This is a genomic window from Brevibacillus choshinensis, assembly GCF_016811915.1.
GTDB classification, from domain to species: Bacteria; Bacillota; Bacilli; order Brevibacillales; family Brevibacillaceae; genus Brevibacillus; species Brevibacillus choshinensis_A.
Genome location: NZ_CP069127.1, coordinates 5775514 through 6006199 on the forward strand (window position 1 = coordinate 5775514; position 230686 = coordinate 6006199).

191 protein-coding genes, 3 pseudogenes and 3 riboswitches (1 of these 197 cut by a window edge) are annotated in these 230686 nt (G+C 51.8%); of the genes and pseudogenes, 39 read left to right on the forward strand and 155 right to left on the reverse strand.

Annotated features, from left to right (window positions below; translation table 11 throughout):
• The first annotated feature begins 3 nt into the window (after nt 1-3).
• Nucleotides 4-1617: an amidohydrolase gene (locus JNE38_RS28810; protein WP_203354446.1), complete on the forward strand. Its 1614-nt coding sequence runs from the start codon at nt 4-6 to the stop codon at nt 1615-1617.
• A 61-nt stretch (nt 1618-1678) separates the two neighbouring features.
• Here the strand turns inward: JNE38_RS28810 and JNE38_RS28815 are convergent, their stop codons facing one another.
• From JNE38_RS28815 to JNE38_RS28855, 9 genes are all read right to left on the reverse strand, one after another.
• Entirely contained in the window at nt 1679-4834 is a 3156-nt protein-coding gene (locus JNE38_RS28815; protein WP_203354447.1) for a phosphodiester glycosidase family protein, read from the reverse strand.
• A 230-nt stretch (nt 4835-5064) separates the two neighbouring features.
• The gene (gene wecB, locus JNE38_RS28820) at nt 5065-6213 is read right to left on the reverse strand and encodes a non-hydrolyzing UDP-N-acetylglucosamine 2-epimerase (RefSeq protein WP_203354448.1); all 1149 of its coding nucleotides are present in this window, start codon (nt 6211-6213) and stop codon (nt 5065-5067) included.
• 16 nt (nt 6214-6229) lie between these two features.
• On the reverse strand, nt 6230-6859 hold the full coding sequence (upp, locus tag JNE38_RS28825) for a uracil phosphoribosyltransferase (protein WP_203357789.1): 630 nt from the start codon (nt 6857-6859) through the stop codon (nt 6230-6232).
• Nucleotides 6860-7018: 159 nt separating this feature from the next.
• Entirely contained in the window at nt 7019-8269 is a 1251-nt protein-coding gene (gene glyA / locus JNE38_RS28830; RefSeq protein WP_203354449.1) for a serine hydroxymethyltransferase, read from the reverse strand.
• Between the two features lie 45 nt (nt 8270-8314).
• Complete coding sequence (locus JNE38_RS28835) at nt 8315-8884, reverse strand: TIGR01440 family protein (RefSeq protein ID WP_203354450.1); 570 nt, start codon at nt 8882-8884, stop codon at nt 8315-8317.
• Entirely contained in the window at nt 8885-9340 is a 456-nt protein-coding gene (gene rpiB, locus JNE38_RS28840) for a ribose 5-phosphate isomerase B (protein ID WP_203354451.1), read from the reverse strand.
• Between the two features lie 144 nt (nt 9341-9484).
• Complete coding sequence (locus tag JNE38_RS28845) at nt 9485-9949, reverse strand: low molecular weight protein arginine phosphatase (protein ID WP_203354452.1); 465 nt, start codon at nt 9947-9949, stop codon at nt 9485-9487.
• A gap of 32 nt (nt 9950-9981) precedes the next feature.
• Nucleotides 9982-10539, reverse strand: coding sequence for a manganese efflux pump MntP (locus JNE38_RS28850; protein ID WP_203354453.1), 558 nt, complete (start codon nt 10537-10539; stop codon nt 9982-9984).
• 61 nt (nt 10540-10600) lie between these two features.
• Nucleotides 10601-11692: an L-threonylcarbamoyladenylate synthase gene (locus JNE38_RS28855; RefSeq protein ID WP_203354454.1), complete on the reverse strand. Its 1092-nt coding sequence runs from the start codon at nt 11690-11692 to the stop codon at nt 10601-10603.
• Between the two features lie 229 nt (nt 11693-11921).
• Between JNE38_RS28855 and JNE38_RS28860 the strand changes: the two genes are divergently transcribed.
• Nucleotides 11922-12713, forward strand: a complete 792-nt coding sequence (locus JNE38_RS28860) for a DUF3298 and DUF4163 domain-containing protein (RefSeq protein ID WP_203354455.1) — start codon at nt 11922-11924, stop codon at nt 12711-12713.
• 246 nt (nt 12714-12959) lie between these two features.
• On the opposite strand, the gene JNE38_RS28865 is transcribed toward JNE38_RS28860, so the two are convergent.
• The 5 genes from JNE38_RS28865 to JNE38_RS28885 form a co-directional block, all read right to left on the reverse strand.
• Nucleotides 12960-13433, reverse strand: coding sequence for a GNAT family N-acetyltransferase (locus tag JNE38_RS28865; protein ID WP_203354456.1), 474 nt, complete (start codon nt 13431-13433; stop codon nt 12960-12962).
• 101 nt (nt 13434-13534) lie between these two features.
• Nucleotides 13535-14005, reverse strand: a complete 471-nt coding sequence (locus JNE38_RS28870) for a hypothetical protein (protein ID WP_203354457.1) — start codon at nt 14003-14005, stop codon at nt 13535-13537.
• Complete coding sequence (locus JNE38_RS28875; RefSeq protein WP_203354458.1) at nt 13977-16112, reverse strand: site-specific integrase; 2136 nt, start codon at nt 16110-16112, stop codon at nt 13977-13979. Before JNE38_RS28875 ends, JNE38_RS28870 begins: the two co-directional genes overlap by 29 nt.
• A gap of 5 nt (nt 16113-16117) precedes the next feature.
• On the reverse strand, nt 16118-17485 hold the full coding sequence (locus tag JNE38_RS28880) for a tyrosine-type recombinase/integrase (protein ID WP_238933501.1): 1368 nt from the start codon (nt 17483-17485) through the stop codon (nt 16118-16120).
• Between the two features lie 477 nt (nt 17486-17962).
• Complete coding sequence (locus JNE38_RS28885) at nt 17963-18565, reverse strand: TetR/AcrR family transcriptional regulator (protein WP_203354459.1); 603 nt, start codon at nt 18563-18565, stop codon at nt 17963-17965.
• A gap of 164 nt (nt 18566-18729) precedes the next feature.
• On the opposite strand from JNE38_RS28885, the gene JNE38_RS28890 reads away from it, so the two are divergent.
• The gene (locus JNE38_RS28890; protein ID WP_203354460.1) at nt 18730-19755 is read left to right on the forward strand and encodes an aldo/keto reductase; all 1026 of its coding nucleotides are present in this window, start codon (nt 18730-18732) and stop codon (nt 19753-19755) included.
• A gap of 555 nt (nt 19756-20310) precedes the next feature.
• Here JNE38_RS28890 and spoIIR read toward each other — a convergent pair.
• The 14 genes from spoIIR to JNE38_RS28960 all read right to left on the reverse strand — a co-directional run bounded on the left by spoIIR (nt 20311) and on the right by JNE38_RS28960 (nt 33091).
• A complete protein-coding gene (spoIIR, locus tag JNE38_RS28895) occupies nt 20311-21132 on the reverse strand; it encodes a stage II sporulation protein R (RefSeq protein ID WP_203354461.1) in 822 nt (273 codons plus the stop codon).
• Between the two features lie 145 nt (nt 21133-21277).
• Nucleotides 21278-22168 carry a peptide chain release factor N(5)-glutamine methyltransferase gene (prmC, locus tag JNE38_RS28900; protein ID WP_203354462.1) on the reverse strand — a complete coding sequence of 297 codons (891 nt, stop codon included), beginning with the start codon at nt 22166-22168 and terminating at the stop codon, nt 21278-21280.
• Nucleotides 22152-23228 (reverse strand): peptide chain release factor 1, encoded by a 1077-nt coding sequence (gene prfA / locus JNE38_RS28905; RefSeq protein WP_203354463.1) that lies wholly within the window; start codon nt 23226-23228, stop codon nt 22152-22154. Before prfA ends, prmC begins: the two co-directional genes overlap by 17 nt.
• 184 nt (nt 23229-23412) lie before the next feature.
• Nucleotides 23413-23910: a sporulation protein gene (locus JNE38_RS28910; protein WP_203354464.1), complete on the reverse strand. Its 498-nt coding sequence runs from the start codon at nt 23908-23910 to the stop codon at nt 23413-23415.
• 90 nt (nt 23911-24000) lie between these two features.
• Nucleotides 24001-24588, reverse strand: coding sequence for a thymidine kinase (locus tag JNE38_RS28915; protein WP_203354465.1), 588 nt, complete (start codon nt 24586-24588; stop codon nt 24001-24003).
• A gap of 230 nt (nt 24589-24818) precedes the next feature.
• Nucleotides 24819-25019, reverse strand: coding sequence for a 50S ribosomal protein L31 (gene rpmE, locus JNE38_RS28920; RefSeq protein ID WP_055745712.1), 201 nt, complete (start codon nt 25017-25019; stop codon nt 24819-24821).
• Between the two features lie 106 nt (nt 25020-25125).
• Entirely contained in the window at nt 25126-26391 is a 1266-nt protein-coding gene (locus JNE38_RS28925; RefSeq protein ID WP_203354466.1) for a radical SAM family protein, read from the reverse strand.
• A gap of 70 nt (nt 26392-26461) precedes the next feature.
• Nucleotides 26462-27361, reverse strand: a complete 900-nt coding sequence (locus tag JNE38_RS28930; protein WP_203354467.1) for a peptidoglycan DD-metalloendopeptidase family protein — start codon at nt 27359-27361, stop codon at nt 26462-26464.
• Between the two features lie 71 nt (nt 27362-27432).
• Complete coding sequence (gene rho / locus JNE38_RS28935) at nt 27433-28713, reverse strand: transcription termination factor Rho (protein ID WP_203354468.1); 1281 nt, start codon at nt 28711-28713, stop codon at nt 27433-27435.
• A 58-nt stretch (nt 28714-28771) separates the two neighbouring features.
• Nucleotides 28772-29716, reverse strand: coding sequence for a class II fructose-bisphosphatase (gene glpX, locus JNE38_RS28940; RefSeq protein ID WP_203354469.1), 945 nt, complete (start codon nt 29714-29716; stop codon nt 28772-28774).
• A 28-nt stretch (nt 29717-29744) separates the two neighbouring features.
• Nucleotides 29745-31028 (reverse strand): UDP-N-acetylglucosamine 1-carboxyvinyltransferase, encoded by a 1284-nt coding sequence (locus tag JNE38_RS28945; RefSeq protein ID WP_203354470.1) that lies wholly within the window; start codon nt 31026-31028, stop codon nt 29745-29747.
• 78 nt (nt 31029-31106) lie between these two features.
• Complete coding sequence (gene fsa / locus JNE38_RS28950; RefSeq protein ID WP_203354471.1) at nt 31107-31751, reverse strand: fructose-6-phosphate aldolase; 645 nt, start codon at nt 31749-31751, stop codon at nt 31107-31109.
• Between the two features lie 15 nt (nt 31752-31766).
• A complete protein-coding gene (gene fba, locus JNE38_RS28955) occupies nt 31767-32621 on the reverse strand; it encodes a class II fructose-1,6-bisphosphate aldolase (protein WP_203354472.1) in 855 nt (284 codons plus the stop codon).
• A gap of 95 nt (nt 32622-32716) precedes the next feature.
• Complete coding sequence (locus JNE38_RS28960; RefSeq protein ID WP_203354473.1) at nt 32717-33091, reverse strand: response regulator; 375 nt, start codon at nt 33089-33091, stop codon at nt 32717-32719.
• Nucleotides 33092-33249: 158 nt separating this feature from the next.
• Between JNE38_RS28960 and JNE38_RS28965 the strand changes: the two genes are divergently transcribed.
• Nucleotides 33250-34044 carry a lipid II flippase Amj family protein gene (locus JNE38_RS28965; protein ID WP_203357791.1) on the forward strand — a complete coding sequence of 265 codons (795 nt, stop codon included), beginning with the start codon at nt 33250-33252 and terminating at the stop codon, nt 34042-34044.
• Nucleotides 34045-34100: 56 nt separating this feature from the next.
• Here the strand turns inward: JNE38_RS28965 and JNE38_RS28970 are convergent, their stop codons facing one another.
• The 16 genes from JNE38_RS28970 to speE form a co-directional block, all read right to left on the reverse strand.
• Nucleotides 34101-35702, reverse strand: a complete 1602-nt coding sequence (locus tag JNE38_RS28970) for a CTP synthase (RefSeq protein WP_203354474.1) — start codon at nt 35700-35702, stop codon at nt 34101-34103.
• 205 nt (nt 35703-35907) lie between these two features.
• Nucleotides 35908-36471 carry a DNA-directed RNA polymerase subunit delta gene (gene rpoE / locus JNE38_RS28975; RefSeq protein WP_203354475.1) on the reverse strand — a complete coding sequence of 188 codons (564 nt, stop codon included), beginning with the start codon at nt 36469-36471 and terminating at the stop codon, nt 35908-35910.
• Nucleotides 36472-36764: 293 nt separating this feature from the next.
• Nucleotides 36765-40016 (reverse strand): fused isobutyryl-CoA mutase/GTPase IcmF, encoded by a 3252-nt coding sequence (gene icmF / locus JNE38_RS28980; protein WP_203354476.1) that lies wholly within the window; start codon nt 40014-40016, stop codon nt 36765-36767.
• 36 nt (nt 40017-40052) lie between these two features.
• Nucleotides 40053-40685, reverse strand: coding sequence for a TetR/AcrR family transcriptional regulator (locus JNE38_RS28985; RefSeq protein WP_203354477.1), 633 nt, complete (start codon nt 40683-40685; stop codon nt 40053-40055).
• Between the two features lie 245 nt (nt 40686-40930).
• Nucleotides 40931-42073, reverse strand: a complete 1143-nt coding sequence (locus tag JNE38_RS28990; protein ID WP_203354478.1) for an acyl-CoA dehydrogenase — start codon at nt 42071-42073, stop codon at nt 40931-40933.
• 71 nt (nt 42074-42144) lie between these two features.
• Nucleotides 42145-43287 (reverse strand): acyl-CoA dehydrogenase, encoded by a 1143-nt coding sequence (locus JNE38_RS28995; RefSeq protein ID WP_203354479.1) that lies wholly within the window; start codon nt 43285-43287, stop codon nt 42145-42147.
• Nucleotides 43288-43320: 33 nt separating this feature from the next.
• Nucleotides 43321-44172, reverse strand: coding sequence for a 3-hydroxybutyryl-CoA dehydrogenase (locus JNE38_RS29000; protein ID WP_203354480.1), 852 nt, complete (start codon nt 44170-44172; stop codon nt 43321-43323).
• A 12-nt stretch (nt 44173-44184) separates the two neighbouring features.
• Entirely contained in the window at nt 44185-45363 is a 1179-nt protein-coding gene (locus JNE38_RS29005; RefSeq protein WP_203354481.1) for an acetyl-CoA C-acetyltransferase, read from the reverse strand.
• Nucleotides 45364-45529: 166 nt separating this feature from the next.
• The gene (locus JNE38_RS29010; RefSeq protein WP_203354482.1) at nt 45530-47605 is read right to left on the reverse strand and encodes a heterodisulfide reductase-related iron-sulfur binding cluster; all 2076 of its coding nucleotides are present in this window, start codon (nt 47603-47605) and stop codon (nt 45530-45532) included.
• Nucleotides 47606-47896: 291 nt separating this feature from the next.
• Nucleotides 47897-49255 carry a lysine 2,3-aminomutase gene (gene ablA / locus JNE38_RS29015; RefSeq protein WP_203354483.1) on the reverse strand — a complete coding sequence of 453 codons (1359 nt, stop codon included), beginning with the start codon at nt 49253-49255 and terminating at the stop codon, nt 47897-47899.
• A 180-nt stretch (nt 49256-49435) separates the two neighbouring features.
• Nucleotides 49436-50848, reverse strand: a complete 1413-nt coding sequence (locus JNE38_RS29020; protein ID WP_203354484.1) for a sigma-54 interaction domain-containing protein — start codon at nt 50846-50848, stop codon at nt 49436-49438.
• A gap of 81 nt (nt 50849-50929) precedes the next feature.
• Nucleotides 50930-51328: a hypothetical protein gene (locus JNE38_RS29025; RefSeq protein WP_203354485.1), complete on the reverse strand. Its 399-nt coding sequence runs from the start codon at nt 51326-51328 to the stop codon at nt 50930-50932.
• A gap of 113 nt (nt 51329-51441) precedes the next feature.
• Entirely contained in the window at nt 51442-51852 is a 411-nt protein-coding gene (locus tag JNE38_RS29030; RefSeq protein WP_203357792.1) for a YwiB family protein, read from the reverse strand.
• A gap of 63 nt (nt 51853-51915) precedes the next feature.
• Nucleotides 51916-53160: an MFS transporter gene (locus JNE38_RS29035; RefSeq protein WP_203354486.1), complete on the reverse strand. Its 1245-nt coding sequence runs from the start codon at nt 53158-53160 to the stop codon at nt 51916-51918.
• A 151-nt stretch (nt 53161-53311) separates the two neighbouring features.
• Nucleotides 53312-54181, reverse strand: a complete 870-nt coding sequence (gene speB / locus JNE38_RS29040) for an agmatinase (protein WP_203354487.1) — start codon at nt 54179-54181, stop codon at nt 53312-53314.
• Nucleotides 54182-54201: 20 nt separating this feature from the next.
• The gene (gene speE / locus JNE38_RS29045) at nt 54202-55035 is read right to left on the reverse strand and encodes a polyamine aminopropyltransferase (protein ID WP_203357793.1); all 834 of its coding nucleotides are present in this window, start codon (nt 55033-55035) and stop codon (nt 54202-54204) included.
• Between the two features lie 331 nt (nt 55036-55366).
• Here speE and JNE38_RS29050 point away from each other — a divergent pair, with 331 nt between their 5' ends.
• Complete coding sequence (locus JNE38_RS29050; RefSeq protein WP_203354488.1) at nt 55367-57418, forward strand: transglycosylase domain-containing protein; 2052 nt, start codon at nt 55367-55369, stop codon at nt 57416-57418.
• 63 nt (nt 57419-57481) lie between these two features.
• On the opposite strand, the gene JNE38_RS29055 is transcribed toward JNE38_RS29050, so the two are convergent.
• The 9 genes from JNE38_RS29055 to JNE38_RS29095 form a co-directional block, all read right to left on the reverse strand.
• Nucleotides 57482-57763, reverse strand: coding sequence for a hypothetical protein (locus JNE38_RS29055; protein ID WP_203354489.1), 282 nt, complete (start codon nt 57761-57763; stop codon nt 57482-57484).
• Between the two features lie 362 nt (nt 57764-58125).
• The gene (locus JNE38_RS29060) at nt 58126-58623 is read right to left on the reverse strand and encodes a YwhD family protein (RefSeq protein WP_203354490.1); all 498 of its coding nucleotides are present in this window, start codon (nt 58621-58623) and stop codon (nt 58126-58128) included.
• A gap of 81 nt (nt 58624-58704) precedes the next feature.
• Complete coding sequence (locus JNE38_RS29065) at nt 58705-59037, reverse strand: hypothetical protein (RefSeq protein ID WP_203354491.1); 333 nt, start codon at nt 59035-59037, stop codon at nt 58705-58707.
• A 15-nt stretch (nt 59038-59052) separates the two neighbouring features.
• Nucleotides 59053-61821, reverse strand: coding sequence for a lipase/acyltransferase domain-containing protein (locus JNE38_RS29070; RefSeq protein WP_203354492.1), 2769 nt, complete (start codon nt 61819-61821; stop codon nt 59053-59055).
• Nucleotides 61822-61887: 66 nt separating this feature from the next.
• On the reverse strand, nt 61888-65424 hold the full coding sequence (locus tag JNE38_RS29075; protein WP_238933503.1) for an ABC transporter permease: 3537 nt from the start codon (nt 65422-65424) through the stop codon (nt 61888-61890).
• 460 nt (nt 65425-65884) lie between these two features.
• Nucleotides 65885-66796 carry an S-layer homology domain-containing protein gene (locus tag JNE38_RS29080; protein ID WP_238933504.1) on the reverse strand — a complete coding sequence of 304 codons (912 nt, stop codon included), beginning with the start codon at nt 66794-66796 and terminating at the stop codon, nt 65885-65887.
• 32 nt (nt 66797-66828) lie between these two features.
• Nucleotides 66829-67251 (reverse strand): thioredoxin family protein, encoded by a 423-nt coding sequence (locus JNE38_RS29085; RefSeq protein ID WP_238933505.1) that lies wholly within the window; start codon nt 67249-67251, stop codon nt 66829-66831.
• 358 nt (nt 67252-67609) lie between these two features.
• Nucleotides 67610-68137 carry a YwgA family protein gene (locus tag JNE38_RS29090; RefSeq protein ID WP_203354494.1) on the reverse strand — a complete coding sequence of 176 codons (528 nt, stop codon included), beginning with the start codon at nt 68135-68137 and terminating at the stop codon, nt 67610-67612.
• Nucleotides 68130-69425, reverse strand: a complete 1296-nt coding sequence (locus tag JNE38_RS29095) for an HD domain-containing protein (protein ID WP_203354495.1) — start codon at nt 69423-69425, stop codon at nt 68130-68132. Before JNE38_RS29095 ends, JNE38_RS29090 begins: the two co-directional genes overlap by 8 nt.
• 250 nt (nt 69426-69675) lie before the next feature.
• On the opposite strand from JNE38_RS29095, the pseudogene JNE38_RS29100 reads away from it, so the two are divergent.
• Nucleotides 69676-70819: pseudogene (locus JNE38_RS29100) on the forward strand (IS3 family transposase).
• Between the two features lie 87 nt (nt 70820-70906).
• Here JNE38_RS29100 and JNE38_RS29105 read toward each other — a convergent pair.
• The 4 genes from JNE38_RS29105 to JNE38_RS29120 form a co-directional block, all read right to left on the reverse strand.
• Entirely contained in the window at nt 70907-74017 is a 3111-nt protein-coding gene (locus JNE38_RS29105) for an efflux RND transporter permease subunit (protein ID WP_203354496.1), read from the reverse strand.
• Nucleotides 74014-75246, reverse strand: coding sequence for an efflux RND transporter periplasmic adaptor subunit (locus JNE38_RS29110; RefSeq protein WP_203354497.1), 1233 nt, complete (start codon nt 75244-75246; stop codon nt 74014-74016). Before JNE38_RS29110 ends, JNE38_RS29105 begins: the two co-directional genes overlap by 4 nt.
• A 22-nt stretch (nt 75247-75268) precedes the next feature.
• Nucleotides 75269-75904 (reverse strand): TetR/AcrR family transcriptional regulator, encoded by a 636-nt coding sequence (locus JNE38_RS29115; RefSeq protein ID WP_203354498.1) that lies wholly within the window; start codon nt 75902-75904, stop codon nt 75269-75271.
• A 132-nt stretch (nt 75905-76036) separates the two neighbouring features.
• The gene (locus JNE38_RS29120; RefSeq protein ID WP_203354499.1) at nt 76037-77353 is read right to left on the reverse strand and encodes an FAD-dependent oxidoreductase; all 1317 of its coding nucleotides are present in this window, start codon (nt 77351-77353) and stop codon (nt 76037-76039) included.
• 117 nt (nt 77354-77470) lie between these two features.
• Here JNE38_RS29120 and JNE38_RS29125 point away from each other — a divergent pair, with 117 nt between their 5' ends.
• Nucleotides 77471-77944 (forward strand): MarR family winged helix-turn-helix transcriptional regulator, encoded by a 474-nt coding sequence (locus tag JNE38_RS29125; RefSeq protein WP_238933506.1) that lies wholly within the window; start codon nt 77471-77473, stop codon nt 77942-77944.
• Nucleotides 77945-78032: 88 nt separating this feature from the next.
• Here JNE38_RS29125 and JNE38_RS29130 read toward each other — a convergent pair whose 3' ends face one another.
• The 6 genes from JNE38_RS29130 to mnmH form a co-directional block, all read right to left on the reverse strand.
• A complete protein-coding gene (locus JNE38_RS29130) occupies nt 78033-78758 on the reverse strand; it encodes a polymer-forming cytoskeletal protein (RefSeq protein ID WP_203354501.1) in 726 nt (241 codons plus the stop codon).
• A 14-nt stretch (nt 78759-78772) separates the two neighbouring features.
• Nucleotides 78773-79402, reverse strand: coding sequence for a YhbD family protein (locus tag JNE38_RS29135; RefSeq protein WP_203354502.1), 630 nt, complete (start codon nt 79400-79402; stop codon nt 78773-78775).
• Nucleotides 79403-79490: 88 nt separating this feature from the next.
• Nucleotides 79491-80441: an RluA family pseudouridine synthase gene (locus JNE38_RS29140; RefSeq protein WP_203354503.1), complete on the reverse strand. Its 951-nt coding sequence runs from the start codon at nt 80439-80441 to the stop codon at nt 79491-79493.
• 87 nt (nt 80442-80528) lie between these two features.
• Nucleotides 80529-80699, reverse strand: a complete 171-nt coding sequence (locus JNE38_RS29145; RefSeq protein WP_203354504.1) for a hypothetical protein — start codon at nt 80697-80699, stop codon at nt 80529-80531.
• 255 nt (nt 80700-80954) lie between these two features.
• Entirely contained in the window at nt 80955-82067 is a 1113-nt protein-coding gene (locus JNE38_RS29150; RefSeq protein WP_203354505.1) for an aminopeptidase, read from the reverse strand.
• A gap of 94 nt (nt 82068-82161) precedes the next feature.
• Nucleotides 82162-83223, reverse strand: a complete 1062-nt coding sequence (gene mnmH, locus JNE38_RS29155; RefSeq protein ID WP_203354506.1) for a tRNA 2-selenouridine(34) synthase MnmH — start codon at nt 83221-83223, stop codon at nt 82162-82164.
• Between the two features lie 92 nt (nt 83224-83315).
• Between mnmH and selD the strand changes: the two genes are divergently transcribed.
• The 3 genes from selD to JNE38_RS29170 all read left to right on the forward strand — a co-directional run bounded on the left by selD (nt 83316) and on the right by JNE38_RS29170 (nt 86938).
• Nucleotides 83316-84377: a selenide, water dikinase SelD gene (selD, locus tag JNE38_RS29160; protein WP_203354507.1), complete on the forward strand. Its 1062-nt coding sequence runs from the start codon at nt 83316-83318 to the stop codon at nt 84375-84377.
• A gap of 537 nt (nt 84378-84914) precedes the next feature.
• Nucleotides 84915-86165, forward strand: coding sequence for an MDR family MFS transporter (locus JNE38_RS29165; RefSeq protein WP_203354508.1), 1251 nt, complete (start codon nt 84915-84917; stop codon nt 86163-86165).
• A 134-nt stretch (nt 86166-86299) separates the two neighbouring features.
• On the forward strand, nt 86300-86938 hold the full coding sequence (locus tag JNE38_RS29170; protein WP_203354509.1) for a hypothetical protein: 639 nt from the start codon (nt 86300-86302) through the stop codon (nt 86936-86938).
• A gap of 177 nt (nt 86939-87115) precedes the next feature.
• Here the strand turns inward: JNE38_RS29170 and JNE38_RS29175 are convergent, their stop codons facing one another.
• Both JNE38_RS29175 and JNE38_RS29180 read right to left on the reverse strand, forming a co-directional pair.
• Nucleotides 87116-89794, reverse strand: a complete 2679-nt coding sequence (locus JNE38_RS29175) for a DUF4855 domain-containing protein (protein ID WP_203354510.1) — start codon at nt 89792-89794, stop codon at nt 87116-87118.
• Nucleotides 89795-89920: 126 nt separating this feature from the next.
• On the reverse strand, nt 89921-91078 hold the full coding sequence (locus JNE38_RS29180) for a THUMP domain-containing class I SAM-dependent RNA methyltransferase (protein WP_203354511.1): 1158 nt from the start codon (nt 91076-91078) through the stop codon (nt 89921-89923).
• A gap of 179 nt (nt 91079-91257) precedes the next feature.
• Between JNE38_RS29180 and JNE38_RS29185 the strand changes: the two genes are divergently transcribed.
• Nucleotides 91258-92067 carry an Fpg/Nei family DNA glycosylase gene (locus tag JNE38_RS29185; RefSeq protein ID WP_203354512.1) on the forward strand — a complete coding sequence of 270 codons (810 nt, stop codon included), beginning with the start codon at nt 91258-91260 and terminating at the stop codon, nt 92065-92067.
• A gap of 6 nt (nt 92068-92073) precedes the next feature.
• On the opposite strand, the gene JNE38_RS29190 is transcribed toward JNE38_RS29185, so the two are convergent.
• Nucleotides 92074-92982, reverse strand: a complete 909-nt coding sequence (locus JNE38_RS29190) for a GNAT family N-acetyltransferase (protein ID WP_203354513.1) — start codon at nt 92980-92982, stop codon at nt 92074-92076.
• A gap of 202 nt (nt 92983-93184) precedes the next feature.
• Between JNE38_RS29190 and JNE38_RS29195 the strand changes: the two genes are divergently transcribed.
• Both JNE38_RS29195 and JNE38_RS29200 read left to right on the forward strand, forming a co-directional pair.
• Nucleotides 93185-93598, forward strand: a complete 414-nt coding sequence (locus JNE38_RS29195; RefSeq protein WP_203354514.1) for a 2Fe-2S iron-sulfur cluster-binding protein — start codon at nt 93185-93187, stop codon at nt 93596-93598.
• 13 nt (nt 93599-93611) lie between these two features.
• The gene (locus tag JNE38_RS29200; RefSeq protein ID WP_203354515.1) at nt 93612-94253 is read left to right on the forward strand and encodes a thiamine diphosphokinase; all 642 of its coding nucleotides are present in this window, start codon (nt 93612-93614) and stop codon (nt 94251-94253) included.
• Between the two features lie 74 nt (nt 94254-94327).
• Here JNE38_RS29200 and JNE38_RS29205 read toward each other — a convergent pair whose 3' ends face one another.
• Nucleotides 94328-95020, reverse strand: a complete 693-nt coding sequence (locus JNE38_RS29205; protein WP_203354516.1) for a uracil-DNA glycosylase — start codon at nt 95018-95020, stop codon at nt 94328-94330.
• A gap of 222 nt (nt 95021-95242) precedes the next feature.
• Between JNE38_RS29205 and JNE38_RS29210 the strand changes: the two genes are divergently transcribed.
• Nucleotides 95243-95758, forward strand: a complete 516-nt coding sequence (locus JNE38_RS29210) for a stalk domain-containing protein (RefSeq protein WP_203354517.1) — start codon at nt 95243-95245, stop codon at nt 95756-95758.
• Between the two features lie 65 nt (nt 95759-95823).
• On the opposite strand, the gene JNE38_RS29215 is transcribed toward JNE38_RS29210, so the two are convergent.
• From JNE38_RS29215 to JNE38_RS29230, 4 genes are all read right to left on the reverse strand, one after another.
• A complete protein-coding gene (locus tag JNE38_RS29215) occupies nt 95824-97275 on the reverse strand; it encodes a sigma-54 interaction domain-containing protein (protein WP_203354518.1) in 1452 nt (483 codons plus the stop codon).
• Between the two features lie 25 nt (nt 97276-97300).
• Nucleotides 97301-98509, reverse strand: a complete 1209-nt coding sequence (locus JNE38_RS29220) for a trans-sulfuration enzyme family protein (protein ID WP_203354519.1) — start codon at nt 98507-98509, stop codon at nt 97301-97303.
• Nucleotides 98510-98690: 181 nt separating this feature from the next.
• On the reverse strand, nt 98691-100409 hold the full coding sequence (locus JNE38_RS29225) for a GMC family oxidoreductase (protein WP_203354520.1): 1719 nt from the start codon (nt 100407-100409) through the stop codon (nt 98691-98693).
• Between the two features lie 18 nt (nt 100410-100427).
• Nucleotides 100428-101177 carry a gluconate 2-dehydrogenase subunit 3 family protein gene (locus JNE38_RS29230; RefSeq protein WP_203354521.1) on the reverse strand — a complete coding sequence of 250 codons (750 nt, stop codon included), beginning with the start codon at nt 101175-101177 and terminating at the stop codon, nt 100428-100430.
• 149 nt (nt 101178-101326) lie between these two features.
• Here JNE38_RS29230 and JNE38_RS29235 point away from each other — a divergent pair, with 149 nt between their 5' ends.
• Nucleotides 101327-102004: a hypothetical protein gene (locus tag JNE38_RS29235; RefSeq protein WP_203354522.1), complete on the forward strand. Its 678-nt coding sequence runs from the start codon at nt 101327-101329 to the stop codon at nt 102002-102004.
• A 41-nt stretch (nt 102005-102045) separates the two neighbouring features.
• On the opposite strand, the gene JNE38_RS29240 is transcribed toward JNE38_RS29235, so the two are convergent.
• The 11 genes from JNE38_RS29240 to JNE38_RS29290 all read right to left on the reverse strand — a co-directional run bounded on the left by JNE38_RS29240 (nt 102046) and on the right by JNE38_RS29290 (nt 113133).
• The gene (locus JNE38_RS29240) at nt 102046-102897 is read right to left on the reverse strand and encodes an alpha/beta fold hydrolase (protein ID WP_203354523.1); all 852 of its coding nucleotides are present in this window, start codon (nt 102895-102897) and stop codon (nt 102046-102048) included.
• A gap of 16 nt (nt 102898-102913) precedes the next feature.
• Nucleotides 102914-104248, reverse strand: coding sequence for an APC family permease (locus JNE38_RS29245; RefSeq protein WP_238933507.1), 1335 nt, complete (start codon nt 104246-104248; stop codon nt 102914-102916).
• A 140-nt stretch (nt 104249-104388) separates the two neighbouring features.
• A complete protein-coding gene (locus tag JNE38_RS29250; protein WP_428993683.1) occupies nt 104389-106056 on the reverse strand; it encodes a glutamine--tRNA ligase/YqeY domain fusion protein in 1668 nt (555 codons plus the stop codon).
• A gap of 96 nt (nt 106057-106152) precedes the next feature.
• Nucleotides 106153-106752, reverse strand: coding sequence for an SET domain-containing protein (locus JNE38_RS29255; protein ID WP_203354525.1), 600 nt, complete (start codon nt 106750-106752; stop codon nt 106153-106155).
• 159 nt (nt 106753-106911) lie between these two features.
• Nucleotides 106912-107631: a glycerophosphodiester phosphodiesterase gene (locus JNE38_RS29260; protein ID WP_203354526.1), complete on the reverse strand. Its 720-nt coding sequence runs from the start codon at nt 107629-107631 to the stop codon at nt 106912-106914.
• A 22-nt stretch (nt 107632-107653) separates the two neighbouring features.
• Complete coding sequence (locus JNE38_RS29265; protein ID WP_203357797.1) at nt 107654-108961, reverse strand: ABC transporter substrate-binding protein; 1308 nt, start codon at nt 108959-108961, stop codon at nt 107654-107656.
• Between the two features lie 50 nt (nt 108962-109011).
• Entirely contained in the window at nt 109012-109839 is an 828-nt protein-coding gene (locus JNE38_RS29270) for a carbohydrate ABC transporter permease (RefSeq protein ID WP_203354527.1), read from the reverse strand.
• 28 nt (nt 109840-109867) lie between these two features.
• The gene (locus JNE38_RS29275; RefSeq protein ID WP_203354528.1) at nt 109868-110821 is read right to left on the reverse strand and encodes a carbohydrate ABC transporter permease; all 954 of its coding nucleotides are present in this window, start codon (nt 110819-110821) and stop codon (nt 109868-109870) included.
• Nucleotides 110821-111888 (reverse strand): ABC transporter ATP-binding protein, encoded by a 1068-nt coding sequence (locus JNE38_RS29280; protein ID WP_203354529.1) that lies wholly within the window; start codon nt 111886-111888, stop codon nt 110821-110823. Before JNE38_RS29280 ends, JNE38_RS29275 begins: the two co-directional genes overlap by 1 nt.
• Nucleotides 111889-111893: 5 nt before the next feature.
• Entirely contained in the window at nt 111894-112556 is a 663-nt protein-coding gene (locus JNE38_RS29285) for an HAD family hydrolase (protein WP_203354530.1), read from the reverse strand.
• Complete coding sequence (locus JNE38_RS29290) at nt 112534-113133, reverse strand: glycerol-3-phosphate responsive antiterminator (RefSeq protein WP_203354531.1); 600 nt, start codon at nt 113131-113133, stop codon at nt 112534-112536. Before JNE38_RS29290 ends, JNE38_RS29285 begins: the two co-directional genes overlap by 23 nt.
• A gap of 285 nt (nt 113134-113418) precedes the next feature.
• Here JNE38_RS29290 and JNE38_RS29295 point away from each other — a divergent pair, with 285 nt between their 5' ends.
• Nucleotides 113419-115188 carry a SulP family inorganic anion transporter gene (locus JNE38_RS29295; RefSeq protein ID WP_203354532.1) on the forward strand — a complete coding sequence of 590 codons (1770 nt, stop codon included), beginning with the start codon at nt 113419-113421 and terminating at the stop codon, nt 115186-115188.
• 19 nt (nt 115189-115207) lie between these two features.
• Entirely contained in the window at nt 115208-115534 is a 327-nt protein-coding gene (locus JNE38_RS29300; RefSeq protein ID WP_203354533.1) for an ArsR/SmtB family transcription factor, read from the forward strand.
• A gap of 44 nt (nt 115535-115578) precedes the next feature.
• Here the strand turns inward: JNE38_RS29300 and JNE38_RS29305 are convergent, their stop codons facing one another.
• From JNE38_RS29305 to JNE38_RS29335, 7 genes are all read right to left on the reverse strand, one after another.
• Nucleotides 115579-116298, reverse strand: coding sequence for a nucleoside phosphorylase (locus JNE38_RS29305; protein ID WP_203354534.1), 720 nt, complete (start codon nt 116296-116298; stop codon nt 115579-115581).
• Nucleotide 116299: 1 nt separating this feature from the next.
• On the reverse strand, nt 116300-116962 hold the full coding sequence (locus tag JNE38_RS29310; protein ID WP_203354535.1) for a sulfite oxidase-like oxidoreductase: 663 nt from the start codon (nt 116960-116962) through the stop codon (nt 116300-116302).
• 36 nt (nt 116963-116998) lie between these two features.
• Complete coding sequence (locus JNE38_RS29315; RefSeq protein WP_203354536.1) at nt 116999-117910, reverse strand: ABC transporter permease; 912 nt, start codon at nt 117908-117910, stop codon at nt 116999-117001.
• Nucleotides 117897-118967 carry an ABC transporter permease gene (locus JNE38_RS29320; protein ID WP_203354537.1) on the reverse strand — a complete coding sequence of 357 codons (1071 nt, stop codon included), beginning with the start codon at nt 118965-118967 and terminating at the stop codon, nt 117897-117899. The genes JNE38_RS29315 and JNE38_RS29320 overlap by 14 nt, the downstream gene beginning before the upstream one ends.
• The gene (locus tag JNE38_RS29325; RefSeq protein WP_203354538.1) at nt 118942-120471 is read right to left on the reverse strand and encodes an ABC transporter ATP-binding protein; all 1530 of its coding nucleotides are present in this window, start codon (nt 120469-120471) and stop codon (nt 118942-118944) included. The genes JNE38_RS29320 and JNE38_RS29325 overlap by 26 nt, the downstream gene beginning before the upstream one ends.
• 96 nt (nt 120472-120567) lie before the next feature.
• Entirely contained in the window at nt 120568-121632 is a 1065-nt protein-coding gene (locus JNE38_RS29330; RefSeq protein ID WP_203354539.1) for a BMP family lipoprotein, read from the reverse strand.
• 218 nt (nt 121633-121850) lie between these two features.
• Nucleotides 121851-121962, reverse strand: a riboswitch (SAM riboswitch).
• 75 nt (nt 121963-122037) lie between these two features.
• Complete coding sequence (locus tag JNE38_RS29335; RefSeq protein WP_203354540.1) at nt 122038-123516, reverse strand: methyl-accepting chemotaxis protein; 1479 nt, start codon at nt 123514-123516, stop codon at nt 122038-122040.
• Nucleotides 123517-123686: 170 nt separating this feature from the next.
• On the opposite strand from JNE38_RS29335, the gene JNE38_RS29340 reads away from it, so the two are divergent.
• Nucleotides 123687-124304, forward strand: coding sequence for a DUF3298 and DUF4163 domain-containing protein (locus JNE38_RS29340; protein ID WP_203354541.1), 618 nt, complete (start codon nt 123687-123689; stop codon nt 124302-124304).
• Between the two features lie 205 nt (nt 124305-124509).
• Nucleotides 124510-124929 (forward strand): MarR family winged helix-turn-helix transcriptional regulator, encoded by a 420-nt coding sequence (locus tag JNE38_RS29345; RefSeq protein WP_203354542.1) that lies wholly within the window; start codon nt 124510-124512, stop codon nt 124927-124929.
• Between the two features lie 81 nt (nt 124930-125010).
• Here the strand turns inward: JNE38_RS29345 and JNE38_RS29350 are convergent, their stop codons facing one another.
• From JNE38_RS29350 to JNE38_RS29365, 4 genes are all read right to left on the reverse strand, one after another.
• Complete coding sequence (locus tag JNE38_RS29350) at nt 125011-126444, reverse strand: NAD(P)/FAD-dependent oxidoreductase (protein ID WP_203354543.1); 1434 nt, start codon at nt 126442-126444, stop codon at nt 125011-125013.
• Nucleotides 126445-126580: 136 nt separating this feature from the next.
• Nucleotides 126581-126680: riboswitch (purine riboswitch) on the reverse strand.
• 243 nt (nt 126681-126923) lie between these two features.
• Nucleotides 126924-128333 (reverse strand): amino acid permease, encoded by a 1410-nt coding sequence (locus tag JNE38_RS29355; RefSeq protein ID WP_203354544.1) that lies wholly within the window; start codon nt 128331-128333, stop codon nt 126924-126926.
• 67 nt (nt 128334-128400) lie between these two features.
• On the reverse strand, nt 128401-129165 hold the full coding sequence (locus tag JNE38_RS29360) for a dimethylarginine dimethylaminohydrolase family protein (protein WP_203354545.1): 765 nt from the start codon (nt 129163-129165) through the stop codon (nt 128401-128403).
• A gap of 64 nt (nt 129166-129229) precedes the next feature.
• Complete coding sequence (locus JNE38_RS29365; RefSeq protein ID WP_203357798.1) at nt 129230-130084, reverse strand: dimethylarginine dimethylaminohydrolase family protein; 855 nt, start codon at nt 130082-130084, stop codon at nt 129230-129232.
• A gap of 252 nt (nt 130085-130336) precedes the next feature.
• On the opposite strand from JNE38_RS29365, the gene JNE38_RS29370 reads away from it, so the two are divergent.
• Genes JNE38_RS29370 through JNE38_RS29380 form a run of 3 tightly spaced genes read left to right on the forward strand, consistent with a single transcriptional unit; the run spans nt 130337 to nt 133183 of the window.
• Complete coding sequence (locus tag JNE38_RS29370) at nt 130337-131077, forward strand: IclR family transcriptional regulator (RefSeq protein ID WP_203354546.1); 741 nt, start codon at nt 130337-130339, stop codon at nt 131075-131077.
• 59 nt (nt 131078-131136) lie between these two features.
• The gene (locus tag JNE38_RS29375) at nt 131137-132753 is read left to right on the forward strand and encodes a M20/M25/M40 family metallo-hydrolase (RefSeq protein WP_203354547.1); all 1617 of its coding nucleotides are present in this window, start codon (nt 131137-131139) and stop codon (nt 132751-132753) included.
• A gap of 46 nt (nt 132754-132799) precedes the next feature.
• On the forward strand, nt 132800-133183 hold the full coding sequence (locus JNE38_RS29380) for an OsmC family protein (RefSeq protein ID WP_203354548.1): 384 nt from the start codon (nt 132800-132802) through the stop codon (nt 133181-133183).
• A 43-nt stretch (nt 133184-133226) separates the two neighbouring features.
• On the opposite strand, the gene JNE38_RS29385 is transcribed toward JNE38_RS29380, so the two are convergent.
• Entirely contained in the window at nt 133227-134570 is a 1344-nt protein-coding gene (locus JNE38_RS29385; protein WP_203354549.1) for a uracil-xanthine permease family protein, read from the reverse strand.
• Between the two features lie 225 nt (nt 134571-134795).
• Here JNE38_RS29385 and JNE38_RS29390 point away from each other — a divergent pair, with 225 nt between their 5' ends.
• On the forward strand, nt 134796-135773 hold the full coding sequence (locus JNE38_RS29390; RefSeq protein ID WP_203354550.1) for an aromatic ring-hydroxylating dioxygenase subunit alpha: 978 nt from the start codon (nt 134796-134798) through the stop codon (nt 135771-135773).
• Between the two features lie 57 nt (nt 135774-135830).
• Here the strand turns inward: JNE38_RS29390 and cls are convergent, their stop codons facing one another.
• From cls to JNE38_RS30880, 23 genes and pseudogenes are all read right to left on the reverse strand, one after another.
• A complete protein-coding gene (gene cls / locus JNE38_RS29395) occupies nt 135831-137276 on the reverse strand; it encodes a cardiolipin synthase (RefSeq protein ID WP_203357799.1) in 1446 nt (481 codons plus the stop codon).
• Between the two features lie 195 nt (nt 137277-137471).
• Complete coding sequence (locus JNE38_RS29400; protein ID WP_203354551.1) at nt 137472-138416, reverse strand: aminopeptidase; 945 nt, start codon at nt 138414-138416, stop codon at nt 137472-137474.
• A gap of 187 nt (nt 138417-138603) precedes the next feature.
• Nucleotides 138604-139545, reverse strand: a complete 942-nt coding sequence (gene mdh, locus JNE38_RS29405; RefSeq protein ID WP_203354552.1) for a malate dehydrogenase — start codon at nt 139543-139545, stop codon at nt 138604-138606.
• A 33-nt stretch (nt 139546-139578) separates the two neighbouring features.
• Nucleotides 139579-140511, reverse strand: a complete 933-nt coding sequence (eutC, locus tag JNE38_RS29410) for an ethanolamine ammonia-lyase subunit EutC (protein WP_203354553.1) — start codon at nt 140509-140511, stop codon at nt 139579-139581.
• Between the two features lie 19 nt (nt 140512-140530).
• The gene (locus JNE38_RS29415) at nt 140531-141892 is read right to left on the reverse strand and encodes an ethanolamine ammonia-lyase subunit EutB (RefSeq protein WP_203354554.1); all 1362 of its coding nucleotides are present in this window, start codon (nt 141890-141892) and stop codon (nt 140531-140533) included.
• Between the two features lie 5 nt (nt 141893-141897).
• On the reverse strand, nt 141898-143370 hold the full coding sequence (locus JNE38_RS29420; RefSeq protein WP_203354555.1) for an ethanolamine ammonia-lyase reactivating factor EutA: 1473 nt from the start codon (nt 143368-143370) through the stop codon (nt 141898-141900).
• Between the two features lie 149 nt (nt 143371-143519).
• Entirely contained in the window at nt 143520-144116 is a 597-nt protein-coding gene (locus JNE38_RS29425) for an ANTAR domain-containing response regulator (protein ID WP_428993684.1), read from the reverse strand.
• Nucleotides 144079-145542, reverse strand: coding sequence for a sensor histidine kinase (locus JNE38_RS29430; RefSeq protein ID WP_203354557.1), 1464 nt, complete (start codon nt 145540-145542; stop codon nt 144079-144081). The genes JNE38_RS29425 and JNE38_RS29430 overlap by 38 nt, the downstream gene beginning before the upstream one ends.
• 75 nt (nt 145543-145617) lie before the next feature.
• Nucleotides 145618-146061, reverse strand: coding sequence for a EutP/PduV family microcompartment system protein (locus JNE38_RS29435; RefSeq protein ID WP_203354558.1), 444 nt, complete (start codon nt 146059-146061; stop codon nt 145618-145620).
• Nucleotides 146058-146399 (reverse strand): ethanolamine utilization microcompartment protein EutS, encoded by a 342-nt coding sequence (gene eutS, locus JNE38_RS29440; RefSeq protein WP_203354559.1) that lies wholly within the window; start codon nt 146397-146399, stop codon nt 146058-146060. Before eutS ends, JNE38_RS29435 begins: the two co-directional genes overlap by 4 nt.
• A gap of 2 nt (nt 146400-146401) precedes the next feature.
• Nucleotides 146402-146689, reverse strand: a complete 288-nt coding sequence (locus JNE38_RS29445; protein WP_055745817.1) for a EutN/CcmL family microcompartment protein — start codon at nt 146687-146689, stop codon at nt 146402-146404.
• Between the two features lie 16 nt (nt 146690-146705).
• Complete coding sequence (locus tag JNE38_RS29450) at nt 146706-147515, reverse strand: hypothetical protein (protein ID WP_203357800.1); 810 nt, start codon at nt 147513-147515, stop codon at nt 146706-146708.
• Nucleotides 147516-147522: 7 nt separating this feature from the next.
• Nucleotides 147523-148308, reverse strand: a complete 786-nt coding sequence (pduL, locus tag JNE38_RS29455) for a phosphate propanoyltransferase (RefSeq protein WP_203354560.1) — start codon at nt 148306-148308, stop codon at nt 147523-147525.
• A 6-nt stretch (nt 148309-148314) separates the two neighbouring features.
• Entirely contained in the window at nt 148315-148602 is a 288-nt protein-coding gene (locus tag JNE38_RS29460) for a BMC domain-containing protein (protein ID WP_122915147.1), read from the reverse strand.
• Between the two features lie 41 nt (nt 148603-148643).
• A complete protein-coding gene (locus tag JNE38_RS29465; protein WP_203354561.1) occupies nt 148644-150140 on the reverse strand; it encodes an acetaldehyde dehydrogenase (acetylating) in 1497 nt (498 codons plus the stop codon).
• Entirely contained in the window at nt 150137-150631 is a 495-nt protein-coding gene (locus JNE38_RS31025; protein WP_203354562.1) for a BMC domain-containing protein, read from the reverse strand. Before JNE38_RS31025 ends, JNE38_RS29465 begins: the two co-directional genes overlap by 4 nt.
• Nucleotides 150632-150663: 32 nt before the next feature.
• The gene (gene eutL / locus JNE38_RS29475) at nt 150664-151317 is read right to left on the reverse strand and encodes an ethanolamine utilization microcompartment protein EutL (RefSeq protein ID WP_203354563.1); all 654 of its coding nucleotides are present in this window, start codon (nt 151315-151317) and stop codon (nt 150664-150666) included.
• 271 nt (nt 151318-151588) lie between these two features.
• Nucleotides 151589-151810 carry a hypothetical protein gene (locus JNE38_RS29480; protein WP_203354564.1) on the reverse strand — a complete coding sequence of 74 codons (222 nt, stop codon included), beginning with the start codon at nt 151808-151810 and terminating at the stop codon, nt 151589-151591.
• Nucleotides 151800-155354, reverse strand: coding sequence for an Ig-like domain-containing protein (locus JNE38_RS29485; RefSeq protein WP_203354565.1), 3555 nt, complete (start codon nt 155352-155354; stop codon nt 151800-151802). The genes JNE38_RS29480 and JNE38_RS29485 overlap by 11 nt, the downstream gene beginning before the upstream one ends.
• Nucleotides 155355-155556: 202 nt before the next feature.
• Nucleotides 155557-160290, reverse strand: coding sequence for a helix-turn-helix transcriptional regulator (locus tag JNE38_RS29490; RefSeq protein ID WP_203354566.1), 4734 nt, complete (start codon nt 160288-160290; stop codon nt 155557-155559).
• A gap of 173 nt (nt 160291-160463) precedes the next feature.
• On the reverse strand, nt 160464-161345 hold the full coding sequence (locus JNE38_RS29495; RefSeq protein WP_238933509.1) for a GNAT family N-acetyltransferase: 882 nt from the start codon (nt 161343-161345) through the stop codon (nt 160464-160466).
• Between the two features lie 60 nt (nt 161346-161405).
• A complete protein-coding gene (locus JNE38_RS29500; RefSeq protein WP_203354567.1) occupies nt 161406-163775 on the reverse strand; it encodes a toxin Cry1Ac domain D-VI-related protein in 2370 nt (789 codons plus the stop codon).
• A gap of 99 nt (nt 163776-163874) precedes the next feature.
• Nucleotides 163875-164010: pseudogene (locus JNE38_RS30880) on the reverse strand (nitrilase); the annotation flags it as partial.
• A 279-nt stretch (nt 164011-164289) separates the two neighbouring features.
• Between JNE38_RS30880 and JNE38_RS29505 the strand changes: the two are divergent.
• Nucleotides 164290-164784, forward strand: coding sequence for a hypothetical protein (locus JNE38_RS29505; protein ID WP_203354568.1), 495 nt, complete (start codon nt 164290-164292; stop codon nt 164782-164784).
• A 67-nt stretch (nt 164785-164851) separates the two neighbouring features.
• Here the strand turns inward: JNE38_RS29505 and JNE38_RS29510 are convergent, their stop codons facing one another.
• Both JNE38_RS29510 and JNE38_RS29515 read right to left on the reverse strand, forming a co-directional pair.
• On the reverse strand, nt 164852-165607 hold the full coding sequence (locus JNE38_RS29510; protein WP_203354569.1) for an SDR family NAD(P)-dependent oxidoreductase: 756 nt from the start codon (nt 165605-165607) through the stop codon (nt 164852-164854).
• A gap of 7 nt (nt 165608-165614) precedes the next feature.
• Nucleotides 165615-166052: a MarR family winged helix-turn-helix transcriptional regulator gene (locus tag JNE38_RS29515; RefSeq protein WP_203354570.1), complete on the reverse strand. Its 438-nt coding sequence runs from the start codon at nt 166050-166052 to the stop codon at nt 165615-165617.
• A 261-nt stretch (nt 166053-166313) separates the two neighbouring features.
• Between JNE38_RS29515 and JNE38_RS29520 the strand changes: the two genes are divergently transcribed.
• From JNE38_RS29520 to JNE38_RS29540, 5 genes are all read left to right on the forward strand, one after another.
• Entirely contained in the window at nt 166314-166991 is a 678-nt protein-coding gene (locus JNE38_RS29520; protein WP_203354571.1) for a response regulator transcription factor, read from the forward strand.
• Nucleotides 166981-168570: a sensor histidine kinase gene (locus JNE38_RS29525; RefSeq protein ID WP_238933510.1), complete on the forward strand. Its 1590-nt coding sequence runs from the start codon at nt 166981-166983 to the stop codon at nt 168568-168570. Before JNE38_RS29520 ends, JNE38_RS29525 begins: the two co-directional genes overlap by 11 nt.
• 131 nt (nt 168571-168701) lie before the next feature.
• A complete protein-coding gene (locus JNE38_RS29530) occupies nt 168702-169268 on the forward strand; it encodes an RNA polymerase sigma factor (protein WP_203354572.1) in 567 nt (188 codons plus the stop codon).
• A gap of 2 nt (nt 169269-169270) precedes the next feature.
• Complete coding sequence (locus JNE38_RS29535; RefSeq protein ID WP_203354573.1) at nt 169271-170032, forward strand: anti-sigma factor; 762 nt, start codon at nt 169271-169273, stop codon at nt 170030-170032.
• A gap of 90 nt (nt 170033-170122) precedes the next feature.
• Nucleotides 170123-171547 (forward strand): stalk domain-containing protein, encoded by a 1425-nt coding sequence (locus tag JNE38_RS29540; RefSeq protein WP_203354574.1) that lies wholly within the window; start codon nt 170123-170125, stop codon nt 171545-171547.
• 65 nt (nt 171548-171612) lie between these two features.
• Here the strand turns inward: JNE38_RS29540 and JNE38_RS29545 are convergent, their stop codons facing one another.
• Complete coding sequence (locus JNE38_RS29545; protein WP_203354575.1) at nt 171613-172509, reverse strand: LysR family transcriptional regulator; 897 nt, start codon at nt 172507-172509, stop codon at nt 171613-171615.
• 134 nt (nt 172510-172643) lie between these two features.
• On the opposite strand from JNE38_RS29545, the gene JNE38_RS29550 reads away from it, so the two are divergent.
• Both JNE38_RS29550 and JNE38_RS29555 read left to right on the forward strand, forming a co-directional pair.
• Nucleotides 172644-173705: a YeiH family protein gene (locus JNE38_RS29550; RefSeq protein ID WP_203354576.1), complete on the forward strand. Its 1062-nt coding sequence runs from the start codon at nt 172644-172646 to the stop codon at nt 173703-173705.
• Nucleotides 173706-173825: 120 nt separating this feature from the next.
• Entirely contained in the window at nt 173826-175517 is a 1692-nt protein-coding gene (locus JNE38_RS29555; RefSeq protein WP_203354577.1) for a sulfatase family protein, read from the forward strand.
• A gap of 42 nt (nt 175518-175559) precedes the next feature.
• Here JNE38_RS29555 and JNE38_RS29560 read toward each other — a convergent pair whose 3' ends face one another.
• The 21 genes and pseudogenes from JNE38_RS29560 to JNE38_RS29660 form a co-directional block, all read right to left on the reverse strand.
• Nucleotides 175560-175817, reverse strand: a complete 258-nt coding sequence (locus tag JNE38_RS29560; protein WP_203354578.1) for an HPr family phosphocarrier protein — start codon at nt 175815-175817, stop codon at nt 175560-175562.
• Nucleotides 175818-175830: 13 nt separating this feature from the next.
• Nucleotides 175831-177558, reverse strand: coding sequence for a phosphoenolpyruvate--protein phosphotransferase (ptsP, locus tag JNE38_RS29565; RefSeq protein WP_203354579.1), 1728 nt, complete (start codon nt 177556-177558; stop codon nt 175831-175833).
• 17 nt (nt 177559-177575) lie between these two features.
• Nucleotides 177576-178724, reverse strand: a complete 1149-nt coding sequence (locus JNE38_RS29570) for a mannitol-1-phosphate 5-dehydrogenase (protein ID WP_203354580.1) — start codon at nt 178722-178724, stop codon at nt 177576-177578.
• Between the two features lie 6 nt (nt 178725-178730).
• Nucleotides 178731-179165, reverse strand: a complete 435-nt coding sequence (locus JNE38_RS29575; protein WP_203354581.1) for a PTS mannitol transporter subunit IIA — start codon at nt 179163-179165, stop codon at nt 178731-178733.
• Nucleotides 179162-181270 carry a BglG family transcription antiterminator gene (locus JNE38_RS29580; RefSeq protein ID WP_203354582.1) on the reverse strand — a complete coding sequence of 703 codons (2109 nt, stop codon included), beginning with the start codon at nt 181268-181270 and terminating at the stop codon, nt 179162-179164. Before JNE38_RS29580 ends, JNE38_RS29575 begins: the two co-directional genes overlap by 4 nt.
• An 84-nt stretch (nt 181271-181354) precedes the next feature.
• The gene (locus JNE38_RS29585; RefSeq protein ID WP_203354583.1) at nt 181355-182800 is read right to left on the reverse strand and encodes a PTS mannitol transporter subunit IIBC; all 1446 of its coding nucleotides are present in this window, start codon (nt 182798-182800) and stop codon (nt 181355-181357) included.
• A gap of 229 nt (nt 182801-183029) precedes the next feature.
• Complete coding sequence (locus tag JNE38_RS29590) at nt 183030-184529, reverse strand: degradosome RNA helicase CshA (protein ID WP_203354584.1); 1500 nt, start codon at nt 184527-184529, stop codon at nt 183030-183032.
• 350 nt (nt 184530-184879) lie between these two features.
• Nucleotides 184880-185737 carry a transporter substrate-binding domain-containing protein gene (locus tag JNE38_RS29595; RefSeq protein WP_203354585.1) on the reverse strand — a complete coding sequence of 286 codons (858 nt, stop codon included), beginning with the start codon at nt 185735-185737 and terminating at the stop codon, nt 184880-184882.
• A 97-nt stretch (nt 185738-185834) separates the two neighbouring features.
• Entirely contained in the window at nt 185835-187808 is a 1974-nt protein-coding gene (locus JNE38_RS29600; protein ID WP_203354586.1) for a methyl-accepting chemotaxis protein, read from the reverse strand.
• Nucleotides 187809-187880: 72 nt separating this feature from the next.
• A riboswitch (cyclic di-GMP riboswitch) is annotated at nt 187881-187978 on the reverse strand.
• 222 nt (nt 187979-188200) lie between these two features.
• On the reverse strand, nt 188201-188578 hold the full coding sequence (locus JNE38_RS29605) for a PH domain-containing protein (RefSeq protein ID WP_203354587.1): 378 nt from the start codon (nt 188576-188578) through the stop codon (nt 188201-188203).
• 121 nt (nt 188579-188699) lie between these two features.
• On the reverse strand, nt 188700-189470 hold the full coding sequence (locus tag JNE38_RS29610) for a cupin domain-containing protein (RefSeq protein WP_203354588.1): 771 nt from the start codon (nt 189468-189470) through the stop codon (nt 188700-188702).
• 168 nt (nt 189471-189638) lie between these two features.
• Nucleotides 189639-191279 (reverse strand): annotated as a pseudogene (locus JNE38_RS29615) (formate--tetrahydrofolate ligase); the annotation flags it as partial.
• 161 nt (nt 191280-191440) lie between these two features.
• Entirely contained in the window at nt 191441-192805 is a 1365-nt protein-coding gene (locus JNE38_RS29620) for an FAD-binding oxidoreductase (protein WP_203354590.1), read from the reverse strand.
• Between the two features lie 16 nt (nt 192806-192821).
• The gene (locus JNE38_RS29625) at nt 192822-194096 is read right to left on the reverse strand and encodes a TRAP transporter large permease (RefSeq protein WP_203354591.1); all 1275 of its coding nucleotides are present in this window, start codon (nt 194094-194096) and stop codon (nt 192822-192824) included.
• Nucleotides 194097-194103: 7 nt separating this feature from the next.
• Nucleotides 194104-194571, reverse strand: coding sequence for a TRAP transporter small permease (locus JNE38_RS29630; RefSeq protein WP_203354592.1), 468 nt, complete (start codon nt 194569-194571; stop codon nt 194104-194106).
• Nucleotides 194572-194634: 63 nt separating this feature from the next.
• On the reverse strand, nt 194635-195702 hold the full coding sequence (locus JNE38_RS29635; protein WP_203354593.1) for a TRAP transporter substrate-binding protein: 1068 nt from the start codon (nt 195700-195702) through the stop codon (nt 194635-194637).
• Nucleotides 195703-195780: 78 nt separating this feature from the next.
• A complete protein-coding gene (locus JNE38_RS29640; protein ID WP_203354594.1) occupies nt 195781-196551 on the reverse strand; it encodes an SDR family oxidoreductase in 771 nt (256 codons plus the stop codon).
• Nucleotides 196548-197972, reverse strand: a complete 1425-nt coding sequence (locus JNE38_RS29645) for an aldehyde dehydrogenase family protein (protein WP_203354595.1) — start codon at nt 197970-197972, stop codon at nt 196548-196550. The genes JNE38_RS29640 and JNE38_RS29645 overlap by 4 nt, the downstream gene beginning before the upstream one ends.
• A 23-nt stretch (nt 197973-197995) precedes the next feature.
• Nucleotides 197996-199072 carry a tartrate dehydrogenase gene (locus tag JNE38_RS29650; protein WP_203354596.1) on the reverse strand — a complete coding sequence of 359 codons (1077 nt, stop codon included), beginning with the start codon at nt 199070-199072 and terminating at the stop codon, nt 197996-197998.
• Between the two features lie 194 nt (nt 199073-199266).
• Complete coding sequence (locus JNE38_RS29655; RefSeq protein ID WP_203354597.1) at nt 199267-201117, reverse strand: sigma-54 interaction domain-containing protein; 1851 nt, start codon at nt 201115-201117, stop codon at nt 199267-199269.
• Nucleotides 201114-202865: a sigma-54-dependent Fis family transcriptional regulator gene (locus tag JNE38_RS29660; RefSeq protein ID WP_203354598.1), complete on the reverse strand. Its 1752-nt coding sequence runs from the start codon at nt 202863-202865 to the stop codon at nt 201114-201116. Before JNE38_RS29660 ends, JNE38_RS29655 begins: the two co-directional genes overlap by 4 nt.
• 218 nt (nt 202866-203083) lie before the next feature.
• On the opposite strand from JNE38_RS29660, the gene adh reads away from it, so the two are divergent.
• Nucleotides 203084-204604: an aldehyde dehydrogenase gene (gene adh, locus JNE38_RS29665; RefSeq protein WP_203354599.1), complete on the forward strand. Its 1521-nt coding sequence runs from the start codon at nt 203084-203086 to the stop codon at nt 204602-204604.
• Nucleotides 204605-204607: 3 nt separating this feature from the next.
• A complete protein-coding gene (locus tag JNE38_RS29670; RefSeq protein ID WP_203354600.1) occupies nt 204608-204952 on the forward strand; it encodes a DUF779 domain-containing protein in 345 nt (114 codons plus the stop codon).
• Between the two features lie 106 nt (nt 204953-205058).
• Here the strand turns inward: JNE38_RS29670 and JNE38_RS29675 are convergent, their stop codons facing one another.
• From JNE38_RS29675 to JNE38_RS29685, 3 genes are all read right to left on the reverse strand, one after another.
• Complete coding sequence (locus tag JNE38_RS29675; protein WP_203354601.1) at nt 205059-205835, reverse strand: metal-dependent hydrolase; 777 nt, start codon at nt 205833-205835, stop codon at nt 205059-205061.
• Between the two features lie 173 nt (nt 205836-206008).
• Nucleotides 206009-207670 carry a DEAD/DEAH box helicase gene (locus JNE38_RS29680; protein ID WP_203357803.1) on the reverse strand — a complete coding sequence of 554 codons (1662 nt, stop codon included), beginning with the start codon at nt 207668-207670 and terminating at the stop codon, nt 206009-206011.
• Between the two features lie 22 nt (nt 207671-207692).
• Nucleotides 207693-208265, reverse strand: coding sequence for a class I SAM-dependent methyltransferase (locus tag JNE38_RS29685; RefSeq protein WP_203357804.1), 573 nt, complete (start codon nt 208263-208265; stop codon nt 207693-207695).
• Between the two features lie 221 nt (nt 208266-208486).
• Between JNE38_RS29685 and JNE38_RS29690 the strand changes: the two genes are divergently transcribed.
• Together JNE38_RS29690 and JNE38_RS29695 are read left to right on the forward strand one after the other, a co-directional pair.
• Nucleotides 208487-209179: a response regulator transcription factor gene (locus JNE38_RS29690; RefSeq protein WP_203357805.1), complete on the forward strand. Its 693-nt coding sequence runs from the start codon at nt 208487-208489 to the stop codon at nt 209177-209179.
• Complete coding sequence (locus JNE38_RS29695) at nt 209157-211334, forward strand: sensor histidine kinase (protein WP_203354602.1); 2178 nt, start codon at nt 209157-209159, stop codon at nt 211332-211334. The genes JNE38_RS29690 and JNE38_RS29695 overlap by 23 nt, the downstream gene beginning before the upstream one ends.
• 54 nt (nt 211335-211388) lie before the next feature.
• Here JNE38_RS29695 and JNE38_RS29700 read toward each other — a convergent pair whose 3' ends face one another.
• The 8 genes from JNE38_RS29700 to JNE38_RS29735 all read right to left on the reverse strand — a co-directional run bounded on the left by JNE38_RS29700 (nt 211389) and on the right by JNE38_RS29735 (nt 220608).
• Nucleotides 211389-211652: an HPr family phosphocarrier protein gene (locus JNE38_RS29700; RefSeq protein ID WP_203354603.1), complete on the reverse strand. Its 264-nt coding sequence runs from the start codon at nt 211650-211652 to the stop codon at nt 211389-211391.
• Between the two features lie 52 nt (nt 211653-211704).
• Nucleotides 211705-213027, reverse strand: coding sequence for a 6-phospho-beta-glucosidase (locus JNE38_RS29705; protein WP_203354604.1), 1323 nt, complete (start codon nt 213025-213027; stop codon nt 211705-211707).
• Complete coding sequence (locus tag JNE38_RS29710) at nt 213024-213356, reverse strand: PTS sugar transporter subunit IIA (RefSeq protein WP_238933511.1); 333 nt, start codon at nt 213354-213356, stop codon at nt 213024-213026. The genes JNE38_RS29705 and JNE38_RS29710 overlap by 4 nt, the downstream gene beginning before the upstream one ends.
• 6 nt (nt 213357-213362) lie before the next feature.
• The gene (gene chbG, locus JNE38_RS29715; RefSeq protein WP_203354606.1) at nt 213363-214112 is read right to left on the reverse strand and encodes a chitin disaccharide deacetylase; all 750 of its coding nucleotides are present in this window, start codon (nt 214110-214112) and stop codon (nt 213363-213365) included.
• Between the two features lie 24 nt (nt 214113-214136).
• Nucleotides 214137-215483 carry a PTS cellobiose transporter subunit IIC gene (celB, locus tag JNE38_RS29720; protein ID WP_203354607.1) on the reverse strand — a complete coding sequence of 449 codons (1347 nt, stop codon included), beginning with the start codon at nt 215481-215483 and terminating at the stop codon, nt 214137-214139.
• A 12-nt stretch (nt 215484-215495) separates the two neighbouring features.
• The gene (locus JNE38_RS29725) at nt 215496-215798 is read right to left on the reverse strand and encodes a PTS sugar transporter subunit IIB (protein ID WP_203354608.1); all 303 of its coding nucleotides are present in this window, start codon (nt 215796-215798) and stop codon (nt 215496-215498) included.
• A 209-nt stretch (nt 215799-216007) separates the two neighbouring features.
• A complete protein-coding gene (locus JNE38_RS29730; RefSeq protein WP_203354609.1) occupies nt 216008-218686 on the reverse strand; it encodes a sigma-54-dependent transcriptional regulator in 2679 nt (892 codons plus the stop codon).
• A gap of 164 nt (nt 218687-218850) precedes the next feature.
• Nucleotides 218851-220608 carry a methyl-accepting chemotaxis protein gene (locus JNE38_RS29735; RefSeq protein ID WP_203354610.1) on the reverse strand — a complete coding sequence of 586 codons (1758 nt, stop codon included), beginning with the start codon at nt 220606-220608 and terminating at the stop codon, nt 218851-218853.
• A gap of 266 nt (nt 220609-220874) precedes the next feature.
• Between JNE38_RS29735 and JNE38_RS29740 the strand changes: the two genes are divergently transcribed.
• The 4 genes from JNE38_RS29740 (at nt 220875) to lplT (ending at nt 226345) form a co-directional block, all read left to right on the forward strand.
• Nucleotides 220875-222248, forward strand: coding sequence for a sensor histidine kinase (locus JNE38_RS29740; RefSeq protein WP_203354611.1), 1374 nt, complete (start codon nt 220875-220877; stop codon nt 222246-222248).
• Nucleotides 222249-222251: 3 nt separating this feature from the next.
• The gene (locus tag JNE38_RS29745) at nt 222252-222890 is read left to right on the forward strand and encodes a response regulator (protein ID WP_203354612.1); all 639 of its coding nucleotides are present in this window, start codon (nt 222252-222254) and stop codon (nt 222888-222890) included.
• Between the two features lie 153 nt (nt 222891-223043).
• Nucleotides 223044-225152, forward strand: a complete 2109-nt coding sequence (locus JNE38_RS29750; RefSeq protein ID WP_203354613.1) for an AMP-binding protein — start codon at nt 223044-223046, stop codon at nt 225150-225152.
• Between the two features lie 8 nt (nt 225153-225160).
• Nucleotides 225161-226345: a lysophospholipid transporter LplT gene (lplT, locus tag JNE38_RS29755; RefSeq protein WP_238933768.1), complete on the forward strand. Its 1185-nt coding sequence runs from the start codon at nt 225161-225163 to the stop codon at nt 226343-226345.
• 58 nt (nt 226346-226403) lie between these two features.
• On the opposite strand, the gene JNE38_RS29760 is transcribed toward lplT, so the two are convergent.
• From JNE38_RS29760 to JNE38_RS29770, 3 genes are all read right to left on the reverse strand, one after another.
• Nucleotides 226404-228395, reverse strand: a complete 1992-nt coding sequence (locus tag JNE38_RS29760; protein WP_203354615.1) for a bifunctional metallophosphatase/5'-nucleotidase — start codon at nt 228393-228395, stop codon at nt 226404-226406.
• A 115-nt stretch (nt 228396-228510) separates the two neighbouring features.
• On the reverse strand, nt 228511-230295 hold the full coding sequence (gene recQ / locus JNE38_RS29765) for a DNA helicase RecQ (RefSeq protein WP_203354616.1): 1785 nt from the start codon (nt 230293-230295) through the stop codon (nt 228511-228513).
• 113 nt (nt 230296-230408) lie between these two features.
• On the reverse strand, nt 230409-230686 hold the 3' portion of the coding sequence (locus JNE38_RS29770) for a VanZ family protein (protein ID WP_203354617.1). It continues 262 nt past the right edge of the window; only the last 278 of its 540 coding nucleotides appear in the window; its start codon lies off the right edge, out of view; its stop codon occupies nt 230409-230411.

Consider the following 230686-nt stretch of genomic DNA (forward strand, 5'->3'; position numbering starts at 1 on the left):
ATCATGACGGTTGAGCGAAAAGCAGATATCGTTTTGTCTGGAAATGCCGTATTTACCGGAGTAACCGACGAGCCTGCCGCATTATCCATTTCGATTTGTCAGAACCGCATCGCTGCGATCGGCACCCCGGAAGAGATCGAACCGTGGATCGGACCACAGACAGCACAGCACCACTTTGCCGACCAACTCATCATGCCAGGGTTTCACGACTTCCACCTTCATATCATGATGGGCTCCGTTTCATTGGACAGCGTATTCCTCCATGATGCCCGTTCCGAGGAAGAGGCGGTGGAGCTGGTCCGACAATACGCTGAATCTAGACCTGACGAGCCGTGGATCATCGGCTATAGCTGGGATGCAGGTTTCTGGCACAGCAAACGTCTGCCGAACCGCGCTTCTCTAGACAAAATACTGCCCGACAGACCTGTGCTGCTTTTTCACAACGAAGGGCACTACGCCTGGGCAAACAGCAAAGCGCTTGAACTGATGAATGTAGACAGCGCAACGGAAAATCCGCCATTTGGCTTGATCGACAAGGATGAAAACGGAGAGTTGACCGGCATTCTCTATGAGACGGCTATCGGTTTGCTGACGGAAGCCGCTTATTCTTTTTCCAAAGAGAAAAAATCGCTCATGCTGCAAAACTTCCTCGCTCACGCCGCGAAGCTGGGGGTCACTTCCATGAACGATTTGTACGCTACGGAAGCGAATGCGATCCTGGAGGACTTTGAGCTGTTTAAAGAGTTTGAGGATAACGGCAGTTTAACGGCGCGCATCCATCTGCTCCCCGGACTGACTGGAGATCTTGAGCGAGCCAAAAACCTGCGCGACACATACCGCTCAAGCATGCTCCAAGTAGCTGCGTTAAAGCAATTTGTCGATGGAGTCGTGACCGGCTACACCGCCTACATGCTGGAACCGTACGCAGACCGGCCAGAGACCTGCGGGGAAACGGCTTTCCCGCCGGACGTGATCAAAAAGTGGGTAGTGGACGCGGACCGAGAAGGATTCAGCATCCGCTTCCATGCGATAGGTGATGGCGCAATTCGCCTAGCGCTCGATGCATTTGAAGAAGCGCAAGCCGTTAACGGCAAGCGGGATTCCCGCCATGCGATCGAGCACATCGAAGTAATCCATCCCGAAGACATCGCCCGTTTTCGCCAGTTGGGGGTGATTGCCTCCATGCAGCCGGAGCATATGCATGCAGCAGATCGCCAAACCTATGTCTCCTGCATCGGCGAAGAGCGCGGGACCTATGCATGGGCCATCAAATCACTCGAGTCGGCGGGGGCAAAGCTCGCCTTTGGCAGCGATTTTCCCATTGTCGGCTTAAACCCGATGCTGGAGATTTATCGAGCCGTCAGCCGTATCGATAACAGTGAAGAGAACCATTGGAATCCGGGCGAAGCCATTTCGCTTGCCAATGCCCTGAAGGCTTACACCGTGACGCCTGCTTACGGGACATTCCGCGAGCATGAGCTGGGCACGCTTGAAGCGGGGAAGCTGGCTGATATTGTGGTACTGGACCGCAATCTGTTTTCTGTTGCACCCGATGAGATTCTGAATGCCAAAGTGAAGCTTACCATGGTGGATGGAAAGATTGTCTACACCGGGTAGCAAGAAAAAGGACCTTGTCGCTCCATTTGGAGAAACAAGGTCCTTTTTCAGGTGTTTCTATCTATTTCGTTTGCTGCAAAATACGGTACAATGCCACGACGCACACGGCACGAGTGGTTGCTTTGCTCGGCTGGAACTTGTTGCTCACCGGATCCATCAGACCTAGCCCCACCATATTGGTGATGGAAGAGGTTGCCCAGGAAGGCCACGTCCCTTTATCGCCAACGGACTTCGACGCTCCCTTTTTGCCCACGAGGCGGTCGAGAATCACAGCTGCTTCTGCGCGGGTCACAGGCTGATCAGGACGGAACGTATTGTCTCCGTATCCTTTGACCAGACCCTTGGATACCGCTACCTGTACGGCTCCTTGCGCATAAGCCGGCACCTTGTCTTTGAAGCCCAGCTTTGGTGTCGCCGGAAGCTGCCAGTCGAAGGTGCGAGCAATCAGCGTGACAAACTGCGCCCGCGTCAGGGACGCCTCTGGCCCGAATGTGGTTTCCGTCAACCCTTTCACATAGCCTTTGTCTGCCATGTACGTAATTTCCGCTTTCGCCGGATGGTTCGCGATATCGGTAAACGCTGCTCCCGCGTTGTCCAGATAGTATGGAACATACTTGCCGTAGGCGTTGACGTCATAAACCCATTGTCCTTGTGCGTTTCTGGTTCCGAGCAGCGGGTCGAGCGTATTGTTGGTCTCGTTGACGTACAAGAGTCCGATTCCTTTTCCTGCAATCCAGTTCTTCGGTACCAGCGTCAGCTGGATCGGCGAGGTAGAGATGCGATCCTCCGCCCCTGCCTTCAGCTCTCCCGGCTTGATGGTAAAGGAGTAATCGGCCGGCACATAGCCCGGAAGCGGCTGCGTCACGATCGGATCGACTTCAATCAACGCTGTCTCCAGGAAGGAAGCCGTATTTACAAACGAATGCTTCAAATCGAGCTCCGCTCCAAGCGAAATACTGCCCGGCAGCTCCGGCACGACCGCCGTGTCAGTCGGTTGACCGGTCTGGTTCGGCAGCAGGAGGGAAGCCTCGTCGAAGTACAGGTCGCCTTGATCGTGAGTGATGCCGTCATTTGGCTGGTCGACCACGTAAATGCTCTTCAGCTGCAGCGGATAAGCGGCATTGCTCGGGAAGTAGCCCTTGACTTGCTTCCAGCCCGACCAGTCGATTTCTTTTGCCAGATCGACGTAGACGGTTTTGCCGTTTGCATCAATGACTTCTGCACGCAGCCAATGTCTGCTGTTGTCGCCATTGACCCACAGTCCCAGACCAAGAGGCTTGCCAGGGATCGCAACCGGTTTGGCTCCAAGCACGCCATACGCGATTCTGAGGCCATTGGCAGGCGCACCGGAGAAGTTGTAGACGAGTTTTGCTGCCTTTTTCGTACGGAAGACTTGATCACTGACTGCTCCAAAAGAACCTGCAGAGCTGATGCTCGCTGGATTGGCAGCATGGTACATGCCGGCTTGGTTATCAAATGTCAGCCAAGGCTGCTCGAATTGACCGACAGCAAATGGAATCGTTGTAGAGACCCCATCATACGTGATCGTCACTTTGCCATTGCCCGGCTGTTCACCTGCTGTCAGCTGCAGCTTGTCGTTCACAGTCGCGATGGACGAATCGACGTCAGCCTGCACGCTGAGCGGTGTCGCCTGAACCAGCGCGCCCTTCTTCGTCTTGATTTTGACATCCAGCGTCAGGGATTGGCCGGGAGCGACCGTAATCGGATTCGGTGACACGACGATTTGCTGGACTTCGCTTCCAGAGACGACGTGAATTTCTTTGCTTTGCGTCACACTGCCGAGGCGTCCCTGCAGGGTGATTTGTCCCGAACGTGCAGGTGTAAAGTGCGTTCCATTCACCGTACCTGCGTCCGATCCGCTTACGTCCCAGCTGACATTGGCAGAATTGATGGCGTACGGTTGGAAATGCGTGTCGTACCCTTTGGATGCCGTCATGGAGACAGTCTGTCCAATCAGTACGTCCGATGGCACATCGATGGTAAAGCCTCTCAGATCCCCCGGAGGCGCCGTATTGTAAACCGCCAGACCCGTAGGTACTCGGCGCTCCACGCCTCCGCTCGGCACATTGGACAGGTTGGCCTGGGTCTCGCCCAGCATACGTGTAGCCAAGGTGGTGGAGCCCCCGCCGTCAAAGTTTACTGCACGGTAGGATCCCAGCTCTGCCATGATCTTCGCCAACTCGTCGAGGTAAACCCCTTTGCTGGCATCAATCGTCACCATGTACAGCGTTTTGCCATCCTGCGATATCCCTACGGCTGTACGCGAATTGATCGACGTGATGGATTTATCCGCTTGGAAGGAGGTGAGCGCTTTTCCCTGACTGACGAGCAGCACGTTTCCGCCTACCGCTTGCAGCAGATCCAGTGTTTGCGGCGTCGTCTGATATTCTACCTGCGCGGTAGAACCGACTGGGAAGTTTTGCTTCAGGTAAGCAGCTGCTTCACCATGTCCCCAAAGGACGTACCCGTTGTATGGTATGTATACGCCTGGTTGATTGACGCGAACTTCCTTGGCCACATTGTCGACGAACAGCACCTCTACGACATCCTTGTAGCCGGAAATGGCGCCGAGACTTGTCTTGCCGAAAGAAGGCGTGTACAAGTTCAGCTGATTCTGGTGACTTTTGCGTCCATCGCTCGGGTTGTATTCTTCCTTGTTGACCCCTTGAATGGAATAGGTGGCCCCGTTCTGCGCAGTCACCTTCCCGCCAAATCCGAATTTTTCGATGATTGCGGTCTTGTCTCCTGTCAGCCCCAAGCTGTACCAGTAAGATATGAGTCCCATCGAGGAGATCAATTCCCCGTCCTTCTGTACGATCCCGAATGGTGCCCCGCGTTTGGACATGTTAAAGAAGTCCGCGTTGATTGCTGCGATCGCACCTGTTTCGCGAGCCATCTGCGTGACCGTTTGTCTCTCCGTCAGCTTCCCTTTTGTACCGTAGACCGGTTTGACTTCTACGTATTGGTTGTTCAGATCAACCTTGGTTACCATGACCACAACCTGTTGATTGGCAAAGGATTTCGTGTATTTGAGTAAAGTGGTGCCCTCCCCGATCGGGGTCTGCCACATCATTTGCAATGGTCCCGATTCCGCTCTCGCCATCGCGACATTAGTCGCAAGGGGCACAAACGGAACAAAAGCTCCCCAGGCTACTGTTGCAGCCGTGAGCAGCGTCACTGTCTTCCGCGCTCTCATGTTGGTAACTCCTCTCCGTTTTCCTGTCTCTCTGTGTCTTTCATGTATGTAGGTATTCTAACTAAAACTTAGACGCACCAAGGTGGTTGATAGTTTCACCCTGTCTCTATATTCTCTATTAGAAAAATATACCAAATAGTGGGCCATTATCAAACCGAAAGAAAACCCGCCCGGCTGTGACTTGAAACCGGACGGGATTATGCAAACCATGTGTTATGGAAGATGTCTCATTAGTGACCGGATTGAAACGGCTCCGGACGTTCGGCGCGCAAGCCAAAATGATGCAGGATCGCTTCGACAATCCGACGGGAAGCTTCCCCATCCCCGTATGGATTGGCAGCATGAGCCATGGCTTTATAAGCTTCCTCGTTTGTCAGCAGTTCCTTCGTCATTGCGTATACCTGCTCTTCATCCGTTCCCGCCAGCTTCAGCGTGCCGGCTGCGATGCCTTCCGGGCGCTCGGTTGTATCACGCAATACGAGTACGGGAACCCCGAGGGAAGGCGCTTCTTCCTGTACCCCGCCGGAGTCAGTCAGAATCAAGTGGGCGCGACGAGCGAAGTTGTGGAAATCAAAGGCATCCAGCGGCTCAATGAGATGAATTCGCTCATGTCTGCCGAGGAGCTCGTGCGCTACTTCCTGCACAGCCGGGTTGAGATGCACCGGGTACACGACTGCGATCTCTGGATGCTCGTCCACGATTCTTCTCACCGCTCGGAAAATCTGACGCATAGGCTCACCGAGATTCTCGCGACGATGAGCTGTCATCAGCACCATCTTTTGATTGGAAACAAGGTCGAGCACCGGATGCGTATAATCTTCACGCACGGTTGTTTTCAACGCATCAATCGCCGTGTTGCCGGTGATGTAAATGGTCTCCTCCCGCTTGTTTTCCTGACGGAGGTTGCCAGCAGAACCGTCTGTTGGCGCGAAATGCAGGTCGGCCATCACTCCAGTCAGTTGGCGGTTCATCTCTTCCGGGAACGGCGAGTACTTGTCCCAAGTACGCAGGCCTGCTTCCACGTGACCGATCGCCACCTGGTTGTAGAACGCTGCCAAGCTCGCAACAAAAGTCGTGGTCGTATCACCGTGAACCAGTACGATATCCGGTTTCACTTCTTTGATTGCCGCATCCAGACTTTCCAGCGCGCGAGTCGTGACTCCCACCAATGTCTGACGGTCCTTCATGATATTCAAGTCAATGTCCGGTTTGATATCGAAAATCTCCAGCACCTGATCCAGCATTTGACGATGCTGGGCGGTCACACAAACGATCGACTCGATCTGCTCGCCGTGCTTGCCGAGCTCGTGCACGAGCGGAGCCATTTTGATCGCTTCCGGACGCGTGCCGAATACCGTCATCACCCTACAAGTTTTCATCGGTTTCCCTCTCCCGTTACTTCGTGCCGTACAAGCGGTCGCCCGCGTCGCCCAAACCTGGCACGATATATCCATGATCGTTCAAATATTCGTCGATAGCCGCAACGAAGATATCCACATCGGGATGCTCGTCCTGCACCATTTTGATGCCTTCCGGTGCTGCGATCAGACACATCAGCTTCATGTTTTTCGCCCCGCGCTTCTTCAATGCAGCGATCGCTGCAACAGCAGATCCACCCGTCGCCAGCATCGGATCGATCACAATCAGCTCGCGTTCAGCTACGTCAGATGGCAGCTTGACGTAGTACTCGATTGGCTGCAATGTTTCCGGATCGCGATACAGGCCCACGTGGCCCACCTTTGCTGCAGGAATCAGCTTCAAAAGTCCGTCAACCATACCGAGACCAGCGCGCAAAATCGGTACCAGACCTACTTTTTTCCCTGCGATCACATTGGACTTGCAGGTCGCCACCGGCGTATCAATCGTGGTCTCCTCCAAAGGCATGTCGCGGGTGATTTCATACCCCATCAATGTGGCCACTTCGTCCACCAACTCGCGGAATTCCTTTGTCCCCGTATTCTTGTCGCGGATATAAGTTACTTTATGCTGAATCAGCGGATGGTCAAAAACGTATACACGGCTCATCATCGTTCCTCCGTTTCCCTATCAATACATCCTTCTCATCATAGCGAAGGAGTGTCCCGCCGTCAATTTGCCCAATCTTCGTTCTTTTTATGTTCACATTCCTTTAGAAACATAAAAAAACAGACCCTTCATCAGGGTCTGTTTTTCAACGGGGAAACCTTAGATTTCCAATCCTTCGTACATTGGGTAGCGTTGGCACAGAGCTGCTACGCGCCCACGAGCTTCTTCGTGTTTCGCTGCATCTTCCGGATTTTTCAGAGTCAGCGCGATGATCGCCGCTACTTCTTTCATTGCCGCTTCGTCAAAGCCACGGCTGGTAACGGCAGGGGTACCCATGCGAACACCGCTGGTTACAAACGGGCTTTCCGCATCGTAAGGAATGGTGTTTTTGTTGGTCGTGATGTACACCTCGTCCAGCAGATGCTCTGCCACTTTACCAGTCAGGCCGATTTTGCTCACGTCTACCAGCACCAGGTGATTGTCGGTGCCGCCGGATACGAGTGTCAATCCTTCTGCTGTCAACGCTTCAGCAAAAGCCTTGGCATTGCTCACGATACGAGCTGCGTACTCTTTGAAGTCCGCTTGCAGCGCCTCGCCAAAAGCGACTGCTTTCGCTGCGATCACGTGCATCAAAGGTCCGCCTTGTACGCCAGGGAACACGGATTTGTCGATCGCTTTTGCAAACTCTTCTTTGCAGAGGATCAGACCGCCGCGTGGACCACGCAGTGTTTTGTGCGTAGTGGAGGTCACAAAGTGTGCGTGCGGCACTGGGTTCGGATGCAGTCCTGCTGCTACCAGGCCGGCGATGTGCGCCATGTCTACCATGAAGTAAGCGCCCACTTCATCGGCGATTTCACGGAATTTCGCAAAGTCGATAGTGCGTGGGTATGCACTCGCACCTGCTACGATCAGCTTTGGTTTGTGCTCCAGTGCTTTGGCACGAACATCTTCGTAATTGATCGTGTGGGATTCTTGATCTACACCATACTCTACGAAGTTGTACAGGGTACCGGAGAAGTTTACCGGGCTTCCGTGGGTCAAGTGGCCACCATGGGACAGGTTCATACCGAGAACGGTATCGCCTGGCTTCAGAATGGTGAAGTAAACAGCCATGTTCGCTTGTGCACCAGAGTGCGGCTGAACGTTTGCATGTTCAGCGCCGAACAGTTCTTTCACGCGATCACGCGCGATGTTTTCTGCGATGTCCACGTATTCGCATCCACCGTAATAGCGACGGCCAGGGTAGCCTTCTGCGTACTTGTTGGTCAAAACGGTTCCCATTGCTTCCATAACAGCGCGGCTAACGAAGTTTTCGGACGCAATCAGTTCAATCTTGTCGCGCTGTCTGCCCAGCTCCAGCTGGATGGCTTCCAATACTTGTGGGTCTTGTTTACGCAAAAAATCTAGCATGATCTATTCTCTCCTTCGTGAACATGAGCTTGTCTCACGTTCTTTTTAGGTACAGCTCTCATTCGAGGGTGTTGCTTCATACACAGCACGCGCACCGCCAATCAGCTTGGGGCGAGTCCGCGCAGCCGTCACATGCGCTTCCCCTACTGCGCGATGGGAAGGGCGCACAGGTACCGCGACATGCTTCAGGTGCATGCCGATTAGCGTGTCGCCGATATCAACGCCTGCATGGGCACGGATATGCTCGACCACGACGGCATCCTTCATCTGCGTGTACGCGTGGGCAGCCATAGAACCGCCAGCTGTGGGAACAGGGACGACGGTCACTTCATCCAAGCCGTATCGCTCCATGACGTCACGCTCCACGACCAGCGCTCTGTTCAAATGTTCACAACATTGAAAAGCCACGGTAAACCCGTTCTTTTCCTGAACGGTTCGGATGCCGCGATAAAGGGCAGCAGCCACTTCCTTGCTCCCTGCTTTGCCGATGTGTTTGCCCAGCACTTCGCTGGTGCTGCAGCCGATGACCAGGAGCTGTCCAGGTCTTAGCTCAGCCAACTGGGCGACTTCTTCGACAACCTCGCTGACCTGTTTTTCAATTGTGAGCAAATCCACTTACTTCACTCCCGCGTGTTTCGCTTCGATCTGAGTGATCTTGTCCACTCGGCGTTCATGACGTCCACCCTGGAATTCCGTCTCCAGCCAGATCTTCACAATATCCAGTGCGAGTCCTGGCCCGATGACGCGTTCGCCCATGGCCAGCACATTGGTGTTGTTATGCTCGCGAGTAGCCTTTGCCGAAAAGGTATCGTGCACCAGCGCACAACGAATGCCTGGCACTTTGTTCGCTGCAATCGACATGCCGATGCCAGTCCCGCAGACCAGAATCCCGCGATCGAACTCACCTGCCGCTACTTTTTCAGCTACGGGCAGAGCATAATCTGGGTAATCAACCGAATCTTCGCAAGAACAGCCAAAGTCTTCCGTCTGGATATTCAAGGAAGCGAGCAGAGTCTTGATCTCCTCTTTTAGTTTGTATCCACCGTGATCAGCAGCAATCGCTACTTTCATCTCGTCATCCCTCGCTTGTTCATGATCTCACTCATTATACATCATAATCCCACAAGTAAAAAGTGAACATTTAACCTTTTCAACTAGAAATTGTTCGTACTCTCACACGAAACAAGGTACTGGTCTGACACCAGCACCTCATTCTTAAGGCGATTTACGAAAACGCTCCTGAATCAGTCGCATAGACAGCCTGTCCAGTGATTCTTCAAGTTCTTCCGCGCACCTGCGATAGTCTTCTAGGGACCCACCGTACGGATCGGCAATATCGCCATAGCCCTCTACGCCTACGTAGTCCCTCAAGGTATGCACCTTGCCCGCCGCAGACGGAAAATACGTCAGAATGGCTTGCTTGTGACTGGACGTCATGGTCAAAATCACATCCGACCAGTCAATCAGCCCCTCATCCAATCGACTGGACTGGTGCACATGCTCGATCCCCCGCTCTGCCATGACCTCTCTGGCATGCGGTGAAGCAGGCTGTCCGTCAAAAGCGGCCACGCCTGCGGAACGAACCTCATAGCCCTGCCCTGCCGTTTTCACGCGAAACATCGCCTCTGCCATGGGACTGCGACACGTGTTGCCTGTGCAGACAAACAATATCCGTTTCACGCATCTCTCCTCCTTCTGCCTGCGCTATCTTGCTATAAGATAAATTTTAACCCAAAACAAAACAAAATAAGTCCACCTACTAATTCGCTATAATCCCCTAGCCATCCTCCCACACTTCGACCCAGAAGCAACCCGAAGTAAGACATGGCACCGCCCATGATTCCAAAGAGAGTGATAGCAAGCAGTCTGTTGACCTCAATCAATCCGAAGGAAAATCCTACAGTCAGCGCATCCAGACTCACGCTGAATGCAAAAATGATCAGCCCAAAGCCTTTCGTCCTCAGTACCTTTTGATCGCCATTGACGAAGCCGTTCCATAGCATATGCAAACCGATTGCCATGAGGACTCCGCCACCGATAAATACAGCAATATCCCCAACCAAATCGGACAAATACGCCCCGACGAAGATACCCACAATAGGCATTCCTATATGAAAAAGCCCGATCGTGATGCTCACTTTCAGTATTTCCCGCAATCGAATCCCGACCATGCCAACGCCGATTCCTAATGAAAAGGCATCCATGCTTAAGGCAAAGGCGATCATGAGCAAGGTCAGAAATTGCCCCCACTGAAACAAAACTTGATCCAACTGGCCTCCCCCTCCTCGTCTCTTCAACCTATGCGGACAAGAAGGAGTTTAGACAACCATTTTACGCGCGCTCGATCCGCCCTCCGGCGGCTTTTTCCAGGCGATTCATGACTGCCATTCCCAAGCCTTCCCGTGAGAATGTCTCGCCGACGATAAACTGGGCCTTGAGGTTATCAAACTCACGCAGTACAGCGTACAGCTGATGAGCGACCTCTCCCAGATCCGTGCGTGACCCTACCGACAGCACGATATCGGCATCCGGGTTCGCACGCCAATAAGCCGCAGTCTCTTCCGTAGCCAAAACCCCTGTTCTACGCCCGTGCTGTTTTGCCTCGTGCAGCATGTCTGCCATTTTTACACGCACGCGCTCCTCTCCACCCTCGACCAGCCACATTTCGCCCTCTGGAGCGTAATGCGTGTATTTCATGCCAGGAGCGCGAGGAGTCTCTGCTGCTCCTGCCTGAAAGGATGGATCGAGGTCCACCGATCCGATCACCTCTTCCAGCTGTTCGCGGGTAATCCCTCCCGGACGCAGAATGACAGGCGGCTCGACCGTGACATCAATGACGGTCGATTCCAGACCTACTCCTGTCGCTCCTCCATCTACCACGCCAGCCACTCGACCTTCCAGATCGGCTAGCACGTGTGCGGCGGTCGTAGGGCTCGGCCTTCCCGAGCGGTTGGCACTTGGCGCTGCTATCGGGAGATTGGCTGCCGCGATCAAGGCAAGCGCGATCGGATGATCCGGCATCCGCACCCCGACGGAATCGAGCCCGGCCGTGACCAAAGATGCTACCTCATCGGTTCGCGGCAGGATAATAGTCAGCGGTCCAGGCCAGAATGCCTCCATCAACTTCTCGGCCTTGGCTGGAACTTCAGAGGCAATCGTGGATAACTGCTCCTTTTTTGCAATATGCACAATCAGCGGATTATCACTGGGTCTCCCTTTTGCTGCAAATATTTTTTCCACAGCGACGTTGGACAATGCATTGGCTCCCAGTCCATAGACCGTCTCCGTAGGGAATGCCACAGCCTCATCTGCTTTCAGCAAATGAGCTGCATACACAATCTGTGTACAACTCTGCATGTTTTCCACAGTACTTTCCACATCATTATCCACAACCCAAACTTTCGTCACTACTTTTTGCCCCATAGTAAAAAAGTCCTTTCTCTAGCACGTTTCTTATCAATAAGTGCCTTTAGTATAGATGTGTGCATAAAAGTTTTCAACAGCCTGTGGGTAACTTGTGAATAACTTCTCCAAACTTCGTGGAAAAAGTCGTTGTTACCACTTTTTAACCGATAAGCTCTTCGGATGTAGTAGGATAAGGATGTAAACAAAATCCAAGACGTCCCTTTATTGAAAGGATAGTGACATATTCATGAAATCCCTCAAATCGATCACAGCTGGCCTTGTAGGTTCGGCAGTTCTGTTCAGCGCAGTAGCCATGCCGGCGTTCGCCGCCACTTCTGCCCAGCCGCTGCCTGCAGCAAAACCCGCTCCTGTCGCATCGGCCCAAAATCCACAGGCAAAAGGTGTCGTCGTCACATCCAAAATCATTCAACAAAAAACGGCTGAGTACGAAGCAAACATCACAATCCCTGTCATCAGTGGCTTGAAAGATAAAGCATTCGAAGCAAAGCTGAATGCGGACCTGCTCAAATACGCACAGGATCAGCTGAAGGAACGCCAAACCATGAGCAAGCAAGACGCCATCGATTCCAAAAAGTACGGATATCCGATGCGTCCGCATGCTGTGGACATTTCCTACAAAGTGATCTCTGTCGGCAAGCTCGTATCCTTCTCAGTCCAAACCTACTTGTACACAGGCGGAGCTCATGGATTGACAGATATGACTTACTACAACATCGCCAATCTGGACAAGGCAAAAAATCTCCAGCTGTCCGATTTGTTCCAGGCTGGCTATGACTATCGCTATGTATTGAACAACCTGATCAAGCAACAGATTAAAAATAACCCAGAGATCGCTGATGTGTACAACTTTGAAACGATCGCAGAAAATCAGCCGTTCTCCTTTGAAAATGGCAATCTGGTCATTCATTTCACTCAGTATGAGATCGCTCCTTATGCAGCCGGGATGCCGGCGTTCAGTATTCCTGTACACAGCTACCTCAACCTGCTGAAGCCCGAAGTAAAAGCGCTGCTGCAATAACAACTTCATTGTACCTGCAGAAACGACACCTAGCCTGCGTTTTATTAAAAGTAGGAAATAATCCAACATAGCCAATAAAAATTAGTGATTGGATACAATGTTAGACATTTTATTAATGAAAATAAGAATGAGTAGAGACTTCAGAAAACGTCTGAATCTCTACTCATTTCTTTTTGCTTTTTTCAGCGACAGTTTTATTCTGTAAATATTAACTTTTTTATTGCACTTTCGTGATCCATTAATTATTTACGAAATAACTAATTTGAATTTCTGACGAGATCCCCCTTCTGGACCATCGGGAATCATTTCATCCAAAGCTACAAATCCAAACTTTTGATACAACCTTCTTGCAGGTCTTCCGTCTGAAATATCATCTCCAAATGTGGTTACAAATACTTCGGCTGGAACATCAACGAGACTCAAGATGTGCTTTAGTAGGGCCGTAGCTACCCCTTGGTTTCTCGATTGAGATGAAACGGATAACCATCCTATTTTGTAGCTTGGGGCACGTAAAGAAGAAAATAAAACCCCTCCGAGTAATCGTGATCCAGGAAAACCATTATTTTCTCGCACACAGAATGCACTTTGCTCGGTTATATTTCTTTCTAGTGCCTTAATGAAGTTGGTGTCATTTACCATCGGTCCAAATAGGTACTCGACTTCAGAAGCTAATTCCAACCAGCCCTTTAGGTCGTCCATTGTTGCGTTAACAACTATCATAACTGTACTTCCTCTCAGAATGAGCATCATTATTCCGTTTGCACACTAACGTAGCACTCGTTGGAATATTTCCGTTTGTAACTATCTGCTCGTCAGAACCCTTAACTAAACTGCTCAAACATACTAGCAGTCCATTTGGTTTGATTCTCTGCAATGAACTGTTCAGCTTGTATGAGCCTTGCAACAAGTTCTTGTTTCGTTAACTTCATGTACTTTTGACGAAGGTGTACGAGATTACGATTAGGGTTAATACGTCTTAGGTGAGTATCCTGTGGCATATTTAGTGAAGAAGGTGGTTTATTTGTTTGTCGTTGTTTATGCGTATGGCTGTGTTGCTTGTAATAATCGAACAACTCTTCATTCGTTTTTATTGTATTTGGGTGAATTCCTTTCCCTGTAGGATCAAGCTCCTTCGATCTATTGTGAATGTTATTTAGGGTAACAGGCTTTCCTTCTTTGACCAACGAATCGATAGCGGATTTACCTAATTGGACGGAACGAGTTTTCTTCTTTTCATGTACCGCACGTAACCAAGGACGCTCATCATTTGTAAAAGTGGATATTTGGTTCAAATTTTCGTTCCTCCCTGTACTGTTTAATCAGCTCAATTTCTTTTAGTTCAATTCTGGCTTGTTTACGCATTTCTTTTGCTTTGTTCACTTCCACATCAAGCCCCATTTTCGCAAAGCGTTTCTCCATATCTTTCGAAAGTTCAATCACTTCATGTAATTCGGGTTCTTGCTCAGGTTCAGGAATTTTTGCCTTACAGCCTAAACACGCCATTTTCGTAGGACATACATAATCCGTAACACAAGTACCACCTAAAACCTTATTAAAAACACCGACTTTGCTATTATGTTCCTCCAGCTCTTTTTGTAACTCTTCTGGACTGCGTATAATCGCCTCATCGATATCCACGTAACTTGCAATGACTTCATGCAATTCACCAATGGCTTGAGCTACCTGTGTAGGTGTAGGGGCTGAATAGTAGCCCGTAACATTTACATCCCGCTGGTGAAGAATTTTTGCAACGATATCAATTGGCATTTTTTGTCGTTGCACCGCCTCTGTAGCGAATGCATGGCGGAGGAGGTGGCTTTTCACCGTCACAGGTATTCCCTCTTGTGTTTCAAATCGAATTGCGTGCAATAAGAATCGAATGCATGCTGAGACTCCAAATTTATTAAGTGCCATATTATGATACTGAAAGTAATAGGGTTTCGGTTCTGGAAGCAGATGTTTGCGGTCATGCCTATATTCAACACTTGGGATTGTGTCGCTCTGATAATGGTCTTTTAGCATCCGAAGGACAATTTGTATATATTCCATCGTTTGTTTGTTGATGTAGAACTCTTCAAGCTCGTCTCGACCTTTGGGGATTGCACGAAAGGAATAGTGAAGTTTGTCTTTCACCTTTTTTACTTGAATGCACTCTTTGGTGTTGTTGATCTGCAACAATTCGTTAATCCTTGCTCCTGTTATCGTAAACACATCAATCGCTAATAATCCAAAGGTGCAAGCGACATAAAACGGTTCTACGTCAAACAAAACTCCCTTTGCTTTACCCTTATGAACTGTAACAAAAGTGCTTTGAAACAGGACTCCTTTATGTTGAGAACGAAAAGGGATAGGGTTCTTTTCCGATTCTTCTTCACCGTATCCCCAAGAATTTAATACGATACGCTTTCGCTCCAATTCTTCTTCGCTGGCGTTTTGACTCCAATACCCCAATACTCCTTCTTGAATAATCTCTGTGAACCATAGTCCATCAGCTTCTTCATCATTATCGAGCAGCTCAGCCTTAACAAGTTCAACAAAGAAGTGGTTGTTTTCATCTGAGTATGTGCCTTTGCGATTCGTAGCCAATTCGACAACAGACCCATGGAACTGCTCTTCGTGATGTAAAACAAACGATCGCTTGTCCCATAAACGGAAATAAAGACGCTCTCCAATGCGTTCAGGTTCATCGTAGTGAAACTCCAAAGGAAGGCAATTAGGACGTTTCTTTGCCTCGTCTATGGCTTTATAGAAGGCATCCCGAAGGCGTTTCGTTTGACTCCAACGAAAACGTGCTGTCGCCCTGATTTCAGGCAAATAGGGGACAATGGCATCCGTCTCATTTTTGCGGTTATTTTGAGCTTGTTCTACCGCTAACTTGCCAAAAGAAAAATCTCTAGTATCAAATGATGGCATAGGGAATAAAAACTGCTCAAAGTATGCTTGTTGTTCTTGATTCAATTTCTGTGTCAGCCACTTTTTTGTGTGGTATGCTAACGACCTAAATGCTTGCAAAAACACTCTTCGCATGTTACACGAGTGTTCAGGATAGCACTCTCCCTTAAGGTAGCCGTACATGTGAACGTCTACAATGAAATCCCGCATTTCTTGGATAGAGTAGAAATGGAATAAATCTTTCATTCTCGGTTGAAGTGTGTTTAGCTGAACATCAATAGTTTTTGGATCTAAGTTTCGATCTGCTTGGACCAATATGGCAAACAGAAAATGATTGCACCAAGGCATATCTATGACGTTATTCATAATATGTTTGATATTCCGTTCTTCCACTTTATCCAGCAAGAACATGCCTCTGGCATCTTGGAGATGCAGAAGGTTGATGTCTAGTTTTTCAAGCAATTCTGAATAATATTCCGATACAGGATTCACACTTAATAAAGTCAATATAATCACTCCAATCCATCCAATAACTCTTGTAAGTCTTGATCAAATTCTAACTCGCTTGAACTTTTTATGAGCGTTAGCTGTAGCTTTTGCTTTCGTTTTGCTTTCCGATTGGTATTGTACTCTCGCTCACTTTTTTCCATGCTTTCAAGCATTTGATCATGGGCTTGACGATGCTTTTCTTCGTCAAAATAATGCTCATACACTTTTATAGTATCTGCATTTTTCCACTTCATGTATTTAATGAGTTCATCTTTTCGTTGCTGAATTTCGGCTTCTGTTTTTGAAATGTTATAAACTTCTCGCATCCTTGTTGTTACGAACCAATGTCTCGCTTTATGTGGATTTATCTTCAGTTCGCTTCTCTGCATTGCTTTATTCCAGTGGTAATACCAGGCTTCATACGTAAGTGGAGTTCCCCAATTCGTTAGGAATACAGGTGCATCATCAGGCAAATGATCAAATCCAACATGGCTAGGATCAATCTGCTTTCGTTCAGAGTTAATGTAATGCATCAGATGCTTTACAGTATCTTTACTAAATCGTAAAAACTTCACCTTGCGTCCATGACTCCCTTTATTGAAGGTGCTCACCTCTTGGAAGCTCTTCCTTGCACGGTAGTCCCCAATAGTCAGTTCAATTATCTCGGAAGCTCTTGCTCCTGTCTCGAATAGCATACGAGCAATGACCATCTCTCGATCAGACCATTTTGCTTTCTTTCCCGCTTGATACACTTGATAAGGAAGATAAGGATCGTCAATGATTTGGGGTTGCCATTCTTCGTTGATTAACTTAAAAAAAGAGTCTGTTAACCGACGTGTCGGTATTGGGTCTTCCGTTCCACCTATCAATGGCATACGTGGTTTATTTGTCCGCACACCCTCAGAATGACTCCTGTAATCGTTCAAAATGGCTTGTGAATCGATCAGAGGGTTATGATAGGTGTACTGTCCAAGATAAATCATAGACTTATAGAAGGACTTCACAGACGATAGAAATCGATTTACTGTATCAGGGCTTTTTTGTGTCAACCTTACAAAACAAAACGTATCTTTTTCCTTCACCTTGCAAGACATTTCATCCATGAGGTAATCTTCAATGGCGACACGCATCGCTTCTGGTGGATCTCTCCACTGCACACGCCTCCCTTGATAATTACTATGTTGATCTAACCATGTAAAAAAAGGCAGAAGAGTTTGCAGGTAGGAGAGAGCAGAGCTATCACTAATTCTCCCTTTGCAATCGTGGTAAAAGTCGGTCAAAGGAAGAAAGGGTTGGTCTTGATGGTCAAAAACAAGTAACGAATATTTACTTTTCACTCCTTCAGGGCAGTATTCATAAAAATAATTCATTGATGTGGTGAGTGTAGTCATAAGAACACCTCTATATTGTTTAGAAAGCAACTACATAAGAATGTACGTTCGGTTATATGTTGTAAAAAAAAGCCTTCTTTATGGCCTAGCTTAGACTTTGGGTTCATCGATCAGCCTTACATTTCTTGTGTATTGGCACGACATTATTAAGCCAACCTCCCACTAGCAACACGCACCCTCCACAACCATAGAAACGAAAATTACACGAAAAGGTTTCACTAAAGTTTACTGTTCGAAGAAAATAAAGTAATAGACTGAAAAATAAAGTATTAGACCAAGAAAATAAAGTTGTAGACTGACACGCCGGTGACGGCGGAAGCGGTGTGTAGCTGCAGCTCACTCTCCTAGTTCTCTCCGGACGCGCCAGGCACGGCAATCAACAACTACGACAGCCAGCAACTCCTCAATGGAGGTCCCCCTATTACAGCGAAATAGCCATCTCTTAGACGCCGGATCCAATCTGCGTCTTTTGTGCTATCAGCTTTCGCTAAAATGAGGGGACAGGCAGGGAGAATGACGGATAAATCGAGTCAGCATCATGGCAATTTCGTCCGGGGGAAGCGTTCGGCCGGTTATGAACCAATGCTGAATCAACCCGAACTGGCCAGTGCCAAGATAAGCAATGATATAACCGGCTGGTTGATCAGACCAACTCGAATCGGGGTGATCTTTCTTAAGACTTTCGTACAATCGAGTTCCGACAAGGTACTGAAGCCGCTCTCTGAATTCGATGGGAGCGGAGGGATGAAAGACAGCCTTAAAAAAAGAAGCATGATGTTGCAAATATCGAAAGGCTTCGGCGATAGCCGGGAAAGGCGATCTCTCATCCGAGTGCTTAAACAGATCACCCAACTGAATGGGCTCGAATATATCCAGCAAGCCACGCATCCACTCCGTTTGCTCAATCAGATCGTAAATATCTTTGTAATGCAAATAAAAGGTGCCGCGGTTGATACCAGCTTGTTGCGACAGATTCTTAACGGTTAACTCCTTGATCCCCTGATTTTTTAGGATGTCTAACAGTGCATGTTCGATGAGCTTGCGGCTACGAATCGCCCGCAGATCCGTATTTCCCTCCATTATCCATACTCCTTTCTATACCATACGTAATGTACAGTTTTTCTACAGTGTTCCTTATTGAACAGATCGGCTGTAATGTTGATTGTTCCGAACGATTGGGCCTTATTATAATATACCCCATGACGCATATCAACACGTGTTCATTTGAAAGGAGAAGGGTACTTATGCAATATCGAAATTTAGCGCGTACGGGGATTAGCGTGAGTCAATTTGCCCTTGGAGGGGGCGTTTTCGGAGCACTTGCCGGCCAAGAAGAGGGGAGCCGCATTATTGACGAAGCGCTGGACGCCGGCATCAATATGATCGATACTTCCAACCGTTATGGAGACGGAGAATCGGAAAGAATCATCGGCGAAGCGATTAAGGGAAGGCGGGAAAAGGTTATTCTGGCAACGAAATTCGGGGCCGAACCGGATGACGAGCGGAATCAAAGCGGCGTTTCTCGCCGCTGGGTTCGGCAAGCGGTCGAACAAAGTCTGCTACGGCTGCAAACGGATTATATCGATCTTTATCAGTTGCACCGTCCGTTTGGGGACGTTGCTTTCGAAGAAATATTGGGCGTGTTGAGCGATCTTGTCCAAGAAGGCAAGGTCCATTATATCGGCACTTCCAACCATCAAGCTTGGCAGTTGTCAGAATCGCAGGCAGAGAGCGAGCGTCGCCGCTTGCAGCGGTTTGTCAGCGAACAATCTCCATACTCGATTCTTAACCGAAGCATAGAGATGGACATTGTCGAAGTAGCTCGGCGTCACGATTTTGCTTTGTTGACATACAGTCCGCTGGCAGGTGGTCTACTGACGGGCAAGTACGCGTCCGGTAGCGTGGCGGAGAGTGGGTCGCGAGCGGCACTATTAAAGGGAGCGGCCGGCCGCATGCTCGATCCCGAATTGCCTGAAAATGCGCAAAAGTTCGCGATCATCGAAAAGTTGAAGCATGTAGCCGACCAAGCAGGAATGCCGCTGGCCCATATGGCTGTAGCGTTTGCCCGGACCCATCCGGCTGTCACTTCAATTATTGTGGGGCCGCGCACATCAGAGCAATTGAGACAATATATAAACGGAGCGGATCTGACACTTAGCCCCGATCTACTGGACGCCATAGATGAGATTGTGCCCCCCGGGAGCAGAATGGACGGTCAAAATCCTGCTTGGACACCGGAATGGCTGGATACTTCCCGGCGAAGACCTTAAAGATAAGGTCTGATCATCAGCCCAGTCTAACGACTGGTGCTGCATCAGTCCTTATTCTAACAAGAGAGTAATAATACACAATGGCAGTCGGCCATGAAGCAAGGCTGCCGTTTTGTTGATTATTTCGAAAAGTATTGATTAAGCTATCGATGTAGTTGAATGGCAATAGCGACAGTCTAAGACTTTATTTTTCAAGTCTTGGTCTGCCGCTATTTCTTATAATGGATCAGTCTAAAACTTATTTTTAAACAGCTGACGATTCTTCAACTCAAAAACCGCATTAAAACAGCGACTCCAGTCTAATACATTATTTTCACCGAACATTTACCACAATGTAGTATTTTTCTAAAAACTGAATTTTGTTATTATTCCTGATTATCAAACAGTAAAAATAAGAGGCTCACACGACATATAACAACTTGTCGTAATGAACCTCCAGCAATAGAATATCTAACATTGTATTCAATTGCTTATTATTATTGGCTAGGATGGACTTCCTACCCCTTTAATTTTACAGAGTACCGGGTGTCGTTTCGTCTCTATTCCGTTTATGAGTTACGAGAACAGCTTCTCCAATTTCTCCAGCAGATAGAATCGCACCTGAACCTGTGGTGTCGGCGTTTCAGCTACTGGTGCGGCCTCTTGCATCGGCTCAGGAGAAACCGTCTGCTCAACGTCCGCTGTTACGATCTGCGTCTCCACATCTTCCTGTGGCAAAAGCCCTGAATCTGAATCTGCTTCCTCGAGGCGCATTTGTCTTACGTCCTGCCATCTTTCACGTGTTCCTTCCGTCACGGATGCTTGCTCTTCCTCGATCGGTTTCACCGGCTCTTCCGCACGGTCCTCGCTTACTGCCTGCTTCGTCTCAATTGGCGTAGCTTGAACCCCATCACCGTTGGACATATCGATAAAGCAGAGGGGCGGGAACAGGACACACCACCAATTTTGTCCTTTCGCTTCCCCGATTTGTACGCGCAGTGCTTTGTAATCGCCAGCAGGGTAGACATAGGAGCCATACAGCTTCGTCGGAAACGGCACCTGCCCGAAATCTACAACGGCTTTATAAGAGAACCCGCGGTCGCGAATGGTTTGATCCACCACTTTTTGCATCACGGGGAGATTCGCAGAAATCACCTTCTCGGCATCTTCAAATGATCCGATATCTTTTGCCCATGTATCCATTTGCGCGATCAGAGCGTCACGCACTTCCCGCTTCAACCATTGATCCTGAAAAGAATCGCTGTTGGCAATGATGCGCAAGCGAATCGATTCTTGAGGGATCGGCCCGTTGTCCATCACATTGGCCGAGGTAAGCTGACCCTCCCAGCTCATCATTAGCATCAGAATGCAAAAGACCATCCACATTGTCCGTCTCATATTCAACCGTCTCCCTCTATTAACTGTGCTCGTTCTTCTCTCTCTTTTCTCTATAGCATCAGTATGGGCAGAAGGTTCTGAATCTAAACACGGATCAAAAATATTCGGACCTCTTTCGATAGAAAAAAGGCGAGACGATGGGCTCCTATCGTCTGACACCGATAACGACCCGATCAATTCCCGCCAAATCTGAAACAATCTGAACCTCGTCTATCACACCGGAAGCCATCATCAAATCGGCTACATCGCGCGCCTGATGGATACCCACCTCATAGGCAACTAGTGCCCGCGGCTTGAGGACTTGCGGCAATGCCCCGCACAAGCGGCGGTAGCAATCCAAGCCATCCGCGCCGCCATCCAGTGCCAATCGCGGCTCATAGGCAAGCACCTCGGCATCCAGCTCGTCTACATCCGTACTGGGGATATAGGGGGGATTGGAAACGAGGATATCCACTTTCTCGGAAGCCGTGAGCAGCGGTTCCAGCAGATCTCCTTGCAAAAAGCGGACTCTGGCACCGAGCCGTTCCGCGTTTTCCCTGGCGATCGCCGTCGCATCGTGGGAAAGGTCCACCGTGGTGATGTTCCAGCCTGGACGCTCACAAGCAATTGTAATGCAGATCGCTCCGCTCCCGGTTCCGATATCTGCCACATCCAGACTCTCGCTGTCCTGCCACAGCTTTTCTGCATGCATGAGCACCTGCTCCACCAGAATCTCGGTTTCTGGCCGAGGGATCAGCACCCCAGGACGGACCGCAAATGGGCGTCCAAAAAACTCTTGAGAGCCAAACATGTACTGTAACGGCTCGTGCTGCGCCCGCCGCAAAAGCAGCTGATCCAATCGCTCGATCACCGCGGAATCGATTGGATCCTGCATGGAGATCAGGAATTTGGTGCGATCCCAATCGAGGCAGTGCCGAATCAAAAGCTCTGCCTCAAACAGGGGATCCTTGGCCTCGTGTTCCCGTAAAAAGGAAGAAGCCCGTGTCAGGGCTTCTCGGATCGTCGTGACGTTAGACCAATCAAGCTGTGTGCGCATGGCTTTTCAACAGCTCTGTCTGTTCGTGCATGATCAAGTTGTCGATCACTTCGTCCAGCTCGCCTTCGAGGACCGATTCCAAACGATGCAGCGTCAAGCCGATGCGGTGGTCGGTTACGCGGCTTTGTGGATAATTGTACGTACGGATGCGTTCGCTGCGGTCACCTGTACCGACCAAGCTCTTGCGGTTTGCATCCGCTTCCGCATTTTGCTGCTGCATGTAGTAGTCGTACAGACGAGCACGCAATACACGCAGGGCTTTATCCTTGTTGGAGTGCTGGGATTTCTCGTCCTGACAGGATACCATGATGCCTGTCGGAATATGAGTTACCCGCACAGCGGATTTGGTTGTGTTAACGCTCTGTCCACCTGCACCACTGGAGCAGAAGGTGTCGATGCGGATGTCTTTATCGTGCACTTCTACTTCTACTTCTTCTGCTTCCGGGAGTACCAGAACAGTCGCGGTTGAAGTATGAATACGCCCGCCGGACTCTGTAGCCGGGATGCGCTGTACGCGATGTGCGCCGCTCTCAAACTTCATTTTGCTGTAAGCACCGCGTCCGCTGAGAGAGAATACGATTTCCTTGTACCCGCCGATGTCGGTAGGACTGGCTTCCAGGACTTCGATCTTGAAGCCGTTGCGCTCAGCAAAACGAGTGTACATGCGGAACAGCACCGCGGCAAACAATGCTGCCTCGTCGCCGCCTGCAGCACCGCGAACCTCCACGATGACGTTTTTCTCATCGTTAGGATCCTTCGGCAAGAGCAGGATTTTCAGGCGCTCCTCCAGCTTTTCCTTGCGGGAGGCCAATTCGCTGATTTCTAGCTTGACCATCTCACGCATTTCATCGTCCAGCTTTTCCTCCAGCATGGCCTTGGCATCATCCATCTGGGATACAACTGATTTATATTCACGGTAAGTCGTCACGGTTTCTTCCAGGGAAGACTGTTCCTTGGACAATTCACGCAAGCGTTTTGTATCACTGATGACGTCGGGGTCACATAGGAGATTGGTGACTTCTTCAAAACGCTCTTCAACTGCGGATAAGCGTGTAAACAATGTACTTCACCCCAATCGCAAATAGTACGTAAGATACAATCATAACAGATAAATTATAGGAGGAAACCTGAAATAAGTCAAAGCGCATTATTTTACTGGGAAAAGGATTCCAGAGATGCAAAACAGGCCCGGCAATGCCGAGCCTTGCTTGATCCGCATCGCTTTGGATGACTCCCACTTTGCTCTAGCGATGAAAACCTTCGTTTGAGGTTACATGGAAATCGTAACGAGGTATTTTCTGCTTCAGGGCAGTAATAACCTGCTGCTCGATTGTCCGCGCTTGATTCGCCGTGACGTTGTGCACCAGATCAAGAGTAACATATGCGTTGCCGCCGTTCAGTGTGATACGCGCGTTTTCCACTCCTGGCACCGATTTGGCCATCATCTCCATATTGTTCAAATCGACCTGTGACCCGCGCGTTTGCGTATGTCCGATGAACAGGTTCGGATTTTGGTTTCTTCCCATTAGACCGTCTCGATCTTGTGTTGGAGTCGCAGGGTGATGGATGGTATCGCCGCTTCGCTCCCCTTTTATCGTCGTGTTGTGTTGTCGATCCAGATTTTGAGTTCCGTAGCCCTGCTGCTGCGTCATGGTCCGGTTGCAACCAGCAGTGAGCACAGATGCCAGGGCAGCTACACAAAGCACTGCCAACGAGCTTTTCCAAATGGGCAAGCGTCGCATAAAAAAGCCACCTCCTGTTTTGCCTTAGTCTGCGCATCGCGTCGGATGCTCATGCATGGGCGAATCAGGGGTGGCGCTTGCTCTTCATTCTTATTCCTTGCGATCCAGATCAGCCGGAGGATTGTAGTAATGTCGGCGGCACACGCTGCTGTACGTATCGTTTCCAGCAATTTCAATCGTTTCCCCGCTGTAAACAGGCTTTCCGTTCTTGAACTTGAGGATATGTGTCGCCTTTTTATTACAGTACACGCAAACGGTTTTGATTTCCTCCACCTTGTCCGCTTCACACAGCAAGGCTGCACTTCCCGGGAAAAGCTCGTTCTTAAAGTTTTTTAACAGACCGTATACGATGACAGGAATACCCAGCGTGTCCACGACCGCCACCAGCTGGTCGACGTGATGCTTGCCGATAAATTGAGCCTCATCCACCAAAACACAGTGCGGTTTGATTTCTTCTGCTGCAACGATCTCATACAGGTCGGTTTCATCCGTGATCGGGTACGCTTCCCTGCTAATTCCTACTCGAGAGGCCACCTTCCCTACCCCAAAGCGATCATCGACAGCCGGTGTAAACACCATCACTTTTTTCCCCGATTGCTCGTAATTATGAGCGACTGTCAAAAGCTGAATCGATTTGGAAGCATTCATTGCTCCATAGCGAAAATAAAGTTGTGCCACGTTTCTGTCTCCCTTTATCAAGAAGTGATTACTCTGTCTTTATCAGATAACGATCCCTGCGGCATTTCCCACGGTATATGGATCTATTGTAGTGGGACATGCTGCAGCTCGGGAAGATCCTTTTTTACAAAAATCCAAAAATGCTTGCCACTCTATATGAAGTCAGAAAAGACTGGCAGAAAAACAAAACCAGGCAGATTTCTCTACCTGGTTGCTCCAATCCTTTCCGATTAGGAAAGATTGTATTTGCGTTTGAAACGGTCTACACGGCCGCCAGCATCAACGAATTTTTGTTTACCGGTGAAGAAAGGATGGCAGTTGGAGCAGATCTCCACTTTCAGCGCTTGCTTTACAGAACCGGATTCAAATTCGTTACCGCATGCACATGTTACCTTCACAGTGTTGTACTGTGGATGAATACCTTGTTTCATCTCAAATAGCACCTCTTTCCGCCCTGAATCGTTTGCCGAAACAGAGTTGTATAAACACATAAAAAATAGTAGCACGCCGATCGCATAAATGCAACAGGAAGCCGCGTTAGGCCATGTTTTTCCTGCGTCGCAGCTGCTCCGGAGGAATGTGCGTAAAGGATCCGATCACGACATCTGGCAGCTCTTCCTGATAGATCTCGATGGCTTGCTTCATTCCGAACACTTCGCCCTGAGCCTTCGGAATCATCGCCAGGTAGCTCTCCGGATCAATATTTAGGTTGCGCATCTGGATCAATTTGATTCCTGTTCGGCGGATGAAATTGATCATCGCCTCCATCTCTTCCTCCCGGTCAAAGACCCCTGGGAAGCACAGGTAATTGATGGAGGTATACACGCCTTTGGAAGCCGCATATTCAGCCGAGCGCGCGACATTTTCTAATGTGTAGTTGCGTGGACGATAGTAGGCATTGTAATGCTCGTCGATCGCGCTGATGATGCTGACCCGCATGAGGTCGAGGCCTGCGTCCACAATCCCTTTGATGTGGTCAGTCAAACCTGCATTGGTGTTGATGTTAATATAGCCCATATCGGTCTGCTCACGTACGCGGCGCATCGCCGGAACAATGATCGAAGCCATTGTGGAAGGTTCCCCTTCGCAGCCTTGGCCAAAGCTGATGATGCTCTCCGGCGTTTGCAGGTGATGGAGCATGACCTCTACCAGCTCGTCCTCTGTCGGCTTGAAGTTCATTCTTGTCTGCGGTGACGGGAAGCCGCTATCCTCAGGCTGCTCGGAAATGCAGCCGTAGCATCCGGCATTACAGGTATAGGATACCGGCAAGCTTCCTTCCCAACGGTGGAAAAAGTTGTTGGAAGCCGTCAAACATTCATACTCCAGCGCACAATGGGACAAGTGGTTCAAAATGCGGTTTTGCGGGAACTGCTCGAGTGTTTTTTCTACACGCTGACGAAGCTCGTCCATCGGGAAGTTGAGTGGATCCCATTTGTAGATATCATCACTTGCCCGACCCGCTACCCAGAAGCTGCCGTCTTTCCAAACGACTGCGGAATAGCCGAACAATGGCAGTTTGCTGTCCTTGTTCGTCTTCACATATCCGGGAAGCAAGAGCCGCGTGATACCTTGAGGAACAAGTGCTCCCACTGCCGTACAACCGTCCAGCTTGACCATTTCACCCGTATCTGGGTCCATCCCGATCGGTACGGTATCCGGCAGGCTGACCAAAGTCGCTCCTTCCGGCAGCGGAATCAGCTCCTCCTCAAGGATTTCTGTCAATATATCTCCGTTACGCGCCACCGACAGCAAGCCGGGATGGTCGTACACTTTTCCTTTTTCATCTGCGTACACTAAATACATGGGAAAATCGCCTCGCTTCTTTGCTTTGCCCATTGTAACGCATTGAAAAAGCAAAGTAAATTGCAGGAGTTTACCTGCCCAGATATGGCAGAGGGTTGATCGGCACATCATCCTGCCGCACTTCAAAATGCAGGTGGTATCCCGTAGAATCGCCAGTCTGCCCCATGTAGCCGAGCATGTCTCCTGCACTCACGGACTGTCCCGGCACCACGATGATGCTGCGCATATGGGCATAAAAGGTTTGCAGCCCGTCCCCGTGATCAAGCACGACCATTCGTCCATATCCCGATCGGTTGGCACCTGCTTCTACCACAGTCCCTGATTTGGCTGCATAGATGGGTGCTTTGGCTTCACTCTCATTCCACAGGTCCACACCTTTGTGCGCCCTTCCCCAGCGCACCCCGAATCCACTCGTGATCGTCGCCTCTTTGACGGGCCATTCCATTCTCTCTCGAATTCGTCCGATGACTTGCCTGCTGGCAGCCTGAGATGTATTTCGCTTTTGCTGCAATTCCTCAGCGGACAAGGGCCGATCCCCGATGATGGGGACATAGACGACCTGTCCGACATAGAGGTTGTCCGACAGCCACTTGAGCAAAGGATTTCGATCAATCAGCAGCTCCCTGCTGACACCGTATCGTGCTGATATGTAATTCAGCGTTTCTCCGCGTTTGACGATATGCTTCACTTCGTCCCGGCTGATGATGAGCTTCATTCCGACTCCAACCAAGTTTGGATTGTTGATTTTGTTCATCTCGACCAGCTTGCGCAGCGTGAGGCCGTACCGATGAGCAATGTCCGAGAGGGTATCCCCCTGATTCACGGCATACACCAAAACGCCACTTTTCGGTGAGGTGTCGGATGCAGCCAAGCTCGCATACGGGTTGAACGCTTGAAACAACGTTTGCTCCACGACCGCTCTCTTGGCCTCTTCCGGGCTCTTTATCGGAGCGGGTTGCACGTAATCCACAGAAGACTCCTCCTTCGTACAATGTTCTACTCCCTAAGGTATGCCCAAAACGCAAAAAAAATGACGGTGAGTCATGAAGAGCTCACCGTCGTATTTGCTGCTTTTCCGCGCGTCTGCTTGGATTCCAGCGTTTGTAAAAATTCATCATTGGTTTTAGTATCCGCCAGCTTTTTGATAAACGAATCCACAAACTCGTTGGTCTCGTTCATGTTCTTGCGGATCATCCACAACTTGTCCAGCTCTTCCTTCGTGAGGAGCAATTCTTCACGACGCGTACCGGAACGGCGAATGTCGATCGCAGGGAAAATGCGTCGCTCTGCCAGCTTCCGATCCAAATGGAGCTCCATGTTGCCCGTCCCTTTAAACTCCTCGTAAATAACATCGTCCATGCGAGATCCGGTTTCTACCAGGGCTGTCGCCAGGATAGTCAGACTGCCGCCTTCTTCGATATTCCGCGCTGAACCAAAAAAGCGCTTGGGACGATGAAAGGCTGCCGGATCGATACCACCAGACAAAGTCCGGCCGCTTGGAGGAATGACCAGGTTATAGGCACGTGCCAATCGGGTAATGGAATCAAGCAGGATCACTACGTCTTTCTTGTGCTCGACCAGACGCTTGGCTCTCTCCAGCACCAGCTCCGCTACCTTGATATGGTTTTCCGGCAATTCATCAAAGGTAGAAGCGACCACTTCCCCTTTTACGGAACGCTGCATATCCGTTACTTCTTCCGGACGCTCATCGATAAGCAACACGAACAAATGAATATCAGGGCGACTCTCGGTAATGCTGTTGGCAATTTCTTTCAGCAGCATGGTTTTTCCCGCTTTGGGCGGAGCTACAATCAGACCACGCTGCCCCAGGCCAACTGGGGAGAGGAGATCCATCAGGCGGGTGGAAACACGGTCAGGTGATGTTTCCAGAACGAGCTTGGTTTGAGGATACAGCGGTGTCAAAGCGGGGAAATGCAAACGCTCTGAAGCTGTTTCGGGGTCTTCTCCATTCACTGCCTCTACTTGGAGGAGTCCGAAATACCTTTCGTTCTCCTTCGGCGGTCTTGCCTTACCCGATACTACGTCCCCCATTCGCAGATCAAAACGTCTGATCTGCGATTGGGAGATGTAGATGTCCTCGGAGCTAGGAAGATAGTTGATCGGGCGCAGGAAACCGTAACCTTCCGGCAGGATATCCAGTACGCCCTCCATGAACATGAGACCGTCTCTTTCCGCTCTGGCACGAAGAATGGCAAATATCAATTCCTTCTTCTTTAGCTGAGAATAGTACGGAATATGGTATTCTTTTGCCAGCTTGTAGAGATCGGTCAGCTTCTTTTCTTCTAGTTCAGAAATTAACATACATCCACCACTCTTTATTTACTCTTACATCTCATATCTACGCGAATGACAGCGTCCATTACCGCTCCAGGCGATGATTTCCTTCGATGAAACGGACCGTTCCGGTTTTGGCACGCATAACCACGGAATTCGTGGTGGCACGTGAACCTTGGAAACGCACACCTTTCAGCAGCTCGCCATCCGTTACACCTGTCGCAGCAAAGATCGCATCGTCGCCTTTTACCAGATCGTTCATGAAAAGAACTTGATGCGGATTGGTGAGACCCATTTTCATACAGCGTTCGATTTCCTCTTGGTTTTGCGGAAGCAGCTTGCCCTGGATTTCTCCTCCCAGGCATTTCAATGCGACAGCAGCGAGAACACCCTCAGGGGCACCGCCGGAACCGAACATAATATCTACACCTGTATCAGGGAAGGCGGTGTTGATGGCTGCAGCGACATCCCCGTCGGAGATAAGACGGATGCGGGCACCTGCCTCGCGGATTTCATGAATAATTTGTTGGTGACGATCTCGATCGAGTACGATGGCGACCAGGTCACTGATATCCTTCCCTTGCGCCTCGGCGACTGCTTTCAGGTTGTCACGAATCGGTGCGTTAATATCAATTTTGCCTACTGCTTTCGGTCCTACTGCTATTTTCTCCATGTACATGTCCGGAGCATGCAGCAGATTGCCGCGGTCCGCAATGGCGATGACAGAAATAGCTCCCCATGTTCCTTTTGCCAGGATGTTGGTTCCCTCCAGCGGATCTACTGCCACGTCGACAGCAGGAGCTACACCTTGCCCCAGATGCTCCCCGATGTAGAGCATCGGCGCTTCGTCCATTTCCCCTTCACCGATTACGACAATTCCGTCCATCGGCACTTTTTCAAACTCTTTTCTCATAGCAGTAGTTGCGGCATCGTCAGCCTCATCTTTTTTGCCGAGACCCATCCAACTAGCTGAAGCCAGAGCGGCTGCCTCGGTCACACGTACCAGTTCAAGTGTTAAACTGCGTTCCATTCTGGAAGACTCCTCTCCTGGTGATTCTTTATCGTTGGTGACTTTCAGAGCGATGCAAGCCTATCCGTACCACATCGGCTCCTAGTGTTTGCAGCTTGCCCACCAAATTTTCATAACCCCGATCAATATGCTCCAGTCCTTCGAGCTCCGTCATCCCGTTCGTAGCCAGACCCGCGATGAACAGGGCCGCTCCCGCCCGAAGATCAGACGCCACGACTTTGGCACCGTTCAAGCTGCTGCCGCCTTCAATCACAGCAGACCTGCCCTCGACTTTCAGCGTTGCTCCCATGCGCCGCAGCTCATCGACATGGCGGAAGCGCGAGCTGTAAATGTTGTCGGTGACAATGCTTGATCCTTTTGCCAACGTCAGCAAGGTCGTGATCGGTTGCTGCAGATCGGTAGGAAATCCCGGATAAGGACTCGTTTTCACATCAATAGAGCGGTAGACTTCCTGACCGATTACTTGAATGCAATCGTCCATTTCCACCACTTGCACTCCAATTTCACGCAGCTTCGCGGTCACGGATTCCAGGTGCTTGGGGATGACATTCTCCACCAGCACATTGCCGTTCGTCGCTGCTGCTGCAATCATATACGTCCCTGCTTCGATCCGGTCCGGGATAATCGTATGGCGGCAGCCGCGCAAACGCTCCACACCCTGGATGCGAATCATATCTGTGCCCGCTCCCTTGATATTGGCGCCCATGTTATTTAACAAGGTAGCCACATCGACGATCTCCGGTTCCCGGGCAGCGTTTTCAATAATGGTCACACCCTCTGCTTTGGCAGCAGCCAGCATGATGTTAATAGTCGCACCGACACTGACCAGGTCGAGGTAAATCCGCGCGCCTTGCAGTCGGCCATTTTTTGCTTTGATGGTCATGACGCCGTTTTTGTTTTCCACCTGGGCTCCCATCGCTTCAAAGCCCTTGATGTGCAAATCGACCGGACGCGGCCCCAGATCGCAGCCCCCCGGCAATCCTACCTGCGCCTCTCCAAACTTCGCGAGCAATGCGCCCCAAAGATAGTAAGAGGCTCTCAGCTTTTTAATCCGGCCGTTGGGCATCAGCATTAGCTTCATCGAACGCCCATCGACTTCCATCCAGTCATCCTCGAAAAGAACATCTGCACCCATTTCCTGCAGAAGCTCACAATAAATGTCCACGTCCTGAATACGGGGCAAGTTTTCAATGACGACTGGCCCATCCGCCAGTAGCGCTGCCGGAATCAAGGCGACTGCGCTATTTTTTGCTCCGCTGATGGTTACCGTCCCCGCGAGCGGTTTCCCACCATTGATGATCAGCTTATCCATATTCTGCTCTCCTCAGGCGTAATCGGGAAAGAAGCACCTTCCCCAGTGGAAAAGGTGCTTGGACCTAGTAATGCGTTCTTATTTTTGCATGCTTGCCCAGTCAGCGAGGAATTTCTCCAGACCGCTGTCTGTCAAAGGATGGCCAATAATTTGCTTGAACACTTTCGCTGGGATCGTTGCGAAATGAGCACCGCGTTTGGCCGCTTCCGTCACATGGACAGGATGGCGAACTGACGCTGCGATGATTTCCGTCTCAATCCCGTGAACCGAGAAAATTTCAGCGATGTCATCGATCAGCTGCATGCCGTCTTGGCCGATGTCGTCCAGACGTCCCAGGAACGGAGAAACGTAGCTCGCTCCTGCTCGTGCAGCCAGCAGCGCTTGGTTAGCGGAAAATACCAGCGTTACGTTGGTTTTGATTTTCTTTTTCGAGAAGTACTTGGCTGCTTTCAAGCCTTCTGCAGTCATCGGGATTTTAATCACGATGTTCTTGGACAGGGAAGCCAGCTTTTCGCCCTCTTCGATCATGCCTTTCGCGTCGGTGCTGATCACCTCAGCGCTGATCGGACCATCAACAATGTCGATAATTTCTTTCAAGGTATCAACGAAATCTCTGCCTTCCTTGGCAACCAGGGAAGGGTTGGTGGTAACGCCTGCAAGCACGCCCCACTCGTGAATTTCACGGATTTCGTCGACGTTTGCTGTATCAATCAGAAAACGCATGATTATCCTCCTTGATTACGCGCGGTTGCTGCTACCGAACAAGCGCATTTTTCCTTTTACTACTTCCTTGATCGCATCGCGAGCAGGGCCCAAGTATTTGCGCGGGTCAATCTCGTTCGGTTTTGCAGCCAGCACCTTGCGAATCGTTTCGGTGCATGCGACTTGGGATTCTGTATTCACGTTAATTTTACCAACGCCCAGGCTGATGGATTTCACAATCGCTTCGTCCGGAACGCCGGAGCCACCGTGCAATACGATTGGTGCACCGATGTTGCTTGCTACTTTTTCGATGATGTCGTAGCGGATTTTTGGAACGCCTTTGTACATACCGTGTGCGGTACCTACAGCGATCGCTACATAGTCTACTTTGGTTTCTTCCCAGAAGCGGATTGCTTCCTCTGGATTCGCCAGTGTCGCATCTTCTTCGTCTACGGAGAGATCATCCTCTACCCCGCCGATCGTACCGAGCTCGCCTTCTACAGAAACGCCGACAGCGTGCGCAGCCTCTACTACTTGCTTCGTCAGACGAAGGTTGTCTTCAAAAGAGTGATGAGAACCATCAAACATAACAGAAGAGAACCCTGCGCGAATGCACTTCATCACCATGTCGAAGTTGCTGCCATGGTCCAAGTGCAACGCGACTGGAACACCAGCACGTTCCGCTGCCACTTTTGCAATGGCTACGGTATAGTCAATGCCCATGTATTTAAGAGCTCCCTCAGACACACCGAAAATGACAGGCGACTTTTCTTCCATCGCTGCTTCGGTAATTGCTTGAGTGAACTCCAGATTATTCAAGTTGAATTGTCCGACGGCGTATTTATGCTTTTTGACGTCTTCGGTAAAAGCGGTCATAGGTACGAGTGGCATTTTGTAAATCCTCCTCTAGCAGACTTCAAATCTGTGGCTTATTATATCACAGACACCTGCTTGTTAACAGGTACGCATGTCTAATGCCTTTGTGACTAACAAGCTAATTGCTGGTGCACGGCCATACGCAGCTCGTCGATATCAAACGGTTTGGTGAAGTGCGTCAAAGCGCCGAGCTGCGTCGCTTCTTTTATCATGTCCAGCTCACCGTAAGCTGTCATCATGATCACCTTGATATCTTGATTAATTTTTTTGATGTGCTTCAGAATCTCGATTCCGTCCATCCCTGGAATCTTCATATCTAGAATAACCAGATCCGGAGATTCCTTTTCAACGATTTCCAATGCCATCTTTCCGTTAGCCGCTTGAAATGTCTTGTAACCTTCCTTGCCTAGTACTTCGTATAACAAGATGCGGATTCCGTACTGATCGTCTACCACCAACACTTTTTTATCCTGCTTGTCCAACAATTCGATTACCCCCTGACCAGAGCCTTTTCCTTAATGACATAAGGTTCGCCTAAATTCAGGAAACTCCTCCCTCATCGCTTTGAAATTTTCCCACTTCAATGCTTTTGAGTATAATAGGAATACCATTTTTGCGCTGACGAAGGAGCCGACATACCATGATGGACGCCGTCTGGCTGATCTGCTTGTTAACATTCATCATCCATACCACAGAGACACTTTCCTATGCCGTGCGCTTCTCGGGAGTACAGACAGGGAGATTGGCTGTTGCGCTTTCTCTCGTCGGAATCATCCTGCTTTTGTCTCGTACGTCCAATCTGATACAAGGCCCTTTTACTGGAGGCCTGATCGATCAGGCCGCAATACTGCACACCGATCCCAGCCTGAAGCTGCATTTGATTATCGCAGCCGCCTCGCTTGGCACACTGTGCGCCATCCTGCTTTTTCCGACGGCTGCACAGCTCTCGAAACGGCTGATCGCGCATCTGGAGCTGGCTGGTTCGATCCCGCAAATGCTGCGCACAGCAGTCACCATCGACAGCATCCGGAGCGTGCGGCACCACGTCCGCGTGCCTAGTCTGTCGGTCATATCCCGCTTTCGAATCAAAGGCGTCCCCAAGCGCCTTTTGCTGCTAAATTGCATCGGTACGGGTATCTACACAAGCAGTGTCCTGTCCGTTCTCTATGCGACTTTGCTTGCCCCTGATTACAAAGCGACGGTCCTCATGTCATCCGGGATGATCAACGGCTTCGCCACCATCTTCATGACGATCTTAGTAGACCCGCAGGTTGCACTGATGACAGAAAAAGCGATGCAGGGCAAATCCTCCTATGAATCCATCCGCGATATGTACATGTGGCTGATGATCTCCCGCTTCTTCGGGACTTTGCTCGCGCAGATCCTGCTCATTCCCGCCGCCTACTGGGTCGTCTGGATTACTCCCCTTTTTCACTGACAAACAAAATGCACCTGCGACGAGTGGCTCGCAGGTGCATTCTTCATTTGTTGCGATTATTTTTGGTTGGTCAGAGCCGCTTTGACAAAGTCACGGAACAGCGGTTGAGGACGGTTTGGACGAGAAGTGAACTCTGGGTGGAATTGAGTAGCCAGGAACCAAGGATGCTCTGGCACTTCCACGATCTCCACCAAGCGACCATCCGGTGTGGTACCTGCAAAGCGCAAGCCCAGCTCAGCCAGCTGCTCACGGTACTCGTTGTTCACTTCATAACGATGACGATGACGTTCGTACACCAAAGTGCTGCCATATGCTTGATGCGTCAAGCTGCCTTCTTCCACTTTGGTCGGGCCAACACCCAGACGCATGGTACCGCCTTTGTCTTCGATTTCTTTTTGCTCAGGCAGAAGATCGATGACAGGGTATGGCGTGTTCGGATTGATTTCGGAGCTGTTCGCCAGATCCATGCCTGCCACGTGGCGTGCAAATTCAATAACAGCGATTTGCATACCCAGACAGATACCCAGGAATGGGATTTTATTTTCACGGGCGTAGCGCGTCGCGATGATTTTTCCTTCGATACCACGGTCACCGAAACCTCCTGGTACCAGGATGCCATCTACATCACCCAGCAATTCGCTTGCATTTTGCAAAGTGACTTCTTCTGCACTCACCCATTTGATGTCGATTTTAGAGTCAATGGCATATCCGCCGTGATACAGCGCTTCTGCAACGGACAAGTAAGCGTCGTGCAGTTCTACGTATTTACCCACAATCGCAATGCGAGTGGTTTTGGAGAGGTTTTTGATTTTGCCGACGAGCGATTTCCACTCGGTCATGTCTGCTTCCTGGCAAGTCAAGCCCAGATGACGGCAAACATAGTCGTCCAATCCTTGCGCTTGGAGCTGCAAAGGAACATCATACAAAGTCTCAGCATCGATGCACTCAACTACCGCGTTTTTGTCGATGTCACAGAACAATGCCAGCTTGTCTTTCATTTCTTGGGTCATCGGCTGCTCGGTACGTGTAACGATGACTGTAGGCTGGATACCAAGGCTGCGCAATTCTTTGACGCTGTGCTGGGTCGGTTTGGTTTTCATTTCACCGGCAGCTTTGATGTAAGGAACGAGCGTTACATGGATGTACATGACGTTATCGCGGCCGATGTCGCTCTTGATTTGACGGATCGCTTCCAGGAATGGCAAGCTCTCGATATCGCCAACTGTTCCGCCGATCTCCGTGATCACCACGTCTGCTCCGGTCTCGCGGCCAGCACGGAAAACGCGCTCCTTGATTTCGTTCGTGATGTGTGGGATGACCTGTACGGTTCCGCCCAGATAATCGCCGCGACGCTCTTTTGCAATGACAGAGGAGTAAATTTTACCAGTCGTTACATTGGAGTTGGAGCTCAGGTTGATGTCGATAAAACGCTCGTAGTGTCCCAAGTCCAGGTCCGTTTCCGCTCCGTCATCCGTTACGAATACTTCCCCATGCTGATACGGGCTCATCGTTCCCGGGTCAACGTTGATGTATGGGTCAAATTTCTGGATCGTTACCTTAAGACCCCGATTCTTCAGGAGTCGGCCCAGAGACGCCGCTGTAATCCCTTTTCCCAACGAGGATACGACCCCGCCTGTCACAAAAATATACTTCGTCATCGTTAACGTCCCCTCTTTCCCTAATCCTCAAGATGATGATAAATCGAATGAAGACGGCTCCCAAAAAAAGAAAAAACAAAAGCGAGTCCTATCCCGTACAACAATGGGGTAGGGGCACTTTTGTTTTATAGTTTCCCATATTTGATCCTTCTTCATGTGAAGCCCAAGGAGTATTTTATCTGTCCCTCAGGCGGAAGTCAAGGACTTATAATTTGTCATCCTCGTCGTCAAGATCTTCGCTATCTTCATCCGACTCCTCTTCTTCCAGCTCTTCATCTTCAAAGAGTTCCTCTTCTTCATCGATCTCTTCTTCGTCGATCTCACCGTCGATTTCTTCCTCGATCTCCGCCTCTTCGTCGACGAATTCTTCCTCGTCTTCAAAGATGACCACATCATCTTCCTCGTACTCTTCGGTGATTTCGTCTTCGGTATCGTAGTCGTCGAAGTCGTCGTCCAGGATGACCTTTTTCTTTTTGGTTCCGCCGCCTTCTTGTTGTTCTTCAACTGTGTCAGTCGGATACCAGCGTTTCAGACCCCAGACATTGTCACCGAGGCAAACGAAACGGCCATCAATGTTAATTTCTGTGTATACTTGAGCGATAATGGCCATGACCTGTTCTTTCGTCAACTTGCGAACGGCAACCAGTTCATCCACCAGCTCGCGGAAGTTGTACGTACGATTGGTTTGACGCAGAATTTCATACGCGATGTCAACCAATGCCATCTCACTTAATTTCTCGGAATCAACATGAGCAAACAATTGACTCACTCAGGGCACGTCCTTTCCATTGAAAACTATGGGATACCCGCCGCCCTTTCCTTATCAGGTGAGGCGTGGCTTGTATTGGTAAATCTACAATAATGTCGGATTCTTCGATTGTACAACATACGAAGGCTAACATACAGTATTCCTTATTTTAGACGAAAATGCAAGGCTTTCAAACGCGGTTGGGAATATATTATTCGCCATCAATTTCTCCGATGTACTCTACCTCGGACATAAGCAAAAGCGGCCGGTGATTCACACCAGCCGCTTTTTTCCTTGCCAAGGGAAATGCCATCTTACATGTTGCGGCGATATTGTCCGCCTACTTCATACAGAGCCGCGCTGATCTGCCCCAGAGAGGCTACCTTCACCGTTTCCATCAGCTCGGCAAAGATATTGCCCCCAGAAGTGGCAACCTCCTGCAAGCGGCGCAGAGCGGCTGCAGCGCTGTCTCGATTTCTTTCCTGGAAAGCACGCAGATTTTGGATCTGCTGCACCTTCTCCTCTTCCGTCGCACGTGCCAGCTCGATCTCGTAGTCTTCCTCGGACGAATTTGGGTTGATGAAGGTGTTGACGCCGATAATAGGCAGCTCCCCCGTATGCTTTTTCATTTCGTAGTACATCGACTCATCCTGGATCTTACCGCGCTGGTATTGCGTCTCCATCGCGCCTAGAACGCCGCCGCGAGAGCTGATTCGCTCAAACTCCTGCATGACGGCTTCTTCGACCAGATCGGTCAGCTCGTCGATGATGAACGCACCTTGCAGCGGATTTTCGTTTTTCGCCAGTCCGAGCTCTTTATTGATGATCATCTGAATGGCCATGGCGCGTCGAACCGAGTTTTCCGTCGGTGTCGTGATGGCTTCATCATACGCATTGGTGTGCAGGGAATTGCAGTTGTCGTAGATCGCGACCAAAGCCTGCAGGGTGGTCCTGATGTCATTGAAGTCCATCTCTTGCGCATGCAAGGATCTTCCAGAGGTCTGGATATGGTATTTCAGCTTTTGGCTGCGCTCATTGGCGCCATAGCGGTTTTTCATCACGGTAGCCCAGATGCGTCGCGCTACCCGCCCAATTACGGTGTACTCCGGGTCGAGACCGTTGGAGAAGAAGAACGACAAATTCGGTGCAAAGTCGTCAATGTTCATGCCACGGCTCAAATAGTATTCCACATACGTAAAGCCATTGGACAAGGTAAACGCCAGCTGGGTGATCGGGTTCGCCCCTGCCTCCGCGATGTGATAGCCGGAAATGGAGACGGAATAGTAGTTACGCACTTTGTGATCGATGAAATACTGCTGGATATCTCCCATCATCCGCAATGCAAATTCCGTGGAGAAAATGCAGGTGTTTTGTCCCTGGTCTTCCTTGAGAATGTCCGCCTGCACCGTACCGCGGACAGTGGAGAGCGTATACGCCTTGATCTTTTCGCTCTCCTCTGCGGATGGCTGGCGACCTTCCCGCTGTACAAATGCCTCCATCTGCTGCTCAATCGCCGTATTCATGAACATCGCCAAAATCATCGGAGCCGGACCGTTGATCGTCATCGACACAGACGTGCTTGGCGCGCACAGGTCAAAGCCCGCATACAGCTTCTTCATGTCGTCGAGCGTACAAATGCTCACACCACTCGTTCCGATTTTTCCGTAAATATCCGGGCGGTAATCAGGGTCTTCCCCGTACAAGGTGACGGAGTCAAACGCGGTGCTGAGCCTTTTCGCATCGTCATTTTGGGACAGGAAGTGGAAGCGTCTGTTGGTCCGCTCTGGCGTGCCCTCTCCTGCGAACTGGCGCTTAGGATCTTCTCCCTCCCGCTTGAACGGGAACACCCCTGCCGTGTACGGGAACTCACCCGGTACGTTTTCTTTGAGCGACCATTTCAAAATCTCGCCCCAATCCTCGTACTCAGGCACAGCTACTTTCGAAATGCGCGTACCGGACAGCGACTCGCTGAACAGCTTCGTCACGATCTCCTTGTCGCGGATTTTCGTTACGAATTGGTCTTGTTTGTAAGATGCCTTCAGCTTCGGCCACTGTGTGAGGATGCGTTTGCATTCCGGGTGGAGCTTCTCTTCGAACAGCTCGATCTGCTTCATCAGTACGGCTGCTACTTCCTGCGCGGAATCCTCCCCAGAGGCAAGCAGTGTTTCTTTGGCACCGTGCAGCTGGAACAGCTTCCTCGCAATTGCCGATTGTTCGTCTGTAAATTGGCGATATTTGCGAACGGTATTGGCGATGTCTTGCAAATAGTTGATTCTCTCTGTCGGAATCAACGAAGTCTTATGAATTTTGACAGGAGTGGTATCCAGCTGATCGACGGGCCAATCTACTTCGGTCTTTTCCACGATCTTGTGCATCAAGGCAGCAAACAAGACATTGGTCCCGGGATCGTTGAACTGGCTGGCAATCGTACCGTACACAGGGACTTTCTCATCGGGCAGATCAAATTGCTGGTGGTTGCGACGGTACTGCTTCCGAACTTCACGCAGGGCATCCTCGGAGCCTTTGCGCTCAAACTTGTTGATCGCAATCACGTCGGCAAAGTCCAGCATGTCGATTTTCTCCAGCTGAGATGGCGCCCCGAACTCACTGGTCATCACGTACATGGACACGTCGCACACGTCAGTGACCTGCGCATCACCTTGGCCAATCCCGCTCGTTTCCACAATGATCAAATCAAAATGCGCTGCACGTGCGACACGAATCGCGTCCTCCAGCGCAGCAGACAACTCCATTCCGGATTTTCGCGTAGCCAGACTACGCATGTAGACACGCGGCGTGTTGTTGGCATTCATCCGGATGCGGTCGCCAAGCAGCGCTCCGCCGGATTTTTGCTTGGACGGATCGACGGATAAAATGGCGATCGTTTTATCTGAATAGGTGCGAATGAAACGGCGTACCAGCTCATCAGTCAGGGAGCTTTTCCCTGCTCCACCCGTACCGGTAATCCCGAGCACCGGTATCGTAGCTTGAGGCTCCGGCACGCTGTTTTTTATCGGTTCTACCCACTGTGGCTGATCGACGGCATACTCGGCTACGGAAATCAACCGAGCGACCGCCTGATGGTTTTGTTCCCGGAGTGCCTGCACTTCATCACCCAGCTGCTTGACCGTCGGAAAATCGGATTGTCGGATCATGTCATTGATCATGCCCTGCAACCCGAAATGACGACCGTCATCTGGCGAGTAAATTTTACAGACCCCATATTCCTCCAGCTCTCGAATCTCGCGTGGAACGATGACTCCGCCCCCGCCCCCAAAAACGCGGATATGCTCTGCTCCCCGCTCTTTCAACAGATCAATCATGTACTTGAAATATTCCACATGACCGCCTTGGTAGGAGCTGATGGCAATCCCCTGCACATCCTCCTGAATCGCAGCGGTAACAATATCGTCAACAGAACGGTTGTGGCCCAGATGGATCACTTCCACTCCTGAAGATTGCAAAATACGACGCATGATATTGATCGAGGCATCGTGACCATCGTACAGGCTTGCAGCGGTCACAAAGCGAACTTTGTTTTGCGGACGATACACTTCTGTTTCCATCGTTCCACTCTCCCCGAGATTCATATGAAATGAAGGTTAGTCGGAGACACTGATTTCGCGCAGCAGCAACGCTATCTGCTTCTCGGTGAACTCCTCCAACGTATAGTGCTTGTGCAAAGCCCAACGACGGAATACCCACATCTCGCCGAGCACCATGATGTTGTCAGCCATGAGCTTGACGTGCTTTTCGTCCAGGCGGAGGGAGCCGTCGGCGATTCCTTTGCGAATGATTTCCACGAAAACCTGCGCAATTTCCTCCTCGCGCCCCAGAACAAAGCGAAGCGTTTCTTTCGGAAGCGACTTCGACTCTTGATAAATGAGCAATACGCGATCGCTCATTTGGTCCATCACGCGAATGAAGCTCTTGAGCGCCAGCTTTAAAATTTTGAGACCCGTCCCGTTAAAATTGATAGCCTCGCGCAGACGGCTCTCCATTTCCGCATGGATCGCGTCGCAGACGAGGTACAATACGTCTTCCTTCGATTCGATATACTCATACAACGTACCGATGCTAAAGCCAGAGGCACGGGCGATCTCCCTGGTCGTTGTTTTATGAAAGCCCTTGTTAATAAACAGATTCACTGCCGCTTCAATAATCTGCTCCCGTCGCTTTTCGATGAGCTTGGGGTCCTTCACCAGGGAAGGAATGCTTTTTCTTTTCTCGGACACTGCAAAATCCACCTTTCCGACCGACTGAGCGTTTGGTCAGACGTTTCTGAAAAAGTCAAGTAAAAAAACGCTCGTCTCTGTATCTTTTCGCAATTATTATACGCGAGTAAACGACAGAAGCCAAATCTTTCTTTTCCCATTTTATAGCGGGCCTTTTCTATGGAAGAAATGGCCGGGAGCAGGTTGTCCTGCTCCCCGGTCGGTGGTTGGTGGTTGGTGCGAGTGCTCAGATGTCCTCGATTCGACTATTCTTTCAGCAGGAAGTTGCTGATGACTACGCGCTGAATTTCATTGGTGCCTTCATAGATCTGCGTGATTTTCGCATCGCGCATGAATCGCTCTACCGGATACTCACGCGTGTAACCGTATCCGCCGAATACTTGCACGGCTTCGATCGTGACTTCCATCGCGGTATCACCCGCAAATACTTTGGACATCGCAGATGCTTTTCCGTACGGCAGGCCTTGATCCTCCAGCCATGCAGCCTGATACGTGAGCAAACGGGAAGCTTCGATTTTGGTCGCCATGTCTGCGAGCTTGAATTGAATCGCTTGCAAGGAAGCAATCGGCTTACCGAATTGGCTGCGCTCCTTTGCATAGTTACGCGCGTGCTCGTAAGCGCCCTGAGCGATCCCCAGAGCTTGTGCCGCGATCCCGTTGCGTCCGCCATCCAGCGTCATCATCGCAATTTTGAAGCCCTCGCCCTCCTGGCCCAGCATGTTTTCAACCGGTACACGGACATCCTCAAAGTTGACGGCGAGAGTAGGCGAGGAACGAATACCCAGCTTCTTCTCCTTTTTCCCCATCGTAAAGCCGTCCATGCCTTTTTCTACGATAAAGGCGGTGATGCCCTTGTGCCCCCGCTCTGGATTCGTCACGGCGAAAACGATGTAAATCTCCGCTTCACCCGCATTCGTGATGAAGATTTTGCTTCCATTCAAAATGTAATGGTCGCCGTCGCGGACAGCCGTGGTGCGCATGCCTGCCGAATCAGAGCCCGAACCCGGTTCTGTGAGGCAGTAAGCTCCCATTTTCTTGCCTTCCGCCAGAGGACGCAAAAACTTTTGCTTCTGCTCCTCCGTACCAAACTTGTAGAGCGGCCAGCTCGCCAGAGAAACATGTGCGGACAAGGTCACGCCGATAGATGCATCTACGCGGGAAAGCTCTTCAACCGCGATCACATAGCTCAAGTAATCGGCTCCTGCCCCTCCGTACTTTTCCGACCACGGGATTCCTGTCAAACCGAGCTCTGCCATCTGTTCAAAAATAGAACGGTCAAAGCGTTCCTCTTCATCGCGTTCCGCTGCCGTCGGAGCCACTTGGTTCTCAGCAAAGTCACGGATCATTTTTCGCAGCATCTCATGTTCTTCAGTCAGTTGGAAATTCATTTCTACCACTCCCCCGTGTGCTTTTTCGGTCAGTCCGGAACCAGAACGCCTCGCCGGACAACGACACTTTGTTAGTCAGCAAGCAAATGCTTGGCGATCACGATACGTTGAATTTCATTGGTGCCTTCATAGATTTGCGTGACCTTGGCATCGCGGAACAGCCGCTCTACCGGATATTCACGCGTGTAACCATAGCCGCCGAATACTTGGACGGCTTCAGTCGCGAGCTGCATCGCTGCATCAGAGGCAAACCGTTTGGCCATGGATGCTTCCATCCCGCACGCTTTCCCCTGGTTGCGCAAGGATGCTGCCTGGTACACCAGCAATCTCGCTGCTTCCGCTGCAGTCGCCATGTCAGCAAGCTTGAAAGCCACTGCCTGTTGTCCTGCGATTGCTTTTCCGAATTGCTTGCGCTCCTTGGCGTAGTCCGTGGCATATTGCACGGCAGCTTCAGCAATCCCCAAAGCTTGCGCGGCAATTCCAATCCGACCGGTATCCAGGTTCGCCATGGCGATCGTGAAGCCCTCTCCTTCTTGCCCGAGCAAATTCTCGGCAGGGACGTGTGCGTTGTCAAACACCAGCTCAGTCGTATAGGAGCCGTGCAGCCCCATTTTCTTTTCCTTTTTCCCAACGGTGAATCCTGGGGTATCCTTTTCCACGATAAAGGCGGAAATTCCTCTCGTCCCTTTGGAGGGATCCGTCACCGCAAACGTGATGTACGTATCCGCTTCCCCCCCGTTGGTAATAAACACTTTGTTTCCATTTAAAATGTACGCGTCACCTTGGCGAACGGCGGAAGTACGAATGCTGCTGGCATCTGATCCCGCATGCGGCTCAGTCAACGCAAACGCTCCCAAGTACTCGCCGGCTGCCAGCTTCGTGACGTACTTTTTCTTTTGCTCATCGGTTCCGAAGTACAGAATCGGATTCGTGCCGACCGAGGTATGGACGGATAGGATGACACCTACTGTCGCGCTCACCTTGGAGATCTCATGAATCGCGATAATATAAGAGAGGAAGTCGGCACCCGCACCGCCCCACTCTTCTGCCACAGGAATCCCCATCAGCCCCATCTCGCCCATCTTTTTCAAAATATGGCGCGGAAACTGATCCGTCTCTTCCATGACAGGAACAAACGGTGCAATCTCCTTTTGGGCAAAATCACGAACCATGCGGCGCATCATTTCGTGCTCTTCGTTCAGTCGAAGATCCATGTCAAAGTCCTACCTTTCTGCCGAAATCATCTGTCAGTTGTAAACGTAGAAACCACGACCGGATTTCTTGCCGAGCCAGCCTGCTTTTACATATTTGCGAAGCAGCGGGCAAGGACGGTATTTGGAATCGCCGAACCCTTCATGCAGGACTTCCATAATGTACAGGCATGTATCCAGTCCGATAAAATCAGCGAGAGTCAGCGGCCCCATCGGATGATTCATCCCCAGCTTCATCACTTCGTCGATCGCCTCTGGAGTCGCTACTCCTTCGTATACGCAATAGATGGCTTCGTTGATCATCGGCATCAGCACGCGATTGGAGACAAAGCCCGGGAAGTCATTGACGCTGACCGGCACTTTTTTCATTTGCTTGGCCAGATCCTCTGTCAACTGGTACACCTCATCGGAGGTCTGCAGTCCGCGAATGATCTCCACCAGCTTCATGACCGGCACGGGATTCATGAAGTGCATCCCGATGACTTTCTCCGGACGCTTGGTGACAGCGGCAATTTCGGTGATCGGCAGGGAGGAGGTGTTGCTCGCCAAGACTGTATGAGGCGGGCAAACTTCATCGAGCTTGGTGAAAATTTGTGTTTTGACAGCCATATTTTCCGTTACGGCTTCGACGACAAAGTCTGCGTCCTTTGCGTCCGCCAAATCCGTCGATAATACCAGACGAGACAGCACCGCTTGCTTTTCCTCTTCCGTGATTGTGCCTTTTTCCACGCTGCGGTTCAGGTTTTTCGTAATCGTCGCCAGACCGCGCTCTACAAATTCTTGCTTGATATCGTTCAGATAGACGCGAAAACCTGCCGCGGCCGCTACTTGCGCGATCCCGCTTCCCATTTGTCCCGCGCCAATCACCATCATCGTTTGTACGTTCATGTAAAAGGCCTCCTACTCCACTTTAATCAATACGGCGTCACCTTGTGCGGCACCGCTGCAGATCGCCGCGATTCCAAGTCCACCGCCCCGGCGTTTCAGCTCGTAGGCCAGATGCATGATGATCCGTGCACCGCTGGCTCCGATCGGATGACCGAGTGCGATCGCTCCGCCGTTGACATTCACTTTTTCCTCGTCCCAGCCCACGATTCTTCCGCTCGTCAGCGTAACAGCTGCGAACGCTTCGTTCACTTCAAACAGGTCGATGTCTTCCAGAGCTACGCCTGTCTTCTTCAGCAGCTTTTGGATCGCAAGCCCCGGCGTGGTTGCAATGTAGGGAGCCTCTGCTCCCACTTCAGCGTGACCCAGAATAGTCGCCAGCGGCTCTATCCCCAGCTCCGCAGCTTTGGCATCCGACATCAGCACCATGGCAGCAGCACCATCGTTGATTCCCGGAGCATTGCCCGCAGTGATTGTCCCGTCCTTTTTATACACTGGCGGAAGCTTCGCCAAGCCTTCCAGGGTGGTATCCGGCCTGGGCCCCTCGTCCTGGCTGATCAGGAGAGGCTCTCCTTTTTTCTGGGGAATGGACACGGGCACGATCTCATCCGCATAAAGACCCTTTTCGATGGCCTGCGACGCACGCTGCTGGCTGCGCAGCGCCCACTGATCCTGCGCCTCCCGATCGATTCCGTACTCGTCCGCTACGTTGCTGCCGTGAACAGCCATCGGCACCTGGTCAAACGGACAAGTAAGACCGTCGTACATCATCAGGTCACGGACCGTCGCATCTCCCATGCGCATGCCATAACGAGCATCAGGCAAGGCATAAGGAACGTTGCTCATGCTCTCCATCCCGCCTGCTACGATGATCTCTGCATCCCCTGCACGGATGATCTGATCGCCCATCGTCACGGCACGCATTCCCGAAGCGCACACCTTATTGATCGTTTCGCTCGCCACATCCCACGGCAATCCTGCTTTGCGTGCTGCCTGACGCGATGGAACCTGGCCAGCTCCGGCCTGAACGACCATGCCCATAATGACCTCATCCACCTGCTCACCGGAGATCCCGGACCGATGTAATGCCTCTTTTATGACTACTGCCCCGAGGTCGACCGCAGACAACGCTTTCAAAGCTCCGCCAAATTTGCCGAAAGGGGTACGCGCTGCCCCTACAATCACTGTCTTCATGGAACGATCCCTCCTCTTGAATGTTTCCTTCCAAAGGACTCATGTGACCGAGCGTTCGCTCATTTTTATTCTACTCTCATTTTGCCGTTTGCTGCCATAATAGTCAATGAATTTAGGGAAGAAAAAAGCTGCCCTGCCTCGAGCAGCTTTTCCTCCCACGTGCGCGTTAGATCGCGTCTGCCAGGATCTCCGCTACGTCACGTGTTTTGACTTCGTCTTCTTTTTCTTTCGTTTTCACACCGTCGTTCATCATCGTCAGGCAGTAAGGGCATGCGCTGGCGATCGCCGTCGGATTCACTTCCAAAGCTTGCTCGGTACGAGCCACATTGACACGGGAGCCCTCGTGCTCCTCCATCCACATCAAGCCGCCACCCGCACCACAGCACATGCTGTCGCAGCCGCTGCGCTTCATTTCCAGCACTTCCACGCCTGGAATGGCTTCCAGAATGACGCGTGGTTTGTCGTAAATCTCGTTGTAGCGTCCCAAATAGCAGGAATCGTGGTACGTGATGCGTTCTTTCACTTCCTTGGTCGGTTTCAGGCGTCCTTCTTTCACCCACTGTGCCAGCAGCTCAGAGTGATGGTAGACTTCTGCCTGCAGCCCGAACTCCGGATACTCATTTTTAAACGTATTGAACGCGTGCGGGTCACACGTTACGATTTTCTTCACTTCGTACCCTTCAAATAGGGCGATGTTTTCCTGCGCTAGCTGCTGGAACAAGAACTCGTTCCCGATGCGTCGCGCCGTGTCGCCGGAGTTTTTCTCCTCGTTGCCGAGAACCGCGAATTTCACTCCCGCCTCGTGCATCAGCTTGACAAAGGCTTGGGAGATTTTTTGGCTGCGCAGGTCAAAGGATCCCATGGAACCAACCCAGAACAGGTACTCGAATTCCTCGACCTGTTTGACTGTCGGAACCTCGTATTCGCCATTCAAGCCCTCGATCCACTTCATGCGGTCTTTGCGGTTGATCCCCCATGGGTTGCCTTGGCGCTCAATATTGTTCAGGGCGCGCTGGGCTTCCGCTGGCATGCTGCCTTCTGTCATGACGAGATAACGGCGCATATCGATAATTTTTTCCACGTGTTCGTTCATGACCGGGCACTGGTCTTCGCAGTTGCGGCAGGTGGTGCAAGCCCACAGCTCTTGCTCCGTGATGACATCGCCAATCAGATTCTTCTCATATACGGCAGTAGCACCCTCAGAGGTCGCTGCCACTTCGGAAGCCTGCATGGCAATTTGATTCGCTTTCGTGTCAGCAAACGCGAAGCTCGGCATCCACGGCGTGCGGGATGTCACGGCTGCCCCTTTTTCCGTCAGGTGGTCACGCATTTTGGTGATTAGCTCCATCGGTGACAGCATTTTGCCGGTACCAGAGGCTGGACACATATTCGTGCAGCGACCGCACTCCACACAGGCGTACAGGTCGATCAATTGCGTTTGCGTAAAATCCTCGATCTTGCCGACCCCGAAAACCTCCTGGGTCTCGTCTTCAAAGTTGATGCTCGCAAGCTTGCCAGGCGGGTCCAGCTTTTTGAACCAGACATTCACCGGCGCAAACAGCAAGTGAGCATGCTTGGACTGCGGCACGTAGACCGCAAAGCCGAGCAGGATGATCAGGTGCGCCCACCAGAAAATGTAGAAGAGCACAGCTCCCCCCGTCTGGCCCACTCCAATGGCAGATAAGATCATCGCGATCACGGATGAAATCGGAGCGAATCCGGACGGCTCATGACCCAGCCAGAGCTGCTCAGATGCGAGAGAGAGTAGAACCGAAGCCATCAGCGAGGAAATCAGCAGCAGAACGATCCCTGATTTAAAGCCGCGCTTCAGACGCTTCAGCTTTTCGATATACCGGCGATAAAACGCGTAGCCTACCGCTGCCAGAATGAGGAACGTGGTAATCTCTTGCATCAAGCTGAAGTATTTGTGAGCGCTGCCAAAAGGAAGCTCAAAGCCTTTTGACAGTCCTTTGATCACCAACTCGATCGCACCGAACTGCAAAATAATGAAGCCGTAAAACATAACGACGTGCATGATGCCGCTCTTTTTGTCCTTCAAGAGCTTCTTGTGAAAAATGACGTTGTCCAGCAGCAGATTGATTCGTGCGCCAAAGTCATCTTTCACATCCGGCTTTTTGCCGAGCTTGATGAACAAATACCTGCTGTAGACGACATGTCCGGCCAAGTACAGTCCGTAGGCGAGCACCAGGAAAAAGGCGATCAGGTTAATGAGTGCCAGCATGATTCTACTCCCCCTCAATTGATCGAGTATTCTTTTGTTTCTAGTTTATCAGAACCCACCGGAAAAATGAATGACTATTCAGTCTCTAGCTCTTCTTTTTCCGAAAAATGAAACAAAACTGAGCGGTCGCTCAATAATGACTATGCCATGATCTTATCATACTTATTCCGGGTCAACCATCCTTAAAACACCGCTGGAAAAAATCTAATAAATCTCACTTTACTAACTATTTCCTTTGAAAGAAAAAAGTCGCCTGGAATCCCCAGACGACTGCCTTCTCTCGTATTCCTCTTACTTGCCAGATGCTTCTTTTGCCGAGGAATCCCCATGTTCTTTTTTCGCTTTTTGCTCACTGCGCACGTCTGCCAGCGACTTGACCTTGGTCGCCTTGATGCGCTTGTTGCGCGGCAGGTCTGTAGGCTCGAGGTTGTCTGCCTCATCCTGCATGAGCGCAGCGATCCCCACTGCTTTGCCTTTGGCTGCCTTGCAGTACTCGCAGTTTTCTTCATCGTGCTCGTGGTAATTCTTCGGTTCCGGATAAGAGGTGATGACACCCTCGAAGTTGCGCAGCACCACTTTGTCAGATGCCTGCGAGATGATGTAGTTCGGGCTCACCGGAATCTTACCGCCGCCGTGCGGAGCATCCACCACAAAGGTCGGTACCGCATAGCCGGAGGTATGGCCGCGCAGGTGCTCGATGATCTCGATCCCTTTGCTGACAGGAGCGCGGAAGTGTCCGATCCCTTCGGAAAGGTCGCATTGGTAGATATAGTATGGGCGGACGCGGATTTTGACCAGGTCCTGCACCAGTTTTTTCATGGTGTTGGCGCAATCGTTGATGCCAGCCAGGATAACGGCTTGGTTGCCCAGCGGCACCCCGGCGTTTGCGAGCATTTCACAGGCTTTTTTCGCTTCCGGTGTAATTTCTTTCGGATGGTTGAAGTGGGTGTTGAGCCATACTGGATGGTATTTTTTCAAGATGTTGCACAGATTCTCGGTAATGCGCTGCGGGAATACAACAGGCGCTCGCGTACCGATGCGGATGATTTCCACGTGCTCGATTTCGCGCAGGCTGCTCAAGATGTACTCCAGCACGCGGTCGTTGATCAAGAGACCGTCTCCGCCGGACAAGAGTACGTCGCGAACTTCAGGCGTGCGGCGGATGTAGTCGATACAAGCATCCAGCTGCTTTTTCGGTACGCCCATGCCGATCTGACCGGAGAAACGGCGGCGTGTGCAATAGCGGCAGTACATCGAGCACTGATTGGTCACCAGGAACAGGACGCGGTCCGGATAACGGTGAGTCAGCCCCGGTACAGGAGAATCCGTATCTTCATGGAGCGGGTCTTCCATGTCGTACTTGGTGCGAATCATCTCGGAAGAAAGAGGTACAGACTGCATGCGCACCGGATCTGTCGGATCATCTACATCCATCAGGCTGGCGTAATAAGGGGTAATATTCAATGGGATCGTCTGCGTGGAAATGCGCACGCCTTCTTCTTCCTCAGGCGTCAAATTGATCACCTGTTTGAGATCATCTACGGTTTTAATGGTGTGGGTCAGCTGCCACATCCAGTCATTCCATTGTTCGTCCGTAACTTCTTTCCAAAGCTCTATTTGGCGCCAGTCGCGCTGCGTTGCTACCGTCATCGTAATACCTCTCCTCTCGTCAGTGGTGAAGCTGGTATCATTCACTCACGCAACAAGAGATGCAAGGGTCGTGCCAACCAAATCAAAAAATTTAGAAAATAAGGAATAGAGCGCTTTTCTCGGTTCTTCGCGTTCAGCCTTCCCTACGCGTTGCCGTTTTGAGTGCCGAATTTTCGGCAGTCAATTTAAGGGATTGGCCCGCTGATTCAGCTTGTATTGCAGCGTTTGACGCGGAATGCCCAGGAGCTTTGCTGCCCGAAGCACATTTCCATCCGTCGATTTCATCGCGTCTTGAATGACTCGCTCCTCCATTTCCCGCATCAGCTCAGGCAATGAGCGTCCTTCCCCGGGCTTTGGCATCCACGATTCCACAGACGCGTGCCCGACAGGCCGCTCGAGGGAGTGCGGGGGCAAATGCTCCACTTCAATGGTATCGGAATCGACCATATTCATCGCGGCCTCTACCACATGCTCCAGTTCTCGCACATTTCCCGGCCACGCATAGGAAGCAAACATTGCCTTCACTTCCGGGCTGATCCCTTTTACATTCATGCCAAACTGCTGGTTAAACTTTTCGAGAAAATGCCCCACCAAAAGGTCGATATCCTCCCTGCGGCGGCGCAATGGAGGCAATTCAAAGGACACGACATTGATCCGGTAATACAAATCGGTACGCATCTGGCCTTGAGAGACGAGTGATTTCGGCGGTTCATTGACTGCCGCGATCACGCGCACATCGACCTTGATTTGCCGGCTGCCCCCTATTCGGCGTATTTGGCCGTCCTGCAAGACGCGCAGCAGCTTTGCCTGCAAATCAAGCGGCATGCTGTTCAGCTCATCCAAAAACAGCGTTCCACCGTCTGCCAGCTCGAATAGTCCCGGCCTGTCATCCGCTCCCGTAAAGCTCCCTTTTGTCGTACCGAATAGCAAGCTTTCCAGCAGAGAAGAAGGGAGCGCCGCACAGTTTTGAGCGATAAAAGGCTTGCCACTGCGTGCGGATGCCTGGTGAATGGACTGGACGAACAGCTCTTTTCCCGTACCCGTCTCCCCGTAAATCAGCACAGGCGACGAGGTGCGGGCGGCCCGGCGAGCACGCTCTTTTACTTGGTTCATCTCTTCGTTGCTGGTCAAGATATCATCGAAATGGAAGGAGAGTCCGTCAACGGAACGCTTTGTCCGCTTGGGCTTGCTGATTTGCGCCTGCAAATCCACCAGACGCTCCGACAGCTCCTTCAGCTTTCCGATGTCCTTGGCTACCTCGACGGCCCCTACCAGTCTCTTTCCCACCCGTACCGGCAGCGTCGTATTGATGGTCTCTACTCGCACGCCCTTCCAGTTTTTATAGACCTGAGGCTGATTGTAGATCGACTCTCCGCTTTCGATAACCCGCAGCAGTGTACTGGACTCGCGATCGAGGGACGGAAACACCTCGAGCAGCGGTTTTCCCAGCACTTCCTCCGAGGTGAGACCATCCAGCTTCGAGGCGACATGATTGTAAAAAATCGTAATCCCGTTTGCGTCCACGACGTGAATCCCTTCGTCAATGGCCCCGAGTATCGCTTGCAGCATCTCCACTGTATCAGACATTGGCATCCTGGCATTTCACTCCCTTCATCCATGCTGCCAAAAAATCATCACTATGCCGAATATTCGGCACTTTCCATTTATGATCACTTACTCACGATAGCTTTTCCTTTGCACCACGAGCACAGCAGTAAACACCAGGTGCCCCAGTACCCAAATAACAAGTGCAGTCCACGACATCGCATTTCCGCTGAGCAGACTAAACGGCAAAAATGCGATGGCAAATGCAAGCATCCAGTACATGACGTATTTGACGGCATCCACGGCTCGGCTCTCCGGATAAAATCGCCGCCACAAATACGCGATGACCACGCTGATGAACAGGTGGATCAACAGCTCGACAACAGAGGGCAGGCTTTCCATTCCCGGCACATAGCTGACATCAATCAGCACGGCAAACGTGCCGGTGCCAAACAAAGCATCGCCCAGAGCCAAAAACGCTGCCAGAGCGAGGCCGGCAAGCAGTCCGTTTACAAGGCCAAACTTCATGCTCACTCCCCCTTCTCCCTCCCGCCGTGTACCCCTATTGTACGTGTAAAAAACCGCCCTTGCCAAGGGCGGCCCGCAAAAGAAGGCTTTACCCATGACTCGGTACGGCCACACTACCGGATCTGGATAGTCAGTTCATGTTCTCCTGCATACTGCTCGTTCATCCAAAGCTGATAAGCGAGCTCCACACGGGCAGGCATCTGCTCTTCATAGCGAATCCGCAGCTTATTCGTATGGGTCTCCATAGCAAAAGGGCCATAAGGGCTCTGATAGCTGGAATGGGTGCTTGCTCCCTTTTCAAATTGCTGGCGTGTCGATACCCCGCCTTGGCGCACGAGGGTGATCGACTGGTCCGTCAGCTTGAGGGTCGTGCTGACTTCACCCGCACCTTCCACCTGTTCCTTGTAAGTCAAATACCAGGCTCCAACCTTTTGCACGCATTTTCCTTGATAGGCATGGGTCGATTCTTCCCATTCTCCATCAACCCGATGCTTGGCTGTCAATTCAATTTGCACATCTTGCATGATCGCTTCCACTCTCCACAATTTCGTCCCATTCACATCTTTTCCATCCGTTCATTTTACTCTTCAACGATCTTCTGTTGCAACTGCGGCGCGGTTCGTAGCCTCCGCCAGCATGGAGCGCATCGTGACGGCGATTCCCACAGCCGCAAGCAGCAGGAGTCCCGCCAAAACCAAATACCCTGCGCTGGCCCCTGTATAATCGATCATCATGGTAAAGAAGCCGATCAAAACAAGCCGCATCATCATGCCGATCGAATTGAAAAAGCTCATGACCCTTCCCATAAAGTGTTTGGGCACGATCGTCATATAGAGGGATTGCCGTATCAGCCGGACAGAGGCATTGCACCAGCCGTAGACCATGTAGGATGCGACCAACGCCCAGCCGTGCGGTAAAGAAACCATTGCGACAATCACAATGGCAAACAGCAGCGTGTTGCCCACAATCGCCGAGAATTGCCCCATTTTTGCAACCATGATGGAGACGAGAACGCCTGCAGCCACCGCTCCGATCGCGTAGGCCATTTCTCCGAGCGAAAAGATCGATACATCTGCCTTCAGCGTCTGGCTCACATAAACCGGCTTCAGCAGATTGCTCGCCATGATCGCGATGAACGGCATCATGGCAGACATCCCAAAGATCAGAAAGCCCCTCTTTTCCTGTATGTAGCGCCAGCTTTGCCCCAGCTGTCCCAGCCAGTTGACCCTCTGATTCGCTTTGGCTTCCCCTTCCAGCGTAAAGGTGTACCTCATGGTGGACAGCAATCCGAATGCAAACAGATACGTCAGAGCATTGAACAGGATAACGATGTGCAAGCCGTACGAGTTCAACAAAAATCCGGCTACACCGCCAGCGAGAACGGAAGCGGTCTGCCCCTCGATCTCAAGCAGACTGTTGATGCTATTGTAATGCCTCGGTTCGAAGCCTTCTTGCACCAAAGCAGACTGAGCCGGGTAGTGAATCTGATACATGAACGTCGTCACCAGGTAAATGGCGATCAGCATCCACTCCATGTACGAGCCGAAAAATCCCCATACGGCCAGAACGCCAAGCACGCTTGCGCCAATCAAATTTTCCACCAACAGCATTTTTTTGCGGGAAAAGCGATCGATCAACGTGCCAATGTAAGGACCGATAAAAAACATCAGGACAGCGGAAGTAAACATCGTCGATCCCAAAAGCTGCGCTGAACCCGTCTTCTCAACCAGATACCAAGCAATCCCGATCATCGTCATCCCTTGACCAAATCCGGAAAATAAATTGGAGAAAAACAATTTGCGGAAATCGATGTTCGCAAAAACCTCTTTCATCGGATACATCTCCCCCGTCACAGCTTCTTGTGAACATCGTACCTTTATTAGTATATTTTGTAAACTAAAATGTTTAAAAATAATACGACATAAGAACAAGAAGCAAAAACGCCACCGGAGATTGTATCCGGTGGCGTTTGGCTGTTGTCTGTTATTTTACAAAGCTGAGCAGAAGCTCGCGCACGATTTTGGATGCAACGATTTGCGTCATTTCGCTGTGATCGTATACAGGTGCTACCTCTACCAGATCGCAACCGATGACGTTCGCCCCGTTGTTTGCCATGAAATGAATGGTGTCCAACAGTTCACGAGACGTGATGCCGCCTGCTTCAGTCGTACCGGTACCCGGCGCGTGGGCTGGATCGAGCACATCGATGTCGATCGACAAGTAAATCGGGCGGTTGCCGATGGTTGGCAGCACCTTTTTCACTGGTTCCAGCACGTCGTATTTGTACAGGTGCATGTTTTCTTTCGCCCACTCGAACTCTTCGCGCATTCCGCTGCGAATTCCGAACGAGTACACGTTCTTGCCGCCGATCAGGTTGCACACCTTTTTGATCGGGGTGGAATGGGAATACTGGTAGCCCTCGTAGTTGTCGCGCAGATCGGTATGCGCGTCAAAGTGGAAAACCACCATATCCTTGTATTTTTCATAAACCGCTTGGAAAACAGGCCAGGAAACCAAGTGCTCTCCGCCCAGTCCGAGCGGGAACTTGCCGTCTTCCAGCACTTTCGCTACGAAATTGCGGATCATGTCCAGGCTGCCTTCCACATTCCCGAAAGGAAGAGGAATGTCGCCTGCATCAAAGTACTTGATTTCTTCCAGCAGTCGGTCGAGGTACGGGCTGTACTCTTCCAGGCCGATGGATACTTCACGGATCCGGGCAGGACCAAAACGGGAGCCCGGACGGAAGCTTACCGTCCAGTCCATCGGCATGCCGTAGATGACTGCCTGGCTCTCTTCGTAATTCCCGTGGCTGCGAATGAAGACATTGCCGGAGTATGCTTCGTCAAAACGCATTCTTCTTCGTCCTCCTCCGATTAGTCGCGGGTCAGCTCAGCCACGAAGTTAGGCAGTTTGAAGACAGCGTGGTGCAGGTCCGCATTGTAGTATTTTGTATCGAGATTTTTGATTTTGGTCGGATCTACTTCCAATGGATCGTGCTGTTTGGAAGCAATGGTGAAGCTCCACAGACCGGATGGATAGGTCGGGATGCTGCAAGTATAGAGACGGGTTACCGGGAAGATCGATTTCAGATCTTTGAATACGCGCTTGATCAGCTCGCGGTTGAACCATGGAGACTCTGTTTGCGCAACCATGATGCCGTCTGGTTTCAGCGCATCATAGATACCTTGGTAGAAGCCTTTTTCGAACAGGCCCACTGCCGGTCCTACTGGTTCCGTGGAGTCAACCATGATCACATCGTATTCGCCTTTGTGGTCATGAATGTGTTTGATGCCATCGATCACTTGCACGTCAACGCGGGAATTGCCAGTCAGCGCGCTTGCGATCTCTGGGAAGTATTTTTTGCAGGACTCAATTACGCCACCGTCGATTTCAGCCAAAACCGCTTTTTCCACGGATGGATGCTTCACGATTTCACGGATTGCTCCGCCGTCGCCGCCGCCTACTACCAGGACCTTTTTCGGGTTCGGGTGAGTATTCAGAGCTACGTGAGTAATCATCTCATGGTAAACAAACTCATCGACATCAGTGGTCATAACCATGCCGTCGAGCACTAACATGCGTCCAAATTGCTTGGTAGTAATCACGTCGATTTGTTGAAACTCGGTTTTTTCACTGTATAGGGTGTCGGTAATTTTCGTTGTAATCCCGTGATTTTCCGTTTGTTTCTCGGTGTACCACAATTCCATGTTCATGGTTATGTAACCTCCTTCAAGTAACCGCATGTATTAGAAGACTTGACATTGCCAAGTCTTTTAGGGCAACCTTAGCATTCCTTTGTTTAAAGGTCCCTGCTATTGCTGCGCTCCGACTATCACATTGGACTATCATATCAATACTTTCAGATAGTACAAGAAAATTATAGTGGCTGTCCTTCAAAATGCAAGGTTTTTTTGGACATGCTTCCTTTGATTGGCTAAGGGAAGTTTATCCAGTGATTGGCTGACCCATACTAGGATTATCTTGTGTCTTAGTATGTCCCGATTCGGACAATCCATCGGGAGAAAGGAGGATTTGCACATGGAAGTAATTCGGGAAGCCCCCCTGATCCGATATTTTCGGTGGGCCAAGAAATTCGTAAAATTTGTCATTCTCAGCCTATTATGCGTATCGTTTGCTGCCCTGCTCTTGATCTTGTATTTGCGCTCGCAGCCGATGCCAGAGACCTTCGTCAAACAAACCACGACGATTTACGCTGCGACAGGCGATGTATTGGATACGATGCATCGCGGTGAAAACAGGATCGTCGTGCCGATCGGCGATATTTCTCCTGCTCTCGTCGATGCGACCATTGCCATTGAGGACCGGACGTTTCGAGAGCATTACGGCTTTGACTGGAGGCGCTTGGCGAAAGCCGCTTATGTGGATGTCATCCATATGGACATGCGTCAAGGCGCCAGTACAATCACCCAGCAGCTGGCGCGCAACCTATACTTGAGCCTGGACAAAACGTGGGAACGGAAAATCAAAGAAGCCCTGCTCGCGATCCAATTGGAGCTGAACTATAGCAAGGACGAGATTCTGGAGATGTACATGAACCAGATCTACTACGGGCATTCCGCCTATGGGGCACAAGCTGCCGCCCAAACGTATTTCGGAAAAGATGCCAAAAATTTGACCATCGCCGAAAGCGCCATGCTGGCCGGCATTCCGAAGGGACCTTCGTACTACTCCCCTTTTGTTGATTTTGAGAAAGCCAAATCACGTCAAAAGCTGATTCTGGATGCCATGGAGCGCGACGGAATGATCACCCAAAAGCAAGCTGAGCAAGCTTTGGCTGAAACCATCAAGCTAAAGGATCGATCCACGGAGAGCGTGGCGGAGCAAGCTCCTTACTTCCGGGACTATATCGCGAATTTGGTGAAAAACAAGTATGGCATTGACGAGGAGATGTTTATTCACGGGGGCTTGAAGATCCATACGACATTGGACCCGGTCATGCAAAAAAAGGCGGAGGATATCGTCGCATCCGTATTGCCAAAGGATAATCCAAGCCTTCAGGTAGCATTGGTAGCGATGGACCCCTCCACCGGATACATCAAAGCAATGGTCGGAGGCCGTGATTACAAGCAAAGCCAATACAACCGGGCCCTAGGAAAACGGCAACCTGGCTCGTCATTTAAGCCCATCATGTACCTGGCGGCGCTGCAAAACGGATATACCCCGCTGACCATGATGAAAAGCGAGCCGACGGTCTTTACCTACGACAATAACAAGCAATACATTCCAAACAACTTTGGAGGAAGATATGCCAACGCGATGATCAACATGCGGGAGGCAATCAAGACCTCGGATAATATTTACGCAGTAAAAACCATCGACTTTTTAGGTCCGCAAAAGGTCGTGGACGAAGCGGTCAAGCTGGGTATTACCAGTCCCTTGCAGGCAGTGCCTTCCCTGGCTCTGGGCACCTCGCCCGTCTCTCCGCTGGAGCTCAATACGGCTTATTCGGCTATCGCCAACAAGGGGGAAGCTGTCAAAGCGATAGCAATCACCTCCATCGAAGACAATCAGGGAAACATTTTGGTCGAAGAAAAAACGGAAAAAACACCTGCTGCAGACCCGGTAGCCTCCTCCTTGCTGACGAATTTGATGCAAAGTGTGTTTGAACGCGGCGGCACCGGCTACCGTGTGGTCAATGAACTGAATCGGCCCGTTGCCGGGAAGACCGGATCCACTGACTATGATGCCTGGTTGAGCGGATTTACGCCGCAGCTCGTGTCCACCGTATGGATCGGATACGATAAAAACCAAAAAGTGGATGACGTAAAAGAAGGGTATTTATCCAAAAAAATATGGGCGCAGTTTATGGAGAGTGCCTTGAAGGACCAGCCTCCTGCTTTGTTTGATATGCCTGCAGGGGTGGTATCCGTCTACATCGATCCTCATTCAGGAAAACTGGCCACTGAGCACTGCCCTTCCCCTCAGTTATTTTACTTTAAGAGTGGGACGGAGCCACAGGATTATTGCACGGACCATTTACCTGCCAATGTCGCACCGACTCCGTTAAAACCACCCGATACCTCCTCGTTCTGGCAGCGAATGGGCAGTTGGTGGAAACCAAATGAATAGCAGCACACAGAAAAGGGACGTGGTTGTGGCCACATCCCTTTTTTGCGCAAGAACGACCGTCCACTAGAAAAAGGTCGTTCCTCTATTTTCATCGCTCGCCGACTGCTGCTCGCCGCCAGCAATCACTCCGTTACCATCCGTAAAGACATGGTCGTTGATCACGGTGATGAGGCCGGCTTGATCGAGCTGATCCAAAACCTCAAACAAGCTTTCCCTTTTTCCAGCAGGCAGCTTGCGTATAAAGTTGTTGATTTCCTGAGGAGACACGTGCGTGCGGAAATGGACGCCGCCGTGCTTCACATAGTGATCATCGTTCGTTCCTTGTACACGGGGTTCTTCGCTCATGGGTAACGCCCCTTCCGGTCAGACTTAAGTTGTCATGCCTTTGTAGTGTTCCGCTCCATGACAAAAGCATGACCTGAAAAAAAAACCTCTGTCACAACGCGAAAGGCTTCTGAGCGTAAGACAAACAGGGAAAGAGTGACGGCTCTTTCCCTGTTTGATGACCTAGTGTACATGTACACAGATATGAAAATAAGTTTACCTTACTCCCAAACTGGTAACAATTGATTTCACCATTTGTTCACAGACCGTTCACGATTTGGCAGAAAGCGTGGTTCCGCCTAACTTTTACAACTAGTGGGGACTAGTCTGGCTTTGGCTGCCCTTGCACTGAGTCAACTATCCAAATTCCTAATTGTGCAAGTTCAAGACAAAGCTTCCTTCAATTCCTCTTTGGAATTGTCAAACATTTCCTCGCTATTCTCAATCAATAGCTTTTTCAAAGCGGCTTTTTCTTTATCTCCCAAATCGGACAGCATGATGCGGCGCTTCATGGAATAATCCATGCGGTTTACATGGTCTGCCAGGATTTTATAGCCGCGGCGCGCTTCCCGATCGACCTCCATATAGCATGCAGTCGCTCCCGCATAGTAAGGTCCCGCTTCGTTTCGGTCTACCGTAACCCATACCAGCCAGTAAGGCTTTCCGTTTGGTACTTCTTCTTTGTTCGTGGTCCATTTAATTCCTTTTTCTACAGCACTTTTGGCATGCAATGCTCCCATATCGATGTAAGCTTCATCTCCATCGATAATGACAGAGGAGACAGCATTCAGGTCCAGTACCCCTTGACCAAAACCGCCGTGTACATCGGTCTTGCCGCTCATGATGGTAAAGCCGCCTTTTTTATTATCAAAAATATCCACGTTAACAACCTCCAGATCATCATTCTCCTTCCTTTATTCTACTCGGAATCGCATATTGAAGCAATTTGACCGTGTGCCCGGTTATGTGCCTGCAGGTTTTTCGTCCTGGTCGGCTTTTTCAGAGCGCCTCTTCCACTTATGGTAAATCCATAGCATAAAGGTGGCGAACAATGACGTATGAATGGCCATCAACAGCTGGATGATCCACATACCCGATCCCAAATAGCCTCCCGCAGAAAGAACGACAACGTAATACAGAAAGCTGGAGATAAACGCCGTCACCAGCGTCCGCCAAATCCGAAAGCCAAAAACAACACGTATGTAACCTGCAATGAATAGCGCGATGATAGGACCTGCCAATTGCCACGCGAACACAAAAGGGCCTAGAAATATCCAGACGAGTATGCTTTCCATACTTGGCTTCCTCGCTTATCGGCCTAGATCCACAGCTTCCTGTAAACCTCGTTGACCTAGCCGGTACCATTTCCCTGTCTCTTGTTCTTCATCCGAATCTTCCGAAGAAAAACGCTGAATTTGCAAGGTAGAGCCTTGCTCTGCATTTGGGTCTTCAAATTCCAGCTCTTCTCCATCTTTTACATGCATGACGACGAGATTGCCGTGATACTCAACGGAGAGGTCTTCCCACCCTTCCTTTTCCTGCTGCTTTAGAGCCAGCCTTTTGCCGGATTTGACAACCGTAACATCAGGAAAGGTCCCATCCGCCCTGGAAAGGATGTACGTGAGATAGGTCTGCTGTTTGCGGGATGAATGACGAAGACCGGGCTGCGTGTCTTCCATGCCTTTCAGCAGGTGAGCCACCTGAGCGATGACCTCGGGCAGCTTCGGCAGTTGGGCGTGCTCTCCCATCACATAGTACTTTTTCTTCATATCTTTTTGCGCGTAGCTGGCACTGAGATACGGTACGGTCCCATCTCCCATCCCTTTGTCATAATAAGGGGTCCATGCCTGGTGATTATGATCGTAGAAATAACCGAGCAGCGTAGGCTGGCCTTGCCCAATAATGGAGTACTGGGGAACGCCGATCGTTTTTGCATCCCATTTTTCATGCAGCTTGCCCGCTTGCTTGACAAGAGGCGTGTAAGAAAGCCGAATCGCTTTGTCTTGCATAAATTCATCGTAGCTATACGGTTCATCCTTGTCCTTTTTCAAGAAGCCCACCGTTTGGAAGTACTTTTTGGATGGCAGCAGTTCGTAAACGGCAGGTGCGTATTCCGATATGACTTTTCCTGTCTCCTCATCCATCCATGGAATGGAGAAATTGTAGCCGTAGCGGATCGCTTGATATGCTCGCGGAGCCCCTATAAACGGTGTCCCCAAGTAGACGATTCGATTTACCTTGGATTGATAGGACACATTGGACAATAGCGTTTCCCTGACCAGCAGCCCGCCCATGCTGTGGGCAACCAGCTGAACCTGACTTGCTCCAGACCGTTCCAAGGCAAGATCGATTTTTTGCTTGAGCGCGACCGCATTTTTCGTGCTGCTGTATCGCCAGTCATACGGCATGGCAAAGAGCGATCGATGCTTTTTATACCCCATCTTTTCCAGCTGCTTCACCATACTGTAGTACTGCTCTGTCGTGTTGCGAATCGGATCCAACGGTGAGTAGGAAAGATATTCGATGGCACGGAAGCCTTCGTCGGCACGCTCCGGAAAAATACGGACACCTTTTTCGCGAGATTGAACATCCGTACTGTTTGGACGTATCGGCTCCAGCCCGAGAAGCCTGCGGTGTCTTGGATCGTTGATGCCGATCAGGCTATCCCCAAGCCCCAACCAAATTTCCGTGATCTTGCCATCCTCTTCGGCTTCCAGTCGAGAGCCGCCGATGCCTGGAATCAGGATGACAGGAATCGTCTTTGTGGCTACTTCGAGCTTGTAGGTATTGGGTGCAAATCCGGAGCGTTGGCTGGCGACCACTTTGACCAGGTAAGTGCCGGGATTGGCCGCAAACGCAATTTGCTCATTGGCGTTTTTCGGCTTTTCCGACTTGGAAAGCACTTTTCCCTCCTGATCCAGCAAATAGAGATCGATATCCATCCCTTCTGAGATCTCCTTTAAATCCAGCCTGATCGTTGATGCCAGCGTAATTCCAAACTGATAGATGTCGATATCGGACAAACCGTGAAGATTTGCTTGCAGCGTCACATCGAAGTCGGTGCCTAAAGAATGGGCTTCATCGAGCGAATCATTGGGCTCGAACTCGTCCAGCTTGGCATCCCCTTGAACATCGACGAAGTCAGCACGCAATCGGTAGTAATAGTCTTTGTGAAAGGAATCACTGTTACCTTGTACTTTGACGTAGTACCATTCCCCTTGTTCGAGGGTGATTCCGTCCACGGCTTCGTCCGCCTGTCCTTCCTTTTCAGCGCGGCCCAGCTCCTGGTTATCCCCAGAAAAAACGTAAAAGTTGTAGTCCTGACCCCTGGGGATATCACGAAGACTGACATTCATCGTTCCATTTTTGGTCGCTTTGATTTTCCACATATCCACATCGCCTGATTTCCCGATCTTGCCATAGGCGTCCTTTGCATCGAACAGCCAATCGGCTTTTCTCACAGTATCGTTGGGCTCCAGCTCAAATGTGGCAGGCCTGCTGCGCAGAGCCGTCTCTCTCGGCTTTTTGTCTGGGGAATACTCTCGGTAAAAGTCTTTTGCCCATCTCTCTACCTGAACCTGCTGCTTGTTTTGAGCACCCTCCTCGCTTGTTCGAGACCCCAAAGGCTCGTCGGATGTAAGGGGTACCAGATGCAGCTGTTCTTCTTTTTGACCCGGATTCAGATCCCACGGGACTTCCTTCAATTCGATCCCATCCGCGCTGAGCTGTACAGATTCCGGTATCCTGATCTGCAAACGAGTCGCAGGCTCATCCTCGTCTGTTCTCCATCCGACCGTCAAAGGGCTTTTCCCGACCGGCTTGACGGCCACTGAAAAACGGGCTCCCTCTTGAATGGAATGGGTGAGCTCCTGATCGTCCTGATTGACGACAAACTCAGGCTCATCTTTTGACCTCTGCAAGGATGCCTGGATGCGCAGCTCCCCTCCCTCTACCCATGCCCATGCCTCTTTTAGTAAGGATTGACGCTCCTCTTTGGCCCAAGCCGATGTAACAAAATCACATCCCAGTAATGTGAGTATCAGTATGAGCAACGCAAGACGCTTGACCGATTTCCCCACAAAAATACCCCCTCGTCTCTTTCTTTCTTCACAGTAGAAAAAGACAGCGCGGGGGCGCAAATATATTTAGTGGGTGGTATGATTTCGTAATCCTTGGCGTTCCCAGGAATTCGCAATGATACGGAACGGGACCCGATAACCATCGAGCTGATGCCCTTGCCCTCCGCTTTTTACCGGGTAGGCAAACCCTTTTCTGGCATCAAATCGGAACTGCACAAAATAGTAAACGGCATACGAGGAGTCCTTTTGGAATCCTCGTTGCTTGTCTCCCATCAACGGAATGTCAACACCCACCTCACGAGACCCAAGCTTGGAAGCGGAATACGCAGTGCCCCTCCACAAAAGCGAGCTGTTTGTCACCAGTGGAAGCACCGATTGCAAAGGGGTTTGCCTCATTCCGGTTTCCGAAATCCATGCTTGTGCAGACACGATGACGGGATATCGGCCACTGACCGGATGTCGATGCCGATCCTGAAGTGCCACCTGAGACAAAATGCGCTCCCCGGCGTAGAAGTCATTGGCCACGCTGTTTGGATAACGGTCTCTCGCGTGGTACTCAGCCCATTCCGCTGTATGATGGATTGACCCCGCAGCATTGGGCTCGAACACCTCAAAGTACCTCTCTCCGCCTTTCACCGTAATGGTGTACCGCCCGTTCATGGTTTTCGCCTCGCTCTTTGCCTCGCATATCTCCTCGTCGTTTTCGTCTGTCGTGCAGCTGTCATAAGTCAGGGCAAAGTGGATGCTGTAATCCATGACGATGACAAATCCGTTAATCTCCGCCTTGTACTTCAGGGATTGCAGCTCTTGGCGCCACGTCGTTTGTGTCGGGACAATCGTTCCTGTGTACAGGTAGTCCCCGCCTGTCGATGCACTGCTCACTTGCCATTGCTGCGCTGTTCCCGGTCCGCTGACTTTCAAGTCTAGCCTGTTCGGGTTGTAAACCGCCATGCTTTTGGCATCAGTAATCCATCCGGGCACCGCTGTAACCGTGACATTTTGAATTCCTTCCCCGCTCACGGATTGCTCGAGCTGCGCCTTGTAGTCCGTGATTTTCGCATTGATTTCCTGCTGGGTCCTTTGAAACCCTTCGTTGATTTTCGTCTGGTCGATCACAACTCGAATCGTCGCAGGCTCGCGTTCCCATACTCCGTCCGTCTGTACGGTCAGCTTTTGCAGCTGGCGACTGTCACTATCGTATATCTCCAAGCCGATTTCCCCACCGTCAAAATTTCCTCCTCCTCCAGGTGGACTCGGGATTTCCGACCCTCCAGTGACAGTCACAGGCCAGAGCGCACGATTGTCGGACCAGTTCACTTCATTGTCCGGCTTGTTTTTGGAAGGATTGATGTTTGCAATGAAGTTTTCCGCTTTCTGTGGATATTTTGTGGGTACCGTAATCGTCCTGACTTCCCCCGGCTTGAACTTATCCACATCCAGCAGTGTTTCTTGTGGAGAGCTCTCCCATCGGACCGCCAGTTTGGTGTCGTGCTCCAGCAGTCCTGCATTTTTTATCTTGAAAGTAATCGTGCTTGCTGTCCCTGATGCTTGCGGCTGTTTGGGCGTGATGGCAAAACTGCTTTTCACGATCAACAGATTCTCACCAGCTGGTGCACTCTCTCCGACCTGGATAAAGAAGTAACCATCGCACAGATTCGACGAAGAGTCCTCGTCATAGAAATTCAGCAGGTAGAGCCCTTCCAGCACCTTGCCTGTACTCTCGTCCTTGGGGAGACGCAGCCAATGATCTTCACTCGGATTTGTTCCATTCGGCAAAGAATGATCTCCCCGATTGAACCTCCATGTCCCCGTATCCGGATCAAACCATTGAACGACGAATTTCGTATCCTCGCTCGTGAACAGCTTGAGATTGTAGCCGGCATGGTCAAAATCGGCCGAATCCAGCTCGACGATTTCCCCGCGTTCCACGTTGCGCGTCCATTTCTTGTCTCCGGACGTGCTTTCCATGCTGATCACCAGGTCATAGCATCGCTTATACGAAAGAACCGTAAAGGCAAATTCCCTGACGCACCCCGTTTCTGAAAGGAACACAAGCTTCATTTTCTCTCCCACCTCGATGTCATCCGGAAGCACGATATCCAGCTTTTCATCGGCGGCCAGCTTCTGACTGAGCGCTACCTTTTTCCCGGCATACTCCAAAAACCACGTACCCGCAGCGCTTGCAGAGACTTTCATATGCGTGTCGTATCCTTCAGACGTTTGGGTAAAGAGCTCCTTGTAGATCGGGTCCGATTCCAAATCGGTGAAAGCTACCCCTCCAGGGGGATATTCGGAAGGCGGTTCCCCGTACTTTTTAAACTTGATTTTGGCCTGCTCGGTAATCGTACAGCTCGAATCTCTCACTTTGATCACAAGCTCCCAGTCGCATTCTGGTCTCCCCAGCCATAGGGCACTTTCGAAATTCAGCTTTACCCGATAGGTCTTCCCCCTCTCCAAAAGAACGTCATGCCGGTCATTCCCTGTGCCAAAGGGCAGGCTGAGCTTTGCAGAGTTCCGCGTCCCCCACCTTTGCCGCCCTCCCACTTCATCGTAGGAGCCCGGCAAAGTCTCCACAGTGCCATCCGGTCTAGTCACATCCCACTTGATTTCTGCCGGACCCTGTTCTCCATTGGCATTCGTGTACTTGGCCTGTAGGCGAACCTCCTCGCCAGGGGCCACTTCGATCGTCGAGCCTTTGCCCATGCTGCTGCCATTTACGGAAATGATCGGGCAACGATCAGTCCCGTCCTCCCCGTCTGCCACCTCAAAGGTCTTTTGCCAGCAATCCGTTCCATCATCGCTTTCATAGGCAATCGTAAAGGTACCTGCCGCAGGAGCGTCCGTGATTCCCACTTTCCGGTTGTTTCCTGAGCCGCTCTGCATCACTGCACCGCTGTGAGTAAACGTCCCTGCTTTTTTGGCAGTAGCGATGATTCTGGTACCCTCTTTCACGGTGATCCTCTCACCGCCGCTTGACACACCCGCAAGCTCCTTGTCGCTGTTTTCCTGCTCCAATCGCAAGTCCATGGTGATTCGTGTGCAAGCTCCCGGCGGCTCGGGGTCAGGATCAGGATCCGTCGGTACCTCGCCTACGGTGAACTGATAGGTATACGGAATCGACACACTCATGCTTGGCGAGCCTTGTCTCGCCCGATGATGCCTGTCCGTGATCGTGAGGGAAACCTCGTACAGACCTGCTTCAGTGGGCTTGTACTGATAGGATTGGCTCCAGGGAAAAGGCTTGGGGCTGCTCGACTCGTTCACCAGTGGCAGGTAACCGCTCTGGTCGGGAACCTCCCTGTTTGTTTCAAATTGGTAGTAGCCCTTCCCAGTTGTCTTGTTGATGACGGACAAATTCCAAATAAGAATGCCACGGTCATAGTAAGAATAGTCCGTGGCATTCGCCGTAATGGTCACTTGTTCGTTGACCGCGTATTTGGTTTTGTTGGTCGATACTTGCCCGGTGGGTAGTGAGGTGGTACGGAAGTGGCCTACCGAAATATATCCATTTCCGTTTGGCTCGAGGTTGTCCCCAATGGTGTAGCCGGCACCACCGGAGGCTGTAGCGAGTTCTGCGAGGTTGTAGGCTTGGTAGGGTTGCATAGAGGGATTTGTTATGTTTGAAATTGTTCTACTATAAACATTTGCATTTCCTCCAAGGATATAATTAGAGTTTCCATTAAACCTTTGTATCCAATACAAAGCCTCATCAAAATCTTTACGAGCATCCTGAGCTGAAGGAGAGTAGACATAGTACCAGCCACGGTCAGCTTTTTCATGTAGATCTGCAAATCCAATTGTATGACGTGCGTCTTGATTACCATTAATCTCAATTATTGAATCCGTTGCTCCTAAGTTTGCAGTAATTCCTTGAATAAGAATTTCATCAAAACCATTGGGTGGGCCAATTTTTTTATCTAGATTTATTATCCCCAGTTCAATCCCTCTATTTACTGGCATAACAGCTAAAACATTTAATGGCGCTATTATAAATAGCAAAGAATAAAATAAACTAAACACAAAAAGCAGATACTTCCTGTGCCTCAAACTTTTACACCCCTCATTATTTTGTTAGAGAAAATTGCTTACTTTTTATATCTCTTTTTAAAGTTTGGGTTTGATAATGAAATATTCCTGCGTCAGATGAATCAAAGTTACTTCTAATTGAGAGAACCATTGTTGCATTTACCTTTTGCAGATTAACTTTAAACGACTCCCCATTTAAATACCCCAATCTACCATTCTCCATAGTGACAAAACTAACCCGAATCGTAAAATTTTTATCTCCTTTTGGCACAATACCACTGATTTGACCATTGGATATATTTAAACTCCTCTCAAACTCCTCCGCCCACTTCTCCCCCAACTCCAACTGCTCCTTATCCTTCCAAAGATACCCCAGCATCTTCGCCGCATCCCCCCGCGTTACCGGCAAATCTTCCCGGAATCTTGGCTGGCCGGCCGGGGCTGGGTCCATCCATCCCCATGTGATCAGCGCGCCGGTGTGCGTGTAGCCGTTCATTTTGACGCCGCGATACGGTTTCCATGCGTTGAAGACGAGCTGAGCCGCTTCTTCCTTGGTCAACAGTTTATTGGGATCGATCTTGATATTGGTCAGAATTCCAGCCTTTTGAGCTCTCTCATAGGTTCCCTTGGCCCAATGCCCGGCAGGCAGCTCTGGCACGGGCGCAGTCTCTTTGATCCCGCGGATCGCTACGAGACTCGCTACGAATTGAGATTGAACGATCTGTTTGTCCGGGTAAAATCGTCCGTCGGGATATTTCCAGATGAAGCCCTTCTGCAAGCCTAGGAGAATTGCATCCTTGGCGGGATGAGTGGCATAATCGGTCATGGTTTGCAAAGGCTGGGCTGCCGCAGCCGGATAGACCGACCAGGTACCTCCCCATAACGATTGTCCAATTGTGATTCCCACCATCATGAAGCTTGTCCCCAAACCTTTCCAAAGCATCTTCATCACCGATCCCCCTCATGTACTCCCTCCATATTTTACCTATTTGTTCCATTTCCAGAAAGAGGATAATCAAGATTTTTTTGAAAAAAGCTTCGAAGTACAGCCTCAGGCACGTCTCCTTCCAGCTTGTCCATCACGGTTCCATCCCTCACTACGAAAATAGTCGGTGTCGCTTCCGCTCCCAATCGCAGTGCCTCCTTCAAATCCCGTTCCTCTCTGATATCCAGACGCTCCACACTGGTCTGTGGATATTCCTGCAGAACAGTCTCCAAGGTCGGCCGAAACGTCTGGCAATATCCACAGGAATCACTAAATACATACACAATCTTCGAGTCTTGAGAGCTGGCTGCCGCCCACCCCCACGCCGTTAACACCGTTATCAACAGACTACCCACAGCTGTCATCCACAGCCATTTTGCTCGCATCCCAAACACGCCCAACCATCCTCCCTTTTCCATGTACCACACACCACCTATCCAATTATCAAGGAGCCCTTGTCATCATTATGAACCGCTGCACTGAGACAAAAAAAACAGACCCGCTTAAAGGTCTGTTGATCGAAGATAGCTCTGAGGCCACATACCGTACGATTCGTAAGGCAAAGGCTGCCGTTGGATGGTTCACCCAATTCCAAGTTGCCGATTAGAAAACTTGGCTACGCCAAGCCTTTTCACCCAAAGGGCACAAGTCTCGCTTTCTCCCTTCGTTCAAAGTCTCGCTATGAATCTGCGTATAAAAAAAGACGCATCCCAAACTTTTGCAAGTTCAGCTCATACGTCCTGCGATCCTGTGTACGCTTTCCTTTTCCTGTCTTCCCTAAATCAACGGGCCGTCGTGTTCCGCATTCATCATTTCCCGCAATTCTTCCACAAACGCTTGCCCCTTTTGGATTTCCTCCTCGGTGTAACGCTGTTTGCTCTTGAAGGTAAAGATCTTGGCCTTCATCTCTTCGTACGGCAGATCACTGAAATACAAAATCGTGGAGACCAGCTCCAGAAAGCGGGAGTTCTCTTCGTTCATGCGGCGTATCACGTGCTCGCCGCTGCCGAAGTCCACCTCATGAAAACGCAAAAAATCCCTGCCCGTCTCATTCAAGGAATAACGGTACATATGGATGGCGCCCTTGCTCTCCATTTGCTCGTCAAGAAGACCCATGTTGCACAGCTCATCCACCCGCAGTGTCAGCTCCTCCGAGTATGGACCATACATATGAAACTCATAGCGTTCATCGAAATCCATTTGCAAATGTTTTCCTATGTACACCATCTTTTGCAGCTTTTTCCGCCCACTCACTTCGCCTACGATTTCGATCAAGCGTATGATTTTGGCGTGACGATTAAGCATCTTCCATCACTCCCAGACGTTCTCGAATCTTCCGGGATACATCACCCGGCAATGCCATGACTGTATCTAAAGGAAAGTACAATTTGTAATCAAAACGGCGTTTTCCGCTGATGGCCTGTACGAGCTCAGACTTCTGCGACAGCTCGACAAGCTCTCCCGACGGCATCAGGAGCATGATCGGGATCCGCTCCTCTTCTTCACCGGCACGGTAAAAATCATACGGAAGATCGGAGGTGGTGTCTACCTCCAAATAATACATCGGATCAATGCCCGCCTTTTGGAACTCTTCCTTCAGTTCTGCCAGCAAGCGGAAATCTCTAGGGTTATATTCGACGTATTTGTAGAGATTCCTGTCCAAAAAACGTCCGCACAAATCTTTCAAAATCGGATCGGCTTCGCTTCTCCACAACTGCATGTAGAAAAGAATGATCGATTCGTCGAGAGCCAAATAATCCTTCAGCTCCACCTTGTCCTGCAAAAACGGAAGCAGCAGGACAGGCTCCTGTGTAAACGGATAGCCTTGGGAAAAAAGCACTTTGGCCCGCTGGAATATTTTCCGCAGCACCACCTCTGCACTGCGCGTTACCGGGTGGAAATACACTTGCCAGTACATTTGGTAGCGGGACATGATGTAGTCCTCGACCGCGTGCATCCCGCTGAATTTAAAGACGATGCCATCCTCCTGCGGACGCATCACCCGCAAAATGCGCTCGATCTCGAAATTGCCGTAATTGACTCCTGTATAGTAGGCATCGCGCAGCAAATAATCCATCCGATCCGCATCCAATTGACTGGAGATCAGGCTGACGATGAGCTTGTTATCGTACGTTTTATTGATGACCTCCGCCAGCTTCTTTGGAAAGTCCTCATCAAAGCGGCGAAGTATGCGATTGATCTGCGTATCTCCCAAGAGGATGGCCCGCGTCCAATCCTCGTGATGATAACGAAATACCTTTTCAAAGGAATGGGAAAATGGACCGTGGCCCACATCGTGCAGCAGACCGGCGCATAGGCAGAGCAGCTTTTCCTCATAGGTAAGCTTGATTCGTTCCTCGAATTTCTCCAAAATCCTGCGCATCAGCTCGTAGACGCCGAGCGAATGGTTAAACCGGCTGTGCTCGCCACCGTGAAAGGTAAAATAACTGGTGCCCAGTTGCTTGATTCGGCGCAGCCGCTGAAATTCTGCAGAATTGATCAAATCCCAGATGAACTTGTCACGCACATGGACATATCGGTGCACCGGGTCTTTGAATACCTTTTCCTCATGGAGAAGCTGGGGCTGTTGCATCCTGGACACTCCCTTCCTCTTTACGCATTCTCTCTATTTTTCGCTCTCCTAGTTGCCCCTATCATATCACAGCCTTTTCCCGCGGGAAAACGCAGACGCGGATTCCAGGCTCGTACTCCGGACAAAAAGAAAAAAAGAAGCCCCAAGGCAAGGACGGGACTGACCCCGTAATGTGAGACAAATCAAAACACCTTCAAGAGAAAACAACCATGTCGTAAGATATGGGGACAACCTTGGAGGTGTTTTTGCGTTGGCAACAAGAGTTAGTTATCCCGTAGAAATTAAAATGAAAGCAATTGAAATGCGTCTTGCAGGCGTCACCAAAAAGCAGATCATGCAAGAACTAAATATAAAAAATAAGACCCAAATTCAACAGTGGATGCGCTGGTATCGTAGTGGAGACGTTCATCGTCTTCAGCAACCTGTAGGAAAGCAATACAGTTTTGGAAGAGGGCCGATGTACGATTCTGAACTGGAACAGGTCAAAGCAGAGAATCGTTTTCTAAAACAACAACTGGACGTTCTAAAAAAGTTAGAGGAGTGGGAAAGGAGGTGTCACCAGAAGTAATCGTTCCTTGGATGGAGTCCATTCGTGGGCAAGTAAGTGTGGGCCAAGCTTGCGCGTGGCTTGGTATCCCTCGTTCTACCTACTACCGTTGGAAAGCTGCATACGGGAAAAGAAACGAGGATCTCGTTGTGGGAAAGATTCGGCAATTATGTATTCAACATAAGTTCCGTTATGGGTATAGAAAGATTACAGCTCTGATGCGAGCTGAGATGTCTATTAATCATAAACGAGTACAACGTATCATGCAGCGTGAACAACTACAATGCCGAGTGAAGGTGAAGAAGCGCAAGACAACAGGTCAACCTTCTTATGTAGCAGATCATCTCCTGCTGAGACAATTTCAAGCAAGTGCCCCAATGCAGAAATTAGTGACCGACATTACTTATTTACCTTACGGAAGTAAACTTTTATATTTATCGAGCATCATGGACTTGTACAACGGTGAGATTGTGGCATACAGTATTTCTGACAAGCAAGACACATCGTTAGTCCTCGATACGCTATATCAACTGCCAGACCAACCTGGAATGATGCTTCATAGCGATCAGGGCAGCGTGTATACGTCTCAGGCGTATCAAGCAGCAGTAAAGGGAAAAGGCATTACCATGAGCATGTCCCGTAAGGGTACGCCCGCTGATAATGCCCCATCGAGTCGTTTCATTCCACACTAAAGTCTGAAACGTTCTATCTCGATAATTTTATCTGTACGACGACGGCCATCGTTGTACAGATTGTCCAAAACTACATTCATTACTATAACTCAATTCGCATTCAAACGAAACTAAACAACCAGTCACCGATTCAATTTCGGCAACTGGCTGCTTAAATGGCTAAGGTGTTTTGATCCCTGTCCTACGGACGGGGGTCAGTCCCGACTTTTCCTCAGGGCGCTTCTAAAAAACACTTCATTTGCTTAGTTCAGTTCTGCCTCCGGTCCGTACAAATCGGGGCGCTTTGCCGCCTTCCTCGCCAGCTTTTTCATTTTGCGCTGGGTCAATACGGTGTAAAAGGAAGGAACGACGATGAGAGTCAATAGGGTCGAGAACAGCAGCCCCGAGATAATCGTAACCGCAAGAGGTTTAAACAGCACATCTCCCGAAATAGCGAGAGGCATCAAACCGGCCACAGCGGTCATCGACGTCAACAGAATGGGCCGCAAACGAGCCTCCCCTGCCTGAATCACCGCCTGCTTCAATTCCACTCCTGCATGACGTGCTTCTTCGATAAACTCGATGAACACGATGCCGTTTCGCACGACGATACCGGAGAGGGAAATTACCCCCATCATGGTCATGAATCCGAGCGGTGTCTGCGTCACAAACAGCCCGATGAGGCTTCCCGCCACTGCGAGATAGACCGTGCTCATGACCAGCACCGGAATGGTGAGCGAATAGAACTGCATGGCGATCAGGATCAAAATCAGGAAGACTACCAGAATGGACAATTTGCCCATATCAATAAAGATGTCGGTCTGCTCAGAAGTCTCCCCGCCAATTTCGAAACGGTATCCTTCCGGCAAGGAGATGCCGCCCAGCTTGGCACCGATCTCGGTCATTACCTCCGTAGCGGTCCGCCCCTTCAGGTCACTGGAAATCGTCACAGTACGCGACAAATCCCGGTGCGGAATCGCTTGCGTGCTAAATGTCGGCTTGACCTCAGCCAGCTGGGAAAGCGGGATGAGCTCGCCTCTTGCGTTGGCAATGCTGAGCCGCTGGAACAGCTGGGCCGGCTCCTCCTGCCCTTTTTGCAGGAACAGCTTGATGTCGATCAAATCGGTACCTGAATCAAACTCGCTGACCGTAATCCCTTCGCTGACGAGGCGCAGCGTCTGGGACAGATCCGTGTAGTTGACCAGCTTCTGCTCCATGAGCTCTTTGTTGATGACGAATTCCAGCGTATACCGTTCCACGCCGAAATTGTCCTGTACATCGTATGTGCCCGAAACATTGGCAACCAGATCCTTCACTTGTGCGGACAGCGAGCGGAGCGTTTCGATGTCTTCTCCGTAGATGCGAATCACGACCGGCTTGCCGACTGGCGGTCCGGCCTCAAGCTGCGTCGGGAGAATCGTCGCATCCGGATACATCTTTTTGAATTCCTCTGCCCACGGCTCCATCATGTCCTCGATTTTCGCCTTCTTCTCGTCGAAGCGGACAACCAGCTGCCCGACCGTGATCCCGCTGCCCGCGCCCGTATCTCCACCGAACATCTTGGGAGCACTGCCACCTGCGTAGGATGCGACGGATTCGATCGCCGGCTGTTTTAAAATCCAATCGGAAACACCGCGAACGACCCGGTCGGTCTCGTAGACACTGCTGCCCACCGGTACGCGAATATTGACCAGGAACTGCGGACGGTCGTCATTGGGAAACAGCTGCACTGGTGTCATCGGAATCAAACCGTATGCCGCCGTCCCTATCAAGACGCCGATCATGCCTGCCAGCAGCGGACGTCGTAAAATCTTCGGCATCAGCTTGCTGGCATACCATTTTGTCAGTTGGTTCAATTGTTTTCCTAAAAGGCCTGCAGGCTTTCGGTAGCCTTCTGCACCTGCTTTCCGTCGCTGTTCGTACCATTGGCGGAAAATCGGAATGATCGTGAGCGACATGATCATCGACGCCACCATGGTGAGGGAAATAATAACCGGAACCGGTCGGATGAACTGCCCGGCATTCCCGCTCAAGAACATGAGCGGAGCAAAGGAAGCAATCGTCGCCAGCGTCGCGGTGACAATGGAAATGGACACTTCGTTCGCGCCATTGACTGCAGCTTTCAATGGCTTTTCACCCAAGACGGAGAGGCGGCGCTCGATATTGTCATTGACCACGACTGCATCGTCTACGAGAATCCCCAACACGATAATCAAAGAAACGATAGAGATCATATTCAGGGAGATCCCCAATGTCGGCAGGAACAGGAGTCCGACTGCCAACGAGATCGGTATGGCCAGAGCCACCACAAAGGAGGTAATCAGGTTCAAACCGAGTGTACATACCAGTAAAACCGCCACGATCGCGATCAACATTTCTCGCGTCAGATCAGAGAACAGCTCATCAACCCGTTCATTCTGACTGTAAATGGAATGCTTTTCAGCCCAGACCGGGAGAGACTTGGAGAGTGTGACCATCATTTCATCCACGCGCTTTTGCAGGGAGGGAACATCGCTTCCCGTCTCCGCGTTGACACTGACGGACAGTGACGGCTTTCCGTTGTAGTAGGACATCGCCTTGACAGTCTCGGTCGTCAGCTTCACTGTTCCAATATCCTTCAGGTAGATCGGATACCCTTGCTGAGAACGGCTGATAATCACCTGATTCAGCTCTTCTACATCGGCTGTCTCTGCCAATTTGAGCTGGTAGGTACGCTTGTCAGTGGTCAGGTCACCCAATGGAATTTTTTCATTTTCCTTTTTGACCGCCATCAACACCTGACCCCAGGTGAGTCCATATTGGCTCAGTTTTTGCGTATCGACCTCGATGTGCACTTCCTGCTCGGGCAGCCCCTCTACCGTCACATCAGCGACGTTGGGGATCGTGCGCAGCTGCTCTTTCCAGGACTTCATCAAGGTGCGCAGGCTGTACAGTTGCTCGGTGGAATCCGCCGTAACCGCAAACGTCTGAACGAACGTCCGGTTCAAATCGTCATTGATGATGGGCTGCTTCGCATCAGCTGGCAGATCTGCCTCCGCGTCCTTCACCTTTTTCCGCAGCTCATCCCATTTCTGCTTCGGGTCCACGCCGCTCTTCGTTTCCAGCACAATCGAGGAAACACCCAGCGTGGACGTAGAGGAGATATAATTAAGGCCCTGCAGCTCGTTGATTTTTTCTTCCAGCTTTTTCGTAACCGTCTGCTCTACTTTTTCTGGAGAAGCCCCCGGGTAAATCGTCGTGACCGTAGCCATGTTGATAATGATGTCAGGCGACTCCTGCTTTGGCAGCTGAAAGAAGCTAAGAAGTCCGACAAGCACGATCATTACGAAAAACAAAAGCGTAATTTTGCGCTTGCGCACGATGTACTCGATCACGGTTTTGTACCTCCCGCAGCCTCGATGGGATCACCGTCAAACAATCGATCCACACCTTTGACGATCAGCTCATCTCCCACTTTCAGACCGCTTTTGATCTCCAGACGATCATTGGTCAATTGGCCGATCGTTACCGCTGCTTTGACCGCTTTTCCACCTGCATTCACAAATACGTGCGCATCGTTTACTCCTCTGCTCAGGACTGCTTCCACCGGGACGTAAATGCCTTCCTGCCCCTTCATGGTCTTAGTCGCTTTCACGACCTGACCCGCAAACCAGTCATGCTTCGGATTCGCCAGCTGCACTTCGACTCCGATTGTTCCCGTGCTTTGATTGGTGCCAGGGAAGATTTTCACGACTTTGGCATCCCGTTTTTGTCCATACAGCTCGAGGGACAGAGTCTCCCCTTCTTTCCAGGAGGAAATCTCGCGGTCAGGCACGGGCAGCACCACTTTCAAGACATCGATGTTCCCCACCTGATAAACGGGAGTGCCGGGACTGACCAGTGTACCGGTCGAGGACAGCTTTGCCATGATCGTCCCACTGATGGGCGCCCGCAGCTGAGCCTTTGCCAGCGTGGTTGCCGCCACTTCCTTGGCCACTACAGCTTGATTGTAGCTCGCACGGGACAGATCCCTATCTTCTGCACGCGCACCTTGCATCACCAGTGAATAAGACTGCTGTGCGTTCTGCAGGTCTTTCTCAGCCAATGTCAGGCCGTTCTGCGCGTTTTCGAACTCGCTTTTGGAAATCGCTTTTTCCTGATACAGCTGTTCGACCCGCTTGAAATCATCCTGCACCTTCTTAAACGCCGTCGTTGCTTTTTCCACCATCAGCCTAGCCTGAATGACCTCTTGTTCCCGAGCCCCGTTGTTCACTTTGGTCATAGTGGCTGCCGTCTGCTGTACCGCCGCATTCGAAGAGGCTACCTGCAAAGCGTAATCCTGCGCATTGACGCGAGCTAGGACGTCGCCAGCCTTGACGCTGTCACCTTCATTTCGGCTCAGCTCCACGACACGCCCCCCTACTTCAAAGGAGACGACCGCTTCCTCCAACGGCTGCAGCGTGCCAGAAAGCTCCGACACAAATGTGGCTTGCTCCTGCTTCACCGTTTCCATTACAACCTGCTTTACTTCCTTCACTGGCGCTGCTGCCTGCTCTTTTTCACTGCAAGCCGTCGTTGCCAATAAACATACCATCATTGCAGAAACAAGCCATTTCTTTTTCATGACGCCCTCCGCTCCTATATACCTAGCGATGTGAATGGGTATTCCCCGTAATTCCATTCATCAGGATGTTGGTTGCATCCTCAAATAACTGCTCTTCCTGAAAATTGAGACTGAGATTGACACGGTATTTCGCCATAAACGAATAAAAGAAGGTGGAGACAAACATGAGTGCCGCAGCGCAGGCATCTCCCTTGGGCAAATGCCCCTGGTCCTGAAATTCCTGGAGCTTGTTGGACAAGACCTCCACTGCCGTCATCGGAAGGCTGCTGAACAGTTTGATGACCTCTGGGTGATTGTCTGCTTCGATCATGCAAATCATGAGTATTTCCTTGCGTTCAACGAGCATCTGGTAGTACCCTCGCGCGTAGCGCAAGAGCATCTGCTTGAGCTCGGAAAAGTCGCCGTGCAGATCATTTTCCAGCTGCTGGCGGATATCTACAATCCCCTTCAACAGCTCCTCGAGAATCGCTTCCTTGTTTTTAAAATGGCGGAAGATCGTGACCTCATTGACGCCTGCCAATTGGGAAATCTTGCGGGTCGTTGCCCCCTTGTAGCCTTTTTTGGCCATAAGCTGGCTGGCGGCAGCCAAAATGCGCTCACGAGTCTCCTGCTCTTCTCCTCTCCCTCCCTGTGAAGGTCCTATATCTGGCTGGTCCATTCCGCTCCTCCTTATCTTCATGCAAGTGCTTGCTAACATTTTCATTTTTTACCAACGTCATTATATCCTGCGCCTTCATGCATGTAAACACTTGCATGCGCTTTCAATTGTGAATTTTTGGTATATCTACACTTACGCATTTCCATAGTTCCGGAAGAGCAAACGCTTTATCGGTGGAAGGGACTGAATCAACCGAAATACGCTCTTCATCACGGCTAAGGCTACCGCATTTTCAGAGGTGGCTTGCCGTGCAGCTTTCATCGAACTTCGAACGGCATCAAATCCATATTGGACCATCTTGTTTTCGTAGTCGCGAATCGCTTGCAGAAGCGGCTTTTCTCCGCGATGCGCAGAAATGACATTTTCGCAAAGAAGCTCCGCATCCCGCAAGGCCGTATTGGCTCCAATCCCTCTCATCGGCGTCATGCTGTGGATGGCATCCCCCAGGAGCGTAATCGTTTTCGTTTCCCATGGTTGAATCGGAACAGAAGAATGGATGGGCAAAGGAGTGATCGTACTCGGATCAGCCATGCGAACCAAGCTTTGAAAACGTGGATCCCAGTCCCTGATCAGTGTCAAAACCGCCTTCTGCATTTCGCACCCATCCGCTTCTGTCACGTCTTTCTGGAACGGGTATTTTTCCCGGCGAGCGATGAACTGCCACAGGATGTGATCTTTGGTATTTTCAAACAAAAGAGAGGACTGTTTTTCAGAGGAGTTTCCTCCGATGGAATAGATCACATCTTTGGGGTCGTGCACAAACTCTTGAACCGCGACAAACATCCCCAGTCCATTCGGTGCTACAACAGATGCCGGTCCATCGAAAAGATTGACCGGAAGCAGCCGCCGTGTTTCCTGTGTCAAAAGAAGCTTTCCTGCAATAATCAGAATTCCCGTGTCGATTCGTTTGGCATGAGGAAGAAACTGTTGTCGTACCCTCGAGTTCCCGCCATCCGCTGCAACCAGCATATCCCCCGTGGCTGACGTGCCATCCGCAAAGAAAGCCGTAATCTTCCCTTCCTGCCCTACCCGGTAGCATGTAAACTGCTTATCGAAATGCACGATATTGTCCATCTCAGCCAGCAGCACCTGCCGTAATGTCATTCGACTGACCGACTTATGGCTTTGGACGGGATCAGGCTCTCCCCCGCTTTCATTACGGCAAATGGAAAGCAATTCTTCCATCTGCTCGGTATAAAAGCCAAAGCGTTTTGATGCTTGCCCGCAGGTCGAAAGGAATGCATCATATAAATGCGGGGGTAAGCATGCATGCAAAGCGCGGCTTCCATTGGGATTGATATGGATCCGGTAACCTTGCAACCGTGCAGCAGCTGTCCGATCCCGCTCGTAAACGGCTACGCTGACTCCTGCTTTTTTCAGTCCCTGCGCAAGACATAGCCCCCCGATCCCTCCCCCGATGATGATGACATGAAAAGGTGCTTCCGACATGTTAATCCTCCTTTTATGTGGTAAGATTTTCGTAACGAAACATTCTTTCCAAGTGTTTTTCTTAGATAATGATTATCTTAGTTACTAAGATATATACGTATGCGGGGGTATGCCAAAATGCCAAGCCGGAAAGAAATCTTGGCCTCCTTGTTGAATGAAATGCGCCGGCTCAGTACGGCGACTGTACTGATGCATCAAAGCATCGCGGATCATCTGGGACTGAATTCAACCGACCATAAATGCCTTGACTTCATTTTGAACAGGGAGCCCATGACAGCCGGTCAGCTGTCGGAATTGACCAACCTCACGACCGGAGCCGTGACCGGCGTGATCGATCGATTGGAGAGGGCCGGCTACGTGCAAAGGGTGACGGATCCAAAAGATCGGCGGCGCATCTACATCCAACCGATTCATGAGAAGGCTTACGCGGATATCGAGCCATTGTTTCGTCCCATCTCGGATGCGACCATCCAGATGTGTTCTCGCTACAGTGAGCAGGAGCTGATGACCATAGTAGACTTTGCCGCCCGTGCCGTTGATTTGTCTGAAGCTGAGACGGCTCGCATACGGAGCGAAGGGAAAAAGAACTGAAGTACGGAAAAGCCGTTGCACAAGCAATGCCCGGATTTTGTGGATTCAAGGCTATGGGTTTGAATCTTTGTCAATCCGGGCGGCTTTTTCAATGCTGTTTGTGTTCTTTTACCTGCGAACTGCTGTCTTTGCGAAATTCCCCCGTATATTCGACCAAATCGATTTCACAGCCTGGCCCGATCTCTACGTTGTTTCCGCGCACGACCTTGGCCCGCGTGTACTCCAGATAGATTTCGTCACCCTCGACCGTATCGACCGACAGCGTATTGTTGAAAATGTGCTTGATGATTTTGTTTAGCGTGCTGTTCCCCGCCTTGCGGACTTCGATATGCTCACCGCCGATCTCCCTCGCTTCGCAGCCGCCGTGCAAATGGATTTCGATGCGACCGGCGTTCAGCAAGCCTCCGATGGAGAATGCCCCTTTGGCTTTGAACAGTTCCGCTTCGCAATCTCCCGTTGACTTCAAATATCCCCGCAGCTTGATTTCCTCACCAGACATGCTGCCGTGCACTTTGGCACTGCCATCCACGCGCAATTGAGTAAACTCCACATCCCCATTGACATCGACCTGCCCGTAAATCTCCATGTTTTCAGCATGGAACGCACCGCTCACAGTGGCATTTCCCTCCACCTTCACATTTGTCGCCTGAACATCCCCGTCGATGCTGACGTGACCCGCGCAATGCAGATCGATACACTCCACATCACCTTTTACTTTGCCAAAGCCCTGTACGTTGACTTCCCGGTAAACGCCTCCCGAAGCATGCACCGAGCCGTGAATGACCAGATCCGGTCGATTATCCTGATTCATCATCGATTCCCTCCCGATTACTTGAGCAGTTTCGCTTTCAATTCCTCCAGGCAGCTGGCTACATTCAGCCTGCTGACCACCTTGACACTGTTATCGAAATACAATTCCGAAGCGCGGGGCGCGAGGGCGAACGCGGAAACACCCATCTTGCGGACAAAGATCAGCTCACACGGCTTCCCTTGAAAGGCCGGGTAATGGCTATCCAGCACCTGGAGCAGTCCCCTGCCTTCCTCCAGACCCATTTCACCCATCACCAGCAGGCGTTCCACGATGTAGGCGTACAGGACGTTCTGAAATGGATAGGCATCTGCGGTGATGCCGAAGTGTTGAGCAAACAAGTCCAGCGTCGCCTTCGAAACAATGTTCTGTTTAATTAAGTCCTCCAGCATGATCATGGATTCAGCCAAGTTCGGTGAAAACATGTCAGCCAGTTCATCGAGTGACAGGTCATCCTTCATGTGAATGATCTTGTCGATTCTGGCCAGGATTTGCTCCTTTGGGAAAAACGTCTCCTGACCCGTAAAGGTTGAGCGGCGAATAAACCAGTCCTCCGGAATCAGGTTTTTTCTTTTCCAACGATACAGCTGGCCGTACGAAATACCGGTAAGCTCCAGCAGCTCCTTTTTCGAAATGAAGTCGTCTTCCATGTCAAGCACCTCCACGAACAATGTAACATAACACTGTTACGTTATCAACCAAAAGAAAAGACTGCTTGTCTGCAGTCTTGTTCACAGCCTATTCAAATTCTGCTGCAATCAAACGCTTCAGATCCGTTGGCAGCGGCGCTTCGCATTGGAGCTTTTCATTCCGCAGCGGATGGTGGAACGCCAGTGACGATGCATGAAGTGCTTGTCTGCGTAACAAACCTCTGGTACCTCCGTACATCGTATCTCCTGCCAGGGGATGGCCGATGTGCTCGAAATGAACCCGAATCTGGTGGGTTCGGCCCGTCTCCAGCCAGACACGCACCATCGACATGTGCGAAGACCGCTGGATTACCTCATAATGCGTGATCGCTGCATCTCCTCCCTCTACGACTCTTCGCTTGGTCGGATGCCCCGGGTCGCGGCCGATTGGCGCATCGATGGTTCCCCGTTCATTCTCCAGCACTCCGCTGACGACGGCCACATATTCCCGGTGGATGCCCCCTTCCCGCAGTAAACGATCCGCGATTTGATGTCCATAGCTGCTTTTGGCGAGCAGAATGGCTCCAGAGGTATCCTTGTCGAGGCGATGTACAGGGTGGATGCTCAATTGCTCTCCTCGCGGGGCAAAGTGGGCTGCCAATGCATGGACCAGCGTCCCATCCTGCTCCTCTTTTATCGGGTGCACCATCATGCCTGCCGGTTTGTTCGCAATCAACAGATGATCGTCCTCGTACAAAAGCTCGACCGGCAGGACATGAGTGCTTGGGGCAGGGGCCTGTGTCTGTACTTTCACTCGCGACGTATCATGCTGCGGCTGTCTATCTGGCTGTCGCTCCACGACCCGGATCGCGACTTGATCTCCCGCCTTTACCTGGCGCTGTAAAAAAGGCTGCTTTCGGTTGAGCAAAATCCCCTTGCTTCTCGTCAGCCGCTGCATCATACGCCCCGATACGTTCAGCTTTTGCCGAACGATCTGCTCTACATTCATTCCTGCTTCCTCTTCAGTGACGGTATATTCGATCCAGTCTTTGCGGCTCACGTCTATCCCTCTGTTCCATGCTTTTTTCTTATTGTAGCAAAAAGGCACGCCGACATCCTACTTTGCGTCATCCCATCTGACTTCCCCTCACCGGTTGATCCACACGTTTTGCAGCGCTTCGTCAAAGTCGGCTACCGCGACCTTCTGCCCCATCTCCAGCATCTGGGTCACATACCCTTCATCAGCAAGGAATTCGCAGCCGAGCAGGCGTCCTGCAAAAAAGGTGTGCAAGCGTTGTTTCCATCCCAGTCGAATCATCCTTCATTCCCCCAAACTCATTTAATAAACTTATTTGTATAATAAGTATATGTTAGAGTTTGGTAATTTGTAAATATTTTTGTTTAGAAAGTTTCTACTCTTATTTTCATTCGCCTTCTTTTTTGCGGGAGATTAGAAAACTTGGCTGCGCCAAGCCTTTTGGCGAAGCCGTAGTTGCACTTATACTGGATAGGAATCTCATAAATTCCTATCTGTGCAAAAAAACCACCATGCTAGGCATGATGGCTTCGATAATTACCCCTTCAGATTTTCCGGGTTCAGTCCTTGCAGCTCCGGCAGAACGAACAGTCCGTCTTTGCGGATCAGCACGTCATCAAACCAGATTTCTCCGCCGCCGTACTCTGGGCGCTGGATGTTTACCATGTCCCAGTGGATTTGGCTGCGGTTGCCGTTGTCGGCATTGTCATAGGCGCGTCCTGGCGTGAAGTGGAAGCTGCCCGCGATTTTCTCATCGAACAGAATGTCGTTCATCGGATGCAGAATGTATGGATGTACGCCGATCGCAAATTCCCCGATGTAGCGAGCTCCCTCGTCCGTGTCAAAGATTTGGTTGAGCTTTTCGGTGTTGTTGGAAGTCGCCTCGACGATCTTTCCATTTTCAAAAGTCAATTTGACGTTTTCAAACTTCGTGCCCATGTAGCTCGTTGGCGTATTGAACGTGATGGTCCCGTTTACGGAGTCACGCACAGGCGCAGTGAAAATCTCCCCATCCGGAATGTTGCGCAGACCGGAGCAGATCACATTCGGGATATCTTTGATGGAGAAGTGAAGGTCGGTACCTTTTCCAACGAGACGCACTCTGTCTGTGCGATCCATCAGTTCCTTCAGCGGCAGGAACGCCTCGTGCATGTTTTTGTAGTCAACGGAGCAGACATTGAAATAAAAGTCTTCAAATGCTTCTGTCGACATATTCGCACTCTGCGCCATCGCAGCTGTCGGGTAGTTGAGCAGTGTCCAGCGAACGTTCGAAATCAGGAAATCGTTCAGCTCCTGCATCACTTTCTGGTGAGCGCGGCGACGTTCAACCGGGACATCTGCCATTTCGCTGTCGTTTGTCGGACCATTGATGACAATGTACGTATCCAGATCCTTGAACATCGGCTCTTCCCATTTCGCCAGATGGGCAGCACGTTCTTCACTCGCCCCCATCATCAGCTCTCGTTGAATGCTCGGATCGATGATGCGAACAAATGGATAGGCACCTTTTCCGTACGCTTGCTTGACCAATTCCTTGGCCAGCGCGTGACCTTCTCCCCGCACCTCAATCAGCAGACTTTCCTTTGCTTCCAGGCGAACCGAGTGGCTTAGCAAATTTTCGGCCAATTTGACCAGTCTTGTATCCAACATCCGTAATCCCCCCGCGCTCATGATTGGTAAAAGCCTCTAACTCAGGACTGCTCCAGCCCCGTTAGAGCGACTTGCCGTCTTGATAAAATATATTTTACCGAATGGGCAGACTTTTTTCAATTATTCCCGTGATCTGATTTACCGCCGCTTCCAAATCGGTCGTGTCTACGTGATGCTCCAGTCTCTCTACGTATTCGCTCTGCTTGTTCTGGTAACGCGGGTCATAATAATGGACCAGGAGAGAAGCTATCGCCGTTCGATAGTCTCTTTCCTCAAGCGCCGTGCGCAAGAGGGCTGCCTGCTCGGTTGGAATTCTCCTGGAGATGGAGGTGTACGCCTTCTCTACCTTTTCTGCGAAATCGGGCCGCCAAGAAAAAGGGACAACGTAGTCATCGTAGATTCTTTGCACCCGAACATCCAAAGGGGCGGTGACCTGAACATGGATGGCATGCTGTTTGGCATCCATCAAAAAGGAAGGCAATATCGCGTTTCCAATCCGTTTGCTTTCCGCCTCCATGACAAAAAAGCGTGCTTCCCGATTCCTTTGCAGCGTTTCGAACAATCTCGCATCAAACATCTTCTGATTGGCCGGCTTGCCTTTCCCGATATGCCCGAAAACGGAGCCGCGATGCCCAGCCATTCGCTCCAGGTCGAGCACGGGTAGTCCCTTTTCCTCCAGTCTGCGAAGAAGTTCTGTTTTCCCTACCCCTGTCATACCGTGTAGCAGGAAGACAGGGACTTGCAGCTCATACGGGGCGATTGTCTCCAGCACATGCTGACGGTACGCTCGGTACCCGCCTTGCAATCGTCGGACCTTCAGCCCTGAAAACGTAGCGAACGTCGCCATCGCTCTGCTGCGCATGCCGCCGCGCCAGCAAAAGATCGTCGGTGGTTCTCCCCATTCTTCTCCCCGCTGCTTGATCGCCTGCATGACGGATTCCATTTTGGGGGAAACGATTTGCATGCCGAGCCATTGAGCCGCTTCCTGTCCCACCTGTTTGTAGGTCGTCCCTACTCGCGCCCGCTCTTCATCGCTAAACAAGGGAATGTTGACTGCCCCTGGAATGGACTCCCTGGCGAACTCTCCCGGCGAGCGGACGTCCACCAAATTGGCATAGCCTTTGACTAGTAATTCCTGAACGGTTATCTCTTGCAATGTATGTCACCCTAACTTCTGATATGCTAGATTTACCTACTCGAATTTTCAAATATTCTACTATTATACCTTGATTGTCAGGAGGCCATAACATGTCTGAAAGAGTGAAACTCACTTCCCTCACAACAAAAGGAGGGTGCGGATGCAAGATTAGCCCTGACGCCTTGTCCGCTGTTCTGAAAAACCTGCCGGCTCCCTCCCAGCGTGATCCCCGCTTGCTGGTCGGCGTGGAGACTTCTGATGACGCCGGCGTCTTTCAATTGACGGATGATCTGGCCATCGTCCAAACCCTCGACTTCTTTACCCCCATCGTCGACGATCCGTACTGGTTCGGGCAGATCGCTGCGGCCAATGCGATCAGCGATGTATTCGCTATGGGCGGCAAGCCGATTACGGTCCTGAACATCGTCGGATTCCCTATTTCCAAGCTGGACCCGTCGATTTTGACCGAGATTCTTCGCGGGGCCGCTGACAAGGTAGCCGAAGCAGGCGCGGTGCTCGTCGGCGGACACTCCATCGATGACCCTGAGCCGAAATTCGGGCTGGCCGTTACGGGTACGGTACATCCCTCTCGCGTCCTGACCAATGCCACAGCCAAGCCAGGCGACGTGTTGATCCTGACCAAGCCGATCGGCGTCGGTATCCAGACGACCGCGATCAAGCGCGACGCCTTGTCCGAGGAGCAGACGGAGCTCGTCATGACCGTCATGGCTACTTTGAACAAATACGCAGCCGAATGCATGGAAGGCTATCCTGTTCATGCTTGCACGGATGTGACAGGCTTTGGATTATTGGGCCATGCGCTGGAAATGGCGGAGGGCAGCCAGGCAGGCATCCGTCTCTATGCAGGGGAAGTTCCCATTCTGGCAGGTACGCGTGAGCTGGCGGAGCAAGGCATCATTCCCGGCGGCAGCAAGTCCAACTTCCGCTGGGTGGCTGATCGCGTGCAATTCCCTGAGGAAATGGAAGAGCTGGATCGCCTGATCTTGTGTGACGCCGTTACCTCCGGGGGACTGTTGATCAGCGTCCCGGGAGATCAAGGAGCTCAGCTTTTACATGAGCTGCACCAGAAAGGAATCGAGTGGGCCCAGATCATTGGCGAAGTCGTCTCAGACCACCCAGGCACCATTCAAGTAATTTCCGATAAATCATAAAATTTTCCTTGCGTCTGTTCCAGCTTTTGAAGTATCCTAATCAACAAGAGTTGATCCTTTTAAAAAATTTGAAAGACGGGAGTGTTGGTTCATGGTGATTTCTGTAGTTATCTTAGCTTAGGTAGGCCTCTGATAAGGGGCACTGCCTCTTAAAGACCACCTATAGCAAGAAACTGCAGGATGCCAGAACCGCTTCCGTCTTTTTCCCGATTGGTTGTTGTGGGCACCAGTTTATGTGAGGAACATACCGCCCCAGGTATGGAGCCCTTTTTGGGTAACCTTAGACTGGCTTTATTTGCCCGACACCTGATATCGATCGTCAAAGCGCAAGCGGAAGAGCCTTTCGTCTCTCTCCCGCTTGCGCTTTTTTTGTGAAAAACGTCCCCTCTCACCGGGGGATTGGAGCATCTCGACGTTTTTCACAAACGAGGATATGGCCGCTCGCGGTCAAACAAAATGGTCTTGACCGTTTTGTGCAAAAAGTGAAGATCATGGCTCCTGCAGATAGAGAAACAGGTAGGAATGGAGGATCTTGTCATGCATTGGCGTTCATGGGATTTGAATTTAAAGGTCCGTTTAGTCGGAGAATTGATTACCCACACCTTTTTCTGGATGTACTTTCCGTTCATGGCTCTGTATTTCAGCGAATCGTTCGGCAAGGATGTCGCTGGCATTCTGCTGATGGTGCCACCGCTCCTCGGCATGCTGTCCAATCTGTTCGGCGGCTATTTGGCAGACAAGGTCGGACGCAAGCCGACGATGCTGCTCTCCCTCTGTACGTCGTCTGTCATGTTTGCGCTGTTCGCCTTTTCCGGCTCTCCGCTGATTGACTACTTCGCCTTCATCGGAATCGGGATTGCGGGCTCCCTGTATTGGCCGGCGAGCTCCGCAATGGTGGCAGACTTGACCACAGAGGAAGACCGTCGCCTTGTATTCGCTACGTTCTACACCGCCATGAACATGGGGGTAGTAGCCGGTCCCGTACTTGGCTCGTTTTTCTTCGTGCATTACCGCTTTGAGCTTTTGCTCGTCTGCACCGTCATCGAGCTCCTTTTTGCCTGCGCGATCTTCTTTTTGGTAAAGGAAACCTTGCCTGCTGAAGTGCGAAAAGAGAAAGCCAAAGAGCGCTTCTCTATTTCCCAGCAATTCAAGGGATACGCCGTCATTTTCCGTGACAAAGTGTTTGCCCTCTACATCGGTGCAGGCATCCTGGTCGCCATCGCCTTCATGCAGCTGGACATGTACATGGCGCTATACGTAAAAGAGTACGTGCACAATCAACCACTCGTCTGGTGGGGAGATTGGACCTTCAACGTAGGCGGGACCAGCGCATTCGGCTGGCTGATGGGACTCAACGGCTTGCTCGTGGTGCTGTTTACCCTTCCCGTCACTCAGTGGTTCCAGCATTGGAGCGACCGAAACAGCATGGTCATTTCGTCGGTTCTGTACGGCTTCGGCATGTTCCTCATGGCCTTTACGGCAAATATCTGGCTGTTGTTCGGCTGCATGTTCATCCTGACGCTCGGGGAGCTGATTCGCACACCTGTGGCGCAGAGCTTTATCAGCAAGTATGCACCTGAAGATGCTCGCGGACAATATATGGGGGCATCCTCCCTGCAATTTTCCATTGGCCGCTTCATCGCGCCTCTCGCCATAGGGATCTCCCAATGGCTGTCGCCAGTAGGCGTATTCGGGATCATTTTGGCTGTCTCGCTGATCAGTGCGTATATTTACATCCGCCTGTTCCGCATGATTCCAGACGAATCGCAGCAATCCCCCCAAACGTAAAGCAAATAAAGTCGGCCCTCGCTAGCGGGCCGACTTTTTCTCTGCTCGCAAACTCGTCCCCATCGTACTAGCTTTCAAAATCTAGCATATAGTGTGTACTAGGTAGGAGAGTTACGTCAGGAGGGGGTTTTTCCATGAATCAGCCGAGCGCATTCGCTACGTTTAAAACAAAGGGAGAGTACGTATACCGCACGTCTGCCTATATTCAATGGGGGACGTCATCTGAGTCTCTGGGCAGCTGCCTCTTGCTGAATCCAGGCTCATCCACCCTATTCCGGGAAAGGCCTGCGCCTCAACATGCGATCATGGGACAAACAACGATCGATCCGACGATGCACCAGCTGATCAAAATGACGGAAGCGATCTATTCCTCAAAGGCCGAGCAAGGCAAGCTCGAGGGCAGACTGCACATCTACAACCTGTTTTCCCTGCAAAACCCGCAAGCAAAGGACGCCATCAGCCTGTTTGAAGCCCTCCTTCTGGCAGGCCAGACCGCTCTCGATGAACACATTACGCGCTCCCACGAACTGGTCAAGCACCCTTGGATGTTGCTCGGCTGGGGATGCGTGGCGAAATCCTCTCGCCTCCTCACTTCCCTGAAGGAAATGTGGCTGCGAGAAATTGCCGCTGCGGGGGTTCCTGTTTTCGGCAAACCGTGTGCTTCTGGGAGGAACTACTACCATCCCTGCCCGCAGCTTCACGCCATGAGAGAACTGATCCTGCGCGACTTGGTCGCCCTGCATGACCTGGCCGTCCCATCCATTCGCAGGTAGGACACACAAACAAAAGCCGAGGGCATGTGGTCGTTAGCTGAACGATGTCACTATGTTCGCAATAAATTCGGTCTCCATTTAGAAAACGTGGCTACTTCAAGCTTTTGGCGGAGGATTCTTATCTGTACAAAAAAAGAGTCTGTCCCCCTCTCGATAAGGGGAGCAGACTCTTCGGCTTTACGGCATTTCGTTTGCCTCATAATACTCTTCCCGGTCAAACTTGCCGCGCATCCATTTGTACGTATCGTCGTAAATGCCTCGCACCACCTGATCCGTGCTCGTCGCTGCCTGAATCAGCGTTTTGGAGCCGTAATAGTACGCATGCACGTTGTTTTTGTCCATACCGAGCTTGTGGGCAGCCACCAGCTGGTTGTAATAGGTCTGATAGAACTTGGGATCACGGTACATCCGTTCATCCCCTTCGATCTCTACTCCCATCCCGTACTTGCTGATGGCGTCCAGCACGCCTTCGATGCGATCCAGCTGCACCGGCTTGTCGCTGTAGTAGTTCGGCTGCAGGAATGCATAATCGAAGTACAGTGACTTCCACTCGCCGGCACCGGGAGCGCCGTAATACGGAATCCAGTAGAAACGCAGCGCCTCATCATGGACCATGCTCGCCATGCTGCGAATCAGATCGCGTTCTTTCGGAGCACTGTCTTCGATCAGCTCATGGAACCAGTAAATCCCCTCCAGCTGCAGATACGAATACCCCGCTTTGTTCCAACGTTTTTGCAGCTCCTGGAAGTACCATTCCAGCGCCTGCTTGCGGTTTTCGTACGCTTGCTCTTCGCCGATGCCTGTCGGATTAAATGACAGGGATGGCTTGTTATCGGCGAGCTTGCCGAAGTTGGTCTGATTCATATTCGGGTACGGCAGTGCCAGAACGACTTTTTCCTGTGTCGGCGTGGTGTACAAGGTCCCTCTCAGGCGATTGTACTCCCGCATGGCACTGTTCAAGGCATCCAGCTGTCGATTGGTCCCAAACAGGTCGTTCAGATAGCCTTGCCAGCCCACCTTCGTTGCCGGCATATCCTGGTACGGCAAAAAGAGAATCGTATCAAACATTTGGTCACGCATATAGCCGTCCGCCGTGCGGTAGCCCACCATCGGCAGGAAATCATCCTTGGTCCAGTTGCCGCGGTCTCCATACGCACCCGAATAAGCGAGCAGCATGTTTTCTACGCGATTTCCTGCCTTTTTATCCTCCATCATTTGCGTCGGGCTTGGCGGCGGCAGCAGCACCGCTTCGTCCCAACGGCTGTTTTCGTTCGCCCAGACTTCCAGCTGACGAGCAAACGCAAACACCTTTACCGGGAAGGACACCCGCACGTAGCGTGCCTCCACATCGGGGAGCGTCACACTCAGCGTACGCAGCACCTGTTTTTCTTCCGATGCCGGAACGTCGTGCACAGCTTTCCCCGCGTAAGACCAAGCCTTGCCGTCACGAGATACTTCTACATCCATCGACTCGGGAAGCGTAATCCCCGAGGTCTTTTGCTGTCTGAAGGTCAGCGCTACCCGCTCCAGCGGCTTCGCTTCGGAAAGAGTCACGGTCACTTTTCGACCGAACTGACGGTTATAGCCCGTCCATTCCTCCGAAGGCGTCACCAATCCGCCTACCGGACCTGGATACTGCTTTTCCACCGTTTGGAAGTATGAATCAGGCGGTCCAAACGTTTTCACCGAAGTGAAGCTTCCCGGTGCCACGTTGACCAGATCGTCCTGTTCAGCCGACTCAGCCGCTTCTTCCTCCTCTTCCGCAGGCTCTTGGGAGTCTGTGGCAGTGGTCTGCTCGGCAGGTGCAGCGGCATCGGCTGGTTCTGCAACCTGTACCTTGGTATCCGCTGCCTGCTCGCCAGACGAGACAGGCTGGTCATTTTCCTCAGTCTTAGGGGCATTCGTAATCTCGACGGGAATGGTCTCGCTGTGATAGCCCACCGTAACCGTCACATTGCCCCTCCCAGGTGCAGGACCAGCCACGAATGTCCCATCCGGAAGAATCGTGCCCAGCTCAGGACGATCAAATGCAAAAATCGGTGTGAACGGGAGTTTTTCCCCATTCGCGCTCGCCACCCTCAGGCGCTCGCTCGTTCCTGCCATCAGGCTCAAGCTCTTGGCATTCAATGTAAACTGGGCTTGCTCCGCCTGCTGGTACCGGGCATTCAATACACGCTCCGCGATGACAGCGGCTTCCGCACGCGTCACGGTTCCGAGCGGATTAAACTTGCCATTCGCTCCCTGCATCCAGCGCTGATTGGTGACATCCGCGATCGCCTCACGGGCATAGCCCGCCATTTCTTCCTCGTCACTGTAGGAAGTGGCACTCGTGCTTGCCGCTTTGGCTACGTGACTTTCTTTCATCAGTCGCGCGAGCAACACAGCCAGCTCTTGTCTCGTCAGGGGATCGGCTGCTCCTACCGTTCCGTCATTTCTACCATTCATGACCCCCAGCTCGGATAATCCGTAGACGTACGGCGCGTACGGACTATCCACAGGAACATCCGCAAAGCTTGCTTCTTTTGCCGACTTTGGCAGCAACCCGGCCACCTTGGTCAGCAAAACGGCAATATCCTGCCGGGAAATGGTTTTCTGTGGATAAAAGAGTCCTTCTCCCTGCCCATTGATGATTTGCAGGGACGCCAAGTGATTGATGGCATCTTTTGCATAGCTGTTCCCCAGATCCGTAAACGCTGTGGTCTGGTCTTGCACGGCAGTCTGAGCTGTTCCGGCTTCAGTCGTGGTTGTACGGCTCGGATCAGATGCAGCACCTGCCATCGGAGCCGCCGCGGCCAACAGCGTAGAAAACGCCAGACAGGCAGCCACGAAACGGTTCCCCATTCGTTTCTTACTCATTGTATTCTCCTCCAATTACCCCTTCTCTTTTTACGTGTGAGTAACGCCATTCCTCGCGTGACTTACCGTAACATCCTTGCGCCACACACATCCCCCAAGCAAGGAGCAGCGTCGGCAAAGGCACTCTTATTCGGCAGGGGGAACCAACGACGGGCGAGGCGGTTTTGGTCCGAAAAACTGGTAGTAATCGACCTTCATGTTTCCGTTGTAGAGCTTCCGCTTTTTGCTCGCTTTCCGTCCAAAATGTTCTTCAAACAATTCGTCAGACGTGATGACGTAGAAAGACCACGTATCCAAGGCGGCAAAGGTTTTGCCCATTTCCCCGTACATTCGGCTGACTTGCTTCCACTCACCCAAGCGTTCCCCGTACGGCGGATTGCAGATCAGATAGCCGTATTTTTTCTTGGTGCGGATATCACGCACGTCCATGCGCTGGAAGTGGATTAGCTCGTCGACCCCTGCCTCTGACGCGTTTCTGCGGGCGATCTTCAGAATCTCCTCATCGATATCCGTACCGATGATCTCCAGCTTTTGATCATAGCGAGCCAAATCGTGAGTCTCCGCCCGAGCCTCCCGCCAAGCTGCCTTCGGAATGGTCGGCCAGCTCTCCGAGACAAACTCCCGGTTCATGCCTGGCGCGATATTCTGTCCGATCAATGCCGCCTCGATCGGAATGGTACCGGAGCCGCAGAACGGGTCCATGAAAACGCGATCCGGCTTCCAGCGGGACAGCAAGATCAGCGCTGCAGCCATTGTTTCCTTGAGCGGCGCCGTACCGATCAGCTCACGGTAGCCACGCTTATGTAATCCCGGCCCTGATGTGTCGATCGTCAGTGTAGCTACATCCTTCAGCAGCGCCACCTCAATCTTGTACAATGGCCCCTGCTCCTCAAACCAGTCCCGCTTGTACGTCTGTTTCAGACTCTCGACCACTGCCTTTTTGACGATCGCCTGACAGTCAGGAACACTGAACAGGGTAGATTTGACAGACTTGCCCTCCACCGGAAAAGCAGCGTCCTCCGTGATCCAATCCGCCCATGGCAAAGCCTTGGTCTTTTCAAAAAGCTCGTCAAACGTAGACGCTTGGAACTCCCCAATCTTTAGACGCACCCGGTCGGCTGTTCGTAACCATAAATTTGTTCGCGGTATCGCAGAAATATCTGCGGTAAATGTCACCTTGCCGTTTTCCACCTGTACATCCGTGTAGCCAAGCGCTTTTACCTCTTCTGCTACCACAGATTCCAATCCAAATGTCGCCGTAGCGATCAATTCCACTTTTTGCATCCTACTTTTCTCCATTCCGTGCATATGGCTTCGGGCTACACCCTTATACTATATTACCCGATTTGGGTATGGGGTTGGTAATCTTGTCCTAAAATCGAAAAACCGCCATCAGGCTGGGATGGCGGAACAGGTGGCCGGAAAGCCTATGAAAAGAAAGCACGCTGGAAAAGGAGGTACCCATGCCCGAATTGCCTGAGATGGAGACTTATCGCAGACTTCTGCAGCAGCAGATCGTCGGATTGACCATAACCGATACCCATGTTGAACGGGAAAAGACCATCAACATGTCTCCGGATCCATTTGCGCAAATCTTGCACGGAAGCAGGTTCACGCTCATCGATCGGCGCGGCAAGCATCTGCTGCTTCATTTGGAAAACAGCCATGTCCTGCTCCTCCATTTGATGCTGGGCGGTTTTCTCTATCTAGGCACAGCGGAGGACAAGCTGTCGCGAACCTCGCAGGTGACGCTGTCTATAGGCAACCGCATTCTTTATTTTCACGGGCTGCGACTTGGGTACCTGCATCTGTTGACGTCCGAGCAAATCGATGAAAGACTATCCGAGCTGGGGCCCGAACCGCTCGCCCCCTCCTTTACGCCGGCTCAATTCTCCCAGCAGCTGTCCGGCAAGCGAGGTATCCTCAAGACAGCTCTGGTCGACCAGCATTGGCTCGCCGGGATCGGAAACTGCTACTCGGATGAGATCTGCTTTCATGCAGGGATCTTGCCCACGCGGCGCATCCCCACTCTCACATCTGAAGAAGTGACGCGTCTCTACCACTCGATGCAAGCAGTCTTGAAAGAAGCCATGCAATACGGCGGGTATATGGAGACTCCTCTCTACAAAGGCGACGGACTGACAGGCGGCTTCAATGACCGCTGCCGGGTATACGACAGAGGAGGAGAGCCGTGCCTACGCTGCGGACACGCCATCGCACTAGACAAGCTCTCCTCCCGAAAAGTCTTTTTCTGTACGCACTGTCAGAACTAGAGTCAATTACACGGCTGCGTCTTCCGGCTTTTTCATCTTTTTCACCATATATACTTGCTCTGTGCCCGACGGACCGAATCCCGCTTCCTCCAGAATGTGCAGGAGCTGCTCCTGGGCAGCCGGCAGGTTAAAGGTCGAGCGGCGGCATTCCAAATCGTGCGGTGCATACAGCTCATGCAGGGCTGCACGCATAATCGTGTCAGCATCGGCGTGTCCTGGCTGTGCGGCGCAATGCCGAAGGACGATGGCTGAGACTTTTCCTTCGTCATTTACCATTCGTTTGTACATGGCGTATCCGACAGTCTGGCCTTGCTCATCTTCAATCGACAGGGCTTCTCCATCCCGCATGCTCTGCCATTGATTTTGCCAAGGAGCATCTGCCTGATAAAAAGGCAGCCTGGAGACCTCTTGAGCCAGCACATGACGTACACGGTAGGGGGCATTCTCTTTGACGCCAAAGAGATTCTCAGGCAGGGCATCGGTCCTTTGCCAGAAGAGCAGGCGGTCCAATACCTCGTAGCCCAATTGTTCGTAGAGGGCAATCGCTTTGTCGTTTTGGCTGACCGCCTCCAAGGTCGCATCATCGACGCCAGCTTCCTCGTACAGCTCCAATGTTGCTGCCATCAGCTGACGCCCCACTCCCTGCCTGCGATAGGCGGTTGCGACGCCTGTGCCTCCATTCCATGCGATTTTTTTGCCATTCACAGTACGCAAGCCGCTCGCGACAAGGCCGATAGGCTCCTGATCGTCAAACGCAACCACCGACAACCCGAGCACATAGCCCTCTGCACCGAGTCGTTGCACCAGCATTTCTTCCGTCATGGCAACGGGAAAGAAATATCCTTCAAATCCCCTGTTCCAGGCCTTTGTCACTTCTGCAAACGTACAGTCACTCATCCGCTTGATGGTAATCATGGAATCACCCTCCGCTAATTAGTAAAAATACTGTAATCGAGGCCAGCTCATGGATGAGCGACCGCGTCGATTCTTACTCATTAAAATTATTTTAATCAATAAAATCAAAACATTCAATCACTTTCAATCGACAATTCCCTTCCCTGTCCCTCGACCTGCCGTCGTGGTAAGATGGTGAAAAGCTTGTTTCCCGGAGGTTCCCATGCGCAAACCGCTCACGGTAGGCTCACTCATTCCCGGCCGTTCCATACCATCGCAACCGCAGATAACATCTTTACATACAAGCCCGGCACCAGTTGCCAAGAAAAATGGCAGCTCTTCAACCTCCCGGCAGCAAAATGTTCAACACGTTCGTGTGAAGCAGAGAGACCAAGTCTTTCAAGTACGTGCTGTTCCACGCGAGACAATCCTGTCGGCAGCGCTGGCCCAAGGGCAGGCTATCGAATACAAGTGCCAGCAAGGGCAATGCGGCAAATGCGCCGTGCAGCTGATCGAAGGAAGCTCCTGCCTCTCGTCACCCGGCAATCAAGAAAAAGATAAGCTAGGCAGCAAGCTCAGTCAGGGATACCGCCTCGCTTGCCAGAGCACATTCCGATCGATGACACAGAATTCATAAAGGTGGCTACCACATGAATACCAACCGAATCTTATTGTTCGCCGGGGGAAGTCTGGGACAATGGGCCATTCGTCAGATCCAGCCGGGGGATTGGTTAGTCGGTGTGGACCGGGGAGCCTTGTTCCTCGTCCAGCACGGCTTTTCCCCTCGTCTCTCTATTGGAGATTTTGACTCCGTCAGTGTGGAAGAGCAGGCAGAAATCGAACGAAAAAGCCAGACCATCTCCTCCTGCGACCCGGTCATGAAGGATTTGACCGATACGGAGATGGCCCTCACCTGGGCATTGGAGCAAAAGCCTGCGCAGATCATTCTGGTGGGCGCTCTTGGCTCTCGCTTCGATCATTCCTTGGCCAATGTTCAACTGCTGCAAAAAGCGCTGGCGGCCGGCATCTCCTGCAGGATCGTCGATGAACACAACGAAATCCAGCTGATGAACCGCTCGCTCACGATCGAGCGCAGCCATTTTGCTCACGTCTCCCTGCTGCCATTGAGCCCAGAGGTAACCGGCATTACTCTCCATGGATTTCAATATCCGCTGGAGGATGCCACACTGCGCATCGGCGATACGCTGGGAATCAGCAATGTGCTTACCTCGGATACAGGAACCATCTCCATCGGCTCCGGTCTCTTGCTCGTCATCCAGAGTAGGGATTGAGCTACTCGGTTCATCTATAAACAAGGAAAAGGATCGCCCTCTGCCAAAAGATGGGCGATCCTTTTTCGTGACATCTAGCGTGCTTCCTCTTCCGGGTCCATGGGCAGCTGCCAGTCGATTTCCTGGATTCCTTTGGAGCGCAAAAAGGCATTGGCCCGTGAGAAAGGGCGGCTGCCAAAAAAGCCCCGATTGGCGGAAAACGGGCTGGGATGCGGCGATTGGATGATGAAGTGCTTGTTCGTATCGATAAAAGCGGCTTTTTCCTGAGCATGCTTGCCCCACAGAATAAACACCAACGGGGTATCCCGCTCGTTCAGGTGCGCGATGATTTGGTCCGTAAACGTTTCCCAGCCCAGCCCCTTGTGCGAATTAGGGGTACCGCCGCGAACGGTCAACACCGCGTTAAGCATCATCACGCCTTGCTTCGCCCAATGTGTCAGGTAGCCGTGGTTTGGAATCGAGCAGTTCAAGTCGCTCTGCAGCTCCTTGTAGATGTTTTGCAGAGAGGGAGGCGGCTTGATTCCCGGTTTTACAGAAAAACTGAGGCCGTGTGCCTGCCCCGGTCCGTGATACGGATCCTGTCCCAGAATCACAACCTTGGCATTTTCATAGCCGGTCAGATGGAGAGCGGTAAAGATGTCATGCATATCGGGATAGATCGTCTGCGTCTGGTATTCTTCCTTTAGCATTTGCCGCAATTTTAAATAATAGGGCTTCTCGAACTCATCAGCCAGTACGGGCGCCCAATCATTTTGCAAGATCGTCATGTATTCTCACCTTGTCCGATAATTTTGCTTCTAGCTTATCATAATGCCACGAGGAATGAGAGAGAAGTCGGAAAAAGTAGGCCCTCCCTCGTCCAGTCCTATTTTTTCTCGTTTTTCTAGTCTTTGTTTCCTAGTACCCTCGTTTGATAGCTGATCTTGTCGATTTTTGCCATAATATTTCCTGGGAAGATTTAGATATATAAAAGGGAAGAGGTTTACTACATGAAATGGGATTTCAAATCGTTCGTCGGGGGCATCATCGTTGGCTCGGTGTTGTTCTCCGGGATCGCCATCGCGGCACCAGCTTTTCCTGATGTGACCGAGGGAACCAAAACGCCGTTCACCTACTACTTTGAAGGTGTACCAAAATCGCCGTCGAGCGACGTGCAAGGAATTATGTACAAAAATTCTGTATACGTACCCATCCGCTTTGTCGCCGAAAACCTGAACAAACCCGTCATTTACGACGCAAAGTCCAAATCAATCTTCATCGGCAAGCTTCCGGTAGCCAAGATGTACTCCAAGATGGAAGCCGTCGAGCTGGTCAAAAAGAAATTCGCGGGCAGTCTGACCCCCAACCACGTAGTCGAATACGATCACGACGACGAAAAAGGCCATTATGTTATCCAAGTTTATCAAACCGTCGTGAACAACTTCCAGTCCGGAGATAGCTATACAAGCACCTATGGCTGGTTTGTAGTGAATCCGAATACCGGGGAAATCAAATCATTGCTCTAACGATACAGAAAAGAACAGCAGCCTAGGGGGGCCGCTGTTCTTTTTGGTTTGTGCCCGCTTCACGGCTAAACCAGCTCGTATTTCTCCAGCTTCCGATACAGCGTGGACAGGCTGATCTGCAGCTCGTTTGCGATGGCTGCCTTATCCTGTGCGTACGCATGATCTGTAAAATAGCGCTGCAGCACAGAGCGCTCATACTCTGCCAGCAGCTGCTCCAGGCTTTGTGCCTGATGAGCGTTACGTTTTCCTTCTCCTTCCGAGAGCAAGTAATCCGGAGCGTCCTCCAAGCCGATTCGTTCACCCTCAGCCATGTTCACCATGTACTCTACTGCATTTTCCAGCTGCCGTATATTTCCCGGCCAGTCGTATTCGATGAGTCGCTCGACCATGCCTGCCTCCAGCTGGCAACGATTCTTTTGGAGCAACGTCGAATACCGATGCAAAAAATGCTGCAGGTACAAGGGAATATCCTGACGACGCTCTCGCAATGGCCGCAAGCGCAAGGGGATGACATTCAGCCGGTAATACAGATCTTCCCGGAACGTTCCCTCTTTCACCATCTGTTCCAAATCTCGATGAGTTGCAGCAATGACCCGCACATCAATCCCGATCGTTTTGACCCCGCCTACACGATCGACGGTCTTTTCCTGCAAGACCCTGAGCAGCTTGGGCTGGAGCGCCAACGGGATATCGCCCACTTCATCGAGGAAAATCGTCCCTTTGTGCGCCAGCTCGAACTTTCCTGGTTTGCCCTCCCGTCTCGATCCGGTAAAGGCTCCCCCTTCGTAGCCGAAGAGTTCGCTCTCCAGCAGAGTTTCCGGGATCGCTGCGCAGTTGATCGCCACAAAAGGATACCGGCTGCGAGTGCTCTCACTGTGAATCGCACGCGCCAACAGCTCTTTACCCGTCCCGCTTTCTCCCCGCACCAAGACGGTAGAGATGCTGTTTGTCACCTTCTTCGCCTTTACGATCACATCCCGCATCCCCGTCTCTGCCCCGATCAACTGGGCAAAGTAGACAGGAGCAATCGATGCCTCGGGCTTTTCCTCCTGAATATGGCAGCTCTTTTCCAGCTCAGCATCCAGCTCGAGCAGCTTGTGCTCAATCAACGAGCTGATATGCTGCAAAAAGGGCATCCACTTTTCCGAATGGTGCAGCATCTTTTCCTTTTGCTCAGGAGAAAAACCGATGATTCCGATGACCCCCACCGTCTTTTCCCGCTTGTGCACCGGGAACCCGATCGTTCCCAGCTCCCGGCATTGCAGCAAGAACTTGCAGTTCATGCACTGCGCCTCGTTTTTCTTCATGTCAAACATCATACCCGGCTGCCCGGTCTGCAAAATCATCCGAAAGAACGACCCTTCCGGAGCAGGCAGCCCAATAAGCTCTTGATAATAGCCTGTTCCACTCACACGGATTCCCTGCTCATCCAGAATGGTGACATCCAGACCTAATACCTTTGCAATGTTATCCGCGTATGATTGAATGAACTCCTCAATGCGGGAAAATTCGGTCATGATTGGTCCTCCTGCAAAACGTTCCTCAGCCCTTGTTCACTGATGCCACCAGCAGTTGGGACAGTGCCTGCTCCAAATCTGCGATGATGTCCTTCGCATCCTCCAAGCCTGTAGACAATCGGATGAGACCGTCTGTGATATGAAACTTGACCCTCTCTTCAGCCGGAATGGAAAAATGGGTCATCGAGGCAGGATGCTGCACCAGTGTTTCCGGATCTCCTAGACTAAACGATATCATAGCCAGGCGCAGTGCGTTAATGAAAGATTTGGCTGCTTCGTAGCCGCCTTTGACCTCAAATGAGACGATTCCTCCCATCCCTGCCATTTGCCGCTTTGCCAGCTCGTGCTGCGGATGGGAAGCCAGACCCGGATAATACACGCGCTCGATGGCAGGATGCTCTGCCAGATAATGAGCCACCGCTTCGGCATTTTGACAGTGCTGCCGGACGCGAAGGCCGAGTGTTTTGAGTCCGCGAAGGATCAGGAAAGCGTCCCATGCGTTCAGGTTTTGTCCGAGATCGCCCATGATGTGCTTGCGCATGAACTTGATGCTCTCCCGATTTCCCACGATGAAACCGGCAATCACATCTCCGTGTCCGTTCAAATACTTCGTTGCGCTATGAACCACAACATCCGCTCCCAGGTCCAGCGGTCTTTGCAAATACGGTGTCATGAATGTATTGTCGACGATCACGGTGATGTTGCGAGCATGGGCCAATCGCGATAATGCCTCTATGTCGAGCACGGTCATGCATGGATTGGATGGCGTCTCGAGGTACAGTACCTTGGTCTGCGGCAAAAACGCTCGCTGCACGGCATCCAGATCGGTACAATCCACAAAATCGGCGGAGATGCCGTAGCGAGGGGCCAAGGTCGTCAGGAATTTATGGCTGCCTCCATAAACATCGCGCGTACACACGACATGGTCGCCTTGCTGTAGAAATGCGAGCAACGATGCTGAAATGGCAGCCATGCCGCTGCTGACCCCCAGGGCTGCTTCTCCGTTTTCCAGTGAGGCAATTTTCTCCTCCAACGTCTGGATCGTCGGGTTGCCATAGCGTCCGTAATAGATGCCTTCCCGCTGCCCTGCTACGCACGCCGCTGCCGCATCCGCGTCCGGAAATGCGTAAGCCACCGCGGGTACGACCGCCGAAACCACTGCTCCTGTCTTCTGGCATGGCGTTTGTGCTGTATGAATAATGGCGGTATCCAATCCCCATTGATTTTTTGTCATGTTCCTTCGCTCCCTCTTCCTTTGTGTGTGCCCTTGATCGTAGCAAGGACCATGCCAGATCGAAAAAGCAATATTTACGCTTTTCCCTGCGAGTCTCGCGCTGTTTTTTTCGCAAAGCTGCGAAAGATTTTTTCACAAATAAAAAAGCCGTTGGTTTTCCAACGGCCTTTCCCTTTCCCCTTTAGACGACCATTCCGCCGCCGCTCTTGTGATACTTCATGATGCCTTCCGCACAGCGGTAAGACAAAGCGCCCATGGTTCCGGTCGGATTGTATCCGCTGTTGTGGGCAAATGAAGATGCCCCCACGACAAACACGTTTTCTGCGTCCCACATTTGCAAATAGTTGTTAACCGCCGACGTGTCCGGCGATGATCCCATGATCACGCCGCCCGTATTGTGCGTGGACTGGTATGGGGTAATATCGTACGGACCGAGCTTTCCATTGACTTCAACTTTGCTTGCACCCATTTCCTTGAGAAGCTCCCCGCAGCGATCTGCCAAGTACGCAGCGAGCTGCCTGTCCTGCTCCTCAAAATCGAATGTGATACGAATCAACGGATCTCCGAATACGTCTTTGTAAGTCGGATCGAGGTCCAGGAAATGATGCCGCCACGGCAGCGACGCACCCTGCGCACCTACGGTCAACGTCCTGTTCATATATTTGAGGGAATTCGCTTTGAATTCTTTACCCCAGCTAGGCGTTCCCTGTGGGACTGGATTGTTCGCAATGGGACGGAGGCCCGTCATCGTGTGGGCGATATTCGCACCGTGCAAGAACTTGAGGTCTTTGTGGTCAAAATTGTCGCCGTTGAAATCATCGAGTACGATACCGAGCGCCCCGGCACCTGCGTAGTAATTGAACTCCTTGTCCTCGAAAAAGCCCGTTGCTCCGCCCCGCATGACCTGGTAGCAGTAATTCTTCCCGATGACGCCTTTTCCTGTATTGGGATCATACGGCCTTCCGAGGTTGGACATCAGCAAAAGGCGCGTATTGTTGAACACATAACTCGTCAATACGACGATGTCGGCCGGCTGTTCGATTTCCTCTCCAGTCGTGACATCGGTGTACAAGACACCTGTTGCTTTTTTCCCGGTATGTAAGATACGGCGGACATGCGAGTGAGTCCGAATCTCGAATTTCCCCGTTTTTTGTGCGACAGGGATGACTGTGACGACCGGATCGGCCTTGGCTCCGTACTCGCATCCGAAACGCTCACAGTAGCCGCAGTACTGGCAAGCTGCCCGGGAGATTCCATCCGGATTGGTATACGCCTGCGACAAGTTGGCGGATGGCAGCATGTACGGGTGCCAGTTTTTCTTTTTGGCAGCTTCCGCAAACATTTTCATGCTCGGAGTGCTTTTCATCGGCGGCGTCGGATAAGGCTGCGAACGCTTGCCTCCCAAAGGGTTTTCCTCACCGGAGATGCCCGCCATCCGCTCGAATTTGTCGAAGTACGGCTCCAGCTGATCGTAGGTCATGCCCCAGTCCTGAATGGTCATGCCGTCTGGAATTTTCTTATCTCCATACCGTTCGACCGTTTTGCTGCGAATTTCAAAATCATAGGGAAGGAAACGGAACGTATGGCCGTTCCAGTGAACCCCCGACCCTCCCAGGCCCGTTCCAAGCAAAAAGGATCCGTAAGAGCGCATTGGAAGTGCCCGAACGCTAGTTTTGCTGCGGAAGGTGATCGTTTCCTTGGACAGATCCTGCATGAGCTCGTAGCGGAGCGCATATCGCAGCTCGTCATGCACCATGAAATAGTCTTCCGTCTTTCTTTCCTTGCCTCTTTCAAGCCCGACTACGTTTAGACCTTGCCTGGTCAACTCTGAGGCAATGACGCCGCCACCCCAGCCTACGCCTACAATGACAACATCGACTTTCGGTAATTTTTTGGCCATGTTTTCCAGCTGCCCCCCTTAATGTTGATGATCCCGCAAGCTCAAAGGGGCCATCTTCACAAACTTGTCCTGTTCGATGACTTGCGTATAAGCCATTTGATTACCCGGGTAATTTTTCAGCTTCCAACCGTCCATATTTTTGTTGCCACCATACAGCGGGTCGGAATAAATACCTTCGAGCGTGTTTGCACGGAGCATCTTGAAGAAGGCACTCGCGGAGATCGTCGTTAATTTGACTTCATCCGATTCAAATGCCTTGAGCGCTGCATCCTGTTGTTCAGGAGCAAGCTCGTAAAACTTTTTCTTTTGCGTGCTTTGGCTGTAATTGTTCAGTTCCTGAATCCCTATATCAAAGATTTCCCGCCGTTTCAGCCTGCCCTGATAGCCCTGCGTGACCTCCCCAGGGTAAAAAGGACCCGACATGTAATCGCGGGCGTTGAAGCCCCAGTCTCCCGCCAATTGATGGTCGATGAAATAAGCAGCTCCGAGAGCCTTTGCTCCAGGGCCATTCTCATCCTCAGGGAAAATCCGCTCGCATGCAGCGTCGACCACTTTGAACTGTTCCGGAGTGAAGTACATCAAGGCTTGATTGAAATCTGTGACGGGAGCTGGTGTCGCTCCCGGTTGCTGCGGTGCAGGTGCTGATGTTCTGTTGATCAGGCTGCCTGCCACTCCGCCCACAACCAGTCCACCGAGTACTAGTCCAGAGTTTTTCAGAAAGTTCCTCCGTGATACGGGTTGTTCGTTTTCATTGTTTGCTTGTGCCAACACTACCACCTCCTGATGTCTCTATTCACTTGTTTGTGCATTTTTTCGACAAGCTAAACAGATCTTTCTATATTTTTTCCAGCAACCCCCTTAAATACTCACGAATGCAGCAGGGGCAGGATAAAAGTATGAAAAAAGGAGGGATCGACATGAAGGTTGGAAAATGGATGGGCAGCTGTGGACTTGGGATGGCTCTCCTGCTTACGGCCTGCAATAATCAGGCGGCACCTCAGCAACCGCAACCGACTCGGACGCAATCCATAAACAATCAAACGGTGCCGGGACCAGAAACAGTCATTCCTAGCGTAGACCGCGACAAAAAATTCACCACAAACGCACAAGGGTCGACCTATAGCGGAATGGGTACGAACGTATACAGCAGCATCGGCAGCTCTCATCTCCATAGCGGCGGACCCTCCACCAAATTGGAAGCGCAGCTGAATGCAGCTGGGGTACATGGGGTTCAGGCGCTCGTGTTGAAGGATGCCATCGTCATCTGCCCCGCCACCGCGGGAAGCCATTCCATCAACCAAATGGATCCGATGCAATCTCATCTGCTCAGTAATTTCACGGGCAGTTCGGCGCGTGGAAACGAGCATACGACACCTGGATCTGCAGGTACTCTCGGAACCAGCGATCTCAATGCCACTCTGAAGAATGCCCGCACCCATATCCATCGTTTGTACGGAAAAGAAAAGCGCGTTTTGACCGTCACTTCCAAAGCAGGCATTGCGGCTTTCGACCAAGCAAAAAAACAATTGCACGAAACCGGTCAGGATCCACACGCTTCCACGATCAGCAAACTCATGCGCGAAGCAAAGCAATAATCGTGTCAAAATAAAAAGGGACAAGCATCGAAGCTTGTCCCTTATTCTTTCGTAAACGCCATGATTTCTCTCACTGTTTCCTCTGGATGAGTCACCATCAGCAGATGGAGCGACTTTGGAATCGAGCGGATCCTTGCCTGTGTAACGAGCTTTTTGTAAGAATCGACAGCGTCACGATAGAATCTGCGCTGCTCATCGTCAGGCAATAGACTTTCATCAGCCAACACCAACAGGACCGGGCAGACTACCTCACGAAACAGGGCCTCTTTATCAAATTCCATGTACTCACGGAAATAGGCCGTCCAAGCTTCTCGGGAAAGGACGTAACCATAGCCTCCATCCTGCTTCTGCTCCAGCTCTGTTGCCATCCAGCCCTCGGGCAGATTACCGTTTCCATAGCGGCTGGAAAATTGCCCTTCAGCGTCCTTCACGGAGACAAACCTTGTCGCAGTCAATCGCTCGACGACAGCTGGCAATTGGAAGCCGGGCATTTCGCCTAACTGGTAAAAGCCACCGTCCAACAGCACCAGCCTAGCCACTCGCCGGGGCTCACGGACAGCCAGCATCTGCGCGGGTACTGCGGAAAAGGAGGCTGCAACCACCGTCACCTGTTCGATCGCTTCCGCATCCAGCAGTTCAATCAGATCGTCCACAATGGCCTCGAAGGAGTACTCCGATGTACCCGAGGAGTGACCGTGTCCGCGCAAGTCAACCGCCACCACCCGAAAATGCTGAGCCAACGCCGGAACGATCCCCGCAAACAGCATTTTCGTATTGCGGATGGCATGCAGCATGAGCAGGACAGGAGCATCATTTGGCCCTGCAAGCCCGTACTCCATGGCAAAGCCAGCCCTTGTTATACTTTTTACCGTCGTGAATACTGGTACACTCATGCCTTTTTCACCTCAGCTACTCGTCAAATTTCATGCGCTCCAGTTTGGTCTGCTTGACTTTCACCAAATACAGCAGATAGATCAGCCCGACAAAGGACCACATCAAACCGAGAATCATGGACTTGATATCCAGATTGACCCACAGAAAGCCGACAAACGAAGCTCCGATCAACGGCGACAGAAGATAGCGCCACCAATCCGCTACTCGCAATCGTTTTTGTCTCCATACATAATGGGCGATGACGCTGATATTGACAAAGCTAAAAGCAATCAATGCCCCGAAGTTGATAAAGGATGTAGCCGTCAGCAGATCCAGTTTCAGCGCTGCCAGCATCAGCACGCCGACCAATAGAACATTGTAGAGCGGCGTTTTCAAGCGAGGGTGAATATACCCGAACCACTTTCTCGGCAAGTAGCCGTCCCGTCCCATCGCATAAAGCAGGCGAGTCACGCTGGTGACGGATACAAGTCCGGACGCCAGCGTAGATGACAAGGCTGCCGCCAAAAACACGAGCTGAAAGATCGTTCCCCCGATAGAGAGCGCAATTTCTGCGGAAGCGGCTTCCGGGTCAGAAAAGACTGAAGCGTCTGGAAATAACGACTGCGAAAAGTACGATGCAGTAATGAACAGCGCGCCCCCAGCAAGTGCGACCAGAAAGATGCCGCGGGGAATCGTCTTTTTGGCATCGACGGTTTCTTCCGTGAGCGTCGTCACCGCATCAAAACCGAGGAAGGAAAAGCACAAGATGGACGCCCCGGCAAGTAAAGCGGCAAAGGACATGTCCGGTGAGAAAAAGGGGCGTACTGTTATTACCTGTTCGAACCCGCCTCCATGCATCAATCCCCGAATCGCCAAGCCTGCGAAGACGATCACGACGGATATTTGAAACAACACGAGGATGGAATTCACCGAGGCTGTCACGGTTACCCGGAACACATTCAACAAAGTGATTAAGAGAATAAAGCCAACAATCCACCAATGAGTAGGAACTTCCGGAAAAACGGATGACAAGTACACACCCGTCAAGAGTGCATTGATCATCGGTAAAAATAAGTAATCCAGCAGAGAGGCCCAGCCCACCAGGAATCCTGCATACGGGTGTATAGACCCCTGCGTGTAGGTATAGGCCGTCCCTGCCGAAGGATAGACCCTCACCATTTTCCCGTAGCTAGCTGCGGTAAACAAAATGGCGAGCAGCGTGACAGCGTATGCGGCCGGGACATGCCCTCCCGTCTCTTCTGCCACAATGCCAAACGTATCAAAAACAGCCATCGGCGCCATATAGCCGAGACCGATCACCACGATATGCCATAGTTTCAGGCTGCGGTGAAGCTCTGTTTTCCCGTTCACTACCTGTCCCCCTTTATTCACAATACGAATAATTATACCTACTATCCGAAAAATATCCACAATATTGCCAAGCCTTTGGCCAAAGGAAAAAACGCTGCAGACACCCATCTTGCGTGCCAGCAGCGTTTTCCTATTTTCCGTTAGGCTTTCGGCAATTCGAACGAGCTCTTCAGCGATACGATCCGGTTGAAGACGAGCTTCCCTTCCTTCGTATGCTTTGGATCGACATTGAAATAGCCGTGGCGGAAGAATTGGTATTTATCTTGAGGTGCTGTGTCCTTCATGTTTGGCTCCACGAAGCCATTTTGCACTTCCAGTGATTTCGGATTGATGTTGTCCAGGAACGTTCCTTCGTTTTCTTCCTCATCCATAATCAATGGCTCGTACAATCGGAATTCAGCCGGAACCGCCTGTGTCGCTTCCACCCAGTGGATGGTCCCTTTTACCTTGCGTCCGGTAAAGCCGCTGCCGCTCTTGGTTTCCGGGTCGTACGTGCAATGCAGCTCGATCACGTTGCCATCCGCATCCTTGATGACATCATGGCACTTAATGAAGTAAGCGTGCTTCAAGCGCACCTCATTCCCTGGGAAGAGTCGGAAATACTTGCTCGGCGGATTTTCCATGAAGTCGTCTTGCTCGATGTAGATCTCACGGGAAAACGGAATTTGGCGGTTGCCCATCTCTTCGTTTTCGGGATTGATTTCCGCATCCAGCATCTCGACTTGACCTTCCGGATAATTCGTGATGACCACCTTCAATGGATTTAAGACAGCCATTGTGCGCGGAGCCTTGAGCTTGAGGTCTTCCCGGATAAAATGCTCCAGCATTTTCTCGTCGACCGTACTGTTGCTTCTGGCTACACCGATTTCACGTGCGAAGGCGCGGATCGCTTCAGGCGTATAGCCGCGGCGGCGGTAGCCTGCGATGGTCGGCATGCGAGGATCGTCCCAGCCGTCCACGATATTTTCATCGACGAGCTGCTTGAGCTTCCGCTTGCTCATGACGGTATTCGTCAGATTCAGTCGGGCGAATTCGTATTGGTGCGGCACGTGTGCCATCTCGCATTCGGCGACTACCCAATCGTACAACGGGCGATGGTCTTCGAATTCCAGGGAGCAGAGCGAGTGCGTCACGCCTTCGATCGCATCCTCCAACGGGTGTGCAAAATCGTACATCGGATAGATGCACCATTGATCCCCGGTGTTGTGATGGGTCGCGTGGGAGATGCGGTAAAGCACCGGATCACGCATGTTGAAATTCGGGGATGTCATGTCGATCTTCGCACGAAGCACTTTCTCTCCGTCCTTGAATTCGCCTTTGCGCATCCGCGCGAAAAGATCGAGGTTCTCCTCCACGGAACGATTGCGGAATGGACTTTCTACACCTGGCTCCGTCAAAGTACCGCGGTACTTGCGCATGTCTTCAGCAGAAAGGTCGTCCACGTACGCTTTTCCTTTTTTGATGAGGAGTACCGCCCGGTTGTACATCTCCTCGAAATAATCGGAAGCGAAAAACAGCCCGTCCCAATCAAAGCCAAGCCACTGCACATCTTCCTTGATGGCATTCACATACTCGGTGTCTTCCTTGAGCGGATTGGTATCATCAAAACGCAAGTGAGCTTTCCCGGAAAACTCATGTGCCAAATCAAAGTTCAGGATGATGGCCTTTGCATGTCCAATATGAAGATACCCGTTCGGTTCAGGGGGAAATCGGGTAATGATTTTTTTCACTTTACCTTCTTGCAAGTCATCAATCACAATATTTCGGATAAAATTGGATGACGCTACCTTGTTTTCCAATGAAATCAACCTTTCACTTCACCTTTACATTCCATAATACTGATTCTCCCTCCAGAGTTCAACAAAATCGGGCCGTGGTCCGGCCCGCTGTGTCCATTCCGTTCCCTATTTTCTCGATGGCGGACGATAGTAAAGCTGAATGACAGAGTCCAGAGGGATATCGTGCTCCAGAATGGCGTGCAGCTTTTTCTGATGCTCGGGACGGATGAGATGTCGCAGCGGCTGTTCGACATGATTGAAATGCTCGAACGCTCCCGCCGCAATTTCATCCCATTGGCGGTAATACCGCAGCAGGTCATCCGGCATCACCCGCGAACGAGTCGTGCCTTCTTCCGGCAGGCAATCAAAGGGTTCATCCAAGTTCAACGTTCCATAATCATCTGTCAGTTCTTCACCCGGGTAAATATCCCTGGCCGCCAGCTCCATATCGTACATGGTGGCCACACAATTCGCGTGGAAGCTGTGATTGACGAACCGAGACTTATCCCAGCAGAGGATATACTTGCCGAACTGGTTTTTAAACGAATACTTCTGCACGTCCCGTTTTCGCAATGGATCCAGTGTTTCCACGAAAGCAGGATCCAATACCTGATCCAGTTCATCCATGGCCCACACGATCGTCCCTTTGGGAATGAATTTGGTCGCAAAAACGCCGAACCCGATTTGATCATTGATGTAACGCAATTCAGTATCGGGATGCATCATGATCCTGTTTCACTCCTTGGCGCACGCCGCCTTTTTCTTATCATAAGCAGCATCGCGATAGGAGGTGTATGATTGTCTGTAAAAAATCCGAGAAAACCACCTGACTTTTACAGAAAAAGCCGCCTGAAGCATTGCTCCGGCGGCCTTTCGCGACATGCATTACACAAACTCGAGCATCCGATCGGGATGATTGGTGCAGATCTGTACGTCTGGATGCCATGACATGACGGTGCGAATATGCTCAGGGTCATCCAAGGTCCACGCAACCACCTTGTAGCCTCGGTTGATCGCTTCGATAGTCAGCTCGCGGGTCAAATACGGGTAGCCCATGGAAAGGATATTGGCACCCGCCTCCTCCAGCTGTTCCATCATCAGCACCGGGCGCCCGGAGACGATCAAGCCAGTCTGTACATCCGTATCCAGCTGACGCACCTGACGGATCAAGTCGTGATCAAAGGATGTGATGTACACCTCTTGCTTCATATCGTGCTTTTCCAGGAGCTCCAATACCTTTTCCGCAATACCCGGGTACATATCGCTGGTCGCTTTCAGCTCGATGTTCAGCGTGCAGCGTCCTTTGACAGCCAAGAGCACCTCTTCCAGCGTCGGAATGCGTTCGCCTGCGAACTTCTCGTCCAGCCAGCTGCCAGCATCCAGTCCCCGCAGCTCCTGCAAGGTGTGATCCTTCACCAGTCCCTTGCCATTCGTCGTACGTCCGAGCGTAAAATCGTGGATGAGCACAGGAACTCCGTCGCTGGACAGCTGCACGTCAATCTCCATCGCCTGAATGGCAGGCTCCGCCAATGCGAGACGAATCGCGGTCATCGTATTTTCCGGCGCCTTGCCTGACCAGCCTCGGTGTGCCATGCAAATGTTCATGTTGCTCACTCCCCATTTCGGTTTATTTTTTCAGCAGCTTCTGCCCTTTTTCCGTCGCTTTTTGGATGGCTTCGTCTACGCTAGCCTGACCCAATACGGCACGCTGGATCTCTGTCATGATGACTTCCTGCAATTCTTTATAGCCAGGTACCATTGGGCGCGGAGAAGCGTACTGCAGCTGCTTTACTGCCACTTGGAAGTTCGGCTCTTTTTCATAGGCTTTCTTCATATCTTCGGATTCTACCGCTTCGGTCGTTACTGGCATGTAGCCGGATTCCAGCGAGAACGGGATGGTTTGCTTGGTGTCCGTCATCCACTGCATGAATTCCCAGGAAGCTTTTTTCTCTTCATCGCTCGATTTAGCCAGCATGACCAGGTTGGCACCGCCTGTAGGCGCACCGAAGTTCTTGTTTGCTGGCAAGAAGGCTGTTCCCAAATCAAATTTGGCATTTTCTTTCAAAGATCGCAAGTCCCCTGTCGAGGTAAAAATCATGCCGACTTGTTGATTGAGGAAATCCTGTTTCGCCACATCCCATGCGTTGTACTTCTCGCCTGGAGGTGCCTTCATGACGCCTTCTTTCAGCATACCTGTCCAGAATTCCAGCGGCGCTTTTCCTGCTTCGCTGTTGATTGCCAGCTCTTTGTTGTCGTCCGTCAAAATTTTACCGCCGCTTTGGAAAACAAGCGCTTCATAGAACCAGATGTCAATCGCCGTGGAGAATCCGTAGGTAGCCGTCTTGTCTCCTTCTTTTTTCGTCAGAGCCTCAGAGAATTGACGCAGCTCATCCCATGTTTTCGGTCCATTCGGGTCGAGCCCTGCCGCTTTCAGCATATCGCGGTTCAGGTACAAGAGCGGAGTCGAGCGGTTGAAAGGAATGGCGTACAGTTTGTCTTTCCAGTAGGAGTTCCCCAAGAGACCGGGAATGTACTTTTTCTCCGCTCCATTCGCGTAGGGTCCCAGATCTTCCAGAACTTTTGCGTCTGCGAACGCACCGATCGATCCTACCTCTACCATCGTCACGTCAGGCTGGTTCCCGGCGGATACCGAAGCGAGTACCTTGGAATGGTTTTCATAGTAGCTTCCTTGATACGCAGGCTTCACCACAATATCTTTATGCGATGCATTGAAGTCCTTGACCATCTTTTCGATGTATTCCCCGTTTTTGCCGCCGAGCGCATACCAGAAGTCGATTTCCACCGGTTTCCCTGCACTCGCAGTCTGTCCTTGCGGCGCCGCGCTTCCACCCGATTGATTATTCGTGCCAGCCGCTTCCTTGCTGCCTCCGCACCCTGCCAAAACTGCCGTCACGCTAAGAACACACGCCAACATGGATACCTGTAATTTTTTCACGAATAGATCCTCCTTTTAATGGGTACCGCTTATTTGGACTGATAGACAAACGCGCTGATAATGTGCCGCTGTGCGATGAAAAAGACGACGAGGATTGGCAAGACGAGAATCAAGTTGCCCGCCATGATGACGTTCCATTGTTTGCCGCCTTCCGCTGCCTTCAGCATCGAAATCCCGATCGGGAGCGTCCGCACACTATCGCTGTTCGTCATGATCAGAGGCCAGAAGTAATCATTCCAATGGTAGATAAAGCTGAACAATCCAAAGGTGACCAGCACGGGTTTTGCCATCGGTACCATGATGGTCCACATGATTTTCCACTCCGACGCGCTGTCGAGACGTGCTGCCTCGATGACTTCATCGGGTACCTGCATGAATGACTGGCGTAAGAGGAAAATGCCAAATGCACTGGCTCCGAACGGAAGAATCAGGGACCACAAGGTGTTGACCAGCCCCCAGTGACTCATCTCCACATAGACCGGCAAAAAGATAACCTGCGAAGGAATCATCAGGGCGATCAGGCTCAGGCCAAACAGCAGGTTTCGCCCTGGAAAGCGATACCGGGCAAAGGCGTAGGCTGCGGGTACCGCAATCAGAAATTGCAGGATCAAGATTCCTCCAGCGACCAGAATGCTGTTCATGACATAGGTCACAAATGGTCCGGAGCTCCAGGCAATACGGAAGTTCTCAAATTGCCAGGATTCAGGCCACCACGTCGGAGGAAACTGATAGACCTCCGGCATGGTTTTAAAAGCAGTCAGGAACATCCATAGAAACGGGAAGAGAAAGACGAGTCCGACAGCCGCCAGCAGCACCCACTCCACCGTTTTCCATGCGGTTCGTCCTACTTGCATCATGAGCGAGTCTCCTTTCTGGTTGAGTGTCTTAACGATAATGAACCCTTTTCTCCATCAAGCGGAAGTGCAGCCAGGTCAAGAGGCCAACCATTGCGAGCAGGATGACCGAAGCGGCAGAAGCAGCACCGCCGTTGTAGAAGTCCATGCCTTGCTCATAGATGTAAAAGACGAGCATGTTGGTGCTGTTGACAGGTCCCCCCTGCGTCATGATGTAAATCGTATCGAACACCTGGAAGGATGAGACCGTATTGATGACGAGCAAAAAGAATATCGTGGGAGAGAGCATCGGAACCGTAATGCGTGTCAGCGTACGCCACCACGGAGAGTGGTCCAGCTCCGCTGCTTCGTAGATGTCCTTCGGGATACTTTGCATACCGGCAATAAAGACCAGCGTGTTGTATCCGACTCCCTTCCAAATGCTGACCAGAATCAGGGAGATCATCGCGCTCTTGGTGTCGGACAGCCATGTGTATCCGGGCAGTCCCACCATCTCCAAAATGGCGTTCAACAGACCGTACTGCGGATCCATGAGCCACATCCACAGCATGGCGATGGAAACGAGTGACACGATGTGCGGACTGAATACGGCAGCCTGGACGATCCCGTATACTTTTGCCTTCCGATTGAGCCATAGCGCCAGCATAAAGGAAAGGAAGATCCCCAAGCCTACGGTAACTGCGGTATAGACGAGCGTGTTTCCCAATACTTGCAGGAAATCTTCCTCCATCATCAACGCCGTAAAATTACCGAGCCCGACCCACTCCATCTCCTCCAGATTCAGCAAAGACCAGTCAAAGAAGGACAAGTAAATCACATAGGCGATGGGAAAGAAGAAGAACAGGGTAAAAAACAGCATTGCTGGTGCGACATACAGGTATGGCCGAAGCCGCTCCATCCGATCGACAGCAGGTACTCCCTCAAGCTTTTGGGTCACCTGGTTGCTCGTTCCGGCTAGCTCTGGTGCAGCAACCGCTTTGCGCATCAGACAACCCCTCCAGCCAATGCTTGCTGGTTCGCTCGCCCAGTCGCTTTCCCCGTTCGCTTCCCGGTTGCCCGATCAAATTCGTAAATGTTTGCGGCGTGTACGGCTACCTGCACATGGGTTCCCATTTGGATCGAGGTCTCCGTGTCGACTTTGACAACGACACGACCTTTATCCGTTTCCACGTGGCAGAGCGACTCCGAACCGAGGATTTCACGGGAGATGACTGTTCCCCGCAATGTGCGCATTTCGAGTGACACGGCGGGTGCCGCAGACTCGGCAAGCAGCTGTGCCTTTTCTGGACGGAATCCCCACACGACCTGGCTGTTCTCCCCGTCCGACACAATATTCATCGCCGGAGAGCCGATAAACTGGGCGACGAACAGGTTGTCCGGCTCCTGATACAGCTCCAGCGGTGCGGCCACCTGCATGATATTGCCTTCGCTCATGACGACAATCTGATCGCCCATCGTCATCGCTTCCACCTGATCGTGCGTCACATAAATGAACGTGCTGCCCAGCTGCTTGTGCAGGCTCGTCAGCTCTACCCGCATCTGGTTGCGCAGCTTGGCATCCAGATTGGATAGCGGTTCGTCCATCAAAAACACTTTGGGTTTTTTCACCATCGCCCGCGCCAGCGCCACACGCTGACGTTGTCCGCCAGAGAGCTGGGACGGCTTGCGTTTGAGATACTGAGTCAAGCCGACGATCTCGGCGATTTCCTCTACGAGAACCTTGCACTCTTTTTTCGAGGTCCCGCGGTTTCGCAGCCCGTAAGCAATGTTGTCATAGACATTCATCGTCGGATACAAGGCGTAGTTCTGGAACACCATCGCGATATCCCGTTTTCCCGGCGGCAATTGGTTGACCGTCTGATCCCCGATCACGATCTGCCCGCTAGAAGCGCTCTCCAATCCTGCGATCATCCGAAGCGTCGTGGATTTCCCGCAGCCTGACGGGCCGACCAGAACCGTAAACGATCCATCCGGGATCATGAGATCGATCCCTTTCACCACCTGCTGGTTGGCGAACGTCTTGGTCACCTGGTTCAATACGACTCGTGCCATCTGCTTCAGCTCCCTCCCTGGATTTTTACTGCCAGCATCTCTGTGACAAACGATTGAAAGTCTGCGAATCGATAGTCAGGAACCGCATAGGACCATTCCTCTTGCCCGTACCATTCCAGCACGACCGATGCGACCTGGGCTCCTACGGCCGCCAGCACGTCGTAGCGGCTGTCCCCGATCATCAACGCCTGATCGGGGCGTTTGTTCATCTCTGCCAGCGCCTTTTGGACCGGCTCTGCTGAAGGTTTTCCCTGCGTGACATCATCGACGGTGACGACCGAGGAAAACAGGTGATCGATTCCGGCCAGCTCCAGACCGGCCACTGCAAATTCCCGCTGCTTGTTGGTGACGATCGCCAGTTCATAGCCGGCTGCTTGCAATTTCGCGAGTCCCTCTCGTACAAATGGAAAGAGCTTCACATGCTTCCCGTGATTTTCCCTGACGTAGGCGAAGTAGTAATCCAACACTTCCTTTTTATCCGGCAAACCAGCTGCCTCTGCGACCGCTGCGAGAAAATCGTCGAACGATTCCCCAAAGCGAGCGAGCAGCTCCTCCCGGCTGAAATGACCGGGTGCATATTTTTCTGCCGCATGAGCAACTGCATCGATAACGGCATCTCGACTATCCAAGAGCGTGCCATCGAGATCAAACAACAACGCTTGAATCATGTACAAAACTCTCCTTCCACAATGAGGGGCTACCTACGGAAACAGCTGTCGCACCATGCTGCAGTACTCGCTCCATCTGCTCTCGCTTGCGGATCAGTCCACCTGCAATAATCGGGGTACCCAGCACACTTCTGTACTCTTCGAGAAATTCAGGCAAGAGGCCCGGCATCAGCTCAACGGCGTCGGGCTGCGTCTCCTGAATAGCCTGAAGCCCTGATTTCAATGCATCGCTGTCCACCAAAAAATGTCGTTGTATCGTCAGCAAACCTTGTTTTTTCGCCAGCTTGATCAAGGTGTTCCTCGTCGTCACGATTCCATCCGGCTTGACGTAGTGGGAAAGAAATGCAATGCCTTCCCGGTCGTAGCTGATTCCGCCTACCCGCTCCAAATGGATGAACACGGGAATGTCACGGTTCTTGAAATAATCGACGTACCCTTTGATCACGCCGATGTTCCCGATGGAAAGTACCACTGCACTCAGATTGGCCTCCGCCGCTTTCTCCAAATACTTCGCCTCTTTCACCGATGCAATCAGCTTGTAGTGATTAAGTCTTGCGAGGAATTCCTTTGAATCCATTTGTATGGCCTCCTATGCGCATGACAAAAAACCCTGCGACACAACAACGCCAAAGAACTCTCGAGGAAAAGTGCTTGGGTATTGCTGTCGGGGGTTTCTCCATGGCTCCAACCGAGGGAATCTGTTCACTTGTCACTTAGAATGGTAAAGCAGCCAGGTTAAGGCTACGTGAAGGACATGTTAAAAAAGGGAAAAGGAAATGTGAATTGACAGCATGGAAAAGTCGGGATTATCATAATTTATATTCAAATAATCAAATATTCAAAGATAAAGAAGGGTTCTAACATGATGGGGACGGGAAGATTTGAAGGCTATACGATGAAGTCATTCAGAAGGGATTGCGTGTCCGGGTTCATCGTGGCTGTCATTGCTCTACCGCTCGGAATGGCGTTTGCCATCGCTTCCGGAGTCAAGCCGGAGTACGGCATTTACACCACCATTGTTGCGGGAATATTGATTTCCCTGTTCGGAGGGTCACGATTTCAGATTGGGGGGCCAACCGGTGCGTTTATCCCCATTTTGTTCGCGATCGTCATGCAATACGGCTACGAAAATCTGCTGATTGCCGGCTTCATGGCAGGAGCCATGCTCGTCATCATGGGGCTTCTTCGTCTTGGTGCCTTAATCAAGTACATCCCCCGTCCAGTAACGGTCGGATTTACGGCGGGGATCGCTGTCATCATTTTCAGCGGGCAGATTGTTCACTTTCTAGGTCTTCGGGACATCCAGAAGCATGAGGACTTCCTATCCAATATGAAGGAGATCGCAATCCACTTTCCGACTCTCAACCTCTACAGCATCATTACGGCGTGCATTTGCCTTGCTCTTATCTTGCTGACGCCGCGGATATTCCCAAAAGTACCCGGCTCGCTCATCGGCTTGATTCTATCGAGTCTGGTAGCTGTGCTATTATTTGAAGAGAAGGTTGCCACCATTGGTTCAACATTCGGAGCTATTCCCAGTACACTGCCCTCTTTTCGCTTTCCCGAAATCACGTTTGAGCGCATACAGGCATTGCTGAATCCCGCGCTGGTGATTGCCTTGCTGGGCGCTGTCGAGTCCTTGCTGTCCGCAGTCGTTGCTGACGGCATGTCCAGCCAGCGGCACAACAGCAATCGGGAATTGATCGGCCAAGGCATCGCCAATATGATCACACCCCTGTTCGGCGGCATTCCTGCAACGGGGGCGATTGCCCGTACCGCGACCAACATCAGGAGTGGAGCTGCTTCTCCTCTGTCTGGCGTGATTCACGGGGTCATCGTCTTGTTGATTCTGGTCTTGTTTGCACCGTATGCCTCACACATTCCGTTGGCGAGCATGGCTCCCATCTTGATGCTGGTGGCATGGAACATGAGTGAGCGCAAGGAATTCCTCCATATTCTCAAAACCAGAACCAGCGATTCGGTAGTGCTATTGATTACGTTTCTCCTGACCGTTTTTACCGATTTGACTCTCGCTGTCGAGGTGGGGCTGATTCTGGCCATTCTCCTGTTCGTCAAACGGATGAGCGGATCGCTGAAGATCACCAAAGCTCTGCCAGATCCGGACAGCAAAAACCAGAAGATCATGCCTCATATGGTTTCGGAGGTACACGATTGCCCGCAAATCAGCATCTTCACCATCGAGGGACCCCTTTTCTTCGGAGATGCGAGCCTGCTTGAAAAGTCCATTCTCGATGCTGCTGCATCCTCAACAGGCATCCTGCTTCTGCGGATGGGAAAGGTTCCTTTTCTGGACACGACAGGGGAAGCCAGCTTGGCGAGCATTGTCAGGCACTTCCGCTCTCGGGGTGGAACGGTGCTTTTCTCAGAGCTGCAGGATCAACCCAGAGCTCTCCTGCAGCGCACCGGGCTTTATGAAGTGATTGGGAAAGCGAATGATTTTGCGCACACGGGAGAAGCCATCGACTGCGCCTTGACCAGGCTGAATCAAGCAAAATGCCTCGGCTGCCAGCATTTTGCGTTTCGCGAGTGTACCGCTCTGTCCGACCATGGCAACTCAGCGCAGGCGTTAGCCGTCCAGAAGCAAGAATCGCCTGCCCATGCCCATACTTGAAAGATGGAGGATTCTTTCATTGAATTTAGAACTGCAACAGTTTAAAGCTGATTTTTTCAAAGCGTTGGGACATCCGTTGCGCATCCGCATTTTGGAGCTGTTATCTGAGGGCGACAAGAATGTCAACGAGCTCCAAAGCTTGATCGGAAGCGAAGGATCTGCCGTCTCCCAACAGCTCGCGGTCCTGCGCAGCAAGAATATCGTGTACGGAACGAAAGACGGCAACAAGGTGACCTATTCGCTTCGAGACCCGATGATCATTGAGCTCTTATCGGTTGCCCGTCAAATCTTTAACAACCACCTGATTGATGCCATTTCGATGCTGGACCGATTCAACGAAGAATAATGAAAATGCCCAGGACGTTTGCGAGCGTCCCGGGCATTTTCATTTTACACGTTAATAACCGCATCCAGCGCAATCAACGCTTCCGCTTCGATCGCTTTTGCCAATGTTTCCGTATGTGGATTGTAATCCTGCAGCAGGTCTGCATCAGCAAAGCCGTCGATTGCCAAAATGGAGCCTGCTTTCATGCCGCGCAAGGCTGCGATGACGAACAGCGCAGAGTTCTCCATCTCTACTGCCAGTACACCCGCTTTTTGATAGAGCTTGTGCGGGAATTCCAGAACGCCGCTGTAGAATACGTCGAGCGTCAGCGTGATGCCTTCTGCGATGTGGAGGCTGGAATCACTCGACTTCGCCGCCTCGGCCAATGCTTCTGCCACTTGGCGGTTGGCGATCGCAGGAAATCCCGGAGGCACGAGCTGACTGGTCAGCCCGTCTTGGCGAACGGCTGCCGAACTGATGACGAGACTGCCCGGTTGAATCTCCTGTTGATAGGAACCCGCTGTTCCCACGCGGATGATGACTTCCACGCCGCCCTTGGCCAATTCCTCGAAGCAGACGGCTGCTCCCGGCGATCCCACACCATGGCTGACAATCGCCACCTCGACGCCCTTCCATTCTCCCGCATAGCTGTGGTATTCCCGGTTTTCCGCCAGCGGCCGGTGGTTGTCCAGCTTGGATGCAATCAAAGCTGCACGCTTCGGATCGCCGCACACAATGACGCGCTTTGGCAGCATATCTGGATCGATCTTTAGATTCGTCAGCATCTCAATCAAACTCCTTTTTCTCCCACTCGTCTTCCGGAATCGGCAAAGCTTCGCCGGAAAATCGCTCTTCCCGGAAAGGATCGCCATCTAGATGAAAGCCGTTTTGCTCCCAGAAGCCAGGCTTATTTTCATCCATAAATTCAAAGCCTCGCAGCCATTTCACACTCTTCCAAAAATACAGATGCGGAACCACCAGGCGCAGCGGCCACCCATGCTTGTCTGTCAGCTTTTCGCCGTCGAAGGTATGTGCCAGAATCACATCATCGCGATCCAGATCGCTCAAGGCGATATTGGACGTATAATCATGATCGCCGTGCAGCATGACATACGAGCTTTGTGGTGTTACCCCGATCGCTTTCATGAAGTCGCGGAAACGAACGCCCGTAAACGCGTTGTCAAAACGGGACCAGCGCGTCACGCAGTGAATGTCGCACGTGACCGTCGACTGAGGCAATGCCATGAATTGCTCATACGTCAGGGTCACTTCCCGGTCTACCTGTCCGAATACCCGAAACGTCCACTCATTCATGTCGTAGACAGGCACTTCTCCTTCATGCAAAATCGGAAACCGCTCCGTGAGCACTTGCCCAGGCGGCAGGCGCTTGGCCAATGCAGGATCGACCGCGGGCACCTTCATTCGTTTGATACGTTCTGCCTTGTCCATCTCGCATTACTCCTTTGTTTTCCTATCTCGTTGTCATTAGCGGGAGCTCTGCTGGCTGCCCCCTGCCTTGCTTTTCTCTTTGACAAAAAACATCGCTACGATCGTGAGCAAGTACGGCAGCATGGAAGTAAACTGAGTCGGCAGGGACAGGCCCTGCAGGCGGATACTGAGGGCATCCATCAAGCCGAACAGGAAGCTCGACGCCAGGATGCCGAGCGGGTGGGATTGCCCCATCATCATCGCAACCAGAGCGATAAACCCGCGTCCCGCCGTCATTCCCTCCGAAAACATCGTGACTTGACCCAACGACAGCTGAGCGCCTGCCACGCCGCACAAAACGCCGCATGCCGTGATTGCCAGCACTTGCAGCCCTGTTACCTTGAGGCCGAGACTCCGTGCCGCCACCGGATTGAGACCGACCGCAAGTACGCGGAAACCGGTGACGGTCCGGTAAAAGAACAGGTAGAGCATAATAGCTGCGAGAAAAGCGAAGTACACCAGCGGGGAATGCCCGGACAATATGTCTCCCAGCACGGGAATCTCTTTGATCACTGGAATATCCAGCTTCGGAAGGCCCGCCATCTCTTTGTCGTAAAAGGCGCCCTTCACACCGAAGATAGCCCGCAGCGCGAACGTCGTCAGCCCCAGCGCCAAAAAGTTAATCGCCACACCGACCACGATTTCATTTGCCTTAAGGCCGATCGTCATATAAGCAAATAACAGAGAAAACAGCACGCAGACCAAAGCCGCAAACAGGATGGCGAGAAACAGGCTCCCGGTAAAGTGATTGCCCACGATAGCGGAAAAGGCCCCTACCAGCACCAACCCTTCCAACCCGACATTGAAAATACCGACACGTGCACACAGCGCTCCACCCAATGCCGCCAAAAGGATCGGCGTGACCATCCGGATGGTCGAGCTAATGAGGGACCAATCAAGCAGCTCCATGCGATTCTCCCCCTTTTGCCTTGCGTTTTTTCCACCAGTCATAGCTGAACTTGGCGGAAATGAATAGAATCAGCACCGCCTGGATGACGCTGGCCAGCTCCAGCGGAACCTCCGTATTTCGTTCCACACCCATTGCCCCTGTCTGGAACGCTGCCAGAAGAATCGAGGTGAAAATGATCCCGATCGGGTTGGAATTAGCGAGCAGCGTCGCCATCATGCCCGTCCAGGCAAAGTTGGGGACAGTCAGCGCGCCATCCACAAAACGGTAATGCGCTCCCAGCACTTCTACTGTTCCGGCCAATCCAGCCAAGCCACCACTGGCAAACATCCCGGTCAGCATCACCTTGATCTGGTTAATCCCGCCGTACCTTGCAAACAGCGGATTTTGGCCGAGCATTTTAACCTCATAGCCGAATGGCGTAAACCGAATCACCCAGAACAACAGCAGAGCAGCTGCAATCGCAAAGAAAAAGCCCGCATGCACGCTCATTCCGGAAAACAGCTTGGGCAGCCATGCACTTTTTTCCAGCATTACGGTTTGGGCGAGAGCTGCCGAACCCGTTCTGTCTTGAAACGGATCACTCACCAGATAGCTGGCGAACAGCACCGCAATATAGTTGAACAGGAGTGTGGAAATGAGCAGGGGAATGCGGAACTTTGCCTCCATGTACCCTGCCAGCAGGGACCACAAACCGCCAACTGTGATTCCCACGAGGATTCCGGCCAGCATTTTCACGATTCCCGGCGCTGGCAAATAAATCGCTACGAGTGTCGCACTGATTGCGCCCAGCACCATTTGCCCCTCAGCTCCCAAGTTAAAAACCCCTGCACGGAAGGCCAGGGCAAGCCCCAGCGCAATCAGCATGATCGGCGTCGCACGTGCCAGCGTGGAAGTGAAGAAATAAAAGCTGCCAAAGGCACCCTTCCACATTTCCTGGTACGTTCCAATGACCGATTCGCCGACTGCCGCAATCACTACCGCTCCCGTCAGCAGCCCGATCATGACTGCGAGGACCGGCTGAACCAACGACTTACACAGCTCTCTGATCGCTGCCATGAACATTTCCTCCTGCCATCAACACGCTGATTTTTTCTTCTGTTGCTTCCGATCGTGCCAGCTCACCAGCGATTCGCCCTTTGTACATGACCAAAACCCTGTCTGACAAGGCGAGAATTTCCGACAACTCAGACGAGACGAGCAAGATCCCATCCCCGTTATTTCGCTTTTCAATGAGTGCCTGATGAATGTGTTCCATCGCTCCGATATCCACGCCGCGAGTCGGTTCCGCGGCAATCAGCAGGGGTGTTTCCTGCCCCAGCTCTCTTGCGACGATCAGCTTTTGCAAATTTCCGCCTGAAAGGTTGCCTGCCAGCTCTTGCAGCTGCCTGGAGCCTGTCTTGATCGCAAAGCGGTCCACCCAGCCACGAACGACCTGACGGAACGAGTCACGCAGGATGACGCCTCGACGATAAAATTCCGGCTTCCGCTGATAGCCCATCAACGCGTTTTCCTCGACGCTTTCCAGCTTCGCGGTCCCCCATAGATAGCGGTCTTCCGGAATATGCGCCAGCCCTGCCTGACGGATCGCCTCCACCGACTTGTTGGTGACATCGGTACCGTCCAGATGGATTTTGCCTTCCTGAATGGGTCGCAAGCCGCTGATGGCTTGCAGCAGCTCAGACTGGCCGTTTCCAGATACACCTGCGATCCCCACGATTTCCCCATGGTGAATGGAGAAGCTGACATGATCCAGCAGCGTCTGTTTCTCTCGCATCGTCACCCGGTCCACGTGCAGCAGCCTTTTGCCTTCCAATGGGACCCGCTGGCTCAGCTCCTCCAGCTCCCTGCCCACCATCAGCCTCGCCAGATCGTCGACATTGGTCTCGCTTTGGGAAACGGTCCCGGTCACACGTCCTCCGCGCAGCACGGTGATCCGATCCGCTACTTCCATGACCTCCTGCAGCTTGTGCGTAATCAGGATGACGCTTTTCCCGCTCGCTGCAAGATTCCGGATCGTCTGCAGCAAATCTTTGACTTCCAAAGGAGTAAGCACAGCGGTCGGTTCGTCCAGCACGATAATTTCCGCCCCTTGGTAGAGCACCTTCAAAATCTCTACACGCTGCTGCTCGCCGACCGAGCAAGCGGACACCTGTGTCAGGGGATTGATGGGGATTCGGTACTCCTCGCTCAAGGCACGCACCTTTTCTACCGCTTCCTTGCGCCGGAAGAATCCCGCCTGCTTGGGTTCGTACCCAATCACAATGTTTTCCGCTACCGTAAAATCTCCAAAAAGCATGAAGTGTTGATGCACCATGCCAATGCCGTTCCGAATCGCGTCGTTCGGCCCTCGGAATGCGACCGGCTTGCCGTTCAGCAGAATCTCGCCTTCTGTCGGCTGCTCCATCCCGTACAGCATGCGCATCAGTGTCGTTTTTCCCGCTCCGTTCTCCCCGACGATGGCATGGACCTCGCCTGCTTCCAGGGTGAAGGACACTTGATCGTTGGCCGTAAATTCTCCGTACTTCTTGGTCATCTGCTTCATTTCCAAGCGATGCGCCATTCCCGCTCCTCCTTCTTTTCACGTTCCTCCCGAATACACAAGCGACCGACTACACAGCTGTAGTCGGTCACCTAAATGCACGAGTGCTGCCAGCTATTAGAACGAGTCAGGAACTTTACGTGTGCCTGCTACGATCTCGTCATTGATAGCCTTCACTTTATCGATCACTTCTTGGCCGATGAACGGGTTCAGCGGCGTTTTGCTCTCGTGGGTCACATAGGTTACACCCACGCCTTTTTCTTTCAATCCGTAGGTCACTACACCTGGCTTCAGGTTGCCTTCGACAAAGGACTTCACGGTTTCGTACGCTGCCGCATCGGTGCCTTTCAGCTGAGAGAGCACGATGTGAGCGGGATCGATGGATGTACGGTCTACGTCTTGACCAGAAGTGTAGAAGCCTTTTTCCTTCGCTGCCTCAAACACGCCCAGATCGCCAACCGCTGCCGCACCGTTAATGATGTCGGCGCCTTTGGATGCTTGGAGCAAAGCCAGCTCTTTCGCTTTTGCCGGGTCAGAGAAGCTGCCCACGTAGTTCACGAGGAACTCCGCGTTCGGATTTGTCGCCTTCATCCCCTCTTGGAATCCACCTGTCCATTTTTTCAGGAGAGGAATATCCATCGCTACGACCATGCCGACTTTGTTGGTTTTGGTAGCCAGTCCAGCAGCCGCCCCCATCAGATAGGCAGCTTCCTGCTCACGGAAGGTAACGCTGCGGACGTTTGGCAAATCAACTACGGTATCGATAATCGCAAAATTGCGATCCGGATTCTCTGCCGCTACTTTTTTCAGCGCATCTTCTGCTTCAAACGAAGAAGTGATGATCAGATCATAATTTTCTGCCACTGCGACGCGAAGATTTTCCTCGATCGCTCCATGGTCCGTAGACTCGATGCTTTTTACTTCTGCGCCAAACTCCTGGCCGGCTTTCTTGGCACCTTCATCCATTTGTTGAAAGAACGGGTTGACACCGATTTTCTCCGGCAGGATCAGGGCAATGCGTTTTTTCGCCGCTCCCTCTTGTCCTGCTGCTTGTCCTTCTGCTTTTTCAGCAGGAGCGCTGCCTCCTGCCGGAGAGCTGCCTCCTGTCGGAGAGCTGCCTCCCGCCGAGCATCCAGCTGCCAGTACGGCGAATGTGGTCAAAGCCAACAATAGTTTCTTCATGGTGTACCCCTCTCTATCTAGAGCCTCTAAATTCGTTTTTATCTATTCACATATGTAATGTACGGTTTTTATACCAAAAAATCAATATAAATTACGTACATTTCACAAAAAAATACAGTTATCGTTCGTTTTTGCTGTCGCATTTTCTCTTTTTCACTTGCGCTAGACAAATAAAAAACTCTTCCCTGAGGAAGAGTTTACGTCCGGAACGGTCCTCTTCCTCATCTTCCAAGACATTCTCCCTGTCTTGTAGGAATTGGCACCAGTCTGTACATGTACAGTGGTTGCCGGGCTTCATCGGGCCAGTCCCTCCGCCGCTCTAGATAAGGTAGTATTTTGATAGGATTTTAATTAAATCAATTCTAGCAGAACGAAACAAAAATGCAATTATTATTTCTATTCCCTCTAATCCTTTGCATGAAACGTCTGCTGGAGGCGATGGGACAACGCGTTCAGCTCTCCCAGCTCCTCTGTGATTTCCCGCACCTTTTGATGCTGATTTTCCGCAGTAGCGAACAGCTCCTCCAGATTGGCTACCGACTCCTCCGTAACGGCTGTAATGGTAGACATCTCAGCCGCTACTTCCCCTGAGCGCATTTTTACTCTGTCCATGCTGGAGCGAACATGCTCTGCCGCAGCCAAGAAGGTAACCATCCCTGCGCGTACGGCTTCGATCGATGCGACGGTTTTGACTGCCAGCTCTTGCCCTTTGGCGACAGATCCCTCTCCCGTGCTGATTTGTTGGACAGCATTTTCGCTTTCCTGATGGAGGGATTTTAAGATCTCGGTGATTTCCTGCGTCGCAGTGGCACTTTGCTCAGCCAGCTTGCGCACTTCGTCAGCCACGACTGCAAAGCCTCGTCCATGCTCACCAGCCCGCGCCGATTCGATGGCTGCATTCAGCGCCAGCAGATTGGTCTGTGTGGCAATCTGGTTGATCGCCCCGACAATTTCCTCTACGCGATTGGCTTGGCGATTGAGCTGGTGGATTGTCGAAGCTGCAATCGTGACGGCCTGAACGATTTGTTCCATCTGCTGGGATAGCTCGTTCATCATCCCGATGCTCTCCGCCAGACGCAAATTGCTCTGGTCGGATTCGATCTTCATCGCGTTCGCCTGAGTAGTCACCTCGACAATTTCCTGATCGATCGACTGCACTTCCTCCTCGATCTTTACGGTGGAGTTTGCCTGAGACTCCATGCCAGTGGCGACTTCCTTGAAGGCGATCATCATGTCGTCCGTGTTGCGCTTGGTTCCCTCGGCATGTTCATGCACATGTTCAGTTGTACGGTCGAGCTGCTCGGTCATCACTTTGATGTGTCCCAGCATCTCAGCCAGTCGCTGCTCTTTTTCCTCGGCTTCTTTTCTTGCCGTGTTTGCTTTTCTAAGCGAGGCTTGTCCTGCCAGACAGAGGTACGTCACCGCCGCCATCATCATCAGGATGGCTACGATTCTCACCTCGAGATTGACTGCGTTGAAATTCCCGGTAAATATCTGGTAGGTTCCGGTGTAATAGCCCACTAACGTGACAATGATCTCGGTGATTCCCGCAAAAACGACCAGCTTCCAGTCTAAGTAGGCTGCCAAAAATCCCATGATGATAAATGCCAGAAACGCTATTTCCTGGTACGAGCTAAAATGATCGAAAGAGATGGCATAAAACATGAGTCCAATTGCAACCAGATAACGAATAACGGCGCTGTCTTTGCGGATGAAATAATACGGCGATACGATCAAGGTCACCAGCAACCCTAACGAACTGACGAACCAGAAGTTCACATTTTCCTGGAATGCAATCAGCCCGGCCATCCATAAATGATTCCATAGAACAAAAATCATGAAGCCTTCCTTGTTGGTCAAGGTACCCTTCACCAGCTGAATCATCCTGTATCCCTCCTTGCCCTCTATTGGTAATATCGGATTCTTTTCTCATTATAGATGGAGAAATGTTCCTCTATCTGTGAAAAAACTGCGAACGGTAGAAACCACTTCGCCCAAATCGGAATACGCTGATACGACAGATACCTATCTTTTGAATGGAAAGGACGAAAAAAGTGGAATTAAACCGTTTACCCGTCACGATCTTGACGCGTACGATCAAGAATCCTTCCACCACCATCTACTACCCTCAGCTGTCCGGACTATCCAACCACCAGGCTGAGCAGCAAATCAACCGTTCCCTGCTGCAAACCGTCCATGGCCTCATTCACGAGCAGCAGAGAGTCCAGGTCCAGGGAAATACCCAGATGCAAGGCACCTACGAGATCAAAAACAACCAACGCGGCATCGTCAGCGCCACTCTCACCAACTATGCCTATACGCCGCAAATGGCACATGGAATGACGTTTCTCGGATCGGTCTCCGCTGATGTCGACACGGGTAAGGTCTTTTCCCTGAGGGACCTGTTCAAGCCAGGAAGCCACTACGTCAAGGTATTATCCGACCACATCAAGGCACAGATCAAGGAAAGGCAGATCCCCACATTGGGCAACTTCACCCCGATCAAGCCAGACCAAGATTTTTATCTCGCTGACAAAACACTGGTCATCTACTTTCAGCTCTATGAAATCACGCCCTATTACGTCGGTTTTCCCATGTTTCCGATATCCGTCTACGATCTGGAGTCCATTAGCAATGAAGCGGGACCACTGGGCATCCTGGCCGCTAGTTAGGAGCGAATGGGAACGGTAAAGACAGGCTGATGCGCTCGCAAAAAGGCATCAGTCTATTTGCCTTTGCTAACGCTTATGCTGATCCTTCATATACAAATAAGTGTTTACTTATATGTCTGGACCTGATAGTATGTTAATTGTACATATTTACTTAAGCAATCAAGTGTATGGAATATCGGACTCGTTTTCTTGGAGGAAGGATATCATGCAATATTACGGACATAAAATCAGTCAAACCGCCAGAGTCTTCAGTAAAAAACTGAATGGAGTCCTCTCGCCCATGGGACTCTACAGCTCCCAATGGGGCATCCTCATGTGCCTGCACTATCGCGACACCTTGACGCAGGTGCAGATCAGCAACTACCTCCACGTAGAGGCTCCCACCATCACTCGGACGTTGACCCGTTTGGAGGAAATGGGCTGGGTCATACGCGCAGAAGGGGAAGATAAACGAGAGCGCTACGTTTCCCTTTCGCCCCAAGCGGCGGAAAAGTTCCCGGAATGGCTGGAGGCCGCTGTCCAATTGGAAACGGCTGCTCTGCGCGACATCTCTGAAGAGGATCTCTCTACCTTTAACCGCATACTGAAAAAGATGAACGATAATCTGAATAGCCTGCAGGCGTAATCACGCCATAGAAAAAGGCTTCCCCCTGAAAGACTGATAGAAGTGCTTTCAGGACGGGAAGCCTTTTTGATTGTCAGCGTGTTACTGATTCCGTTTTGTGATATTGCGAGCCATCCAGACCCCCGCTGCTCCCGCTTGCGCCAGACCGCGAGTAATACCCGCCCCGTCCCCGCCGCAGAACAGGCCTTTGATTTCCGTCTCGAATTCTTCGGTCAGCTTTGGACGCGCGGAGTAGAATTTGGCCTCGACGCCGTAGAACAGCGTGTGCTCCGATGCAATACCCGGTGTCACCTTATCCAGCGCTTCTACCATTTCCACCAAGCTTTTCATCGTATTGTACGGCAGCACCAGTCCAAGGTCACCCGGCACAGCTTCCTTCAGCGTCGGTTCCAGGAAGCCTTCGCGAATGCGGGATTCGGTGGAGCGGCGGCCACGCATGATATCGCCGAACTTTTGCACAATCACGCCGCCATTGGACAGGTCATTTGCCCGCTTGCAGATTTCCCGTGCGTATTCGTTTGGCTTGTCAAATGGTTCCGTAAAGGTATGAGAAACGAGAAGCGCAAAGTTGGTGTTGGCCGAGCCGAGAGCCGGGTCTTTGTACGAGTGACCGTTTGCCGCCATGACCCCGCTGTGGTTTTCCACGACGACGTGTCCCGAAGGATTGCTGCAGAACGTACGCACCCGCGTTCCTACGGATGTGTTGAAAATGAACTTTCCTTCGTACAGATGCTCATTGATTTCACGCATCACGACGTCTGAGGTCTCTACGCGCACGCCTACGTCCACCTGATTGTTGTACATTTTCAAACGACGCTTTTTCAGGATGTTCGTCAGCCAAGCCGAGCCATCCCTTCCCGGCCCGATGACGACAAAATCACTTTCGTACTCTTCCCCGTTTTTCAGCGTCACACCTTTGACCTCGTGACCGCCTTCTCCTTTGACGGTAATGATGTCTTCTACCTCTGTCTTGAACATCATATCGATACGGCCTTTGAGGTGCTCAAAGATCGACTGCAGAATTTGCAGGTTTTGCTCCGTTCCCAAGTGACGCACCTGTGCGCGCAGCAGCTTCAACCCCGCTGCGTAGCCACGCTGTTCGATATTTTTAATGGTCTCTGTCGTCGGGTCGGTAATCACTTCTGTCGCCCCGTGCTCCAGATTGATGGCGTCCACATATTTGATCAGATTGAGCACAGTGGAAGGACTCAGATAATCCGTCATCCATCCGCCAAACTCCGTCGTAATGTTAAATTTCCCGTCACTGTACGCACCGGCACCGCCGAAGCCGCTCGTGATCGAACAGGCTGGCAGGCACCCCGCGAAATCCTTTTTCCCGGCAGGCGGCGGACAGAGCTTGATTTTCTCTTCCAAAATCGGGCAACGTCTGCTGTAGATGTCGTGCCCCTTGTCGATTAACAGCACCTTGGCATCCGGCCATGTTCGCGTCAGCTCATAGCATGTAAAAATTCCTGCTGGACCTGCGCCTACCACGATCACATCATACTTCTTCATGTTCGTTTCCCCCTCGTAAGCATGCTAGAAAACTTGCTACGCCAAGCATTTGGCGTAGCCAAGCTTATCAGCGGACTCTTCATTCCCTTAGGCTTTCTTTGAAAGCACAAAAAATCCCGGCCGACGAATAGGGTATGTCTGACACAACCCCATTCGTAGCCGGGAATTTACGGTTCCCTGTAGAGACCCTCAAACCATATTTCTGAGGATATACGAATTGAAAGAGATATTCATCAAGCCAGTTTTGTGACAATCAACAATATGTATCATACTGACCAACGTGAATCATGTCAATACGATTTAACCTATTTATTCGTGTTTACATTTTTTTCGCTCACATAATTATAAAATACGGATGGTAACAGGACCAAAAACCGAACATTAAATCCGAACGTTCGTTTTTTCTCCCAAAAATCAAAATGCCCCTACCCGAACGCTTCACATGGGTCAGGGGCATTCTCTTTCGTTGAAACGAACATTTATCCTTGCGTCGGCACGTTCGGATGCTTGTCCTTGTTACGGCCATAGCGCAGATAGTAATAGAGATAAAAGACCACGAGAGCGCCAATTCCGTAAATCAGGCCGAAGCGCTGCGTCGGATCAAAGATCGGATAGATCATCAGAAACGTGCATAGTCCGAGACACAGAAGCGGCATGACCGGATAAAAGGGCGCTGCGAACTGCAGCTCCTCCACCTTGCCCCCCTCGCGCAAATACTGGCGGCGGAAATTGAATTGGGAAAGGGCGATTCCCATCCAGCAAAAGGTGACGGCGATCCCGGATACGGACATCAAAAGCACGTAAACCGTATCCGCTGCCAAGACACTCGTCAGAAGAGACAGAAGCGAAAACGCCAAGGTCATCAGCAAGCTGTTGAGCGGCACGCTCCGTTTGGTCAGTTTTCCGAAGACGGGATGCGCCATGTTGCTATGGGACAGCGCCCACAGCAGTCGCGTCGCTGCGTACAGACACGAGTTTCCTACGGACAAGAGCGCGGTCAAGATAACGAAATTCATGATATCGGCTGCAAAGGGGATCCCTACTGCATCGAATACCGTGACAAACGGACTTTCCAAAAGGCCCAGCTCACTGGATGGGAAAAGTGCGGACAAGATCGTGACAGAAGCGACATAAAAGACGAGAATGCGGAAAATGACATTGCGTATGGCTCTCGGAATGTTTTTTTGAGGGTTTTCGGTCTCGCCAGCGGCAATCCCGATCAATTCGGAGCCCTGATAGGAGAAGACGACATTCATCATGGTGACAAAGACGATGCTGATGCCAAACGGGAACAGGCCCCCGTCTGCGGAGAAATTGGAGAAGAACGGAGCTGGTCTGCCTTCCATGCTGACCATCCCAAAGATGGCTCCCACACCCACAATAATGAAAATGATAACCGCCAATACTTTGATTCCCGCAAACCAATACTCGGTTTCGGCAAACCCTTTGGTCGTCAGGGCATTAAAGCTGAACAGCAATACGATGAATACGGCGCACCAGATCCAGACCGGTGTATCCGGAAACCACCTTTGCATGACCATGCCCGCAGCGGTAAACTCTACACCCGCAGTGGTCGCAGATCCCAGCCAATACATCCATCCGAGCGTAAACCCGCTCGCCGGGCCAATATACTTGGCAGCATACGTCTGGAACGAACCGGTTACCGGCATCTTGACGGACAGCTCTCCCAGGCATGTCATGACCAGGTACAAAAGCACGCCGCCGATGATATACGCCAAAATCGCGCCGCCCGGTCCTGCTTGGTTGATGGTATAGCCTGCATTCAAAAACAGGCCCGTCCCGATCACGCCGCCCAGCGAAAGCATAAACAAATGGCGGCTTTTCATCGAGCGCTGCAGTTGTTGGTCCTTCTCATTCCCAAGGCTCATACAGTCCCTCCCTTTTCACTTCACTCACGTCCTGTCTGTACTGCTTTCAGATCATGAACTGCCTGCCTTAAAAGCGCAGGGACAGGCAGCTCAGGCCTCCGTCTTGTTTGCGGAACTCTGACATATCACACTCAATCACGCTGTAGCCGGCTTCCGTGAGTTGCTGTTTGGTCGTATCAAAGCCTTTGGGGATGATGACATGATCGTTGATGCGGATGCAGTTGGCGGAGTATTCGTCCTCCTTGCCAACGACAATCTGCTTGAAGCCTTTGAAGTCATCCGAACCGATGAACTCGCCTGCCAGCACCAGCGTGTTGTTGCCCAAGTAAGCGATTCCAGTTTTCAGATGAAAAAACTCCTTCAGCGGTACGATCGTTGCTCCATAGCCGTATTTGCCCAGAATGCTCTTGAGCTGTTCTGCACCTTCCTGATTCGTGCGCGCGGACAGGCCGATGTAGTAATGATCGTCCACTTGCATGACATCGCCGCCGTCCAGATAGCCGGGGGATTCGATGTACTCGATGGTTTCATAAAACTGGGGAATGACTCGCTTCATATCCTCGATCTCGCCGTTGCGGCTGGCAGCTCCCGGATTGGTGATCACGGCGCACTTCTCGGTCAGTACAGCGGTGTCCTCGACAAACGTCGAGTCAGGGAACTGCTCGTCTGCTTCCAGGACGGTCACCTTCAGTCCCGCCTTTTTCAATGCCTCGATATATTCGCCATGCTGCTTCCACGCCAGCTCCAGATCAGGGGTGCCGAGGTCAGAGGTGGTCAGTCCGTTGACATAGCTCTTGCTTGGTTTTTTTACAATCGCACGAGTAAAGATCATTTCGTCGCTGCTCCCTTCGCTTTGCGGTTTCGGTATGGTTTTCTCTCCACTCTATCTTGGACGTCTAGCTTCTGGCTAACGGCGATGTCAGGCAGGTTGGGCCTCCCGTTCCTTTATAGGTAATCTCGGTTCCCTTGTACTCCATCACTTCCACGCCTTCTTGTTCCAGCAATCGCTTCGTCACAGGATTCCCGGCTGACAGGATCACTTTCCGCGGGCCGATCGCGAGGACGTTGCAGCCCAGATTGTCGTATTCATCATCCGGTACTTCGATGAGCTTGACTCCTCTTTGGATCAGAAGCTCACGGAAGAAAATCGGCATGAGCTTGGAGTAGACCACAGCCAAATCTTTGTCGACATAGCTGATGATCGACATCAGATGCAGGCATTCATCGGGGCCGTTGCCATGCGGAAGCGGTACGACGATACATTCATCCACGATGTCCGCCACGAGCTCTCTCAGCTGACGAATTCCCTCATCATTGGTTCGGTACCCTCTCGCCACGGCGATGGTCCGCTCGTCCATCCAGACGACGTCGCCGCCCTCCACGAGACCATCTCCCTGGATTTCGCCAAGAATGGGAATGCCGATGCTCGCAAAGTAGTCACGAACCGCCTCTGGTTCCCCTTGGCGCAGCTTTTTCCCCGGGTGGAGCAGGATCGCTCCCTTTTTGGTAATCTTCACGGAGTCATGCGCATAGATCGAGTCTATTCCTGTCCGCTCATCGGCGGGCAAATAACGGATGTCCGGAACGTGCTGCTTCAAGAGCGCTTCAAACTGCTCGTATTCCCGAACCGCTTCGTCATAGTCAGGGCATGTCACGTAATTGTACTCTCGCCAATGACGGTTCAAATGATCTTGACTGATAAACGCGTCTTTGGGGTGTTTCACCATGATGCTCTCAATCGCACCGTACATGGATTGGCAGCCGTACTTCACCAATTCGGTCACCTCATTTGCCGTCTATTATCTTTCCGCATTGTGGAATTATTTCCATAATGCGAAATTACACTCTTAATGTAAAATAGTTTGAAATTTTTTGTCAATGGATTTTTCATTTCAGGGACCGTATTGATTCGTCCAAAAAATTCTGATAGATTGGAACAAGAAATAGCCCGGCAAGTCACCTGCAAAAGGCTGAACTTGCGGCATGACTTAGGGGGAAACACGTTGGTACAATCGATTGACCGCGCGATGAGCATCATTCACGTACTGGTCTCTGACGAAAACAAACCGCACTGGTCCATCTCAGAGATCGCGGATCAGACTGCTCTCCCGCTCAGCACGGTTCATCGCTTGATCAGCACCTTGATGCAGTACGGGCTGATCATGCAAATCCCGGAAACCAAACAATACAAGCTCGGCTATACCTGGATGGAGATCGGATTGCGCCTCCTCGACAAGATCGATACGCGCGCTGTTGCCCGCTCCGTCATGGAGCTGCTGGCCTCTGAAGTAAAGGAAACCGTTTACTTGAGCATCCCGCACGGCACGAGTGCCATCGTCCTCGAACGAGTAGAGGGTCCCATGACTGTGCGGATCATAGACAATCTCGGGGAGCGTATTCCGCTTCACATCGGCGCAGCAAATAAAACGATGCTCGCGAATATGGATCCCGCGGAAGCCAAAAACATCGTGGCCCAGCTCATCCCGGACCCCGAAGCACAGCGCGAGCTTTTGGATCGCTTGCCTGTCATCAAACAAAATGGATATGCGGTCAGTTACGGCGAAAAAACAGAAGGCACCGCTTCGATCGCATCCCCTATCATCGGCTACAACCACAAAGTAGTCGGCGCTTTGAGCATTGGCGTTCCCAGCTATCGGATCACCGATGACCGCTTGGCCGTCTTGATCGAAAAAGCCAAGCAAGGCGCTAAGGAAATCTCCCTCAAGATCGGCGGACTTCCTTAATTTTTTTATCCATAATGCGGAAAACATTTTCATATAACGGAAAAACGGAGGCATTTCACATGGGCAAATGGCAAACAAAAGAGCAGTTGATCGATCTTCTTTGCAATATCGTCAGCATTCCTAGCGTGACAGGCTCTGCCGCCGAAAAACAATTGCCGGCTTATGTCGTGGAGCAGCTGCGCACGCTCCCCTATTATCAAGCTCACCCCGACCACGTACGTGCCAATCCCACGGAAGATGGCCGCCACTTTGTAACGGCTTTGGTCAAAAAAGAAGGGGTTCGCGATACCATCATTCTCGTCAGCCATTTCGATGTTGTCGATGTCGAGGATTACGGCGAGTGGCGCACCCATGCCTTTGATCCGCAAACACTCACTCCCCTGTTCCAAGCGAATGCAGCCGACATGCCCGCAGAGGTACAGCACGATCTGCGGACAGGCAACTGGCTGTTTGGCCGCGGAACGATGGACATGAAATGCGGTCTTACACTCCATATGTCGATGATCGAGCGTGCGTGTGAGGGAGAATTCGATGGGAACATCCTGCTTTTGACCGTGCCTGATGAAGAGGTCAATTCCGTCGGGATGCGCGCCGCTGTCCCTGCCCTGCTGGCACTCGCAGAGGAATTTGATCTGACCTACAAAACGGTACTGAACTCAGAGCCGATGTTTTCCCGTTATCCCGGCGACCAAAACAAGTACCTGTATACGGGCTCTATCGGAAAAGTGCTTCCCGGCTTCCTCTGCTACGGAAAGGAAACGCATGTGGGCGAGCCATTTGCCGGCTTGAACGGAAACTTTATGGCTTCCCAGCTCACCTGCGAGCTGGAACTTAACACCTCTTTTTGCGAGATCGTCGAGGGAGAAGCATCTCCACCGCCGACCAACCTGATCCAGAAGGACCTGAAAAAAGAGTACTCGGTGCAAATCCCGCACCGCGCCGTTACCCTATTCAATCTGTTCCTGCTCGAGAAACGCATGGAGGATGTCGTCGAACCGCTGCTGCAGGCGGCTAGAAGGGTGGCGGATCAGTTAAAACAAACGTATGTCAGACACGCTAGCCTTTTCGCGAAAAATGCTGCCTTTACGCCTCGGGACCTGTCCATCCAGGTCATGACCTACGAACAGCTTTACGCTTATGCCGTGCAGACATACGGGGAAGAAAAGCTCAGACAGCTTCAGGCTGAAGCCGTGGCCAACCGAGGAGACAAGGATGACCGCGACATGACGATCGAGCTCGTCGATCAGCTGGCGATTCTGTGCAAGGAATTGTCGCCGATGATCATCCTGTTCTTTGCTCCGCCGTTTTATCCTGCGGTCAGCTCGCGCAATCATCCCGGCATCTTGCGCACAGAGACAGAAATGAAAACCTACGCGCGCGAGCGGCACCAGGTCACGCTGGTGAACCAAAACTACTTTGGCGGCATTTCCGACCTAAGCTACGTCGGCCTGCAATACCCGGCAGCGTCCATGCAGCCACTGGTCGCGAATATGCCCATGTGGAACCAGGGCTACTCGATCCCGCTCCAAGAGCTGGAAGCCTTTGATGTCCCGGTCATGAATTTCGGACCGGTCGGACGCGACGCCCATCAATGGACGGAACGACTCGATGTGGACTACGCCTTTGATACCTTGATGGATATGCTGCCGCGCTGCATCCAGTCTCTGCTGAAATAGCCATTGGGTTATAATGGAGAAAACCGAACAAAAGGAGGCCCCTTTCATGCAATTTGAAGCCAAGGAAAACGGATTTGTGACCCATCTGTCTTACGGCGACCTGCACGTGTCCGGCGACGAGCAATACGGCTTTCGCCCGTTTCAGCTGATGGTGTCATCCATCGCCGTATGCAGCGCCGGTGTGCTGCGCAAAGTGTTGGATAAAATGAGAATGCCCTGCACCGATATGAAAGTCACGGCCGATGTCGTGCGGAACGAAGAGAAGGCAAACCGGATTGAAAAGATTCATCTGCACTTCATCATCAGTGGAGAGAATCTGCAGCAAGAGAAAGTGAAAAAAGCGATCGAGGCCTCCCGCAAAAATTGCCCGATGGTTCAATCGGTTCAGGACAGCATCGAGATCACGGAATCGTTCGAACTCGTTGTCTAACAGAAAAAAACCGCTCCAGAGTTGATCCGGAGCGGTTTTTTCATTAGGCGACCTGCTGATTGGCTGCTGCCTGCTTTTTCTCTTTGCTGTCTGGAATGATCAGGTTGAGGATCACCGTGGCCAGCGCCCCCACCGTGATACCCGAGGACAGGATGTAGTTTGCGAAATCCGGTACGCCATTCAACGCTTCTTTCGGCAGCACCGTTACCGCAATCGTGCACAGAATAGGCAATCCGATGACCATCATGTTGCGGTCATCGATCGAGATGTGCTGAATCACCTTGATGCCGTTCGCAACAATCGCGACGCATACGATCCCAAAAATCCCGTTGATCACAGGTTCAGGAATGCAAGTGATCGCAGTCGACAGCTTCGGCACGAGGCCGAGAGCGACCAGAATGATGCCCCCTGCCATAATCGCCATGCGGCTGCCTACCCCCGTAACAGCGATCAGGCCTGCATTGGAGGAATAACCCGTCGTCGGCGTACCGCCAAACAGAGCCCCGATCAAGCACCCCAGCCCTTCACCGACCGCAGCACGATTCAAGCGCTTCTCAGTCAGCTCGCTATCCGTCACAGTCGAGACAACAAACCAGGTACCTGTGGTTTCAATCATGATGATCATGTAGACAAAGAGCATCGTCAGTACGGCGCTGAAGTCAAATACAGGTGCACCGTACGGGAAAAACTTCGGCAGCGACAGCCAGCTCGCTTGTCCTACCGGGCTGAAATCCACCGTTCCAAAGAATGCTGCAGTGATCGTACCCACTGCGATGGCGATCAATACAGACACCAGGCGGAAAAACGTTCCCGCTACTCTGGCTCTTTTACCTAGCAGCATGCATGTTACCAGAACGAACGCAGATACAGCCGCAATCAGGACGTTGGTCCAAATGTCTCCCGGAGAGTGGTAGATATTTCCCATGCCAATCGGCATCAGTGCGATTCCGACGATGATAATGACCGTTCCCCCTACCAGGGGCGGAATGAACCTCTGCACCGCTTTGGCAAACCACTTCAACGGATAGCCCATGAGCGCCATCAACAATGCACCCGGGATCAAGCTCCCGATCATGGCACTTAGTCCAAGCTTGCTGCCGATAGCAGCCAAAGCGCCGATCGGCACGTATGAGGGCCCCTGCACGACAGGCAACCGCAGCCCAAAGCCTGTCTGGATCAACGTACCGATCCCTGTCGCCAAAAAGCACATCTGAATGAAAAAGGACGTACCCGATGCGTCCATCGTCAGCAAGCCAGCAATAATGATAGGAGCAATATACAAGTCCATGGCCAGCACGTGTTGCATTCCGAGCAAAAAGGCTTTGCTGATACTGATTTTCTCATCGACGCCCACCACAAGCCCCGCGCTATCGCGACGTTGTTCCACTTTCGAACAGCCTCCCCAATTACGTTCAATAGTAAATAACGAACATTATAACGCAGATTATAAATTATTATTCTTGTTTTTTGCAACAAAAATTAACTAATATTCACATGAAATATAGTATCGTTCGTGTTTTTGTTGATTTGCAGGAATGAACCCGCTACAATAGTGGAGAGTGTGTCCCAAGTCCTATCGTTATCGAGTTATCCATAAAGGAGTGTCCGATAGATGATCGTCCAAGATACCGTACTGCGAAATGAGTGGATTGTTGCCTGCCGTTCGATCGATGTAGGAGATCGTCCTCTCCAGGTCACCATGATGGGAGAGCGGGTAGTCATTTTCCGCAATGAACAAGGCATCCATGCCTTCAAGGACCTCTGTATTCACAGAGGGGCAGCTTTGTCTCTCGGCTGTGTCCGTGACGGCAAGCTCGTCTGCCCCTATCACGGCTGGGAGTACGAAGCGTCCGGTGCCTGTGTGAAGATTCCTCAGCTCCCCGAACATCAGGCGATTCCGGGAAAAGCTCGGGCGATTTCGTATGGCTGTGCAGAGCGCTACGGCTTCGTCTGGGTCAATCTGAACAACAATGCGCCTGACTTCTTTTCCCTGCCGGAATTTGCTGCTCCTGGCTACCGCAATGTCATTTGGGGTCCGCAAACCGTGGCAGCCAAACCGCCTCGGGTGGTTGAAAACTTCCTCGATGTCGGCCATCTCGCCGTCGTGCACGAGGGCTACCTCGGAGTCGCGACACATATGGAAATCGGTGACTACCACGTACATCGCGATGAAAACGGGATTCGCACCGACGAAATCGCCGTGTTCCAGCCTGATCCAGACGGCACCGGACAAGCCAAGCACGTGTACTACACCTACGAGGTGCTCCGTCCGCTGACAGTGAAGTTCACGAAGCGCGACCGGGAAAACAACAATGAAATGTCCATCCTGCTGACCGTCCTACCTACGGACGAGAACCAGTCAGTGGCGTACGGCGTCCTGTCGTTCAACTACGAAACCAATCTGTCCGATGAGGAAATCAACAAGTTCCAGGACATGATTTTTGCACAGGACAAGCCGATCGTGGAAAATCAGAAACCCGAGGATCTGCCCCTCGATCTGCAGGTCGAGCTGTCCTTGAAATGCGACCGCGCCAGCATCGCTTATCGCCAGTACCTGGCTGAGCTGGGAGTCAAGCTGGGTACCGCTTAAGCCTACGCAAAAGACCCGCCAGCCTTGTCATCGCGCAAGGTAGCGGGTCTTTCTTCTTTATAAAATGGGTGATAGCAACCTCGTGAGGGATTCCTGAATCCGCGAGCGTACCGGTCGGTTCAAATACTCCTCCATCGTCATTTCCCGGCAGTCGGCGAGGTCCGCCACAAACAGCTCCTCGAGCTTTTCCGCCATTCTCGTATCATACAGAAATGCGTTGGATTCGAAGTTTAGCTTGAAGCTGCGAATGTCGATATTCGCAGTGCCAACCGAGGAGATCTGCGTATCGACCACGATCGTCTTGGCATGCATGAATCCTTTTTCGTACAGATAGCACCGGACCCCGCTTTTCAAGAGCTCTCCCAAGTAGGAGTGCGTGGCCCAAAAGACCATCAAATGATCCGGCTTTCCTGGCACCATCACACGGACGTCCACACCCGACATGACCGCCATTTTGAGGGCAGTCAGGATGCTGTCATCCGGAATGAAATACGGGGTTTGCAGGTAGATTTTCTTTCTCGCCTTGTAGATCATTTTTAAGTAAGCATGCTTGATCTGCTGCTTTTCTGAGTTTGGGCCACTGGATACGATTTGGAGGCCAATTCCTTTTTCCAAGCCATGCATCTCCGGAAACAGGGAGAGTGATTCCGCCAGCCGCTTTGGCGATGACAAATTCCAGTCCAGGAAAAAGCGAGCCTGCAGCATGTAAACGACTTTTCCTTCCATCCGCAAATGCGTGTCGCGCCAATACCCGAGCTTTTTCTTCCCCAAGTATTCGTCTCCAATGTTAAAGCCGCCGATATAGCCGATCTTCCCGTCGATGATCGTCAGCTTTCTGTGATTCCGGAAATTGACGCGAAAGTTCAGGAGCGAAAAAGAAGCCGGGAAAAAGGAAACGGCCTCCCCTCCCGCGTCCAGAAGAGGCTTGAAATACCGTGAAGGAATTCCCGCCGACCCTACCGCATCGTACAGCAGCCTGACCTGCACGCCTTCCGATGCTTTTTTGACGAGCAGATTCATCAGCTCCGTACCCAGCTCATCATTGCGGATCGTGTAATACAGGAGATGGATATGTTCGCGAGCCTCCGCGATCTTTTGCAGCATGTCGTCGAACAGGCTGTTCCCCTCAATAAAGATCCGCACGCTGTTATCCTGCGTGTAGTACGCTCCATCGCTGACGACATTCATATAAATCATGTCGCGATGACGTTCCATGGCGGGGTCATTGACTTCCAGATTCCCGCTCTCCAGCAGCTGCTTCTGCCTATCAACAGCCGCTCTGAAGTGGGAGAACTCCCCTTCCTTCAGGCGGTAAAGCTTCTTTTTGCTCAGCTTTTGTCCGAAGACCAAATAAACGATAAATCCGATACCCGGAATGAACAGCAGGACCATCAACCAAGCCCAGGTGGCCGCGATATTGCGCCGCTCCATGAAAATCAGAACAGCGGCCAAGATCACATTGCCGATTGATATGACCGCAACGAATTGTTCCAGCAACAAGATTACCCCACATCCACAAATAGGATTTCTCCCATTTTACACCATACTTCCCCAAGTTTCATCTTTGCTGCAAACCGTACGGATTCACGATTCGAAAACGCGGCTGCGCCACCTTCGTTGCCCTTATTAAAAAAACCCGGCTCTGCTCGAACCGGGTATGGTCTATCCTCTCTGTCCTTTTTCTTCGAGGGCGGGCTTTTAAGCCAGATGCAGCTGGCCCTTTTTCATGATGAGTCGGTCATCCAGATAGACATCAGGTTCCTTCACGACGAGATCGATGTGGACTCCGGCTACAATCGTACCGCCGAAGGTATTGTTGCTGCCAAATGCGACGTGAATGGTTCCATACACCTTTTCATCCTCCAGCACGACTCCGGTGATCCGCGCCTTGTCGTTGGTGCCGATTCCGAACTCGCCGAGCATGCGGCCATCCTGGTCTCCCAAGATTTGCAGCAGTCGCTCTCCTGTCGTCCCTTCCGTTTTGGTGATCCGTCCCTTTTCTACCGTCAGCAGAAGCGGGCTGTCCACTTTCCCGATACCGGAAATGGAGCCATCGACCAAAATCTGCCCCTCCGCAGAGCCTTCTACAGGTGCGATGTAAGCTTCCCCAGACGGGAGGTTCCCCGACTCGCCCGGATTGACGTACATTCCCGTGCTAGGCACGCCAGGACGATTGGCAATGGAAAATTGAAGACTCTTGCCGTCTTTTTCAATTCGCACAGTGCTCGCAGCAGTTAGCAGGTCGGTGACTTTCTCCGTCAAGATTTTCACTTGGGAATAGTCGGCTGCAATGGCACCTTCCAGGAACATGTCTTCCGTAATGCCCGGCATCGTCGCCAAGCGCGTTCCGTTGGCTGCTGCTTCCTTGCGTGCCTTTGTATGGGTCAGCGAATGCTCCGTGACACACACCACGACATCCGCATGCTTCATTGCTTCTGCTACGAACGCGGGAGGCTCCTGGCCGCTTTTTTCACGCTCCTGCATCACCAGGTATACCGACTCCGCTCCAAGCTGTCTCCCGGCCTCCCAGAGGGCTTCTCCCAGCTCTCTTTTGACATCATCGGCGACTACCAGAAAAGACTCTCCCGCTTTCAAATCCATGCAACTCGTCAGGATCCTCTTGCTGATTTCGATTAGTTTCATGTGTCTCATCCTTTCGACCTGATTCCGAAACGCTTGTTTCACGCTTCTCTTTCTTCGTCATCCCCATCGAGACTCCTGCCCCGTCATGTCATGCAGGTATCTCTACTATACCACTCCACGCCAAAAGGGCCGCCACATGGGCAGCCCTCCACAATCTCGTTTCTATGTTATCCAAAGGACAACCATTCTATTGGACAGCCACCTTCATGACCGCTCTCACAGAGTCAGCCGATTTATCCAGCGCTGCCTTCTCTGCGGCTGTCAGATCCAGCTCGATGACTTTCTCGATCCCGCCAGCACCGAGAAGTGTCGGTACGCCGAGATAGAGATCGTTGTAGCCGTATTCACCCTGCAGATACGCGATGGATGGGAGAATGCGCTTTTTGTCTTTGAGGATCGCCTCCGTCATCTGCACCAGGGAAGCAGCAGGCGCGTAGTACGCCGATCCGTTTCCGAGCAGGCTGACGATCTCTCCCCCTCCTTTGCGGGTTCGCTCCACGATCGCATCCAGGCGCTCCTGCGGAATCAATTTGTCCAGCGGAATGCCGCCAGCGTAGGAGTAGCGCAGAAGCGGCACCATGTCATCGCCGTGTCCACCCAATACAAAGCCCGTCACATCTTCGACCGAAACGTTCAGCTCCATCGCGACAAAGGTGCGGAAGCGAGCGGTATCGAGAACGCCGGATTGACCGATGACGCGGTTTTTCGGGAAGCCGGATGTTTTGTAGAACGTATAGGTCATCGCATCCACCGGGTTGGACAGGACGAGTACGATGGAGTTCGGGGCATACGTTTTGACTTGCTCGGCAACCGAGCGCATGATGGATGCATTGGTAGCTACCAGGTCGTCGCGGGACATGCCCGGCTTGCGCGCGATACCCGCCGTAATGATGACGATATCCGAGCCCTCGATATCTCTGTAGTCGGAGGTGCCGACGATGGTCGAATCAAAACCCAATACAGGCGAGGACTCCATCATGTCGAGCGCTTTTCCCTTGGTTGGGTTCTCCAGCTGCGGGATATCTACCAGCACGATGTCTCCCAGTTCCTTTTGGGCCAGGATGAATGCGGTAGTCGCTCCTGTAAATCCGCTGCCGATCACGGCTACTTTTTTTCTGCGAAATGTCATGATGAACCCTCCTCGTCATGGTTTGGATGTCAATTAGAGTACCAGCTTTACACCGCTGGCCTTTTGTTCCAGCATCTTGCTCAGAATGGTGCCGATGTGAGCGCCCGCCTCAATCGGCGACGTTCCCTGCCGATGGATATTGGAGATGACCGTACGTTCGGACTCGACCATGCCCTTGCGCGGGCGATAGCACATGTAGGCGCTCATGGAGTGAGCCGTTACGAGACCCGGCCTCTCGCCAATCAAGAGCACCAACACCTCGGGCTGCAGCAGCTCGCCGATGTGATCCATGCTCGCAACCCGGCCGCCTTTGACGAAAAACGGTGTGCCGCAGGTCAATCCGTAGCTTTTCAGGGAGTCGGTCAAGGATGGAAGCACGTCTCGCAAGTTGGCGTCCACGGCACTGGCACTCAGACCGTCTGACACCACGATTTGCACCTCGGGTTTCTTTTGACAACGCTCCAGAATCATTCGAACGCTTTCGTCATTGAGCACACGCCCCATGTCGGGACGCTTCAGGTAATTCTCGGTATTGTCGTATTGCGTTTCAACCGTAAACAGGGAAAACTCGTCGAGCAGAGACTGCTGCACCTCACCGTAAACCGCGTCCACTGCCGCCGCGTGATCGCGTCTCAGCTGGAGCATGGTCTTGGTCAGCGGCCGTACCCCTGTGCGCCATACGCCAATGCGGGCAGGCGTGCTTTCCAACAGCTCGGAAAGCCCATCCTTCCACTTTGGATTCGGTACATGAGCCGTTCGTTCCGGTTCTGCATGAACAGGCAGCTGACCGAAGCTACCGGATGCTGCTCCCGCGTTTGACACTTCTGCCTGCTTTGTCTCTGCCACGCTTTTCGTCTCCTCCATCTTCACGAGCTGCTGCGAAGGAGCTGATGGTGCCATTTCACTCAGTTTTTTCTGCAGCTCGGCCACTACCTTGTCTACTAAAAAGTCCAATTGCTGTTCCATCCATCTATCACCTCCCGGATTACATGAAAATCGTCGGATCCCCAGCGATAGCCGTCAGCTTGCCGTTCTCCATAATCCCCATCTTTTCCAGCCACTTCTCAAAGGCTGGCGCAGGGCGCAGACCGAGCACTTCCCGGAAAGCAGCGATATCGTGGAAGCTGGTCGATTGATAGTTGAGCATGACGTCGTCTGCCATCGCCACTCCGATGACAAAGTTCACACCCGCCGCCGAAAGCAGAATCCCCAGATTGTCCATATCGTTCTGGTCCACTTTCATATGGTTGGTGTAGCACACGTCACAGCCCATCGGCAGTCCGTGCAGCTTGCCCATGTAGTGGTCTTCCAATCCGGCACGAATGACCTGCCTGCTGTCGTACAAATACTCCGGTCCGATAAAGCCTACGACCGTATTGACGATAAACGGCTGGTACTTGCGGGCGAGACCGTAGCAGCGCGCTTCCATCGTCACCTGGTCGATGCCGAAGTGCGCTTCCGAGGAAAGCTCGGAGCCCTGGCCCGTCTCGAAATACCAGAAGTTCGGCCCTGTGGAGGTTCCCTCTTTTCGCATCAGCTCATCCGCTTCATCCAGCAGAGCGACGTCGATTCCGAATGCCTTGTTCCCTTTTTCGCTGCCCGCGAGGCTCTGGAAAATCAGATCGGCAGGCGCTCCCTGACGGATGGCGCGCATCTGCGTAGAGACGTGTGCCAGGACACAGTTTTGGGTCGGAATATCCCACTTGTTCATCACGTCCTTGGTCATCATCAGAATGTCCTTGACGCTATCCGACGTATCAATCACCGGGTTGATTCCGATGACCGCATCCCCGATTCCGTAGCTCAGCCCCTCGTAGAGGGCTGCCTTGATCCCTTGCACATTGTCAGAGGGATGATTCGGCTGTACCCTTGCAGCCAGCACGCCCGGCTGACCGATCGCGGTGTTGCAGTGAGTAACGTTGCGGATCTTGGCCGCTGCCGTGATCAGATCAAGATTGCTCATCAGCTTGGTTGTCGCCGCGATCATTTCGCTGGACAATCCGCGGCTGATTCGTTTGATTTCGGCGTCGCCTGCCTGATGGCTCAAAAGATACTCGCGCAGCTCAGCCACGCTCCAATTTTTGATTTCAGTGTAGATCTTCTCGTTGATCCCCGCTTCGATCACACGGGAGACCTCGTCCTCCTCGGCAGGCAGCAGCGGATTGTTGCGAATATCCGCCAGCGTCAGGTCGGCCAGCACTTGCTTGGCTGCCACGCGTTCGCGGGAATCGGCTGCGGCGATGCCTGCCAGTTGGTCACCTGATTTGTCCTCGTTTGCCTTTGCGAAGATTTCTTTTAGATCACGAAATTGGTAGGTCTGTCCGAGTACGGTCGTTTTCAAGTTCATCGCGTTCACCCCTTTTCATTTGGCCTCTCATCAAAGGCAAGCGTTTTTACCACGACAGGGATGATCGTTCCGGAAATCGGCTCTCCCAAGTCAATGTAATCGCCGTATTCTACTCGCACCTGATCGATGCAAATGATTTCTGGTTTCCCACTGCAGCGCAGCGCCAATGCCTGCCCCAGCGCTTTGGCCATATCTGTCTCGCAGATGACGACCATCGTCTGACTTTCGGGAAAGGTGCGCCGGTATTGATCCGAAAGCTCCTGGGCGATGGACTGCAGCAGCTGATACGAGCAATATCCGATCCCCGATAAGGAGAGAGCGAAGGGGATGCCTGAGGTTTGATCAAACAGGCGTACCCCGAGGTCGTACACCGCCGTTACCTCCTGCCTCAGCTTTGCCGGGTCGGACAAATGATCGGGGGACAGCTCCAGCTTGAGGATGGGGATATTGCGGATCGGCAGCAGCTCAGCCTTGATGTGCACCGTCGAACCGCTGATTTCCGTGCTCTGCATGCCCGCCCCGATCACGGTCGCTCGCACGGTTTGTTCCGGATCGACCCAGCGTACCGGGTATGTCCCCTGTTCTCTCTCCTGCTGCAGGACGGCCCCGAGCATCGGACCAAAATCGCCATATCGGCTTACATCAGCGATGGTCTTTACCGGCTGTCCTGTCATCAGCTGCCCCACTCCACCGGATACGGACAGCTCCTCGACCGAAAATGCCTCTCTCAGGTGGTGGCCGAGCACCAGCAATCCGGATACCTCCCTCTCACGGCCGGTGAGGTAGTCCAGCATGCTTCTCGCCATTTCCCCGGCAATTTCCCGGATTCTCTCCACCGACATTTCCTGCCCAGGGTCCACGCGCAGTTTCTTTGCCGCAAGCCATGCCCGGATGTTGGGGGACACGTACTGAACCAGCCCGTGCGCATTCAACCGAATGAGTCTCCCTCCCACGTGAAAGGTCACCGTGGCGATGGCTTTGCCTCGGGAAAAGTAGGCGGCGTTGGCCGTTCCTCCCCCGATGTCCACATTCACAATCGTCCCTTGAATGGCCTGCGACCTTTTTTCCGCGCCTGCCCCCTTGCCCGCCAGTACGCCCTCCAGATCAGCTCCCGCTGTCGCTACCACGAAGTCGCCGGAGCGCTCTGCCAGCAAATGGACGATGTGCTGAGCGTTCTTTTTGCTGGCCGTCTCGCCCGTAATGATGACCGCGCCCGACTTGATATCAGACAGGCTGATCTTGGCCTTCTCGTATTCCGCTCCCAGAATCGCACCGATGCCATCCGCGTCGACTTCGTCAAAGCCCAGCAAGGGTGTGGAATGAACTTCACTCGCATAAAGCAGCTGCCGCTCGACGATCTGATAGCGAGGCAGCGAAAAGGTGCTGGACATACGCCCCAATCGCAACCGGCTGACAATCATTTTGGTAGTGCTGGTCCCCACGTCGATCCCGACGCTCTGGATCCATTGTTCATCCATACGAACCTCCTCGAGCCATAGACATGCCTGTCGGGCTTACCTGAATGAAAAAACGCCTGAACAGCCGGAACCTTGCCTCCGGACTCATTCAAGCGCCTTTGCTCTCTTTCCTATCTACTTGTCACCGCTCTAACAGAACGACGTTATCTTCAAGAATGGGCCTCGATGGCTTGCTCACCGGACAAAATTTCTTCTGCCAGCTTGGCAAGCGGCATGCGCCGTTGCATGCTTACCTGCTGAAGCCATTTGTAGGCAGCCTCTTCCTCCAGGGAAAGACTGCTCATCAGCTTTCCTTTTGCCTTCTCCACAGCTTTTCGATCCTCTATTTTCTGTTTCAAGGTGTGGATATCCTTCTTGAGCGCTACCACTTTCTCCTTTTGACTCAGGGCGATCTCTACTGCCGGAATGAGATCGTCCTCCGACACCGGCTTCACGAGGTAAGCGGTCACGCCTGCCTTGCGCGCATCCTGGACGAGTTCCTTTTGGCTGTAGGCCGTCAAGAGCAGGATCGAGCTGTCGGAAAAGGAACGGATGATCCCGCTAGCCTTGATCCCATTCAGTACAGGCATCTTCACGTCCATGATGATCAGATCCGGCTTGTGACGGTGCGCCTGCTCTACGGCTTCCTCCCCGTTTTTCGCCTCGGCGACCACCAAATACCCTTCATTTTCGAGCATCTCGCGCAGGTCCATGCGAATGATCGGCTCGTCATCCACTACCATAATCTTCGGCTGTGTCATCGTCATCCTCCTTTTGAATCGGATAGAGAATGGTCACCTCCGTACCGCCTCCGGTATTTCGGAAGTGCATGGTGCCCTCCAGGTCTTCCTTGACCAGGGTATCCACGATTTTCAGGCCCAGATGCCCTTTTTGCAGCACCTGCTCCATATCTTCAATGCCCACGCCGTCATCCGTGACCGACAGGCTGATGAAATCATCCTTGGTCACGAGCGCCACAGCGATGGTTCCTTCAGACTGATCGCGAAACCCGTGGATCATGCAGTTTTGGATCAGCTCGGTCACAATCAGCGCAAACGACGTTGCTTTGTTCGATGGCAGGTAAACCGATTCCCCTGCCACTACGACCTGTATAGCTTGCTCGGAACGCCTCATGGAAGAGACGATTATTTTCGATATTTTGGTCAAGATTTCTTTGAAATCGATCTGCTCCAGCCCATCCTGCGCCAAATACTCGTGGATGATGGCAATGCTGTTGATCCGGTTGATGCTTTCCCGGTATACCTTCTCGATTTCGGTGGATTGCGACCGCCTCATTTGCAGGCGCAAGAGACTCGCGATGGTCTGCAAATTGTTTTTGACGCGGTGATGAATTTCTTTGATGACGGCTGACTTGATCATCAGCTGCTTTTCCTTTTCCCGGATATCGGAAATATCCCGAAGAAGTATGATTCCCCCGATGATGTCGGGCTTGCGAGCGGCGGAAACCGCTTTCATCATAATGAAATGCTTGCCTCTCGACAGTTCCTCCTGGATGTACCCTCCGTGTCTCACGAAGTTTTCCGGAGAGACGCGCCACGAAAAGATGCGTTCGATGCTGACTCCCTTTTCCGGCTCTGTAAGGCCGATCAACGCGAGCAGCTTGTGGGCGCGGCCATTCACGTACGTAATGATGCCGGCCTGATCAAATAAAATCATCCCCTCGTGCATGAGCGAAGAGATTGGCATATCTGGCACAGCAAACTGAATCAGGGTCTCGCTCAGATGCTCAGTCGTTTCCTTCAGCATCTCCACGTTTTTTTCCTGTTCAACCTGCTTGGAAATATCCTGCTCCGTGATGAGTGTACCGATGGTTTCCCCAGCTGCATTCGTGATCGGCACGACACTCTGCCGCATGACGACCTGCTCCTGGGATACACCCCGCGAACCGATGACGGGCTTTCCCGTCGTCAAACAGTACATCACTGCCGGTTCATTTACCGCTGTGGCCAATTGCCCCACGACCGACCCGCTGTACATGGACCTGGCCGTGCCGGGTGAAGCCTGCGCGATGACCACCGCACAGCTTTTGTCGGCTGACGGGCAATCGATGAACATGTCCGCCTGGGACAAATCCGCAAAGATCTGCAGCTTGGAAGCCAGATCTTCTACAATCCGAATATCTTCCTCACTCAACGTGGTAGTCTGCTTGCACAATTCCCGTATGGTAAGCATACGAACCTCTTTTCACCTGCATGACGTTGGTATTGCCCTAATTTTCTCACAGACAGGCTCTAGCCGAAAAGAGGCTTATCGACAGGTAATATCTTGCAGAAATGTACGAAGCTCCAAGACTCCTTCCCCCGTATGAGAAGAGGTCCGGAAAATGTCCGCATTACCCAAGGACTGCCTCAAAAAGGCTTCGGCCCTATCCGGGTCTGCATTCGGATGATCGATTTTAGAGATCACCCCAACGCACTCTTGCGGAAAACCCTGCGAGAAGCCCGGCGGAAAATAGTTCCGGTCCCGAGTGGCATCCTGCACCATGACGACGAGCCCCGCCTCCAGAGAAGTCGCCATCAGCGTCCGGTAAAACATCGGGTTCTCACTGTACTCGCCCGGCGTATCGATCACCCAGTCACGATACTCCAACGCCTGCGTCTTTCTGGCAGGCTGCTCGTCATTGAACAGCGCTCGCACCAGGGAAGACTTTCCCGCCTCGATGGCGCCGATAATCATGACCCTTTTGCTCATGATTTGGTCACCAGCGCCGGCGTAAACCGCAATTTTCGGCTCAATACCTCGTTTACTGCTTCCACGGCCATCTCGACGGCGGAGACATCCCCGACCACGATGAGCGAACCGGTAAACCGGTCGAGGAAGCCCAGCTCCACACTCGCAGCCTTCGTCGCGATATCAGCGGCGATGATGGCCGTCTCTGTAGGAGTCAAGGTCAGGATGCCGATCGCTCCCGCTTCCTTGATCCCGAGCTTTGTGTAGAGCATGGCGTCCGGGTTGGCGATCACGTGAGCCAAGGTGACCTGTTTACCCGGAACAAATTCTTGGATCACTCTTGAACGTTCCTGCTCCATGTCTATCCCTCTCCTCCTGCTGCCCCCGGTACCTCGAATGAATCGACAATCCCCACGATTACAGCGTCGATAGGAACGCTGTTGCCAGAAAACAGGATGCGGGCAGGCGTACCGCGCGAGACGATGACCTGCTCGCCGATGCCGGCACCGATCCGGTCTGCTGCGATCACGGTCTGTCCGCCTTCCTCGCCGCGCCAGTCAATGGGCTGGACTACCATCAACTTCAGATTTTCCATGCCTGCTTCCTTTTGGGTCGCCCACACGCTTCCGATCACTTTTCCCAAAAACATGCGCTGATCACCCTTCTCATAGATAGCTGACGGTAATGCCGCGTTCTCTCATGCTGTCATGAGCCAATGGAGAGACGATCGCTCCTTTTTTGACGAGCAAGGTCGTATTGCGCAGCTGCGGCTGAGAACGAATCCAGTCAGCAGTCAGCAGCTTGCCGGAAAAGACTGCTTCCGCCTCATCCAAGGCTGTTAGAGCCGGCTGAGCGGGTTTGGCTTCTTCCTTTTGCAGCTGCGCCTTCAGCTTGGAAACGACACGCTCTGCCAGACGTTTTTGCTCGGTGAATTCGACACCCAGCTCTTTCAGCTCCTGTACATGGCGCTGGAACAGCTTTTCGTACGCAGGGGTCAGGGTCAGAGTCTGCAAGGTGCGGCGATCCGCCCGCTTGATACCCGGAACATCGGAGCCTGCGATAACGAATTTGCCGGTGACCAATGCCGAAAAGACGATTTCTGCCTTGATCGTTCCCTTGAGTCCGTTTGCAATGCGTGCTGCATTGTCGAGATCCAGCTCCGGAATGACGATGCCGACGTAATCTTTTGACACTTCCAGCGGAGCGGGGGCGTATTCATCCGCCGTCAGGATTTTACCCGCTCCGCCGCATTCGATCTTGTGCATGCCCAGCCACGAGGATGTCTCTCCATCCAGGAACAGAATGTCGTGGCAAATGCCGTGGTTTTTCAGGTGGATAAAATGATCGGTAAAGGCTTCGTGCGCCTGACTGTCACAAAAAACGTACAGGACACGGGGAGCTTGCTTTTTCTTTTCCTGATTCATCGATTGCAGGATTTCTTTTGTAATGGATGCGACCATCTCTTTGATGTCCATCAAGCTCTCACCTCCGGTAGCCGGAATAAAGCTGGCCGTTTTTGCCGATTACCTTTACCCGGTCGCCCGTTTTTAAATTGGCGGCGTTGCCTTCGTCCAAATCGACGTGGAAGTCCAGAGCAAAGCGCGGATTGACGCGAACCACGACATCCGGATACAAAATAGGACGATCCGTCTGCGTCTCCAAAATAAGGGTATCTCCGTCTTTCACTTGATAGAGCTCGGCTTCTTCGACCGACATGTGGACGTGTCTTTTGGCTACGATGACGCCTTTGGTCAGCACAACCGTTCCTTTTGCCGTTACCAGCACCATCCCTGGCGTGCCCTCGATGTCACCCGACATGCGTACAGGTGCGTGCACACCCAGCGCAAAGCCGTCAGTCCGGGAAATTTCCACTTGGGTCGCTCCGCGGGCTGGACCGAGAATGCGCACACCGTGGATGCTTCCTTTTGGACCGACCAGCGTCACCGTTTCCTGGCAAGCGAACTGGCCTGGCTGAGACAGCTCGCGCATCGGAGTCAACTGGTGCCCTTCTCCAAAGAGCCGCTCCACATCCTCCGGCGACAAATGCACGTGACGATTGGATACGCCAATGGGAATCTCTGCGATGGCCTCGGCAGCTTGATTGGCGGAAGGCTGCTGATGTTCTTCAAACGCTTTCACTTCAATCCCTCTTCCCTTCAAGTAATCTGCCGCTGCGGGGGTAATTTTGTCCCCTTTCTCCAAGAGAAAGGGGTTGGGGATGCCTGTTTTATGCATGGCCCTAAGGGATGTTTCGGTAATGACTGCCATACGGAATTACCCTTCGAGCTTTGGCAAGATCAATTCAATATCGCTGTGCGGGCGCGGGATGACGTGTACGGAAACGAGTTCGCCCACTTTTTCGGCAGCAGCGGCACCTGCGTCCGTGGAAGCTTTTACTGCACCTACGTCACCGCGAACCATCACGGTCACCAGACCGCCACCCACGTGTACTTTTCCGATCAGCTTCACGTTTGCCGCTTTTACCATCGCGTCAGCCGCTTCCACTGCTCCTACCAACCCTTTTGTTTCAACCATTCCCAATGCGGACATTTCTCCTGCCATTTCCTTTTCCTCCTTACATGTATAGACAAATTTTTAGTGGTTTAAGACGTCATTTCCGTCAAGACGGACTTGATGATGTTCTTGATCTCATCGCGGCTCAGCCCGATGTTCATCGAAGAGACTGCCTGCATGACTGCTTCTTCTGCTGTATGGTTATTCGGACTTGACTCAGCCGGCTTGGACTCCGGCATTTCCCGGATGCCGAATGCGACCCGCTTGACGTTGAACAAATGCTTCGGTCCGATATTGTCGGACGTAATGTTGTTGCCAAAGGATCCGCAGCCCAGGGTAAAGGACGGCTGAATGCCTGTGGTCGCTCCGATACCGCCAAACGTCGTTCCCGTATTCACCGGAATGCGGGATGCGGGCATCGCCTGACCGTACGCCGCGATGACGCTGTCGTCCTGAGCGTGGATACCGGCTGTGTGACCCAGACCGCCATGCTCCAGCAACTCCTGGCAGCGGGCAAAGGCTTCCTGCTGATCGTGCGCGGTGTACATCGCGAGGATGGGAGCCAGCTTTTCAACAGACAGCGGATACGCTTTCCCTACTCCTGTCTCTTCGGCGATAAACACACGTGTATCGGCTGGAATGGAGATTCCCGCCATCTGTGCAATCGTCTGAGGTGAGCGGCCGACGATCTTGGCATTGAGCGAACCGTTGACCATGATGATGGCTGCTACTTTTTCCTTTTCATGATCGTCCAGGAAATACGCGCCTTCGCGCTTCAGAGCTGCGATCATCTGGTGCTTGACCGACTCCTCGATGACCAATGCTTGCTCGGAAGCACAGATCGTCCCGTAGTCAAACGTCTTGCTCTGCACGATGCGTTTGGCTGCTGCCGCCGTATCCGCGCTGTGATGGATGTAAACAGGGACATTGCCAGGTCCTACCCCATACGCCGGCTTCCCTGAGCTGTACGCAGCCCGGACCATCGGCGATCCGCCAGTGGCGAGAATGACGTTGGTCAGCTTGTGCTTCATCAGCTCATTCGTCGCTGGCAGCGTCGGCTTGCTGACGCAGTGGATCAAACCTTCCGGCGCTCCTGCCTGCACTGCCGCCTGTGCCATGAGCTTGGCTGCTTCCAGCGTGCATGCTGCCGCGGACGGATGCGGGGAAAAGACAATGGCATTGCGAGCCTTGATGGCGATCATGGATTTGAAGATGACCGTCGATGTCGGATTGGTGGAAGGAACGATTCCCGCCACGACACCAAACGGCTGCGCCACTTCCCAGACCTTGTTTTCCTCATCTTTCCCGATGATTCCGACAGTTTTCATGTCCTTGATCCAGGCGTAGACGCTTTCTGCGGCGAACAGGTTTTTCATCCGTTTGTCCGGAACATTGCCAAAGCCTGTTTCCTCCACAGCCATGGCAGCCAGTCTCTCGGCAGCCTCTGCCCCCGCCTTGGACATTGCCGCGACGATCGCATCGATTTTCTCCTGACTGTACGCAGCCAGCTTCTTCTGTGCTTCTTTGGCCTCCGTCAAATACGTGCGTACTTCCTGGATGGAGTACAGATCAGAATCCAGCGTCATGATGATTGCTCACCTCCGCCTTTTTGCTTTTCTTCCAGGAGGCGCACCAGCTCTTCTTTCTTAGCGGTGCCGATTTCCTGAGGAGAAAGCGGGAAGTCCGCATAGGATCGAGCCAGCTTACGCAAGTCGTTGATCGACTGATCAGACAGACCGGATACGGGCACGTCTTGCGCAGGAGCAGGAGCATCTTCTTTCTTTTCTGCCGGTTGGAGCAGATTTTTAATCATTCTCGGCACATTTTCGTCAGGCCGCGGGATGACGTGTGAATGAAGCAATCTTCCGACACGTCTCGCCGCATCGGCACCAGCATCGACAGCCGCCTGCACCGAAGATACATCCCCGATGACGTAGACCGTCACGATCCCTGCATCTGCCCCTTCGTAGGTGACGACCTTCACATCAGCCGCTTTGGCAGCTGCGTCTGCGGCAGCGATCAGCGCGGGCAATCCCAACGTTTCAATCATGCCGAGTGAATATGCATGAGCGCGCATTTACATTTCCTCCCCTTCAAGAGGGACATTCCCTACGTTAATTTGACTGGCTTTATGGCAATGCTTCTCACCGCATCCGCAAATGCGTCCGCTGCAGCTTTGCATGCGGATTGGCTTCCGGTGAGCAATGCTCCACCGAAGTTGGTCTCCGTCGGCGGCCCAAAGAACTGCATCATTTGGACGTCCGCCGCTTTTAAAGCAGCGTCGATCCCGTATACCGCTTCCAATGGAGGAGCGATCAAATAAGCGAGCGGTTCCCCCTCGGGAATGCCCGCTACCTGGGACAAATAGCTGCCGGTCCGCGACACGACATGGGCGTAATAAGCATGCGTTCCTTCTTCATTCAACGAATAGAAGCAGGCTCCGCTCTCCATGAATGACACCGCAGCATCAAGTCCGCTCTGTACCTCCGATGGAGTCGCTCCCCCAATGATCCCGATGAATTCGCCTGACAACGGACCGGACGCGTGACCGGATCCCGCGTAAAAAGACTTGGCGTACACCACTTCTACCACTGCCTTTTTCGTCGCCTCGTCCACTGCCGTGTAGCCGACATCATCAATGGTCGAGGTCAACAGACCCAGACTGCGGATATGAGGCGGCAGATTCAGCTTTTCTGCGAATTGCCGATCCACATTCGGAATCAGCCGGACCGCTAGCGGCGTCGCTCGAATTGGTTTTTCCATGCGTGTCACTCCCTTCAGACCCATATCCTTTTTCAAAACGACAAAAAAGGTGCCAAAACAGAGGAAATACACCTCATGTTCATGGCACCTTTGCCTTTTGATTGTTCACTTGTTGGAATAAGATGCAAGTAAATTCTGTGATCTTATCCGTGTCTCTAATGTATGACAATGCCGGGAAAATTGCAAGCGTTTTCGCCATTCCACCTCTTGCCATTTTCCCGCATGTTATTCATCTTACATCGCTTCTGGTTACAGATAGGATCGTGAACTGCTATTCCTTCACACTGATTGTACATTCTGCCGTAAAACCGTTGTACTCGGCAACCACGGTCAGCTTTGTTCCCGCTGGAGCGTCCTCGCTCATTTTGAGAAGGCCGTCCTCGGTGATCTCGGCGTAATCCGCTTCTTTGATGCTGAAAGTGGTTCCTGAGCTTTCTTTGGTAACATCGCGGCTGCTGCGGTCGGTCAGGCGAGCGGTTACGTTAAGCTGCAAAGTGTCTCCCGGTCTCACCGATTTTCTTTTTGGCTGTTACCGCAATACTTTTTACCGTTGCCACCGTGATGGACACTTTGGCTGATTTGTTGCCGTTTTTCACCGTAATGCTGGCTCTCTTTCCTGTATTCGCATCTTCTTCAATCTGAATCAAGCCATTTTGATCTACGGTGATGCTGCCGCTATTGGAAGCATAGACGGTACCGCTCTCCTCGCTGGTCAGATCTTGCTGGCTGCGGTCGTATAGTTTGCCTGTAACCGTCAACTGCAGCTTTTCTCCTGGCAGCAAGCTTGCCCGTTTCGGCGTGACAGAAATGCTTTGCACCCCCGTATCCGCCACCAGAAAGATACCCGTTTGCTCGATATCAAAGGAAGCTTGCTTGCCTTTTTTCTTTACGTCAACCGATTTTCCGTTGGAAGTGGTCAACAGCTTCCACGATTTTTTCGCTTCATCGTATCGGTAGGCTGACAGATACTTTGACTTGGTGTCATAGGGCAGCGTGATGCGAACGCTTCCTTTGTCAAATTGGGAGATTTCCTCTCCGCCAGATTTCAGACCGAATTGATACTGATCACTGGCATGAGCCAGACTGGATGGAGTTTTCAGGTTATCTCTTTCGAAGAGATAGATGGTAAACGCATCGCTGCCATGCTTTTCAAACAGGGCGTGAGACAGCCTTACTCCTCCATCTCCTTCACTTGAAACGGCAAGGTTGATTCGGTTCTTCTCCGATGCCTTCACTACCTCACGGGAAAGCGTTGCAAACGGCTCCTGCTCCACATCTGTCCGTTTCACCCTTTTATCCGTGCGAGATCCCAGATCGCCGCTCAACTCAATTCGGAATGTTTTCTCCAGCTCAAACCGAGATGCTTTGTCGTCCAAAGAAGTTTCTATTTTCTCTATCGCCGATGCAAAGCGCTCGATCCTGTCTGCCAGATCCTCAATATGACGGTCATCTGATTCGCTCATGCCCACTTTGTCCAACAGCGCGTTCATTGTTTCGCCCAGCTTGTCTGCCCATTTGTCGGAAACATCATGTTTGCCCAGCTTGGCAATCACCGTGTCAAGGACATTGGCCAAAGCGGCGACTGTCTTATCCACATCAGCATGCTCAGACGTCGCGATGTCATCAAGCACCGGCAGGAATGCTTCGGTAAGCAAGGAATCAGTCTGTTCCAGAACCAGATCCTCGTCGCCGATGTCCTGGCTCCATTTGTCCATCATTGCGGCAAAAACGGTATCTGCCGTATCCGTGATCAAATCAAGCTCTGTCTGTTGCTTCAGCTTGCTCGCAGCGAATAGATCGGACAAGCGTTTTATGCTGGCTGAGACTTGTTGTTCCACCGTGTTTTCGTCTGTCGCGTCGGCAATGACCCGAGCTGCCTCACGGTTGGCCAGGCGTATCAGTTCCTCCGGGCTTAATGACGGTGGTGTTACTGGAGGGGTAACAGGCGGAGCGCTTACCGTTACCTCAGCCGAAGCCTCATACCCTCCGTCCTGTGTCCTTGCTGTAATCGTGGCAGTGCCTTGTTTGAGCGGTGTCACCACCCCGTTGTCCACCGACGCCACTCTCGGATCACTGGAAGACCAGCTTACGGTTTTGTTCGTGGCGTTTTCGGGTTGGATGGTTGCATGCAAGGTTCCCGTCGCTCCGCCTGCCTTCAGGGCGAGCGTCGGTTTGTTCAGCGTCACACGAGTTACCGGCACCCCTGCTCGGGTCTTAGCCGACAGTGTCGTCCAGAGGATTGAAATGTTACCTGGGAAGTTAGCGTAAATGTTGTAGGTGTATTCCGTATTGAGAGACAGTCCTTCGTGCTTATAGGACGTTGCAGGACCTGAATAAACGATGATGTCGTCGCCTCTGGTCACATCATAGTTGACTGCCCCTTCCACAGTAGGCCACGCCAGATCTACGAAATCAATGCCAGGAATGGCGGTTGCTTCGCGTTTGACGTGCACCAGGATCGTGGAAGCTGTGCTTTTGCCGGTGCGATCTGTGGCCAAAAGCCTTACGTCATAGTCCCCTTCGCTTACCCTGTCCGTATTCCATACAGTCAGCAGATCCTCAGCTACAGCATTTGTCCCATTGGCAAGCGCTGTCCACTGTTCTTTACCTGCTTCGGAAAAAGACAGCACCCAATTGAGCAGGTGACTGTCTGAAACCGTTCCCTTCAGTGGAACTTTCCCCTTCACCGTCACTCCGCCCTCAATCAGGGTGAGAGTGGCGATGGGCGCTTTGTTGTCAACATGAACATTCGCGAAATACGATTGGCCAATTTTCCCGGAGTTATCCTCGGGCCAGTATTCAACCAGGAAATACCCGTCCTCCGTGATGCTGATCGTGGCTTTGTCGCCTGCTTGAGATTGGATGTCCCCTCCGTTTATGCGATAGCTCACTTGTTTTATACCTGAGCTTGCCGTCCCGGAGTCCGTAGCTACAATATTCAGAGTGGCTTGCTCCGAATAATTGGGGGTCATCGATAAAATTGCTGATGGCAAATGGGTATCCGAAAGCGGCTCCACATAGGTGCGAAAGACTAAGTCTCCATTCGCGCCTACCTCGGTATGCCAACTTGAGCCGCTGCCATAAAATACCCTGCCGTTTTCGTAAGCCTCTGAAATAGATTGAGCAATCGCATAGGTATAGTACGGATCCGTGCTCGACGTCAAAACGATGGCGTATGGTTTTCCCGCTTCAACCAGTGGTGGCGAAGGAAATGTGATTTCTCTCCAGTCACTGCTGGTAACAGGACCTTTTAAGGCAGTTTGCGCAAGAATTTCTTCTGAGGGTGTGCCGTCTTGATTTACAGTCCGAAGGGTAACGGTCATGTCATCAGTCTCACCGCCGCGATACGCCACCATAAACAGGGAAATCTTCGTCAGATAACCGCTTTGGCTAGGAATGAAGGATTGACCTGCTTTATTACTGGAGCTAACGGCATTGAATGTTTGGTAATAATTGGATCCCACAGATTGATCCATTCTTGCTTCGGGAGCGACATACGTCCAAAACGGAAGGGTAGTGTCCTGTTTGGCGCTATTCCCCACTAGGCAAACTCCATCTTTATAAATGCTCCCTTTTACTACACCAACCCATACCGGCGAACCTGCCTCCATAACCGCAGCATAGCGCTGCCCCTTGCTCACGGGAATCGGTGTGGGAAAGGTAAAAACAACCCAATCCCAATCGTCGGCTACGAGGTCTCCTGACACAACGGCTTGGCCTAACCGATTGGATGTGGCCAAACCAGCTCCATCTGCCTGATACAGGTTTACCGTGATATCGGAGAGTCCGGTGCTTCCCTTTTTCAAATAGAATGCCACTTTTGTCAAAGACCCGCTTCTACCAGCGGTAAAAGATTGACCAATATCCTGATTAGAACTGCCGCTATCAACTGGTTCACCCGACAGGTTTGTAATCGCCATCGATTGATCAAGCGGCTCTTCCTCAGCGCGGGCGACAAGCGCCCCTTGCTGAAAAAGAGGCATCAACATCGCTATTACAAGCATGAAAGTTAGCAGCCGGTTCCCTATTTTTTTCATTCCTCCATCCCCCTTACAACATAAACTAGGCCAATCCGGGTGCATGGTCCCAAATAGACTGGTCAACCATAATCCGGTTCACACCTGAGTGATGGTAGCAGATAGACACTGCAAAAAAACCCAACTTTAGTTAGGTTTTTGGGGAGAATCCTGCGTAAAAACAAAAAAACCTAACTAGAGTTAGGTTCAATAGGTTTGTATTTTACTTTAACAGCCCCAGTTCCTTCGCCTTGCTCACCGCTTGCACCCTGCGGTTTACTTGCAATTTCCCGTATAAATGGACAATGTATGATTTCACGGTTCCCACCGAAAGGATCAGCTGCTCCGCAATCTCCTGATTAGATAAGCCATTTGCAATCAACTGCAAAATCTCCTGTTCGCGGTCGGTAAGCGGTTCATAATAGACCTGAACAGCGGCTGTCTCTTTTTTGCCGCCTGTGCCTGAGCCGGAAGAACGCAGCAATTTTGCGCTTGCCATCTGAGAAGAGAGCATTTCCAAAAACTCCATCCGATCCGCATGAAACGCGTCGGTGGTTAAGTTATTTTCCAGATACAGAACTCCCACCAACACTCCTAAGTACAGGATCGGTATGCAGAGAATCGAGCGGGGCCTATGCTGCTTCACGTAGGCATCCCGTTCAAAGATACCGGATCGGCTGGCATCGCTGAGAACGACAGACTCCCTCGTTCTGGCTACGTAATGAATGATAGCGGCCGGAATATTTTCAAACTCATCCAGCGGGGCTGCCTTTTTTATCGATTCGACCAACTCATTGGCCTGTTTTCCCGCCTCTACGCACAATTCGCCGTCTTTCTCCAGCAGCACAAATCCTTTTTCAGCACCTGCACTTTTGATCGCGGTGTCGAGATAGGAATCCAGCAGCTTCGGCAAATCGGTTTCCTTGGAAAACTCCTGCATCGCTTGCAGGAAGGTCTCCAGATCCATTTCCGGAGAAGAACCAGTCTTGGTAGTGGTGCTGCTGAAGAAGGGCCCCAGCTCATTCTGTGATCGGAGCGGTTCTTCCGGGCTCTCGGTCAGCTGCTCTTGCTGCAGCTGGGGATATGTTTCCCGCAGTTGTTTTACTTTTTCCGTCGCTCCCCATTGGTGAAACGCTTGCAAGGATTGGGTGAGATAAGTTCCGGCAAATCTCTCTTTTTTCCTGGACAGATAAAAGGCGGCAGCCAGTTCGCAGGCGATTGCTTCATTTCGTACGTATTGCTGTTCCTTTGCCGATTGGATAGCCTGATCGTACAAATCCATCGCCGCTTGATCGCGTCCGTCAATCCGCGCCCGCTCTGCTTCCATCAAGAGATATTTATGCAAGAAGTTGTCCGGACAACTTTCTGCCCATTTTTTCATTTGCCGGATATTTTTGCGCAAGACCTTCAGGTGCTTGCTTCGCGCAGGCGGAGAAAAGGACTGGCATTCAGCCGCAATGGCCAGCGATTGATAGAAGACCAGCTCCGGCACATGCAGCAGGTGGGTGGAATATTTCAGGTATTCCCGGGCTTTCTCGGCAAATCCGATCGCTTCCTGATAATGGCCAAACAGGAAATGGATTTGTGTTTTATAGGTATAGTACTGGTAAAAGGTGGTGACCTGCGTCTCCTCACTTTGAATGTCTTGCAAAAACTGGTCCTCATCAAACTGATCGTCTGTCAGCGTAAAGCGATGATGGGTTTTGCCTTGCAGGTTGCGTACCACCTGCAGATAGACATAGAAGTTTTTCCGTACAAATTCTTCGTTCAGCTGTTTCAAAACAGCGAGATATTTCCCGACGATCTCCGCCAAACCGGGCAAGGAGCCCCACGCATAATAGCCATTGACATGTGTCCCCATAGCATAGCTGGCAAAGATAAAATCGCCGCTTTCCAAGCCTAGCTGCAACGCCTTGGCGAGGTACTGCTCGGATTCCCTTGGATGGCGTACCCACTGACTCAGCACACCGCCGGCGGTAACAAAGGTGCGGCATTTGAAAGTGGCGTTCGGGTATTTCTCCATGACCTGCAGGGCGATCTCCCCCATGCGGTCGCCTTCCTTGTAGTGCCCCATACCGAGGCTTAGAACCAATCCGAACAGGGCATAAGCGGCCGAGGAAGCTTCCGTGTTTCCAGAGGCAAGCGCCAAGCGGATATATCTGCACATCAAGACCACATAGGCTTCCTTGTTGACGAAAAAGGCAGGTGCGGCAATCGCCATAATCAATTCCATGATCGCCTTCACCGTAGGATCGCTGACGTACGGCAGATCTACAAGCGCATCCATCCGCTTGCTCAGCTTCCATCTGGTTACGAGAGACTCCCGAACGATCGTGACCAGCTTTGGCTCGTACGCAATCGACACGTCGAACTCTTCCAGCCCTTGCAGGCCGAGCTGGATCGCCTCCACATACTTGCCCAGATTGATATAGAGCGCAATCCGGATGCGATATACCTCGACCCGATCGATTTTATCACGGGCCCTAAGCATCAACTGGACAAACTGTTCCTCCGCGGCTTCATAATGGGAGCATAGATACTCACACTCCGCCCGGCGCAGATGAAGCTGGAAGGCTAATTCATAATGGTCCTGCCAAGCTAGCTCTGACAAGAGACCCAGTCCCGAACGAAAATGGTTTAACGCTGAGAAATAAGCGGTCGATCCCTTGGCTTTTTGCCCCGCCTGCAGATTCAGCTCCGCCAGCCTTTTCTTTTCCTCTTCTGAAGCGATACGGTCTCGGCCTATGTTAAGGTGATGAACGATTTGATAGATTTTCTCATCCAACTGACGAGAATCCGCTGTTTCCAGCATCATCCTGCCGATCAATAAGTGAATCTCTTTCTTTTCCTCATCGGAAATAAGCGAATAGGCCGTTTGCTGAACACGGTCATGCAAAAAAGCAAACGAGACATTGAAATCGTCCTCTATCGTCCGTGCAGCCTCGCCATGGTCTTCATAGAGATAGGAATAGGAGTCGTCCATCGGCAGAAGCAGCCCCGCCGTAATGGCCGGAAGCAGCCGGCGAGCGGTTTCAGAAAGAGATTCCCCGGCTGCCAGCGAAAGGGTTTTCAGATCAAAGCTGTTTCCCATGCAACCAGCCAATCGAAGCGCATTTCTGGTATCCTCGGGAAGCCTTTCGATTTTCTCGATCATCAACGTGATCACATCGGCGAAGCTTTGTTTCTTCTCGATTTCCCCGAGACTCCACTCCCAACGTGCGCTGTCGGTGCAAAAGTAAAGCAGTTCGTCCTTGTGCATCGCCTGCAGCAGCTGTTTGAAATAAAACGGGTTCCCTGCCGTTTTCCGGTATACCGCTTCGGCAAGCGGGCGGGCTCGTTCCTTTTCACAGTGCAGCGTTTCGGCAATCAACTTCAGCGTATGGTCAAAAGCAAGCGGGTGCAGCTGGATTTGACTGGTGGCAATCCCTTTTGCCTGCAATCCGGCAATGGATTTCATCAACGGATGTTGCTCGCCCACCTCATTCTCCCGGTAAGCACCTGTAAGCAGCAAATAGCGGCTGCCCGGATCGGTAATCAGCAGGCGCAGAAAATCAAGCGAGGCCTGATCTGCCCAATGCAAATCATCCAGAAAAATAATCAACGGATGGTTGCGGCTGGAAAACACCTGGACAAACTTGCGGAATATCAGCTGAAACCGATTTTGCGCTTCTGCAGGAGGCAATTCCTCCACCGGGGGCTGCTCTCCAATGATCAGCTTCACTTCCGGTATGACCTCCGTCACCACCGAACCGGCTCGTCCCAGTGCGCGAAGCAGCTTCTTTTTCCAGTCGGCGATTTTTTCCGCAGGCTCTGTCAAGATTTGACGAACCAGGTCTTGGAAGGCTTGGATCAAAGGAACGTAAGGAATCTCCTGCTGCAGTTGATCAAACTTTCCGACGATGAAGTATCCCCGCTCCGCTACGGCAGGACGGTAAGCTTCAAAAGCCAATTCTGTTTTTCCTACGCCGGAATAACCGGAAATCAGGGTCAGTTCAGTTGCGCCGGTCCTGGTCCGTTTGTATGCGTCTCGTAGGCGAATCACTTCCTCTGCTCGCCCATAAAGAGTGGAGGGGATTTGAAATTGGCTTAATTCGTCCATTTGGCCCAGCGGGAATACCGAAACGTCGCCTTTTGCTTCATACTGCTCCCGGCAGTTGGCAAGATCGCACAGAAGTCCGTACGCGCTCTGATATCGTTCTTCCGGCGTTTTCGCCAACAGCTTCATGATCACCTCGGAAATGATCCTTGGGAGCTCGGGCATCCGATGGTGAGGAGGGATCGGTTTTTTGGCAATATGGGCGTGAACCCAGTCCATCTTGGTCTCGGCGTACAGCGGGAGCTGCCCCGTCAGCATTTCATAAAAGATCACACCGAGTGAATACAGATCACCTCGGAAATCGATCGCTCTGTTCATCCGCCCTGTCTGCTCCGGCGACATGTAAGGCAGGCTTCCTGCGAAGGAGTGGGTGGGAGCGCTTTTGTGGCTTTCGCCAAGAAGGCGTGTGGAGTGGCTGAAATCGATGATGCAAACCTGCCCGGTCCGCTCGTTGATAATAATGTTGTCCGGTTTTAAATCCTTATGAATCACACCATGCCGATGCAATTCCATCAGCGTTTGGCAGAGCTGCATGGCAATCGGGAAAAAGAACGGGAGCGCAGGGCGGTTCCTCTGCAGATAGGTTTTCAGCGAGAGGCCGCCATTGTCCTCCATCACCAGCACGACCGTTCCGCCTGTCTGTTCCTGGTACAACGGCTTGACAATTCCCGCGATGTTCAAGTGCTTGGTCACTTCGTATTCGTGCATGAGCTTCGCGGTATCGCTGGTGGTAATCTTGTTTCCCGTCAGAGCCTTAATGATCAGAGACCGACCGTCTGCCTTGCGCACGGCACGGTAGATGCTCTTTTTTTCGCTCTGGTAAATCAATTCGTGAAGGGTGTATCCGGGGATTGCATTCATCTCAAAAACTCCTCAGCATAGGCCGTTACCGTACTCTTTTATGGGTTAATTATATAGTTCCTCCAATTATTCATCTACAGGGAGAATAGCAAAAGACAGCAATTTCTTTAAGAAAACGCAGCTACGCCCAAGCCTTTTGGGCGTGGGCTTTCTGATCGACCAAAAGAAAAAACCTAACTTTTGGTTAGGCGCTTGCTTGTCAAAACTGACAGCTTTTTATATAAGATCTGCAGCCCCAGGCGTCGATTAAGGAAACGCAGCATGGGTTCATTCCCCTGCTCCACGAAGCACATGCCATACGGAAATGTCTGGTGCGCCCTGCGGATCACCTCTGCTAGCAAGGCGATCCCCCGGGCCTTTTGCTGAAATGGCTTTTGGACGAACAGCGTTTTGTAGAGAAGCATGTTGCTGGCAAGCTGCTGGACGATCATCCACCCAATCACCTGACCTTCGTATCGCAGGCCAAGGCTGTAATGGAGGTCGATTTTATGTTCATCGATAAAGGGAGAGAGGATTGGTTGGTACCAACGGCCACAGCCTTGCTCCACCTGCTGCCTTTCATGCGCGGACAACTCGCCCCAGGAGAAGGTGGAAAAGCCGGCAGACAAGCCAAGCTTCTCCAGCCAAGGCAGCTCGGTCAGCTGTCCCTCCCGCAATCCGAGGGTATACATCTCGATGTTCGTCCGAAGCGGCTCCCATTGCTCCTCGCGAAAAAAGCCGTCGAGCCAGCCGAAATCCTCCGCCTTTATGATGGAAAAGCAATCGGTAGTCAGCCCGTTCTGCTGCCTGATCTTCCCTTCCGCCTGCCTGAGCAAGGCACGGCCGATTCCCCGTTTTTGATAGCCCTCCGCTACGACGAGAGAGACGATCTCGCCACGCTGCCTCTCTGATTTACAATATCCTGCCACCAGACCAACAGGTTGATTGTCACTGACCGCCCCGAATGCCCAGACTGATCTTCCGTTCAATTGCCGCAGCAGGGCGCGATGTTTGGGATGGAGCATGGGTTGGTACGGGTGTGCGGTTGCTGATGCAAGTTCGATAAGGTGGTACACCTCTGCTCTCTCCTTTTGCGTGAATAAATGGCGTTTCCCAGTCGAGGCGTTTTTTTTGAGTTAATCGGGGCTTCCGATATCCCATTTTGCGGTAACCGAATTGAAGTCAGGATCGAATCTGTTCCCTGCACGGTCACGCAGCATCCTCGTAGTAAATCTGATTTGGGTATCTGCTGTTGGAGCCTGTCCCAGCTGATCGATAAAATCAGATCGCAGAGTCACGGTGATCTCATTTCCGGACACGGTAACAAATACAGCCTCGGCGAAATCTTTGACATTCCCAGAAGAGGTATCGTCAAAATCGCCGTTCAGAGCAATCTCGACACGATCAAAAAGCCTGGAAAAACTGTTCGACTGACCGCTTAATTGCTCGTCAAGCGGTTCGCTAGCATGCAGAGTAAATACGCTGTCAGCCTGCTGCACTGGCGTCACCAGCTTAGGCAGTGTTGCGTCAAAATAGACCGGAATCTCCACAGTGCTGGTAGTGATGTCGCCATTTGTATAAGCAAAGGTAAGGTAGGATGTGTCGCCCTCTGAAGCATCTGGCGCAGCCTTGAACGTTACCCCCCTCGTCTCTTCATCCTTTAAGACAGTGAGTGTATCTTCGTCATAGCCGTATTTGACATAACCGGCGTCAGCTCCGTCCACGATGACGTTGAATTGGTCCGTATTTGGATCATAAGAGAAGCTGCCAGGCTTATTGTTCATATACGCTTCCACGTACTCGCTCATTTTGTGCTTGAAAGGACCACCGGATTGCACGTCGTCAAGCAACGTTATACTTGAGAGGGAATCTTCGGCTCCAATTCCCAAGTATATCTGTGCATCCCCTTTGCGCAGAATCCTTGGACCGAAGAAGAGCTTCTTCGCTTTTTCAATATAGTCCAACAGTTCGGCTTTCTCCGGCTCGCTGTCGCTTACCGCCTCCACCTTTGTTTTGGCGGCATCAATATCCGCTTCCGTCGTATCTGGACGCAGCTCTACCTTGTCATTATCAGTGTACAAGGCTTCCACCGCTTGTCTCGCTTCTTCCAGATTGCTGTCGCCGGGAACCTGATCGTACAACTGCTGCGCCTTTTTCACATCTTCCTGCAAGCCGGCTTTATCCGGCACACTGTTGCCCAACCGCTCCACCTTGTTTCGCGCGGCGTCGATCGTTTCCTGCGTGACACCTGGCTTCAGCGCCGTTTTCGTGTTGTCGGTAAACAGTCCGGCTACCGCTCTACGGGCGATGGCCAGATAATCAGGCTGGGGAGGCGGATCGACAGGCGGACTGACGATGACAGGATCTTTGAATCTGATTGTGAAATTCTCCGTCGTGACATCCGCTTTCGCCCGCTTGATTTTCCGCTTGTCAACGGTAAAGCTGACATCATTCCTGCTGTCGGTTTGTGCATGTTTTTTCGCTTTGCCGGTAAACGATACGGTAAGCTCGTCCTCTGAATCCCGCTCCACTTTTATGGCGAGTCCATCCGGCAGGTTGTTTGCCTTTATGTCTTCCTCGGAGATATCACTGCGAAACGAGCCATTCTTCAGCTTGATCGTTTGTTTGGCAGTAATTCTCCCGTCATTGTCCTCCGCCTCTTCGATGGTCGCTTCTCGAACCGACAATTCCGTCCTGTCTGGCAGCTCTTCATCATTTACCCACACTTCGAAATAAGATTCCACATCGCCTACCTTGGCTATGATGTCCGTTACGCCTGTCCCTTTTGCTGTGACCGCGCCAACAGAATTAACCGTTGCCACCTTCTTGTCGGCCGTCCGCCAGTTGACCTTGCCCGTGACGACCCGATCCTGATCATCATAGGCAACGGGGAGCAGCTTCAACAATTTGTCCTTCTTTTTATCCGTATAGAGCTGCGCATCCTCAGCCAGCGCAAAGATCTCCACGCGGTCCACCTCGGCGCCTTTTCCCGCGATCGTGAACGGTTCAGCCGTTGCTTCCGCTTCTCTATGCTTCATCGCAATCGTCACAGTCTGCTCTTCTTTGGCTGCCCGCAGAGGGGAAAAGCTGATCAATGCTTTCCGCTCCTGCTCAAGCCAAATAAAGCTTCTGATGCTGATTCGCTGCGGACGTTTTCCGTCCACCGACAACGTAAACTGGAAATTCCTTGGAGAAGGGGCTTTGTCAGGGGTATCTTGAAACGTAACCGTGATCAACCCGTTCGTTGCGGTAATCTCTTCTTTTTCTTCCTGCGCTGCTTCTTTTTTGGCGGCATTATCAGCTTGCTCGCGGTTTTCATTTGCCGTAGAACCTGCAGACGTGATTTTCCCAGTCAAAGTAACTGTACGCGCTTCTGCCTGAGAGACTTTTGCTGTACTTGCAGGAGTTGAGGTTTCTGCGAATGCATGGCTGATTGCCGATAGAAGAAAGCCGGCCGACACAACAGCGGTCACGATCGATTTGGACTTTTGATTCCTTTTGCTCATACTCGATTTTTGCTCCCCTTTGGTTTGTACTAAAACGATCAAAGCGTAGCAAAATGGGAAAACAAAAAAACCCAACCAAAGTTAGGTTTTTTGCGAAAACTAGGTGGATTTCCCCCATTTCACGCTCTCTCTGCTTTTCTTCGTCCACCACCAGCTGAAAAACATCCGGTCTCGCGTAATGGCCGACCACATCAAAATCAAACCAGCTGTATGCGATTTGCCTCAAGTCGAGTTCGTCAGCTCAATCGCTTTTTGCGTGGTCGCCTTCCGGTTCGTGATGACGGAAGCGGCTTGTACGACAGCCACGCGATTCCGAATTTATAGTAACGGGAAATGGTCTTTCTGTACTCATCCATTTTTGCTGTTCTTCCATCATCCATTTGCCTCTCGAGGAATTCCATCGATCTTTCTAATTTTCGCCATATAACAGACACACCGCCCGATTATCTTTGTCTTGTAGCCGCCACGGGCAAGGCACAAACTACCAAGCATACACCCTTAGGAGGAATATGAAATGAAAAAGAGAATGGCAATGGCAGCAATGGCTCTGGCAGTATCCGCAATGGCAGGCTCCGCTTTCGCAGCAGATGAGCCTGGCAAAACCACCAGCCAGGCAGCCCCGCAAAATACGGTCAAAGCGCAGCTCGTCACCATGCCAGCGATATCCCTGGAGCAAATGGCGAAAGAAAAAGGAATGACGGTAGAAGCACTGATCGCTCAGCTCCAGAAAGAAGGCAAGCTCACCAAGGCAACAAAAGCGCTCGAGATCGTTTCAATCAAGCCCAATGACGGCAGTAAGCCAGTAGAAGGCACTAAAACCATCACAGCTTCCACATTGAAAATGGCGCACATAAACGCTGATGGCGCTACGATGATGGAAGTCATCAATCTGGAAGATTTGGCAAAGGAAAAGGGCATTACCGTAGATGAGTTCATCTCTCAGCTCGAAAAAGAAGGCAAGCTTGCGCAGGCAGTGAAGCTCGTACCTGCTACCCCCGTTCACAAATAAATGAGCAAAAGCCTCTGACCACCATTTCGGCCAGAGGCTTTTTTGCGTTTAGGGTAAGTCGATTGCCTTACAGCGTCAGACCGCCATCAATCGTCACGATCGAACCTGTCATGTAGCTGGACCCTGGGGATGCCAAAAATGCGACTACGTTCGCCACTTCATCTGCGTCTGCCATGCGTCCAATACGCGGAAACTGGATCTCTGGAACATGGCCCGTTTCCTCGATATCTTTCTGCAAACCTGCTACCAGGCTGGTCGTTACCCCGCCCGGGCATACCGCGTTGACGCGGACCCCTGTTTTCGCGTACTCGATCGCTGCCGATTTGGTCAGGCCGACTACTGCGTGCTTGCTCGCCGAATATGCAGACATGCTGTGCTCGCTCTTCAGACCTGCCGTAGAGGCGGTGTTGATAATGGAGCCCGATCCTTGCTTCACCATGACTGGGATGACGTATTTGAGGCCCAGAAATACTCCTTTCAGGTTCACGGACATGACCCGATCGAACTCTGCTTCATCGACATTTTCCAGGAGGCTCGGCTTTTGGATAATACCTGCGTTGTTGAAGAATACATCGATGCGGCCAAATGCCTCCAAAGCTTGGTTCACGTAATTTTGAACATCGTCAGACTGGCTGACGTTGGCTTGCACGAAAATGCCTTCGCCGCCTTTTTCCTGGATCAGAGCCAATGTCTCTTCACCGGTTTTCTGATTGAAGTCGACCAGCACCAGCTTCATGCCTTGTTCGGCCAGCTTCAGGCTGGTCGCACGCCCCATGCCGCTGCCCGCACCCGTTACCACCGCTACTTGTCTTTGCTCTGACATGATCTACTCACTCCTTGGATTGTTGATGTTCTTCGAGATTCTTTACCATTCGTTTGTAGGAAACCAAGAGCTGACTGATTTCCTCGTCCGAAAATCCAGCCCAGATCGCATCCGTCAGGGTAGCGTATCGCTGGTTGATCGCATCATGAATCTCTTGGCCGAGCGGCGTGATGGCCAGCAGCGTCACCCGCCTGTCGTTTTCAGGGATTTGGCGTTCAATGTACCCTTTGCTTACCAGCTTGTTGGCGAGATTGGTGACGGCAGGCAAGGTGATGGACAGCCTTTCCGCCAAATATGAGCTTTTCACCGCTCCCTCCTCAGCCAAGATCTCCAGGATGTACACCTGCGAGCCGGATAGATCGGCGTCGATGATCTTCCCGTAGGAAATGACGAATTTGCGCATCATGATCGAAAGCTGTCTCGACAGCTCCTCTCGTTCTTTCATAGCGATGACAGTGTCACCTCTCTATTGTTCATAGATTTAATAGTTAATATCTTTAACAATTTAAATGTACTCCTCTTCCCCCTCTTTGTCAACACGTCCCTCTCGCCATCTTTCAGACACACAGCTGGTATATGATAGACGCTCCGGCGCCAAGCACATTCGCTGCCCGCCGCTTTTACAGATGATGCCATGCTTTGTTTCCACTCTTCTTGCTATCATGGATGGGAACAAATGAGTCGATAGAAATGAGGTAGCCCGGAAGTGAAACGAGTCCTTTTGATTGAAGACGAAATGCCGATCGCCCGGTTGGTCCAGGTCTACCTGGAACGGGCTGGTTACGCGGTTCATTGGAACGAGGGAAACGAGGAGGCCGTAGATACGTTTCTGGCGTGGAGGCCGGATATGGTCTTGCTCGATCTGATGCTCCCCGATCGAGATGGCATGGATATACTGGAACGCATCAGACAATACGGGAGCTGTCCGGTCATCATAGTGACTGCGCGGGGCTCGGTTCCCGACAAGCTGCAAGGTCTGACTCTCGGGGCAGACGACTACATCGCCAAACCATTTGATCCTGAGGAGGTGGTCGCACGTGTGCAAGCTGTGCTGCGACGCTCCACTTACATAGCGGAGGCAGACGCGATCCGGTTGGGCAGCTTGACGATCGACTTTAGCGCCCAGCTCGCTACTTTGGGGAAGGAACCGATTTCCTTGATGCCCCGCGACTGGCAGCTGCTTGCCTTTTTGGCCCGGCATCCCAATCAATGCTTCAGCCGTGATCAGTTGCTCGACCAGGTGTGGGGGATGGATTTTGAAGGAGGGGACCGTTCCGTGGATACGGCAATCAAACGCGTTCGCAAAGCGCTGCAGCAGTGGTCAGGCCTGGAGGGAGAAATCTCTACGATCCGCGGAATGGGGTACAGCTTGCGTGTTTACTAGTTGGCCATTTTCCCAAAAGACACCTGTCACTTCTGTCCCCCTGTTGCGTTACTGGACGTGGCGATATGCGATGATTCTCTTGATCATGCTTGTTGCCATCGGCTTGTTCGGGATCTTTTGGATCCGCGCTACTACGATGGAGCAGCAATTCGAGATTCTGGAAGCGAGGACGCTCCTTCTCGCAGATTCCTACTCCAAAGCGGTTCAAGTGGTTCCGATGGCCAAGCTGAACGCCACCTTGAATGTCTCACCGGCCACTCCAGCTGTCCCAGCCACAGCAGCTTCCCGATCCATCACCTCTCCCGTTGCAGGTGCGGTCTGGGAAAGCAAACCATCCGCTGTTTCTCCAGATGTGCCGACCAGCGGGAATGCCGCCACAGCAGCAGCGATCACCACCAGAGTCATGCCGGCCATTCCTCTCAATCATATCGTGCAGATTTACGACGAAGCCAACAAGCAAGTCGTGAGTGCAGACCGTGTCGCCAGTCTCAAAATCAGCACATTGCCTGCTCCCGCCCCCCCGGCCGATAGCCAAAAGGAAACGAGAGAAGTCATCGACACGAAAGACGGCACATGGCTGCGAGTCGGCGTCCCTTATAACCAGCAGCACTCCGCGGGCGGCGTGTACTATGTGAGCACGCGCCTCAATACCGACCAGGTGCAAACGTACATCATGATCATGATTTCCATCGGCGTCATCACACTGTGCGGCTGGGCGATCGTCTATGTCCTCTCCCGTTCCCTGACCCTTCCACTTCGGCAGCTGGCAGTAGCGGCCCAGCAAGTTTCGTCCGGCAACTACCGACCCGAGCTGCCGGACGCGACCAGAATCAAGGAATCGGAGATCAGTCAGCTCATCCATTCCTTTGACGACATGACGAACAGACTCGGACAACTGGAGCGCATGCGGACCGATCTGCTGGCCGGGGTCTCCCATGAGCTGCGCACCCCGGTCACTTCCATTCGCGGCATGATTCAAGCCGTCAAGGACGGTGTGGTTACCGGGAAAGAAGCCGATGAATTCATGCAGATAAGCATGGATGAAGCCAAACGTCTGCAGGCCATGGTGAACGATTTGCTTGATTTTACCTCCCTGGAAGCGGGTGCGATCGCCAAAGAGCTGTCCCCTGTTCATCTCTCCTCCTATTTGAAGCAGATCGTCTCGCAATGGCATGCAGTACCCGCCTTTTCTGCGGTACATGTAACGATCCTGGGTCTGCCTGAAGAAATTGTTTGGAACGGAGACAAAGCTCATCTCACGCAAATTCTGCTCAACCTTTTGAACAACAGCGCAGCTGCGGGAGCATCTTCGATCGAACTTAGGATCGAGCAGTCAGAAAAGCTCCTCGCCATCGAGGTCGCAGACAACGGCAGGGGGATTCCTTCTGATGAAGCGCCTTTTATTTTCGAGAGGTATTACAGAGGAGACAGCAAACGAAAGAAAAAGCAGGGGCTTGGTTTGGGATTGACGATATGCCGCATGCTCGCCAATGCGAATGGAGGCGATGTGAAATTGCTGGACACCTCTGCAAACGGCACTTCATTCCTCCTCACACTCCACAACTCGTCCACGGGGTGATACACGACCGCTCCTCTTCCGTTACAATGGAGGGGAGTTTTTTTCATTTTTCCATCGAACCGATCGGGACTTGGCATCGTTACCTTTTCAAAGAAGGTAGAGACCAGGAGAAAAAGAGGTGTGCCTGTCTCATGCAAAACTGGAGCGACGCGGACTTGATGCAACTCGTTAGGCAAAAGCACCGCCCTGCGCTGGAAGAACTTTATGACCGCTACGTCAAGCTTGTCTACTCATTCGCGCTCAAATCGACTCAGGACGAGCAGCATGCCAGGGCAATCGTGCAGGCGGTATTTACCCGCCTATGGACCTCAGAATCAGGCTACAACGCCGAAAAGGGACTTTTTGTAAACTGGCTGATTACGATTACCCGCAACATCACGATCGATCATGTTCGCAAAGAAAAGCGAAATCAGCGCTACGTACCCGTCTCACCCGAGAAATGGGAACACATCCCGGACCATCCCGCCAATAACCCAGCTGACGTCATCTCCCGCAAGTTGATGAACGAACAGATGGAAAAGGCATACCGCTATCTTTCTCAAAGCCAGATTGAGCTGATTCAATCGCTGTATTGGGAGGGATACTCACTCAGTGAAATTGCCCGGATGCGCAATGAGCCGCTCGGCACCATCAAGAGTCGGCTGCACCAAACCTTGAAAATCTTGCGGAACCACTTGATACCAGAGATGGAGGGGTAAACGTGGAAACCCGTGACCGTTGTTCTTTATCAGATGAATTGGTCGCTTATGTGATCGGGGAATGCTCAGAGAAAGAGAGACTCCTCATCGACGGCCATCTCGCATCATGTCCATTTTGTCGCCAGGAAGTGAATGAATTACGGGAGGCATGGGCGTTGATACCTTTCCAATTGCCGTATCAGCCGGAGAATGTGGAAGTGCCTATCGATTTGAAGACAGAAGTGATGAGCGCGATTTTTGAACCCATAGAAAAGCCAGATCCTGCACATTCCCTATCCTGGCACCAGCGTATTGGCAAACGTCTGGCAGCATGGCTGCCTGCTCCCCAACGCTTCGTGATGGCGGGATTGGCGATTGCTCTGGCAGGAGTCATCTGGAATAACCTCCAGCTCCGTCAGCAGCTTGCGGCGCATCATTCGTTCCAGCCTGCCGAAGTGGTGCAATCCTATACCTTGCAGGCGGCTCCGAATGCCCCGTCCTTGGCAAAAGGAACGGCATGGATGTTCGAAAAGGGCAGCAAAAAAACGCTTGTCCTGCACCTGCAGGGTCTTACCTCCACCCAGGGAGCGCAGGCCTATCAAGTCTGGCTCATTCACGATGGGAAGCGTCAAAACGCTGGGGTTTTCCGCGTCGATCAAAAAGGTACAGGCGTCCTCACCTACGATATGCAGGATCCCTCCCTGTCATTTGAGGCAATCGGCATCACCCTGGAGCCCGACGCAAATGGCACCCAGCCTCGTGGAAAAAAAGTACTGGGCACATAGCTATTCAATCGAACCGTTCCCCTCCCTCCTGCGTTACCTTTCGTGAAAGACAGCGAATGCCTATCTCACAAACATGGAGGGGAAACAATCATGAAAAAATCAGTTGCCGCTTTATTTGCCAGCGTATTACTCTCAGGGGCAATGGGGATCGGGTGGGTTTTCGCCGCCCCATCCTCCTTGTCCCAAAGCAACGTCACTTTGGATGGAAAGCCGCTGCACTTGGAAGGCAGGCAGCTTGTCTCCAACAATCACCTGATGCTACCGGCAAACGACTTCGCCCGGGCTATCGGAGCTGCCATGGTCTATGATCAAGCTGCGGGCACCGTCACGGTTCAGAAAGAGGCCAATACGTATCGGTTCACCCTGGGAAGCATGAACGTCACGATCAACGGCAGCTCCGCCAGCATGGACACGCCAGCTTCTCTGGTTCAAAACGTTCCCTATGTGCCGATCCGATTTCTGGCAGAGAATCTTGGCATGAGTGTCGATTATGACAAAGCCGCGAACGTCATTTCCCTCCAATCAGCAAAAGCGCCATCCCTGCGCATCGTTTCTCCCGCCAGCGGGGGCATCTTGTACGCCGATCAAGTAAAGGTGTCCGTGGCGGCTTTCCAACACCATTTGGCTGATTTCCGCGAGCACGCAGAGGCCAAAGCAGGAGAAGGCCATATTCACGTCTGGCTGGATACCGATCCGGCAGATCCCAAGCTGGCCTATAAAATGATCAACGGTGAGCCTGCCGTTTTCGACAAGGTGCCGCCGGGAATACACACGTTGACCGTTCAATTGGTGGGCAACGATCACAAGCCGATTGCCCCAGCAGTCAAACAGGCAATGACTTTCACTACAGCGGCGACTCCTACCGTTGCTGTCAACGGAGTCGAGGAAGGAGCTGTCCTGACCGGAGACAAGGTAACGGTAAGCACGGCATTGACCAACTTCAAGCTAGCCGATTTCCGCACCCATAGCGAAGTCGCACCTGGCGAAGGACACGTTCACCTATGGCTGGACACGGATGCCTCCAATCCGAAGCTCGCGTATAAACAAGTGACTGCTTCTCCTGTCACTTTTGAGAATGTAAAGCCCGGCAATCATACCTTGACTGTGCAGCTGGTGGGCGCTGACCATAAGCCCATTTTGCCAGTCGTGAAAAAGGTCATTCACTTTCAAACAACAGCAAAATCGGGCCACGAAGCAGCATCCCACTCCGCCGCCCCCGCTCCTGCGACTCCTGCCAGGGGGACAGCCGCGACTACTCCAGCCACCAAGAGCTACACTGTCGACATTCAATCCTTTTCATTCAAACCAGGGTCTCTGACGATCGAGGCAGGCTCCACGGTTACATTCAAAAATCTCGACGATGTCGTTCACACCGTCACAGCGAAAAACGGCATCTTCGACAGCGGTCCCATCAACAAGGGCGCTGCCTATACTGCCACCTTCAGCAAACCGGGAGTATACGCCATCTACTGCAAGCCCCACACCTTCATGACAGGTACCATCACCGTGAAATAAAAGTTCATAGGCCCGCCTGTAGAAGGGGGAAGCTGCACGAATTCCGAGCGTGCCGCTTCCCCTTGTTATGTATGGGCCCCTTCTGGCACATGATTGCGTATGAGATCCATGAAAATATCCAATGCTTTTGTATGAAACTCGTTTGTTTTTGTCAGCAGGGAGAAGTTCCGGGTAACCGGTGTTCCTTGGACCTTGAGAGTCACTAGCGTACCCAGCTTACGCTCTTTGCGGATCGCCCAATACGACAGCAGGGTGATGCCCAGACCAGCCTCCACTGATTCCTTGATCACCTGTGTGCTGCCGAATTCCATCCGCTTGCTCGGCATAATCTCGAGCTGACGAAACATCTTTTCAGCCGCTTCCCGTGTCCCGGAGCCTTCCTCACGCACGATCCAGGTCTCCTCCTCCAGATCGGCATGGGTGATCTTCTCCTTCCCGGCTAAATGGTGCTGAGGGGAGACAATCAAGTACATCCGATCATCTGCAAACGGCTCGATGCACATTTTTTCATCGACGTACTCCCCTTCGACGATCCCGACATCCAATTGGCGATTGGCTACCTGCTCGGCGATGACCGTCGAATTGTGAATCGTGATGGTGGGAGTGATCGCTGGATAATGCTGTCTCATCCCAGCAACCACATGAGGCAGAACGTACTCCCCGTATGTATAGCTGGCCCCTATCGTCAAGCGACCGCTGGGTGTGTTCATCAAATCATCGACCAGGCTCTGCATCCTCGTGTGGAGACCGAGAATTTCTCTGGCGTGGTGATAGACAATTTCGCCTGCTTTATTGAGCCGTACGTACTTGTTGCTGCGCTCCAAAAGCTTGGTGCCGATCATTCGCTCAAGCGACAGGATGTACTGGCTGACGGCGGGTTGCGTCATGTGCAGCTCCTCTGCGGCACGCGAAAAGTTTTGACGATCGGCTACTGTTACAAAGACACGCAATTGTTGGTCCATATCCCTCACCTCATTCCTCGTCGCTTATCATTATACAACTTTACTTATCATCATCATGCAGATGATTTATTTTTCTTATTATACTTCTGGCATTATGCTGATAAAGGAAACACTTTTAAAGGAGTGAAGCACAAATGGCTACCCATGTAAAAGAGAACGTGCCTGTGGATCAAAACACCAGTGCTGCCACTGCCAAAACCACACCCAGGTTTTCACCCCGATCGCTGTGGATCGGCGGAGTCGCCTTTACCTTTTTGATAGCGCTGCTTGGATACGGTTTGTCAAAAGTCCCTGGCTTTGACCGCGTCGGACCGTTAGCCTGTGCGATCTTGATTGCTGTCGTCTACCGTCAGCTCTGGGGTTACCCGGAAGCCCTTCGCCTTGGCATTCAGTTTTCCGCAAAACGACTTCTGCGTCTCGCCATTATCTTGTACGGTTTAAAGCTCAATATCGATGTCGTCCTTCACCAAGGCCTTGGTCTGCTGGTGTATGACGCAGGGGTCATCGTCTTCGCCATCCTCTTGACCGTCCTGCTGGCAAAGTGGCTAAAAGCGGAGCCATCGCTCTCCCTGATGCTGGGAGTGGGAACAGGGGTATGCGGTGCCGCAGCCATCGCAGCGGTATCTCCCATTATTCAGGCAAAAGAAGAGGATACGGCGATCGGAGTAGGAATCATCGCACTCGTCGGGACTGTTTTCTCCATCCTCTACACAGTGCTGCGTCCCTATCTGCCTTTGACTCCTGCAGAATACGGCATGTGGTCGGGAATCAGTCTGCACGAAATCGCGCATGTCGCCCTGGCTGCTGCTCCTGCCGGGCAAGATGGCCTGGCCATCGGATTGCTGGCCAAATTGGGTCGTGTCTTGCTGCTCGTCCCGCTCTGTTTCATCCTGATGTACTGGATGAAGCGAAGCGGCAAATTACAAAGCGGAGCCAAAATCGAGTTCCCATGGTTCCTGATCGGGTTCCTCGTCATGAGCGTCTTGGGGAGCTACGTCCTCGGCTCGCTCATCCCCGTAACCGAAGGCTTCCAGACAAGCGTCTCCACGATCACCACCTTCGTGCTCACGATGGCGATGGTCGGTCTGGGGCTGAATGTGAACCTGCGCGCCCTGCGCACCAAAGCCGCTCGTCCGTTGATTGCCATGTCCATCACATCCGTGCTGCTTTCCATACTGTCGTTTTTCCTGATCTAAACACGCTTCACGTTCATCAGGCCAGATTCATTCGCCGGGCAATCCATGCTCGGCGAATTTTTTTGCCATTCTTCTCGTATGATGATAGCGGTTTGTTCTGCCGGAAAGGAGGGTGTCGCCATGCCCACACGCCTGCTTAGGAAACGCCCCAATATCCTCATGATTATGGTCGATGAAGAACGCTATCCACCAGCCTATGAAGGTACGGCCATCAAAGCTTGGAGTAAGAAACAACTGCAAGCCCACCAATTTTTGCGCAGCCATGGCATGGAATTCACCAACCATTACGTCTCGTCCACTGCCTGCTGCCCCAGTCGAGCGAGCTTGTTTACCGGACAGTACCCGTCCCTGCACGGCGTTTCGCAAACATCAGGTGCTGCAAAAAGACCGCCAGACAGCGATATGTTTTGGCTGGATCCAAGCACGGTGCCCACCCTGGGCGATTACTTCCGGGAAGCTGGCTATCGCACCTTTTACAAAGGGAAATGGCATTTCTCCAATGCGAACATCCCCATTCCCGGAACCCACCTGTCCCTGCCCAGCTATCAGCGCGGGACAGGAATCCCGGATCCGCAGCTGGAGCAATTGTACCTTAGGGCCGATCGGCTGAACGGGTACGGTTTCTCTGCATGGATCGGACCAGAGCCCGCTGGGGGCGCTCCCCACAATTCAGGCTCATCTGCAGCCATTGGCATCAACGGCCGCGATGTCATCTACGGAACTGATACGGTTCAGTTGATTCGCCAGCTCGACCATGAAAATCAACATATGTCCCATTCCCAGGATTACCAGCCCTGGCTGATCGTCGCTTCATTTGTAAATCCTCACGATATCACGCTGTATGGCGACATCACGCAGGAGATGCCCTTCTTCCGGTTTCACGTAGAAGATACGGTTCCCGAAGTCGAACCTCCTCCCACCCAGAGAGAGACGCTCAGAACCAAGCCGCGCTGCCAGGCCAGCTATCGGGACGTCTATCCGCTGGCGTTTCAGCCCATTACCGACAACGCCTTTTATCGTCGACTCTACTATCAGCTGCAGAAAAATGCCGATCAGGAAATGATGCGGATTCTCCAGACTCTCGCCGAGTCCTCCCTGTATCGGGAGACGATCGTTGTGTTTACGTCGGATCACGGAGATTTGCTCGGAGCACATGGCAATCTTCATCAAAAGTTTTATTGTGCCTATGAAGAAGTCCTGCATGTCCCTTTGATCATCCACAATCCGCTTCTGTATCCGGTGCCACAGACTACCTCACATCTCACGTGCCATATCGATCTCCTCCCCACCTTGCTGGGTCTGATTGGAGCTGACACTGCTGTTATACAGACCGAGCTCAAACGAACGCACAGCGAAGTAAGGGAGCCGGTCGGGCGCGATCTCTCCCCTCTCGTGATGGGGACGGGGACGCCAGAGCGCTTGGAAGAGCCTCTCTACTTCATGACCGAAGATGATGTCACCAAAGGCCAGCACCAGGTGAGCTTGCTGGGTCAGCCGTACCAATCGGTCGTATCTCCCAATCGCATCGAAACAGTCATTGCCCATGTACGCTTTAACGAGCAAAAAACGATCTGGAAATACTCACGGTACTTTGACTACGAAAATGTCGGCGGGAATGACTGTCCCGCTCCAGATGAATATGAGCTCTACAACATCACCGATGACCCGCTGGAGGTATTCAATCTGGCCTCACCTGTCTATGCTACGCCCCAGACAGAGCCGATCCGGGAATGGATGGCCGCACTGCTGGAGGAGCAGCGGAGGAAAAAGCGCCTGACTCCGGTTTCTCTCCGAAATCCTGATAAACGCTAAGAAAAAAGCCCCTCCGTAGAGGGACTTCCCATTTCAAGCTGACTATTCTTGTTCCAACAAAATCTTTTCCAATGCGGCGATAGCTTCCTTTTCATCCACGCCATCCGCGATCAGCGTAATTTCTTCGCCTTTTGCGATCGCCGCAGCCATGATACCCATGATGCTCTTTCCATTCACGATTTTTTCCTTCTTCAAGAGCTTGATCTCACTCGCGAAAGAAGTAGCGATTTTCACAAAAGTAGCTGCCGGTCTGGCATGCAAGCCCTGTGAAAGCTGCACAACAATGTTTTTCTGCTCCATCCGGTGCGCCTCCTTAGTTGTTGATTTGTTCAAATGTTCGCCGGACAAACTCCTCCACTTGCTTGGATGAGCTCATCGAGAGCACGCTATCTGTATGTTTTGCCGCTTCCTCTCTGCTCATGCGGCCTAGCAATTGACGAGCAGGCAAAATGCTCGCGGCACTCATGCTGAACTCGTCCAGTCCCATCCCCAGCAGGATCGGGATGGCGATTGGATCGCCTGCCATTTCCCCGCACATGCCTGCCCATTTCCCTTTGGCGTGAGCGGCCTTGATCACTTGATGAATCAAGCGGAGGACAGCCGGGTGATAAGGCTGATACAGATAAGCGACTCGCTCATTCATCCGGTCTGCTGCCATCGTATACTGAATCAGATCATTGGTTCCAATGCTGAAGAAATCCACTACCTGAGCCAGTTGATCGGCCATCATCGCTGCGGCAGGGATCTCGATCATGATGCCCACTTCTATCTCATCGGAAACTGCGACGCCACGATCCCGCAATCCTGCCTTTTCTTCCTCCAGAATGGCTTTGGCTTGCTGGAACTCCTCGATCGTCGCAATCATGGGAAACATGATTTTCAAGTTGCCGAATACGCTTGCCCGAAGCAAGGCACGCAGCTGCGTCCGGAACAGGTCCTGGTTGTCCAGACACAGGCGAATGGCCCGGAAGCCGAGGAACGGATTCAGCTCCTCCGGCATGTCGAGGTAGGAAAGATGCTTGTCGCCGCCGATGTCGAGCGTACGTATGACAACCGGCTTTCCTTCCATCCGCTCCAGCACCTGTCTGTACGCATCATACTGCTCCTCTTCCGTCGGGAAATTGTCTCTGCCCATGTAGAGGAACTCTGTACGGAACAGTCCGACACCTTCCGCTCCATTTGCAAGAACGCCCACCAAATCTTCCGGGCTGCCGATGTTGGCTGCCAGCTCTACGTGGTGATCATCCGTGGTCACGGTTTTTTGCTCGACCAGCTTGAGCAGCTCAGCCTTTTGTGCCTCGTCTTCCGCCTTTTTGCGGCGATACGCGGCCACTTCCTCTTCGCTTGGGTCGAGAATGACGAACCCTTCATGTCCGTCCAAAATGATTGTGGAAGCAAAGCGCGCAGCACGGGTGATTTCTCGCGTACCGACTACTGCCGGAATCTCCAGGGAACGCGCCATGATAGCGGAATGGGATGTCCGTCCGCCAATGTCTGTGACGAATCCTTTCACATAGCGGCGGTCCAATTGCGCCGTATCCGAAGGGGTCAAATCCTCTGCCACAATAATGACTTCTTCTGTCAGGTTGGCAGGCGTGGCAAACTCCACGCCCAGCAAGTGGGACATGACGCGCTTGGTCACATCGCGGATATCCGCAGCCCGTTCTTTCATGTATTCATTATCCATTTGTTCAAAAAGGAGGATAAAGCCCGACGCCACTTCATCCAGTGCGCTTTCTGCATTCACTCGATCCTGCTCGATCTTGGTCTGAATGGAATCTACCAGCTCCGGGTCCTCCAGCACGAGGAGATGCGCTTTGAAAATGTCAGCCTTGTCCACACCCATCTGTGCTTCCACATGCTGTGCGATTCCTTGCAATTCAACCTTCGCCTTGTCCAGAGCATCCTGGAAACGTTTGATTTCCACCTGCGGTTCTTCGATGGAGATCGTTTTGATCTCAAATTCAGGATTTGCGAGCAAAAATACCTTTCCGATGGCAATACCTGTAGAAGCTTTCACACCAACGATTTTTTGGGACATCGATGCTCCTCCTTTCTCTATTGGGCCTGCAGTGAGCGGACATGCTCCAGGACAATCTGTTCAAGCGGATTTCCTGCTGGAATGCCCGTGTAGCTGCGCAATGCTTGGTCTATGCCATTCTGCGCTCGCTCGGATTGAATCTGTACGGCTTCTGGATCTTCCGGATAATCGAACAGCAAGGCTGCCGCTATCGCGAGAGCAAGATACTCCGCAGAGAGGCCGCGTGCCACACACTGCATGGCTGGGCCGACCAAACGGTCATTTGGCGACAGCTTGCGGATGGGTGAACGTGCTACGCGTGTAACGTGGTCAGAGAGCATAGGGTTGGCATACCGCCCCAAAATCTTTTCTACATAGGCTTCATGCGTTTCCTTCTCAAATCGATATTTTTCCAGCAAAAGTGCGCCTGTCTCCTGCAGCGCACCTTTAGCTGCCTGATTGATTCTGTCGTCTCGGAGCGCCTCGTCAATGGTCGCATACCCGTACAAATATCCCAGGTAGGCAATGACGGCATGCCCGGTATTGACCGTGAACAGCTTTCTTTCGATATACGGAGCCAAATCGGGTACATAGGTGACCCCTTCGATTGCGGGTGCCTCCCCCACGATTTGCGATTGATCAACGACCCATTCAAAGAACGGCTCGACGGTTACAAGCAGTTTGTCCTCATGCTTCTGCAAGGGAACGATGCGGTCCACAGCAGCGTTTGGAAATGCAATCCATTGGCCAGCCTTTGCTTGGTCTGACTCGTTCAGGTGCCCGTAGACTTGCGCCTTCAGCTGAGCGCTTCCGCCGATCATGTTTTCACACGCAATCACATTCAATGGACGGGCGCTTACCTCGAGGCGCTGGGAGATGCCTTTGGCAATGGCTCCTGCAATGTGCTGCAGAATATGTGGACCGACAGCAGTAGTGACCAGGTCCGCTTGTGCGATGGCCTTTGCAACTGCCTCGATATCTTGGCCCTGAATGGCCCGTACTCCTTTTACAAGAGTGGCCGGTGTCCCCTCCGTTGCGAGTTGGACGTGGTACGAGCCGCGCTGGTTCAACTCCTCTACCAGCGTCTGATTCACGTCGACAAATACGACCTCATAGCCTGCCTGATTCAGCAGCAGACCGATGAAGCCTCGGCCGATATTTCCCGCTCCAAAATGTACAGCGAGCATCCTGCCTCACACCCCTTCTGCAAACAGGGCGATGATTTCTTCCGGAGTTTTGGCTTGAACGGCGCGGGTGACATTCTCCTCCTCGGAGCAAATCACAGCAATGTTCGAGAGTACCTCCAAATGCTCATCACCTACAGCGGCGATGCCAATCAGCAAATACGCGGTATTCCCTTCGCCGAAATCAACACCGTCTGGAACCTGCACGATGGAGATTCCAGTCGATTGGATTTCTTGCTTGGATTCGTTGGTGCCATGCGGAATCGCTACCCCACTGCCGATATAGGTGGTCGCGAGCTGTTCACGCTCTTGCATTTTTTCTACGTATGCAGGGCTGACATGCCCTCCCTTTACCAGCAGTTCTCCTGCCAGACGGATCGCTTCTTCTTTACTGGATGCCTTTGCATTCATCATGATTTTATCTACAGTCAGCAAGTTGTTCATTTTGTTCTCTCCAATCCTGTCTTTTTAAGGCAAAAGGAATACAATTTGCCTGCTATATAATCAGCGATTTGCTGTACTTCTCCGGTTTCAAAAATGCTTTGTGTCTCCTCTTCAATCAGCAGGGAGCTGACTTCGCTCAGCACCTCAAGGCCTTCCCGAGGGATCTTCGTCGGGCCAAGCAGCAGCAGCAATACGCGAATGGACATCTCCTGCTCATCCATCGACCGCAGCTGGACCGGTTCTTCGAGCAAGTGCAGGGTAAACGAAACCTTCGCTACCTCTTCACTCTTGCCGTGGAACAACGCCATGGAAGTATCGGGAATACCCAATCCGCCCAGCTCTTCCCTGGCCAGCAATTGCGAAACGACGGCATTGACGGAGCGAATGGTACCCTTTTTCCGCAGTTCCTCGCACATCTGACTCAGTATGTGCTCCATGCTCTGTCCGCGATTGTTCCAGTTCTTCACCGCAAAGCCTTCCACCAGCTCATCGGCAAATCCGGCATAATGACTCAGCGTTTTCAAATGTCGGCCAGCCTGGTCCCCTTCAAGTGGGAAATCAGGTGCCTTGGCAGCAATTTGCCGCGTCTGCCCTGCGTGGTGCAAATGGTATTTGATCTTTTGGATATCCTCCTGCGGCAAAAGGGGACTCACCACCACATAATCCACCTCGCTTGTTGGGAGGGGAATGGTGGAGATGATCAAGTCGTATTCACTTTCAGGGACACGCCCCACTTCAAATACAGAAAGGTTCTGCAAGCTTATGATCTCGGGTATTTCCTTTTTGATGCGTGTAGCCAATATTTTGGATGACCCGATACCGCTGGAGCATACGACAAGGGCTCTGTATCGTTGCAGCTCCTGTCTCGTTCTCTCCAGGGCAGCACCCACATGCATGACCAGATAACCGACCTCTTCATCCGGAACATGCAGCTCGGGAAAAACCCGTCCGACTGCTTCTTTCATGACGGTGAACAGCTCCGCATAGTTGGCCTTAATCTGGTCGAGGATCGGATTTCGTATCTCCATCTTGCGTTTCAGCCGATAAAGAGCCGGCTCCAGATGCGTCAACAGCCCATGGAACAGGGAGTTGTCATCTCGCAATGGAACGCCTAATCGCTCTTCGCAGTATTGGATCAATCGCTGCGTCGAGGCTGCCAGCTCTGCATTTTCCGGCCACAGGAACTCATCCTGTGAATTTCTCAGCTTGGCTCCGCGAAGATGCATCGTAATGTACCCGATCTCGGCAGCCGGGATCTCCATTTGAAACGTTTGCTTCAGCCTTTCCATGATCGTCTGGGCAGCTTCGTACTCCGGTGTTCCCAGCAGCTCATGCAAAGTCAGCTCATCAAAGTGAATGTTTTCTCCCTTTTCGACTCGTTCCACGGCCAGCGCCAAGTGAGTCACCAAGCCAATGTAGGCACTGTCTGCCAGCGAATAGGGCAACTCTTCCTCCAAATGGCTCAGCGCATTTTCCACTTTGATCAGCTTTTCCTTGTCGATCAGGCCAAGCAGGCGCTCCGAGATCGAATCGATGTCCCGCAAATTCTTGTTTTGTATGTTTTCCCGAATGATGTCGATGACCTGGTGATCATCGAGATGGTCGGAAAGCAGCCGACTGATAGCTCTGCGCTTGGACGCCTCGGAACCGTTGAGCTCCACGCCATAGCCTCTCTTGCGCAGGAGGCTGAGCTCATACTGGGCGAGCAGCAGCTCCAAATCATCCAGATCGTGACTGATCGTCGCCGTCGTCACCTTCAAGTCCAGGGCTAGCGAAATGAGCTTCACCGGCTCTTTTGCCTCCAGCAAGGCACACAGGATCAGGACCTTCCTTTCCTGTGCGGTGTATTCGGTCGTCGTCTGATGCAGCACATCCACACGCAGCGCTTGCTTTTGCTCCAACGTTCCTGCCACTTCCACGCCTGCGCCGGCTTTTCGAAGCAGCTTCAGACCGTAATGCTCGAAAAAGGAATCGAGAACATCAAGCTCGCGGTGAATGGTGCGTGCACTGACACCGATTTGCTCGGCGATGGAACCAACCGTCATGCTTTTTTGTTCCTGCAACAGGATCTCGACGATCGCTCGTTGTCGTGACGATACTCGCAATGTCTCACCTCCTTGGCCCATGCTGCTTTTTTTGCAGATACTACAAAGAGGGAAAACGCTAGCTCTCACTAGCGTTGATTCCCTTTAGACTAGGCGTTTGACGAGATTGTCATACTCCGGACTATTCAAGAAGTTGTCGATCGAAATGTGCTCGGCTCCAGGTGCCTTCACCACGGCACGGTCCGTCAAAGACTTGTGCGTGATGACGATATCCGCATCCTCCGGAATGTCATTGATGGCAGTATTGATCACCGTAATGTCTTCCAAACCGGCATTTTTGAATTTCTTCCGCAGTGCAGCCGCTCCCATCGCACTGGAGCCCATTCCTGCGTCGCAGGAGAAGACTACTTTTTTCACATCGGAAGCCGCTGTTTGGGTTGCTGGCGCTGTTGCTGCTGCCACTTCCCCGGTTTCCACTACCTGTTGTTTTTTACCCTTCATCTCTTGCATTTTCTCAGTCGCTTTCTCTAATTCTTCGTCATCATTTTTGCTGCTCATTTTCAACAACGCAGAAGCAATGACGAATGATACGATGGTAGCCGCAATCACGCCAGCCCATACAGGGAGCAATCCTCCTCGTGGAGCCATGGCACTGAGCGCGAAGATACTGCCTGGGGATGGTGGCGCTACCAATCCTGCACCCAGAATGCTGAAGGTGAATACACCAGCCATACCGCCGCCGATAACCGCCAAAATCAGGCGAGGGTTCATCAAAATATAAGGGAAGTAAATCTCGTGAATGCCGCCAAAGAAGTGGATGATGACAGCACCTGGAGCGGATTGCTTTGCATTGCCGCGTCCGACCAGCCAGTAAGCGAGCAGGATTCCCAGACCTGGTCCCGGGTTTGTCTCGAGCAGGAAGAAGATCGACTTTCCTACTTTAGCCGCTTCGTCCAAACCGATCGGGCTCAAGATCCCGTGGTTAATCGCATTATTGAGGAACAAAATCTTGGCAGGCTCGATGAAGATGCTCGCGAGCGGCAAGAGCCCTGCATTTACGATCACTTGCACCCCAGCTGCGAGCGCCTTGCTCAACCCTTCTACGACTGGGCCAATAGCGAGGAATGCCAGCAGTGTCAGCAGCGCACCGATAATCCCTGCCGAAAAGTTGTTTACAAGCATTTCGAAGCCGGATTTCACTTTTCCTTCCAGCATTTGGTCCACTTTTTTCATGACCCAACCGCCGAGAGGACCCATGACCATCGCACCCATGAACATAGGGATGTCTGTACCGACGATGACACCCATCGTCGCGATTGCACCGACGACACCGCCTCGGACATCATGGATCATTTTACCGCCCGTATACCCGATCAAGAGCGGCAACAGATACGTAATCGTCGGTCCGACCAATTTTGCCAGATTTTCATTCGGCAGCCAGCCTGTCGGAATAAAGAGTGCAGTAATCAATCCCCATGCGATAAATGCTCCGATGTTCGGCATGACCATCGCACTCAAGAAACGCCCAAACTTTTGCACCGAGACCCGCAGTCCACCAGTACCTTGATTGTTTGTGACCGTATTCGCCATACAGGACCCTCCTTTTCGCATATCTATCGTCTCATGACATAATTAAAAAGAATATTGCTTGCTTCAAATATAAAGCGTTTACATTCCCGTCACAATAAAATCAAAAGGACATATTGTCCCTTGTATTGTTGACAAAAGTTAATTAACAAACTCGGCACATGTTTTTAACAGGTATAAAAAAAACAAGACTCCCGCTATCAAACGGAAGTCTTGTTTTTTGTTTTTGGACTTAGCGCTGTCTCTCTCCGCGTGGACGAGAATCTCCTGTGCGCGGGCGGGATTCTCCGGAACGTGGACGGAATTCACCCGTACGTGGACGAGATTCACCCGTGCGCGGGCGCTGAGGTCTCTTTGCACCATAACCGCCGGAAGTGCCTTTTCCCTTCGGCGGGAATTTCTTTTTGCTGACGCGCAGCGGCGCTTCTTCTGTCAGGCGAACCGGCGTCATATCCGGTTCTTTTGTCAGCAGCTTCAGAGCAGCGGATACCAGCGTGACAGAGTCCACATCCTCCAGCAGCTGTTCAGCCAGCGTCTTGTATGTTTGCAGATTTTCTCTTCCTGCCGCTTCCAAAATTTTCTCCACGGCCATGCGCTGCTGTCCTTCCATCGCTTCTGCCATGGATGGTACAGAACGGCGTTCCATGCGGCGGTTTGTAGCGCGCTCGATCAGACGCAGATGGTCAATCTCACGAGAGGTGACGAATGTGATCGCCAGACCTGTTTTCCCTGCGCGACCTGTTCTGCCGATACGGTGAACGTAGCTCTCGGAGTCTTGTGGAATATCAAAGTTGAATACATGCGTAACACCGCTGATATCCAATCCGCGTGCCGCAACGTCGGTCGCTACCAGCACTTCGATTGTACCTTCTTTAAACTTGCGCAGTACACTGTCGCGCTTCGCTTGGTTCAGGTCGCCGTGAATCCCTTCGGCCCCGTAGCCGCGTTTGGTCAACGCTTCGGACAGTTCGTCTACTCTGCGCTTGGTTCTGCCAAAAATGATAGCCAACTCAGGCGAATGGATATCCAGCAGACGGCAAAGCACATCAAACTTTTGCTTTTCAGCCACTTCCATATATTGCTGTTCGATGTTTGGAACGGTTACTTCTTTTGGTTTCACGGAAATCAGCGCTGGATCCGTCATGAACTGCTGCGCGATTTCTTGGATCGCACGCGGCATTGTCGCCGAGAACAGCAAGGTTTGGCGATTGTCCGGTACTTCCTGCAAAATTTCTTTGATGTCATCGATAAAGCCCATGTTCAGCATTTCATCCGCTTCGTCCAATACGACGATCTCAATGGCATCCAGACGAATGGTTCTTCTTCTCATGTGGTCCATGAAACGGCCTGGCGTAGCCACGATGATTTGCGGGTGTTTTTTCAACGCTTTGATCTGACGGGTAATATCTTGTCCGCCATAGATCGGCAATGCCGTGATTTTTTTAAATTGGGCGATCTTGTTGATCTCTTCCGCTACCTGTACAGCCAGCTCGCGGGTTGGAGTCAAAACGACACCTTGAATGTTGCCATTCTCTTCGTCCAATCTTTCGACCAACGGAATACCAAACGCAGCAGTTTTACCGGTACCTGTTTGAGCCTGCCCGATCAAATCCCGTCCTTGCAACGCAATCGGAACAGTTTGGTCTTGAATAGCCGTAGCTTCTTCAAAGCCCATATTGCTCAACGCTCTAACAATAGAGTGGTGTAACCCGAAATCATAAAAAGTACTCAAAGCTTTTCAGTCTCCTTTTTCTTAAACCTTCTTCTATAAGAAAACCTCGATCGAGGCTTCCCAAAGATGAGCGACCGCGTTTTAGCGGAAAGTGTTCATGCGCTCCGGAATTCACAAGCGACCCGCGCTTATCAATCCCTATACGTTAAAATTCTCACTAAAAAAGGGCACTATTCCTTACGATCCGGAACATGCCCTCTTATCCCCGATTGTACAAAAGCACCCCACAAAGAACATAGCTGTAATCGTACCACGAATTTCTTGAAATTGCAAATTGGAGACTGCCATGCAAATTAAGGGAAAAGGCCCTATCTGGTTTCTCCAAATAGGGCCCATTCATCGTCAATCTTTTATTTAATCCATTTGTGGAACAGCTCATCAAATTTACCTTGCAGCTTCATTTCGTCCATCCAAACGTCCAGGTAGCTGGCGAAAATGAAGTCACCACGTGGAATCATATATGCTTTTTCGCTTTTCGTGAATGGATCGTCTGTCAACGCAGCATACAGACGAGAATCAGCCTTCTCGTAAACCATGGCTTCGATGGTATCGGTAATCATCACGTCGTATGTACCATTTGCCACGAGCCCTGGGATGTCGAGGTTGTTTTGGACAACGGTAACCGTCGCGTTCGTCAGATGCTCACGTACGAACTTCTCGTTCGTGCCTCCTGGATTTACTCCGATACGAACGGATGGCTTGTTGATGTCCTCGATGCTTTTGTACTTGTCCTTATCCTCTGCGCGAATCAACGGCGCTTTTCCGAATTGGATGTAAGGATCACCCATGTGGGCAGTCTTTTGGCGGTCTGTATTGCGAGTAACGCCACCGACGGCAATATCAAACTTGTCCGCCAAGAAATCGTCCATCATGGTAGGCCATGAGGTTTGAACAAATCTCGCTTCCACACCCAGGCTCTTTGCAAAATCCTTCATCGCATCGATATCGTAGCCTTCGTATTCGTTTGTTTTCGGATTCAGATATGTGAACGGCTTGTAGTCACCAGTTGTTCCCACGAGAATATACCCTCTCGCGATGATGGCATCCAGGCGTGACTCAAACTTTTTGTTTTCCTGTTTTTTAGCAGCTTCCGCGGCCACTGTCGGTACCGATGCAGCCGAGCTGGTTGCGGCAAAAGCTCCTGTTCCTGTCATCAGCAGGGTAGCAGCGAGTGTGCTCGCCACGATTGTTTTTGTAAATTTCTTCATAGGTTTCTCCTCCTAGTTGTGGGTATGAATTCAATTCCTGTAAGCAAACTGCCTCATCCCTTGCATCGCATCCCCCCTTTCAAAAAGGGACTTGTTCTTACAGGGTGAACTTGCCTACACCGTGCTGCAGTTCTTCCGCTACGGCTTTCAAACGCTCCACCGAATCAGCAATCTCCTGAATCGCTTGCAGCTGTTCTGCTGTCGCCTCGACAACCGTCTGTGCATCTTCGGAGGCGTGCTTGGCAATATGATGCATTTCGTCGACGGATGCGCTGACTTGCTCCGATCCCGCAGACATTTGTTCTGATGCCGCTGAAACCTCCAGGATGTGTCCAGCCACATTACGGGACGAATCGAGGATATGAGCGAAAATGTCGCGCACTTCTTCGATGAGCTGAATGCCTTCCTGCGCGTTTTGATTCCCCTCGTTCATTACTTCAACCGCATGGCGGGTATCCTGCTGGATTTCGCTAATCAGCTGGGCAATTTGGGATGCCGATGCTTCCGATTGATTGGCGAGGTTCTTCACTTCGCCTGCCACGACCGCAAAGCCACGCCCATGCTCGCCGGCGCGTGCCGCCTCGATGGAAGCGTTCAGCGCAAGCAAATTGATTTGCGATGTCAATTGACTGATGGTATCGAGGATTCCCTCAATTTCTTTGGAACGTCCATTGAGTCGCTCGATCGCTTCTGCAGCTTTGCTGGTGCCTTCTCCGATGCTGCCCATTTGTCTCACGGCCTGCTCTACGACCGCCGTACCTTGTTCTGCTTGCGAGGTTGCCTCACGTGCCGCTTCGGATACGTATGAAGAGGTCTCCGCAATTTTCACGATACCTACGGCCATATCGTTCATGGACAAAGCCACTTCTGAAGAGCTGTTAGCCTGTGCCTGTGACCCTTCGGAAATTTGAGCGATGGAGGCCCCAATTCGGTTGACGTTATCAGTCGCATGCTCAATACCTGCGGAAACTTCCTGTGTAAACCGCAGCACCTGGTCAGACGACAGCGATACTCCTTCAATCAAATCCTTCAGGTGCGAAACCGTCTGGTTAAAGTCACGCGACAATACGGCGATCTCGTCTTTCCCTTCCACTGTCACCGTTTCCGTCAAATTGCCTTGTGCCACGACGTTGACTGCATGATTCAGGCGCTGGATAGGCTTGACCAAACGGACGGCCAGGAAGTACACGAGCAAGATGCCGATGATGAGAACTGCCAGAGAAATGACCACCAGTTTGATGGACAGTTCATTTACCGGAGCATGCAGCTCGACTGTCGGAGCCGTAATGAATACGCCCCAGTTCATTTTCGTGCTGGCGAATGAAGCAAATTGCGCCATTTCATTCTGTTTGTATTGAATGATTCCATGGTTTCCTTGCTGGATCGCTTCAAATGCTGTCTGAAGCTCTGGAATATTGGTTTTCAATAGCGATTCCTTCAAGATCAAGTCGGCAGTGGGATGCCAGATGTACGTTCCCTTTTTGCTGACCAAAAAGGCATAGCCGCTTTGCCCGAATTTTTCCATGGAAACGGTCTTTTGAATTTCATTGATCGGAATCGTGGAACCGACATAGCCATACTGGCGATTGTCCTTCATCAACGGAACAATGACGGTCACGATGTTATTGCCTGTCCGCTGCGAGATCACAGGCTCAGAGACAATGATCTTCCCTTCCCCCTTGCCGGCTTCCTGAAAGTGAGGACGGTCAGAAGGATTGGTCTCTTCCCCTTTGAAGTTGATAACCTTTGTGCCACTTAAGTCATAGGAAAAGAAAAATGTCTCAAACTCTGGATTTTTCTTTTGGGCCTCTTGGATCAGCTTCAGGTCGTGATCAAAATTGTTATCGGATGAAATCATCTCTCCTATGGTTTCAACGATCCCAATTTTCTCTTGGAAGAAACTGTCGATTCGGATGGAAAGGTTACTCGCAGCCAGTTCAGCTTCCTTATCCAAGCTGGAAGCCAATAGCTTTGAGGAGCTCCAATAGCTGGCACCGCACACGGTACCGAGGCTGATGACCAGGAGCAGACACATGACGACAATCAACTTTCTCCTTAAGCTAGCTTTCATTCGTTTGGTCCTCCTATCCTTTTATTGCCAACAAAAAAAAGACTGCCATCCGACAGCCTCTTGCGCTTACGGTCTGGCAACCCGGCTATCTTAGCAGCTATATCTGTCTATACCGCCTTAGACCCGTGGCTTTGCGTCCCTGCCTTTCAACAGGTTTGCCTTTGTCATTTTTTGTCGTTTTAATGTGCTAAAAGCACTATATCATAATGTGGAAAATAATGGACCTATTTTTCATATTTTTTACAAAAAGACTGTTCATTTATTACACTCCATATTTATCCACTTTGTTTTACTTCCCATTTACACTCACAGATAAACCATTTATTTTAACGAAAAATAAACAAGCTGATTCCATCTCTTCCTAGGAATCAGCTTATCTCGTATATTCTCACTTACTTCAGTACGTAATCCGCCAGTACACTCTGAACCTCATAGATGTTCAGATTTTTGTTGAATTGCCTTTGCAGTGGCATCTGGCTGCCGGAAATGTAGATTTTGAGTTCCGCATCCAGGTCAAAGCTGCCCGCCGTTTCAATGCTGAAGTGGGTAATGCTTTTGTACGGGATGGAATGAAACTCCACCTTTTTTCCTGTCAGCCCCTGTTTGTCAATCAGAATCAATCGTTTATCCGTAAAGATAAAAAGATCCCGAATCAAGCGGTACGCTTTCTCAATCCGTTCATTTCGTCCGAGAATGTGGCCAAATTCATTCTGAGCCTCGGCGACACTGACCTCTGACGCATTCCCCATTAACCCGTCAAACAACCCCATCCCTTTTCCCCCGTTCCTTGGACATTTGCACATATGGGTAAATATACCATTTTTATGGCAACCTGCACACGCAGGCCTATGCAAAAAAAACCGGCCGAACTGGCCAGTTTATCACGTTGCTTTACCAATGCTGCGGAAAGATGCCTTGCTGCTGTTGCGGGTACATCCCTTGCTGCTGTTGTGGATACATCCCTTGTTGCTGTTGTGGAAACGTCCCTTGCGGCTGCTGTGGATACGTCCCCGGCGCAAACGGCGATCCCTGCCCAAATCCGGACTGTGGCGGAACTGGCGCTTGCTGATAGGGAAGCTGATAGCCGTATACCTGCGGCTGCTGGTTTGCAAGACCTTGGACTTGGCCTTGGTAGCAATTGACAGGGGGCCCGATGAAAGTCGACATCTGAATAGGAGAAATCGTGTCCCTCCACTGCGCCTCATTCAGGCAGTATGTGTGAGCCATGATATTGCTCGGCGTCAGGCGCAGGATATCCGATGCGAGAATAACCTCTGGTATCGGTGCGTTAAAAATAGCAATCAGATGGGTGTTGTCTTCGGTCGCTACTTCCCAATGCCACCAGCCTTGGGGGACGTTGGCTACTTGACCGGGTGTGACGCGGTAAGTCGAGACTTGATTCGTAAACGGATTAATGAATGAGACGTTCGCCGAACCGGAAGCACAGTACACCAGCTCTGCAGCATTTTGATGATAATGAGGCTCCACCACATTGCTCTGGCTCATAAAGATATCAAGCAGGGAGACATTGTCCAGTGAATTCAAGGTCTGCGTCGACAGCACATTGATGTAGTTTTGCTGGTCTTTGGTAAACAACCGGTTTCTATTTACATCATCAAAGTATTGAATGGAAGGAGATGTATAGTCCAGGTACAGAGTCATTCCAGATTTCAGCCCCGCTTTTCACAATTTTTCCTACCTCATATCCATATGTGATGGGCTACAGGTACGTTCGCCTATTTGCCTGGAAAGTTATAAGCTCAAGCGACGCAACAACAAAAAGCTGACAGCCCGTTCCCGGTGTCAGCTTGATTTCATTTGGTCATTGGTTTAGCTCAATCCAACTATCTGTCCATCTTCATCGATATAGAGCGACTCTGCTGCCGGTTTTTTCGGCAGGCCCGGCATGGTGACCAGACTGCCCGTCAGAGCAACGATAAAGCCAGCCCCAGCCGAGATGCGCACCTCACTTACAGAAATGGTGAAGTCTGTCGGCGCTCCCAGTATGTCTGCCCGATCCGTAAAGGAATACGGCGTTTTGGCCATGCAGACAGGCAGATGGGAAAGTCCCATCTCCTCAATCTTTTGGATGGTCTTCAGAGCTGCAGGCGAAAAGACAACTCCCGACCCACGGTAAATCTCTTTCACGACCGTCTCGATTTTTTGAGAAACCGACAGCTCCTCTTCATACAGAAAGCGGAAGGTGGATGGCTGTTCGGCCGCACGCGCCACTTTTTCTGCCAGTTCGATTCCGCCCTTGCTGCCTTCAGCCCAGACGTCAGAGAGTGCCGCTTCCGCACCCAACTGTTGGCAAAGATCGATGACGGCCTCAATCTCTTGTTGTGTATCCGTCGCGAAATGATTGATGGCGACCACCGCAGGTACGCCAAACTTCTGCAGATTCTCGATATGGCGGCGGACATTGGCGAAGCCCCGTTTCAAGGCATCCAGATTTTCCACTGACAGATCCGCTACTTTTACGCCGCCATTGTATTTTAAAGCGCGAACCGTAATGACGACTACAGCCGCATCAGGCGTCAGCCCCGCTTTCCGGCACTTGATGTCAAAAAACTTCTCAGCTCCCAAATCTGCTCCGAACCCAGCCTCGGTCACGACGTAGTCTGCCAGCTTGAGCGCCGTCTTGGTCCCGATGACACTGCTGCATCCATGTGCAATGTTAGCAAATGGCCCACCGTGAATGAGGACAGGGGTACCTTCAATCGTCTGCACCAGATTAGGTTTGATTGCTTCCTTTAAGAGAACGCACATGGCTTCTACCGCATGTATTTCTTTGGCCCGAACCGGCTCATCGTCAAAATCATAGCCGATAATGATGTTATTCAAACGCTCCCGCAAATCAGCCAGATTTTCACTCAGGCACAAGATCGCCATGATTTCGGATGCAGTCGTAATCATGAATCCATCTTCGCGCGCCATTCCATTCCCGTCACCCAAACCGACTACGATGTTGCGCAAGGCGCGGTCATTCATGTCCATGGCGCGTTTCCACACGACCTTTTTCGGATTCAATCGGCGGGAATTTCCTTGGAAGATATGATTATCGATCATGGCAGCCAACAGATTGTGTGCTGAAGTGATCGCATGGATGTCGCCCGTAAAATGGAGGTTAATTTCGTCAGCCGGCAGAATTTGCGCACCACCACTCCCCGTAGCTCCACCCTTTATCCCCATGCACGGACCAAGAGATGGCTCCCGGAGTGCGGCAATCGTCTTTTTCCCTAATGCATTCAGCGACTGGGACAATCCAATCGTTGTGAGTGTTTTTCCAGCGCCTGCCGGGTTGGGATTCATCGCTGTCACGAGGATCAGCTTTCCGTCTGGACGATCCTTCACCTTTTCCCACAGTTCATCCGAAATTTTGGCCTTAAACTTTCCGTACAGTTCCAGGTCTTGCTCTTCGATACCTGCTATCTTGGCAATCTCGACAATCGGCTTCATGCGCGCCTCCCTGCAATCGGTGAATTCGTTGTTTCATGACCAACTTCTACATTCCACATTGTAGTCACTTCTCCTTTCCCCAGAAACTCATTTGGGGAAAAATTAGGGGATTTGGCTACGTCAAGCAAAAAACCCGCACTCTGTAGGGTACACAGCGTACGGGCTTTGTAGGATTACGCTCCAAAAATTTTCCCCGGGTTCAAAATGCCAGTCGGGTCCAATACGTGTTTCATCGATTGCATGACATCGAGTGCTGCTCCATGCTCGATGCGTTGGTACTTGGCTTTACCCACGCCGACGCCGTGTTCTCCCGTGCACGTCCCGCCTCGGCTGAGCGCGTACTCCACGAGATGGGCATTCAGCTTCTCGGCATTCGCCACTTCAGCCGGATCGTTCAGATCGATCATCAAAATGACGTGATAATTGCCATCTCCGACGTGACCCAGGATTGCACCGTCCAAGCCCGATCCATCGATGGCAGCTCTCGCATCGACGACGGCACCGGCAAGCTCTGAAAACGGGACGCATACATCGGTCACCATCATCTTTTTCCCCGGTGACTTGTGGATAAAGGCGTACGCCATGTTGTGTCGCACATCCCACAGCTGCGCCCGCGCTTTGGAATCTGTCTCAAACAGGAACTCCGTGCATCCGTGCTCGCCCGCGATCGTTTGGGCAAACTCGACATCGTGCGAAAGACCCTGTTCGCTTCCATGAAACTCGATAAACAGCGTAGGATTTTCCGGATAGCTGGTTTCCTTGTAAGCATTCACCTGACGGATGGAGCGCTCGTCAATCAACTCAATGCGCGCTACCGGAATACCTGCTGAAAGGATGTCCACTACCGTATCTACTGCATCCTGAACGGTAGGGAAGCAGGCACGCGACGCCATTGTTGCCTCTGGAATCCCGTATACCCGCAACGTCAACTCCGTGAAGACGCCGAGCGTCCCTTCCGATCCCACGAAAAGTCCGGTCAAATGATAGCCAGACGATGATTTTGCCGTCATGCTCCCGGTGTGGATGATTCGTCCATCTGCCAGCACGACTTCCAGGTCGCGCACATTATCCCTCATCACGCCGTAACGAACGGATGTGGTGCCGCTCGCATTCGTCGCCGCCATTCCGCCTAATGTAGCGTCGGCTCCTGGATCCACTGAGAAAAATAGTCCGTGCTTTTTCAGCTCCTTGTTGAGCTGTGTGCGCGTCACACCTGGCTGCACCCGAACTAAAAAATCCTGCGGGCGAACCTCCAGCACTTGATTCATCAGAGAAAAATCCAGGCTGATCCCGCCATGGTAAGGAATCGCGTGTCCTTCCAGGCTGCTTCCCAATCCAAACGGGGTGACAGCGATGTGCCGCTCGCTCGCCAGCTTCATGATTTCGCTGACCTCTTGGGCCGATTGCGGAAACACCACGACATCCGGCAAATGTGGCGTGTGATACGATTCATCGTGACTGTGATGTTCGAGAACGGTCGGGTTTGTCGTGACACGCTCGTCTCCCAGCCAATCCTTTAATTGTTGAATGTAATCCACGGATAGCGCCTCCTCGTTACTTACTCATTTCCACCAGCCACAAGCTGATTTCCGGTACGTAGGTGATGAGCATCAAATCGACGATCATGAGGATCAAGAATGGAATCGCTGCTCTCTCAATCGCGGAATTGGACAGCTTGGCGATATTGCCGGCTACCAAGAGATTGAGTCCCACCGGCGGCGTCAGCATACCAATCGCGGAGTTGACGACCATGATCACCCCGAACAACACCGGGTCGATTCCCAACGCATTGGTGATCGGCAAAAGAATCGGAGTCATGAGGATAATCGTGACCGCCGTCTCCATAAACGTGCCCAGGATCAGCAGCAAAACGTTGATGATGAGCAAAGTGATAAATGCGCTATCGGTAATCCCCAGCATGAATTGGGCAATTTCCTGAGGAATATTTTCCCTGGTCATAATGAACCCGAATGCATTGGCTGTCGCGATGATGAGCATGATCACAGCCGTCATGCTTGCCGAGCCCGCAAAAATTTCACCCAAGTCTCTCCATTTGATTTCTCGGTAGACGAAAAGGCCAATCACCAAGCCGTATACCACAGCGACAACAGCTGCTTCTGTAGAAGTGAAAATACCACCGTAAATACCGCCTAAAATAATGACAGGCATGAGAATGGCCAAGATGGCATCCTTAAAGGCTTGCCAAATGTCCGCCAGGGAGTGCTTTTCGCCACCGCCCCAACCATTTTTCTTGCTGATCCAGAATGAATAGAGAATAAGGGAGATCGCTACCAGAATCCCAGGCCCAATCCCGGCAATGAACAAATCGTTGATGGAAGTGCTGGCTGCTACTCCATACAAAACCATCGGAACGCTGGGCGGAATCATGACGCCGATCGTCCCACCCGCTGCGTGCAGAGCAGCAGAAAAGCGAATATCGTACCCCTTTTTGACCATGTGCGGGATGAGAATTCCCCCTACGGCAGCAGTGGTCGCGGCAGATGAACCGGAAATCGCAGCAAAAAATGTACAACCCATTACCGCCACGATCGCCAATCCTCCAGGGAGAGTTCCGACAAGCGTATTGGCAAAGCGAATCAGCCTTGCCGATATCCCGCCCGTTTCCATGAGCTTACCCGCGAGCAGGAAGAACGGAACTGCCATCAAAGGGAAAGAGTCCGTCCCGTTGAACATTTTTTGAATGACGACCAAAAGAGGAATGTTTCCCTCTACCATAAAGGCAACGACTACCGAGAGCCCTAATGCGACAGCTATCGGAACATTGATGATCAGGAGAACCAAGAGTGTCAGAAAAAGCACGGTACCCACAATCGATTCACTCCTTCCCGGTGATATCTTTCCAAGTTACATGGAGAACGTTCATGATGAGCAGGACACCGCTGATCGGAATCACCATGTAGACGTAGCCCATGGGAACGAGCAGAGTGGGGGAGGTCTGCGTCATGCTTCGCGCAGCCAAGGCATACCCTTGTTGAACCATGACCACAAAAAAGAAAATGCTAAGAATCGCAGCAAGACTCAGGACGATCTTGTTCATCAAAGGAGACAAAAACTTCTGAATATATTCGGTGCCGATATGGGCTCTGATGGCCATCGCATAGGCTGAGCCGAGAAAGGTGATCCAAATCAGCAAATAACGGGCGAGCTCCTCCGTCCAGGCAAGCGGCTGGTCCAGGAAAAACCGGAACAGCACCTGCAGGAATACCGCTACGACCATCACAGCAAGCAGAGCCACCACGATGAAGCGAGTGAAACTGTTTATTTTGGAAATAAGGGTGCTCACACGATTTCTCCTTTCGCAGGGAAAGGGGGAGAAAAGCCCTGTCGCTCCTCTCCCTTCCTCCGATTATTTCGTATTCATGATCTCATCAACCAGCTCTTTGCCAAACTGACCGGAGAATTTGTCGTATACAGGCTTCATCGCATCGCGGAACGCTGCTTTGTCCACGTCTTCGGTGATCACTACGCCCTTCGACTTGATATCGTTAATCGCTTCCTGCTCCATTTTGATCATCAGTTCACGCTCGTACTGACCCGCTTTTTGCGCTTCTTCGGAGATCAGCTGCTGCACATCAGCAGGGAGCTTGTCCCATACAGGCTTGCTGAACAAGATCAGAGCCGCAGAGTATACGTGACCAGTCAGAGACATGTGTGTTTGTTTGGAATCGTACAGCTTGTAAGTTTGGGCTACGATTGCAGGGTTCTCCTGAGCGTCTACTACGCCTTGCTGCAAGGCAGTCAGTGCTTCTGTCCATGCCATCGGGGTTGGTTTTGCGCCCAATGCTTCAAAAGCAGCCAAGTGGATCGGATTTTCTTGTGTACGAATCTTCATGCCCTGAACATCAGCAGGTGTCTTGATGTCTTTCGTTCCATTTGTAATGTGGCGGAAACCATTTTCAGCCCAAGCCAGGCCAACGAGGTTTGCACTGCTCAAGTCTTTCAAGATGTCTTGGCCCACTTTTCCGTCCAAGACCTTGTATGCTTGCTCACGGCTCTCAAACAAAAATGGCAGGTCGAGCACACCCAATTTTGAATAGAAGTTGGTTACCGGTGCCGTAGAAGTAATCGACATATCTGCCGTGCCAAACGTAAGCGCTTCCGTCAGTTCGCGTTCAGCACCGAGCTGGCTCAATGGATATACTTCGATTTTCACTTTCCCGTTGGAACGCTTCTCCACATCCTCTGCCATCTTTTTCAGCGCCAGATTGTACGGGTGGTCCTCCGTCAGCGAGTGTCCCGCTTTGAATACATAGGTTTGTCCATCACTCTTGGGTGCTTCCGTCTTTGCAGCTTGTCCGCCGCCATTTTGTCCGGAAGGCGCAGCGGATTGCCCGCCGCCTCCCCCACATGCTGTCAGCAATAAAGAAGCGGACATGATTCCTGATAAAAGGAAGCTCCATTTTTTTCGCAACATCTCTCTAATTCCCCCTGGTTCTCTCTTTTTTATTTAATATTGAATTCATTTAATAATATGAAAATTTTAACCGTTTGGCTAGATCCCTCTTCCGCCATCTACGTTCATTACTTCGCCCGTCACGATTTTGGAAAGGTCAGAAGCCAAATACAGAGCGGCCTGCGCAATATCCTCCGGTTGGATCAACGTGCCCAACGGAACGCTGCTGATGAAAATATCCTTCTTGCCCGCTTCGACCTCTGCTTCATCCCCGTTGATGAACTTGCCGAGCATCGGTGTCTCAGCCGGCCCCGGATTGATGACATTCACGCGGATCTTGTAAGGTGCCAGCTCGATCGCAAGCGCCTTGCTCAGCATGATTGCAGCCCCTTTGGAAGCGCAGTACGCATTCAGTCCTGGACGCGCGCGAATTCCGGCGATCGATGCGATGTTGATAATGCTGCCTTTGCTATTGGCCTTCATGTGAGGAACAGCATGGCGCGTCGTCAAGAAAATGGATTTGGTGTTAACAGCCATGGTTCTGTCCCACTGTTCGAGGCTCAGCTCCTCGATGGGCGTGAATGCTTGCGGTACCCCTGCGCAGTTGACGAGTACATCAATCGAGCCGAAAGCAGAGACGGTCTCTTTGACGAGGGCAGCCACGCTCTCGTCGTCGGCCACATCCGTCTGAACGGGAAGTGCCGTACCCTCCGGCAATTCCTTTGCTGCCTGCTCAGCTGCCGCCTTGTTCAAATCTGCCAGAACGACCTTGGCCCCCTGCTCGGCAAAAAGGGTAGCGATGGCTTTCCCCATACCTGATCCTGCACCCGTTACAATTGCGGTTTTTCCTGCCAAAAGCTGTCCGTTCATAGATTGATCACCACCATCCTCTCTTCAGTCATTTCCTCAACGGCATAACGTGGGCCCTCTTTGCCGAGACCACTGTTCTTGACGCCTCCATAAGGCATCACGTCATTGCGATAGGTTGAAACGTCATTGATGACGACACCGCCGTATTCGAGCACACGCGCCGCTTTCATCGCGATATTCAGATCCCGGGTGAAAATGCCAGCCTGAAGCCCGTAATCGGAGTTGTTCGCCTGCGCAAAAGCATCGTCCAAATCACGGTAAGGAATGATCGTTACCACAGGGGCAAAAACTTCACGGCATACGACTTTCATCTCGGGCTTGGTATCCACCAGCACAGCGGGATAGAACAGAGCTCCCTCCCGTTTCACCGGCAGCAGGGATTTCGCCCCTTGGCTGATCGCTTCCAGCACCCATTCCTCCGTACGGCTCGCTTCCTTTTCACTGATCATAGGCCCTACATCTGTCGTCGGATCTTCCGGGTCGCCCACTTTCAGCTGTTTGACCTCGCTGATGTACAGGTCTGTAAATTCAGAGATCACATCTTCATGGACGTAGATGCGCTGCACCGCGATGCAAGCCTGCCCTGCATTGTGGAAGCTGCGAGCTGCAGTCTGGCGGGCTGCCAGCTCCAGATCGGCATCGTGATGAACGATGTTCGGCGAGTTGTTGCCGAGCTCCAAAGCTACCGGGCGCATGCCGCTGCGTTCCTTGATATGGCGTCCTACTTCCCCTGAGCCAGTGAAGGTGTACATCGCGATACGCTCTTCGTCGAGGAGCCATTCGCCCACCTCGCTGCCTGCTCCCGTGACGATGTTGATGTAGCCTTTGGGCAATCCCGCTTCCTCCAAAACCTCCAGCAGCAGGAACGTCGCGATCGGAGTCACCGTTGCCGGCTTGACGACGAGAGTGTTTCCAGCCGCGATAGCCGGAGCGATCTTGTGCGTGCTGAGCAGGAGGGGGTAGTTGAATGGCGTAATGGCGCCAATCACTCCCTTTGGTACACGGATGGTGAAGCCGAGGCGATTTTCGGAGCCTTCTGTCGCCTGCAGGGGGATCATTTCGCCGTGAATCTTTTTAGCTTCCTCTGCAGATAGACGGAGCGTATTGATGGTGCGATCCAGTTCATTCATCGCATCCTTGCGCGTTTTGCCCACTTCACGAATCAGGGAAAGCTCCATCTCATCCCGGCGCGCTTCCATCAATTCAGACGCTTTCAGCAAAATCTTGTAGCGCTGAAAAGGAGTCAGTGCGTCCGACTTGAACGTCTTCGCCGCCTTCTCCACTGCATCCGATACATGATGCTGCTGCGCTTTGGCTATTTGCGCGATGCACTCTCCTGTGTATTTGTGGTAAACAGGGATGTAGCTGTCTGCCTTTACCCATTCGCCACCGATGTACAGATCATACGATTTCGTTTCCATTCTCCCATTGCCTCCCTCTATGTCTATTTGGTTGCCTCATAGATCTGGCGAACGATCTCGTCGCCCAGCTCCCTCGTCGTTGCCTTGCCTCCCAGGTCAGGTGTCAGCACTTTTCCATCTACCAGCACTTGCTCGATCGCATTCATGATGACTCCACTAATTTCCGGCAGATCGAGATGATCCATCATCATGCTGAGGCTCCAGATTTGCGCGATCGGATTGGCACTCCCTTTGCCTGCGATATCAGGAGCAGAGCCATGAATCGGCTCGAACATGGAAGGATACTTGCGCTCCGGATTGATGTTGGCTGATGGCGCCAGTCCCAGTCCGCCAACGATTGCCGCTCCGAGATCCGTGAGAATATCGCCGAACAGATTGCTCGCCACGACCACATCAAATGTCTCCGGACGAGTAATAAAGTAAGCCGCCAAAGCGTCAATGTGATAAAGCGTCGTATGGACATCGGGATGCTCCTGGCTGATTTCTTTGACGATTTCATCCCAGAATGGCATCGAATGGTTAATTCCATTGGACTTCGTCGCCGCTGTCAGTCTCTTTTTCGGCTTCTTCTCCGCGAGAGAGTAGGCGTATTTCAAAATGCGCTCGGTGCCGTATCGCGTAAACACGTTGTTTTGGACGGCCATTTCGTATGGCGTACCCTGGTGCATCCGTCCGCCCATGTTGGAATACTCGCCCTCGGTATTTTCCCTGACGACGACGAAATCCAGATCGGCATGCTCTTTGTAACGCAAGGGGCTCTCCAACCCTTTGAGCAGCTTTACGGGGCGCAGGTTTACATACTGCTGAAAAGCACGGCGGATCGGCAAAATCAATTCCCAGACCGAGACATGATCAGGAACTTCCGGCGCTCCGACGGCACCGAGTAGGATTAGATCGTAGTCTTTTAATGTATCCAATCCATTTTCCGGCATCATCCTGCCATGCGTGAGGTAGTAGTTGCAATTCCAATCCATCACATCATTGGCAAAACGAATACCACCATGGCTTTCTTCAATTGCTTTCAATACTTTTAATCCTTCGTCCATCACTTCGGGACCGATTCCATCTCCCGGAATCACTGCGATTGAATAATGAAGCAATCGTCTCCCCCCTTTGAATGATCAAAATTTTTTGACGATATCGACCTCCTAATACTTGCACGTTTAATGCCAACCTTTATCATAAGGGCCATCTATGATAAAACGCTTTCAAGACAAGCGTAGAAAAATGTCAGTTCCTGCCGATTGCCTACATTCGCAACGAAGTGTTGCAACATAACGCTGCAACACTTCGCTCACTTGATATCGTATTGTTTCATCTTGCGCCACAGAGTGGTTCGATCCATTCCAAGCACCTTCGCAGCGAGCGTTTTGTTGTGCCTCGCTTGCTGCAGCGCATGGACAATCTTGACCGCTTCCGGCTCCAGCCTTCCATGATGCACGACTTCCTGAATACGTTGCGAGACTTTCTTTTTGGCAAACAAGAAGTCGACGTTTTCCCTCGTTACCCTTCCGCCTTTGGACAACAGGACCATTCGCTCTACGACATTGCGCAGCTCCCTTACGTTGCCTGGCCAATGATAGTCCTGAAAGAGCCGGTAGATGTCCTCGTCGATTCTCTCCACCTTTTGCTCATGCTGCTCATTGAGCTCCAGAACCATACTCTCGACTAACAAGGGAATATCCGACAGGCGTTCCCGCAGCGGCGGGATTTCGAGCCCCAGCATGTTGATCCGGTAATACAGATCCGCGCGAAAACGCTCCCGCTCAATTTCATCTGCCAAATCACGGTTTGTTGCGGCAACGATCCGCACATCAACCGGAATGATCCTCTCTCCGCCGACCCGTCTTACCCTGCGCTCCTGCAACACTCGGAGCAGCAACACCTGAATGCGCAGCGGCATCTCACCGATTTCGTCGAGAAAGAGCGTCCCCCCATGGGCCAGTTCAAACAGCCCGGGCTTTCCTCCCTTTTTCGCACCCGTAAATGCCCCATCCTCGTAGCCAAACAGCTCGCTCTCCAAGAGACTTTCGGGCAAGGCTGCGCAGTTGACTGCCAAGAACGGCCCAACTGCCCGCGGACTCTCCAGGTGAATCCCTTGGGCAAACAATTCCTTGCCCGTTCCCGATTCCCCTGTGATCAAGACCGTTGCATTGGTCCTGGCAAACATGGCCGCCTGTTCCTTCGTGGCGACCAGCTCAGGCGAACAACCGATGATGCTATCGAGTCGGTATCTGGCTTCCAAGCCATTCTCATGCAGCTTCTTGCGCAAGGACATCTCCATCTTTTGAATGTCGCTGATCTCTTTAAAATTGGAGACTGCCCCCACAATCTGATCTTTTACGATGACGGGTATCCGGTTGATGACGATCGAACGGTCGAGAACCGTCGCCACATCGCCCAGCTCCTGCCGTCCCGTCTTCAATACGCGAAGCATATCCGAATGAGGGATGTAGTCCGTAATCGGCTTGCCCATCACATCACCGGTCAGTCCCAGGAGCATTTTGGCATGCTCGTTCACCAGGGTGATCTGGCTGTGACGATCGACAGCAATCACGGCATCATGCGCCGAATTGACCACCGCTTCCATCAGATGCTTTTCCCGCAATCGATCCCTTGTGTAGGTGATCAAGGACTCTGCCTGCTGTACGGTCCGGCGCAGCGTAGCGACGGATGGCTCTATCAGATGCCACTCGCCTTTTGGCGGCTTGGCAGGGAGCGTATGCCTGCCCCAGATCGGTGTCAGGTACATGACCCCCTCTGCCTCTACCCGCCAATTCTCCCGCGGCCGAAACAGACACGCCTCACCCAGCACGTCTGGTTCCAGCTCATGTTCCCGCTCCAGCCACAGCTTTTCCTTTTCGGAGCCGCATACGACGACGAGCTGCCGGCTCCCCTCCATTTTGGGTACTCGCTCCCACGTCCTTTTCACATCATTCATATCGATAGACAGACTCAGCACCGGCAACGAGAAGGATTCGAGCTCCTCTCCATACGGTTCCGTGGTGATGACCACAAACGGATTCATCATCTGGTCGATAATGGACTTGATTGAATAAAAGTACCCAATCGGATGGCCGCTGCAATCCAACAGGGAAGCGATTTTTCTCTCCATCTCTTTATCCAGCCTGTATAGGGCGATCATAGTTCCTCCTGGTTCACCTGTGGCAAAATGCGATAATCCGCCATTTTGCGGTACAGCGTATTCCGGCCGATCTGGAGCAGCTTTGCCGCTTGGGTGACATTGCCTCCACTGGCGTTCAACGCCTTTTTAATAGCCTGACATTCGGTCTCGCGCAAGGACATCATGCCGATCTCGGATGAAGCAGGGCCCTCTTCCAAGTTTTCGAGTTGAATGTGCTCGCAATCAATTTCATCCTCATCCGTCAAAAAGGCAGCCTGTATGAGAACCCCCTGCAGCTCCCGAACATTTCCCGGCCACGAATAGGAAGTGAGCATGGCCTTGGCCTCTCTGGTCAGGGAGATGGAGCGTTCCGGGGCGATTTGCTTGATCTGATTTTCAGCCAGCTCCAAAATATCGCTTCTTTTGCGCAAAGGCGGCAGCTCGACCAAGACCCCTTTCAGCCTGTAATACAGATCCGCGCGAAATCGTCCGGCCTTGATCTCATCCGGCAAATTTCTGTGAGTAGCCGCTACGACTCTGGCGTGCACGGGCCTTGACTGATTGCTTCCCACAGGCGTCACCACTTTTTCCTGCAGCACCCGGAGCAAGGCTGCCTGCGCCCGCAGTGACATATCCCCGATCTCGTCCAGGAAGATCGTTCCCTTCCTGGCTGCTTCAAACTTGCCGATTCGGCCTTCGCGGTGGGCACCGGTAAAAGATCCGCCCTCGTAGCCGAATAATTCACTCTCGATTAAATTTTCCGATATCGAACTGCAGTTTACCGCCACGAAAGGCTCCTGGGCTCGCGGGCCCGTCTGGTGAATCATCTGGGCAAATAGCTCCTTGCCCGTACCGCTTTCTCCCAAAATCATAACAGGGAAATCGACTTGGGCGGCTTTCTGCGCCAATATTTTCGCTTGGAGAAAGAGGGGGCACGAGCCAGCCAGCCGAGGGAACGGCTTGAGAGGAACGGGTGGCGTCTGTGCCCTCGCCCTCAGAGGCGCAGATGGCCACATCTTGCGTCGATCATCTTTCAGTGTACGAGCATGACCCTCATGCTGCGGATCCAGCTCCTTGCCCAGCACATCCGCACCGAGCAGCTGCTTCGCACTCCGATTCAGACCCACGATACGCTCGTCACGATCCAAACCAACGAGTGGCAGCCATTGCTGCGAGCGCTTCCCGCTGTAAGTACCCGAAACCGCCATCACGCGTTCTGCATCAGCAAACAGAAAGCGGTTCTGCAGGGCCTCGGCAATCATGCAGACGATCGTCAAGGCAAACGGATGGGTATACTCTTTTCTTGTACTAATATCGATCACGCCTAGCAGCTCTCCCGCAGGCGAAAAAATCGGAGCAGACGAGCAGGTCAGAAATTGGTTCTCCCGGAAGTAATGCTGCTCTCCATGTATTTGTATCGGCTGCTGGGAAATCAAAGCTGTGCCTATGGCATTGGTTCCTTTGTTGCTCTCCTGCCAGTTCGCCCCGATCTGCAGCTGTACTTTCTGGGCATGATCGGCAAAAACGGGGTCGCCTACTGTATGGATAATGTTGCCGTTTCGATCGGACAGCAGGGCGATATGCTCCGTCGAGAGCAAGAACGGAGACAGCTTGTTGAATAGAGGTAAGCTTTCGCGAATCAGAGGGTGATTTTCCTGAATGATTTCTTTGATTCGACTGGTGGAAATGATCTGGTCATTCGCCTTTTGTGTGGCAATGAGGTTCGATTCCTGGCAGCGCTTCCAAGATTGCTGGACAATCGTTGACAACACTCTTCCCTCCCTCAAAAATCATTCCTATCCATTATAGCATGAGTTGGTCATGTGTCAGTTGTTCCGAAATGGAACACTCCCTGTTCCAATCCGGTGCACTTTTGCCTCATTCCTTTTTTGAAAACGCTGACACATCGGGGGTTTTTCGATTGGTACGGGTTTTGCTTTTAAGGAATCACGTAAAGACCTTACTAGAGATATGAGGAGGCGTTCGCATGATCTATGCTCAGCCCGGCCAGGCCGGTTCAAAGGTGACGTTCAAACATCGCTACGAGAACTACATTGGTGGCAATTGGGTTCCGCCAGTGAAAGGGGAGTACTTTGAAAACGTGACGCCGGTCACCGGCAAAGTGTTTTGCGAGGTAGCTCGTTCCACTGCTGAAGATATCGAATTGGCACTCGATGCGGCGCACGAGGCAAGGGCAGCATGGGGACGCACTTCTGTAGCACAGCGCTCGAACATCCTGCTCAAAATCGCGGATCGCATGGAAGCGAACCTGGAGCTTTTGGCGACAGCGGAGACATGGGAAAACGGCAAGCCCGTGCGAGAAACATTGGCCGCTGACATTCCTTTGGCGATCGATCATTTCCGCTACTTCGCAGGCGCGATTCGTGCGCAGGAAAGCACGCTCGGTGAAATCGACAACGATACGGTAGCATACCACTTCCATGAGCCACTCGGTGTGGTCGGGCAAATCATTCCGTGGAACTTCCCGTTGTTGATGGCTACGTGGAAGCTCGCCCCTGCACTGGCTGCCGGGAACTGCGTGGTACTCAAGCCTGCGGAGCAAACACCCGCATCCATCATGGTACTGATGGAGCTGATCGGTGACCTCTTGCCTCCAGGTGTCGTCAACGTGGTAAACGGCTTCGGTCTGGAAGCCGGTAAACCGCTGGCGTCGAGCAACCGCATCGCGAAAATCGCCTTTACGGGTGAAACGACAACAGGCCGTTTGATCATGCAATACGCCTCTCAAAATATCATTCCGGTTACCTTGGAGCTTGGCGGCAAATCTCCGAACATCTTCTTCCCGGATGTGTTTGCAAAAGACGACGCTTTCTTTAACAAGGCAATCGAAGGCTTCGTCCTATTCGCCCTCAACCAAGGCGAGGTCTGCACATGCCCATCCCGCGCCCTGATTCACGAGAGCATTTACGAGCCGTTCATGGAGCGCGCCCTCCAGCGTGTAGCCAACATCAAGCAGGGCAACCCACTGGATAGCGACACTATGATCGGTGCGCAAGCCTCTCTCGAACAGGTGGAAAAAATCCTTTCCTATCTGGACATCGGCAAGCAAGAAGGGGCAGATTGCCTCATTGGCGGAAACCGCGCTCAGCTGGAAGGCGATCTGGCAGAAGGCTACTACATTCAACCGACGGTCTTTAAAGGCCACAACAAAATGCGCATCTTCCAGGAAGAAATTTTTGGTCCAGTCGTATCCGTCACGACCTTCAAAGATACGGAAGAAGCGCTGGCGATTGCAAATGACACGCTGTACGGCTTGGGCTCCGGCGTATGGACCCGCGACGTGAACACGGCGTATCGCATGGGCCGTGAAATACAGGCGGGCCGCGTGTGGACCAACTGCTACCACGCTTACCCTGCTCACGCTGCATTTGGCGGATACAAAATGTCCGGTATCGGCCGTGAGACACACAAAATGATGCTCGGCCATTACCAACAAACCAAAAACCTGCTCGTCAGCTACAGCGATCAGGCTCTCGGCTTCTTTTGATCGATGAGTCGGCAGGAGAAAGTACTCGCTACCGAAGCGGCCCTGCAGTTGATCGATCGACTTCGCGCCAAACACGGCGACCTGATGTTTCATCAGTCAGGGGGCTGCTGCGATGGCAGCTCCCCCATGTGCTATCCGTTGGGCGAATTCCTCATCGGGGATCAGGATGTGCTGCTGGGTGAGATCGGCGGATGCCCGTTCTACATGGGGAAAGCTCAGTACGAGTACTGGAAGCACACGCAGCTCATCATCGATGTGGTGAACGGCCGCGGCGGCATGTTTTCTCTCGAAGAACCGGAAGGCATGCGATTTTTGACACGTTCGCGCGTCTTCCCCGAACAGGAATAAAAATGAAGACCGTACCGCCTGGATGAAGGCTGGCACGGTCTTTTTGTATCCGCTACAAAGTGTAAACGTTAATCATGGACCTAAAAAATTCGCCCATTGGCGATTTTTAAGGTTCAAACGTTTCTCCGTAGCCAAGGACGATGACCTTGGTATCTGGATAGTCCGCCAATAGTTCTTCGAGGTCATGATCTTTGTTCATCATCACTTTCACGATCGGAAACGCAGCGAGCAACTGCGAAAGCGCTTCTGGAGCTGGCGTCGTCTCGCGAGTCGGAAACGTATGGCTCGGTATGACATAGGAGACATTTAGGAGTTGTTTGACCGCATAGGCGGCTTCTTTTGGTCCCATCGTAAAGTGGCCGGATGAAGAGAGAATGGCAATGTCCGGTTGATATACGTCTGAGATCAGTTTCAAATCCATTGTGAGCGCGGTATCCCCAGAATGATACAAGGTTTGATCATTGGCAAAAGCAAAGATGTAACCGGCTGCTTCCCCCGCATAAATCGGCGTTCCCTCTGTTTCCTTGTACGAAGAAGTGTGCCTAGCAGGTACCATGGTGACCGTTACATCGTCTAAATAGACACTTCCCCCCAGATTGATGGGAAATACATTTCGAATCCCTTGTTGAAGTAAGATCAGGGCGAGTTCGTATTGAGCCACGACCATCACGTCAGGCTTTTTTTCGATCAATTTGGCAAGTCCGCTGCTATGATCGAAGTGTCCATGGGTCAAAAACACAGCATCCACGGATTGATAAAAGTCGTCGTTGTCATAAGCCGGAGGAAAACCGGGATTGAGATCAAAAAACGGATCGATCAAATAGGTTTTCTTGGCTTTGCTAGTCAACCGATACATAGCGTGTCCGAGACGAGTGATTTGCACGAATACATCCTCCTTTTAGGGTCACTAGTAGGGTTTATGTTCGATACATTCCGCTTATTCATATTTTGCAAAACCCTCGTATCATTCGGATCATGATAGCAGCACGTAAAGAAACCCAAGCAAAATTGCTTGGGTTTTGTCCGGGAAGTCTACCATTATTGTGAAAGCTATTTTCACGATCGCTGACGACTCGGCTTCTTGTGGGTTTTGGGGCCAGTAGGCTTATGAGCTTTTGCTTTTGTCCCTGCTGGTTTCCCTCGTTTGCTGCCACCGCGGTCTCCTTCACGGCTAGAACCGAAGGACCGCTCGCGATCCGAACGGCCGGAATTGCGGTTAGAGCTGTTGGCTGCCCGCTGCGCATTTTTTGGCTTTTCGTTACGGCTGCTTGGGCGTTCGCTTCCATTCGGCTTGCGAGTGAAACGGTCCTGCTGACGATCGTCACTCTTCGCGTTGCGATCAAAGCCGTCTTGCTGGCGCCCATGCCCCTTTGTCGGTTGATCAAACCGATCCTGCTGGCGTTCACCCTTCTTCGGCTTTCTGTCAAAACGGTCCTGCTGACGCTCGTCGCTTTTCGCCTTCCGCCCGAAGCCGCTACCCTTACGTTCGACACCTTTCCCGCTCGGCTGTTCACGCTTGGCCCCGCGAGAGGCATTGTCCCTTCGCCTTGTCTTGTCGTGCTTGGCTTCGCGCGGCTGTGACTCCTCCGCCCTCGCTCTGCCCTGCCTTTCAAGCGACATTCCGATCCCTTTTTCAATCAATTCCAGTTGAGAGCGATCCTTTGGTGTTACTAGAGTAAAGGCAATCCCCCGCTCCCCCGCCCGGCCTGTCCGACCGATCCGATGGATATAGCTATCCACATCTTCCGGGATATCGTAGTTAAACACATGCGTGACGCCTTCCACATCCAGGCCTCGAGCAGCCACATCGGTTGCTACGAGGAATTGAATGCGCACCTCGCGGAAACGCCTCATGACGTCTTCCCGCTTCGCCTGTGACAAATCGCCGTGCAGCTCGTCAGACATAAAGTCAAATCCTTGGAGAGCGGCATTCAGCGCGCTCGCTCTGCGTTTCGTGCGGCAAAAGATGACAGCCAGAAACGGCCGATGTTCTTCGAGCAGGCTGCGCAGCGTGGTTTGCTTGGCCCGATCGGTCGTCTCCACGACAATTTGCTTGATATCATCAAGCGTGATACGTTTTCCTTGTACGCGAATATCCTCTGGCTGTCGCATGAAGCGGTTGGCCAGGGAGCGCACCTGCGTCGGCATCGTGGCAGAAAACAGCATCGTCTGCCGATCCCACGGCGTCTGTCCGATGATCTCTTCCACTTCTGGGAGAAAACCCATATGCAGCATCTGGTCCGCTTCGTCGAGGACGAGGGTCGATACAGTCGATAGATCAATGGTTCCCCGTCTCATATGATCCAGCAGTCGTCCAGGTGTAGCGATCACGATTTGTTTTTTGCCTTCTAGCTTTCTCATTTGTCGCGCTACATCTTGTCCCCCGTAAACAGCGAGGACATGGATCTCGTCGAGCTTTTCTGTCAGCTTCTTCACTTCCGCTGTGATCTGCAGGGCTAGCTCCCGCGTAGGCGTGAGAATCAATGACTGCACATGCGTAACTTCAGGATCGGCCTGCTCCAAAATCGGCAGAACAAAAGCTAGCGTTTTTCCCGTACCCGTTTGCGCCTGAGAGATCACGTCTTTTCCCTTGAGTGCCACTGGGATTGTTTGGCCCTGGACCGGTGTCGGTTCGGTAATCCCATTTTCTTTCAATGCATCTAGTAGTTCCTTGCGAATTCCTAAAGCCAAAAAGTCAGCCAGATTAGCCATCTCCATTCTTGTTCTACGGCCGTGTGCATTATTTTGTGCAAACAGCCATTCCGATAAAATACCGTACACCATCACGAGGCTTCTCAAACGTAACGCCTCGCTGGTAGTAAATCTCCACTTGGGAAAAGCGGACAAACAGTTCTTCGAATTCCTCCGGCGTCAGCTGATGGACATGAAACGGCTCACTCGTCTGCTGTCCTCTGCCTCTGCCAAAAGGACTCGACACAACCAGCACTCCGCCAGGCTTTAGCATGCGGTACAGATTGTCCATGAAAAGGAGATCATCTTCCACATGCTCGATCGTCTCAAAGCTCAAAATGGTATCGAACTGCCCCAATTTCTCTGGAAGCTCAGGGTCGATTGCATTTTCTTTTCGATAGGTGATCTTTTGATGGTTGTACTCCCTGTTTGCATAAGCAAGGGTCTCCTCATCTATATCCACCGCGACCAGCTCGACCAGCTCTCGTTTTCTGTCCTTGGCTACCATATGGCTTCCATACCCTGTACCGCAGGCGATATCCAGAACCCTGCCCCGGATGTACGGAGTAGCGAAGTAATAGCGGGCAATGTGCTCCAGCAGCATGCCATTGGTCGGTTTCATCAGTTTGGGAATGATTCGTTCCCCTGTCCATTCTAGCAAATCAATCACCGTTTTCCTGGTATTCTTCTTCACATCTTACCTCATTCTCTGGGGAGAAGAAAATCCTAGGTAGCTTGTCCATGGTTATTCGTTAAGAAAAATGTAAGAGTTTTCTATGCTATTTTGTTAAAACTGCCCGGTAAGATAGAACTATGAATGATATCACAAGGTGGGACCAAATGATGACGAATTACAATGTCCTTGTTGTCGATGACGAACGGGAAATCAGGGACGCGATTGAAATCTATCTCAAAAATGAAATGATCACCGTTTTCAAGGCAAACGATGGACTGGAAGCACTGGATATCTTATCCGATGAGGATATCCATCTCATCATCCTGGACATCATGATGCCGCGGATGGACGGCATTACCGCAACCTTTAAGATTCGGCAGGAGAAGAATATTCCGATCATCATGCTGTCTGCCAAATCGGAGGATACCGACAAGATTTTGGGCTTGAATGTCGGTGCTGATGATTACGTCACCAAGCCTTTTCATCCATTGGAGCTGGTGGCGCGGGTAAAATCGCAGCTCCGTCGGTATACCAATCTGGGCAACTACCGAGTCACAGACGATGAAGTCCAAGTGCGCGGTCTTACCTTGAACAAAAACACGAAGACCGTCACCGTCGATGGCAATGACGTACGTTTGACCGCAACCGAGTACAAAATTCTCGAGCTATTGATGGACAACAAGGGACGAGTCTTTTCCATCGAGGAAATCTACGAGCGTGTCTGGAAGGAACCGTATTTGAATGCGGAAAACACGGTCGCGGTGCACGTCCGGCGCATCCGCGAGAAAATCGAGATCAACCCGAAGGATCCGAAATACTTAAAGGTGGTATGGGGAATTGGATACAAAATCGAAAAATAGCCGTTACTCGGTGCTCGCCGTCTTCGCCCTGTTGCTGACAGTGACCCTCTCCTTTCTCGCGGTCACAGATATTTACGAGAATCGCGCGCACTTGCAAGAGGACTATTACTTTGACAGCCGTTCCTTTTACGATGAGCTGTCTACGGAAATCAATTTGATTGAGGACGTTCATGTCGGCTTTGCCGGTTATGAAAGCAAGCGAATGCTAGAAAAGATCGATAGCCAGTCCTTGGAGCAAATCAATGAGAATCGCGACCAATCGTTAAAGGAAAAAAAGCGGGAGATCGCCGAGCAGTACGCTCCTCGCATTCAGGAAGCACAGCAAGCGGGCAAAGCTGATGAAGTGGCCAAACTCACAACAGAGCAGGCAAACACGCTGGAGGAGGAAACCAAGAGCATTCAGGCTGAATGGCAAAGAAGCATGGATGAAATGGTCGCTTCAAAGGATCAGGAATACGAGGAACGTAAAAACAGCCTGTCCTTTCGCGACAGCTCATTTAAATACTTTATACAGGATGGCAAACGAAACAAAGTCTACACCAACCTGAACCAAGAGCCGACTGAATCCTGGCTGAAGGAGAACGCCCTCTATTCCTTCCGCTTCCCACAGAACGTGCTGGCAGACTCCACGATGTACGCCGATCTGAATCGTTCTTTTCAGATGAAACAATGGAAAGGCGTCATCTATATTCCGTATAATCCAGACGGCTACAGTCAAATCCATGCAGACGCTACTTACTACAATTCCGTACGGGAGCGCCTCATGCTGGAATGCGGACTGCTCGTTATCACTCTTTTGATTAGCGGAGCATTGCTGTGGTACACGGTCACGCACAAAGCCGTACAGCTCCCTGTGGTGCAAAAAAGCCTGGCTTTGCTGCGACGCATACCGCTGGACATCCGCATCATTCTGTTGCTCCCGGCCATCATGATATACCTGATCACCGCTTACGACATGAACTTCTTCTCGTTCCCGATCGGCTTTGAGCAGATCTTCACCCTGATCATCATGGTGCCCCTCACCGCCTTTTTCCTGCTGTATGTATTGGAAGGCTGGAACATGTACAACGATTCGGAACAGTTCCGACAGCAATGGCAGAGAAGCCTGCTGTCGCGGCAACGCTCGCTGTTAAAAGAAAGCTATTCCAACCGCAGCGTGTTTTTCAAAGTGGCTCTCATCTTCGTCCTGACTGTCGGGCTGGGCATGAGCATCGCTTTGGGCTTTGTAGCTCTTGTCGAACGCGTCGAAGAATTACTGATACTCACTTTCTTGTACTGCATGTTCTACGCAATATGCGTGCTGCCTTACATTTTCCGACGCATTGGTCTGATGAATCGCTTGCTGCTGGGAGCCGCTCAGATGGCAGCCGGCAACCTTCATGCGACCGTCGTGGAAAAACCGCGAGGCAAGCTGGCTGATCTTGCCCACTCTCTCAACAACATCAAGCAGGGCCTGCAGCATTCCGTGGAAAGCCAGATGAAAAGTGAGCGACTGAAATCAGAGCTCATCACCAACGTATCGCATGATTTGAAAACACCGCTCACCTCCATCATCAATTACGTCGATTTGCTCAAGCGGGAAGACCTGACCCAGGAGGACATCAAGAGCTACGTGGATGTCCTCGAGCGGAAAACAAACCGCCTGAAAGTATTGATCGACGACCTGTTCGAGGCGGCCAAAACAGCAAGCGGATCAATCGAGCTGAACATCGAGCAGGTAAACGTCTCATCGTTGCTCAATCAAGCCATCGCCGAATTCAGCGACAAGATCGATGCTTCGTCACTGACCTTCCGCGTCAACATCGAACAGCAAAAAATGTACGCACCTCTCGACGGCAAGAAAACGTGGCGGGTATTCGAGAATTTGATCGGAAACGCCCTGAAATATTCGATGCCGCATACGAGAGTTCATATCGACCTGTTTGAGAAGAATGAGGAAGTCATCCTGACGATCAAAAACGTCTCTGCCTACGAAATTGATTTTGCTGCCGAAGAATTGTTCGAACGCTTCAAACGGGCAGACCAGTCACGCAATACCGAAGGATCGGGCCTCGGACTCGCGATCGCGAAAAGCATCGTGGAGCTGCAGGGCGGCAAGCTGCAGATCGATATCGACGGTGATTATTTCAAAGTGATCGTCACCTTCCGCCGCTAACCGGAAACAAAGTCAAAAGCCAATCACCCACCTCGGTGATTGGCTTTTTTATGCTCATGCAGAAAAATCACGTTCGAACAGATTTTCAATATGGGCAATTGCCTCCTGCTCATCTGGTCCGTCCACCTCAAACGAAAGCTCATCCCCGGCTTTTACACCAAGTGCCATCACGCTGAGGATGCTCTTTCCATTCGCCTCTTTCCCGTTGTAAATCATCTTCACGGACGATTGATGCTGATTGAGCATATGGACTAAGACAGAAGCGGGACGTGCATGGAGACCGCCGCTGACGGTTACTTCCACATTGATCCGAATCATGGACTCCCTCCCTCCCGCAAAGGCATCAAAGAGCTTGCGAACTCGCACCTGCTCATGAGACCGGCTTGAAAAACTGAGGCAGATAATCCTTATGCGCCTCCAGCATTTCGTCCAGAATCTGTTTGGCGACCGCATCCGAGGGAACGAGCGGATTGATCGTCATGGCGAGCAGTGCCTGATGGTAGTCTCCCGTCACTGCCGCTTCGGCCGCCACTCTCTCAAACGATTTGATCTGCTGCACCAATCCCCGCACCGGTACAGGCAAATCTCCGACTGCGAGCGGAACAGGACCTTCTCGGGTGATGACGCAGTTGACCTCTACGGCGGAATCATCGGGAATACTCGCAATGGCACCGTTGTTTCGTACGTTGACCGGCTGGATATCGCGCTTGTCGTTGTAGATCGAACAGATCAAATCGCAGGCAGCCTCGCTGTAGTACGCGCCACCACGCTTTTCCAGCTGTGGAGGCTTGATAGAGAGGTCAGGATCTTTGTAAAGCTCAAACAGCTCCTCCTCCACTTTCTTGACGACCTCGGCGCGCGTTCCGTTTTTTTGCGCTTCTTCCAGCTCGTGCTCGAGCATCGTTCGAGTTTGGTAGTAGTAACGGTGATACGGGCATGGCAAGATCCCCAGCGCCTTGATGAAATCTTGATCCCAGCCCAAATCCAGAATGTTTTTCATCGTGATGCCAGACTGCTCACCCGTGAGCTTCTCGATCACCTGCGAAGTCACCGTTTCTCCGTCCAGGTACACTCCCAAGCCAAAGACCATATGATTCAGTCCGGCAAAATCGATGTGTACGCGGGACTGGTCGACTCCCAAGATAGACGCCACCCCCATTTTCATGCCGATCGGTACGTTGCACAGACCGATGACCTTTTTTCGGTTGGTATAGCGCAGCACGGCTTCGGTCACCATTCCTGCCGGGTTCGTAAAGTTGATCAGCCAAGCGTTGGGGCAGAGCTCCTCCATGTCGCGGCAAATGTCCATAATCACCGGTATCGTACGCAATCCCTTGAACAATCCACCCGGCCCATTCGTTTCTTGCCCAATGACGCCGTATTTCAGCGGGATCTTCTCGTCCTTCATCCTCGCATCGAGCAAGCCGACGCGAATCTGGGTCGTGACGAAATCTGCTCCTTCCAGCGCCTTTCTGCGGTCCAGCGTCAGATGGATTTTGATCGGCACACCTGCTTTTTCCACCATGCGCTTTGCAAGCGCTCCTACAATTTGAAGCTTCTTTTCTCCCTCCGGAACGTCCACCAGCCACAGCTCCCGGACAGGCAGCTCATCGTACCGTTTGATAAAGCCTTCCACCAATTCAGGTGTATAGCTGGAACCTCCACCTATGGTTACAATCTTGAGCCCGCTCACACTTCCGCCCCCTTGCTCTCGTGAATATGGCCGTACAGCTCGACAAATTCGCTGGCCAATTCCTTGATCGTCATGGCATTCATCAAATGGTCCTGCGCGTGAATCAACAGCATGCTGATTTCTGTCTTTTCACCGGACACTTCTTTCTGAATAAATGCGGTCTGGTTCTGGTGAGCTTTACTCAGTTCTTCCCCCGCCTGCTCCAGTGCTTTCTGTGCCCCGGACATGTCTTTGTTCTTCGCCAGGGCGATTGCCTCCATCGCCAGACTTCTTGCATTCCCTCCGTGCAGTATCAGCTGAAAGATTACTTCTGTATGGTCCACGTCCATCTCCACCTATCCGATTTCGTTAAAGTTCACGAGTTGTACCTTCTTGAGCTTGATGTACTCCTTTACCTTTGGTGCAGTCAGAATCTGCAGCTCCCTGGCTCGGGGAATCGCATAGGAGCTGCCCTTGAGCAGTTCCTCGTCCACATAGGCCGGGTGGGTCATGATTTCGGCCGTCGCGCTTCCTGATAGGCCTTCTATGATCGCTATCAACCCATCGGCGGTCAGATCCGCTCCATAAAAATGATGCGAAAAGCCTTCGGTAGTATGGACCTTGGTCGTATGCGAGCGCTCTGCCGCTTGTTCAAATGCCCACGGATAACGGACGGGGAGTCCATGGCGCTCAGCCAGACGAAGAACAACCGGCAAAATCGTTTCTCTCGCATGTACGTGGTGATGGCTGTCAATATGGGTTGGTTTTCTCCCCGAGCGGAAAAACGTTTCCAGCTGAGCCGTGAATTCACGTTCCACCTCCTCGGCAGAGACGTCCTCCAAATGGGCCTGACCTCGACGAAACATCCCATTTTCGTCCGTCAGCGTAGGGACATTCGCTTCCAATGGGGAACCGCACGTGAGAACGAGATGCACCCCTACTCCCAGCGTGGGAGTATCCGCTGCCAGACGAAAAGCATGCGCCACACCCGGCATGTTCATCATCATGGTGGCTGACGAAACGATTCCCTCGACATGCGCTTCGAGAATCCCCAGATTGACGCCTTTTGAATAGCCAAAATCGTCCGCATTCACAACCAGTTTCATGATAAGTCGCCTCTCCTGACCGTTTTACAGAGGAACCGAGGTTTCCGCTGATTTCGTTTCTGCTCGTTCCTCCGCCAGCTTTTGTTTGTCCCACAGTCTAAAGAATGGGTAGTAGATCAAAAGCGAAATGACGAAGTTGACCAGCTGGAGCACGCTGCCGGATATTTTACCGCCTGTGGCCAAATAGCCGCTGATGATGGGAGGCGTTGTCCATGGGACCGCGACTCCGCTCGGCCTTGCCACCCATCCCAGCTCCATGGCCAAATAGCTGACGATGACCAGCGCAATCGGCGCGATGATGAACGGGATGATCAGCAGGGGGTTCATGACGATCGGCATCCCGAAGGTCACGGGCTCATTGATGTTAAAAAGACCTGGTCCGATCGACAGCCTGCCGATATTTTTCATCTGCTCACTGCGTGCACGAAGGATCATGAGGACCACCAGGGCGAGCGTAGCTCCTGAACCACCCGCGTAAATCCACAGGTCAAAAAATTGCTTGGTGATGACGTTTGGCAATTCACCCGTTGGATCAGCCTGGAAGACGGCACGGTTTTGGTCCATCAGCGAGAGCCAAATCGGGTCCATGACGCCACCGACGATAGCCGCTCCGTGCAAGCCCAGCGACCAGAGCAGCTGCACGAGCAGTACGGCAATGATGGCACCAAACATGCTGCTTCCCAGTGCGTTCAGCGGCCCGACCAGCAGATCGGAGACGATGTTGTGGATGCTTTGGAACGAAGTATTTTCAATGAGGATGCGCAGCAGCCATACGACCAGAATCACGACAGCGGCAGGAATCAACGCTACGAACGAACGGGCTACAGCCGGGGGGACACCGTCTGGCATCGTGATGACGATTTTCTTCTGAATGATCTTGCGGTAAATTTCAGTGGACAACAGCGCGAGGATCATGGCGACGAACAAGCCTTTACTGCCCATCAGTGCGACTGGAATGACACCGCCCACTTCCACTGCGGTGCTGGCTCCCTCAGGCGTGAACATCGTCGTGTAAGGCGTGGCAAGCAGGAAGGAAGCTACCGAGATCGCCCCAGCAGACAACGGATCGACTTTATACTTTTCCGCCAGCCGGTAGGCGACGCCAAAGCCGACGATCAGCGCCATGATGTCAAAGGTGGCATTCACCGGATACAGCAGCTTGGTGAGCCATTTGTCACCGAATATTCCGCTCATGAAGTCGCTGTAGCCTGGTATCGGAATGAAGCCGATGATGAGGAAGAGTGAACCGATAATCAACAAAGGCATGGTTAAAATGATTCCGTCGCGAATCGCCTGCAAATGCTTTTGTTCCGCAATCCGACCAGCAACCGGCATGACGCGGTTCTCCAGAAAAGAAATAAATCCCGTCATACGCACCCTCCTCTATTTTTTTAGGCGAAGCGCAAACTCGAGTACATTTTTTCCGTTCAGCGTTCCGTAGTCAGTCGTGCTGATGACATCCACAGGAATTCCCCTTGCTTCCCCCTCTTTTTTCATTTCACTTAACTTATATCGCACTTGAGGTCCCAAAAGGAGTACGTCGGCTTGATCGATGTGTCTCTTTACTTCGTCCGCAGAAACCGCCCAGATCCTGGCGTTCAGCCCCTTATCCTTGGCCGCTTGCTCCATCTTTTGCACCAACAGACTCGTAGACATCCCTGCATTGCAGCACAACAAAATATTCAATTGCTGCTCCCTCCTTTCGCCATCGTTATGCCGTTATTACATAGCAAGCTGCATGCCAAAACACCAACCCATGTATGCGCTTTCACTGCAAACTGCGCTGACGGACCGTTTTGTAAGCTGCGTTCCATTTGCCCTGAGCAAGAGTGTTTTCTTGAAAGCGTTTTTGTGTTTTGCGATCGCCCCTGTAAAAACAAAAAATAAAACACTAATTACACTAGTGTTTTATTGTGGAAAAAGAAATTCATGATATAACACACATCGTCATCGCTTATGCTGATCTCATATTGATCTTCGATGGGCTGCAGCTCATGGCGAATGACATTGTACAGTTTTCTGTTCTCTGCAAGAAAGCTATCCTTTTCAGCATAAGCAACAGTCGGCAAACCCGCTTTCAATCGGTCAATGAGGCAGCATATGTGCAAATAGGCCCCAATCCGGGTATCGAAAACAAGGATGTTGTGCAGGCGCTCTTCCATTCTCGCAATGCTCGTTCTAACATCCTCCAGCACTTGCTGTCCCTCGACCATCGTCAAATGCTCTTTCAAGGTTTCTACCATTTTGAGAAACGCTTCTTCCAGATCGATCATTTGCTGAATGTCTTGCAGGGCCTCGCCCTTCAGTACGTCATCCATGCCGTAGCAGCGCAGGTCTTTGTCCAGCATGTAATTGCTTACGATGCAGAGCACTTTTCGCTGATCCTTGATCTCCTTTAATTGCTTTCGTGCCTGTGTCTTGTCAATCAATTGCAGCGGCACGATTTCCAGCAGCTGATCATCGTAGCGCAGCCGGGTTTCCAGCATCTTTTTCAAAAACAAAGCACTGCCTTCTCCTGAGAGACATGCAGCTACGATTGCCAACGCTGGTGCCTGCACGTGAGCCTGGTCCTTGACGGCCGCCTCTTCTTTTTGAAACATGGTGAGGCTGCTGACATCGCGATACATGTCTTCCAACGAATTGCCCAGCATGGCCTTACGCGTCGCCTCGATGACATGGGGCGTGCTGACCATAGGGATCACTTTTACGGGTATGCCCGCTTCCTTTTCGATGATTTCACCGAATCCCAGCAGCGACCCCATATCGACCAGCAACAGCAAGCCGGGCGGTCCCATATCCTTGGCGAGCTTGATCGCTTTCTCGAGCACTCTCATGTACTCTTCTTCCAAAGGCAGATCGATGGCTTTGGCGTACTCTGTGACCAGGAGACGATTTGTCACTTCGACCATGGATGTCGCTCCCCCGCTCCCATGCGTGATAACCAGCACGCCGATGGTTTCCCTCTCATTCTGCAGGCTTTCATCGTCAAGCACGAAAAACATCGTGAGATAGCCTGCTTCGTCGATCGGCAAGTCCATCAGGATCGCTTCCTCGATCATGCGAACACATTCCAGCGCTACCGCAAATTCTTTCTTGTATTTGATTCGGACGCTGTTGATATGCGGATTGGTAATTTGCTTCCCCTGCGCGAGGCGTTCCTTGGAGGTCTGGATGTGCAGGGCGAGCCCGAAAATGACCTTTTGGCTCAATATCTTACCCAGTCTGGCTTCGGCGTAGCGCACGATCTCCTCGACCAGGTGGATGATGATGGGGTCGATAATCCGCGACATATCTTCCTTGTTGATGCGTTGATGTACACCTTTTATAAAACGGGTAAAGTAATTCTCGATATCGAACTCCAGCTCTTCCTCGTTCACACCTTGATTGCGCAGCTCATAAATTTTTTGCTCGATTTTCTCATAGACGCTGTCTGTCGCATCTTCGGGCTCCCGCTCGATAAAAATGCTGTCCTGGGTAGGCTGCACCACAAAGCTCTTATGCTCCGTACCGACCAGCTCTTCCAGCTCCGCCTTCCGCTCCTTGGCCAGAAGCAGCCCCTGCTTCACATGATGGGGCAAATCCTGCACAGCCACCTGCAGCTGCTTCTTTTTTGATGAAATAAAGTCCGCGTAGGCGCTGGCACAAGTCAGTTGAATATCCGTTTTCAGCTGTCCGATGTTGTTGGGGCAGTGATAGGACAAAAAGGCTTGGATAGCCGTGGCTGATATCTGAATCTCCCGGCCGAGACGAAAGGCCTCTTCCCGAAAGAGCTCCATTACGAGCCCAAAACGCTCTTCCATTCCCCGCTCGACGAGAGATGGCAGCTTGATGATCATGGGAATACGGCGAATAAAGGTTTTCAGCAGACTCGATTCAGGGTTTTCTGTCGTCGCGGAAATGATCTGAACATGCGCCGTACGTTCGACCTCTGTCTCGCCGACCCTGCGGAAAATCCCCTTGTCCATAAAGGTGAAAAAGATCTCCTGCCCTTCAGCCGGAAGACGATGGACCTCATCGAGAAAGAGAATGCCTCCATCCGCTTTTTCCACAAGCCCTCTCCGGTCGTTGTCCGCGCCCGTGTACGCGCCCTTTTTCACCCCGAACAGCTGACTGTACAACAGCTGCGGGTTGTTTGCATAATCGGCACAGTTGAAGATGACGAACGGCGCTTCTTTGTCCAGCCGGCCAATATCCATGGAGAACTCGTGGATCAAGGCGGCGAAGCCGGACTTGCCCACTCCCGTCTCCCCCAATATGAGGCAGTGCATGCCGCGCGGAGGATACAGCACAGCTGCCTTGGCCTGCTCTATCGGTGTGATCAAGCTTTTATTGGCGCGTGCCAGCCTGTCCAGCGAGGTCTCTGCACGGTACAACGTGTCATTCGCTTGCTTCGCGTAAAATAGCGTGGGCCTGCCTTCTTCCTTTTCAATCCGGCCATCCTTCCACAGACGGTTCAGATCGCTGCTCACATTGGCACGGCTCAGCCCTGCTGCATCTGCCAGTTCACCGGCACTGATTTTTTTGCCTGGTTCCAATTCCGAAATTTTCTGAAACAAAAGGTCGATACGTTTCATACTCTCACCTGCCGTTGTAAGATGGCAAGATCGCCTCATCTCGATTTCATTTCCACACGCAGGAGGGAAAACCTCCCTTACCAGACAATATGTTGCTTGGACATATGCAATTCCCATCAAAAAAACCAGCCGCCTCGTCAAAAGGCAACTGGTTCATTTGTTTCTCACACATTTACTTGCTGAATGGCCTGCCTCATCCCCTGCGTATTTGCCGTCAAAATGGCGGTAGCTTCGTGCACGTGCTGCATCATGCCCAACTGCTTGTTCGTCATCGCTTGGATCTGCTGGGTCTGACCGGAGACTTCATTGGCGATATGGGCAATGCTCGTGAACTGTGCGACGACTTCCTCGGATCCAGCCGATAGCTGCTCGGTAGTGGCGGACACCTCCATGATCTGTTCACTCACCATACCGAACGCCTTGACCGCATGGATAAAGGACTGCTCCGCCTCCTCTGACAGCTGGACTCCTGCCGATATTTCCTGCGAGACTACCTCCATTTCCTTGCTGATGGCGGCTGTCTGCATCCCGATATTGCTCAGCAAATCCGTAATTTGCTGGACCGTCCGTGCCGAAGCATCGGCCAGCTTGCTTACTTCATTGGCCACCACTTTAAAGCCTTGGCCATGTTCACCCGCTCGCGCCGCTTCGATGGTTGCGTTGAGTGCCAAAATTTTGGTCTGGTCCGTAAAGCCGCGAATGGAGTGAAGAGACCGTTCAATCTCATCCGTATAGTCTCTCATTTGATTGGTCAAGTCCACAGTTTGCTTGGCTGATTGGGAAATATCCCGAATTTGATTATTCATTCTCTTCACTGCCTTGTCGCCAGTTCGCGCCATTTCGAGAGCCTCGATCGATGCTGTGGATACCATTGCCGAGGATTCAGCGATACGCATGATTCCCTGTGCGATCTCCTCCATGGCCATCACGCTGTCTTCAGCGCTTTTCTTTTGGGAATGTGCTCCGTAGTGAATGGTTTTCATCGTCTCATTCATGCTGTTGCCCATATCCAGCATCTGATTGGCGCTCACCGCAAAATCAGAGGAGGAAGCAACCAGCTGTTCGGACGTCTTTTCCATATTCATGACCAGGCTGCGCACCCGCAGATGCAGATTTTCCGACATGCCGAGCATCGCTTGATAGACGGTTCCGATCTCATCGACGGATCGAATGGGCTGCGCCTGCAGCATCCCGCTGGCTTCAGCCAGGTCGCCATTCGCCATCTTCTCTGCACTCGCCTGTACGATTCGCAGAGGTCGCAGCGCCCTCTCCACAAACCAGATGATGACGCCAATTGCTGCCAGAACAATCGCCAGCATGAGAACGTAAAACGGAAGACTGTTTTTCAGGACCTTGGCGGCCAGCTGTTCAAACACTGCTGCGTCGGTGTCGATCCCCAGTGCTCCGATAACCGTGCCATTCGCATCCTTTACCGGGACATACGCCGACAAATAGTCTCCATATACCGGATTCTCGATGACAGGGGAGCTTGCCTGGCGACCTGCCATGACTGCTTGGACGGCATCCGGAGGCATGTCGGTCACTTCGTCGATGGGCGAAGCGTCAGGATCTTTTGGCGGTCGCCCATCGATCATGATCCGAGGGTCATGATTCTCGTCAAAACGCACAAAGTACACGTATCTGGCGCCAATCTGCGTCCTGAAAATATCCAGCTCCTGACGCAGGGACCAGTAGAGCTCCGTCTCCTTTGGCTCCTTCAGAAATTCGGCATACCGTTCGGGCTTGATTCCTGCACCGTAACTCTCGGCGATGCGGATATTGTAGTTGTTGATTCCTTCTTCTACTGCTGCTTTGGTCTGAACGAACTGGATCGCTATATTGCCCGCCGCGATGAGAATAAGAACAAGAATAATGACGAACAAAATGCGGGCAACCAAACGCTTTTTCATAAAGGCGATCATTCGCTTGCCCCGCCTCCACGACCCGCTTGTCCACTCGAGAAAGCCTTTCCTGTCTGCATGCTGATAGTGTCCCCTTACTTGGTAGAATATTTTTACAACGACTTGATTTTACACGATATCCTTGCCGCGTGATATTCTTGACTTCTAATAGATGTGACAATTCAGAATGGATCTGCTGCCATTGCACACATCTGGCACAAAACGGGGTCTTCCGCACGTTGGTACGGTATAATAGACCTATCCTAACGACAGGAGAGCAACCTACGATGATGGTTCTCATTTTATTTACCCTATGGGCGCTAGGTCTGCTGGTACTCTATACGGACCCGTGGCGAGCCTCGTTTCGCTGGGCGAGCGCGACTGCTTTTGTCGGATCGGGCGGCTTTTTATCGGCAGTCATTGATGAAATGATCATCCCCCACTGGGCAACTGCATTGGCGCTCCATCCGGGCTGGAGCGGAGCACTCGTACTCTTGAGCAGAAGCGCTTCCTTTCTGACCCAGACGGGCTTGCCTTATACGTTTTTGATGTTCGCCGTGTACTCCTATGAGTCCATTGCCTGGAAAACAAAAAGGATTGCGACGTACGCGTCCCTGATTCCGCCGCTGATCATGCTGGCCATCACACCGATCTATCCCGTGCTGACCTTTAACTACTGGATCTTGGTCGTCTGGGTCATCCCTTATTTTCTGGCCGCATGTGCGCTGCTGATCCTGCAATATTTTCGTGAAAAGGACCCGCTGGTCAAGAAAAACAGCTTTTATACCAACTTTTTGATCATCGTGCCGCTCTTTTTCGTCTTTATCTTTATCTACGTCATGCGGATCCAAAACGATTTCGAGGCTTGGCGCTACAACACCTTCGTGGTCCTCATCCAATTCGTTCTGATTGTTGCCATCAGTCTGAAATACGGCTTTCTCGGGGTCCGGCTCCGCGTGGAAAAACGCCGTCTGGACAGTACGCTGCGCGCCTTGACCTCAGGCGCACAAATCATCAATCATACGATCAAGAACGAGGTGGGGAAAATATCGCTATACGCCGATCGGATTGAATCCTATGCAAAAAACTCGGATCAGCCTGGCCTCATGGAGGATGCTGCGGTCCTCATCCAGTCCTCGCAGCACATTCTGGATATGATGAACCGCATTCAGGGACAGCTTCGTGACATCGTCCTGCAGGAGAAGCTGACCGAACCCAGCCAGGTCATCGCCCAGGTCGTCCAGACTCTCCAGCCGTACGCTGCCAGACAGCAGGTCGAGGTACTGACTGAGCTGGACGAATCATTGCGGCTGCACTGTGACCCTGTGCAGCTGCGCGAGATACTGACCAATCTGTGCATGAATGCCTTTGAAGCGATGAAATCCGGCGGAATCCTGCGCTTGCAGCTGTTCTTGTCCAAAAAGCACCTGGTGATCACCGTCGAGGATACAGGGACGGGAATCTCCAAGGAGAATCTGCCGCATGTCTTCGATCCTTTCTTCTCTACCAAAAAGACCAGCCAAAATTTCGGGCTGGGATTGTCGTACTGCTACAACGTCATGCAAAAGCATCAGGGCCTGCTGGAGATCTCCAGTGAACCTGGAAAAGGAACTACAGTGTTTCTCTTGTTTCCCAATAAACGTGTAGAAGGGAGGGTATGACCGATGGAATCAATCAAGGTATTTCTCGTAGAAGATGACCCAGTATGGCGCAAAGGACTTGTCGATTACTTGAACAAGGAGCCGGGAATCACAGTCACCGGAGAAGCCAGTACCAAAGAAGAGGCGATCGAAAAGTATTCCCCTGCAGAAATCGATGTCGTGCTGATGGATATCAATCTGACTGAAAACAATCTGGATGGCATCGAGACTGCCCTTGCATTCATTCAGCTTTCTGGGGACAGCAAAATCATCATGCTGACATCCCTGACCGACGAGGATGTGATCGTCGAGTCCTTCTCAGCTGGGGCGGTCAATTACATCAGCAAATCGAGCTTCAAGGAGATCCCCGACGCGATCCGTGCAGCGCATTTGCGGCAATCGGCGATCCATCCGACAGCAGCCGCCGCTCTGCGCAACGAGTTTCTGCGCCTGAAAAACGAAGAAAACCAAAAGCTGCTCTCCCCAGCGGAAAAGGAAATCCTGCAGCTCATCCATCAAGGGCAGACGCAGACCCAGATCGAACAGGCACTGCACATCACCAAACGGACCATCAAAAATCACATCAACCGCATCCTCAAAAAAATGGGCGTCAAATCGAGCAAGGAAGCAGCAGCCAAAGCGAGCCAGAAAAAGCTTTTCTAGCAAGCACTGGCGCTGCCTCCACCCCTTCTCCCGCTTTGCCCGACTAGGCACTATGACCAGGTACCAATGAAAGTTGGTACTTTTTTTACACCCCCCACTCTTTACAATGAAGCTATCTGATACGCCATCATTCTTTGTAAAGGTGTGGTTTCCATGTTTCTCATTCATGCCTTCCTGAAAGCCATTCTGATGCTTTGGTTCCGACCTCGCATCCATGGCCTGCACAAAATCGATCTCACACAACCGTCGATCATCATACCGAATCACGTCTCTCTCATGGATGCGGTGCTTCTGTCGTTTTGTTTGCCAAAAGGAGCGACCTTCGTGGTCAACACGGACATCGCCAAGAAATTCGCGTTCTTTCTGCGCTTTCGCAAGCACATCGCCGTTGATCCTCTCAATCCCTATTCGATTCGTCACATGCTGCGGGTCATCCGAAGCGGCGAGACGCTGGTGATTTTCCCGGAAGGCCGGATCACGACCACCGGCGGCATCATGAAAATCTACAGCGGCGTAGGCTACCTCGCCCTGCGGACGGGAGCCACCGTATACCCGGTTGCCATCAACGGCCTGGAGCGCTCCGTCTTTTCCTACCTGAAAGGAAAGCTGCGCCTCCTCTTGTTCCCCGACGTCTCTGTCACGGTCGGTACACCTTTTACCATGGAACGTAATGAGGCATTGTCCATGCGTGAGCAAAAAGCATCAGCGAGCGACCAAATTCTGCGCACGCTGCAAAACGAATTGTTCCAAAGCAGGATGAAGCAAAACGTCAATCTGTTCGATGAAGTTCTCGAAGCGGCCCGCATCAACGGTGCCCGCATGGAGATCGCGAAAGACATGGGCACGGCGATCAATTATCGCACACTGTTGATCGGCAGCTACCTGCTTGGCGACAAGCTAAAGGCTCAACTGCTTGGCAAGCCGGTCGTCGGCGTATTCCTTCCCAATTCTGTGGGGCACCTGATCACGCTTCTGTCGCTGTTTCGCATCGGGAAGACACCTGCGATCCTGAATTTTTCCCTCGGCGCCCGCTCTCTTCTCGAATGCTGTGAGACGGCTCACATCGATACGATCCTGACATCGCGGATATTTATTGAGAAAGGCAAGCTGGAGCACGTGATTGAGGGTCTGGAGACGAAGATGAGAATCGTCTACCTGGAGGACCTCAAAGCATCGGCCACCGCTTTTGACAAGGTCTCTGCCCTGCTTCGTTTCATGACCAAGCAAAAGGCGCAGGCAGTGGAAAACGAGCTCATTCTCTTTACCTCCGGCAGCGAAAGCAAGCCAAAAGGCGTCGTGCTGACACATACCAACCTGTTCGCCAATATCCAGCAGGTAACCAGTGTCATCGATATCACATCCCGCGACAAGTTCTTCAATGCGCTGCCGATGTTCCACAGCTTTGGACTGACAGCCGGCACGCTTCTGCCCGTCGTCAAAGGAATTCCGGTATTCCTGTACCCGAGTCCGCTGCATTACAAGGCGATTTCGGAGCTGGTGTACGACCAAAATGCCACGATCCTGTTTGGGACATCGACCTTCATGGCTGGGTACGGCCGGATGGCTCACCCATACAACTTCTATTCCCTTCGCTATGTGTTTGCAGGAGCAGAAAAGCTGAAGGACGATGTGCGCAAGCTGTGGATGGAGAAGTTTGGGGTTCGCATTTTCGAAGGCTATGGCGCTACTGAGACAGCGCCGATCCTGTCGCTGAATACACCGCTGGCAAACAAGCCAGGAACCGTCGGCCGCCTGATGCCAGGAATGTCGTATCGCCTGGACCCGGTAGAGGGCATCGAGAACGGCGGACAATTGCTCGTCAAAGGCCCCAACGTCATGAAGGGCTACATGATTCACGGCCAAGGCTTCCTCCCTGCAGACGAATGGTACCAGACAGGCGATCTGGTCGAGGCAGATCGGGAAGGATATCTATCCATCAAATCCCGCCTGAAACGCTTTGCCAAAATCGGTGGCGAAATGGTCTCTCTCAACCTCATCGAAGAGCTGGCTATGGACTGCTTTGGACACTCGGGCTTTGCTGCCATCACGGTAAACGATCAGCGCAAAGGAGAGCGCGTCCTGCTCTACACGACAGACGAAACCGTGCAGCTGAGCCAGCTTCGCACTTATCTGGCACAAAAGCAATACTCGCCGCTGCTCGTGCCAGGCGCCGTCAAGCAAGTCAAGGCTCTCCCACTGCTGGGAAGCGGAAAAACCGACTACGTCAGTCTGAAACAGCTGGCTGAAAGCGAGAGGGATTGAATGTGAAAATGCGCATACAACCGTTGCAAGCCTTGTATTTTACCCAGTTCCTGTCTGCCTTTGCCGACAACATGATCCTGTTTGTCATCGCCAACCTGCTGCGGGAGAACGGTTTTTCTCCCGCTATGCTCGCACTCGTATCCATTTCCTTTTTTCTTCCGTACATTTTTCTGGCGCCGCTCGTCGGTCCCTTTGCTGACAAACATCCGAAATCGTTCGTGCTCGTCATCGGCAACCTGATCAAGGCTATTGGCATCGTGCTCTTATTCGTCATCGATCATTCCAGCATTTTGCTTTTGATGCTCAGCTACTTTACGGTCGGCCTTGGAGCCGTCGTCTATTCCCCTGCCAAATACGGGATCCTGCCTGAGCTGACTCAAAACGAGGATGAACTGTTCCGGGCAAATGCCCGAATCGAAGGGTATACCATCATCGCCATTTTGCTCGGAATCGGGGGTGGCGGAGCGATTGCTTCCATGACGGCTCCCCTCGTCTCATCGGGAATTTGCCTGCTGCTCTACCTGTTGTCGCTGGCGATGACCTTTTTCATCCCGCGCATGCAAGGAAACGCGAATATTCGCTACGGTACGGAAACACGCCGCTTTTTTGCAGATTTCACCCTGCTGATGAAGCGTCCCGATACACGCTTCTCTCTGGTTGGAACCGGTTCGTTCTGGATGAGCTCGGCTGTGCTGCGCGTAGCCTTGATCGCCTGGATTCCCATCGCGCTGGGGATCGATCCGGAAAGCTTTTCGGTCTCGCTCATTCTCGCCACCATTTCCATCGGCATCATCGTCGGAGCGTTTCTTGCTCCCAAATTGATTCCGCTGCACCAATTCACAAAATCCGTAAACTACGGATTCGGAATGTTCCTCGTGATCGCGCTGTTTCCGTGGATCCATGTCACGGCCGTCGCCATTTGCTTGCTGCTGCTCGTCGGATTTATGGGTGGGGCCTTTATTATCCCGATGAACACGATCCTCCAGGAGGAAGGGAAAAAGCTGGTCGGGTCAGGGAAGACCATTGCGATCCAAAACCTCGTGGAGAACACCCTGATGGTCATCGGATCTGGCATCTACTACCTGGTTGTGTACCTGGGAGTCTCGATTTCAGGGGCCATCATCGGTCAGGGGCTGCTGCTGCTGGCTTTTCTCCTCTATCTTTCCAATCAACGCAAAAAAGTCCACGGCTAGTCCTCGGCCCATACAAAAAACCGCGTCCTCTACGGCGCGGTTTTTCGTGTTCTTCCGATTATTTTTGCGGCGCTGGCGCAGCTGCTTTGACGGCTTGATTCAGCAAGTGATAGAACTCGCCTTTGGTTTTGACGTTGGCAAATTTGCTCGCGTCCACCTTTGCCTTCGCTGAAAGCTCAGCGATCTCTTCTTTGGTCACGGCGTCCTTGATGTTGATGGACGCGATGTTGGTGTACTTGCCATCTTCGGTTTTCGGTACGCTCAGGATGCCTGCGTTGATCAGCGCGACAACATCGGCACGCTCTGGCGCAATCGTATCTACGCCGACGATCTTCCAGTTGTGTTGAACGGTCGGCGTGTATACGCCCTTCTTCACTTCCTTCAGATAGGCGATCGCTCGGTTGCGTATGGTGCCTTGTGTCTCACCAAAAGCACTCTCCTCCTTGGAGGACCAGAGCTGCTCAAATTTGCGGCCTTCCAGCGCGCCCCCCTTGGCTTGCAGGGCTTCCATGCGGTATGCATTCATGCCCAGCTTCAGGATGTCTACCGGTTTGATCGGCGTACCATCCATTTTGCGCAGGTTGGTGATTCGGCTGCCGTACGGTTTGGTCAGATCGATCTCGTATTTCACATTGCCAAAGAAATCGTTGGTGCTGTATTTGGAAGCTCGGCGCTTACTGTCAAAGCTCACTGTTACATCACCGGGACGGGTCGAGTTGAAGTAGCCGACTGCCCATTCCATGTAGTCTTTCAGGTCTTTCCCTGTCACTTTGTAAACGGTGATCTCGCCTCCTGCGTACTGGTAGTTGTAGGCGATGTCTTTTTTCTTGATCGGGCCGACATCGAGCTTGGCTTTGTCATTGTCGATCTGGTGCGCGACCACGTCGGCCTTGCTGTAGTAGAGCATCACTTCATGGAAGAAGTCAGACAGCGGAGTCTCCTGGATCTGCACCGTCGGGATGCCTTCGATTTCGTTTTTGTCTACCAGGTTCATGCCTTTGAGCTCTGCTACGACGATGTTTGCATCCGCGCGAGCGAATTCGTGGAACGGCTTGAGCTTGAACTCCAGCTCAGGGTCGGATACAGCAGGTGTTCCGTCTGCTCCTTTTACAGGAACCGCTGTCGCTTCCTTGCCTTTCAGCACGACCTTGCCGTCTTTCTTTTCAAAGGTCAGGTCGATGCGGGACAAATGGGTGCCGTATTTATCCGGCTCGGTGATGAGCACACCGTTGATCTCTTCTTTTTTCACGAGCTTGTGCATGTGGCCGGCGAAAATGGCGGTAAGCTCAGGTACCGCGTTCGCGATGTCGGCAACACCAGTGCCCGGAATGCCGTTCTCATTTTCAATCCCCATGTGCATGAGGCCGATCATCACGTCTACTTTGCCTTCCAGCTCTTTTACTGCTTTTTTGGTTTCTTCTACCGGATTTTTCACCACGAGTCCGTCCAGGTGATCGGTCCCCTTTTCAAAGTCAGAGATCATCGGAGTATCCATGCCGATGACGCCAATTTTGATTCCGTCACGCTCAACGATCGTGTATGCCGGCAGGAAGCGCTCGCCGTTTTCTTTGTAAATGTTGCCTGCGAGCACTGGCCCTTTGTACTGGCTGCTGATCTTGTCCAAAATGTCCAATCCGAAGTTGAACTCGTGGTTGCCGAACGCCCATGCATCGTAGCCCATTTCATTCATCGCCACCATCATCGGAGACTCGGGCTGGTCGTTGAACAGCTCAGCCGAGTTGTCCTGGATGGAGTCACCCGCGTCCAGCAGGACCGTATTCGGATTTTCCTTGCGTATCTCTTTGATCATGGTGAAAAGCTGTGTCAGACTGCCGTTTGGATTTGGGCCATCCAGCGCGTAATCCCATGGCATGAATCTGCCGTGGATGTCAGATGTGCCGAGCAATGTGATTTTGGTCTCCGCTGCCGGAGCTTGCGCCGTTGCTGCTTGCGCGGGTACAGACGCGCCCACAAACGCGCTGCCCATCAACACTGTGGACATTGCCAGCCCTAGCAACGTCCTGCCTACTTTGGTTCCCCTTTTGATCATGTCGTCCCCTCTATTTCTATTTTTTTCTATGTAACAATTTAACTATATCAGTCTTTTTTACTAGAAACGAACCATTTGTTTCCAAATTTCTAAAGAAAACCAGAAAAACCGCAACTTATTGCGGTTGCGGTTTTTCAGCAGCGTATGTTTGCAGACAATCCAGAAAGAGATGTCCGTACTTATCGAATTTGGATTCGCCGACACCCTTTACTTTCAGCATCGCTGATTTATCCGTTGGGCACAGACTGCTCATTTCCTTCAGCGTGCTGTCGTGGAAGATGACGTACGGAGGCACACCTTCGCGCTGGGAGATTTCTTTGCGCAGCTGTCTCAGGCGGTCGAACAAGTCGTCGTCTTCCTCCTGCTGAACGGGTCTGATCGCGATTTTCTGCCAGACGCGCTCCTCTCCCCTGAGCACGGGAAGCGCCTTTTCGCCCAGCTTGACGATCGGATATTGGCTCTCTGTCACTTGCAGGTAGCCTTCTGCGATCAGAATCTGGATCAGGTCGACAATCTCCTTTTCCTTGTATTCCTTCATCAAGCCGTACGTCGGCAGCTGGTCAAACCCGAATTGGCTGACCTTTTTGTTTTTCGAGGCTTTGAGCACCTGTGCCACGAGGGCTGCACCGAAGCGCTCCCGCATCCGTTTTACGCAGGAAAAGATCTTCTGTGCCTCGAGCGTGATGTCCGCAAGTTCCGTGTCATCCGTACAATTGGCGCATTGGCCGCATGGCTGCGCCTCAGTCTCGCCGAAGTACTGCACGATGTACTGCGTCAGGCAACGCGGGGTTCGGCAATAGTCGATCATGGCGTACAGCTTTTTGTATTCATGCTCCTTGCGTTCATCTGACAGCTGGTTTTGCTCGATGAAAAACGTCTGGGTCTGGATGTCCTGCGGCTGGAACAGCAGGATGCATTCACTCGGCTCCCCATCACGACCGGCACGGCCCGCCTCCTGATAGTACGCCTCCAGATTTTTCGGCATGTTGTAGTGAATGACGTAACGCACGTTGGATTTGTCGATCCCCATCCCAAACGCATTCGTCGCGATCATCGTCCTAACATCGTCAAACAAAAAGGCTTCCTGATTCTGCACGCGCTCTTCCTCGGACAGTCCGGCATGGTATTTCGTGACGGCAAAGCCGCGCTTGGCAAGATCGGCATGGAGAGCGTCCACGTCTTTTCTCGTCGCCGCGTAGATGATTCCAGCCTGCCCGCTGTTCGCGCGCAAATAGTCGGTGATGAACGCGCGGCGATTCTCCCCCTTGCGTACCGCCATGAGCAGATTGTCCCTGCCAAAACCGGTGATAAAAGTGCGCTCATCGACCAATGTCAGTTGGCGGCGGATATCCTCCGTAACCTCAGGCGTGGCCGTAGCCGTCAATGCCGCAACGACAGGGCGCTCAGGCAATGTGTGCAGGAAGCGGGCGATTTCCAGATAGCTCGGTCGAAAATCGTGACCCCACTGGGATACACAATGCGCTTCGTCGACGGCAACAAAGGAGATCGGCACATCGCGAATCAATGATCGGAATGACTCTGACTCCAGTCGCTCCGGAGCGATGTAGAGGAGCTTGTAGTCCCCGCGTGCAGCCATTCTCAGCCGCTCGCGCACTTCAGCGGCCTCCAGCGAGCTGTTGATTTGCGTCGCGGGAATCCCCATGCTGACCAGCACGTCGACCTGGTCCTTCATGAGAGAAATCAGCGGAGAGATGACGATGGTCACGCCGTCAAACAACATGGCCGGCACCTGGTAGCAGATTGATTTTCCTCCGCCCGTCGGCATGATGCCCAAGGTGTCATGTCCCGTCAGCAGGCTTTCGATAATCTTCTTTTGGCCATCCCGAAAGGAAGGATAGCCAAAGTATTTTTGCAAGACTTCTATCGCTTTATCAAACAAAGAGAATTCACCTTCTCTTCCGAAGTGTTTATCCTAGGGATTCTTTTAGTGTACTTGCAGACTTTGAGACAAAACAAGGGGAAGTGTGGGATTGGACGAAAATGGACCGTGGCTCAATGCACGGTCCGCTCTTGCACAACGTTGCTTTTTTGAGGACGATACACCAAGACGAGCCTGCACAGCTTGTATCCGATGTAGCCCAGCATTCCACCAGTGGTATTCAGCAGAAGATCGTCTACATCAAAGATCCCGATGCTCGCAATCAATTGCGCCGCCTCCAGACAAAGGCTGAAGAGAAAGGACAGGATTGCCGTCTTCCAGAATGATCGGTCCTTTTGCATGTGGAGAAATGGCAGGAGAAATCCAAACGGCAGAAAGGCAAGCACGTTGC

Excerpts from the sequence above, each read along its gene's own strand:
- JNE38_RS28810 (WP_203354446.1), top strand. The coding sequence starts at position 4 with ATGACGGTTGAGCGAAAAGCAGATATCGTTTTGTCTGGAAATGCCGTA.
- JNE38_RS28815 (WP_203354447.1), bottom strand. The coding sequence starts at position 4,834 with ATGAGAGCGCGGAAGACAGTGACGCTGCTCACGGCTGCAACAGTAGCC.
- wecB (WP_203354448.1), bottom strand. The coding sequence starts at position 6,213 with ATGAAAACTTGTAGGGTGATGACGGTATTCGGCACGCGTCCGGAAGCG.
- upp (WP_203357789.1), bottom strand. The coding sequence starts at position 6,859 with ATGAGCCGTGTATACGTTTTTGACCATCCGCTGATTCAGCATAAAGTA.
- glyA (WP_203354449.1), bottom strand. The coding sequence starts at position 8,269 with ATGCTAGATTTTTTGCGTAAACAAGACCCACAAGTATTGGAAGCCATC.
- rpiB (WP_203354451.1), bottom strand. The coding sequence starts at position 9,340 with ATGAAAGTAGCGATTGCTGCTGATCACGGTGGATACAAACTAAAAGAG.
- JNE38_RS28855 (WP_203354454.1), bottom strand. The coding sequence starts at position 11,692 with ATGGGGCAAAAAGTAGTGACGAAAGTTTGGGTTGTGGATAATGATGTG.
- JNE38_RS28860 (WP_203354455.1), top strand. The coding sequence starts at position 11,922 with ATGAAATCCCTCAAATCGATCACAGCTGGCCTTGTAGGTTCGGCAGTT.
- JNE38_RS28865 (WP_203354456.1), bottom strand. The coding sequence starts at position 13,433 with ATGATAGTTGTTAACGCAACAATGGACGACCTAAAGGGCTGGTTGGAA.
- JNE38_RS28880 (WP_238933501.1), bottom strand. The coding sequence starts at position 17,485 with ATGACTACACTCACCACATCAATGAATTATTTTTATGAATACTGCCCT.
- JNE38_RS28885 (WP_203354459.1), bottom strand. The coding sequence starts at position 18,565 with ATGGAGGGAAATACGGATCTGCGGGCGATTCGTAGCCGCAAGCTCATC.
- JNE38_RS28890 (WP_203354460.1), top strand. The coding sequence starts at position 18,730 with ATGCAATATCGAAATTTAGCGCGTACGGGGATTAGCGTGAGTCAATTT.
- spoIIR (WP_203354461.1), bottom strand. The coding sequence starts at position 21,132 with ATGAGACGGACAATGTGGATGGTCTTTTGCATTCTGATGCTAATGATG.
- prmC (WP_203354462.1), bottom strand. The coding sequence starts at position 22,168 with ATGCGCACACAGCTTGATTGGTCTAACGTCACGACGATCCGAGAAGCC.
- JNE38_RS28910 (WP_203354464.1), bottom strand. The coding sequence starts at position 23,910 with ATGCGACGCTTGCCCATTTGGAAAAGCTCGTTGGCAGTGCTTTGTGTA.
- rpmE (WP_055745712.1), bottom strand. The coding sequence starts at position 25,019 with ATGAAACAAGGTATTCATCCACAGTACAACACTGTGAAGGTAACATGT.
- JNE38_RS28925 (WP_203354466.1), bottom strand. The coding sequence starts at position 26,391 with ATGTATTTAGTGTACGCAGATGAAAAAGGAAAAGTGTACGACCATCCC.
- rho (WP_203354468.1), bottom strand. The coding sequence starts at position 28,713 with ATGTTAATTTCTGAACTAGAAGAAAAGAAGCTGACCGATCTCTACAAG.
- glpX (WP_203354469.1), bottom strand. The coding sequence starts at position 29,716 with ATGGAACGCAGTTTAACACTTGAACTGGTACGTGTGACCGAGGCAGCC.
- JNE38_RS28945 (WP_203354470.1), bottom strand. The coding sequence starts at position 31,028 with ATGGATAAGCTGATCATCAATGGTGGGAAACCGCTCGCGGGGACGGTA.
- fsa (WP_203354471.1), bottom strand. The coding sequence starts at position 31,751 with ATGCGTTTTCTGATTGATACAGCAAACGTCGACGAAATCCGTGAAATT.
- fba (WP_203354472.1), bottom strand. The coding sequence starts at position 32,621 with ATGCCACTCGTACCTATGACCGCTTTTACCGAAGACGTCAAAAAGCAT.
- JNE38_RS28965 (WP_203357791.1), top strand. The coding sequence starts at position 33,250 with ATGGACGCCGTCTGGCTGATCTGCTTGTTAACATTCATCATCCATACC.
- JNE38_RS28970 (WP_203354474.1), bottom strand. The coding sequence starts at position 35,702 with ATGACGAAGTATATTTTTGTGACAGGCGGGGTCGTATCCTCGTTGGGA.
- icmF (WP_203354476.1), bottom strand. The coding sequence starts at position 40,016 with ATGGAAACAGAAGTGTATCGTCCGCAAAACAAAGTTCGCTTTGTGACC.
- JNE38_RS28990 (WP_203354478.1), bottom strand. The coding sequence starts at position 42,073 with ATGAATTTCCAACTGACTGAAGAACATGAGATGCTGCGAAAAATGATC.
- JNE38_RS28995 (WP_203354479.1), bottom strand. The coding sequence starts at position 43,287 with ATGGATCTTCGACTGAACGAAGAGCACGAAATGATGCGCCGCATGGTT.
- JNE38_RS29000 (WP_203354480.1), bottom strand. The coding sequence starts at position 44,172 with ATGAACGTACAAACGATGATGGTGATTGGCGCGGGACAAATGGGAAGC.
- JNE38_RS29005 (WP_203354481.1), bottom strand. The coding sequence starts at position 45,363 with ATGAAGACAGTGATTGTAGGGGCAGCGCGTACCCCTTTCGGCAAATTT.
- JNE38_RS29010 (WP_203354482.1), bottom strand. The coding sequence starts at position 47,605 with ATGCTGGCACTCATTAACCTGATCGCCTTTTTCCTGGTGCTCGCCTAC.
- ablA (WP_203354483.1), bottom strand. The coding sequence starts at position 49,255 with ATGACGGTAGCAACGCAGCGCGACTGGCGCCAAATAGAGCTTTGGAAA.
- JNE38_RS29020 (WP_203354484.1), bottom strand. The coding sequence starts at position 50,848 with ATGCCAATGTCTGATACAGTGGAGATGCTGCAAGCGATACTCGGGGCC.
- JNE38_RS29025 (WP_203354485.1), bottom strand. The coding sequence starts at position 51,328 with ATGAAGTTTGGCCTTGTAAACGGACTGCTTGCCGGCCTCGCTCTGGCA.
- JNE38_RS29030 (WP_203357792.1), bottom strand. The coding sequence starts at position 51,852 with ATGCAAGATGTGCAAATTGAATTGACAGCCAAGCATCGGGTTGATGGA.
- JNE38_RS29035 (WP_203354486.1), bottom strand. The coding sequence starts at position 53,160 with ATGAAAGAGGTTTTTGCGAACATCGATTTCCGCAAATTGTTTTTCTCC.
- speB (WP_203354487.1), bottom strand. The coding sequence starts at position 54,181 with ATGCGTTTTGACGAAGCATACTCCGGCAATGTCTTCATTCGCAGCCAC.
- speE (WP_203357793.1), bottom strand. The coding sequence starts at position 55,035 with ATGGAATTGTGGTACACCGAGAAACAAACGGAAAATCACGGGATTACA.
- JNE38_RS29050 (WP_203354488.1), top strand. The coding sequence starts at position 55,367 with ATGGAAGTAATTCGGGAAGCCCCCCTGATCCGATATTTTCGGTGGGCC.
- JNE38_RS29055 (WP_203354489.1), bottom strand. The coding sequence starts at position 57,763 with ATGAGCGAAGAACCCCGTGTACAAGGAACGAACGATGATCACTATGTG.
- JNE38_RS29065 (WP_203354491.1), bottom strand. The coding sequence starts at position 59,037 with ATGGAAAGCATACTCGTCTGGATATTTCTAGGCCCTTTTGTGTTCGCG.
- JNE38_RS29075 (WP_238933503.1), bottom strand. The coding sequence starts at position 65,424 with ATGCAACCCTACCAAGCCTACAACCTCGCAGAACTCGCTACAGCCTCC.
- JNE38_RS29080 (WP_238933504.1), bottom strand. The coding sequence starts at position 66,796 with ATGAAGATGCTTTGGAAAGGTTTGGGGACAAGCTTCATGATGGTGGGA.
- JNE38_RS29085 (WP_238933505.1), bottom strand. The coding sequence starts at position 67,251 with ATGGAAAAGGGAGGATGGTTGGGCGTGTTTGGGATGCGAGCAAAATGG.
- JNE38_RS29090 (WP_203354494.1), bottom strand. The coding sequence starts at position 68,137 with ATGCTTAATCGTCACGCCAAAATCATACGCTTGATCGAAATCGTAGGC.
- JNE38_RS29095 (WP_203354495.1), bottom strand. The coding sequence starts at position 69,425 with ATGCAACAGCCCCAGCTTCTCCATGAGGAAAAGGTATTCAAAGACCCG.
- JNE38_RS29110 (WP_203354497.1), bottom strand. The coding sequence starts at position 75,246 with ATGAAAAAGAAATGGCTTGTTTCTGCAATGATGGTATGTTTATTGGCA.
- JNE38_RS29115 (WP_203354498.1), bottom strand. The coding sequence starts at position 75,904 with ATGGACCAGCCAGATATAGGACCTTCACAGGGAGGGAGAGGAGAAGAG.
- JNE38_RS29120 (WP_203354499.1), bottom strand. The coding sequence starts at position 77,353 with ATGTCGGAAGCACCTTTTCATGTCATCATCATCGGGGGAGGGATCGGG.
- JNE38_RS29125 (WP_238933506.1), top strand. The coding sequence starts at position 77,471 with ATGCCAAGCCGGAAAGAAATCTTGGCCTCCTTGTTGAATGAAATGCGC.
- JNE38_RS29130 (WP_203354501.1), bottom strand. The coding sequence starts at position 78,758 with ATGATGAATCAGGATAATCGACCGGATCTGGTCATTCACGGCTCGGTG.
- JNE38_RS29135 (WP_203354502.1), bottom strand. The coding sequence starts at position 79,402 with ATGGAAGACGACTTCATTTCGAAAAAGGAGCTGCTGGAGCTTACCGGT.
- JNE38_RS29145 (WP_203354504.1), bottom strand. The coding sequence starts at position 80,699 with ATGATTCGACTGGGATGGAAACAACGCTTGCACACCTTTTTTGCAGGA.
- JNE38_RS29150 (WP_203354505.1), bottom strand. The coding sequence starts at position 82,067 with ATGTTGGATACAAGACTGGTCAAATTGGCCGAAAATTTGCTAAGCCAC.
- selD (WP_203354507.1), top strand. The coding sequence starts at position 83,316 with ATGTCTGAAAGAGTGAAACTCACTTCCCTCACAACAAAAGGAGGGTGC.
- JNE38_RS29165 (WP_203354508.1), top strand. The coding sequence starts at position 84,915 with ATGCATTGGCGTTCATGGGATTTGAATTTAAAGGTCCGTTTAGTCGGA.
- JNE38_RS29170 (WP_203354509.1), top strand. The coding sequence starts at position 86,300 with ATGAATCAGCCGAGCGCATTCGCTACGTTTAAAACAAAGGGAGAGTAC.
- JNE38_RS29175 (WP_203354510.1), bottom strand. The coding sequence starts at position 89,794 with ATGAGTAAGAAACGAATGGGGAACCGTTTCGTGGCTGCCTGTCTGGCG.
- JNE38_RS29180 (WP_203354511.1), bottom strand. The coding sequence starts at position 91,078 with ATGCAAAAAGTGGAATTGATCGCTACGGCGACATTTGGATTGGAATCT.
- JNE38_RS29185 (WP_203354512.1), top strand. The coding sequence starts at position 91,258 with ATGCCCGAATTGCCTGAGATGGAGACTTATCGCAGACTTCTGCAGCAG.
- JNE38_RS29190 (WP_203354513.1), bottom strand. The coding sequence starts at position 92,982 with ATGATTACCATCAAGCGGATGAGTGACTGTACGTTTGCAGAAGTGACA.
- JNE38_RS29195 (WP_203354514.1), top strand. The coding sequence starts at position 93,185 with ATGCGCAAACCGCTCACGGTAGGCTCACTCATTCCCGGCCGTTCCATA.
- JNE38_RS29200 (WP_203354515.1), top strand. The coding sequence starts at position 93,612 with ATGAATACCAACCGAATCTTATTGTTCGCCGGGGGAAGTCTGGGACAA.
- JNE38_RS29205 (WP_203354516.1), bottom strand. The coding sequence starts at position 95,020 with ATGACGATCTTGCAAAATGATTGGGCGCCCGTACTGGCTGATGAGTTC.
- JNE38_RS29210 (WP_203354517.1), top strand. The coding sequence starts at position 95,243 with ATGAAATGGGATTTCAAATCGTTCGTCGGGGGCATCATCGTTGGCTCG.
- JNE38_RS29215 (WP_203354518.1), bottom strand. The coding sequence starts at position 97,275 with ATGACCGAATTTTCCCGCATTGAGGAGTTCATTCAATCATACGCGGAT.
- JNE38_RS29220 (WP_203354519.1), bottom strand. The coding sequence starts at position 98,509 with ATGACAAAAAATCAATGGGGATTGGATACCGCCATTATTCATACAGCA.
- JNE38_RS29225 (WP_203354520.1), bottom strand. The coding sequence starts at position 100,409 with ATGGCCAAAAAATTACCGAAAGTCGATGTTGTCATTGTAGGCGTAGGC.
- JNE38_RS29235 (WP_203354522.1), top strand. The coding sequence starts at position 101,327 with ATGAAGGTTGGAAAATGGATGGGCAGCTGTGGACTTGGGATGGCTCTC.
- JNE38_RS29240 (WP_203354523.1), bottom strand. The coding sequence starts at position 102,897 with ATGAGTGTACCAGTATTCACGACGGTAAAAAGTATAACAAGGGCTGGC.
- JNE38_RS29255 (WP_203354525.1), bottom strand. The coding sequence starts at position 106,752 with ATGATGCATCCCGATACTGAATTGCGTTACATCAATGATCAAATCGGG.
- JNE38_RS29260 (WP_203354526.1), bottom strand. The coding sequence starts at position 107,631 with ATGAACATTTGCATGGCACACCGAGGCTGGTCAGGCAAGGCGCCGGAA.
- JNE38_RS29265 (WP_203357797.1), bottom strand. The coding sequence starts at position 108,961 with ATGTTGGCGTGTGTTCTTAGCGTGACGGCAGTTTTGGCAGGGTGCGGA.
- JNE38_RS29270 (WP_203354527.1), bottom strand. The coding sequence starts at position 109,839 with ATGATGCAAGTAGGACGAACCGCATGGAAAACGGTGGAGTGGGTGCTG.
- JNE38_RS29275 (WP_203354528.1), bottom strand. The coding sequence starts at position 110,821 with ATGCGCAAAGCGGTTGCTGCACCAGAGCTAGCCGGAACGAGCAACCAG.
- JNE38_RS29280 (WP_203354529.1), bottom strand. The coding sequence starts at position 111,888 with ATGGCACGAGTCGTATTGAACCAGGTGACCAAGACGTTCGCCAACCAG.
- JNE38_RS29285 (WP_203354530.1), bottom strand. The coding sequence starts at position 112,556 with ATGATTCAAGCGTTGTTGTTTGATCTCGATGGCACGCTCTTGGATAGT.
- JNE38_RS29290 (WP_203354531.1), bottom strand. The coding sequence starts at position 113,133 with ATGGATTCAAAGGAATTCCTCGCAAGACTTAATCACTACAAGCTGATT.
- JNE38_RS29295 (WP_203354532.1), top strand. The coding sequence starts at position 113,419 with ATGATGGGGACGGGAAGATTTGAAGGCTATACGATGAAGTCATTCAGA.
- JNE38_RS29305 (WP_203354534.1), bottom strand. The coding sequence starts at position 116,298 with ATGCTGACGAATCTAAAGATCGATCCAGATATGCTGCCAAAGCGCGTC.
- JNE38_RS29310 (WP_203354535.1), bottom strand. The coding sequence starts at position 116,962 with ATGGACAAGGCAGAACGTATCAAACGAATGAAGGTGCCCGCGGTCGAT.
- JNE38_RS29315 (WP_203354536.1), bottom strand. The coding sequence starts at position 117,910 with ATGGAGCTGCTTGATTGGTCCCTCATTAGCTCGACCATCCGGATGGTC.
- JNE38_RS29320 (WP_203354537.1), bottom strand. The coding sequence starts at position 118,967 with ATGGCAGCGATCAGAGAGCTGTGTAAGTCGTTGGTTCAGCCGGTCCTC.
- JNE38_RS29325 (WP_203354538.1), bottom strand. The coding sequence starts at position 120,471 with ATGGCGCATCGCTTGGAAATGAAGCAGATGACCAAGAAGTACGGAGAA.
- JNE38_RS29330 (WP_203354539.1), bottom strand. The coding sequence starts at position 121,632 with ATGAAGAAACTATTGTTGGCTTTGACCACATTCGCCGTACTGGCAGCT.
- JNE38_RS29335 (WP_203354540.1), bottom strand. The coding sequence starts at position 123,516 with ATGATTCAGCTGGTGAAGGGTACCTTGACCAACAAGGAAGGCTTCATG.
- JNE38_RS29345 (WP_203354542.1), top strand. The coding sequence starts at position 124,510 with ATGCAATATTACGGACATAAAATCAGTCAAACCGCCAGAGTCTTCAGT.
- JNE38_RS29350 (WP_203354543.1), bottom strand. The coding sequence starts at position 126,444 with ATGAAGAAGTATGATGTGATCGTGGTAGGCGCAGGTCCAGCAGGAATT.
- JNE38_RS29355 (WP_203354544.1), bottom strand. The coding sequence starts at position 128,333 with ATGAGCCTTGGGAATGAGAAGGACCAACAACTGCAGCGCTCGATGAAA.
- JNE38_RS29360 (WP_203354545.1), bottom strand. The coding sequence starts at position 129,165 with ATGATCTTTACTCGTGCGATTGTAAAAAAACCAAGCAAGAGCTATGTC.
- JNE38_RS29365 (WP_203357798.1), bottom strand. The coding sequence starts at position 130,084 with ATGTACGGTGCGATTGAGAGCATCATGGTGAAACACCCCAAAGACGCG.
- JNE38_RS29375 (WP_203354547.1), top strand. The coding sequence starts at position 131,137 with ATGGGCAAATGGCAAACAAAAGAGCAGTTGATCGATCTTCTTTGCAAT.
- JNE38_RS29380 (WP_203354548.1), top strand. The coding sequence starts at position 132,800 with ATGCAATTTGAAGCCAAGGAAAACGGATTTGTGACCCATCTGTCTTAC.
- JNE38_RS29390 (WP_203354550.1), top strand. The coding sequence starts at position 134,796 with ATGATCGTCCAAGATACCGTACTGCGAAATGAGTGGATTGTTGCCTGC.
- JNE38_RS29400 (WP_203354551.1), bottom strand. The coding sequence starts at position 138,416 with ATGAAACTAATCGAAATCAGCAAGAGGATCCTGACGAGTTGCATGGAT.
- mdh (WP_203354552.1), bottom strand. The coding sequence starts at position 139,545 with ATGACATTTCGCAGAAAAAAAGTAGCCGTGATCGGCAGCGGATTTACA.
- eutC (WP_203354553.1), bottom strand. The coding sequence starts at position 140,511 with ATGGAACAGCAATTGGACTTTTTAGTAGACAAGGTAGTGGCCGAGCTG.
- JNE38_RS29415 (WP_203354554.1), bottom strand. The coding sequence starts at position 141,892 with ATGAACTTGAAAACGACCGTACTCGGACAGACCTACCAATTTCGTGAT.
- JNE38_RS29420 (WP_203354555.1), bottom strand. The coding sequence starts at position 143,370 with ATGGATGAACAATGGATCCAGAGCGTCGGGATCGACGTGGGGACCAGC.
- JNE38_RS29425 (WP_428993684.1), bottom strand. The coding sequence starts at position 144,116 with ATGACGATGACACAGCCGAAGATTATGGTAGTGGATGACGAGCCGATC.
- JNE38_RS29430 (WP_203354557.1), bottom strand. The coding sequence starts at position 145,542 with ATGCTTACCATACGGGAATTGTGCAAGCAGACTACCACGTTGAGTGAG.
- JNE38_RS29435 (WP_203354558.1), bottom strand. The coding sequence starts at position 146,061 with ATGAGCAAAAGGGTCATGATTATCGGCGCCATCGAGGCGGGAAAGTCT.
- eutS (WP_203354559.1), bottom strand. The coding sequence starts at position 146,399 with ATGGAGCAGGAACGTTCAAGAGTGATCCAAGAATTTGTTCCGGGTAAA.
- JNE38_RS29445 (WP_055745817.1), bottom strand. The coding sequence starts at position 146,689 with ATGTTTTTGGGAAAAGTGATCGGAAGCGTGTGGGCGACCCAAAAGGAA.
- JNE38_RS29450 (WP_203357800.1), bottom strand. The coding sequence starts at position 147,515 with ATGGACATCAAAGAGATGGTCGCATCCATTACAAAAGAAATCCTGCAA.
- pduL (WP_203354560.1), bottom strand. The coding sequence starts at position 148,308 with ATGGCAGTCATTACCGAAACATCCCTTAGGGCCATGCATAAAACAGGC.
- JNE38_RS29460 (WP_122915147.1), bottom strand. The coding sequence starts at position 148,602 with ATGGCAGGAGAAATGTCCGCATTGGGAATGGTTGAAACAAAAGGGTTG.
- JNE38_RS29465 (WP_203354561.1), bottom strand. The coding sequence starts at position 150,140 with ATGACGCTGGATTCTGATCTGTACTCCATCCAGGAAGTACGCACGTAT.
- JNE38_RS31025 (WP_203354562.1), bottom strand. The coding sequence starts at position 150,631 with ATGCGCGCTCATGCATATTCACTCGGCATGATTGAAACGTTGGGATTG.
- eutL (WP_203354563.1), bottom strand. The coding sequence starts at position 151,317 with ATGGAAAAACCAATTCGAGCGACGCCGCTAGCGGTCCGGCTGATTCCG.
- JNE38_RS29485 (WP_203354565.1), bottom strand. The coding sequence starts at position 155,354 with ATGAAAAAAATAGGGAACCGGCTGCTAACTTTCATGCTTGTAATAGCG.
- JNE38_RS29490 (WP_203354566.1), bottom strand. The coding sequence starts at position 160,290 with ATGAATGCAATCCCCGGATACACCCTTCACGAATTGATTTACCAGAGC.
- JNE38_RS29500 (WP_203354567.1), bottom strand. The coding sequence starts at position 163,775 with ATGAGCAAAAGGAATCAAAAGTCCAAATCGATCGTGACCGCTGTTGTG.
- JNE38_RS29505 (WP_203354568.1), top strand. The coding sequence starts at position 164,290 with ATGAAAAAGAGAATGGCAATGGCAGCAATGGCTCTGGCAGTATCCGCA.
- JNE38_RS29510 (WP_203354569.1), bottom strand. The coding sequence starts at position 165,607 with ATGTCAGAGCAAAGACAAGTAGCGGTGGTAACGGGTGCGGGCAGCGGC.
- JNE38_RS29515 (WP_203354570.1), bottom strand. The coding sequence starts at position 166,052 with ATGAAAGAACGAGAGGAGCTGTCGAGACAGCTTTCGATCATGATGCGC.
- JNE38_RS29530 (WP_203354572.1), top strand. The coding sequence starts at position 168,702 with ATGCAAAACTGGAGCGACGCGGACTTGATGCAACTCGTTAGGCAAAAG.
- JNE38_RS29540 (WP_203354574.1), top strand. The coding sequence starts at position 170,123 with ATGAAAAAATCAGTTGCCGCTTTATTTGCCAGCGTATTACTCTCAGGG.
- JNE38_RS29545 (WP_203354575.1), bottom strand. The coding sequence starts at position 172,509 with ATGGACCAACAATTGCGTGTCTTTGTAACAGTAGCCGATCGTCAAAAC.
- JNE38_RS29550 (WP_203354576.1), top strand. The coding sequence starts at position 172,644 with ATGGCTACCCATGTAAAAGAGAACGTGCCTGTGGATCAAAACACCAGT.
- JNE38_RS29555 (WP_203354577.1), top strand. The coding sequence starts at position 173,826 with ATGCCCACACGCCTGCTTAGGAAACGCCCCAATATCCTCATGATTATG.
- JNE38_RS29560 (WP_203354578.1), bottom strand. The coding sequence starts at position 175,817 with ATGGAGCAGAAAAACATTGTTGTGCAGCTTTCACAGGGCTTGCATGCC.
- ptsP (WP_203354579.1), bottom strand. The coding sequence starts at position 177,558 with ATGTCCCAAAAAATCGTTGGTGTGAAAGCTTCTACAGGTATTGCCATC.
- JNE38_RS29570 (WP_203354580.1), bottom strand. The coding sequence starts at position 178,724 with ATGCTCGCTGTACATTTTGGAGCGGGAAATATCGGCCGAGGCTTCATC.
- JNE38_RS29575 (WP_203354581.1), bottom strand. The coding sequence starts at position 179,165 with ATGAACAACTTGCTGACTGTAGATAAAATCATGATGAATGCAAAGGCA.
- JNE38_RS29585 (WP_203354583.1), bottom strand. The coding sequence starts at position 182,800 with ATGGCGAATACGGTCACAAACAATCAAGGTACTGGTGGACTGCGGGTC.
- JNE38_RS29595 (WP_203354585.1), bottom strand. The coding sequence starts at position 185,737 with ATGAAGAAATTTACAAAAACAATCGTGGCGAGCACACTCGCTGCTACC.
- JNE38_RS29600 (WP_203354586.1), bottom strand. The coding sequence starts at position 187,808 with ATGAAAGCTAGCTTAAGGAGAAAGTTGATTGTCGTCATGTGTCTGCTC.
- JNE38_RS29605 (WP_203354587.1), bottom strand. The coding sequence starts at position 188,578 with ATGGGGTTGTTTGACGGGTTAATGGGGAATGCGTCAGAGGTCAGTGTC.
- JNE38_RS29610 (WP_203354588.1), bottom strand. The coding sequence starts at position 189,470 with ATGACTCTGTACCTGGACTATACATCTCCTTCCATTCAATACTTTGAT.
- JNE38_RS29635 (WP_203354593.1), bottom strand. The coding sequence starts at position 195,702 with ATGTTGCGAAAAAAATGGAGCTTCCTTTTATCAGGAATCATGTCCGCT.
- JNE38_RS29640 (WP_203354594.1), bottom strand. The coding sequence starts at position 196,551 with ATGAACGGACAGCTTTTGGCAGGAAAAACCGCAATTGTAACGGGTGCA.
- JNE38_RS29645 (WP_203354595.1), bottom strand. The coding sequence starts at position 197,972 with ATGGAAACGAAATCGTATGATCTGTACATCGGTGGCGAATGGGTAAAG.
- JNE38_RS29655 (WP_203354597.1), bottom strand. The coding sequence starts at position 201,117 with ATGATCGCCCTATACAGGCTGGATAAAGAGATGGAGAGAAAAATCGCT.
- adh (WP_203354599.1), top strand. The coding sequence starts at position 203,084 with ATGATCTATGCTCAGCCCGGCCAGGCCGGTTCAAAGGTGACGTTCAAA.
- JNE38_RS29670 (WP_203354600.1), top strand. The coding sequence starts at position 204,608 with ATGAGTCGGCAGGAGAAAGTACTCGCTACCGAAGCGGCCCTGCAGTTG.
- JNE38_RS29680 (WP_203357803.1), bottom strand. The coding sequence starts at position 207,670 with ATGGAGATGGCTAATCTGGCTGACTTTTTGGCTTTAGGAATTCGCAAG.
- JNE38_RS29685 (WP_203357804.1), bottom strand. The coding sequence starts at position 208,265 with ATGAAACCGACCAATGGCATGCTGCTGGAGCACATTGCCCGCTATTAC.
- JNE38_RS29690 (WP_203357805.1), top strand. The coding sequence starts at position 208,487 with ATGACGAATTACAATGTCCTTGTTGTCGATGACGAACGGGAAATCAGG.
- JNE38_RS29700 (WP_203354603.1), bottom strand. The coding sequence starts at position 211,652 with ATGATTCGGATCAATGTGGAAGTAACCGTCAGCGGCGGTCTCCATGCA.
- JNE38_RS29710 (WP_238933511.1), bottom strand. The coding sequence starts at position 213,356 with ATGGACGTGGACCATACAGAAGTAATCTTTCAGCTGATACTGCACGGA.
- chbG (WP_203354606.1), bottom strand. The coding sequence starts at position 214,112 with ATGAAACTGGTTGTGAATGCGGACGATTTTGGCTATTCAAAAGGCGTC.
- celB (WP_203354607.1), bottom strand. The coding sequence starts at position 215,483 with ATGACGGGATTTATTTCTTTTCTGGAGAACCGCGTCATGCCGGTTGCT.
- JNE38_RS29730 (WP_203354609.1), bottom strand. The coding sequence starts at position 218,686 with ATGAAACGTATCGACCTTTTGTTTCAGAAAATTTCGGAATTGGAACCA.
- JNE38_RS29735 (WP_203354610.1), bottom strand. The coding sequence starts at position 220,608 with ATGATCGCCTTTATGAAAAAGCGTTTGGTTGCCCGCATTTTGTTCGTC.
- JNE38_RS29740 (WP_203354611.1), top strand. The coding sequence starts at position 220,875 with ATGATGGTTCTCATTTTATTTACCCTATGGGCGCTAGGTCTGCTGGTA.
- JNE38_RS29745 (WP_203354612.1), top strand. The coding sequence starts at position 222,252 with ATGGAATCAATCAAGGTATTTCTCGTAGAAGATGACCCAGTATGGCGC.
- JNE38_RS29750 (WP_203354613.1), top strand. The coding sequence starts at position 223,044 with ATGTTTCTCATTCATGCCTTCCTGAAAGCCATTCTGATGCTTTGGTTC.
- lplT (WP_238933768.1), top strand. The coding sequence starts at position 225,161 with ATGCGCATACAACCGTTGCAAGCCTTGTATTTTACCCAGTTCCTGTCT.
- JNE38_RS29760 (WP_203354615.1), bottom strand. The coding sequence starts at position 228,395 with ATGATCAAAAGGGGAACCAAAGTAGGCAGGACGTTGCTAGGGCTGGCA.